The organism is Pedobacter frigoris, assembly GCF_032678645.1.
In the GTDB taxonomy this organism is placed as follows: domain Bacteria; phylum Bacteroidota; class Bacteroidia; order Sphingobacteriales; family Sphingobacteriaceae; genus Pedobacter; species Pedobacter frigoris_A.
In genome coordinates, this window is record NZ_JAVTSP010000002.1 from 634,388 (window position 1) to 865,073 (window position 230,686).

A 230,686-nucleotide genomic window follows, 5' to 3' on the forward strand; every position below is an offset into this window, starting at 1 on the left:
TTCCCAGCAGTTGATCAGGTTTGCTTTTTTTGGATTCGCTGCATCAGGACTGTTGATTACATTGAATGCAAAATCGCTAATCCCTAGTGCTTTCCGGTGATATGAGGCAACTTTGGTATGTCCGTAAACTATCGGAGTACAGTAGTCAAATATTTTGGTTTCCGACAAGGTCTTCAAAATAACTTCTAATCCGATCCCGTTTACATCACCTATGCTTATGCCAATTTTAATTTTGTTGCTCATCTTCAAATAAAAATTTAGCGCAAATTACAGAATTTCGCCATAATGTAGACCCCTTACGGTAAAACTTTACTTATTTTGCACGGAGTGAGAGGAAGGGAAGTTTAGCAGATTCTGACAAGATTTACTTGTCTCGCCGTCATCCTGAATTTGTTTCAGGATCCCGCAGATGCTATTTTAGCCTTCTCAAACGGGATCCTGAAATAAATTCAGGATGACGAACGTACATTTACGACCGTCTTGCTTATAATAATAACAAAAAGAAAACATGAGTTTGGTAAAGGCAAAAAAGCATTTAGGGCAACATTTTTTAACTGATAAAAAAATTGCAGCAAAGATTGTAAACGGCCTGGTACACACTGATCAGTACAAACAGGTACTTGAGGTTGGTCCGGGGATGGGCATTCTTTCCGATATATTACTGGAGCGTCAGGACCTGGAAACTTATCTGATAGATATAGATGTGGAATCTTATCATTTTCTACAGGAAAAATATCCTCAGTTGGGAAACAGGCTCATTAATGGTGACTTCCTGGCCCTAGACCTGTCTTCAATTTTTCCTGAAAAATATGCGATCATAGGTAATTTTCCTTACAACATCTCATCTCAAATCCTTTTCAAAGTGCTTGAAAACAGGATAAATGTAGTGGAAATGGTGGGCATGTTTCAGAAAGAAGTGGCCGAACGCTGCGCTTCCAAAGCAGGCACCAAGGATTATGGCATTTTAAGTGTACTGATACAAGCCTACTATGATATAGAATACCTGTTTACGGTAAAGCCGGGAACGTTTAATCCACCGCCTAAAGTAAACTCAGGGGTCATCAGATTGAGCAGAAACGGTGTAGAGACATTGCCGTGTGATGAAAAACTGTTCTGGCGTACCGTAAAGGCAGGATTCAATCAAAGAAGAAAAACACTTAGGAATGCCCTTTCAGGAATAGTTCCTAAAGATAAAATGGACGATCATATCTTTTTTGATAAAAGAGCTGAACAACTGACCGTTCAGGACTTTATTGCATTGACCGAGCATCTAACACAACTTTCCAAATAAAATGAACAAAGGAAAAATACTTATTGTTGATGATCTTCATCCTGCTTTTAAAGAAGCAGCCATTCAAATGGGGTATGGAGTTGATGATATGCCATTAATTACAAGAGCAGAGACCTTATCCGTTATAAAAAATTATGAAGGTATTGCTGTGCGTACAAAATTTTTGATTGATCAGGAATTGTTGGAATTGGCGGCAAATCTAAAATTTGTTGCCAGGGCAGGTGCCGGGCTTGACAATATTGATGAAGTTTATGCTGTTAAAAAAGGGATTCATCTATTAAATGCACCCGAAGGAAATAGCGATGCAGTAGGTGAACATGCTATTGGGATGCTGCTTTCCCTGATGAACAATTTTCGCAAGGGAGACATAGAAATCAGAAATGGCATATGGGATAGAGAAGGTAGCAGGGGGTATGAACTAAAAGGTAAGACTGTCGGAATTATTGGCTACGGTCATATGGGTCAGCGCTTTGCCAGGAAACTTTCCGGCTTTGAGGTGAATGTGATTGCCTATGATAAATATAAAACGGGGTTCTCTGACCAGTATGCGAGAGAGGTGAGCATGGAAGAGATCGTAAAGCACAGTGATGTATTGAGTCTTCACATTCCTCTGACTGCTGAAACCAGGCAAATGGTCAATGAAGAATACTTTTTTCATTTCCGGAAACCCATCTTTTTCATCAACACAGCAAGGGGAGAGGTGGTGGATACAAAAGCAGTTTTAAAAGCCATCCATCAAAATACAATCCTGGGAGCAGGGCTGGATGTATTACAAACAGAAAAATTCCCGGCATTGGCACAACAGGATTGGTACAATGAACTCATTCAATCAGGTAAAGTAATACTAACCCCACATGTAGGGGGCTGGACATTTGATTCCTACAGAAAAATATCCGAAGTACTGGCAGAAAAGCTAAAAAGGCTTTCCTAACGGTATAATCAACATAACCAGATCATTTTAATTGAATAATTTGGTTTTATGGTAATACCACATTATCTTCGTTACAATTGAAGCAAGACTATGTAGGTTAATAACCGATATAGTCTTGTTTGTTTTTTAGACTAACTAATAAAAAATTAATGAGCTATGACAGAGGTGACCTATTATACCCAAGATGGTTTAGATAAACTGAAAGAAGAACTGCAGTATTTAAAAACTACCGGAAGGCAACAAATATCTAAAGCGATAGCCGAAGCAAGAGATAAGGGTGATCTTTCTGAGAATGCAGAGTACGATGCTGCAAAGGAAGCACAAGGCTTACATGAAGCCAAAATTTCCAAGATGGAAAATACACTATCTACCGCCAGATTGATAGATGAATCGAAGCTTGACCTTACCAAGGTGCTTGCGCTTTCGATCGTAAAGATCAAAAACATTAAAAACGGCGCTACAATGTCTTACCAATTAGTAGCAGAATCAGAGGCTGATTTAAAGACAGGAAAGATTTCTGTGAAATCACCAATTGCGCAAGGTTTACTAGGTAAGTCTGTGGGTGATAAAACTGAAATTCAGGTTCCCGCCGGAAAAATTGAATTCGAAATATTAGAGATCAGCAGATAAATCCAAAAAATTATGTCAAGTATCTTTTCAAAAATAGTAAGCGGTGAAATCCCGGCACATGTCGTAGCTGAGACTTCTGAGTTTTTGGCCTTTCTTGATGTAAACCCATTGGTAATGGGCCATGTACTCGTTATTCCTAAAAAGGAGATTGATTACATCTTTGATATGGATGAAGAAAGTTATTTCGGGTTGACACTATTTGCTAAAATTGTGGCAACTGGTTTAAAAGAAGCTTTTCCATGTAAAAAAGTTGGAGTTGCAGTGATCGGGCTTGAGGTGCCACATGTGCACATTCACCTGATTCCTATGAATAACGTGAGTGATATGAACTTCAGTAAAGAGAAGCTGAACCCGACTCAGGAAGAACTTGCAGAGGCAGCAGCAAGGATTAAAGGCGCGCTTTAATACACTCGTCATTCTGACCGGTCGTCATCTCGAACATCGTGAGAGATCTCTTAAATAGCATAACCAAGAGATCCCTCGGTTCCTCGGGATGACGGCCAGTTTACATACTGCTTTTTTTGTGCTCTCCGGTATCCGGTATGCTTTTAATATAAACATCTTGCTGAGGAAAAGGAATGTTGATACCCTCAGCTTTAAATACCGCGTTGATCTGCGCGATCACATCACTCCTCAACGAAAGGTATTCCTTAATATTTCTGGCCCAGTAAATCACCTCTATCTCAATTGCAGAGTTCCCAAATTCTTTAAAGAAAGCATCAGGAGGCGGGTATTGAAGTATCCTTTGGTCTTCCTCTAAAATTAGTTTAAGCTGGGCTTTTACATGCTCCAGATCGCTGTCATAAGCAATACCAATTACCAGGCTGCATCTTTTAATGTTTTTTCCCATGCTGTAGTTGATCAGTTGCTGACTCAGCAACTCGCCATTTGGAATAATAACATTAGGACCATCAGAGCTTGAGACAATACTGCTTCTGAAACCTATCGATTTCATGGTGGCAATTTTTCCATTGACTTCAATCGTATCCCCAACATTTACCGGCCTTTCAAATGATATGATCAATCCGCTGATTAAATTGTTTACAAGGCCCTGTAAACCTAAGCCAACACCTACGCCCAATGCCCCAAGTATAATCGCAAATTTGTCCATCGGGATGCCGGCAGCGGCAAAGGCAAAGAAAAGCCCTAATGAAATGATAAATATTCTTATAATCAGCAGCCAGCTCCCTAATCCAGTCTTTTTTCGTTTATCAGCACCCTGATGCAAGAGGTCTGGTTCTGAAGCAAAGTATGAAACGAGTCTGGAGAGAATAAAGGAACTGATGATTATGATCACGAAGACCAATAACCCCATGATAGAGAAACTGTAGCTTCCTATCGTCCTATCGGAAGTTAGAAAATCAATAAATGGCCCGGACAGCTTTCTGAAACTGTAAAAATTTCGGGCTACCAATGTGATCCATCCAATAATGAATATCAAATACAAAGGCCATGGCGCATTTTCGCCTACTCGATCAAAATTTACATAGAAGAGTTTCGGAGTGGGCTGTTTATATGCTTTGAAAGCCAATGTAAGTCCCTGATTAATTAATCTGATCACCCATAAAAAGAGAATGGCAGTTAGTACGCCTACATATCCGCTTATCAATAGCGTTTTGGAAATGTTAAAACGGCCAAATAAGTTGAACAGCACGGCGGATGCCTGCAATATCAGCAGGAAAATAATGGCATATTTTATCTTTTTTTCCCGCAGGTCAAATCTGTGAGCAGAGTTTAATATAAACGCGGTATAAATGGCGCCACTTAATGAAAGGATGAACATGATGTAACGTTCTATCCTAGACGCCTGGAGTACCATATTGTCTATGCTGGCGACCAGGAAGAATAAGATAATCACTGTCCAGAACCTCTGCCAATAAACAGTGATATGGCCCTTAAAAATGATCCAAAGACAAATGGCTGAAATGATCCAGAGACCCAAACTAAATATAAACGGAGCCGACGGGAACATAAACTGGAAGATAGATATGCTGATTAGTGTCGCAGATAGTAGTGGATGGCGGATCACCAGTTGATCCATATAATCATCATTCAACAGCTTCTCTTCGCGCAACTGGTGTTTTAGCGACCTTAAAAAATACCAGGAACACAAGATGATGGCAACTAGTATGAGCAGTGTAAATTGGTGGTTTTCGAGGTAAAACTGAAGCATTATACTTTCTTTTGCTAAAGAAAACTCCAATATCTGTTTGATGGGGCGGGACTGCGTTGGTTTATCCCACAGGTTTGGAAATTCACGCTTAAATCTGTTTGCAGATAGTTTGGCACTGTAAATCTCGATGTCTTCCTGGACAGCCTTAAGTTCAAAAGCAAGTATATTGGTTTTCAATTGTAACTCTTCCAGGTTACCCACTGTTTTTTCAAGCACAGTATCTACCGGAGACATTTCTTTGTCCGTCACATACATCCGCTTAATAAATTTTACCAGTGCTGCAGAATCATCAGGGAAAGCAAATAACGAAGGGTCAGTTAAAAGAGAGTCGGTTTTAAATTTTGCCACGGTCAATTTTGTACAGTAATCATCCAGAAGCTGCTTCCTTTTATCTAGTCTGGAAGAGAGTTCTACGAGTAGAGCAGATGATACGGCCAGATTTCTTTGGGTCTGATTACTACCCTGGTTAATCCAAATCCCTTCTTTTATCAGTTCCAGCAATTTTTTTGTCTGTTGCAGGAACTGATTTAAACTATTGGTATCTACAGCTTTTTTTAGCAGAAGTTTAGCTTGATGATTTAGTTTCCTTATGGATTCAAGAGCGGCGATTTGTTTTCTGGCATCCTGTTCTTCCTTGAACTTTTTCCGGCTTTCAACTTCTCCATCAGCGCCTATTTTTTTTACTTTTTTTACAAATGGGGATTCAGTAGTGTTAGTTTGGGTGGTGCTGTCTTGCTGTGCAAAGGCTGGTCTAATTAACAACAAACTGAATAAAAGCAGGAAGAACTTCATGGTAAATGATATTTGCCATTAAATTAAAGAAATAATACGATAATTAAGAATACCGCTTCTTTGTTTGGTTGAGATTAGGTTAGGTTTTGATCAGAGTTTAGCTGGCTAAAGAGGTGTTTAGCCAATGAATGTGGGGTAAACCCAACCAAAACTTAGAAAAAGAACGTTTTACTACTAATAAAGGTCTTTGATCTTATCATTGATGAGGTGTATGACCCCATCTAGTTCCTGCGTGCATTTTTCTATCATTTGAATAAACTCGTCCTTTTCTTTTGAATCTGAAGTTTGTTTAATTAGGTTCATTAATCCTAAGATCGAAGCCACAGGTCGTCTTATTTCATGCGAACTAATCCATGATATTTCACGCAATACAGCGTTCTGACTTAAAATCTCACTTTCAGACGCTACCCGACTGCTGACATCACGGAAATTGCAGACGATTGCATTGATATGTTCATCTGCAAGCATGTTGGTGAATACGCATTCCAGCCAAATATAGTGACCATCATGATGAAGAGATCGATAAGTGATCTCGATCGGCTTAACGGGGTTCTGAAGTACTTTATTAAATGTATTATCTACCAGTGCTTCGTCATCCGGATGTATAAGTCTACGTATATTACTATTTAGTTGTTCATTGCTCCAACCGCTGATGCGTGTCGCCGATAGACTCCTAAAAAACACATTGAAATTTCTATCCAGCAGGCTAATGCCGTCATGGCTATGCTCAATCAATTTTCGAAAGCGAAGTTCATTGGCGACGATCTTGCTGGTCTGTTCTTTAACCCGGCGTTCAAGTTCAAGATGCATTGCCTCACGCTGATCTTCAACGATCTTGCGCTCAGTCTGGTCGCGGGTCATTTTTGCAAATCCGATATGCTGTTCATCATGATATACGGGCGTAAAAACAATGTTGGCCCAGAAAAGTGAACCATTACGTCTTATACGCCAGCCTTCACTTTCATAAGTGCCGTTTTGCAACGCAAGATTAAGGTTGTGCTGTGGTTCATTATTTAGGATATCATCAGGAGTATAGAAAATTGAAATGTGTTTGCCAATGACATCTTTACCCTGATAGCCCTTGATCCTGGCGGCTCCGTCGTTCCACGTGAGGATATATCCCTGGGTATCAATCATGAAAATGGCATATTCTTTAACACTGGCTACCAATAACTGGAATAATGCGCCATCAATATGAGGAGAAAAAATGGAAACATTTTGCATCGTGATCGTTAATTGTTAATGCAATTTAATATTTTTTCTCAACAGTCAAATCTCTTTTCGTTTAGTGGTGAAAAAAAACTTTCCAAACGATGGCAAAGCTTTGAGCACGACTTTGTACATGGATAAGTCGACGGTGGCATAATGGCAATGAAGATGCTGCTCCGCCTTTTAAACAGCTTTTTTTAAAAAAATACTTTTAATTGAGCCGGATAATCCGGATATCATCATGATAGGCAATCCGTGTCAGGCCTTCCTGAATTCCGTAAATACCCCATTTAATATAGCCTATATTCCCTACAGCGGGGTTGCCGGCAAAAGTGGCATAATTGGTTTTCTCGTCCACTATTGTAAAGCTATGTCCCGGCAGTTTCATGTAGGTTCTGATGTAGCCTGTGGCATCAAGCGTCCATTTGGCATCTATCCTGAAATGTATCCATTGGTTTATATAAGGACGTACATCTGCAAGGAAATTATACACCCTTATATTGTCTGCATACCTCAAACGCAATGCATTTCTTGCAACACGCACCTGAAGCGGGACGCCGGATCCGGTGGTCGAATTACCCGATACTTTTAACTGGAATATATTAGTTTCATGAATTGCACCACTCAGCCAGGGAGTCCAGTCTTTCAGCAATACACTAAATTCATAACGACGTTCGTCTCCGGGAGCAAAACGGGCAGCGGGTAAAGCCACGGCATCTGATTCGCTCCTGTAAGCGCCATCAGAATAATAAGCGGTATCTCCATATACTACTTTATGGGCTATTGCATAACTGCCTTTGGCACCTGGCTGCACCATATAGTTGGCGTCGACAGCACTGGCATGAGTGCTACTTATGCCCGTAACTCCCGAACTGAGCGTACCGCTTTCGTAATTTACATTCAATACAGTATCGCCGGGCAATGAAGTCATCTCCATAGGATCAGTAGTTTGTTTGGAACAGGAAATAACAGCTCCAACCATGGCCATTAGGGCTAATGAGCAGCGAAATGGGTATAGGTTCATACTTTTAGATTTAGGGTTTATAAATAGGTTTGATAAGCCCAATTTAAATATAAGCTGCCTAACGAAGTTCTGAATTTGTCCTAAATAGTTCTGAATTTGATGAATGGGAACACAGATCCTGCCTACAAAACTTTCCTGTTTCTTACATGCTCGGCGAGTTCATAACCCGTTCCTTCTTCTTTTTCCGTATTTTTATCTTTTAAAAACAGCAGAACTATTAAAGATATGATTGGCATCAGGAAAGAAATGAAAAACCAGAACCAAAAGTTTCTGCCCTGGCTTTTTGCCAATATTCCTGCGACAAGCTGGGGAATAATCATGAAACACAGTAAGAGTAGTTCTGGCATTTGCTGTTGAGTTGATGTCTGCAAATCTCGTAATAAACCGGTAAATTTTATACGAAATAGACAAGATGTTCGAATTCGCACATTGTACTGTTCAGATCCGTACATCTTTGACTGCAAATGCCTATTTTAGAAGTTGTATTGTGCATTTTGCCAATGGCACAGCGATTGAACCTACCGCAGGTAAATAACTACCATCATGTTTAAACATCATCTGCTGCTGATCTATAGAAATTTTAAACGGTATAAGAGCTCTTTTTTTATCAACCTGATTGGTCTTTCGGCAGGTCTTTCCTGTGCATTGCTAATTTACTTGTGGGTAAATGATGAAATACAAATGGACGGCTTTCACAGCAAACAGCTCTATCAGGTGATGGAAAATGAACACATCACAGAGGGCGTAAATACAGTAGATGGTACACCGGGTATTCTGGGCGAAGCAATGGAGAAAGAAATGCCAGAGGTGGAGATGGCAGTAACCGCATCGCCTACTTACTGGCTGGCCAAAAGTAAAATCTCGACGGAAGGGAAGCCAGCCATCAATGCTTCAGGTAAATTTGCCAGTCCTGATTTTTTCAAAATGTTCTCATTCTCCTTGCTTAAAGGTGATGCAGACCAGGTGCTTAGTGGAAAGAATTCCATTGTTGTTTCTGAAAAACTGGCGATGAAGCTATTTCGCACGACGGATGTAATCGGTAAAGAGCTTACATGGAGCAATCCAGATATAAAAACTGAGAATCATGTGCTCATATCTGGTGTTTTTAAGGATATTCCGGCGAGTTCATCAGATCAGTTTGATTTCCTTTCTTCCATTGATGTTTTTTTTAATGTAGCTACCAACTATAAAAAATGGGGTAATTATGGTCCCAATACTTTTGTGATACTTAAAAAAGGGACTGATGTTCAGCGTTTCAACAAAAAGATCAATGGCTTTTTAAAAACTAAAGGGCAGACTACGCATACGCTATTTGTCAGGCCTTTTGCAGATGGTTATTTATACAGTCGGTTTGAAAATGGAGTAGTGGCGGGTGGTCGTGCAGATTATGTAAAACTATTTTCTCTGATCGCCATCTTTATCCTGGCCATTGCCTGCATCAATTTTATGAACCTTTCTACGGCCAAAGCATCCAGAAGGTTAAAAGAGGTGGGGGTGAAGAAGGTATTGGGTGCGCCAAGAAGCTCACTGATAATGCAATATATGGCCGAATCCTTAATGCTTACTTTTATTGCATTGTTCATTTCGCTGTTGGTGGTAGAGCTTTTGCTTCCCCAATTCAACGTTATTGTGGGCAAGCAGCTTTCTCTGCATTTCAGCTGGATGCTCGTTATCTCTTTGTTGGCGATAGGTGTTTTTACCGGGCTGGTATCGGGAAGTTACCCTGCACTGTATTTGTCGGGACTTAAGCCATCTGCTGCATTAAAAGGTAAACTAAGCCTAACTGTTGGTGCTTTGTGGACCCGGCAGGGTCTGGTGGTTTTTCAGTTTACACTTTCGGTAGTGCTAATTGTGGCGGTATTCGTAATATATCAGCAAATAGAATATATACAGACCAAAAATCAAGGATATAAAAAGGACAATGTGCTGTATTTTGAGGCCGAGGGTAAATTTAAAAACAATGTGGATTTTGCATTGAAAGGCATCAGGGAAATACCAGGTGTTTTAAATGCGTCAAGTATCGACAGGGAATTGCTGGGGGATCTGAGCTATACTTTTGGTGACTTTAGCTGGGAAGGGAGAGACCCTAAAGAGGTCATTAAGTTCCAACGTGCTAATGTCAATACCGGGCTGATAGAAACTTTGGGGATAGAGATGGCAGCCGGACGTAGTTTTTCAAGTCAGTTTGGTTCAGATACTTCAAAGATCATCATCAACCAGGCAGGGATAAAAGTGATGCGCTTAAAAGACCCGGTGGGTAAGGTGTTCAATCTTTGGGGTAAAGAACTTCAGATCATCGGAGTAATTAAAGACTTTCATTTCGAATCGATGCACGAGCCTGTGAAGCCAATGTTCTTAAGATATATCCCCGAAGGTACCAATAGAATTATGGTAAAAGTGAGCACTGGAAAAGTAAAAGAAGTAATAACTGAACTGAAAAGATTCAATGCCACCTATAACCCTGGATTTAATTTTGACTTCAAGTTTCTGGATCATGATTTTCAAGCCTTATATGCTGCTGAAAATAAGGTAGGGGTATTGTCAAGATACTTTGCTGTGCTCGCAATTCTCATCTCTTGCCTTGGCTTGTTTGGTCTCGCTACATTTACCGCAGAAAGAAGATTGAAAGAAATTGGCATCAGAAAAGTGCTGGGAGCGAGTCAGTTTAGTGTAGTTTATATTTTATCTAAGGATTTTACCAAACCAGTCATCATTGCAATACTGATCGCATTGCCCCTGAGTTATATCATGACGAAATACTGGTTGGATTCTTTTGCCTACAGAATAGATCTGCAACTATGGTACTTTGCCGGTGCCGGTTTGCTGGCCTTAATTATTTCTTTGCTGACTGTATCCATGCAGGCTGTAAAGGCAGCAAACATAGATCCTGTTCAGTGTTTAAAAGCTGAATAATTATTGCAGCTTTTCATTGTTCCTGTGTCTGTCTGCATCACGGATGCTTTTTTTCTGCAGATTCTTTTCCATTGCAGTGGTCAGGTCTATTCCGGTCTGATTGGCCAGGCATATCAATACAAAAAGCACATCAGCCATTTCGTTTCCAAGATCTACAGCTTCGTCACTTTTTTTAAAGGATTGTTCACCATATTTCCTGGACATGATCCTCGCTACCTCTCCAACTTCCTCCATTAAAATTGCGGTATTGGTAAGTTCATTAAAATAACGGATGCCTGTGGTGGTAATCCATTGATCTACGGTTTCCTGTGCTTCTTTTAGAGTCATATGTTAAATCCTGATTTCAAATATACTGATATGAGTCGCTATTTACCCCCTAAATTGTCGTATTCATACAAGTCCGGTTTGGGACTGATCCTATAACTTTACAACTACATCAACCAATGCAGGTTTTATGAAATTTAAATCACCATGGAGACTGAAAACATTAAATCATTGAAAACGTCATTTGAAGAACTGATACAAATTCTTTCGGATCTGGACCAGCAGCAACTAAATGAGGTGCCGTTTGAGGGGAGCTGGACGGCTGCGCAAGTAGGGGATCACTTGTTCCAGTCTTATGAACTCATTGATATATTAAAGGAAAATGTGGTTCCAACAAGCAGGCCAATTGACCAAAAGGTACAGGGGATTCAGGAGTTGTTTCTGAATTTTGAAATGAAGTTTCAATCGCCGGTATCCATCCTGCCATACAGAGGGGTTATTGATAAAGCAGAACTTTTGCACGGACTGAATTGCCGGACAAAGCAGCTGACTGATTTTGCGGAATCTAATGATTTATCCCTGACTTGTACAGCCTTTGAATTTCCCGGATTTGGAACCTTAACAAGATTGGAGTTATTGATATTTATTGACGTGCATACAAAAAGACACACTCATCAGCTCAGGAATATCATCGCTTGCTTGCAGCCTATTCCTTATTCTTAGTATCGATGGTAATGGTGACCGGACCATCATTTACCAGGCTGATCTTCATGTCAGCACCAAATATCCCGGTTTGTATCTGTTTGTTAAGCAGAGCTGAAAGCCTTTTGACCATACTTTCATATAAAGGTATGGCATGATCCGGTCTGGCGGCTCTTGTGAAGCCCGGCCTGTTTCCCTTTTTAGTGGATGCAAAGAGTGTAAACTGACTGATCAGCAGGATATTTCCTTCAATGTCGGCCAGTGACTTATTCATTAGCCCATTTTCATCACCAAATACACGCATGGCAGCAATCTTCTGTGCCAGCCATTCTAAGTCCTCCTGTGTGTCTGCATCTTCGATACCCAGCAACACCATAAATCCCGTATCAATAGATCCTGTTACGGTATCCTCAACTGTACAACTTGCTGAAATGACTCTTTGGATTACTGCTCTCATAAAACACTTTCTAAGCCCTCGTCTCGTTACCGTTATAGATACTCAGGTAACTCTCATACCTGCTCAGCTCTATTTCACCTTCTTCTACACCTTTGATCACTGCGCAGCCGGGTTCATTAACATGCCTGCAGTTGTTAAACCTGCACTGGTTCATAAGTGCCCTCATTTCTCTGAAATAATGGCCCAGCTCTTCTGGTCTGATGTCGAAGATACCCAGTTCGCGGATACCCGGAGTATCTATCAGGTATCCTCCAAAAGGCAAAGTATGCATTTCTGCAAAGGTGGTAGTATGCTGTCCTTTATCGCTGGATTCAGATATTTCACCCGTCTTGATATCCCTGCCCGGAAGCAATGCATTGATCAGACTGGATTTTCCTACTCCCGAATGTCCGGAAAATAACGTTGTTTTATCTTTCAGCAAACTTTCAATCAATGGGATATTTGTTCCCTCCAGGGCTGATACTGAATAGCACGGATAACCTATATTCTCATAAATGCTTTTGTACTCATCTAAAATAGCCAGACCTTCTTCATGAAACAGATCGAGTTTGTTAAATATTAGAACAGCGGGTATATCGTAGGCTTCTGCCGTAGCTAAGAAACGATCTATAAAACCTAAGGAAGTTCTTGGTGATGCCAGTGTAACCACAAGAAATGCCTGATCCATATTTGCCGCAATGATCTGCGCCTGCTTAGATAGGTTAATTGATTTGCGGATGATGTAATTTTTACGTTCATGCAGTTTATTGATGACGCCCTTGTCTGAATTTGGTTCGAGTTCAAAGTCTACCTGATCGCCAACAGCAATAGGATTTGTGGTTTGAATTCCCTGAATTCTGAACTTTCCCTTGATCCTGCAATCATAGTCTATGCCATCTTCGGCATGTACCTGATACCAGCTTCCTGTTGATTTTATTACTAATCCTTGCATATAATGCCGTAAAGGTAAGAATTCATAATCCAATTAAATATTTTTATAATCTCTTGCTAATTAGAAAAATATAACTTTACTTTACATCATAGCACAGTTAGTGTAAAAAATACAATGTATAACAATTCATCAATTATTACCATTATTACCACCACCGGGATTACTCGGAGGAAGGTAAGCTAGTGGCTTGATTGAAAAAATATAAAACCACAAAAAGCGCCTTCCTCTAATCAGGAAGGCGCTTTTTTTTTAACCGCAGACTATGAATATTTTAAAATTTGGAGGTACCTCAGTAGGATCAGTCGAAAGCATAAGTGCTTTACTGAATATACTTAAACAGGAAAGAGTGAAAGAAAACCCTATTGTGGTTTTATCGGCTATGAGCGGGGTGACGAATACTTTACTTGATATGGCAGAAAGCGCAAGAAGCCTGAGAGATTACAGTGATGCTTTGAAATCAGTAGAAGAAAAACACTTTAAAGTAATCAGGTCTTTACTTCCTGCCGGGGCTCAGAATCCTGTGCTCACCAAATTGAAAATTTACTTTAATGAGCTGGAAGATATTTTGCAATCAGTGCACAATCTGAAGGAACTCAGTACACAAACTAAAGATCTGATCTTAAGCTACGGTGAGCGTTGCTCAACCGTGATGATCAGTCACATTGCGAAACAGCAATTTGCAGATGCACTATATGTAGATGGATCTGAGCTAATTAAGACAGACAGCAATTTCGGACAGGCGAAAGTAAATACCTATATCACAGAAATGTTGATCAATGATTTTTATGAGGCCAACCAAGAGCAATTGCTTTTTGTAACTGGTTTTATTGCCAGCAACGACGAAGGCAGGGTAACCACTCTTGGCCGTGGCGGAAGTGATTATACTGCCGCAATATGGGGATCTGCATTAAATGCTGCTGAAATCCAGATATGGACTGATGTTGATGGTATGCTAACTGCCGACCCGCGTATTGTTAAAAAAGCATTTTCCCTGCCCGAACTGAGTTATACTGAAGCAATGGAACTTTCTTATTTTGGGGCTAAGGTGATCTATCCACCAACCATGATCCCTGCTTTCCTAAAGAAAATCCCTATTGTAATTAAAAATACATTCAATGTTGATTTTGCCGGTACTTACATCAAACATGGCATCAGCCCTTCCAACTTGCCGATCAAGGGTATCTCCTCAATAGACGAGATCAGCATACTGAACCTGTCAGGCAGCGGAATGGTTGGTAAAGCTGGCTTCGCCGGAAGATTATTCTCTTTGCTTTCACGTGAGCAGGTAAATGTAGTTTTGATCACCCAATCTTCATCAGAACATAGCATTACTTTTGCCGTAAAACCCTCTGATTCTTTAAAGGCATTGTCGCTGATCAATAAAGAATTTGAATTGGAACTTCAGGCCAGAAAATTGGAATATCCTGAAGTGGAAAACGGCCTTTCAGTGCTTGCAATAGTTGGTGAGAACATGAAGCGCACGCCGGGAATGTCAGGTAAGCTGTTTAGTGCCCTTGGCAGAAATGGTGTCAATGTAAGGGCAATTGCTCAAGGTTCTTCGGAATATAATATTTCAGTGATCATCTCTAAAACAGATCTTTCCAAAGCTGTAAACGCAGTTCATGATGCTTTTTATGCCGACCTTAAAAAGACGCTGCATATCTTTTGTTTGGGAACAGGAAATATCGGTAAAACATTATTCAAGCAATTGCAGGATCAGATGCCTTTCCTTGCGGATAATAATGATTTGCAGGTTAAGGTTATGGGCATCAGCAATACCCGAAAAATGTACCTGAACCCGAATGGGATAGAACTTGACAATTGGGAAGCAGAGTTGAATGAACAGGAAACAAAAGCAAGCCTGCCGGAATTTGTAAAGAAAATGAAATCTATGAACCTGCCTAACTGCGTGTTTGTAGACAATACCGCCAGTCATAACCCTATTGAGTTTTACCTGGATATCCTGCAATCCAGCATATCTGTGGTGACTTGTAATAAATTGGGTAATTCGGCCGACTATGAGCAATATGCAGCATTTAAACAAGCCGCCAGAACTTATGGTGTCGACTTTTTCTACGAAACGAATGTTGGTGCCGGATTGCCGATTATCCGTACGCTAAGGGATTTAATGCTGAGCGGGGATAAAGTAGCACGCATTGAAGCGATCCTTTCTGGAACAATTTCTTACATCTTCAATAATTATAAAAATGGTGTGCTTTTCCATGAAGTGGTAAAAGAGGCACAGGATAAAGGATATACTGAACCCGATCCGAGGGATGATTTGAATGGTAAGGACTTTATGCGAAAAATGTTGATCCTTGCACGTGATGCAGGTTATGCTTTAGAAGAAAAGGATATTGATCTCCAGAATATGTTGCCAGCCTCATGCATGGCAGCTACGTCCGTTGCTGATTTTTATAAGGAGCTGAAGAATAATTCGGCATACTTTGAAGGATTAAAGGAAGAGGCTGCTAAAGACAATAAAGTGCTTCGTTATATCGGTAAAATGGAAGATGGTAAGGTTTCTATCAATTTGCAAATGGTGGGAGAGGATCATCCGTTCTTTACCTTGTCAGGAAGCGACAATATTATTTCCTTTACCACAAACAGGTACAAAGACCGCCCATTGGTAGTGAAAGGTCCTGGTGCGGGTTCAGAAGTTACAGCCGCAGGTGTATTTGCAGATATTATAAACGTAGGTAAACGATAACCATAATGAGTTTCAATAAAAAATCAATAAAAGTATTTGCCCCAGCTACAGTAGCCAATGTAGTGTGTGGTTATGATGTTCTTGGCTTTGCAGTAAACCAGCCCGGTGATGAGGTGATCATGCGACTAACGGATGGTAAAGGAATAACGATCTCAAAAATAACAGGAGATGATGGTAAACTGCCATTGAACCCGGCTAAAAATACGGTAAGTGCCAGCGTACAGCATTATCTGAATCATATTGGAAAACCCGATGTAGGCATCGATATAGAACTTCATAAAAAAATGCCGATAGGCAGCGGACTGGGATCCAGTTCCGCCAGTACAGTAGCAGGCTTATTTGCGGTTAATACCTTGTTTGATGACCTGCTCACTAATAAAGCGCTTGTCCCTTTTGCAATGAAAGGTGAAGAGCTGGCCTGTGGTTATGGACATGCCGATAATGTAGCTCCTGCCTTAATGGGTGGATTTGTTTTGATCAGAAGTTATGATCCGCTTGATATCATCAGCCTTCCGTTTCCTGAGGATATGCACGCTGCGATAGTGTACCCGGAAGTGGATGTGCCGACAAAAGATGCGCGTCAGATGATCCGATCTAAGGTATTGCTGAAGGATGCGGTAACACAATGGGGTAACGTAGCCGGTTTAGTGAGCGGACTTTTCATGAAGGACTATGATCTGATCGGGAGAAGTATGACGGATATACTGGTGGAGCCAACAAGATCGATCCTTATTCCTGATTTTGCGAAGCTAAAATCACAGGCCTTAAGAAACGGTGCCGTAGGTTTTGGTATCTCCGGCTCCGGGCCTTCAGTATTTGCACTGACTAAAGATGCAGATACTGCTGCAAAGATTACTAAGAAGCTACAGCAACATTTACAATCTATCAGCATCAACAGTCTTGCTTTTGTATCTGAAGTCAATAAAAAAGGACCAATAATATTGGATTAAATCAACCAAAATGAAACTATACAGTACCAACAATCGTGATTTAAATGTGGACTTTGCAACTGCGGTATTCAACAGTATGCCGTTGGACAAAGGCCTATATATGCCAGTTCACATACCGGAACTGGATCAGGAGTTCATAGATCATATTGATAAATTTACTCTATCTCAAATCGCCTATAAAGTAGCTTCAGTATTGATGAAAGACGCTATTCCATTGGAAGACCTGCAGTCAATTATAGACGATGCCATCAACTTTGAGGCTCCCGTAGTGGAATTGGATCAGGATACCTATGTGCTTGAACTATTTCATGGCCCTTCTCTTGCCTTTAAAGATTTTGGCGCAAGGTTTATGAGCCGGGTTATGGGGTATTTCCTAAAGGACAATGAAAAAATGCTGGATGTTCTTGTTGCTACTTCGGGGGATACCGGAGGCGCAGTAGCATTAGGGTTCTTGAATGTGCCAAATACACGCGTGACGATCTTGTACCCTAAAGGCAAGGTAAGTGAGGTACAGGAGCTGCAATTGTGTACGAACGGGAATAATATTTATGCTATTGAAGTTGACGGTACATTTGATGATTGTCAGGCCTTGGTGAAACAAGCATTTGGTGATGAAGAACTGAATCAAAAACTCCGTCTTACTTCTGCGAACTCTATCAATATCTCGAGGCTAATCCCTCAGACATTCTATTATTTCAATGCCTATGCACAATTAAAAAGACAGGGGAAAAGTGATGTCGTGTTTTCAGTGCCAAGTGGTAATTTCGGTAATATAGGTGCTGGTTTACTGGCCTATAAAATGGGATTGCCGGTGAAGCAGTTTATCGCCGCTACGAATGCGAATGATACTGTTCCAAGATTTTTGGAAACGGGGGTGTATGAAACTAAGCCTTCAGTACAGACTTATGCCAATGCGATGGACGTTGGTGCGCCAAGCAATTGGGTAAGGATCATGGACCTGTTTAAAAATGATGAGGCTGCTTTGAAACAAATCGTGAAGAGTAAAAGCTATACTGATGAGCAAACCTTACAGGCTATAAAAGATATTTTTGATACCTATGCTTATGTCGCTTGTCCGCATACAGCGATAGCCTGGCTGGCATTAAAAGAGTATCAGAAAGACAATTCAGGATCAACAGGAATATTCCTTTCAACTGCGCATGCCTGCAAATTCCCGGATATTTTTCCTGAAGAAATTAAGGCACGTATTGAAATACCTGGGCAGGTTGCAGAACTGAGTAAAAAAGAAAAGCTGGCAACACATATGGATACCAGCTTTGAATCTTTTAAAGCATATTTAAGTAATCGCTAACCCAATCATTATCGAGGGGCCGGGTTATTTCTTATTGAACCGCATAATTGCGATATCACCCATCATAAAGTTGAGCGTGGTGTCACTGGTAATACTATAAGTACCTACTTTCTTGAGCATTTCTATAAAAGTGGTCTCTCCTTCACCAGGGCAGGCCATTTTTGTCATGGCAAAAGGCCCGGTTAAATTTATCGTGGTGTCATCAGCCACTAAAGTTCCTGAAAATGAATTACAGCTGGTGTTTCCGCTTACTCTCTTTTCGGCTACTTCAAATTTAATGGTAGGTTTTTTACCTGGATATAATCCATTAAAAGCGATCCTTGGTCCTGAAATGTAGTTCAGTTCCCATGTGCCGCTCAGTTGAGATAAACCTCCATTTCCTATTGTTCCGGGTTTTATTGTTGTGCATGCATTTAAAGCGCAGGCAAAAACAAACGTAAGAATTACCAGTTTTTTCATAGCTAACAAATTAGTAGTAAAGAGGATGTACAGTAGATTTTACTCAGAATCTATGATACATCCTCTTTTAGGTATGAAATATACAAAGAGTATTCCAGAAATTAACTAATGGTACTAAAATATTGCCTGAGCAATCTTTTTAGTAGGTTCAGGGTTACCCATTGTATAAAAGTGTAATACAGGGGCGCCCATTTCTCTTAATTCCTTGCATTGATTAATCATCCATTCGATGCCAATTGCTTTTACATCTTTTTCAGATTTACAAGCCTGTACTGCTTCACTCAGTTCAACAGGAATATCCAGGTGGAACACTTTAGGTAAACTCACCAGTTGTTTACTGCTGGTAATTGGTTTTAATCCTGGGATGATAGGAACATTAATCCCATTTTCACGGCATTTGTCTACAAAGGCCTTATACTTCTGGTTGTCAAAAAACATCTGTGTAACAATGAATTCTGCTCCGAGATCAACTTTTAATTTTAAGTATTTAAAATCTGTATCCAGGTTTGGAGATTCAAAGTGCTTTTCAGGATATCCGGCTACTCCGATGCAAAAATCAGTACGTTCCAGTTCACCTATGTCGTCATGAAGATAACGTCCATTGTTCATATCCGAAACCTGGCTAACGAGTTCTGATGCATAAGCATGCCCGTCAGGAGTAGGGACAAATGAGCTGTCACTTTTGCGGGCATCGCCACGCAGTGCAAGTACATTGTCTATCCCTAAAAACTGCAGATCGATCAATGCATTCTCTGTTTCATCTTTATTAAAGCCACCGCAGATCAGGTGAGGAACTGCGTCCACTTTGTATTTATTCATAATGGCAGCACAAGTAGCTACTGTGCTCGGACGTTTGCGGTAAGCAACTTTTTCCAATAAGCCATTTGCATGTTGTTTGTATATATAATCTTCACGCAGATAAGTTACGTCAATAAAAGGAGGATTGAATTCCATCAACGGATCAATGGCATCAAAAATGCCTTTAATACTCTGGCCTTTTATTGGGGGTAACAGCTCAAAAGAGAATAACGTTTTACCGTTTGCGTTTTTTATATGGTCTACAATTTTCATTGTCTGGTTTGTTTAAATTATTAATAAGCTAAATTAGGGCTAAGCCATCTTTCTACTTCCTCTATCGGCATGTCCTTTCTAATCGCATAATCTTCAATCTGGTCTTTAGTGATTTTACCCAGACCAAAATACCTGGATTGAGGATGTGCGAAATAAAATCCGCTTACTGCTGCGGTTGGGTACATGGCATAGCTTTCAGTCAGGCGCAAGCCTATTCTGTTCTCTGCATCCAATAATTCAAACAAAGTGCCTTTCTCGGTATGTTCAGGACAAGCCGGATAACCCGGTGCCGGACGGATACCTGAATATTCCTCTTTGATCAACGCTTCATTGCTCAGGTGCTCATCCTTTGCATATCCCCAGTAATCTTTACGTACCATTTCATGCATCTTTTCTGCGAATGCCTCGGCAAGCCTGTCGGCCAGTGCCTTAGCCATAATGCTGTTATAGTCGTCATAAACCGCTTCAAACTCAGCAACCAATTCATCACAGCCAATACCTGTAGTGAGCGCAAACCCCCCAAAATAATCTGGAATCCCTGTTTCCTTTTGGGCTACAAAATCTGATAAGGCATAATAAGGCTGTCCATCTACTTTCTCTGCCTGCTGGCGAAGGGTATGGATCACCACTTCTTTGCCTTGTACATCCAAAACAATATCATCTCCAACTGCATTGGCAGGCCAGAAACCTATAACCGCTTTTGCGGTCAACAGTTTTTCATCTACTATGCGTTTCAGTAAAGCCTGCGCATCTGCAAATAGCTTACGGGCTTCATCACCAACGGCCTTATCCTCCAGAATGCGGGGATAACTACCGCGCAGTTCCCAGGTCTGGAAAAACGGAGTCCAGTCGATATACGGAACCAACTCTTCCAAAGGATAATCTTCAAATATCTTTGTCCCTGTGAAAGCAGGGGCGGGGGCAACCATAGCAGTGTCTATCTTAAAGTTACTTTTCCTTGCTTCTTCAATGGTTTTAAAACGCTTGTCTGAACGCTTGTTTAAATGCGCTTCACGGGCCTTATCATACTCAGCCCTGATGCCGGCAATATACTCGTCACGGGTATCTTTGTTCATCAGCGTACTGCAAACAGTCACACTTCTTGAAGCATCCAATACGTGTATCGCCGGACCAGAATAATTGGGCGCCACTTTTACAGCAGCATGAATTCTGGAGGTGGTAGCGCCACCAATGATCAAGGGAATGGTAAAACCTTCACGCTCCATTTCTTTGGCGAAATGAACCATTTCATCAAGAGAAGGAGTAATCAATCCACTCAATCCAATGATGTCAGCGTTGATCTCCTTGGCCTTTTTAATGATGTCCTGTGCAGGTACCATCACACCCATATCCACGATCTCAAAGTTATTACAAGCCAGTACTACACCAACGATGTTCTTTCCGATATCATGCACATCACCTTTTACAGTGGCCATCAATACTTTTCCAGCAGATGAATTCTGATCCTGATCAGGGTTGTCCAGTTTTTCCTGTTCAATAAATGGCAACAAGTAAGCTACCGCTTTTTTCATTACACGGGCAGATTTTACTACCTGTGGCAGAAACATCTTTCCGGCGCCAAATAAGTCACCCACGATGTTCATTCCATCCATTAACGGGCCTTCTATCACCTGAATTGGACGGGTATATTTTTGCCTCGCTTCTTCCACATCGGCATCCAGGTATTCAATAATTCCTTTTACCAATGCGTGCGATAACCTTGATTCTACCGGTTCTTTTCTCCATTCCTCATCACGTACGATTTCCTTGCCTTTAGACTTAATGGTGTCTGCAAATTCAACCAGTCGCTCTGTGGCATCATCTCGGCGGTTGAGCAATACATCTTCTACCAGCACCAATAACTCTGGTGGAATTTCCTGGTAAACTTCAAGCATACCCGCATTTACAATACCCATATCGAGCCCTGCTTTGATGGCATGATACAGGAACGCAGAGTGCATGGCTTCCCTTACGGTATTATTTCCCCTGAAGGAGAAAGAGATGTTAGATACACCGCCACTTACTCTTGCATGAGGCAGGTTTTCCTTGATCCAACGGGTGGCGTTGATAAAATCAACAGCATAATTGTTGTGCTCTTCCAATCCGGTTGCTACCGTCAGAATGTTCGGGTCAAAAATGATGTCCTGTGGCGGGAAACCAATTTCATCTACCAATATGTCATAAGACCTTTTACAGATCTCTACTCTTCTTTCGTAATTGTCTGCCTGTCCTTTCTCATCGAAAGCCATTACTACTATGGCGGCACCATAGGTCATGATCCTGCGTGCGCTTTCTCTGAACTTGTCTTCACCCTCTTTCAGGGAGATGGAATTTACGATCCCCTTGCCCTGCAGACATTTCAGACCCGCTTCAATAACCGTCCATTTAGAGGAATCGACCATGATGGGCAGTTTAGAAATATCAGGTTCAGAGGCGATCAGGTTCAGGAACTTGGTCATGGCTGCTTCCGAATCGATCATCCCTTCGTCCATGTTTACGTCGATCACCTGTGCACCACCTTCTACCTGTTGGCGGGCTACGGTGAGTGCAGCTTCAAAATCTCCGCTCAGGATCAGCTTAGAGAATTTAGGGGAACCTGTGATATTGGTACGCTCGCCGATATTGACAAAAATACTTTCTGGTGTTAATGTCACGGGCTCCAATCCGCTTAACCTCATGTGAGGTGCTATCTGGGGGATTTTGCGTGGGGATACATTTTTAGCTTTTTCGGCAATACAACCGATATGCTCGGGAGTGGTGCCACAGCATCCGCCTACAATATTTACAAATCCATGCTGAATAAAATCCTCAACAAGGTGAGCAGTTTCATGCGGCATTTCGTCGTAAGCACCGAATTCATTTGGTAATCCGGCATTAGGATAAGCTGAAACATAACATCCGGCTTTCGCAGAAAGCTCTTCAATGTGTGGCCTCATGTCCTTAGCGCCCAAAGCACAGTTGAACCCGATACTTAAAGGGTTAGCATGGATTACAGAATTCAGGAAAGCTTCAGCAGTCTGACCAGACAAGGTTCTTCCCGAAGCATCAGTAATGGTGCCGGAGATCATGATCTCGATCTTACGGCCGATTACCTCTTCATATTTTTTAATAGCATATATTGCTGCCTTTGCATTTAAAGTGTCAAAGATTGTCTCAATCAGCAATAGGTCTGACCCACCGTCTACCAGTCCACGGATCTGTACATAGTAAGCATCTACCAGCTCATCGAATGTCAATGCCCTGAAGCCAGGATCGTTTACATCCGGCGAGATGGAAAGGGTCCTGTTCGTAGGGCCCACTGCACCTGCTACAAAACATTTACGGCTTGGATTAGCCTGCATGAATTCATTTGTGGCCTCTTTGGCAATTTTAGCGCCTTCAAAACTCATTTCATAGTCCAGCTCTTCCATCTGGTAATCTGCCAGGGAAATACGCTGCGTACTGAAGGTATTGGTTTCAATAATATCCGTTCCCGCTTTTAAATATTCGGTATGGATGGCCTTAATGATGTCCGGTCGGGTGAGGTTCAGCAAGTCATTATTGCCTTTCACGTCACACGGATGATCTTTGAATCGTTCACCTCTAAAGTCTTCTTCAGTTAAGGTGTAACGTTGAATCATGGTGCCCATCGCACCATCAATGATCAAGATTCTTTTTTCTAGTTCTTCTCTGATGTTCATTAAAAAAATATCATATGAGCATGTAATAAGCTATTTTTGATAGAGGCAATAAAACCTAAACAAGTGCCGAACTCACTACATACAAAGCTTAGAAAGAGGATTTCGAGGTCTAGTATGATAATAGCTGAAGTGCCATTACTTAACTTATCTTTCGGATAACCGGCGCCGGTTCCAGTAGAATGTAGCACCTTGTAAGCACAGGTTGCTAAGACTTCGCAGGGTCTAATCCCTCCGTCTTTCTCTATAAGCACTACAAAAATGCAACAAAGAAAAATCAATTCCAAAAAATCGGAGATTTAACGCTATAAAATTGCAGGAGTGTTGCAAATAGTGACAGGATTTAAAATTAAATTCTGCTTATACCAGATAGGTGTATGTAATCGGGCTACTGGTGGACAGGTAGGGGACTGAACCGTAACTGAGTAAGGTCTGCTTCGGATAAAGGTACCTATTATCCGAAGCAGACCCGAAGCAGGCCCATAGCAGACCCGAAGCTGGGAGTAATTACTTCTTTTGTTGAGAAAGGAAGGTTACCAATGAAGCCAGTTCTTCATAAGACAAAGAATTTGCTAATCCAGCAGGCATCATTGAATTCTCCATTTCCTTACGCGAGAGGATATCGCTTGATTTAATTGTAAAGACTTCACCTGCAATATTTCTTAATACTACTTTAGTAGCGGTTTCCTCGGTAATGAATCCCATGTAAGTCTGGTCTTTTTTTGCATTAATCATCACTGTGGCAAATCCTTGTGAAATAGAGGCATCCGGTTTCAAGATAGATTCAGCAATTTGCTCACGGTTCATGATCGATCCGATCTGACCCATAAATGGTCCTTTCATTTGTTCTCCTTTGCTGATGCTATGACAAGCTACACAGCCTTGACGCGAAAATAATGCTTTACCTTTTACAGGATCACCAGGCAGCTTGGCTATCGCAAGCAACACATCTTCGATAGATGATTTTCCTACCTGACCCTTTTGGTTTTTGATTTTTTCCAGGTCAATCTTAGGCTCATTTTTAGCGGCAAGTTTTTCTTCTGTACCAAAAGCAGGGATTTCCATGCGGTGGCGGGCATTCAGGTCTACAAAAAATGATTTATCAGCAGAGGGTGCTTTTTCCCATTCTCCGATTAGGAATGACTCGATCGCAGGCGATGATTTCCAAAGTACAGCTTTGTAATACGGGCCGTGAGAATCTGGTCTGGTACCCCACCACCATGAGGCATCGTAAGATGCTTCTTCTCTATAAAGACGAGCCATGGTGATCAGAATTTGTTTCTTTAGATTTTCGTCTTTTGACTGTTCATAAAAGTATACCAACCCGTCAACCGCTCTTTTGTCGTGCATATAACGCAGTGCCCATAATGCAAGGCTTGAGTTTTCAGTGCCAATGGCTGCTACGCAAGCATCTACAGCCTTTAGGTTTACCAATGCCTGAACAGCTAGGTGCGGAAGTACAATTGCTGAATTTGGAGTAGCATGAGGACCTTCAGTACCTTTTGCTGGTGCAACAAATGAAGCAGGAACTTTAGTTTGCAGTAAAGCTTTTGCAGCATCAGTGCGGCCAAGTCGGCCAAGGCCGATGATTGCTGCTGCCTGAACACGAACAGAAGGGTCTTTTAGTCCAGCTAAAAAAGGCTCGCTCGGCACATTTTGTACGTAATCCTTACGGTCAGCAAGTGCTTTTAAGGCGAATTCTCTGATGGCGTCTTCTTTGGTGAATTGGACAAGGGCCTGGATTCCGTCTGCTCCGGCTGCCTGTGCATAAGTGAATATACCTGCCACACGTGAGTACAATGGAAGCTTAGCATCTGCAGCAATTTTTAAAGCGGCATCTGCGGCTTCTTTTGCCGGATGGGTAAGTAGTTCCTGAGAAGCAGTTAATCGTGCTACGGCACTACCTGATTTAAGCATAGCGGCCAGCTGGCTAACACTTGCTTTTGCTACATTAGGGAAAGCTTTGTAAGTCCAGTTGGTAGGTACTGCGCGAACGACATAACCTTTAGATGGATTGCCAGAGTAACCTGCACCATCCCAGGCGGCAAGGTAAAGCCTGCCTGAACCATCTACATCAAGATCGGTGATTTGAGGTAGTTTAATAAAATCTTCTTCTTTTTGAGTAAAGCTCGGTCCATCAGTAGTAACCCTGTGGATGTATAACATGCTTCTTCCCCAGTCGGCCATCATAGGTACGTTGTTGTATTTTTCAGGCCAGGTATCTTCGCTCATGTATAGTGCGCCTGTACCCGAACCACCACCCAGGTCGGCCAGTGCAGGAAGCATCTCATCTGTGAAATTTTGGAATAAAAGAGGGTACCCATATTCTCCTGATTGCACGTGATGAGAGAAACGTACGTTCCAGCCACCACCATCATTTGTGTTTTCGCGGGTGAAGATGTTCATATACGGATCAATTGCTACGTCATAAACGTTACGTGTTCCATGGGTATAAACCTCCATTTCAGTGCCATTAGGGCGTACGCGAACAATACCGCCACCCAACATGGTCATCTTTTTGCCAGAACGATCTACTGCATCATGGAATCCAAAATCACCTACAGCGATATAGATCCATCCATCTATTCCCAGGCGGATACCGTTTGTTGCATGGTCAGTTCCGCGTTCCTGGATATATTTTGTATTGCTCAGGTTTTGGATAAGCGGTTTGGCCGGACCATCTGCTTTACCGTCTTTGTTTTTATCTTCAAAAACGACAAGATCCATTCCTGTGGCTTTGCGTGTTTCTTTAGAGAAGGTAGTATGTAAAACAAAAACCTGGTCTCCTGAGGCGATGATTCCACGTGGATTATCAACCATGGCAAACTCAGTATGCTCGTCCATTTTGCCGTCATTGTTTTTGTCTACCAATTTAAGGATACGGCCTTTATCTGGATCTTTACCTAAAGACCCGATCATGTCGACCCCAACGAAGACTTCTCCAGTTGCGGCAACTGCAAGACAGGCAGGACTAGGGGTTACATCAGGTCCTGCAAAAGGTGTGATCACCAATTCAGGTGGGTCAGCTCCGGCGTTTTTAGGTCCTCCGAAGAAATTATTTAATCCTAAGACAATGATAATTGAAGATATCAATGTCAGTGAAAATTTAATCATGTGTGTGTTTGTTTAGTGTTTATTGTTTTGCTACTCTTTTTTCTGCCATTAGCTGGTCTACAACTTCTTTTAGCTTTTTTGGATCTTTGGCGTATTTTTCGAGGTCGATGATTTCTACTTTTCTGAATTCAACAGGATGGCTTTCACTTTGCAATGAAATTGACCCTCCTTTAATAAGTTCACCTTCTGCAGCGCCACCAACGGGATCTTTCTGAGGCCTGTCATAACGTAAAACCTCTTCGCCGTTTACGTAGTGTACAATGGTAGAATCTCCTAATGCAAGTACTTCTACACGAACCCATTGATCTCCATTGAAAGTTTTAGATCTTGATTCTATACAGTGGGCTTTGATTACTTTGCCGTTTAATACGAACTGAGTGCCTGGTGTACAAAGGTTTGCTGTAGAACGGTCGCCATTACCTGCTCCGCCTAATAACTGGACTTCAATAGAGTTGGGGAAATCCTGATCTTTTTTCATAGTTGCCGGATCCTGACCATGGATCATGATGCCGCTATTGCGGAAAGCCCATCCTGGTCCGCCTTTCACCTGATCACCCGTAAAGCGATATTCTACACCTATGAGGTAATAAGAATAAGGTTTTTTATAGAAGAGGTGTCCAAATTGTTCATCAAATTTTGTGTATTGGTCGTAGTTGACCTGAATTTTTCCATCTACGATACGGAATGTATTACCCCAATTATCATTGAGATCATGGTATCGTATTTTGGGTTCCCAACCTTTAAGGTCTTTGCCGTTGAAAAGTTGTTGCCATTTGAATTTTGGTGCAGGTTTCTTAACCGAGCTTCCTAAGAAAATAAACGGAAGGCAGATGATAATTGCCGCCCTAAGCACGTAAGGAATAAATTTTTGTTTCATTATAGTGGTTTAAGTGTGTAGTTTTTACACAGTAAACTTAGCAAAATATTTTTTAAAATTATTTTTCCTTAAAATTGGTTGATTTGTTACATATTTAGAACCTAACTATAGCCTACAACAGTACCCTACTACTTCATTGTGTGACACCTATATGAAAGCTGTGAGCAAGGTCCTGTTGACCGGGCAGAGACCTAACTAAGACCTTACTGATAGCGAACTGGGACCTTGTTGTTATTGGCTGAATAAGCGCATCACGTGATGAACAAAATAGTGGTAAAACAAAAAAAGGGTGCCTTTTGGGCACCCTTTTAAATTGAGTTAAAGTTTTTATCTTCTGTCTCCGAATATTCTTAAAAGATACATGAAGATCTGAATGAAGCTGATGTAAAGTGACATGGCTCCAATAACGGCCAATTTCTTTGCGTCTGCATCCATTTTCGCTCCACTTTCTTCAATACCCTGACCAATTCTCTTTAGCATCTGTACGTTATAGGCGGTTAATGCTGTAAATATGGCAATACCAATAAATGCCATCACCAAACTGAAACCTTGACTTTGAATAAAGATGTTTGCGATACTTGCAATGATGAGTCCACCTACTCCTACCATCAATATCGGGCCGAATTTGCTCAGGTCAACATCTGTAGTGTATCCCAGCACTGCCATAATTCCAAAAATACCGGCTGCACCTACAAAACAACTAATAACAGAAGCAGAAGTATAGGTCAACAGGTATAAACTTAAAGTAATGCCAAATACTGCAGCAAATAATAGGTATAGACCAATAATAACGCCATACGAAAATCTGCTCATTCCACCACTCATAAGCAGTGAAATACCCAATGGGGCTAGTAATGCCACCCATCCAAGGATATTCGGTTTCCCAGTTTCAGTGTTGAAAAAGTTAGCGAGAATTTCAGTGTTGGCTGAGATGTAAAAAGCAACTAAAGAAGATACGCTCAATGCTACGAACATCCATAAGAATACGCTTGCAAAGAATTTCTTAGCAACTACTCCAGTTTGGTTTTCCACAAAAACTGATTTTTGTGCCCAATCGTAATTATTGTTATTATCCATTTGTTTTAATTTTGTTTTAAAGGTACGAATTGTTTTAATCATGCAAAAGCTATGCCCCAAGCCTTTTTGTCAGGATTTCTTCAACTTTCTTGAAAAATTGCAATGGTTTCAATGTTCTCCATGCCAAATCGTCAAGCTGCCCGCCAAAATTAATGTAATAATCTATATTGCTGTTCCTGAATTCATTGATTACATGTTCCTGGAAATTGATTCCTGTTATCCAGCCATCCTCCACTTCCTGAAACCATTCCTCATAATAACTGTCTTCTGAGGAGTGGAAATTAAGTATGTTCTCTCCAATAAGAATAAACTTATTAATTCCTTCATCCATCATGAGTTCTATGATCTCTCTTTTTAAGAGCATAATGTCATTGTTTATGGCGTCATTCCATTCTCCAATAAATTCGATGATTGCATAGTTCCTGTCGTAATCAGCAAATAATACCTTGATATACATGGTGTTTGAGCCAAAGTCATCCCATTGAGGATGGATCAGAAAATTATAGAGTTGCTTGTCGAAGTAGAACTCAGAATATTCAGTATTGTAAAAAGGCGAACGTTCATCTTCTGCCGCTATGTAGTCATCGCGCCAAAGATAAAAGGGTTCTATTTCGTGCATGATATAGGTTTTAGAATTTAATGCTGACTGGCTTCAACTGCTTTTCGGACACTTCCATAACGGATCAGCAGATCGGCAGCCTGATCATGATCAATGTTTAATTCATCCATTACCATTTGAGTGCCCCGGTCTACCAATTTATGGTTTGTCAATTGCATATCTACCATTTTGTTGCCTTTTACACGACCAAGCCTGATCATTACCGCAGTGCTGAGCATATTCAAAATCAGCTTTTGCGCTGTTCCGGACTTCATGCGTGTAGAGCCTGTAAGGAATTCCGGACCAACGACTACTTCTACCGGGAAATCACTTTCGGCAGCAATAGGGCTGCCTTCATTGCATACTATGCATCCTGTTAAAACACCATGCTTACGAGCGGTATTTAATCCGCCAATAACGTACGGAGTAGTTCCGGAAGCTGCCAGTCCTATAAGTGAGTCTTTTTCATTAATGCTAAACTCCTGCAGATCTATCCATGCCTGTTTACTATCATCTTCTGCATTTTCTACTGCTCTTCTGATTGCAGTATCTCCTCCAGCAATGATTCCTACAACCCAGTCGAACGGTACACCGAAGGTCGGAGGGCATTCAGAAGCATCAACAACACCAAGGCGCCCGCTGGTACCGGCGCCAATATAAAATAACCTTCCTCCCTTTGTCATTCTTTCCGCAACAGCAGAAGCCAGCTTCTCTATCTGTGGGATAGCTTTTTCAACGGCCTGAGGAACTGTTTTGTCTTCATTGTTTATCCCCTTTAGAATTTCAAGTACAGACATTTTATCTATGTCGTTATACTTTGACTCTTGCTCCGTTACTCTTATCATTGTTCTGTTTTTTCCTTATTATTATTGTCTTCGTTTGTCAGATAACTCTTGAGACGTATCTTTTATATTCCATTAGTAGAGGTAAAGCTAGTAATGGTTTGTTAAAATTGGTGATTTTCTTTTTAAACGCGAAGTAATAGACGAAAAACGGTTGAAATTATTGTGTTTTTTTGTGAAAACCGAGATGGAAACGTTAACATAAAATAAATTAGGTTAAACAATAAAAATGATTGAGGGTTAATTACTTAAATGACGGTGTAATTTTATAACTTTACAACGTCTAAAATAATGAAAAATAATACCCGCATAAATCTCCTAATTGCCCTGACATATTCTGTTACTCTAATTGGCGGAATGTTCCTGGGATACAAGTTTTTAAAGGATCAGGGGTATGAGTTTAAAAAGAGCGTTCATTTGGCAGATAATAATGCAGATAAAGTGGATGAAATCATCCATATCATTAACAAAAATTATGTTGACGATATCAATGCAGATACACTAAATCATTTGCCTATTGACAGCTTATTACATAAGCTTGACCCACATAGTATTTATCTTCCTCCTGCAAAAGCAAATGAGCTTACTGAGAATTTGAGCGGTAATTTTGGTGGTATAGGCATCGAGTATTATATTTTGAAGGATACGCTGCTGGTCACTAATGTAGTTAAAGATGGGCCAGCTTATTTAGCCGGGATAAAGCAGGGGGATAAGATCCTTAAAATAGATACGGTATATGTGAGTGGTAAGTCTTTGCCACGTGAACAGATGATGGGCAAAATTAAAGGCCGCAAAGGTACTCCTGTGAAACTGACGATTATGCACCCGGGAAATGCACAGGCTGTGGTTTTTACGGTTAAGCGGGACAGGGTAAAAGTAAGTAGTATTGATGCCTCATACATGCTGAATGGGGATGTCGGTTATATTCGCATTAGTAAGTTTGGTGCCGAAACAGATAAGGACTTTATAGAATCGGTTAAAACTTTGAAGACAGCAGGGATGAAAAAGCTGGTGCTTGATCTTCGTGATAACGGCGGGGGATATCTCACAGCGGCCACAGGTTTGGCCAATCAGATTTTACAGGAAAATAAACTGATTGTATATACTCAGGGTAAACATGAGCCCCGTACTGATTACATAGCAACTGGTGGAGGAGAGTTTGAAGATGGCAAACTTGCTGTGTTGATCAATGAGAATTCTGCATCAGCCAGTGAAATTCTGGCAGGGGCAGTTCAGGATTTAAAACGCGGTATTATCATTGGGCGTAGGTCATTCGGAAAGGGGCTTGTACAAGAGCAATTTCCATTTGGGGATGGATCAGCATTAAATCTGACTATTGCAAGGTATTATACCCCTTCTGGCAGGAGTATACAAAAATCTTATAAAGAAGGCTACAGGGCTTATCAAAATGAAATAGAGAGCAGGTTTAGTGATGGAGAGCTAACTTCTGGTAAGGTTGTTAAAAAAGACAGTGTGAAAGGCAGGTTTCTTCACGGTGGAATTCAGCCTGATATCTATGTGAAACTGGATACAAGTGGGTATAATAAATTCTATAGTACGCTTTCATCTAAACGCATATTACTTGATTTTGTGTATGATGTACTTGCCAGCCGTTATACCGGCAGTTTTCTTGAACAGAACTTAACTACCTTTAATGTAAGCGATGCTGATTTTAAGGATTTTCTAAAGTATGTCCAGACGCAGAGTATTGCTATTGATGCCAAGCAGCTTGCTACGGCAAAACCCGTGATCTTAAATGATATGAAAGTGCTTTTATGCAAGTATCACTTAGGTGATGCGGGTTATTATAAAGCGCTTAACCTAAGTGATGCTGTAGTAAAGCAGGCGATTAACAGCCTGCAATAACCTGATTTATTACTTGTTATTTTTGTCTGAAGTAGATCTGAATAGGTACTCCACTAAAATCAAAGTTTTCACGAAGCTTGTTCTCTATAAAGCGTTTATACGGCTCTTTTATATATTGAGGCAAGTTGCAGAAGAAAGCAAACATTGGAGATGTTCCATTGATCTGAGTGATGTATTTGATTTTGATGTATTTGCCTTTTAATGCCGGTGGCGGATATTTTTCTATGATAGGAAGCATTACATCATTTAGTTTAGATGTAGGGATTTTTTTGCCTCGGTTTTTGAATACTTCTAATGCACCTTCAATAGCCTGGAAAATACGTTGTTTGTTGACAACTGAAGTGAAAATAATAGGGACATCTGTAAATGGTTGTAGTTTTTGACGAATCTGATCTTCAAATACATTTACGGTTTTGCTGTTTTTCTCGATCAGGTCCCATTTATTTACTAGTATAACAATGCCTTTTTTGTTTTTCTCCGCAAGATGGAAAATATTTACATCCTGTGACTCCAGACCTTCTACAGCATCGATCATCAGGATTACTACGTCAGCTTCTTCAAGAGCCTTGATCGTACGCATCACTGAGTAAAACTCTATGTTCTCCTTAACCTTTGTTTTTTTACGTAATCCGGCTGTATCAATAAACATGAATTCGTGGCCAAACTGGTTGTAGTGAATGTGTATGGAATCGCGGGTTGTGCCAGCTATTGGTGTTACTATATTTCTGTCTTTACCTATTAAGGCATTGATCAATGATGATTTTCCTACATTGGGACGGCCGACAATTGTTATTTTAGGTAGTGCATTTTCATCTTCAGGAACATCTTCGAAATGTTCAATTACATCATCAAGTAAATCTCCGGTTCCTGAGCCAGTCATTGAAGATATGGCATAGATCTCGCCTAAACCAAATCCGTAAAATACAGATGCTTCATTTTGTAGTTGGGTATTGTCAACCTTATTTACTACTGTAAATACTGGCTTTTTACTTCTTCTTAGTAATTGTGCAATTTCATCATCCAGGTCAGTAATACCTGTGGTTACATCAACCATAAACAATAAAACTGTAGCTTCTTCAATGGCTATAATTACCTGTTCACGGATTGCTGCTTCGAATACGTCTTCCGAATTGGCTACATAACCACCAGTATCAATCACCGTGAATTGTCTGTTTGTCCACTCTGCTGATCCGTAGTGACGATCACGGGTAACTCCGCTAAAATCGTCAACGATGGCTTTACGGCTTTCTGTCAAGCGGTTAAAGAGGGTAGATTTGCCTACGTTTGGTCTTCCGACGATTGCGATAATGTTACTCATGGTCTATTGTGAATTGTATTAATTATTAAGGGGTTGCAAAGGTACGCTTAATTTTCGTACCCGAAACTTTTTAGATAGTTCTTTTTGCTGCGCCAATCAGGAATTACCTTTACAAAGGTTTCCAGGAAGACTTTCTGATCTAAAAACTTCTCAATGTCTTTACGTGATTCTGTACCTACTTTCTTGAGCATAGCGCCTCCTTTTCCAATAAGTATGTTCTTTTGAGAATCGCGTTCTACAATGATTTCGGCACTGATGCGCGTGATTTTTTCTTCTTCTTTAAACGAAGTAATGATTACTTCGGTACTATATGGAATTTCTTTCTGATAGTTGGTGAAGATTTTTTCCCTGATGATCTCGGAGACGAAAAAACGTTGATTGCGGTCAGTAAGATCTTCTTTGTCATAAAAAGGGTCATGCTCAGGCAGGAATTCAAGAACAGTTGTCATGATTCCTTCCAGGTTATACTGGTGAAGGGCAGATATCGCAAATATATGTTTGGGGTTTAACTTCTCCTGCCAGTGTGCAATTTTTTCGTCTACCTGTTCTTGTGTTGCGTTATCTATTTTATTGATCAGTACAATAAGTGGGATTGTTGAATTGCTGATTTTCTCAAGTACATCATTTTCATCATGCTGCTCATTAATATCCGTTACGAAGAGAATAAGATCTGCATCGGTAAGCGCTCCTTTTACAGAACTCATCATAGAATCTTGCAGTCCGTAACGCGGAATTATGATGCCCGGAGTGTCGGAAAATACAATTTGATAGCTTTCTTCGTTAACAATTCCCAGAATACGGTGACGTGTGGTCTGCGCTTTCGGAGTAATGATAGAAAGCTTTTCGCCCACCAGGGCATTCATAAGGGTTGATTTGCCTACATTTGGCTTACCGATGATACTAACAAAACCAGCTTTGTGTGACATAGAAAATATTTTTTAAAATAAATTTGCACCACAAAGAAACGAATTATATCTTTGCATTCCAATTCGGAAGAAGAGTTAAACAAATAACGAAACTTAAAGGATTGTATATAGTGCGGGGTGGAGCAGTTGGTAGCTCGTCGGGCTCATAACCCGAAGGTCATCAGTTCGAGTCTGGTCCCCGCTACCAAAAGGTTCGCAGTTGTTAAAGACTGAGGCAATCTTAAATGGCCCGTTCGTCTAGGGGTGAGGACGCCAGATTTTCATTCTGGAAACAGGGGTTCGATTCCCCTACGGGCTACAGAAAAAAGCATCAATCAATACGGTTGATGCTTTTTTTATGCTTGTTGTTTTGCTCCTTCCCAATTCGGATTGCTACTTCGGTAAATCGCTAAGGCGACTGATTCCCTACTATTTTATAGTTTATTTACAAAGTTTAGATTTTTATTTACAATCCAAATCACGCGCCCCGAAAAATATCAAAGTAGATTCGTTGAATCAATTTGAAAGGATATGAAAAATAAAAAAAATGTCATCTATGCGCTGATCTTACCGCTGGTTGTGGTGAGCGGACTAGTATTTGCTAATCGTGGAATTAAAAATGAGACTAAGCGACCCCCAAAGTCGTTGTCCATGGCTAACGGGAAAGCCTGCCTGGATGAGCGAAATAACAAGGTGCTTTTTAACCGTGATTTTAGTAAAAATGACGGTTGCTGAGAATTAGCTGCGATAGCCATAAACAATAGATGTAATAATGGCGTGAAATGTTCTTCTGAAGAACACCAGTAGAATAGGAGAACCGAGTTTAAAGTTGTAAAGAATTAAGATTTTTAAAAAAAGTTTTATAAAACGATTATGAATTTTATCTTTGCATCCCGTTACGACAATACGAGCGATATATAAGGGCGCTGAATTTGTAAAGTTGTGAAGAATGGCCCGTTCGTCTAGGGGTTAGGACGCCAGATTTTCATTCTGGAAACAGGGGTTCGATTCCCCTACGGGCTACTAAGAGCCTTGATGCTAAATCAACATCAAGGCTTTTTTTATGCCTTTATTATTTTCCGGTTTCCATATGCGGTGCGTCGACCGGTTTAGATTCAGGTGAGCCTTTTTGGCGGAGATAAATGGTAAAAAAAACAATTGCTGCTACAGAAAGGAACTCGCTCTGCCAGTTTTGAAAGGTCTCAAACCAAAAATTCTGGTTGTTTGAGGTAAGACCAAATGTTGTCCTCGGGCAGATGTTTAATGGACAAACAGATAGATAAGGAATTGCTATAGAATTGAGTATCCATCCCCCTTTTTTGACTGCCCATGGAGCTTTAGGGTTTGGACTAGGCTCACGATCAACCTCTTCTTTTTCGTTTAATTTTTTAGATTCCGCTGAACCAATTTGGCGCAGGGAAATGGTTAGCAGGACATACATTGACATTTGTAAAAACTCGCTTTCAAGATTTTCAAATGTAGCTGAAATGAAATGTCCGCTTTTCAGGTAAGCTGCCCAACTAATTTCTGGAGCATGTTCTTCTTTGAGGTACTGATTGTGCTACTTCCATCCGGTTAAAGCTTGTGCAGCAAGTGTAATGGAAAACAAAATGAGAAATACCAAAGTTAATCCATTTCGGTAAAAGAACGTTTGTTTTTTAGGGATGCTCATGGTGTCGAAGTTATTTCCTGTTGTCAGGAAATGATATAACCGATGGCATGTTGTTTTGTTTAGTTTGTTTTTTTATTAAAATCAATGCTTGGTTAGCTGATGTCCCTGGAATAAAAGAGGCCTTCACTAAATGAAGGCCTTAATGTGACTAGAAAAAGAGCAGCATTACTTCGTGCTCTTATCGAGGAATTTAATAAAATATCCGCCAACAACACTTCTTGCCTGAAAACCTGCCTTTTTTCCTGTTTCAGTTTCATGCCAGTCGGTTAGAGGGACGCGTGGATTGGTCTCTAAAGTGAATTTGTAAACAGGCTGGACCAGTTTCTCAAAATCAGATTTTTGATCTGCCAGCGTAGCTGTCCATAAGATCCAGTCAGATTTTGTATATGATTTCCTGCTATCCAGGGGCAATCCATAGGTGTTTTGTTTAGTCAGATAGTACTTGATTTCTTTTTGTGCTACCTCTTTGGGGAAGATATTTAGTCCAAGTAGCTTATCCCAAACGAGATTGTACTTTTGACTCCAGGTTCCTTCTTTTCCGAATGCAAGTACATAATGATCTCCATTGTCTGCAATTTTCATCCAATCCAGAGCCATTTTTTTAGCAATAGTATTGTACTTTTTAGCTGTCTCATTTTCCTTGAGCATATCAGCCAGCATCGCATAACATCCCAATCCAACGATAGCTTTTACGGATAAATTAGCATTTCTTGCCATATGTCCGGCAAAATCATCTGTACATAACTGATTTGCAGGGTCAAAGCCATATTTATTTAAGTATTCTGCCCAGGTAGTAAGTGTTTTCCAGTGCTTTTTAGCGTATTCGGCATTCCCTTCTGCCTTGGCAATAGCAGCGGTAATGATCATCATGTTGCCTGCTTCCTCAACCGGCATGTCTTCTCCGTAAGTCTGTCCATTTGCCAATGGATAACTTCCAAGATCATGTGCCGGATAAGGCTTGTTCCATTTTCCGCTTTCACTATAATAAAAGATGCCATTGAGCATTCCTTTCATCAGTTCAGGATTGTATTCTAAAAACAATGGAGCGGAAGGATACGTCACATCTACGGTGTTAATAAAGCTTCCACTAAAGTTTTCCTTGGACAGGAATAATATATCTCCCTGTGGACTTTTAACTAACTTATGTGCTGCGATGGACTGACGATAGGCCAGTTCGCATAATTTAGCATAGCTAACTCCGCCGATTTGCAGAGCTTTGTTATACATCTCATTGTCGAACGCAGTGCATCTCCTCATAATCGAAGAGTAATCTTTACTCGCTTTATTTAGTTGTTTCTCAATGGTGTCATCGGTAGTGTTTTTCCACCAGGGTTTCAGGTTTTCTCCAAAATACTGCACAGAATATAAATCATCATAGCCAAGCATTACATATTGCTCCTTTGCTTGATCCGATACTTTACCAAGGTTTAGCGTTGTGTTTAAAAAAAACTGCTTTCCTGTTGATGTGTTGTTTTTTTTATTGTTTATTCCGAAGCTATCTGATATAAATTGGGAGGAATTTTGATCCAAAGGTGTTGCCAGATATAGATAGCCCCAGTCTATCCTCGAATCATTGTCTTTTCTTGTGAGTAGTGTTTGTTCTGTTGTGCCGGCTTTAAGTACAGCGATCTGTCCGGATACGTATTTCTCCGCTTTAACTTCCTGCATCGAATTATTTGCAGCAATATCTGTAGAGGCACCAAAGGAAATTTGTACTTCATGGGGTTTCCCGTCTACTGATTTGGCTAGAAACGAAATGTAAGAAACGGGGCGGGACAATAAGTCAAGGTCATTTAATAAAAGAGGTGAAGTGAAAGCCATTTGAACATTTACATTTCCGCATTGAAGGTCATAAATGGTTTGTGTAGCCTTTAATTGTACAGATTGCTGTTTTGCTTCTATAATAAGTGATTCTTCTTTTTCTTCAACCTCTTTGACAATTCCGGCATCAAGGTATTGTCCTCCTGCGGTATTTGCTACATGAATGGCCATTAGATTTTTTCCCTTTTTTAGCTTTGATTTCGCAATTTCGGAAAGCAATATATATTCAAAGCCTGAGGTCCAGCCAGTATGCTTGTAGACTTGTTCCCCATTAAGATAAATTTCGATATTATCGTCATGAAATAGTTTGAGGTATAGTTTGTCGTTATTGTTTCCGTTGAAGTCAAAACTACGTCTTATCCAAAGATCATTGCTGGCCCATTTGGTTTTTGGTTTACCGGCGTCACGGCCAAAGGGTGCGTCACCTTTTTGCCAGGAAGAATCATCGAAGTTGAAAGAGGCCCAGTTTAGTGAGGGGGATTTTTCTGAATAGTTAACCTGATAAGGTGTTTCATCTGCAGCGGGAACCAGGGTTTTGTACCTGGGTTCATTCTTACCAAGCAAGCGATAAACTTTGCCGTCTACCTTGGCATAAGCAAGTAAGGAAAGATTACTGCCTGACCAATGGGTTGTGGTAGACTTATTGATCTCGTCAGTAGCACTCCAGATACTAAAATAGGTGTCGTGTGTAATCAGCGGATATGCGGGTGCTTTCCTTTCCTGACTAACGGCAGGTAATGAAAGAACGGTCAGCATAGTGAGCAAAGCAGCGTGTTTAAGTTTCATTTGGTTGTTCGATTTAAAATTGAATAACAAGTTTAGATTAAAAAATGAAATACAAGGTTCTTTAAAAGCACATTGAGACGATTTGAATAGCATTTGAAACAATTTGTCAAATGCCGGGATAACAGACTTAATAGAAATTATTCACCGAATATGAATATATACCTGCTGAATCTTAGAATATTTTTATGTATCTTGAAGAACAATTAACCATTCAAAAAAACAAATCATTTCCTATGAAAAGTTCTATTTTTTATCTCCCTGCTATCGCTGCTGTCTTAGTTTTTTTTAGTTGCAATCAAAGCGGCAATAAGACATCGAAAGCAACAAATAACGAATCGACTGATGTTGTCGCTAAAACTGAATGTTTTATCTCGGCAGATAAGCTTGATTCCGCTTTTCTGAATTTAAAGACGCTAAAAAGTGGTAAGGTTAAAGGAAGCCTGGTCTTTACTTTTGTAGAGAAGGATAAGAATGATGGAGAAATTGAGGGGGTATTTAAAGGGGATACCCTATATGTTGATTACACTTTCAAGATCGGTCCGAGTCAAACAATTTATAAAAACCCACTTGCTCTTCTAAAAAAAGACGGTAAACTTATACTTGGAGTTGGGCAGATCGAAACGAGTATGGGTAAGTCCTATTTTGTGAAAGGAAGGCCGATCAATTTTGATAAGGGCAGGTTTACATTTACAGCTGCAGACTGTAAGGAGAAATAATTGACTGGGTTTTTAAAGAGCCTTCTATCGGAATCGAACCAATGACCTACTGATTACAAGTCAGTTGCTCTACCAGCTGAGCTAAGAAGGCTTTTAATCTAGCACCAGACTAAAAAAACCTGGTGACTGGCAAGGCGGCAAAATTAAACTTTTATTATTTCTATGCAAATTATTTTTTATTTGGCAATTTGAATTAGAGAGGACATACTTTACTAATTGCATATTTATCAATTAGTAATTACCTTTAAGTTCTATGATGGTTCAAAATTGTAAAAATATTTAACTTTTGGTTGGTTGTTCTGCGGTATTATTTGTTTTGAGATTGTTAAAGTGTTGCCTTGTTGATTTACCAGACAAAAAACAAGCTTATATTTCTTTAAGAATTGGCTCTAGAGATGCTTAAAAGAATTTTAATTTTAATTGAAGATCTTAAAGTAGTGAATCCATTGTTTGGATCACTATCCACCGAGTTTGAAGTTGTTTTCTCTTCAGGCAACAAAAATATCTTTGTAGTGCTAGATAAGTTTAGGCCAAATGCTGTGATTATCGCATTTTCAGATTTTCAGCTTGCTTTTGATTGCTGCTCTGCTTTACGTTTAAACCCCCATACGACAAATGTTCCGACTATTATTGTTTCTGCAACCACAATGAGCGACGAACAAATAAAGAGGAGCTATTGCAATTACTTTTTTCTTATTCCTTTAGATTTTCTGAAATTTAAAGAAATGCTTTATCATGTTTGTGCTGATGACCCTTATTATGATTGCTGAAATAAACGGGGTTGCTTATGACAATTGCAATATTTAGATTTATATCATGAAACACATATCCATTTTGGTTCCTAAAGGGGCTATTTTGGGAAGTCTTGAAGGCTCCCGGCAATTATTCTCACAAGTTAACGAGTTCTACAAAGCTAAAGGCCTTGATCCTGTTTTTGACGTGAAATTAATCGGACTTTCTAAGGAAACCTTAGTGAGTGGGGGATTGTTTACTGTAAATACGGATTTGTTAATAGAGGATGTTAAAAAAACAGATTTGATCATTATTCCGGCGATTGACGGAGAAATGCAGTCTGCCCTTGAAAAGAATCGGGATTTTGTTCCCTGGATTGTTAAACAATATAATCAGGGAGCTGAGATTGCCAGCCTTTGTCTTGGGGCATTTTTATTGGCGTCAACAGGGTTGTTAAATGGCAGAAAATGTGCCACACATTGGCTGGCTGAGAATGATTTTAAGCGAATGTTTCCGGATGTACAACTTGTTACTGAGAAGATTATTACTGATGAACAGGGTATTTATTCAAGCGGCGGGGCCTTTTCATACCTAAATCTGATTTTGCATTTGATTGAGAAGTATGCGGGCAGAGAGATAGCCGTACTTTCCGCCAAAGTATTTGCTATTGAACTAGATAGGGAAAGCCAATTGTCTTTCACAATCTTTCAAGGACAAAAGGGACATGAGGACGAAAGTGTTAAGAAAGTTCAGGAGTATATAGAGAACAATTTTAGTGAAAAAATTACCATTGATCAGCTCGCCGATATGCAGGCTCTTGGAAGAAGAAATCTGGAGCGCAGGTTTAAAAAAGCTACTTCGAATACAATAGTCGAGTACATACAACGTGTTAAAATGGAGGCAGCGAAGGTAAGTTTGGAGTCTTCACGTGAAAATGTAAACGAAGTAATGTATAAAGTTGGTTATACCGATAATAAAGCTTTTAGGACTACATTTAAACGTATTACCGGGTTGTCGCCCATACAATACCGGAGTAAATACAATAGAAGTATTATGGCTTGACCTAGTTTGGTATAATATCTGTATACCTTAGTATATGATCGGCCGTTATATATTTAAAGCAGCAGAATGAGTAGTGTCCCCAGAAAGAGTTTCGTTAGTTCCATAAAAGGCAAAGTAATTATTTCCCTTCTATTGGCCTGCTTTGCATTATTCATGGCATGGGGAGTTAGCAGGGTTGCATTTAAAGAAATGCTTAGCACTGTCGAGCATATTTCAGCACCAAGTGAAAGGCTAAGGATTGTAAATGTTATTTCCCGAAAACTAGGGAGTCTTGACCAGCTTCAAAAGAAGCAGGCGTTTAATGATCCCAGAAATTATACCAAGCTCTTTAAACAGTCAAAACAGCTACGGGTGATACTGGATAGTCTGGCTTTGCTTTATAATGATGATTCCCTTCAATTGGACCGAATTTATAAGATAAAGCGATTGTTGAGTCAGAGGGATAAACAATTTATAAACTATCTTACTGTTAGGGAACGTTTGGTTAATAACAATGTGTTTTCAAAACAGGTTCAGAATTTAAATGATATTGTATCCAAGGGTACTGAGCAGGCAGATAGCACTATTTTAGCAACGGAAGAAAAGACATCGACAACAACTATCTATCCTGATGAAAAACCGAGAAATTTTTTAAGTAAACTATTTGGTCGAAAGAGACCCGCTGAAGACAATTCTTTTAAAATAATAAGTGAAGAGAAGGTAAAAAGAGATACGATCGCCTTGTCAGCTGAAGACAAAATGGCTAAAAGCCTGGAGGAGTCTATAAGAATTATTGAAAAAGAGCAAAGGAAAAAAAATGCCAGTTTTTTAAATAAGGAAGCTGAGCTGGCCAATGCAAATAACCTGCTGATTAGCCAAATGCTTGATGTACTGCGTAAGGTAGAAAGCGAGGTAGTCAATCAGATTGAGCTAAATGGGATTCAGGCAAAAAAAGTTGTAAATACAAGTATTACCACAATAAGTGTGATTATGTTGGTATTTGTGCTCTTGACCGGCTTGTTGCTTTATTTGATTTTAACTGATATAGGCAGGAGCGGTCGTTATCGAAATGAGCTAGAGCTTGCGCGTGACGAGGCCGAGTATCATGGACAGGCGAAGCAGCGGTTTCTTTCAAATATGAGCCATGAAATTCGCACGCCGTTACAATCTATAATCGGATATTCTGAATTAATAAGGCATCAGGAGCACCCAAAAAGCAAGGATATAGATGCAATCTATAACTCATCGGAACATTTATTGCAAATAGTAAATGAGGTGCTGGATTATAACAGGATCATTTCAGGTAAGTTTACTTTTTCAAATAAAGTCTTTGAAATCAGAACCCTTATGGAAGAAGTGATTGCCATAATGCGACCTCAGGCGGAGTCAAAGTCATTAAAAATGATTGCTGATCTGGACTTACAGGAATTAAAATATGTCAATGGTGATCCATTCAGGCTGAAACAAATTCTTTTCAATTTGTTGGGAAATGCAGTGAAATTTACAAATCATGGTGAAATATCCCTGTCGGTAAACTATAAGAGAAAGGAGGATGATCTCCATTTTACTTTTTCAGTTAAGGATACCGGAATCGGGTTTTCAGAAGAGGAGGCTAAACGCATATTTAATGAGTTTGAACAGGCAAATGGTTATGATAGTGATGCAGTCAATAGAAAAGGGACAGGATTGGGTCTAACCATTATTAAATCACTTGTTGAAAATCAAGGAGGACGGATATACGTAAAGAGTCAGGAGGGGGTAGGTAGTGTTTTTACTGTATATTTAACTTTCAAGTTGGAGAGTGAACCCAAAATCGAAAAGCCTGACAAATTAAACACGTTGGGTTTAAATTGCAAAGTGTGGATTGTGGACGATGATCGGCTGATACTGGATTTGTGCAGTGTTATTTTTAAAAAAAATCATATTGCCCATAGAATTTTTAACTCCCCGTCAGAATTGTTAAATACAGTGTGGGATAGTGATGTAACACATGTATTGATTGACATGCGGATGCCAGAAATGAATGGAATAACGCTATGCCGAAGATTGAAGGAGACCATCAGTGAGGGGGTAAAAATCTATGCAATCACAGCTCAAGTATTGCCGGATGAACGTGAACATCTCCTTGATAGTGGCTTTGATGGTTTGTTGATGAAGCCTTTCAGAGAAGCAGAATTGTTGGGTGTACTTCAAGGCGATAATTTATCGTCTGAATCGGTATCCAAATTGACACCTGAGATTGAAATCGATCTTTCGTTGCTAAGGAAGATGACGTTTGGAGATGAAGAACAACTGGCAAAGATTCTGCTGAGATTTAAGGAAGATTCTTTGAATGATATAGAAGAATTAAGACGTGCTGCAGAGGAAAATGAAACTGATAAGTTATGTCTGGTCTGTCACCGTCTTGCAGGCAGAATTGCGCAGGTTGGAGGGAAGCCACTGGCTGCGGAATTCAGAGTTTATGAACTTAATTTGAGAACCGAAAAACAAGGGCCGGATAAAGATAAATTAGCTCAGTTAATTGAAAAATTACTCCAAATGATTTATTCTATCTCATAGCGCTCCATTTTGCTATATAGTGTTTTACGGTCTATATTCAATAATTTAGCGGCTTTTGATTTGTTATATTTCACTTTGACAAGTGTTTCAATAATGAGTGCTTTTTCATTGATCTCATTGATTGCTTTTAAGTCTGACCCAGTTGCCTTAGGACTCTGATTAACTGCAATGATCATTTCTTCAGGAAGAGAATCTACTTCTGCGGTTTCAGTTGGAGTTAGCAATACCATTCTTTTAATCACGTTTTTTAGTTCCCGCAAGTTGCCTGGCCAATCATATTGAAGTAACAGCTGTTTAGCTTGTGGAGATATTTCCTTAACATTTCTGTTCAGCTCAATATTGGAGAGCTTAATGAAATGTAAAATAAATAATTCGAGATCTTTTCCTCTGTCGCGTAATGCCGGAAGTTGTATTTTAAATTCATTTAATCGGTGGTAGAGGTCTTCTCTAAACGTACCGTTACCAACACTTGTCTTAAGATCATCGTTTGTCGCAGTAATGATTCGAACGTCGATTTTTTTTGTTTTAGTGCCGCCCTGTGGCTGAATGATTCTTTCCTGGAGTGCCCGTAATAATTTCACCTGTACTTCGTAGCTCAAATTCCCCACCTCATCCAAAAATAAGGTCCCTCCATCTGCTACTTCGAATTGTCCCTTTTTATCATTTAAAGCACCGGTGAATGCTCCTTTTACATGCCCAAATAACTCGCTGGCAGCTAGCTCCTTGGAAAGTGCTCCACAATCAATAGCGACAAAAGGTTTATTTTTTCGTTTGCTTTGCATATGGAGCGCCCTTGCAGCATATTCCTTACCTGTTCCACTCTCTCCCTGTATGACTACAGACATATCTGTAGGTGCAACCAGGTTGATGTGTTCATAGAGTTTATCAGCGATACTGCTTTTTCCTTTAATGGCATCCGTATGTTCAATAGATGAAGCTGATTCATTACCTTCCTTTTTTTCTAATGCATTTTTAATGATCATTAGCAATTCGTCAGGGTTTACAGGCTTTGTGATGTAATCAAATGCACCAAGTCGTATAGATTTTACCGCGGTCCTGACATCATTAAAGCTTGTCATAATTATTGTAGGCTGTATCAATCCCCTCTCTCTTAAGTGAGACAATACATCTAAGCCAGTTCCATCCGGTAACCTGTAGTCGATTAGGAAAAGTTCAAAGTTTTGTTGTTCTATTAAAGCAAAGCTCTTTCTAACTTCATTTACAGCAAAAGGCTCAAATCCATGTTTCTTTAAAAAAACTTCCAATATCTGAGAGAAAGTCAGATCGTCTTCGATGATGAGTATTTTTGCCATAGGGATTTCGCTTAAATAGATAACAAAAATACAAAAAGCAATATGAAAATGGCATATGGTATAAATTATAACTATGCGTAATTACTTTCAGTAATATTTGAAAATACAATAGTTGAGGTTAACTTTGAGTATGGAATTAACAGAAGCAAGATTGAGATTTATCGAAGCCTGGGGTAAACTTGGATCAGAATGGGGGATTAACAGGACTATGGCTCAAGTTCATGCACTTTTGTTGATATCGCCTGAGTCATTGACCACGGAGGAGATTATGCAAGAACTGAACATTTCAAGAGGCAATGCAAATATGACTTTAAGAGATTTAATAAGTTGGGGTTTGGTGGATAAGCAACATAGACCGGGAGAGCGTAAGGAATATTTTTTTGCGGATAAAGACGCATGGAATATTGCCAGACAGGTTGCGCAGGAAAGAAAAAAAAGAGAGTTGGATCCGATAATTAAACTTTTAAATGAACTGTCAGAGGTGGAGGGAAGTGAAAAAGAACCCAGTTATAAGGTGTTTAAGAATACAGTAAAAGATATTAATAAACTGGCGAAAAATGTAAACAAAACGCTTGAAACGATGCTTAATGCAGAAGAAAGCTGGTTTTGGAGCTCTATTTTTAAAATGTTCAAATAGTTTGCCGCAGAAATCGTTTGATGTTACATAAATCTTTTTTCTTAGCTTTGTTATATGCTGTCTAAGAAAACAAAATATGCAATAAAGGCACTGGTTGCTCTTGGTAAGAATCTGGAAAATCCTCCAATGCAAATCGTAAGACTGGCTACCCAGGAAATGATCCCGAGAAAATTTTTGGAGCAGATCCTGCTAGATATGCGTAATGCTGGTTATCTTTATAGTAAAAAGGGGGCAGGCGGAGGCTATAGCTTAAATAAAGATCCTAAAGATATATTTCTCGCTGATATTCTACGGATTACGGATGGACCTATAGCTATGGTCCCATGTGCAAGTCTTAAATTTTACCGTAAGTGTGACGAATGTCACGACGAGGTAACTTGTGGTATCAGAAAAACATTTATTGACGTAAGAGATGCCACGTTAAATGTGCTGGCACAAACCTCAATTGCTGATGTCATAGCAAGAGAAACAGATGGGGATAGCATGTTGTAACAATATCTTAAATAATCATTTTTATACAAGCCAGATTAAAAGTCTGGTTTTGTCGTTTATGACTTGGTGATAATCACACATATGATGCTAACACCTTGATATTATAATTAACTAACTTTGTTTAAAATTTGAATATATGATTAAAATGAACGTAAATATTCTACGCTGTAGTGTGGTGGGGATTTCATTATTAACTGTAGTACCTTTTATCTCAATTGCGCAAAAGCCTAACTGGCAGAATTTGGATTTAAAAGCTGATACGACATTTGGTATCAGTACTGAAAAAGCTTATAATGAGTTGTTGAAGGGTAAAAAATCTACTCCAGTAATTGTTGCAGTGCTAGATGGTGGTGTGGATATCAACCATGAAGATTTAAAATCTATCATCTGGGTTAATAAAAAGGAGAAAGCTGGTAACGGGAAGGATGATGATAAGAATGGTTACATCGATGACGTGAACGGCTGGAACTTTTTGGGCTCTGCTAAAGGTTCTGTTAACCATGAAACCCTGGAGTTGACTCGCCTCATTCGCAGAGATAATGCAAAATTTGCTAATGCTGATGCGACATCAGTTGCGCCAGCTGACCTTGCGGCCTTTGAAGCTTATAAAAAGAATAAGGCAGAATTTGATAAGGAACTGGCAGAAGCTAAGATTGGATTAGAGCGTTTTGGTGGCTTTAAGATGGCTGTTGATGATGTTGTGAAAAAAATTGGAAAAGAAAATCCTTCTGCTGAAGATTTTAAAGCATTTACACCTACGGGTCAAATGGAAGCCAATATACAACGTGTAATGGTTCAACAACTAAAGGATGTTAGTTTTAAAGAGTTTTATAATACCCAAATCATACCGGGTTATGATCATTTCAAGTCTCAAGTTGATTATAACCTAAATCTTGATTATGATCCAAGGTCTATTGTCGGCGATGATCCAAATAATGTAAAAGAAAAATTTTACGGTAATAACGATGTTGCCGGCCCAGATGCCCAGCATGGATCGCATGTTGCTGGTATTATTGCTGCCGTTAGAACAAATGATCTTGGAATTCGTGGTGTTGCGGATAATGTTGTGATCATGGGCGTACGTAGTACTCCAAATGGTGATGAACGGGATAAGGATGTGGCTAATTCAATTAGATATGCGGTAGATAACGGTGCAAAAGTTATTAATATGAGCTTTGGCAAAAGCTATTCCTGGGATAAGAATATAGTTGATGAAGCTGTTAAATATGCAGTATCAAAAGATGTATTGTTAATCCATGCCGCTGGTAATGACAATAAAGACCTGGAGGTAGAAGCTAATTATCCTAATCCTGATTATTTGAGCGGGGGAACGGCTACTTCATGGCTAACTGTTGGGGCCTCCGGCTGGGAAAATGATGGTTCTATTAAAGCGAGTTTTTCAAATTATGGGAAAACAAAAGTTGACGTATTTGCACCTGGTGTAAATATCAATTCAACTGTCCCAGGATCAAAATATGAGAAATTAGATGGAACAAGTATGGCAGCACCTGTAGTCGCAGGTCTCGCAGGATTAATTCGTTCTTATTATCCAAAATTGACTGCTTTACAGGTGAAAGAGATCATAATGAAGTCGGTTGTCAAAGTGGAACAGTCAGTTGTGATTAAAGATGAACAAGATAACAGTAAAACTGTACCCTTCAGTGACCTTTGTGTAACAGGGGGAATTGTGAATGCTTACAATGCATTGAAGCTGGCTGCAGAGTAGAAAATAACGATTAATCTAATCAATGACATCCCTCATTGATCGATCGCGTTAAAGATTGATTAATGAGGGCTTTTTATTTAAAATTTTTTGATCTCATTGGAAGGTAGAAAGATCAGGTTGGGAATGTGGTTGTCTTCGATAAAACATAACTTTTCGTATTTATATTCATTTGCTTTTACTATATCATTGGCTTCAGTAAAGATTTCAATAATGAGATTATAGATGAAAAGACAATTCATATTTAATCCGTTTGTCTTAAAAAGATGCAATGGTTCAAGGCAGAAATTGTATGCCATAGAATATTGTTTCTTGTGTTTCAACTGATAGGCTTGCATCATACGGATGATCGACTCAGCATACCTGGTTATTTTAAATCTTGATTTATTTTGGTCAAGCATAATAAGTATATTTTCGAGCTGGTCGGCTTTTTTGCCTGGATTGATTATGGAATTTATTAAACCATATCTACTCAATGCAAATAAAAAAAAAGGAGATTCCCGATTAAAAGTCTTTGCAGTATGATGTAGGATCATTTTGATCAGGCGGAGGTTTGCTTCATGATCTTTGTAAAATAATCCTAAAAGCATAATTAATACATATGATATCGACTTGTCAGGTGTATGGTTGTCTTCTTCTTTTCCAATCAGTGATTTTTCCAGACTTTCAATTAATCCTTCTCCGTCGGCATTATTATCTGTAATTTTTGCACGGATCAACTTAACGATTGTATAGGGATCGACAATCCATTCATCCGATTGGAATTTCGATAATATTTCTAATCTATTGCTAATCAGTTCAGGGTTTAAACTAAGAATATCAAAAATTGCCAATAAAGAATGATAAACTAGTCGGTTCTGTTCAGTGTCAACAACTTTTAGGAGAACATTTATGGATTCTTTATAACAGGAATCTATGAAATCGAAATTGACGAGTTCTTTAATGATTCTATCATGAAGCTTATGTTCTCTAAGAAGTTTTATCGTTTCCGGACTGTATTTAGCCCTATAATCCAGATTTTCCGCAATGAATAGAACCAGGTAGCTTCGTTCATAATTGTTAAGTTCCAGATCAAAGATGCTCACCAAAGCCCCCATATCTCCAGTTCTGACAATAAAGCGTATTGTCCATTGTAAAAGCTGAAATCTGGATTGGCTGCCGTTATATTCTTTTCTAATATAGCTAAAGAACGCACTGTCTACTCTCAGATGGAATTTTTCCAGTAATTCTATAAAAAGGAAGTATTCAAATATGTGAGGATGAATAAAACGAACAAACTCTTTTGGATGAAACTGTTCATGGCTTTTTTCTTCCATTAATATCCCGTCTGACAAAAGCTCCATATATGCATTTTTAAATGCAGACAATTCACCTATCAGATCGTCCTTTGGAACGGAAGTGCCTTTGTTTCCAAAATCTGTAAGCTGAACTATTTTTTTTAGGAATAGTATCTTTTCTGTATAATAGTTTGATCTGTATATTTTATCCTGAATAAACCTCGATATCAACTCATAAAAAGTAATATTTGTTGAATAATTAAAATGAGGGTCTTCTTCCTTTAATTGATAATATAATTCTATGTGGAATGGGAATTTTAACTGAGTCTTTAACTTTGGATTTATATCGGTAGAACTCAGGTGGTGAATTTTGGAGAGAATGAGATTTACTTCTTTTTCTGTAAGAGGAGGTACATTTGATACATCATTCAGGTTGAAGTAATTTCCAGGAAACCACTTTGTTTTTAAATACGATGAGTGCCTGATACAATCATAAAATCTAATCCAGGTAGTAGACCTCATACTCATCACAAGTTTTATAGATTTATTGTCTTCGACACTACAGATAAAATTGATGATGCTTTCGAAAAGTTGTTTTTTTAAATCTCTTTTCAAAACTAGTTCAGAAAATCCATCAATTACTATCACTAGTTTACCCCCAGTTGATTCATAATTTTTATTAGCATAGTCAATTAGGCTGTCTTTTGGGTGTATTCCTAATTGTAATTTCAATTGGTCTTCAAAATTCAAAGTAATATGCTCCTTATTAAATAAACTATATGCTGTAATGAAAAGCATCGTGGAGTCTTTATATATAGGGTATCTATTATTGATGAATATTTCTGCCAAATGACTTAAGAGAATCGTCCTCCCATAACCTGGTTGAGAAATGAAACAAGTAAAACTATGATCGCCTTTAATAAAGTCTTCAAAGTCATGTTCGGCGAACTTTCTGCTTATGGTCATTTCATAAGGCATTCCCGAACGGTTCTTAATTCCTTTAAGTGTAAAGTCTGTAATTCGGGTAGCCTTATCATGGAGTTCTTTCCAGGTATGTAAAGAACTTTGTGCGTTGGCACCTGGTGATAGGTGGTTGGCATCAAGATATTCTTCATTGACGTATTCAGAGAGGGTTGTTAGCGTAAATTTTGAAAAATTATGTTTAACGACAGCAAACCCAAACAAACGTTTGATCGTTGTTTCGCTAACGTTCTTATTCAGTGTTTTGCTAATCTCAATCGAAATTCTTTTACAATCAGCTGGCGTAATTGTTCGAATACCTGTCTTGGATAGAATTAAGCTTTTAAGTTCGTTTAAGATAAATGTTTCATCCATATAACATTATAATTGAGCGTTAAATTCTTGATCATAACGAATATAATGCTTTATGTAGGAACAATGAATGATTGTGCTTCTGATAAAAAATGAACATTAAAGAATGTTTTTGTGCAATTCGTTAATTGACAGTCAATTAAAGGCATTTCAAGCTATTCAGGGTTTTTACTAACACTTAAAATGAACAAAATGAATAAGACACGCCTCTTTGGCTGTTCTAAATGAACAATTCGAACGGTTATTGCAACCTAATCTATTACTAAAATTGTACCAGTAATTTTAGATAATCTCAATTCCTCTCTTATGAAATGGACATCTACCCTACCAGGAAATTTTAAAAGGTCTGTTGCTATACTTATATATTTATTAGCTATAACGCTGATAGGTTCTAAATCGTATGCACAATCCAGAATTTATGCAACTGAAGAAGTTCATACCGGGCCATATACTGGTTTGGGTTGTGGACTATTAGGTCTTGGTGCTTGCAACATAACCACAGTTAATAACCCAGGGAATGCTTTGACATCAGATAATTCAGCTACAAGAATTATCTCGAACGCAGGGCTTGCGTTGGGGCTTGCTTCATTTCAGGGAGAACTTGAATTGAAATTTCCAAGTACGGTAGCAGCAGGGAAAACTTCCTACATAAGAATTAATGTAGCGAATCCAGATCTTCTAAATACACTGCTTGGAGGGAACTTAGGGAATGTTCTGACAAATGTAGTTGGATCGGTAGTTTTGGGTAACCGTTATTTTGAAGCTGGGGCAAGAATGGGAACTGGAAGTGTAAATAATGTAACTTTTGGAAATAGTTCAAATCCATTTTCTACAGAAAACATTAAACTCATCAAGGATGCAAATGGGTATTATTATATTGCAATAACACCAACGGCAGCTTATGATCGTGTTTATATAAAAGATTTTACCAACGCAGTTTTAGGACTAGGGGCCAATAGCTACACAGATGTATATTATGCTTTTCATGGCGACGGAACTAATCCTTGTGTTCAAGCTTTCGCAACATCGTATGAAGGTACTGGGCTTACCGCAGATCTTTTAGGGTTGGGTAAAGCCGGCGTTACCGATATCGAAAGGGCAATAGATGCTGACCCGGATAATTATTCACAAATTAGCTTAGGCGCTCTTGGAGTTGCAGGAACGATTAGTCAGAATGTTTATTTTGAAACATTATCTAATGCCGGAGATGAATTTAACGTTAAGATTCAGGTTGCTCCGGCTTTACTTAATGCAGGATTATTAAATAATGTTACCTTGACAGCTTATAATGGCGCAACTGAGGTATATACTGGAAATCTTTCAACTTTACTTGATCTCGATTTACTTGGATTACTGAATACCGGGCAACCAGCAGCTGTGCCTTTTGCTCCCGGAGTGCCATTTGATCGGGTAAAGGTTACGTTATCATCATTACTAAATATTAGTCTTACGCAGACGTTTAATTTATATTCAATAAACCGATCTGCAGCGCGGCCAACCTTTATAGCGCCAGCTTCGAACATTGTGAATATATGTTCAGGCTCAAGAGCCGATCTTACAGCAACAACAAGTGCGTTAAATGAATTGAGATGGTATGAAGCAGCTACAGGGGGACCGGCTCTTGCTACAACACCATCTACAGGAACATATACTACCCCCGCACTTACAGCGAATAAAACATATTATGTTTCTGCGAGAACAATTGGGTGTACCGAAGAATCATTAAGAGTTCCTGTTAATATAATTGTAACCCCAATACCACTTCCCCCGGCGGTATCAACTGTTGCTCAAATTTGTTCAGGATCAACGGCGGTTTTATCAATTAATAGTCCAACACCAGGAAATACATACCGATGGTATACAGATGCCACAGGAGGTACACTTTTGGCAACTGGCAATAGCTATACTACTTCCGCACTTACAGGAACAACTACTTTTTATGCTGAAACTGTTACTGGTACTTGCGTGAGTCCTTCTCGTACTGCAGTGGTAGTGACTGTAAATGAGCTACCAAATATTCCAATAGTTACTACAGCTAATGAAACAATCAGCGCAGGACAAACTGCAACGCTTGCAGCTACGGCTGATGCGGGTAATACTATTAAATGGTATGCTTTACCAGCTGGAGGCGCTGCCCTTGCATCAGGTAATACTTTTACCACGCCAATCCTGAATACAACTACAACATATTATGTAGGGACTGAAAATGCATCTGGTTGCTCAAGTGCTACCAGAGTCCCTGTTACGGTAACAGTAACAAATGGACCTGCAAATCCAAACTGTAATGCTGCAATAAGTCAGCAAAGTGGAATTGAAGGGATTTGCCTGGCTTGTAGTATTCTGGATGCTGGTAATTCAACTGATGCCGACTTAAATAATTTTACAAGAATTAATCTTGCAGTTGGGGTGGGTGCGGTTGGTTATCAGCGACTATTGTTTGCAAGTCAAGGGTCAACTACAGATAGCATCCGTCTTGATCTGGAAACGCCAACCGGATTAGCAGATGTTGGAGTGCTTGGAGGAATTACCGTAAGGGTCATGAACGGTACAAATGTAGTGGTAACTTATCCGTTAAACTCGAGCTTACTAAATTTAAAGTTGCTTAGTGGCAACAGATTTAAAGTTACTTTACCTGCAGGGGGAGTTTATGACCGTGTAGAAGTTCGTTTTGGAGCATTGGTTTCTGCTTTGAGCAGTCTTAATATATATGGGGCTGAGATTATTTATCCGAATCCAACTGTAGCTTCAACCGGATTATTCGCTTGTTCAGGAAGTACAACAACATTAAATGCATCGGCAAATGGTGGTACCATATTAAAATGGTATGCAGCTTCAAATGGTGGTGTAGCGCTCGCAACGGGAGAAACATTTACAACAGGAGCGTTATCAGCTACAACAACTTATTATATAGAAGTAAGTAAAGGTACATGCGCTAATTCTCAGCGGGTACCAGTTACTGTCACGGTTAATCCTCCTATAACTTTTGCAACGACTACTTTAAGTAATGCCACTGTAGCTTCATCTTATTCCAGTCAGATTAACTCAGCTACTGGAGGGACACCTGGATTTACATATGCACTATCCCCAGGAAGTAGTTTGCCTGCTGGCTTGACTTTGTCATCCAGCGGTATTATAGGTGGTACACCATCAACAGCGATTAACAATGCTACATTTTCTATCGTCGCAACTGATAGCAAAGGTTGTTCATCAATTACAGCATTTGCATTAAATGTGACGCCTGCTTTAGCATTACCGGCGGCAGTTTTGCCTAATGGTATTGTTGGTACAGTTTATCCAACACAAACAATTCCTGCTGCCACTGGGGGAACTACACCTTACACTTATACAGCATCCAATCTTCCTCCGGGATTAACATTTAATGTTATAACGCGAGAGATTACTGGTACGCCAACTCAGGTTGGTACTTATACCATACCTGTTACAGCTACTGATGCTAACGGTAATACGGTATCACGAGATTATACAATTATTGTAAGAGATCCTTTAGTTCTTCCTACAGCAACTTTAGCTGATGGAACAGTAGGTGAAACTTACTTAACTCAAACTATTCCTTCTGCAACAGGAGGTAACGGGCCATATGTTTATAGCGCCACAACAGGTTTGCCTCCGGGATTAACCTTTGATCCTTTAACCCGTCAAATTACGGGTACACCAACTCAAGTTGGAACATTCACTATTCCTGTGAAAGTAACAGATGCTGATGGCTCTACAATTACTACTAATTATACAATTAAAGTCAGTGATCCATTATTACTCGCAGGGAAAGTACTTCCAGACGGAACTGTAGGAACCGTATATGTTACTCAAAATATTCCTGCAGCTACGGGAGGTACAGGACCATATACGTATGTTGCATCTAATTTACCTCCGGGCCTGTCTTTCAATACTACCACCCGTGACATTACCGGGACACCTACACAGTCGGGTAATTTCAATGTTAGTGTTAAAGTTACTGATGCTGTCGGGGCAAATGTCACGCAAAATTATTCTATTAACGTAAATGGTGTGTTGTCGCTGCCTACAGCTGTCTTGCCAGATGGACTTGTGGGTACTTCATATCCAACACAGACTTTGCCAGCTGTATCTGGTGGCACAGCACCATATACTTATACTGCAACAGGATTGCCTGCAGGGTTGAACTTTGATCCGGCAACACGTCAGATTACAGGTATACCAACAGTAGGAGGAAATTATAATATTACCTTAAAAGCGACTGATAATACTGGATTGTCTACGACTACTGATTATTCATTGTTGGTTAATGTGGGTGCACCAGTTGTAGCCGCTGCAACGACATGCAGTGGAACGACAGCGACACTTTCGGTAAGTAATATGATTTCAGGTGTTGTTTACAAATGGTATGGAGCGTCTGGAAATACGGTGTTATTTACAGGTACCACATATACTACAGATGTATTAACATCAAATACGACATATTATGTTGAAGCGAGCTCAGGTTCGGCTGTCAGCAGTCGTACCCAAGTTATGGTTAGTATCAATGCAGCTCCCGCTTCGGCTACAATAGTTACAAATAATGAGACTATTAGTTCTGGGCAGACAGCTACGCTTCAAGCAATTGCTGATGCAGGGAATACCATAAGATGGTATGCTAATCCAACTGGAGGTGTGGCTCTCGGCACGGGAACATCATTTATCACACCGGCATTATCTTCAACAACAACTTATTATGTTGAGACACAAAATGCATCAGGTTGTTTCAGTCTGTCAAGGGTGCCGGTTACGGTTACTGTAACAAGTACCCCGGTAAATCCGAACTGTAATGCAGCGGTTGGTCAACAAAGTGGTATCGGCGGTTTGTGCTTATTGTGCAGTGTTCAGACGCCTGGGGGATCAACAGATTCAGACCCGAATACATTTACTAAAATTAACCTTGCTGTAGGTGTAGGCTCTACGGGATATCAGAGATTGATTTTTGCAAGTGCCGGAGCCGCAACAGACAGTATTCGCCTGGATCTCGCAACACCTGTTGGTTTAGCAGATGTGGGAGTTTTAGGAGGGGTAACGGTGACAGTGATGAACGGTTCAAATATCGTCGCAACTTATCCTCTGAATTCAACCCTACTTGACCTAAAGCTGTTAAGCGGAAACAGATTTAAGGCAACACTTCCAGCCGGAGGTATTTACGACAGGGTAGAGATCAGTTTTGGAGCTCTTGTTTCAGCATTAAGTAATTTAAGTATCTACGGTGCAGAAGTAATTTATCCAAACCCTACACTCGCATCGACAGGTCAGGCGATCTGCTCAGGTAGTACAACTATATTAACTGCCACTGCAAATGGTGGTACGACACTAAAATGGTATTCATCACCAACAAGTACAACAGTTCTTGCAACGGGAGGGACTTTCACAACTGGGACATTAACTTCGACAACAACATATTATATAGAAGTAAGCAAAGGCACTTGTGCTAATGTACAAAGGGTTCCGGTGACAGTTACTGTTACTGCTACACCTTCTAACCCTGTGGTCGCTGCAGTAGCTCCTGTTTGTTCAGGGTCAACAGCAACACTAAATATCAATAGCCCGGTAACAGGTGTAATCTACAACTGGTATACCGATCCTACAGCGGGAACTATCGTTGGTACAGGAACAAGTTATACAACAGGAGTATTAACAGCTGATGCTACGTATTATGTAGAAGCTGCTGCAGGTTCATGTGTAAGTGCGGCACGTACTGCTGTTACCGTTACGGTAAATCCACTACCTACACCAGTTGTAATTACCAGTAATAACGAAACAATCAGCTCAGGACAAACTGCTACTTTATCTGCGACTCCGATAGTAGGAGCCACGATTAACTGGTATGCAGCCCCTACGGGAGGTGCAATTTTAGCCAGCGGTGTTTCTTTTACAACTCCAGCACTTACTGCAACGACAACTTATTATGCTGGTTCCGTTAATGCATCAGGGTGTGCTAGTGCAATCAGAACTCCAGTTACAGTAGTGGTTATTGGCGGTCCTGTAAATCCTAACTGTAATGCTGCAACTAGTCAGCAGAGTGGTGTAAATGGAATTTGTTTACTGTGTACAGTACAAGATGCCGGTAATTCGGTCGATGATAATTTAACGAACTATACAACGATCTCATTACCTGTGGGCGTTGGCGGTTCAGGATATCAAAGACTAATCTTCGCCGGTACAGGAGCGGGAACAGATAGTATCCGTTTAAATCTTGAAACCCCAACAGGTCTTGCAGATGTAGGAGTACTTGGAGGTATCCAGGTAAGAATCATGAATGGAAGTATTGTTGTTAATACTTATACACTTAGTTCGTCATTACTTAATTTACGTTTGCTTAGCGGTAATCGCTTTATAGCGACATTGCCTGCAGGAGGAACTTATGATAGGGTAGAGGTGAGAGCAACAGGACTTGTTTCAGCTTTGATCAATCTCCGTATTTATGGTGCAGAGATAATTTATCCTAACCCTACAGTTTCGGCTTCAGGACAATTGATTTGTTCCGGATCTGCAACCACACTCTCAGCTGCGGCAAATGGTGGTACAACTTTAAGATGGTATGCTGACGCCACAGGAGGAGCGCCTCTGGCTACTGGCGAGAATTTTACCACACCAATCTTAACGGCAAATACAACCTATTATGTAGAAGTAAGTAAAGGAAGTTGTTCGAATCAAATACGAGTTCCTGTAAACGTGGTCGTGACCACAGCTCCGGCAGCTCCGGTTGTCGCAACAGTTGCACCTGTTTGCTCAGGGTCTTCTACTCCAATTTCTATATCTAACCCTATTCCGGGAACTACATATAACTGGTACGCTGACCAAACTTCAGTAACCCCTATTTTCTCTGGCACTATATACACAACACCGGTATTGACTGCAAATACTACTTATTACGTAGAAGCTGCGAATGGTACCTGTATAAGTGCAACGCGTACTGCGGTATCAGTAACTGTTAATCCTTTACCGGTGCTGCCACAAGTACAAGCTTCAGCAACAACTGTAAACGCAGGGCAAACGGTGATATTAACTGCCTCATCAACTGACGCAAATGTTACGTTTAACTGGTATACCTCGGCTACATCAACAATTCCGGTTTACTCAGGGTCTACTTATGTAACGCCTCCGTTGATGACTACCACTACGTATTACCTTTCAGTTAACTCAACCATCACAGGCTGTTCGTCAGCTAGCAGGGTACAGGTTACTATCAATGTGAATGGAGGAGGAAGCCCTAATCCAGTGCCATGTGAAGCTCCGACTACGCAAGTTAATGGGATAAACGGACTTGCAGTTCTTGCAGGCGTATTCAATCCTCAACTGGCTATTGATAATGATACTAAAACAGCATCGTCTCTGGTGATGCCGGTTGGTCTCCTTGGTGCGTCAGTTTATCAGCGCGTTGGTTTCGCCAATCCATCAAATGTTGGAGATACTGTAAGGGTATTGTTGACAGCTCCGGGTAAGCTCCTTTCTTTAGGTCTATTGTCGGAGATCAGGATCGGTACTTACAATAATAATGTAAGCAACAATGATGGACTCGCAATAAATAATCCATTGATCCGTCTTGAACTGCTGAGCGGTAATACAGAAGCTCTTATTTCTTTTGTACCAACTCAGGTCTTTAATCAGGTAGAAGTTAGCATTAATGATGGACTTGCTGGCCTATTAAAAACAGTGGATCTGAATTATGTACAACGTGTCGCAGTGGCTCCTAAGGTAGTTTCGGCAAATGTGACTGCGTGTGAAACTCAGACCGCTCTTTTAAGCGTTCAAAGTCCAAATGCTGGAATTACGTATAAATGGTATGATGCGACAGGAAATTACCTGGCAGATGGTACCACATTTACTACCCCTGCATTAACAACAAATACCAGGTTTTTTGTAGAGGCTAATACAGCCTCAGGATGTGCGAGCTACAGAACAGTTGTTAACGTAACCGTAACGCCTAAACCTCAGCCTCCAGTGTTGGTATCACCTACAGTTAATGCTTGTACAGGAACTGATGTTATCCTTTCAGTAAGTAACCCTTTGGTAGGTATTACCTACAAATGGTACGATAACAACGGTATATACCAGGCAGATGGAACAACATTTACAATTACAGGTATTACCGGCACCGTAAGCTACCTGGTGGAAGCGGTAAATTCTTGCAGTGTTGCATCATCAAGAACTACTGCTACAATTAATGTAGGTATCATAGATAAGCCTGTGGTGACTCCTGCTTCGGTTACCATAAGATCAGGTTCTCCAGCTGTATTGACGGCAACATCAAGCACAGTGGGGGCTACGTTTAGATGGTATGATAGTCCAGTATCTACAACGGTATTGTCTACAGACGCTCGTTATGAAACAGCTTCATTAGTTAACAATGGAACCTCACCATTAACAATAACTTATTATGTTGAAGCTTTTGTCTCTGGAGGCTGTACATCAGTTCGCACATCCGTTGATGTAATTGTTATTCCTAATGGCGTACCAACGGACGTACCTTGCGAGGCAGCTGTTAATCAGGTGAGAAGCGGCGTTGATGGGATAGCATTGCTAACAGGTGTATTTAATCCACAGCTTGCGGTTGACAACGATGTCGAAAGTGCTTCTTCTTTAGTGATGCCTGTAGGCGCGTTAGGTGCTTCGGTTTATCAGCATGTTGGATTTACAGGACTTTCAAAAATTGGTGATACCGTAAAAGTACGTATCAGCTCTCCTGGAAAACTACTTTCATTGGCTGTATTACCTTCCATCGAATTAACAACTTACAATGGATCGACCAGCAACAATGATGTAGTCGTTGCCAATAATCCATTAATCCATCTAGAATTATTTAGTGATAACAGCGGAGCGATTTTATCTTTCGTACCTCAGAAAGAATTTGATGGTGTTGAACTAAGATTAAGATCGGGTCTTGCGGCAGTATTGACTACGGTAGATTTCAATTATGCACAACGTGTAATTGCACATCCGACCGTGGAAAGTACTTCAGCTATTGTCTGTGCCGGTTCTTCAGCTACTTTAGCAGTGAAGAATCCTGCGTCAACTGGTATTACCTATAAATGGTACAGAGGAACAACTTACCTGGCTGACGGAGCTACAATTTCTACCGATCCGGCCTTGGCAGCAGGAACATATGATTATTTTGTTTCAGCAAACCGCAACGGATGTGAGAGTGTAAAAACAAAAGTGATTGTAACTATACTGTCTGCACCTGATGCGCCGGAAGCTAATGCAAATCCGCTTACTACATGCCCAAATACTCCGGTTACTTTGAGTGTTAAAGCTGTTGCAGGTGTATCTTTCAACTGGTATACTGCCGCTGTAGGTGGAAATCTTTTAGCTGCGAACACAAATACCTATACAACACCTGCAAGTTTGGGTGTTGGCGTTCATGATTTCTATGTAGGTGCTGTTAATGGTAATTCTTGTGGCAACACCACTGGAAGAACTAAAATCACACTTACAGTAAATCCTACTGCCGTTGCTACAGATGTTACAGTAACAGGTGCTGGCGCCCCATTCTGTTCAGGTACAAAAGCTACTTTAAAAGCAACAAGTACTACGGTTACATCTCCTGTATTTACCTGGTATACCGATCCTTCACTTACCAATGCAGTGTTTACTGGTGATACATTTATAACAGATGCACTAACCGGAACGATAACTTACTATGTAACTGTAAGGGGAACCAATAAATGTGCAAATGCAGCAGCTGAAGCAAAAGTTGTGACCCTAATAGTGAATCCTCCTGCAACAGCAGCCGATCTCGATGTGACTGGTGCAGGTTCGCCAATCTGTTCAGGTACTACTGCTATCCTGACAGCTACAACTACCACGATTACGAATCCTGTATTCACATGGTATACAGATGCAGCCTTGACAAATGCAGTATTTACCGGAGATAAGTTTACGACACCAATGCTTACAACAAGCAGAACTTATTACGTAACAGTAAAAGGAGATAATAAATGTGAAAATCTAGCTTCAAATGCAGAAGTTGTTGTGATAACCGTAAATCCGCCGGCATCAGCATCCGATATTATTGTGGATGGGGCAAACACTCCATTCTGTGCAGGAAATACGGCTAGTCTTGTTGCCAGTACAACAACAGTAACTAACCCTGTATTTACCTGGTATAGCGATGCCAATTTAACAGTTGTTGTCTCGAATTCAGCATCGTTTACTACGCCTCCGCTTACTGCAACTACTACTTATTATGTTACCGTTAGGGGACTGAATAAATGTGAGAATACTGCTGCTACAGCAAAAATTGTCACCGTTACTGTTAACCCTCCGGCTTTAGCGAGTGATATCAACGTTGTCGGTGCGGGTGCACCACTTTGTGCCGGAGCTTCAGCTACGTTGACAGCTAGTAGTGTTACTGTTGTGAGCCCTGTATTTACCTGGTACAGCGATGCCGCATTAACCAATGCGGTGTGGACAGGACCAACATTCAATACAGGAGCACTCAGTGCCACAACTACTTACTATGTTACCGTTTCAGGATCAAACAGATGTGCGAATACAGCGGCTAACGCTAAAGTTGTGAAAGTAACTATAAATCCACCAGCTTTGGCTTCGGATATCAGTGTTACCGGAGCAGGGACTCCATTGTGTGCAGGTACAACTGCTACGCTGACTGCGACCAGTACAACTGTGACCAATCCAATATTTACCTGGTATAGCGACCCGGCACTTACAACCGCGGTTTGGACTGGAAGTGTATTCAATACTCCTTCAATCACTACGACCACAAATTACTACGTAACAGTTAGGGGAGCTAACAAATGTGAAAATACAGCAGCCAACGCAAGAGTAGTAACACTAACAGTTAACCCTCCTGCTTTAGCTTCAGATATTAATGTTACTGGTGCAGACAATCCATTGTGTTCTGGAACGTCTGCTAGTTTGGTAGCCAGCAGTACTACGGTTACAAATCCTGTATTTACCTGGTACACAGATGCAGCATTGACTAATCCAGTGTGGACGGGGGCAACATTTAACACGCCAGTACTCACAGCCACGAAGACTTATTATGTAACCGTGAGGGGCGCTAATAAATGTGCAAATACAGCGGCAAATGCTAAAGTTGTGACTATAACTATAAATCCACCAGCTTTAGCTTCGGATATTAATGTAGCGGGTGCGGGCAGTCCATTGTGTGCAGGTACAACTGCTACTTTGACCGCCAGTAGCACGACTGTAACTAACCCTGTATTCACCTGGTATAGCGATGCCAATTTAACAGTTGTTGTCTCGAATTCAGCATCGTTTACTACGCCTCCGCTTACTGCAACTACTACTTATTATGTTACCGTTAGGGGACTGAATAAATGTGAGAATACTGCTGCTACAGCAAAAATTGTCACCGTTACTGTTAACCCTCCGGCTTTAGCGAGTGATATCAACGTTGTCGGTGCGGGTGCACCACTTTGTGCCGGAGCTTCAGCTACGTTGACAGCTAGTAGTGTTACTGTTGTGAGCCCTGTATTTACCTGGTACAGCGATGCCGCATTAACCAATGCGGTGTGGACAGGACCAACATTCAATACAGGAGCACTCAGTGCCACAACTACTTACTATGTTACCGTTTCAGGATCAAACAGATGTGCGAATACAGCGGCTAACGCTAAAGTTGTGAAAGTAACTATAAATCCACCAGCTTTGGCTTCGGATATCAGTGTTACCGGAGCAGGAACTCCATTGTGTGCAGGTACAACTGCTACGCTGACTGCGACAAGTACAACTGTGACCAATCCAATATTTACCTGGTATAGCGACCCGGCACTTACAACCGCGGTTTGGACTGGAAGTGTATTCAATACTCCTTCAATCACTACAACCACGAATTACTACGTAACAGTTAGGGGAGCTAACAAATGTGAAAATACGGCAGCCAACGCAAGGGTAGTAACACTAACAGTTAACCCTCCTGCTTTAGCCTCAGATGTATCTGTTTCAGGAGCAAATCCTTTGTGCGAAGGAGGGACAGCTAGTCTGACAGCCAGCAGTACTACGGTTACAAATCCTGTATTTACCTGGTACACAGATGCAGCATTGACTAACGCTGTATCTACAGGGCCAACATATAGTACACCAGTCTTAAGCGCAACGACAACTTACTATGTAACCGTGAGAGGCGCTAATAAATGTGCAAATACTGCCGGAACTGCAAGGGTAGTAACGATCACAGTTAATCCACTACCTATTACTCCGGTTATTGCTTCAGCAGGAACAAGTATCTGTAGTGGTGAGTCTACGGTATTAACAGTTCAAAATGCACAAACCGGCGTTTCATATATGTGGTATGACGTTGCAAATGGTGGTACATCTATATTTACCGGTACACAGTTTACTACAGGAATATTAAATGCAAATACTGACTTCTATGTAGTTGCAATAAGTGCCACTGGATGTGGAAATGCTACAGGAAGAGTTAAAACAACTGTGACTGTTTCTCCAAAACCACTTGTTCCAACTGTTGCCTCTTCATCTGTAAATGTATGTGCTGGAAGTGCAGCTGTGTTAACAGTGTCAAATCCGCAGACAGGAGTAATATATAAATGGTATAGTACTGCTGTAAATGGAACTGAGCTTGCATCAGGAACCAGCTTTACAACGCCTGGTATTACAGTGGCTACGATATATTATGTAGGCGCTTCTACGGCAACATGCATAAGTACAAGCCGCACTGCAGTTACGGTAACGCCGACGGCTATTCCATTGCCACCAGCTTCTTTATCAGGAGTTTCCGGTCCATTGTGTTCAGGGTCAAGTACAGTACTGACTGTAGATAACTCTGATGCTACACTTAGCTATCGTTGGTACAATACAGCAACGGGAGGTACGGCATTGTCTACCGGAACATCATTTACCACACCGGGATTAACAGCGACAACTACTTATTATGTTGAAGCTTCTAATACTCTTACCAGCTGTACAAGTGCCACGCGTACTCCAGTAGTTGTAACAGTTCTTTCTAAACTAGATGCTCCAGTAGTGTCAGTTCAGTCAGCTACATCTACCAGCATTACGTTCCAGTGGAATGTTGTTGCTGGAGCTACAGGATATGAAGTTTCTCTTGATAATGGATTGACCTGGATACCGCCTACTTCAGGCACGACATATCTTGCTGCGGGTTTACAACCAGATCAAAGTGTAACCATCAGGGTGAGGGCAAAAGGACAACTGGATTGCCAGTTAAGTGACGCAACATCATTAACAGCAAAAAGTGAAAATCCTCTGGGTAATACTGTTTTTGTTCCAAACACATTTACACCAAATAATGATGGTAAGAACGATATATTCCTGGTATATGGAAATACAATTGCCAAAATGAAGTTGCGTGTGTACAATCAGTGGGGACAATTCATATATGAATCATTAAGTATTCAGAATGGTTGGGATGGAACATATAAAGGCGATATACAGCCGAATGGTGTATATGTTTATTACCTGGATGTTGAATTTAATGATGGTACAAAAACAACTAAGAAAGGTACAATAACATTATTAAGATAGAAGATGAGTCCAGTTAATATGAACCATTTACCTAAAACCTCGAAAAACAAATTTGTTATGAAGAAACTAATAAAAATACTGGCAATAGGAGCATTTTTAAGTTTGGGAGCCTTAAGGGTTACAGCCCAGATTGATCCTCACTTCTCACAATACTATGCACACCCTTTATGGTTAAATCCTGCGTTGACAGGGGTGACTGATGGAGAGTATAGAGTTTCACTCAATGCAAAACAGCAGTGGGGATCTATTTCAAACTCATTTTTAACTGGTGGCGCGTCATTCGACATGGCACCAGTTAAAAACTTAGCCTTTGGTGCGATGGTCTTGAATCAAAATGCAGGAGACATTAGTTACAATCATTTAAGTGCATTGGTTTCCGGAGCATATAGGATTCATTTTGGAAGAGCTGGCTTAAACATGATTAATTTTGGATTACAGGCAGGTATCCTGAATAAGAGCTTTGATCCTTCGAAGATTACATTGGGCTCTCAGTTTAACCCTATTACCGGATATGATCCAAATTTCGGGATAAATGAATCATTTGTATCTTCCAATACTCTTGTTCCTGATGTAAATGCTGGGGTTATGTTTTTTGACGGGAATCCTGATCAAAGAATAAACACATTTGGTGGGGTAATGGCCGGACACATTACAAGACCGGTGGATAAGTTTTTGGGCAACAGTGTAAGAATGCCAATAAGATATGCTGCTCATGGTGGTGCAAGGGTACGAGTATCAGAGGTACTTGATATCACTCCTAATGTGCTTTACATGAAACAGGGTAACGCACGGGAAATTGCCGCGGGTGCTTATGCACAACTGATGTTAAATCAGGAATCGGATTTGCTTTTTGGTTCAAATTACCGGGTTGATGATTCAGCTATTGCATTTTTTGGCTTACACCTGAAAAATATGGTGTTTGGATTAAGCTACGACTTTAATACATCCAGCTTGAATCGTGCCACCAGAAGTCAGGGTGGATTAGAACTCTCTGTTTCCTTTACAAGCAGAAAAGGAATTATAGGTCCTAACTTCTTTTGCCCTCGATTGTAACAACGAATAGAATAATAGAAAAACATAATTTCATACAGATGAAACTGCTTAAAACATTGATGATCCTTTGCCTGTTTGCAACTGCAGCCAATGCTCAGTTTGTAACGAATAGTAAAAGAGTAGCGGATGTATATTTTCAGAATAAGGAGTATTATGCTGCCGCTGAATACTATAAAAAGGCGTTGCAAATATCCCCGGATAGTGCAGGTTTTGTTATTCCCTATGGTTTTGAAAATAAGATCAAGGAAGAAAGCCCCAAAAAGGATGACTATGAGTATAGCGTATTCCAGTTGGCTGAATCACTAAGGTTGTATAAAAACTTTACTGATGCCGAAAAGTGGTATGCCATAGCCATGGAATTCACTAGTCCAAAATATATATTGAGCACATTTTGGTATGCTGAAACCTTACGTGCCAATCAAAACTATAATGAGGCAATTACAGCGTTCAACAGGTTTCTCGCAAAATATAAAGTAAATGATGCTTATTCAGTTAAAGCTAAATCTGAAATAGCTTCCTGCCAGTTTGCCCTTTACGAATTGCGTTACCCAAGGCTATTCATGTTGAGTAAACTTCAGAATGACATCAATGACAAAGGGTCGAACTATACACCAACTTTAAAAGGGGGTAGTTTTTATTTTACTTCTTCTCGTCCCGTTAGCACCTCTGGTAGAAAAGAAGTATTGACTGATAAGAATAATGAGAAAGTAACGAGGAAAGAAACTCCTTATTTAAATGCAGTATATGAAGTTTCAGGAAATCCTTTGACAGAAAATGTTTCTGTTAAAAAACTTCAGGTTATCAGCAAAGACCGCGAGTCTGCAGCGCCGGCATTTCATCCAAATGGGAAGTTGATGTATATCACAAGCTGGACAGCTCAAAACGATAAAAAGATTTATCAGCTAAATATAGGTGCGGATGGAAAAAGCTGGTCGGATCCTGTTGAGTTAGGTAGTCAGGTTAACGTTAAGGGCTTTAGCTCGATACAGCCATTTGTTACCAAAGATGGCAAATATCTCATATTCTCGTCTAACAAGCCAGGAGGCTCAGGTAAATTTGATTTGTGGTATTGCCCGCTTAGAGGAGATGGCTCACTGGGTCAGGCTATAAATTTGGGAAATACCATCAATACTACAGAAGATGATCAGGCCGCGTACTTTAATAGCCAAACAAACAAATTATTGTATAGCAGCAACGGACGAGTTGGAATGGGGGGATTTGACTTTTATGAAAGCGAAGGTGATTTTACTAAATGGTCAGAGCCTAGAAATCTTGGGTACCCGTTTAACTCATCCAAAGATGATATTTATTTTACGCCTTCTCCAGTTTCCGAAAATGAAGGTTACATCAGCTCAGACAGAGAATCGTTATGCTGCCTTGAGATGTTTCACGTAAAAAAGGAATTTCTTACGGTAAAAGGAACAATATTAGACTGTAATACCCTAAAGCCACTTTCCAATGCAACGGTTACATTGACTGATTCACTAGAAGTAATAAAATTCGTTACTGATGAATCTGGTAAATATGCGTTTAAAGTAAATACCAATCGTAAGATCAAGATCACAGCAGAAAAAGACAAGTACTTCAGTAAAGTCATCAATTTCAGTTATGATGATCTTGCAAAAAAAGACACATTATTTAGTCCTGATATTTGTCTTATCCCGTTTGAAATGGACAAACCCATAGTGCTTAAGGATATTTTATATGAATTCGACAAAGCTACATTGACCGAAGATTCGAAAACAAAGCTGGATTATCTGTATACAATTATGGTTGATAATCCAAAAATTGAGATTGAACTCAGTGCCCATACCGATAGTAAGGGGGTTGAAATTTATAACCTTGATCTTTCTAACAGGAGGGCAAAGTCATGTGTAGATTATCTGGTTTCTAAGGGGATTGATATCAGCAGGATGACGAGCAAAGGTTATGGAGAAACCGTTCCAATTGCGCCCAATGAATTCCCAAATGGGAAAGATAATCCTGAAGGACGCGCGTTGAATAGAAGGACTGAATTTAAGGTGACCAAAAAATAATACTCTTTTATTAGATTGAATTCACAGGGCATATTAACTATGCCCTGTTTTTGTTAGAAATAATTACGCTAAAGTTTCATTTTTACAGCTACCGGTACTGCAGATGGTGGACCTGGTACATTGAGAAGGTTTCTGGAGCAATGGCTTGTCCGTAGCATAAAGCAGACAACAGGGGCAATCAAGAGAGGTTAATTAGTGATTTCATTATGATTCAATCCGACTGAATTATCAATAATAGGATTGTTTTTTTATAACGCAATAAAATATCATAAAATCATTGTCAATGCCATTGATTTTTCGGATGATTATTTTCTTCATATTGAGAAAAACTTTGCCCCACTTTAAAAAAAATCATTTTTAACACGGGTAATTATTTGTCAGATCTTAAAATTTTTATTTAAATTATTAGCGTCAATAAAGTGCTGAAAATTGAATATGAGACAAGTTTTTCCCCAAAAAGAATTCTTAAATTCCAGTTCTTAAAAAATCAGGTATGGTAATTGTTTAATCCTATCAAACATCACTAATTGCTTGTTATCAATTCGTTGCGGGTATTGTTAAAGCATGGGGAGGTGAAGGATTAAAAGAAAATCAAGATGATTGGAATGGATATTATTGCTCCAGACGAAAAGGAGCGCATTGAGAATTTGAACAAGTATAAAATTATTTATACAAAGTCTGAACCCGTATTTGATCAGTTAGCTGCTATTACAGCAACCATGCTAAATACACCTGTTGCGATGATAAATTTTATAGATCGTAATACTGTGTGGACAGGCAGAACTGAAAATAACATGAATAATGATGACAGCACTAATTTGTGCTCTTTGGCAGTACTTAAAGGAAGTGAAAATGCATTTCAAAATGCAACGAAGGAGTTGTTCCTGATTTCAAATCCCTTGATCGCTGGAGAATACGGCCTTAAATTTTACGCAGCAGCACCGATAACCACCGATGACGGGTTTCATGTCGGTTCTGTTTGTATTGTTGACAAACAACACAGAAGTTTTAGTGAAGTTGAGCGGCAGAAATTGGAATGGGTCGCTTCTATGGTAAGGTTAGAAATGAATAAGAGAATTGCGCTTCACGCCTGCGCCTAAAATATAAAAGCAGTCTTATTTGGTTATTTTCATAAATAGTGAGGAGCTTTCCGTAAAATTTGTTTTATGGAAAACGGAAAGGGTTGTTTTTTTTGCAGCCGCTCCATTAAAGGACGATCAGATAAGAGGTTTTGTAGTGATGCTTGTCGAAGTAGTTACAATTATACGATCAGGAGACGGAAGTCAATGCTTTTGATCAATAATATTAATTATACTTTAACAAGGAACAGGCGTATACTGAATAAGATGATTACAGCCGGGCGCACGCAAGTGAACAAAGATGTTTTACTAAGCGAGGGGTTCGATTTTGACCATTATACCAGTGTCGTCAGTGAAGGTGTCGTTACTTATTGTTTTTGTTACGACCTGGGATACCAGATCATCGACGAAGAGTATGTTTTGCTGCTGAAAAGAGATGATCAGTCTGTTTTGTAGGCCTTTAAGTTTATTTATTCTTTAAGTACTTTGAAATGTCTGATGCCCATAGCATCAGATACTTGTAGTATATAAAGACCTTTTTCTATTTTATCTATTCCTGATAATATATTCTCTCCGGGTTTTAATTTACGACGTATAATCAGCCGTCCGAAAAGATCTCGTAATGTAATCGTATACTCAATATTCGTTGCTGTTTTTAAAAATAGGTTATCCTTAAAAGGATTTGGATAAACCGTTAATTCTTCAACACCTGTATCCGACTCTTGATCTTGTAGCTGCAGTGAAAATCGTCCACTGCCATAGCTTTCCTTTATTGCCGGATCAATTATAAACTCATATAAATAATTTTTACCTGTTAGCCTAAGACTTTGATTTAAGTATTTGTCGAGAAGAAATACCGCAGCCCCTTTAAAATCTTCAACACCATTTAGTGCCAATTGATATTTCCCAGCTTCCCAACCTTTAACATATAGTAGTACCTCCCCGCTTAACGATCTTTCATTTATGGCAAGATTCTGCCCCTTTACCAGACACGCAATGCTTACATGCCCCTCATCTATTTTCAACGCATCTCGATCATCTAATCCGTCGTTACCGGTGATAAGGAATTTAACTTTACAATGCTGTTTGAAAATCCCTTTTGAAAGTTCAATAGTTAATGTATTCACTTCATTAGTTGCACCCGGTACATTGATCACCGAAGTTTTGATATGTGCTGCGGGAGCGGGGGGTATTGAAGTGTCAGCAAAATATTTGCTGGTTTCATTAAATGTGATGGCACCATTAGAAAAGCCGTTTTTAATCTTTACAAAAAAGGCACTTCCCGAGAGAATATGCGTTTCCGGTAGATCACTTACTGTATAGGCGTTATTTAATGGGTCAAATAACCAAACAAAGTCAACCAGATTTTCTTTATTTAAATTCCCCCATCTTATGGTTGTAGGGTAAGGATTGCCAATTAAATTGAAGCCATCTCCATCTTTTCCTTCATTCCTGTTATCAAGTGTAATAGATAAATTCCCAGTATGAATAAATCCAGAGTGAGTAAGAATGTAGCCTTTTGGGTTTAAGAATGGGGTGTTTTGTATCTGCTCTATATAAGCATTTGCTGAGTTTTTGTCCCCTCTCGAAAATACGCAAAGACCCTTTCCAAAAGGGATGTTTGCCAATGTATTGGCTATTGGTACATATTTTTGAGAAAGTTTTCCCGATACAGACTGGTCGTGGGTATAAATGGTTGCACTGTTCAAAGGTGAAGGATCAAAACCGTTAATTACACCTCCCAGGCCTGTAACGAACATGCCATTTTGTATGGCTGCTATGGTATAGCTCTTTCCACTCTGATTTTCAGAATGATAGACAGGTGAAGCAAGGAGTTTCCAGCCCCTGGCAGTTGAGGGTGCAGGATAGTCACCGTCGATGTATTTCTGAACATGGACAATTCCAGCAACAGCTGCTGAGTCTGTATTTAGTATAGGCAATAATGAAGCCGTTTCTTGTTGGTTCGCCAGTAGTTTGAGGTAGCCGTTTGAGTTGAGTGTACCCTTGCTTAATTTTACCGCTCCTGATACTAACATAGGTGCATTCATCAATAGTACATTTGTCCCGCGGGATTGGGTATTCTCTAGTCTATAAATATTTGTAGTTCCGCTGCCACCGAAATGTTGAACAGGCTGGCTGCCAGAAAAAATTAGTGAGCCACGACTCTGAACCATAGAAATGTTTCCATGATTGATGACGTCTCCACCACAGTTTAAAGAAGCATTATCACCGAAAGAGATTCTTGCCATTGGCTTAATCTCCACTGTGCAGTTCACCTTCAGTTTGCCTTCGATTAAAAGTAGTGATCCGTTCTCGAGTATAATGCTGTTGCAGCTGAAGTTTTGCATGGCACCAATCTGGAGTACCTTGCCGGCCTCGACAACAACGTTTGAATTTGATGCGGGTATTAAGCCATTTTGCCAGTTTCCTGATGTCGCCCAGGAAGAACTGAGCGCTCCTGTAAACCTTGAGCGTTCTGCAGGATTATATTCCTCATTGGATATATTATAAAAGTCAGCGGCGTTCTTTTGGTTTTCATATTCGGTCTGAAGCCATGGCATGGTTCTGGGAAGCTTTTGTATCCTTAATTCATCCACAATTCCTTTAAAGGACAATGAGCCAGATTTGTTTATGCCAATTCTGATACTACCGCCAGGGCCCAGTCTTTGCAATGTGCCTGATCTGCCGAGGTCTGTAACTCCATTTACAAAAAGATTATTATCCTTCCCATTTGATGTAGCACACACATAATACCACTTGTCTCTTTGCAATTTAATATTGCCGGTACTGACGAATGCTGCCGAAGTTGCTCTGCGCATTTCAAATACAAGGTTGTCGTTTGTATTTACCTTGAGTGTATACCCATTAGTGCCGAAAGTTCCGCTGGTATCATTACTAATGATTACCTGTTCCTGTCCTGTTGCATTCAGTTTGATCCATGCTGATATCGTGAGGATCGTGTTTATTTCCTCACCTGTAGTCATATATTGTGTGGTTCCGTTAAACCGTATCCCGGAGCCCAGTAATGTGGTGTTGGCGTCTTCGGGTCCCATCCCCGGGCTTCCTGTCAGACGGTTTTCAGGAGCCTGGGTTTTGGCATCTGTGCTGATACAGGGCAAGTCATCCAGGTTCATATGCCAAACCCTGCTATACTCGTTGTCCGTCCAGGTATTCTTAGCAGATGAACCTTCAGGATCATGTAAAACAGATGAACCATAATACAAGAAAACGGAGGTAGGGGCAGAGGCACTCATATTAGCTGATAGGGAAGGGATTTTTACCCACAATCTTAGCTTGCCCGTAGACGCATCATAATGCTCTAGCTGGAAATTAAGCGGGCTTGCAGCAGCCGTGCTCAACGCTACACTTATGTCTCTTCCTGCCATATCTCTGATCTTGTTTCCACAATTACCGGGTACATGAATAAGGTCGGGATCAATTAACTCAATTAAGATAGGGAAGTCGGTGAGGTCATAATAAATAGTATTTGATTGGACGCGAACGGTAATAGGTGATACTTTATTCTTATCAATCGTGATCTTTTTCCTGTAACTGTAATTGCTCATCCAGGATTGTCCAAAAGATTGATGTTGAAATAAAAGAACTGTAAAAGTAACCAGACATGAATTTAAAAACTTACCCATATTTATTTGCATGTGCAAATTTGTATAGTCTAGAGGTTAATAGTCGGTTATTCTACGCTTATTTTATTTAAGAGTTGTTTGTTCTGATGAAATTAGATGAATTTCGCCGTATGATAACAAAGTTTAAACAACTGAAAACTTGCATTTTGTTGATGGTACTTATGAACATGAATACCATGGCAATCGCCCAGGGCGATCCGGGATTACCTGGTGAAGATCCTGATGTACCAATAGATGGTGGTGTTGGTCTGCTGTTACTTGCAGGGGCAGCCTACGGTATCAAAAAGATCAGAGAAATGAATAGCTGACACCTGGTTTAAACCAGGATACCTTCTTTTTTCAGGATATAGTTGTAAATTCCTTCAATAGGCTTTTGGTAGATTTTTCCCAATTTGACATCATTTTCAAGACAAATTTCACGCAAAATGTCCTGATAATAAAAAGCTATTGATCCAACAAAGTGACAATCGAGGTTTTTGTAATTTTTGTAATCTTTGATATTGGTGTCAACAAATTCCTGAAAACCCTCACGAAGAATATCTATAATCCAGGGATGGTCACGGTGACCGGCCATAAAGCGGCTGATGGAAGCAAGATAGGTATTCGGAAAAGATTTTTGATAAACATTAGTGATGACTGTTTCTTTATCTACCTGATAGGTACTTGCAAATTCTTTACTCAGGTCAGCAGGCATTTTTCCATAAAGATAGGTGGTAATCATTTTGCGGCCAAAATAAGTGCCCGCTCCTTCGTCACCCAGCACATAACCCAGACCATGAACGCCATTGTGTACATCCTTTCCATCGTAATAGGAAATGTTTGATCCTGTCCCCAAAATGCAGGTGAGGCCCTCCTTGTCGCCACAGGTAGCGTAGGCAGAACCCAGTAAATCATGTTCTACAGAGACATAGGCTTTCGTGAAAAATGAAGAAATCCCATTGGATATCACTTCAATTTTATCAGGCGAAGAACACCCCGCCCCAAAAAAGTATATTTCCTTAACTTTATCCGCATATTCCGCTATTTCCTTTTTCTTGGAAAACAACTTAAAGATATCATGGGCATTTAAGAAATAAGGATTTATACCTTGCGTACTGAAGTTGATTTGTTCATTCGGGCTGTAACCCATCCAATCGGTTTTTGACGAACCACTGTCTGCTACTAGAATCATTTGATAAAAATAGTAATCTTATTGAATATTTAAAGTACCGCTGATCTCTTTTAAGCTGATTTCTGTAAGTTTTGCCTGATATTGAGCCTCGAGAAATCTTGTGATCGCGTCAATTGAATTTTTTTGAGCCTCTCTTAACTCGAGTGGAGCAATACTACCTAACCTATATTTTTCAAGGGTAATGTCTAGGCTTTGTTTTGCAATGTCCACGTTGTTCCGCTCTACCTTAACGAGATCAAGGTTAGTACTGTAATTCTGATAAGCAGCAATCAGCTGGGCATTGATGTCTTGTTTTACTTTATCAAGCGTCAATTCGGAAGAACTGATCTGTATTTTGGCGTTACGTTCATTTTGTCTTTGCAGGAAGCCATTGAATATGTTCAGACTGGCGGTCACGCCATAGGTAAAGCCATTTGCCTTTTGCTGGGTATTGAAACCCGTTGGACTGGAACTTTTTTGAAATTCATAACCGCTGTTTACAGCTACCACAGGATAGCGCTGACCTTTAACCTGCTTCAGATTCAGTTCGGCTATCTTTTTATTGATGAAAGCATTCTGTAAATCCGGATTCAGCTGTTCCAATTGGGAAGCCAGAGCTGTATAATCCAGTTTTGCATCAATATCTATCACTTCATCTACCTTGAAATCTGCATTAAGATCCCTGGCCATCACCTGGTTTAGTGTGGTTTTGGCCGTCTTTAGTAAATTCAATTCCTGCAGGTAAGCTGAAGTATCTGTATTGTAATCTACTGTCGCCGTCAATACATCCAGTTTAGAGCCTCTTCCTATGGAGAGTTTATTATTTGCTATTCTCAAACGAAGCTGTGATACATCTAAAGCACTATCTCTGGCTATTACAAGTTGCTGCTCCTTTAACACCGTGTAATAAGAATTTACTACTGCACTAATGGTAGTTAGGATAGTTGCTTTGGCATTTACCTCCCCCAATTTCTGAAGCTCTTTGAGCCTCTCATAATTGGTAAACATCTGCAGGCCGTCAAAGATTGTCCATCCAAGAGCCACACCATAACTCATATTGCTGTTTCTTACATTATTTAATGTTTGCTCAGCACCGCTACTTTGAGTTCTGGTCGTATTCTGAATACTGCCACCTTCACTGAAACTGGCATCCAGTCTTGGCAAAATGCCGGCATTACCTGCGTTGACATTGTTTTTAGCGATCTGAACATCATTGTTCACCAGTTTGATGTCATAGTTGTTTTTTAAAGCAATGCTAATGGCTTCCTGGAGTGTTAATTTTTCCTGAGCAGAGACAAGCTGGAATGAACACACCAGCATGACGATCATTGAAAATAAATTTCTATTGCGCTTCATACCCCAATTATTTTTCGTTTTCATTCTGGATGCTATCCTTTGTTTCTAGAGATGCCTGCAGGTCTTCATTTACTTTATGTTCCTTAGACCAGTAAGAATATATGGCCGGTATTACAAATAAAGTAAGTACCAGCGAAAATGTTGTCCCTCCAACAATTACGATACCCATGCCCATTCTGCTTTTTGCAGCAGCACCCAATGCCATTGCAATAGGCAATGCACCAATAGCGATGGCCAGACTGGTCATCAAGATCGGCCTCAACCTGGAAACTGCCGCTTCTCTGATGGCATCATGTATACTTACTCCTTTTTCTTTCAGTTGATTGGCAAATTCAACAATAAGAATACCATTTTTAGTCACCAGACCGATCAGCATGATCGTCCCGATCTGACTAAAAATATTCCAGCTTTGCCCAAATAGCCATAAAGATAAAAATGCTCCGGCCACAGCCATTGGTACAGTCAAAATGATAATGATTGGATCAATAAAACTTTCAAATTGTGCGGAAAGGATCAGGTACACCAATAGCAGAGCCAGACCGAATGCAAATAATGTGTTAGACGAACTCTCTTTAAAATCCCTGGATTCACCACCCAGATCGGTAGAGAAACTTTCATCAAGCACTTTCTCTGAGATTTTATCCATTGCGGCGATTCCCTCACCAATGCTTCTTCCCGGTGCAAGTCCGGCAGATACCGTTGCAGAGGTAAACCTGTTATTTCTGTAAAGTTGCGGCGGACTACTTTCCTCCTTTGCGGTTACCAGATTGTCCAGTTGTATCAGTTCTCCCTTGTCATTTCTAACATATACGGAGCTCAGGTCCAGCGGATCCTTACGGTCACCTACTTCAAACTGTCCGATCACCTGATATTGTTTTCCATTCATAAAGAAATAAGAGAACCGTTGACCACTTAATCCCAGCTGTAATGCAGAGCCAATGTCAGCTGCTGATACGCCCAGATTCTTGGCTTTTTCCCTATCGATAGTGAGGTCTATTTCAGGCTTATTGAATTTAAGGTTTACATCAGAAGTAGTAAAAGTGGGATCCTTTGATACTTCATCCATAAACAAAGGCACCTTCTCTCTTAATTTTTCAAAATTCTGTGCCTGGATGATGTAGTTTACAGGTAAACCTCCACGTCTTCCAACCGAAATAGTTGGTTGTTGAGTTACCGTCACTTTTCCCTCACTATACTTGCGGGTCATGCTGGTCAGCTTTTGTGCAATCTCAGCCTGTGTGCGTTCCCGCTCTCCCGGATCTACAAGGCCCATCCTTACAAAACCACTATTCGTAGAACCAGAGCCACCAAAGCCAGGAGAAGTAATGGTAATATTTACTTTCTTTTCAGGAACAGAATCCGTTACCAATTGCTGTACTTTCATAATAAAACGATCGGTGTAGGCAAATGAGGAACCTTCAGGTGTAGTAATGTTCATGTTGATTGCACTACGGTCATCATACGGAGCGGTTTCTTTAGGTAATATTATCCAGAATAAAGCAATTAGTCCAACGCACACTGCAATGATTGGAATAGCCAGCCAGCGCCTGTCCAGGAATTTATTGAGCTTTTCTTCATAAACCTCGTTCAGTTTAACGAAATAAGGTTCCGTGAGGTCATAAAATCTAGATTTCTTATGGCCTGTTTTTTTCATAAGGTATGCATTCAGCATTGGAGTAAGTGTCAGGGACACAAATGCCGAAATCAATACGGCCGCCCCGATTACAATCCCGAATTCCCGAAAGAGCCGTCCTACGAAGCCCTGGAGGAAAATTACTGGTAAAAATACTGCTGCCAGGGTAATGGAAATAGAGATTACCGCAAAGAATATCTCATTGGATCCTTTTATGGCGGCCTCAAAAGGGGAGTAACCTTCCTCTACCTTTTTAAAGATATTCTCTGTCACTACAATTCCGTCATCCACCACCAGTCCTGTTGCCAAAACAATGGCTAGCAGCGACAGTACATTGATGGAAAATCCGAAAATGTACATGATAAAAAAGGTAAAGATCAATGATACCGGAATATCGATCAATGGTCTTATGGCAATAGCCCAATCTCTGAAGAACAGGTAAATGATCAGGATAACCAAAATCAGAGAAAGGATAATGGTCTCTGCCACCTCTGTTACCGACGATTTGATGAACTTGGTGGTATCCAGAGAAACGTTTAATTTAATGTCTTTCGGAATGTCTTTTTGCAATTGTTCAAACCGCTTGTCAAATTCCTTGGAAATATCCAGGTAATTGGCTCCGGGCTGAGGAATTAAACCTACGGCAACCATCGGCTTGCCAGATTCCCTCAAAACGGTTTCTTCATTTTCAGAACCCAGGGCCGCATATCCGATATCCCTTAATCTAACGATGTTGTTGGAATCGGTTTTCAGGATCAGGTTATTAAATTGTTCTTCATTCGTTAGTTTACCTAATGTTTTTACGATCAGCTCTGTGTTAGCCCCAGTTATTTTCCCTGAAGGAAGCTCTACGTTTTCCTTGTCCAACGCGCTTACAATGTCTTGTGTTGTGAGACCGTAAGCAGCCAGTTTATCCGGTGAAATCCTAATCCGCATGGCATATTTCCGCTGACCCTGTATCTGTATGCTGCTGACACCGGAAATGGTTTGTAAACGTTCCGCAATCACATTTTCAGCATAATCGCTCAATTCCATTACATTGCGTTTATCACTTTGTATGGTCATGGTAATTACCGCATCAGAGTTGGCATCGGCCTTACTTACGACAGGGTTTCCGTCAATGTCTTTAGGCAAACTTCTGGCTGCCTGAGATACTTTGTCACGTACGTCATTAGCCGCATCGTCGATATTTTTGTCCAGGTTAAACTCGATAGTGATATTACTGGTTCCCTGATTACTGGAAGAAGAAATGTTCCTGATCCCGTCAATCCCATTGATTGATTTCTCAAGAGGCTCTGTAATCTGTGATTCAATGATATCGGAATTGGCACCCGGATAAGAAGTTCTCACAGAGACTACCGTTGGGTCAATATTTGGGAATTCCCTGACACCCAGAAAATTATATCCAATGACCCCAAATAGCAGGATCATTAGGTTCATTACAATGGCCAGAACTGGCCGTTTTATACTCGTGGTTGAAATGCTCATAAGGTGATCTTAGTTTTTTACCACAGTTACTTTTACGGGGGCATCAGCTTTTAGCGCCATTGCACCGGTTGTTAATACGGTGTCACCGACCTTTAAACCAGAAGTGATCACAATGCTTTCCGCAGTACGTGTTCCTGCTTCAACGGGTACTTGCTGTGCTTTACCATTTTTACTGATGAAAACCGTTTTCCCTTCCAATACAGGAATAATAGCTTCATTGGGAATCAATATGGCATTCTTCGCTGTGTTCAATGACAGCTTTATTTTTGCAAAAGATCCCGGTAGTAGTTCATTGTTGGGATTTGGTACCAGGGCCTTGATTTGTAAGGTTCTTGTTTGTGTGTTTATACCAGGTTCAATTGCAAATACTTTGCCTATGAATGTTTTGGTTAGGCCATCAGTAGTAAAAGAAATCTCAGAATTTAATCCTATTTGTCCTGCATATTTTTCAGGGACCGAAAAGCTTACTTTTAAAGGATTGATGCTCGCGAGGTTAGCGATGGTAGTAGAAGGGGTCAGATATTCTCCGGTTGAAATTGAGCGTAAACCTATCTTTCCGCTAAATGGAGCATATATGGAAGTTTTGGCCAGTTGTGCCCTGATGAGTTGTGATTGAGCTTTTAAGGATTGAAGAGCGGCTAATGAAGTGTCATATTCTTCCTGACTGATCGCTCCTTTTTCCAGAAGTTGTTTTGATCGGTTTTCGTTGGTTGCTGCCAGCTGCTGCTTAGTAAGTGCATCCTGCAATTGTGCCTGTATATCTCTGTCATTAATTTTTACCAGCAAAGCACCTTTCGTAACATTTGCGCCCTCTTTAAAGTTGATACTCGTTACCAGCCCTGATACTTCACTTCTTAAAGCCACAGATTCATTGGCTTCAAGCGTTCCGCTCAGATCGAGATTATTTGTAAAGTCGCCGGACTTCACTACAATCCCCTCTACCTGCAAACCTTTCCCGCCACCTTTCATATCTTTTCCACCGCGGCCACCACCGGCACCATCACCTTCCAATTTTTTATTGGCAGAGATTCTGTAGTAAATCAGATAAGCAAGCCCTAAAACGATCAGGGTATAAATCACATATTTTAGCTTCATATTGGCGGTCTTGAATTAGTTAACGTGCAAAAATATTCAAATATGATGCCCGATAAAGCTTGTATTAAGTATGTTACAGCTTCAGCAGTATTAAGTGTGTTACAACATAATATCCGCTTTCATCTCGAACGCAGAGAGAGATCTCTTGCTCAGGCATAGTTCAAGAGATCTCTCTCTGCGTTCGAGATGACGTAAACACTTCCATATTTTTATTTAAGTTTGCCAAAGTTAAAACACAATTATAATGAAACAATCACTAGCAGGATTAATCGTATTACTAGCAATAAGCATGACAGCCAAATCTCAGGTAAAGATAAATTTTGAGGCCAGTTTTACTGAGCCTCAGGCCCATTACGTAGAAATGGAAATGAACATTTCAGGATTGACAAAAGATTATATAGATGTTAAAATGCCAGTCTGGGCACCAGGATCTTACCTTGTACGTGAGTTTGCTAGGAACATTGAAGGTTTTACTGCATCGGCAAATGGCAAACCGGTCAGGTTTGAAAAAGTAAGGAAGAATGCATGGAGGATTTACTCAGCTAAAGCAGCTAATGTTAAAATCAACTATAGAGTATACGCTTTTGAAGTATCAGTGCGTACTTCATTTATAGATGACTCACACGCCTTTTTATCAAGCACCGGCATATTCCTGTACCCTGATGGAATGCTTAAGCAACCAAGCACGGTAAAAATAAAGCCTTTTAAAGGCTGGAAAAAAGTTTCTACCGGTTTGGAGCCTGTAGCAGGACAACCATTTACTTATACAGCAGCAAATTTTGACATCTTGTTTGACAGTCCCATCGAAGTTGGAAACCAGGATGTTTTTGAATTTACTGCATCTGGTGTAAAACACGAAGTAGCCATGTTTGGTGGCGGCAACTATGATCAGGAAAAACTAAAAGTAGATATGGCAAAGATTGTTGATCATGCAACTGCCATTTACGGAGAGAATCCCAATAAACATTATACATTTATTGTTCACAATTTTGCAACCGGCGGCGGCGGTTTAGAGCATCTAAATTCTACCGTGCTTGGCGCATCCAGAGATAAATATACTGACACGAAGGGTTACAAAGGATTTTTAAATCTTGTTGCCCATGAGTATTATCACTTATGGAATGTAAAACGCCTGCGTCCTATAGCGCTTGGTCCATTTGATTATGACAATGAAAATTATACCACCAGTTTGTGGGTAGCGGAAGGTTTCACCTCTTATTATGAAAACAAGCTCATGTACCGCTCTGGTTTCTTTACAGAACAGGAAACTGTTCAAAATCTGGCTACAGCTACCAACAACGTCGTAAATACACCGGGAGCAAAAATCCAGACTGTAGCCGAGGCAAGTTATGATGCATGGATCAAATCTTACCGCCCAAATGAAAACTCCAGCAATTCTACTATATCTTACTATAGTAAGGGAGAAGTAGTGGGTATGCTCATGGATATCGAGATTGCGAATGCTACAAAAGGAGCTAAGAACCTAGATGATGTGATGAAGGCCATGTATGATGCCTATTATAAAAAGCTAGGCAGGGGGTATACTGATGCGGAATTCAAGACCATGGTAGAAAAAATCAGCGGAATCAGCTTTACCAATTTCTGGAAAACATATGTGAACAGTACGGATCCTATTGATTACGTGAAATACTTCGGCTATGCGGGTATTAAAGTAGTGAATGAGAATGAAGGAAAGAATGTACCCTACCTGGGCGCAGCTACTAAAAAGCTGGAAGGAAGAGTGATGGTTACAGTTGTTTCCCGTAATTCTTCGTCATGGATCGCTGGTCTGAATGTAAATGATGAAATCATCAGTGTAGATGGAAATCCTGCTGAAGAGGCGGTTGATAAGATGGCTATAATAAAAGGTAAGAATGTTGGTGAGTCAGTAATATTTACCGTTAGAAGGGACGGAATCTTAAAAGACATTACCATTAAACTATTGGCAAATGCTTCAGTAAAGCTTACTGCAACTCTGGATGAGAATGAAACTGAACTTCAGAAAGCCGTAAGAAATGGATGGCTTAAGTAAGCGTCTTATGATCATAAAAAAGGCTGCGGATTCCGCAGCCTTTTTGTTTATATGTAGATGTGTATATTTTATTAGAATGCGTAACGCAATGAAATACCAAATCGCGCAGCTGTAAATTCTGTACCCTGGTTAAGCGTAAACATTGGACGCCAGTCAAAAGCAAAATCAATCGGAGCTGAAGGCAGTTTAAAGTCTAAACCTGCAGTTGGTCTGATTTGAACAGCTGTTGAGTGTTTTCCAAATAAAAAGTTAGGACCTGCACCAATATACCAGTCAAGACCTTTTGCGCCTTTTACCGGAGCATTGTATTGATACTCAGCACCCAGACCTACCACGTTACCATCAAAAAAGATAAGGTTGGCATCTACAGCGCCATTTCTTGTAAAGAAGTGTTTTACGTTAAAACCTACACCAGTAGAGCCGTCTCCAGCATCAATACGCATACCTAAAGCGGTTTTATAGTTTTGAGCTTGCGCCATATTTGAGGTGAAAACAAGCAATCCGGCACAGCCAAGTAAAGTAAAAAGTAATTTCTTCATAATAGTAAATTTTATTTAATTTTTAAGATGAAATGAGCTACGCAAGTATTGTGCCTAATTTTTCAGTGAGGCCATGTCGATTACAAATCGGTAGCGTACATCACTTTTTAACATACGCTCATAAGCATCATTGATATCCTGCATATTGATCATTTCAATTTCAGAGACAATACCATGTTCGCCGCAGAAGTTGAGCATTTCCTGTGTCTCCGCAATGCCGCCAATCACCGAACCAGCTACCGATTTTCTTCCCAGAATCATCGGAACGGTATTCAGCATAGGTTCAAGTGGGCCCAGGTAACCAACCAATACGATCGTTCCATTAATATTCAGCGTAGGAATGTAATGATTTACATCATGCACATAAGGTACGGTATCTATGATGAGGTCAAATTTCCCTTTGACAGTCAGCATCTGACTGTCATCCGTCGAGATGATCACCTGATCTGCACCAAGCTCAATGGCATCCTGCTCTTTGCCTGGTGATCTTGAAAACAGTGTAACATGCGCGCCAAGGGCTTTTGCCAATTTGATCGCCATGTGACCCAATCCACCCAGACCAACAACAGCTACTTTACTGTCTTTCCCAACCTTCCAGTGTCTTAGCGGAGACCAGGTTGTAATTCCTGCACAAAGTAATGGAGCGGCTGCAGCCGGATCCAGGTTCTCAGGCACGCTCAATACAAAGTGTTCGTCTACTACCACCTTCTCAGAATACCCGCCAAAAGTCTGCATATTCAAATGTTTGTCCTTCCCATTGTAAGTGCCTGTAAATCCTGGGATACAATATTGCTCCAAGTCCTGGCGACAACTAGAACATTCCCTGCAGGAATCTACCAGGCAGCCAACTGCAGCAAGGTCTCCAACTTTAAATTTAGTCACATCAGCGCCAACCTTTGTTACCCTGCCCACAATTTCATGGCCTGGAACTGCGGGATAGACGCTTCCTCCCCAGTCATTTCTCGCTGTATGCAAGTCGGAATGACACACGCCACAATAAAGGATATCTATCTCAACATCTTTTGGGGTTGCCTGCCTGCGCTCAATATTTAGCTGTTTTAGCGGGGCTTCAGCTGATGGAGTGCCGTACGCTTTTACTTCAAATTTTTCCATTTTTTTCTTTTTTATAAGTTATCATATTCTTCCCGGTTTTTAGTTAATACATTGCGTTAAATTTCTGTCATTTCATGCGTGCTGTTTTAGTCATTAACAATTTGTTGTGGATTTTGTGAGCAAGGATAATATTTTTATAGCTAACTTTAACCAGGGATAATAATCATGGAGGCTTATCATGCAAATACTGACCGGGAACTGACTGTTCAATTGAAGCAGGGAGACCGTATTGCATTTGAACAACTTTACCTGATTTATAGTCCCCGCATCTATAAAAAAATCTTACAGCTCGTAAAAAACGTTGCATTGGCAGAAGAACTCCTTCAGGATGTATTTGTAAAGATCTGGGAAAAACGCGAGCTCATCGACACTGAAAAATCCTTCAAGTCATTTTTATACCGGATTGCACAGAACCTGGTGACAGACCTGTTTCGCAGGGCGGCGCTGGACCGTAAAATGATGCAAACTTTTATCGCAGAATCGACCGAACTGTACAGCCCTTTTGATGAAGCTGAAGAAAGCTATTCCAAAGCCATTTTAGAAAAAGCAATGAGCACGTTACCTCCGCAGCGTAAACGGGTATACACCCTGATTAAAATTGAAGGGAAGTCATATGAAGAAGTAAGCGCGTTACTAGGGATTTCCGTTTCTACTGTAAATGATCATGTAGTAAAGGCTACCAAGACATTAAAAGGATATTTCAATATCAATGACGCTACTACAATTGCCCTGGTAGCCGCAATTATCGCAACATTTTAATTTTTTTTTCCTGGAGCAGATGGTTTATGAATTTGATTCGTATTAGGATCAAAACAAATGGGTGTTGGAAACAAAAGAAAGACTTCGGGAAATATTCATAAAGTATCTGGCGGACAACTGCAGTTTCGAGGAGATTAAATTCCTGATGGAGCAATTTGACACAGAAAATCGCGAGTTCCTTGATCAGTTGGTTCTGAATGAGTTTGATCAATTGAGTGATCAGGATGAACTGCCAGCTTTGCCTGTCAGTATATTTAGAGGCATTGAAGAAAGAATTTCCGGTCCTGTCAAGCAGATTAAACTCTGGCCCCGGATAGCCTTGGCTATTGCAGCGACCATAACTCTTGTATTTGGAATATATCTCTTTAATGCCAATCGTTATGCTGAGACAAAACAAGTTGCTTCAGAATCGCAAAGCATTGTTCCGGGTAAACAGGGTGCTACACTTATTCTTGCAGACGGAACACAAATAAAGCTTAATGATGCGGCTAATGGAGAACTGGCGAGAGAGGCTGGAGTAATTGTGACCAAGGCGGCCAATGGTCAGGTCATTTATGAAATTAAGGATCAGGGTAAAAATGAGTCAAATCCTGACAAAATAAATACCCTTTCTACTGCAAACGGTGAGACTTACCAGGTAATTTTGCCTGATGGTTCTTTCGTATGGCTCAATGCAGCCTCCCGACTGACCTATCCTGTTTCTTTTTCAGGAAAAAAAGAACGGCTTGTCAGCCTCAGCGGCGAAGCTTATTTTGAAATTAAAAAGGATAAAGCTCATCCCTTCAAGGTAAAGAGTAAAGAACAGGAAATAGAGGTGTTGGGTACACACTTTAATGTAAGCTGTTACGAAGATGAGCAATTAGTGAAAACCACTTTGCTGGAAGGATCCGTAAAGATTTCAGCTACCGAGGGTACTGCCGTGCTGAAGCCGGGTGAACAGGCCATTCTTGCATCAGGCAAAACGTTAACTGTTGTTCAGGCAGATCTGGAATCAGCCATTGCATGGAAGAACGGTTATTTCGCTTTTAGTAAAGAAGATTTAAAAACCATCATGCAGAGAATTTCAAGATGGTATGATGTAGATATCGTATATAAGGACAAACTTTCGGACGACGATTTTACCGGCAAGGTATCGAGGTTCGGTAAGATAAATGAAGTACTGGAGGTATTGGAACTAACAGGACTGGTACACTTTAAGATTGAGGGAAGGAGGATCATCGTTATGCCATAGTTCTTTCTAAAAGAACAGTCCTTAAAAAGCCAGGAGCGATTGCGCCCGCTCCCGGCAAATGAAGGTTCTGTAAAATCATCAGCTGAAACCAATAATCAACTTAACCTAACAATCAAATGTATGAATTTATAGCTATAAGTAGCGATAAGCAGAAGTCTTATGCCTTAAAAAAAATCCTGCTAATAATGAAACTAACCATTTTTTTATCGATTGCAATCTTACTACAGGTGAGCGCAGCAGGGTATGGACAAAAGATTTCACTTTCAAAAAATAATATTAGTATTGAAGATGCTTTTAAGCAAATAGAAAAGCAAAGCGGATATACCTTTTTTTACAGCAATAAGCTGTTAAGAGGTGCCAAAATCATCGATATCCTGTCATTGAATGGTGCGACAATTGAAGAAGCTCTTCAAAAATGCCTTGCGGGAACATCGCTGGGCTATGTGATTTCCGAAAAAACAGTGGTAATCCGAAAGGCCGTCGAAATTCCTGTCGCCGATCCGGTAATCATTTCTGGTAAGGTAGTCAATGAACATGGTGAAGAACTGGCTGGTATTACCGTTGCGGTAAAGGGGACTAAGACCAAAACCATGACCAATGCAAAAGGTGAGTTTACCATATCGGCACCTGACAAAATGAGCATTTTGGTTTTTACTAGTATCGGCTATTCTACCAAAGAAATATCAGCGGCAGTTGAAATGCGTGTGGTTAAGCTGGATGCTTCCATGAGTAAGCTCGCTGAAATTGTGATCACAGGTTATGGTGTTACTGAAAGGAGAAACCTGACAGGTGCCATCGGTAGCCTGAAACCCAATGTGATCGGTTCTCTACCAAATAATATAGACAATGCCATGGTAGGTAGAATTGCAGGTGTGCAGATCACCCCTTCGGGTGTTCCTGGTTCTGCTTCCGCAATTACCATACGGGGAATTACCAGCATAAATGGAAAAGGAAATTCTCCGCTTATTGTCATTGATGGTATTCCTATGTATGGGATAGACCGGGATAACAATACTAGCGACTTTAGCGGCAGGACGTATGGAGCGGGTTTTACAGGAAATGTACCCAATGCCCTGAAGCAAAATGAAAGAGAAACATTCGAACGCAATCCGCTTGATCTGATCAATCCTGAAGATGTAGAATCTATAGAAGTACTCAAGGATGCTTATGCAACGGCAATATATGGTTCCAGAGGAGCATCTGGTGTTATCCTGATCAAGACCAAACAAGGCCGGTTGAACACACCGAAAATAGGTGTTCAGCTCTCCACTTCTTTTAACAGGCCTTTTGGAGAGCGTAGTATGATGTCAGGAGATCAGTATGCTGATTTCTATACTGCCTATTTTAAAGCAAGAAACCGGACAAATGTATTTCCTAAAGGAGTGAACACAGATTGGATCAATGAGATTCAGCGTACAGGGCATGGTTATAATGGGGCGTTTAACATTTCCAATGGGAATGAAAAAGGAAATTATTACATCAGTGGTTCATATGCCAAGGATCAGCCTTATATCACCAGCAATGATTATGAACGTATTCAGGGAAGAATTAACCTGAATCAAAGCTTAAGTAAAACTCTAAATGTTGGAACCAGCCTTACTTTGTCTTCCACAAGCAATAATGCCCTGGACGCAAACCTCATGTATGGTGATGCGGCCATCGCGGCTCCAAATAAGCCCATTCTGAATGCATTCGGAAGCTACGTTTGGGACAACTGGAATAATCCTCTGATTTCTACTATTGCGAGGGATATGAACCCGGTAGGCTATGCCGCAACTACGACGAATACATTAGGTACAAATAATGTAGTAGGAAATCTTTTTGCGGAATTAAAGCTAACCCCCTGGGCAAAATTGCGCTCGGAATTAGGGGTAGACTGGGAAACTGCAAGAGCGTTTAGCCGTTTTTCCAACAAGCCGAGAACTTTAGGAGGACTAGCCTCTGAGACCAATAGCTGGCGTAGAAAATGGGTGATCAACAATACGCTAACGGTTTCAAAGACAACCGGAGCACATAACCTGAATGCAGTGTTGGGCCAGAGCTTTGAAAAGTCAACTGAAAACTCTTCAAATGTTTATGCCAGTAATTTTCCAAACGATGAAGTATTGAGCCTTAATGCAGCGGGCAGTAAAGTATTCGGTTCTGCCCTGCAACAGCAATGGGCACTTGTTTCTTATTTTGGAAGGTTCAATTATGTGTTTGAAGGGAAGTACATGGCCGGGGTTACTTACCGTCTGGATGGCTCGTCCAAATTTAGTGCCGACAGACGTTATGTTGGGTTTCCTTCCTTCTCTTTGGGATGGGATCTGAAGCAGGAGAATTTCCTGGCGGATGCAAACTTTATCGACCAGCTGAAATTAAGGGGTAGTCTGGGACTTTCCGGTTCTGATGGAGGAACCGGCTATTATGGAAATAAAGGAACATACAATAATGTCCCGGGTGGTGTGACCTGGGCGGGAGACAATGCCATTATCCCTCAGGATCCTAATAATCCTGATTTGAAATGGGAGACCCGCACCAAATACAATGCAGGGGCAGACTTATCCTTTTTTCAGTCTGCACTTAATCTGACTGTCGATTATTACCATGAAAGAACAAAAAATGCGATTCTGTCATTTCCGATACCCGCATACCTGGGTTTTGTAATGCAGCAGCAGAATGTCGGCGAACTGACCAATAAAGGTGTAGAGTTGACACTCAACTCTACCAATATCAACAGCAAGAATTTTAAATGGAGCAGTTCCTTTAACATTACACGCAACGTAAACAGAGTAGAAAAGCTCTATGAAAAGAACGATCTTACAGATCCGATTGTATTGGGGTTAAACCTTGAAAAATCTACAGGTAAATTCCTAATGGAGGGGCAACCTGCAACAGCCTTTTTTCTATATCAATGGAATGGTGTAAATCCGGCTAACGGAAACCCGATGTGGACTGATCAGGCCGGGAATATTACTGAAAAAAATGTGCAGTTGCCAGTCAATGGTGCGGAAAAGAACCGTAGATTCTCAGGAGACGCAGCTCCGAAATTCTTTGGAGGAATAGACAATACGTTCAATTACAAAGGCTTTGAATTCAATGCTTTCTTTTCTTATTCCTATGGAAATAAAATGATCAATGGTTCTAAGGCATACCTGTATGCATATACCAGTAATGATGCTAATAATTTGTCAACAGACCTGCTCGACTACTGGAAAACTCCCGGACAGGAAACGGATATACCTGCATTGTTAAACGCTTCCAATTCCAGCACTATTGGGGGGGTAAGCAGCCCTTTGGGTACAGACTATACGTTAAGCAGAACCAGCACCCGCTTTCTGGAAGATGCTTCATTCATTAAATTGAGGACCACCTCACTGGCTTACAATTTTTCAACAGTGCAGTTGAAAAGAATAGGGTTTTCGTCACTGAAGCTATATGCACAGGCAGATAATGTCTTCGTGATCACAAAGTATTCAGGAATTGATCCTGAAGTAAGTGCTTTCGGATCGTCGGCCTTACAGGTCGGACGCGATGAATTTACGTTGCCGAGTCCGCGCACTTTTCGTTTGGGTATAAAAATGGGTTTTTAACTATCAACAAAATGAAGAAGAAAATGAAACAATATATCATTCCATTTTACGGATTAATTGCATTGGTTGTATCAACCCTTTCGGCCTGCAATAAACAGCTGGATTTAAGACCGGAAAACATCCTGGTAGAAGAACAGCTGCTGGAAGACAAAGTGACTACAGAACGGTTATTGGCAGGAGGTTTTGAAGCCCAGTTTGAGGCGGAGAGCAGTGTATTCACCATGGCTGATCAAAGTACCGGTATTGCATATCTTGATGCAAACAATTATTACCTGGGAAATATTGATGCAAACAATACTGTCGCTTTGAAAATCTGGACACTACACTATAAAGTGATTAATATTGCCAATGTGATCATCAATAATTTACCTAAACATGCAAAATTTGATATCACTTTGCAAAAGCAGTTTATTGCCGAAGCAAAATTTTTAAGAGCATTCGGTTACATGCGCCTGGCTGTATTGTATGGAGAAGATGCACTGACAAATGATCAGGCACGAGGCGTTCCTTTAAGGCTCAATGCTTTTGACCGTTCTGATGCCAGCCAGATCATTCCCCGGACGGCAAACAAGCTGGTTTTTGATCAGGTAGTGAAAGACCTGGAAGAAGCGATCCCTGATTTGCCAACTTCCTATCCGGAGGCCCAGGCAACATTTGCAGATGTCAAACTGCGGTCCCGTGCTGTAAAATCTGTAGGCAGAGCCTTTCTTTCCAGGGTATACCTATACCTTAAAAACTACGACGGAGTCGTTACCAATGCCAATCTTGTTCTGGGTGATGCCAGTTATGTATTGGCGCCAACACCCGCTGAAGTATTCCCGAATAACAGTACGGTAAAAACAGTCTCGGCTAATATCCCGTTCAATAAAGAAGTGGTTTATGGTTATCCGTTGAGCTGGAGTACTTATGAAATACCTCATCGTTTTGGTTATATCGCAGATCCTGCTTTTGTGCAGACTTATACTGTAAATGACATGCGTGGCAAAACTATGATCATTCCAAGTACTGTTCCAGTCGGGAAGTTAACCACCAGCAAATACACCAGCCCAAATTATTACGATAACATCATGGTGATCCGGCTCGCTGAAGTCATGCTAAATAAAGCAGAAGCCCTGGCAAGAAAAGATGGGGTAAACCAAACCTCGGTAGATATACTGAATGCGATATACCAGCGTGCTTTTACATCTGCCCAAAAACCGGCATTATATACGCTTACTTCTTTTGCAAGTAAGGAACAGCTGGTGAGCCGTATCCTGCAGGAGAGAAGGTGGGAACTCGCTTTTGAAGGGCAGGACAGGTTCGACAGGCAACGTTCTGGACTTGCCATTAATCCGGTCCTACCGGCTAACAGGGTTGCTTTTCCAATTCCTAAATCAGAAATAGACATCACCAGTGGTGTCCTCACACAAAATACCGACTACTAAAAATCAAAGGATAAACAATACATAAAATGAAAAGAATAATATTGACATGCGCAATGAGCATAGGCTTGTTGCTGGGAGCAAATGCGCAAAATAAATCGATAGACTTTAAAAAAGAGGGCACTTTTACGGACCACCTCGCTGAAGCAGCAAAAACAAAAAAGCTGATCTTTTTTGATGCCTATACCTCATGGTGTGTGCCTTGTAAGGTTTTGGCTAAAGATGTTTTTACCGTAGACAGCGTAGCAGACTTTTTTAATGCGAATTTTATCAATGTGCACTATGATATGGAGAAAGGGGAGGGACTTGAGCTTAAAAAGCGTTATGAGTCTGATATCTCCGCTTTTCCGACCCTGCTTTTTATCAATGAAAAAGGTGAAATTGTACATAAAATAGTGGGTGCTCCCAATGCAAAGGAGTTTATGGAACTGTCGAAGCCGGCATTAAATCCCCAGCTTTCTTTAAAAGGCCTTGCTCAGAAATTCGAGGCAGGCGACCGCTCGGTGAGTACGGTTACAGCCTATTTCAAGACACTAGGTACTTCAAATGATGCAGAGAAAACCAAAGCGGTAGCTACGGCTTATTTTGATGCTTTACCAACAGCAGATCTTAAAAAAGCAGATGTATGGGCATTAATGAGCAAATATCTTTTTAATATTGAATCAAAGTCATTCAAATATATCTTAGACCATAAGTCTGAGTTTAATGCGGTAAGGAGCGAAGCATCTGTCGACAATTATATTTTAAGCGTGCTTTCCAGGGAAGTTTCAGGATTGAGTATGGCTTACTATGCTAAGAAGCCTGTTGACGCGGCAAAGGAAGCCTGGCTGATTAAAAATTTAAGCTCCATTCACAATGTAAAAGCAGAAACTGATCTGCTCAAAGTGCAGCTGATCAGCAGCAGGAACAAGGGCGACTGGGATAACTTTAATCAGCTGATGACTCAAATGATCACTGCTGCTAAACCTATTGCCGGCACTACAATGAAAGCTGCTATGTTGTTGAATTTTACAAGGAGGTTTACTGAGGCAGCACCAGAAGGGCATTTGAAAGATGGACTAAGCTGGGTAGACCTGTTAATGAAACAGGATGTTATTCCTCCGGTTGCTATAGATCTCCTTAATTTTAAGAAGGGAATATTGAGTAAAATAGGAGATAAAGAAGGATTTGATGCTGCTGACAGGCAAGTCTTTTTTCAGCAGAAGCTTAAAGCAGATGCTGAGCAGGCCGGAAATAGTTTCCCTATGTCAGTAAAAGGATTTCTATAAGTTAAATACAAAAGATTAACATGAACAACAGTATAAAACTATGTTTAGGCTTATTGTTAATGGCCAATGGCTTATTTGCACAGACTCCTAAAACAAAAGCTAAAAAAGAGATCACCGTAAGCGGAAAGGTGCAATTTCCGGATGTTAGCGGTAAATACCAGATCTATCTCGGACAAATGCGGGGAGAGGGTTTCAAAAAAGTATTTACTCCTATAGACAGTGTAAAACTAAACAGCGACAACACCTTTAAATTTAAGATCAACACGAATAACCCTGATTTTTATCAGATCAGGGTATATTATTTTGACCGCATAGACATCTGGGCCGATCAGGATGATTTGACTATCAATTTCAGAGGAATTGACACGGCACGGGTAAAAATCAAGAATCCACCTTATATTCTTATTGAGGGTTCAGACGACAACAAGATCATCAACCAGGTTAATTTTGTAACCTATAGAAATTACCAAAATCTCATCGCTATAGCAAAACAGCAATACAAAGCCAGTCAGGCAAAAGATTCGCTATGGCTGACAGCCAGTGGGGAACTGATGAGCCTGAACGCCAACGATCAGGAAGAGCGGATTCGTAATATTGTGAGGATGTACAAAGACAGACCTGCGGTATTGTATGCACTTAAGTCTTTGAACTGGAAAAGAGATGCAGAACTGATGAAGTCTACTTTAAACGGATTGATCCAAAAATATCCCTGGTTTAAACAAGCTAAACAAGAGCAGCAAGCTATTCTTGAGAACATAGCGCAGACCAAAAAAATAGAGAACGGAAATATTGCACCTCAATTTAGTTATGCAGATGTAAATGGTAAAAAGTATGGCCCTGATGATTTTAAAGGCAAATATTTACTGATCGATTTTTGGGCTTCCTGGTGTGGGCCATGCAGACAGGAAATTCCCAATCTAAAGCAGTTATATGGTAAATACCACGATAAAGGCCTGGAAATTCTGGGAGTTTCCATTGACGCTAAACCTGATGCCTGGAAAAAAGCGCTCGCTGAAGAGCAGATGTCCTGGTCACAAGTTAATGCACCGGATTCCAAAAAACTAATGAACGATTATTTATTTAGTGGGATTCCCTTCATGGTCATGGTGGATAAAGAAGGAAAGATTGTAGAAAAGAACCTCAGGGGAGAAAGTCTGGATAAGAAGCTTAAAGAGATTTTCGGGTTCTGATAACTAAATCCAATTAAAAATCTCGTATGGGCAGGTATATCACCTGCCCATTATCATGTCTGAATTATTAACTTAACAAATAAGCAAAAATTTAGTAATACTAAACTTTTGCTTATTATTTGTATATTTACTTCAGCCAAATGTAAGGGACAATTATTTAATAATATTCTCATGAACTTAGACCAATCAAATAGCTGTAGGGATGCCGAGCTTCTGGATCTGATACGTATGGGCGATAGTGCGGCTTTTAGGGAAATTTATGAGAAGCATTGGTCTGTGTTGTTGAATATGTCTTATAAAAGACTAGATCGCATAGAAATTGCAGAAGAAGTAGTTCAGGATATTTTTGTAAACCTTTTTTTGAGAAGAGCGGAACTGGAGGTCAGGACTTCATTGGAAGCTTATCTCAAGACTGCATTAAAATATAAGATTTTTGATGTTTTCCGTTCAATGGCTTCACATGCGCGATGTGTAGATGCCTTGGTTCAGCAGCAACATCTTACATCATTACACCTAAAAGCAATTTAATGGAGATATTACTCAAAGCAAACCAATAAGCCTGCCGATACGCTAATCAGGAATTTGGTTAAGGTTGCCGCGAATAATGCGATATTCTTGTTGAATACCGGACCCTTGGCTGATGGGAGCATGGATCGGAATTTTATCGATGCCATGAAAATAGTTAAAACCTGGTTGGATAAAAATGCGGAAAGCATTTATGGTACAAAAGGCGGTCCTTTTCCACTTGAAAGCTGGGGAGGCAGTACACAAAAGGGTAAAAAGATTTATGTCCATTTGTTTGACCCTAAAAATACTGATTTTCAATTGCCGGTATTAAACCAACATGTTAAACGGATCCTGTACTTTGAAGGGAAAGTGCCGGTCAAGTATGAAAATAACAATGGCCGTTTATTGTTACGACTGGATAAAGCTAAATTAAACAGCCTCAATACCATTATACAAATTGAACTTGAATAGACATAATTTCTCATGAAAATAATCGCCATTACACTTTTAGCATTCCTCGGTTATCAAATAAATGCAGGTGCCCAGCAACCTGTATTCTATTTAAATTTCGATGATTTTAACATCAAACAAAAGCCTGTTAATAGGGATAGTGCCTATTATGTTGTAGATCTTCAGCAGTCGCAATACGCAAAAGGTCTAAGCGGAAAAGCGCTTGACTTATCATCTAATGCGGCTTTAAGAAAACCCATTAAACTCAATAAAGGTGTCTTACCTGAATTCAATGCAAAAGCCTCTTTTACAGTTCAGGTTTGGATAAGAACCTTGCCGAATGCCAAAATGGGAACTCCTGTCATCGGCAATAAAATTGCTGATGATTTATCGACTGCCGGCTGGCAGATTTATACACGCGAAAATGGTGCCTGGGCATTAATTTTGAATGACGGGAAGCAAAGATATGAATACAAGCCAACAGCAGAACGTCAGCGTATAAACGATGGGCAATGGCACCAGATTGTAATCAGTTTGAAAAGAGATACTCACGAAGTCTGGATGTACCTGGATGGAAAGAACATTGCAATATACAACACGCCGGGATTGGGATCTTTGGAGACCAAGCTTTCGACGGTGATTGGCGGGTCTGATGAAAAATGGGAATACGGATCCACTGGTCAATGGAATGCCTTTAATGGCTATCTGGATGAAGTCAAGGTCTGGGACAAAGCAATAACACCAGAAGAGGTAAAAAAGCAGTATCTGCAGTTTTTTCCAAATACGGAACAGAAAGAAACACCGGAGCCTGCTCATTTAAAAATACTATCGTGGAATATATGGCATGGAGGCCATCGTTATGGCCAGACAGTAGGGCTGGAGCGGGTTATAGATATCATCAAATCGGCAAATCCTGATGTAGTGGGTCTGGTAGAGACTTATGGCTCGGGAGAAATAATCGCTGATTCTCTGGGATATTATTTTTACCTGATCAGTTCAAATCTTTCTATTTTGAGCCGTTACCCAATTACAGAAACAATCAGAGAATTTCGTCCTTCAAACTTTGGGGGCGTAAAATTGCAATTGAGTCCGAACCGAAAGTTAGTCTATTTCAATACCTGGCTAGATTACTTGCCTGATGTTGATGCCAGCATACGGGAAAAAAATAAAACTCCGCAGGAATTAATACAAGATGAATCTCCAACACGACATGCTGAAATCAAAGAAATTCTAAAGAAAATTGATCCCTATCTTAAAAATACCGACAACTTGCCTGTAATTATGGGAGGTGATTTTAATATGGGCTCGCACTTAGATTGGATTGAGGAAACTAAAGCAATCCATTACAACCGTGTTGTTGAATGGCCGGAAAGTATGGAGATGCTAAAGGCGGGTTTTTCGGATAGCTATCGGGAATTGCACACCAACCCTTTATGGGATCAGGGACTTACCTGGGGTGTACGTGCGGCAACAAACACAGGCCTTTATGGCGTCAGAGACCGAATTGATTTTATTTACTACAAAGGAAAGTCTCTTTATCCCATTGAGTCTAAGGTGATCGACTATCATCCTGTAATGTTCCCATCAGATCACGCTGCTATCAGTACTATATTTCAATTAAAAGATAGAAATGAAAAGAATTAATATGTTTAAAATCAATAAAATAAGCGAAATGAAATATATTTTGGGGTCAATATTATGCTGTGTGGCATTTTGCATCTGCATATCTTTTACCGGGAGGAAGCCAAAAGGCCTTACGGTAATTACATACAATGTGTGGAATGGATTTGAGAGTCAAAACCAGCGAAGAGATACCTTTGTACAGTGGGCAAAGAAACAAAATGCTGATGTTATTGCCTTTGAAGAATTGAATAATTTCACACAAGTCAAATTCTCAGATCTTGCAAAAACCTGGGGACATCCTTATGCTGTAATTTGCAAAGAAAGCGGTTATCCTGTCGGGATTTCCTCTAAATACCCCATTACCAATGTTTATAAGCTAATGAAGGGTATGCATCATGGTTGTCTGTATGGTGAAATAGAAGGAATAAGCTTTTTTGTAGTACATTTTTCTCCTTTTAGCAGTGCTAAGCGGATGCAGGAAGCTGATTCGGTCTTAAAAACACTTCAAGAAAAAAAGAGATTAAAAGGCGAGGTAATTGTGTTAGGTGATTTCAATGCATTCTCGCCACACGATAGCCTGTTTTACGCCCAATCTGGTGCAAGAGATAGTATGTTTGTAGCAGAAAAAAAGAATAAGGTGCTTCAAAATCTCAATGAAGCAAATGAAATTGACTATAAGGTTGTTCGTGGTTTTTTGAACGCTGGGTTATTTGATAGTTTCTCGTTGTTTCATAAAACCTTTCAAAATAGCTATCCGTCAATGGTATATCCAACTGTTCCGCTTAGTAGTAAGTGCAGGATAGATCATCTGCTGATTTCAGAAAAGCTAAAGAAAAGATGTAAAAGCCTGGAGATTATTAAAGATTCAGTTACAGATACACTTTCTGATCATTATCCCTTAAAGTCTGTCTTCCAATAAGAACATGTCCCTTCTTATGTACACCTGAAATCCGGTCCTGCTATAGCTTACTTCAATAAGGTACCAGCTATGTCTCTGCTAGGTCTTTGTTACCTATCTGCAAGGTCAGCGCCACCTGGTCTACACCGTTGTTAGACTAATAGCAGACCAGAATGGTAGGCTGGTGTTGTAGCGCAAACTACACCCGCGTGCAACCTTTTTCTTTAGGATGGTTACTTCTACACTGTTACTAAGTACATAGCCTTCTACCGGATCAGGTTCAATGCGGGTGGTTACACTAGGCAGAGGTTCCGGAAGATAAAAAGCGCCTTTGGGGTTCTTCAATTTATTGTGACGCTTTTTCCAATGATCACGTATAATAAAAAACCGCACATCCATGCGGTTTTTTTTGGGATAATAATAACTACATGTTTAACATAGATTATAACACCAAAACGATTGAGAGGCCTGGAACAGGAATAAAATAAATACTAAATTGCGTAAATACAACCATTGCTTTTACAGGCATTATTCAATTACGCACAGATGTCAAATATTTCGAACCAGAAAATTGTTCAATATTATCCGCTTGGTGATGCAGCAATCGTGTTGCAGTTTGGCGATGAGATCAGTAAGGACATCAATGCCGTTATCCTCAATATTGCTGCTTGGCTGGATGAATATACCTTCGAGGGCTTTGTAGAATATGTCCCGGCATTTACCAGTATTACCATTTACTACGAACCATGGGTGGTTCGTTATGCGGAAGTACTGTCAATGTTAAGGGAAATGTTAGAAGAGATCGAAGAAAATGAGAATGCAGGATCTCCCGCAATGGTTACCATTCCGGTATACTATGGAGGTGCTTCGGGTCCGGATCTAGATGATGTTGCCAGGTTTCATAAAATGAGCACTGATGAAGTAATCGCCTTGCACACCCAGCCTGAATACCTGGTGTATATGATCGGTTTTGCACCCGGCTTTCCCTATCTGGGCGGGATGGACGAACGCATAGCTACACCCAGGAAGGAAAGTCCCAGGGCGAAGGTTCCGAAGGGATCAGTAGGTATTGCCGGAAGTCAGACCGGAGTGTATCCTCTGGAAACACCCGGAGGCTGGCAGATCATCGGACAGACGCCGCTCGAACTGTTCGACCTCAGAAAAGAAGAACCTGCTCTATTAAGGGCAGGGCAAAAGATCCGTTTCAGCTCTATAACCGAAGATGAATTTTTTAAACTAAAGGCAGACTATGGGCATTAGAATTTTAAAACCGGGTCTGCTCAGTACCATACAGGATATGGGCCGCCATGGACACCAGAAATGTGGTATGGTAGTCAGTGGCGCAATGGATATCCTGGCGCTGAAAATAGGTAATCTGCTGCTGGGCAATTCTCCGGCTGAAGCTGCGCTGGAGTGTACGCTTTCAGGACCAGAACTTATTTTTGAGCGCGACCAGCTGATTGCGATCACAGGGGGAAACCTTTCTCCTCAGATTGATGGAGTTCCGCTTACGATGTGGAAACCCGTTTATGTAAGGGCTGGTGCAAAGCTTTCGTTTGGAAAAGCGCTGAGCGGTTGCCGTACCTACCTCTCCGTTTACAGGGGTTTTGATGTGTCGGAGGTATTGGGCAGCAAATCCACTTACCTGCGTGCGGGAATTGGAGGATGGAACGGCCGTGCACTGAAGAAAGACGATATTATTCCTTTTAAAACGAGTTGTCAGGGACAGCATAAGTTCGACTGGTCGGCCGGCAAAAATTTGTATCCTGATTTATCTAATCCGCGGATAAGGGTAATTGAGGGGCCGGAATTTGGGCAATTTACCGTGGAGAGTACTGCAGATTTTTTAAACGGATCCTATACGGTTAGCAATGAGGCCGACAGAATGGGTTATCGTTTAAACGGGAAAGCACTTCAGCAACAGGTAAGCAAAGAAATGCTTTCTTCAGCCGTCACTTTTGGCACAATACAGGTTCCGGCTCAGGGAGCGCCGATTGTTTTGATGGCTGATCATCAGACCACCGGCGGCTATCCGCGCATTGCGCAGGTCATCAGTGCCGATCTTACACTTTTAGCACAAATGCAGCCCGGTCGGGAAATCACATTTGAATTAATTACCTTAGAACAGGCGCAGGTCCTGCTGCTTACTCAGGAACAGCAGTTGAGCCAGCTTCGGCAAACATTAACTTTAAAATATGGCTAGTCAATACATTACAGATCTGAATTGTGACATGGGGGAAAGTTATGGTACATGGAACCTTGGAAACGACGCGGCCATCATGCCATATATCTCCTCAGTCAACATTGCCTGCGGTTTTCATGCAGGTGATCCCGCCACCATGAAAAAGACGGTGAAATTGGCACTTGAGCATGGTGTGGCCATTGGCGCACATCCCGGTTTACCGGATTTACAGGGTTTTGGCAGGAGGGAAATGAACATCACAGCTGAAGAAGCATACGATATGGTTGTGTACCAGATTGGAGCGCTGGCCGCCATTGTCAAGGCTGAAGGCGGTATATTGCACCATGTGAAGCCGCATGGCGCGCTTTACAACATGGCTGCTGTAAAACCAGAGCTTGCCGATGCGATTGCTCTGGCTGTTCAGCGTGTAGATGAGCAACTTGTTTTATACGGGTTGTCGGGAAGTGAACTCGTCCGCTCAGGGAAAAAATGTGGCCTAAAAGTTTTCAATGAAGTATTTGCCGACAGGACTTACCAGCAGGATGGAACACTGACCTCGCGCAAATTACCGGGTGCTTTGATCACCGATCATCAGGAGTCACTGAAACAGGTGCTGAAAATGGTAAAAGAGGGCAAAGTAACCACTCAACAAGGCGGCGAGGTTTCCATACAGGCAGATACCATTTGCATACATGGCGACGGTGCATCCGCTTTGGAGTTTGCAGAAAAGATTTACAATAGATTTAAAGAAGAAGGAATCCGGATCAAATGAAACAAACAAGTAACAGAACGGCGCTGGTAGGGGCGGCTTTTTTAATGGCTACATCGGCCATTGGTCCGGGCTTCCTCACCCAGACCACAGTTTTCACACAGTCGCTGGGTGCCAGCTTTGGATTTGTGATATTGACCTCCATCATTATCGATATTGGTGTCCAGTTAAACATCTGGCGGGTCATTGCCGTTTCAGAAAGGCGGGCACAGGATATTGCCAATATGCTGATGCCGGGATTGGGCAGCCTGATCTCTGCACTGATCATTTTCGGCGGACTGGCCTTTAACATCGGCAATGTGGCCGGAGCTGGCCTGGGATTGCAGGCTTTGCTGGGCATTGATGTCATCACTGGTTCGGTCATTTCGGCCGGAATGGCCATTGCTATATTTTTGATTAAGGAAGCCGGACGGGCTATGGACAGGTTTGCCCAGCTGATGGGCTTCCTGATGATCATTGCCATTATCTATGTTGCGATCAGTTCCGCTCCTCCGGTAGGCGAGGCTGTACTTAGAACGGTGCTGCCGACCAAACTGGACCTGGTCACCATCATTACCCTGGTAGGGGGTACAGTTGGTGGATACATTACATTTTCAGGTGGCCACCGTCTGCTTGACGCTGGTATAAAAGGCACTGCCGCCCTACCGCAGGTGAGTCGCAGTGCGGTAATGGGTATATCTGTGGCTTCACTTGTACGGATCTTCCTGTTTTTGGCCTCACTTGGTGTGATCAGTCAAAACCTGCTCATCGACGAAGGAAATCCCACCGCATCAGTTTTTCAGCTTGCGGCAGGAAACATTGGTTACAGGTTGTTTGGTTTAGTGATGTTTGCTGCTGCCATAACTTCCATCATTGGATCAGCTTATACATCAGTATCCTTTATCAAGTCCTTTCATAAAAAGATTGAAGAGCAGGAGAACAAGGTCATCATTGCTTTTATCCTGGTTTCTACACTTATTTTTGTTTTTGTAGGTAAGCCGGTCAGTCTGCTCATCGTTGCAGGGGCAATAAACGGGTTTATACTACCCGTCACACTCACCGTAATGTTACTAGCTGCCTATCAATCTAAAATTGTAGGCAGCTATAAACATCCAAAATGGCTGGCCATGTTTGGGTTGCTGATTGTTGTGGTTATGACCTATATGAGTGCTAATGTATTGATCAGGATGATGGTTTAATAAATAAAACAACATATTTCCTGCAGAATCTGGGATAGGTATGCAAAAAAAGCATTGTAAACAATCAATTTAAAGGTGGTTGCAGCAGGTTAATATGCTGAAATTTACCCTGTCTAAATGAACAGATTCATGATTAAAGATTTTAATATTTTTTGCCGACGCATCTATTGCATGCTTGCTTTGATGCTTATTTTTTACACCGTTCAGGCCCAGCAGGTCGTAACAGCGCACTACAATATGGGACGTTCGGGCCAGATATCGTATGCCACTTCTCCGGATGTCTTAAAAGACCTGAGTAATCAGGGGCATGATTTGAAACGTGGCGGAACTCCTGTTTTTTTCGCTGACGCCCCTGCTGATAAAAAAATGAACGGTGAAGGTTCGATCCTGTTTAAGGATCGTGGAATTTACGCTGTCGCTGATAATTTTGGCAAAACCGGTCAGCCTTTCGTACTTGAAGGGTGGTTTCAGGCCAATAGCCGCCAGGGTTCAAAGGATCCGGGGAGAGACAAAGGGATTGTTTGGGCTTACGGAGATGATAAAAGTGGCTATGTTTTATGGCAAAAAGAAAACCAGTGGGTATTGATGATAGATGGCAAGGAAAGTCCTAAAGCTGTTGCAAAGGCTATTCCAGGCGAATGGGTTCATATTGCACTGGTAAATGATGGTAAGACCATTTCAACACTTGTTAATGGATTAAAAACTTTGAATGGTTTGGCTGCTGCTAAAATGGTGGCTGCCAATTTTTCTATAGCTGCGTTGGGTAAGGGCAATTATTTTAATGGATTGATATACGAAGTAAGACTTTCTTCCGTAAATAAAGTCAAATTTGATGCAGGCAAACACTTGTTGTTTAATGCCAAACAGGTAGCGCAAAAACGAAAACAAGCTACGGATGAGCAACGCGCATTATTTGCTGCACTTGATGCAGATAAGTCGATTGTTAAGGTGCAGTCTTTTCCCGGTGCCGAAAATTCAAAAGACTGGATGGTTAGTGAGGTTAAAACACCTGTGCAATTATATTTGCAAAAAGACCCTGGTCAGCTGTCAGCAAAATTGTTATTAACCAATGGTTTGCTCAGCCGCGAGTTCTTTATCGCAGAAAACCTGGCTTGTGTAGGCTTTAAGAACGAATATACCGATGCACAGTACCTCAGAGCTGTAAAGCCTGAAGCAAGGGTGATGATTGACAGTACCTGGTATAATATAGGCGGATTTAGCGGACAACCCGAAAAATCCTACCTGATGGAAAGCTGGTATAAGAACCTGATTGCGGAGCCTTCAGCATTTCGGTTTGCAGGCCTTGAAGTAACGCAACCCACAGCACGCTATCCTTGGCAGCAAAAGTACAATGCCGTGCATACCGACTGGCCACCTAAGGGCTTGCACGTGATGATGTACTACAATGCGCCATTAAACAAGAGCAAGTGGCAAAAGTCAGTAAAGGTTACTGTTCATTACGAGCTGTATGAAGGTATGCCGGTTATTGCTAAATGGATAACTGTCGAGAATAATACCAATTCATCTTTTATTGTTCGTGAAGCAGAATGTGAAGTCTTAGCCGTAAATCAAGACCAGGTAAAGCGCATTCACGTTGAAAGTGATTACTCTTTTGCTTTGGCCAATGCCGATACTGAAGGATCTGCTTTGATGCATTACAATGGAACACCTCCGGCATATCAGGTCGGAAGAAGTACAACAACATGGCGAACAGACGGTGAATACAATACCTGGGCATCTCACAATCAGGCCGAAGATAAGTTTCTTGGATTTCCACATCATAACCTGTTGGTGAGCAGGGTGCCAATGGGGCCTTCTGAAACACTGAAGCCAAAGCAAAAATTCAGCTCTTTCACAACTTTTGAGCTGTTGTATGACAATGATGACAGGGAGCGTCAGAGCCTGGCACACCGCAAGTTTTACAGGAAACTGGCACCACAAGTTACCGAGTCCTTATTGGCCGCTGGCATTACCTCCCATGACAGAACAAAGCTTAAAGGATATATTGATCAAATGGGCGAGCTGGGTTTTGAGAGATTGGATATTATGGCCTGGCCAGGTATTTCTCATGATAAGCTAGACGCTGATTATGTCGATTTATGGAAAGATATCGCTTCCTATGCAAAAAATAAGGGGATTGTAATGGGTGGATATGAATTGCAGACTGCATCAAGAGGAAGAGGAGTACAGTACGATTGCATTGATCCAATAACTAAAAAGCCGGGCAGCTTGTTTGGGCAAAGCGTTTGTATTGCCAGCGACTGGCAGGACAAATATTTCACTGACATGTGGAAGTTTTATGATCAAACTGGCTTGATGACCTATAACATGGATGGACCTTATCATGGGGACGTATGTGCATCTACTACGCATAAACATCATACCGACCTGTACGATTCACAATGGGAACAATGGAAACAACAGGTAAGGGTACTTCATGAACTCCAACGCCGTAACATGTATGTGCCAATTCCAGATTGGTATTTTCTGAACGGGCAATCTGCTACCGGTATGGGATACCGCGAGGCCAGTGCGAATTTAACGCCTCAGCAACAATTGCTGCTGGGCCGCCAGTACATCTACGATGGTACCTGGCATAAAACACCTACAATGGGATGGATGACTTTACAGTTGGTAGGCTTTTATACGAACGATGCCAGGGTAGGCTTAGAGCCATTAGCAGATAATCTGGACAGGTACGAGGTTGGCTTGTTTCAGCACCTGGCAAGCGGCTGCCAGTTCACAGTAAGGGGAAATAGGCTTTATGATACACCTGAAACAAAAGCGATGGTAGCCAAATGGGTAAACTGGTTTAAAAAACACCGCGAAATATTAACTTCTGATATCATTCACGTTTCCCGTCCTACCGGTAGGGATCTGGATGCCATGTTACACGTAAATGCTCAAATAGAAGAAAAGGGGATGTTTGTGGTCTTTAATCCAACGGAAAAAGCAATCACTAAAGCTGTGAAAGTTCCACTTTACTATGCTGGATTAAAAGGTAAGGCGACGATAACAGATCAGGATGGTAAAAGCAATGTGTTGACGCTAAATGATCAGCAAGAAGCACAACTTACGGTAAGCATACCGGCAGGAGGATTTGGGTGGTTCCTGATTAAAGAATAATTATACGCTGCTCTCTAAGATAAAGCCCCCAACTCTGTTAGAGAAGGGGGCTTTGTTTTCCTTGTCGAAATAGACAATCAATCCACTAAAGTTTATTCAATCATTTAGTAGCGTCCAGTTCCTTTTTTGTCCATGGCTTATCTCTCCCACTATTTTCTTGTCTTATTTTTTTAACATCTGCAGGTTTGATCATGGAGGCTTTATTGCCAATGTCATTCCGGATATAACTCAATACCGATGCGATATATTCATCGTCATTTACACCTAGGGCCGGCATAATATCAGGATAGGTTTTTCCATTAACAGGCCCCGACAAACCATGAAGCAGCGTTTTGATTAGTTTTACCGGATCACCGGCAATGCTAGCCGAATTGGCGAGGGGAGGAGCAACCATGCTTTTTCCGCCAACGGCCACACCTTTTCCATCTGCACCATGACAGGTTGCACACAGTTGATTAAAGATAAGAGCTCCCCGGTTAATCAGTTTTTGATCCGCTTCTTTGAGCCTTAGCGCATTCAATCTGGATAATTCTCTGGCATCTAGGATGCTTTGGTACTTCTTTAATGATGCAGTAATGACCTCGTTGTTTCTATTTCCGTCCATTATTTCTTTAATCATGGCTTTAGCTTTTTCTGAATTACTAAAGCGAAGAGTTAAGGCGAGTTGGAAACGTACATCAGCGCTGGGATCGTTGATCAAGGGTTTGAATGCGCTGATCAGCTGTTCATCCCCTTTTAAAATTCTGTCTTCACTTGCCCAAATACTGGTTTTTCTCAGTTCCGCGTCTTTATCTTTTAGTACACTAAGGATAGTTTCATTGTCAAGTGCCTTTAAACCATTTAATGTCCATAGGGCGTGAATGCGACCGAGCTGAGATGAGCTGGTATTGAGTACGATTGCTTTAAGTTCAGGGACAACGGACTTGTCGCCACGAACAACGATCAGCTTTTGTGCATTTTCGCGCCACCAGCCATTGGCATGACTTAAATATTGCACCAATTGGTTGGAAGGCATATTCAGCATTTTTGGTGCTTTTTTGTCTGGTTTTATTCCATCATGAACCAATCTGTAAATTCTACCTCGCTGGATGTTCTTATCCAACTGTCTTTCTAATATTTTATTACGCAGGAAGGAACCTTTCCTTGTCCAGTTTCCTTCCTGAATGATACCCCTGTACATATCCAGGATATACAAACAACCATCCGGACCCGTTGCTGTATTCACTGGTCTGAAGTTCATATCAGTAGATGCGATAAATTCTTCTTTTTCAAAGACATTTTTTAAAGTGATTTTTCCTTCTGTATTGGTCACCTTAGCTCTTCTGATTAACCTTCCTACTGGCTCACAAATGAATAAATCACCGAGTACGTCTGCTGGCAATGAATTTCCTCTGAATATAGATTGGCCCGCAGATGCCGTAAAATGATTTAAGGTACTATCTGCTCTAAGCCGGCCGTTTCCTCCCTGTACATCTGGAGTGGCGATGATCGGCCATACGGATTGAAAATCCTCATTAAACTGATCTTGTAAATCAAGCCTGCCATATTTAGGATTCTGCTGAAAAGTAATAGCAGGTATTTCACCCCCGGCTGATGAATAAAATAAACGACCATAATTGTCACTGGTTAAACCCCATTGTCCACCCGGGCCTTCAGGAAGGTCTTCTGATTTGATCATTCCATCTTCATAATAATAGCGTTTGTTATCGTAGGTTACATACAGCTTGTTATCGAGGTTCCAGATCAGCCCGCTTTTCTGGTGTTCAAGGTTGCTGGTATTGATCTCATCGTTTCTAAACACCAATTTCTTTTCATCCGCTATACCGTCGCCATTGGTGTCTCGGTAACTGTAGAGGTGATTGGAATTGGTTTCATTCACTACCAGGCGGTCATCCAGTGTAAGGAGCATTCTGGGCAATACGAGCTTGTCTATAAATACAACCGATTTATCCATCTTTCCGTCGCCATTGGTGTCTTCCAGCCGCTTTACGGTGCAAATTGGTCTCATTTGTCCTTCCCCGTCAATATCCTGCATATAAGTATTCATTTCGGCAACATACAATATCCCATTGCCATCCCATGCCATAGCTACAGGTTCATGGATCATAGGTTCGGCCGCCACCAGTTCCAGGCGGTAGCTCTTGGGCACGTGGATGGTTTTAAGACTTTCTTCCGGGGAAAGATAAGCAGGCGAAGGTGTTTTATTTATAATGATGTTACCTTCCGCATCCCGTTTTACTACATTGTTAGAAATCCTGCAGGTATAGGTAAGTAAGGACAATCCGATAATAGCAGATAACCATATTCTATTTCTTTTCATTTTAGTTTAATTTTAATGAAGTGAAAGAATGTATCTCACCATTTTTTTTGCATCATCTGCAGACAGAGAGGCATGCGGCGCCATTGGTATCGGTCCCCATACCCCAGATCCGCCTTTAATGATCTTGTCAGCCAGCTCTTCGTAATTAGCTGCTGTAGCCGGATATTTTTTTGCTACATTGTTGTATGCTGGGCCCACCAGCTTTGTATCTATTTTATGGCAGGCCATGCAGTCTGACTGCATTACCAGGGCTTTTCCTTCTGAAATTTCTGCAGTTGTAGCTGCGATTATTTTTGCTGAAGAAGCCGTTTTTGCCGCTATTACATTTTTCTTTTTAGCAGTTTGTCCAAAGCTGAGTCCCGGCAGTATTACAAAGCATGCAATTACCGGGATCATTAGTTCTTTTTTCATTTGTGTATGGGTTTGTGTGTGTTGAGACTTCAAATAACCCATTTTTCATGCGTAAAAATATATGCGATTTTGACTATTACTGACGTTTTTTTGATTGCTAAATGTGGATATAACTGCTCACCAGTCCCGGGGGTATCAATTAATATGCTCCGATTTCCATAATTCGAATGAAATTATGCTGTTCTGCCAGATGTATGGGTACAAATTTTATATAACGTGCTGTAGTTTTCTCTGGTAACGCAATCAGTTGTTTTAAAGGGTTTGCCCTGATGTTTCCAAGCTCACCACTTGTTTCTTTCCCCCACTTAACTCCATCAGTGCTTAAAAAGATTTGATATTTATCCATGATTCCTTTGGCCAGAGGCTCCGGTGAGGGTGTGAATATAATGCCGGAAATTTCCTGCAGCTTGCCCATATCAATGACTATGGCATTATCTGATGTCTTTTTGCTGTTAAATGGCCCTTCCCAAATGGTAGATTTATTGTCCAACAAGGCGGGTGCTTTATCTTTTGTTCCAGGGACAGATAATATCTTCCAATCCTGTTTATTCAATGATAATATATCTGTGTTTGTTTTGACTATTGGCGACAACGTTGCCTCAGGCTCTGCGAAAACGGAAAATTCACTGATCAGTGGGCATACGGGACTTTTTAAAACCCTTACCCTGATTTGATCTGTGGTGATAAAATATGGAAGTCTGATAAGACGTTGAGCGCCAATTGAAGTGCCTTGGGTGATTTCCTGCCAGGTGTTATTCTTCCAGATATCAACAGCAAAAGCTTCAATCCGCTGTCCAAGGGCAATATATTCCCTTAGCCTAATGATATTGAATCTTTCTTTTTTGGCCAATTTTACAGTAAATTCAGGAGTAGTAATTTTATCATCGCTGGCCCAATAGGTATTGATGTTGTCATCCAGCATATTTTTTGGGCCGTATTTTACAAGATTTCCACTTCGTATATTGGATGCTTTTATTTGAGCTTTTTCAAGGAGATTTTGTGAAAAGGTCTGCTTTAGCAGTTTTCCAAAGCCTTTTAGTGCCGCGACATCATTTTCATGAAGTATGCCCCGCTTGTCAGGCGCAATTCCGAGATCAAGTGCAGCACCTCTGCCAACACTCTTGAAATAGATGTCAAACAGTTCGTACGGTGATTTTACAGTATTGTCTTGTGAAGCATGGTAATACCAGCCTTGTCTAAGAGGAACGTCACATTCAGCAGGTATCCAAAACTTTCCATCTCTGTTTCCCCCCGGAGCTTCAGCGTATCTGCTGTCTCCAAGTGCAGGTTTGTTGATGTCTTTCTCGCCTTTAGGAGTAAAAGTAGCCCAGCTGGTTTCCGCTGCAAAACCACGTTCATTGCCAACCCAGCGAACGTCAGGGCCAATGTCACTGAATATTACTGCTTCAGGCTGTAGCGTACGGGTAATTTGCCAGGTTTTATCCCAGTCATAGTAGGTTGCCCGGTCGATTTCACGTGTGTCTTTAGCTCCGCCGTAATAACCATCCCCGCCATTGGCGCCATCGTACCAGGAGATGAATAAAGGTCCGTAATTTGTGCTCAGTTCCTTCAGTTGCTGACGATAAACGGATAGATATGCCGGTGTTCCGTAAGTAGCATTATTTCGGTCCCATGGAGAATTGTAAACTCCAAACCGTAATCCCGATTTGCGGGTAGCAGTTTCGAAGGATTTTACCATATCACCTTTACCTCCCATCCAGGGACTGGCTGCCACTGAGTAATTTGTTGATTTAGTGGGCCACAAACAAAAGCCATCGTGGTGTTTTGCTACCAGTAATACAGCCTTAAATCCTGCCTCTTTGAGTGTGCCTGTGATCTGCTCTGCATCAAAAGCAGTGGGGTTGAAAAGGCTAGGATCTACATCACCATAACCCCATTCTTTATCGGTGTAAGTATTCAAACCAAAACATACCATTGCATACATTTCAGTCTGGTGCCATTTCAACTGTGCTTTAGTTGGCAAGGGTCCGTATGGGGCAGGAGTGGTTGCCTGTCCATAAAGTACAGTTGCTGAAATGATCAGGATAATAAAACTGCCTAAAATTCTTATCGGTTTAAAGTTCATCGTTAAAAGGTTGCCTGAAATTGATTATTTTTTTTTGTTGTAGGGATTGGATATGCTGATGGCATAGGCGTAATCGCTTTTATGCCGGTTTGGATCAAAGGCAGGAAATGTTACTGTGAGGTTCCCTTTTTCCTGTTTCCAACGCAGCAATTCGCCTGTCTCTACAAGTCTGATGCTAGTGCCAGGTTTAACTTTCATTTCCTTAATTACAAATCTGTTTTTATCCGGCCATTTTGGTAATATGGCAAATACTTCTCCACTTAGCGGGTTGCTTGTGAAAAAACATTCTTTCACCGCATATCCGGGTTCAGGATCCACGGTTAGCTTCAGCATAAAATCGCCGTTTGCTTTAAAATCACCAGGTACTCGTTTAGGCTTATAATCTCTTTTTCCTTCACTCCACTGGCATGCTCTTATCCATTTTCTGGTGTTGTAAATTGCTTTCCCATTTTTCCCAAGCCAGTCGCCCATTTGAAGCAGGCGCTCCTGCATGATAGGAGGGATTTTCCCAGAAGCATCCGGGCCGATGTCCAGGAGCAGGTTGCCACCCCTGCTAACCAGGTCACTTAAAAGTAACACGAGTATTTTGGGGGAGTTGTAATCCCATGCATCTTCCATCTTATTATAGCTATAAGAGAAGCCGATTCCACGACTCTCTTCAAAGTAATGGTCGCCAAATTCCATATCAGGTTGATACTCGGGTGTGTAAACACTGCCATGCTTGAAACGCGTACCCTTACCATAACGGTCGTAAGTAACAATCTCATTTTTTACCGGACTTTCGTTGTAAACCCAGCTTAAAAACTCGGTTGAATGCCAGGTAGTATCACTGTCGTCCCAATCTCCGTCTGTCCAGAAAACGGCAGGCTTGTATTTTTCTATCAATTCCTTTGCCTGCGGTATGGCATGTTGCAAAGCATATTGCTCTGGATTTGACTTATACAATGGATTATACCATTCGTACCAGGAAAAATAAACACCTGCTTTAACTGAGGTTTTCCTTATTGCAGTAAACAAGTCGGCCAGCAGATCTCTTTTTGGGCCAATATCTACGGCATTCCAGGGGAATCCCCATGTTTCATTGGCATATTTATTTTGCCACCAGCAAAAACCATCGTGATGTTTGGCGACTGGCACAACATATTGGGCCCCTGATTTTTCGATGAGCTGTGCCCAGTCGTCAGGGTTGTACAGTTCTGCCTTAAAATCCTTTGCCAGATCATAATAAGTTTTGTCCCCAAAAACCTGTTTATGGTATTTTGCCACGGCACCATTAAATGCATTGCTTTGCAGCCAGTTTTGATACCATTCCGCATATTGTCCTTTTGGGGCATAAGCAGGTACCGAATAAACACCCCATGTGATGAAGATGCCAAATTTTGCATCTTTGAACCACTCGGGTACCGGGCGCTTGTCGAGACTATCCCAGTTCGCTTCATAATGCTGTGCCTTTCCGGGGAAACTACAGCACAATACCACTACGGCTAATAAAACGGCTCGCATTGGTTTTCTCAGATCTTTTTGTGTCGTTCGCATTTGCTGCCAACCGAAAAATACAATTGGTATAAAACATATTAATGGAACGACATAAGCCAGCTGTATGCTGCCTGTCGCGTCCGATAGATAGCCCAATAAAGGAGGGAATACAGCACCGCCAATGATGGCCATGACCATATAAGAAGAAGCAATCGGTGTTTGATCTCCAAGGTTTTTTATGGATAGAGAAAAAATGGTTGGATACATGATAGACATAAAGAATTCTACACCAATGAATGCCCATACTGCCGGTTTTCCTCCGATAAAAACGATCATCAGCATCAAAGCGATGTTGATGACTGCATAGAGGTAAAGCAGCTTGGCGGCATCGATGTATTTCATCGCAAAACTACCTATGTAGCGGCCCAGCATAAATCCGAGCAGCAGTAAGCCGAGGTAGTTGGTCGCTTCATATTCAGTCATCCCCACGACCGAAGTGGCATAAAGAATAAAGAAACTTGAAACGCAGACCTGGGCACCTACATAAAAAAACTGCGTGATGATTCCCCACCTGAGCTGCGGTTTTTGAAGGATAAGTCCTTTTTTTTCGGTGTGCTCAGGCTGTTCATCAGCCCGGTGTTTGGGAAACCTGGTGGCCATAAATACCAGCGCCACGATTACCAATACAACACCGATGAGGATATATGGAAATTTAACTTTGTGAAAAAGCAGCGCATAATAGCGATCCAGTGCTTCGGGAGAGAGGAGGTCTAGCTCTTTTGGCGTTTTTACCTCTTTACCAATGATCAGTTTACCCAGAAACATGGAGGCGATAAAAGCACCTAAACCATTAAACGCCTGTGCGAAGTTGAGGCGTTGTGCTGAGGTCGCCGGATCACCAAGTATGGCGATAAACGGATTGGCAGAGGTTTCGAGGAATGTCATTCCAGCGGCGAGTACAAAAAGTGCAAAAAGAAAAAACAGAAAGGAACGCGATTCTGCCGCAGGATAAAATAAGAATGCACCAGATGCAGCTAAGAAGAGACCGGTAATGATGGTTCTTTTATAGCCAAATTTTTTCATCAGCATACCAGCAGGAATGGCTATTACAAAGTAGGCAATCCAATAGGCGGAATCTATTAGGGAAGATTCCAGTGTATTCAGCCGGCAGGCTTTTTTAAGGTGCGGGATCAATATTGGAAGGAGGTTCGCTGTAATCGCCCAAAGAAAAAATAAGCTGACCACAAGAGTAGTGCCTGAAACTGATCTGTTTTTTTGTACTATATCCATGTTTACTATTTAGTGATCGCTTATGCCGGCAGGCAGGCCGGACCAAGTGGGGTAAATGTTTTATAGGTTAAAATAAATTCCTGATGACCGAGTTGCTCCGAGCAGGTAACGTTCCCGCCGGCAACTTCGAGTATGCGGGTGAAGATCTCATCCCCAACGCTGTCAATGGTTGCAGTTCCAGACAGAATAGCTCCGGCATTGATGTCCATATCTTCCTGCATTTTCCGGTAGGTTGCGGGATTAGCACATATTTTAATTACCGGGGAAATTGCTGAACCGACAACGGAACCTCTTCCGGTCGTAAAAAGGATCATGTGGCAACCACTGGCTATCATTTCCACGATTTCAACAGAATCATTGATGTTCGGGAAACCGAACTTCGGATCCCCGTCAGGTACTACATCCATCAGGTATAATCCGGGTTTGGTTGGTCGGTCTCCGGGTTTAATCAGGCCGCTGATTGCTGAGTCTCCGCTTTTACAATAGGCGCCCATTGATTTCTCTTCAATTGTCGTTAAGCCCCCGTCAGCATTTCCGGGGGCAAAACTTCCATGCCCCATTAAGGTATAGTATCTGGCCGCCTTTTCTACAGACTTTTTGAGTTCAATGGCTAGTTCCGGAGTAATTGCACGACGGCTCATGATGTCTTCCAGTCCGATCATCTCGCCTGTTTCTTCGAAAATGGCGGTGCCATTTGCGGCAACCAGCCGGTTAAATGCCCGGCCAACTGCAGGGTTTGCCGTGATACCACTGGTACCGTCGCTTCCGCCACAGACAGTTCCGACAATGAGTTCTTCAATCGACATTGGAGCAGTCGGGACTAGCTTTATAATATTAACAGCCTGTTTAACCCATTTAACACCTTGATCTATGGCAGTTCGTGTACCGCCGGCCTCCTGTATTACAATCGTATCAGCTGGTCTTCCGGATGCCCTGATGTTTTCTTCGAGCTGCTTCCGGTTAAAACTTTCACAACCTAATGAAACCAATAGTACCGCTCCGGCATTGGGATGAGTACACAAAGCATTCATGATACGGTCTGCATATGCGTTCGGATAGCATCCCGCAAAACCGATCAATTGAACTGGCTCTCCGCTGAAATGCCTGGAAATTTCCCTGGCAACATGGTGTGCACATTCAACCAGGTACACCACTAGCAAATAGTTACGGATGCCTTTACGGCCGTCTTTTCTTAAATATCCCTGCCACTGCATTTGGTCTTATTTTTAGTTGTTATTCTCTTTGTCTGGTGTTTCAATTGTATAAGTGGGTATGTAATCACTTTTCATATTGTGCAGATGAACATGTTCTCCAATCTCAATAGTTGTAGTGGCAGATCCTATAGGTACGCCATATTTAATGATCTTTTCTCCCTCCCTGATCAGGCAGTCTGCGATCTTATGTCCGATTCCTGCAAGCCCTCCCAACTGCTCATCCGTTAGGATCAATACATTGTCAAGGGGGTGAAGTTTAATTGGCTTTTGCATGGTTTAAAATTTTCTGAACTGTAAATAAGCATCAACAGGATCTACCCCGGATAATATGGCTTTCCGAACCAGGTTCTCTGTTCTCAGTACTTCCTCGGTTTTCTCGATGACCTCTATGATGATGTCTTTTGGAATGATGATGATCCCGTCCCTGTCTGCCAGAACGTAATCTCCCGTCCTGATACCGACCTCTCCGATGCGGATATCTCCTCCAAGTTCCGTTGCACACCAGGTAGCCACTACGTCCCTTGGCGTAAAATAACTGCAATATACCGGGAAACCGATACGGTCGACAAATGCACTGTCTCTGCAGCCACCATCTACAATATACCCTTTTACTCCTTTAAATGAAAGCGTCTCTGCAGAGAGTTCGCCCATATGGGCGACGGTATCATCATTGGGCTGACAGATCAGGACATGCCCGGACGGTGCTTTAGATAACATTTCACACCATTTCAATAAAGAAGTATCCTTATCGATTGTACGATCAATATGACCCGCTATAGTGAATACAGGGCCGGCTATTTTATGCGCTAAATTCATCGGCCGGATATGATTGGGCAGCAGCTGATCAGGATAGCCGAGGTTCCTCATGACATCGTATACTGCGCCGGTATAGCATTGTTCCAGTCTTTGCGCGAGGGTATTTTCTGAGGAGATGGTGTAAGACATTAGATAATTTAAGTAATTGTCAGCAAATAAACTTTGGATTAAAGTAAAATTAAGGTACTGCGCTGTAGGATACAATGTATATGGATATTAATTAAATGTATTATCTTACGATTTGTTGATTTAACTTTACACTGCGGCGTATTGGTTATGAATATGGAAAAGACAAAGAATGCTGAGGCGAATTACTGGCAGGGCAAGGGCCGTAAACTGATTGTAATACCTAAGGAAGTACTGAAAATCAGGGTGACAAATAACGTACTGTTAAACCCGCTGTATATTACCGATATGGGTTTTTATCCTGTTGCGGCGGAACATTATACCCTTAGAGAAAAGGGCTGCCCTGAGATGATTGTGATCCTCTGTGTGGATGGAAAAGGAAAGTATGAGAATAAGGGTGTCAGTTACCAGGTGCTGCCAGGGCAATTCTTCATTTTGCCACCGGATCAGCCGCATAGCTATGAATCAGACAGTGATGAACCATGGAGTATTTACTGGATTCGTATAGGGGGCAGCAATGCCGCTAAATTTTGCGCCCAGCCTGCTGCCCGGAAATGTTATAAGCCGATGTATACCAAAAGTGTAAATGAAATAAGCCGTCTTTTTGATGACATTTATGGCGCTCTGGAAAATGGTTACAGCTTACAACACCTCAGTTATTCCAACATGACACTGCAACATGTGCTTGGTTTGCTGCTGTTCCGTTTGCAGGAAAATGTAAGCGGAACCATCAGTGTGACAGAGAAAGCGATCAACTTTATGAGGGCACACGTAGCTGAACAATATTCCTTAAAAGAACTCGCATCCGTATTCGGCTATTCTACCTCACAATTTTCAAATATTTTTAAGCAGGAAACGGGGTATTCGCCGATTGATTATTTTATTCATCTGAAATTACAGGAAGGCTGTAAATTTCTGGATTTGACCCATTTGAAGATTTATGAGGTAGCTTTGAAGGTAGGGTACACCGATCCATATCATTTTTCAAAAATCTTTAAAAAGATCATGCATGTTTCCCCGGAGCAATACCGGATGGCAAAAAAGGGATAATCAATCAATGCATTTTGTGATTAAGTTTCCCGGTCAAACTTATATCTTCGGGTTAAATGATCATACCATCGGATAAATCTTACACAAAGTAAAATGAGGGACAAACGATTTATCGCCGAACATAGGGGTGGACCTTTAACGAAAGCACAACATATACAGTTGATTTTGTGGGCCTGCAAATGCGCAGAAAATGTTTTGCCTTTAATTCCGGATGGTATTGATGAAAGACTTGATTACGCCATTAAAATAGCAAAGGAATGGGCAAAAAATAATGCTTCTGTAGGCGATGCAAGAAATGCTTCGTTTGGTGCTATAGCAGTTGCCAATGAATTGACCAGCCCGGTTGAAATTGCTGTAGCCCGATCGGTAGGACATGCTGTTGCTACAGCACACATGGCAGACCATTCTCTGATCGCTGCAAAATATGCATTAAAAGCTATCAAACTCGCTGGTAAATCAATGGAGGATGAAAGAAAATGGCAAGACAATGCCTTGAAAAATATAGATATAAATCAATGATAAAAAGAAAAACTACTACCGGAGCGAAAACTTACGAGCATCTTATCGAGCGGGTTGACTTTACACTCGAACGGCTTGACTCCGCATACGAGTCTACAGAATTCAGATCTTGCACCTTTGGCGAGGTCTCTGGTATTGCTTTTACAGACTGTCTTTTTACTACCTGTAATCTCAGTAACGCACAAGTAGCCAAATCCAAAGCAATGGATTTAACCTTCCAGGATTGTAAATTGATTGGTATCAACTTTTATCAAATGCTCGATTTTGGTTTCTCACTGCAATTTGAAAACTGCCTTATGGACTACGCAAGCTTCGATCATAAGAAGATGAACAAAAGCAGCTTCAGCAATTGCAGGCTTCACGGTGCGAATTTTAGTAACGCTGATCTGTCCAAAACCCTCATGACAGGATGCGATCTTGCGGATGCAGTCTTCTCAGGAACAAACCTTTCAGGCATGGATTTTACTACGAATAGAAATTTCAGCATTGATCCTCAGCTTAATATGATTAGGAAAACAAGGTTTTCGGCGAATTCCCTTGGAGGTCTTTTAACTAAGTTCGACATTGTAATTGAGTAGTTAGCAGAAGTATTTTGTCACCTTGTTTTCGGGAATCTTCTTCAAAGCCGAATATATGTATTCTGATTATTTTTCGATTTTGTAACCTTCTGCAAAATGAACTTATCTAATGAATAAACGAAAACAAAAATTATGGAAAGTTTTGCTGCAACAACAATTATTTGGCTCATTGTATGGTTCTCATTTTGCACCTGCCTATTTCTAGCTTGGTTTTTTTCTCATCGGGCAAAACATAAGGAGCGACTGATGATGATCGAAAAAGGACTAAACCCTATAGACGAAGAAAACAAATACAAAAGACCACAATCTTTTGGTTTGATGCTCGGACTGATTATTTTCGGCCTGGGCATCGGTCTGGTGATTATTGCTGTATTGGTTAACCTCGACGCATTGGGGAAATCGGATGCTACACCAGTGGCTATACTTGCTTTATGTGGAGGGTCTGCGCTGATCATCGGCGGGTATATCGAGAACCGTAAAAAAAACTAGACCTTACCAAATGGATGACATTTATGTAAGGAAAGTTTGTGCCGGGGATACTGAAGCGTTTAGGTACTTCGTAACACAATATAAAACGATGTCGATTACATTGGCTGTTTCAATAGTTAAAGATGAGTTTGTTGCTGAGGAAGTAGTGCAAGATGCATTTATTAGTGCTTTCAGGGCAATCAATAGCTTCAAATTTAAGTCTAAATTTAGTAGCTGGTTTTATCGGATTGTAGTGAACGAAGCATTTATGCACTTAAAAAAAATGAAAAAGGAAATTGTAGATTTTCGCCAGGATTATGATGAGCAGATACCTGATGAAAGTGAGATATTGACTTTAGCACAAGATGAACAGACCCATTTGATTAATGAAGCACTAAAGCTGCTGCCGGCACGAGAAAGCGTGGTTCTGCGCCTTTTTTACCTGGAGGAAGAAAGCATCAGGGAAGTTGCTTCGATTACAGGCTGGAGTGAATCCAATGTGAAAGTTATCCTGCATCGTGCGCGAAAAAACATGCACATTGCAATCGGCCATTTATTAAAAATGATTAAATAGTCCTACTGATATGTCTAAAACACCGTTATCCAATCAATTACTTGGTAGTCTAATAAAAAAAAGCCTGGTTGAGGCACCGAGTACAGACTTTGATGATAATCTCATGCGTTGCATAGCAATAGAGGCATCTAAAAAGACATCCCTAACTAACAATTTGAAAATGTCCATATTATTTTTTGTATTAGGAACAGGATTTGGATTATTGGTTTCTCATTTATTACCAATGCTGGGTAAAACTTTGCTCGGCATGGATAGTAAGTCTGTTGTTCTGATTTTTCAACTATTGTACATGATACTTATCCTTACCCAATTAGAGAATATCATCAAGTTGTTTTCAAAAACAAGGCTGTAAAAATTAAAATGTAGTCCTCTGCGCAAAATATTGGTGCTTACGTATTGCCTTTGATCTCCTTTCGACATGCATTCGTAGGATTATAAGTGAAATGCAATAGCTATGCAATTTCTACATAACCGTTTGAAAAGCTGTGGCCCATCCAACCCTTTACTAACCCTTATGAAGGGGTTGAGAAGAGCTTTAGTAGATGCGAACGCATGTAGGAGACATACCGAGAGGAGAAGGAAACTACAATCTTATAGAAAGTTCCAAATGCCCACCTAAGCCAATTTTAACTATTTTTTTTTCTGACCTCGCAATAGTTTGAAAAACAAATCATAATTCTATATCAAAAGTATGAAGTGCTGTTTCAAATGGATTGGTAGCTTAAGTTATTTAACGCTTCTTTCTCCGCCTTTTTAATAAGGCATCTCCATTGGGATCTGCCTTTTGACGGAAAATATAATGCTATATGTAGCGTTGTTTTCGAAGGACTCGTCTTAGTGATATAAATTAACCTTATATAAACATGAAGATTACTTATTTATTGATTGCAGGACTAATACTTAGCGGCTGCTCGAAGGAAAAAACAAATGGCCCCTGGAACTTGAAGGATGGACAGGAGGTAGAAGTGCTGGTTAGTCACCGGTATGCCGCTACTGATGATGTGGTGACTTTGCTCCCTCAAAAGAAAACTGACGTTGGCGGCGTTTATTACTTTACTGATCGTGAGCCTGGATACAATTACCGGGTTAAAGCACGAATGGTTGCACCGGATGTTCCTCCTCAAGACGGCCCCTCTTACTGGCTTGAGCTGGTGAAAGTGCTCAGTAAAGAAAAATATGCAGGAAATGATTCTTTTGTTATTGAACTAATTTACAGAGGTTGGGGTTCTCCGGGGATTATGCTGAAAAAAGAAAATGGCTTATATGATTTCCAGGGAAAAGTTAAGCTAACTCCGGCAACACCCGCAATCGCCGATAAGTTAGCCGAAGTATGGGATTATTATGAAGATTATTTAGAAGAAGTAAAGGCGTATAGGCCAGGCAATCCAATGCCTGTTTTGAAATGGAAATCCATTAAAGGCAGAGTGACACATGACCCTGCAAATTTCGGTAAATCTTACCTGGTATCAAATTTAGAATTTATGGAATAACAAGAATATATGTTTGTTCTTAATTAGTTTTAACCTTTACATCCTTAAACATGAATGGATTGTCGCTGATCCTCACCGCTTTCTTGCTGGTGGTGGTGACGTTCCTCAGGATAACTTCATTGGTCTTGATATAAGGGAATTTTTCCTGGTAGGTATTGTCTTTCATTTCCGGATTGAAATTGGCGAAAATAGCAGGTCCCTGGTAATTATCGGGATGTCTGGAATCATCAATCTGAAGATTTTCGATGGTGATCCGCTCAGGCATATAGCAGGTATAACCAAAATCATGCTGACCTGAATAAGAACCGCTGATCAGAGAAGCACTGACAGACTTGCCGCCAGCAGGTACAAAAATACAGTTCCGGATGACCAGCTCTCCCTGCCATGTACTGCCATAGTCGGGACGCAGGTTGACAAAACTCCGTCCGCGGATGGTGGAATTTTCGATGGTCAGGAGTCCGCTGCCGATGGCATTTATGCCCATATGTCCGAGGGTTGAGTTGCGGATAGTGGCATTGGCAACGCCCTGGTGGGCATCGAACCTGGAGAGTGTACAACTGTCATAAAGCAGGTTTTTGCAAAAGTTTGATCCCATGATACCCCAGTACTTGCTGTCGTCGATGTCATTGGTTTGGCTGCAATTCACGAAAGACACGTTGACTGCATGGTTGACGGAAAGGTCGTAGGTGCCCATCGAAACAGGTTTGCCCGCTGCACCGGTGGTACTGTAAGTCTTGTGTCCGGTCAGGATGGCGTTTTTTACCGTTACATAAGCGCAGTTGGCGATGTTGATAAAGCCTCCGTATGGCGCGCCATGATCTCCTTCACCCTTGATGTGGTGTTGCAGCCCTTCTATAAGTACATGAGATCGCCTGACCGCGATATTTCGGTTATAATAGGTGTATTTTGATTCGGCTTTATTGGCAATTGTGATGAAATGGCCACCGGTTATCTTCAAAAGATGCTCATCGATGGGAAGAGCGATGATGGCTGTGATCTGTTTAAAATCCCAGATGATGGGTGCGTTCATATCTACATTGCCATTTTTGTCTGCAACAAAAATGTCTGTTTGCGAAGACCCATTGTTTTGGTTTAGTCCAAACCGGATGTATTGTTTTACATTGGAATTAGTGACTGTAATTAAACATGGGCCGGGTAAAGGCAGGACAATCTTTTGTTGGTTCCGCTTTATTGAGGAAATAGTTTCCGGCTTAAAGGGTTTTTGTCCAGAACTTACTGTGAAAACAGCTGCATCGCGATTTTTTACATCGGTATCATCAATGATGAAGGCTGCGGTTCCGAAATCAGTGTCCGTTTGGATGAACGCCGTGCGCTCTTTTCCGCCGATGTAGTAGGTGGCTCCGGAGTCTGCTTTGACCGGAAGACCATGCAGATTGGCAAAAGCATGGGCTTCAGCTATAGCATCTATATCATCGGTCTTTCCATCACCTTTGGCGCCAAAGTCACTGTAGCGAACCGGCCCAGTGGATTTATGCTGTGCCTGAACAACCAATGCACAGTTTAACAATAAGGATATCAGGAGTGTATACTTCATCATATGGGCTGTTACGCCATTGTAAATGACGGATATAAATGTTTTAAACAATTTTAATCAATATACGGCGGATAAAAAAAATATTTTAGGCTAGTAAAATCTTTTTATTTTAGCGGGGATACACAAAAATATAAGTTATGAATCGATTACTTTCTATTGCGGCACTGTCGTGTATGTTGAGCATCAATGCACTGGCCCAGACCACCCATCAAAATACAGGATGGCTGTTTCTTATGAACAGTACTAAAATTAATGAGAAATGGGGCGCCCATTTAGACCTCCAGCTCAGGTCTTCGGACAATTGGAAAGATGTAAGAAACCTGCTGATCAGACCGGGTGTGACTTATTTTATAGATAAACAAAATGATGTGACGCTTGGTTATCTTTTTACACAAACTTATAGCCAGGCCATGGGTGTGAAAAATACCCTGACTGAAAACAGGATCTGGCAGCAATACATTCATAAGCACAAAATCAGTAGTGTGAACATCAGTCATAGGTTCAGGCTGGAGCAGCGTTTTATAGAACGGGCGAACAATGACGACCTTTTTGCCCAGCGGGCAAGATATTTTTTGCGGGCTTTGATTCCATTGCAGAAAAAAGAAGATGCGTTTGATAAGGGGCCGTTTGCAGCATTGCAAAATGAATTGTTCTTTAATATTCAGGGTAAGAGTGGGCTTAACGGGCACGTCTTTGATCAGAACCGTGCGTACCTGGCTGCGGGGTATAGATTTAGCAAAAAAATGGATGTAGAGGCGGGGTATATGAATCAGGCAGTAAAGGGTGCAGTTGGCAATACGAATAACAACATCGTTCAGTTGGCAGTTTATACCAGGTTTTAAATTTGATGTAAATGAAGATGGTTTTTCAGTGATAATAATTTAGTTATTTTTAATTAAGTTTGGGAAAGGCGATTACAAAAGATTCATATCCGCACCGTCGTTGATGTTTTTCTTATAGCCCTTTTAACCAAATTCCTAATTATATAAGCTGAAACTATGGCTGCGACGATAACCAGAGTATTTGATTTACTTCAATACAATTTAGAGAAATTTCCAAAGGAAGAATTTATAAGTGGTAAGGTAAATGGCGAGTGGATAAAATACAGTACTCAAAAATTTTGCAGTACGGTGGATACACTGAGCAGGGGCCTGATCAGTATAGGAATTGGTAAGGAATCGCGCGTGGCGATAATTTCGCACAACAGACCTGAATGGAACATCACTGATTTTGCGATCATGCAGATTGGTGCTTATCAGATTCCGCTTTATCCTACACTGGCTGAACATGACATTAAATTTATCATCGAGAATGCATCGGTAACTGTTGTGTTTGCTGCGGATGAGGTGATTTATAAAAAGCTGCAGGCGGTGAATACGCAATTGGCTTCTCCCGTAAAAATCTATACGTTTAATGATATTGAAGGTGCAGAACATTGGAGCTCGCTTTTAAAGGAAGGAGAGGCTAAAACAGATGTGAATCTGGATGAATACAGAAATGGGGTAAAATCCGAAGATATACTTACACTCATTTATACTTCAGGTACTACAGGAACGCCCAAAGGCGTGATGCTGACACATGATAACCTGGTGAAGAATTTTGAAAACTCCGCAGTACTGTTGCCGGAGGGGATCAATACCGGACTAAGCTTTTTGCCGTTGTCGCATATTTTTGAGCGGATGGTGGTATATCTATATATGTATTCCGGTGTTGGTGTGTACTATGCAGAAAGTATGGATACCATCGTAGCGGATATACAGCATGTAAAACCAAGTGTATTCTCTACCGTTCCCCGCCTATTGGAGAAAGTGTACGAGAAAATCATGGAAAAAGGAAAGGCCTTAACAGGTGTTAAAAGAGGGATTTTCTTCTGGTCTGTCGCGCTAGCCGAAAAATATGAAATAGACAATAGTTGGTTTTATAACCTGAAACTGGGCATCGCCCGCAAGCTTGTGTTTAAGAAATGGCAGGAGGCCCTTGGAGGGAACATTGTCGTGATTGTTTCTGGGGGAGCCGCTTTGAACCCGAGACTGGCCAGGATTTTCTGGGCGGCAGGGATGCCTGTATTTGAGGGTTATGGACTGACGGAAACATCGCCGGTAATTACTGTAAATCATTTTAATAACGCGATGTTCGGTACCGTTGGCCCTGTAATAGAAGGTATGGAAGTCAAAATTGCAGAAGACGGAGAGGTATTGGCAAGAGGACATGCGATCATGAAAGGTTATTACATGAGGGACGACCTGACTGCAGAAACTATTGATAGTGACGGATGGTTCCATACCGGTGATATCGGTGAGATTGTAAACGGAAGATTCCTTAAGATCACTGACCGTAAAAAAGAAATCTTCAAAACTGCCGGAGGTAAATATGTAGCTCCGCAAACCATCGAAAATAAATTTAAAGAAACCCCATTGGTAGAGCAGGTAATGGTGTTGGGAGAAAACCGTAAGTTTCCGGCTGCGCTTATTGTTCCAAATTTCGCAGCTTTGAAAACCTGGGCGGCTAAAAAAGGAATTGCTTATACGAGCGATGAAGAAATGGTGAAAAACCCTCAGGTGATCGAGAAATTTAATCAGATTGTAGAATATACCTGTAAGGATTTTGGTAAGTGGGAACAGGTAAAGCGTATTGCATTGCTACCTAAACAATGGAGCATTGATGGCGGGGAGCTCACTCCGAAGTTAAGTCTGAAAAGAAAAGTCATTCTGGAAAAAAATAAAGACATCATAGAGAAGATCTACACAGATGCGGAAAACTATAAAGGATAATGCATTAGGACTGATTTTTTTGTGGACCTTTTCTTTGTCTGCCTGTGTAAACGGGCAACTGGGAAAAAATAACAGTAACGAATACCGGAATGGAATGGTGGTGTCTGCCAATCCAATTGCCTCGCAGGTAGGTGTAGATATTTTAAAGAAGGGTGGAAATGCTATTGATGCCGCTGTAGCCGTACAATTTGCGCTGGCAGTGGTGTATCCGAATGCTGGAAATCTTGGCGGAGGTGGCTTCCTGGTTTACCGTTCGGCATCGGGGGAAAGCAACACCCTTGATTTCAGAGAGCGTGCTCCAATGAATGCTTCGAGAAATATGTATCTTGACTCAGCAGGAAACCCGATTACAGATAAAAGTCTTTATGGACATCTGGCAGCAGGAGTGCCGGGCTCTGTGGCAGGCATGGTTGCAGCTCATGAGAAATATGGTAAACTGGACTGGGCAGATTTGGTGGCACCCGCTTATCAGCTTGCTAAAAATGGTTTTCCTGTTACCACCAGGCAAGCCGCGGAATTCAATGGAATGAAAACGCTTTTTAGCCAGTTCAATCCTGATGGTACAGCTTTGCTAAAGACAGACGAATGGAAGGAAGGCGACTTATTGATCCAGGAGGAATTGAGCAGGACTTTGCTGGAGATTAGGAATAAGGGCAATGCCGGATTTTATGAAGGATGGGTGGCCGATAGCCTCGTGAAAGAGACGAAGCATGGAAATGGAATTATTTCCCTCGAAGATCTTAAAAACTACAAAGCCATATGGCGCAAACCGGTAACCGGCAGCTATAAAGGGTATGGCTTGATTACCATGCCTCCTCCTTCGAGTGGAGGTATTGCGTTATTGCAATTGCTCAAATCTGTGGAGGGGTATCCCTTGAAAAGATGGGGCTTTAATTCAGATTCAACCGTTCAGCTTATTGTGGAAGCTGAGCGTCGTGCTTATGCTGACAGGGCTGCTTATCTGGGAGATCCCGATTATTTTAAAGTCCCCCAGCGTCAACTGACCGATCCGACATACATTAAAGGCAGGATGAGCAGCTTTGACTGGACTGCCGCGACACCAAGTATTGCTGTTAAGGAAGGGATATTGCCTCCTGAACATGAAGAAACCACGCACTTTTCTATTGTGGATCGTGATGGTAATGCAGTTTCCCTGACCACGACGTTAAATGGTTCTTACGGCTCTTGTGTGGTGGTAAAAGGGGCAGGTTTTTTACTGAATAATGAAATGGATGACTTTTCTGTAAAACCCGGTTCGCCTAATATGTACGGGCTTGTTGGTGGTGAGGCCAATGCGATTGCCCCAGGCAAACGAATGCTGAGTTCTATGACGCCAACAATTATTGAAAAGGACGGTGAGTTATTTATGGTTGTTGGTACTCCCGGGGGCTCTACCATTATAACCTCAGTTTTTCAAACGATATTGAATGTGATCGAATTTGAGAAGAGTATGCAGGCAGCTGTTGCCGCAAAGAAATTTCACCATCAATGGCTGCCGGATGAGGTTTACATAGAAGATGGTGCTATAGATAGTATTGCATTGATCAAACTGCAGTCCAAAGGGTATAAAATTTTGCCGCGCGGGCAGATTGGAAGGGTTGATGCGATATTGAAAACAAAATGGGATTATTATCAGGGAGGGGCCGACCCAAGAGGGGATGATAAGGCGCTTGGCTGGTAGTTGTCTAGAATTGTACACAGTTTTCTCTCTTGAATTAGGGTTTAAAGTTATTTTAAAGGATTGGCCTGAGTATTGAATTGTTTGTTTCAAAATTAAATGTTCTAATAATTATTTAACATTATATTATGAAACAAGAATTATTCAAATGTTTGCCGATTGCTGTTGTTGCATTGCTGATAGGTAGTGCTGTTCGGGCTCAGGAAAATACCAGTGCTGAAATCAATCCGCTTTCTACATGGTCAATAGGTGTTAATGCCGGGGCGCTTTCTCCGCTTTCTCCACTTGGAGGAAAAAATGACTTTTCCAACTGGAAAAGTAGTCTTGGATATGGCTTATACATTAAGAAACAATTTACTCCTTATTTCTCTTTAAGACTGGATGGGGTAAGAGGTAAATTAAAAGGAGACAATACAGAGCCTTTTGACGGCGGAGCTGCCAACACGAGTCCCGTTAGTGCTTTTGAGACAGACTTAAGCTATTCTGGAAGTTTAAATGCTGTTGTAAACCTGTTCAACATAGATATGTTTAACAAAAACAGCGCGGTACAGTTGTATGCTTCAGCAGGTGCCGGTTTAGCAGGTTACAAAGTTAAAACTGCTACGGGAACTGGTGGCCTGGCAGATTATGCTGGTGGAAAAACAATTAGCGAATTGATTATTCCGGTGGGTGTAGGTGCTAAATTTAAGGTGGCTGAAAAAGTGAATCTGGACTTGGGCTGGACCATAAATTATGTTGATGGAGACAATCTTGACGGGTACTACCGCGGAAGCAATGATAAATACAATTATGCTTATGCAGGTTTAGAATTTTCACTGGGAAAAGGAAAACAGATGGCATGGCATAATCCGGTAGCATTAACTTATGATGAGGCAGTGGAGGCCAAACGGACCGCGAATGCGCTGAAAAGTGATCTTGACGCTCAAAAGGCTGAAAATGCTAAGTTGAGAACAGAAATGAGCGACTTGCTTAAGGACAGTGATGGTGATGGTGTTGCAGATAAGCTGGATAAATGTCCGGGTACACCTGCAGGGACTGTTGTGGATGGTTCTGGTTGTCCGCTAAAAGTACCTGCGCCAGTTGTTCAGGAAAAAGTGATCATTACTGAAGCCGATCGTGCAGTGGTTGCAGATGCGATTAAAAACTTAGAATTTGACTTGGGTAAAGCAACCATCCGTCAGAAATCTTATGCGACTTTAAATCGCGTTGCGGAATTGTTAATTCAGAAGAATTTTAGTTTAAAACTGGCCGGACATACTGATAATACAGGATCTAATGCACTGAATATGCGTTTATCTAAAGACCGGGCCGAATCCGTAAAATCTTACCTGGTATCTCAGGGTGCTAACGCTTCACGTATAGAAGCAACAGGTTATGGTGAGGAGCAGCCTATTGCGTCAAATAAAACTGCTGCTGGCCGTCAGCAAAATAGACGAGTAGAATTTACCTTATTCTAGTCTAAAACGGTATTAAGTTTAAAAAGCCTTCCTAAATATTTAGGAAGGCTTTTTTTATGCTAATTTTTTTAAACAATTGTATTTGCATTATCGCTTTTAATTCAATAGCTTTGTTATGCAAGCATAGCATTTGATGAAACAGCAGGAAACGGTAGATTATTTTTTAAAGGTAGTGTGGCAGAATATGGCCAATACCTACAACCAGATCGCATCTGGTTTTGGCATTACACAAGCCATTGGTTATGTGTTAATTAATATTGACAAAGAGGGAACGGCAGTTTCTCAGCTTGCAGGCCTGCTTGGTGTCAAGGCGACGAGCCTCTCCAGGATGCTAAACAATATGGAGGAACTGGGGTTAATATATAGAGAAGCCTCGACTGGTGATAAACGCTCCGTGAAGGTATACCTGACAGACTTTGGTGTAGAGAAAAGGCATCTGGCGAAGGGAGTGGTGATCTCATTTAATGATTACCTCAGCAAAAACCTGACGACCAGCGAAAAGAACAATCTGATATCAACATTACAAAAGGTGAATAAACTCACTTTAGCATATACAAATATTGAACATGATGAACAAAAGAATAAATAAAGTAGCGGTATTGGGCTCAGGTATCATGGGTTCGCGCATTGCCTGTCACTTTGCGAATATCGGTGTCGAAGTGTTGCTGCTGGATATTGTGCCTAAAGAAGGTGCAAGAAACAGCATTGTAGATGCGGCATTGCAAAATGCGGTAAAAACCAATCCTTCTCCTGTTTACTCAAAAAAGGTACTGACTAAAATCACTACCGGTAATTTTGAAGATGACATGTCAAAAATTGCGGCCTGCAACTGGATCATCGAAGTTGTGGTAGAAAACCTGGACATCAAGAAAAAAGTTTTTGACCAGGTAGAGCAGCACCGTAAACCGGGGACTTTAGTTACTTCTAATACATCTGGTATTCCAATTCATTTAATGGCTGAAGGGAGAAGCGATGATTTTAAATCAAACTTCTGTGGAACACACTTCTTTAATCCCCCACGTTATCTTCGTTTGCTGGAAATTATCCCAACCCCGCATACAAAACCAGAACTGGTAGAATTCCTGATGCATTATGGTGATAAATTTTTGGGTAAAACTACTGTTTTATGTAAAGATACTCCTGCTTTCATCGCAAACCGCGTTGGTGTTTATTCTATTATGGCGCTGTTACACCTGGTAGAGAAAATGGACTTGACGGTAGAGGAGGTAGACAAATATACAGGTCCTGCATTGGGCAGACCTAAATCAGCCACTTTCCGTACCACAGATGTAGTTGGTCTGGATACCATGATCAAAGTAGCCAAAGGCTTGTATGAAAATGTGCCGGACGATAAAGCGCATGATTTATTTAAGTTGCCTGCATATGTAGAGAAGATGGAAGCGAATAACTGGCTTGGTGATAAAACCAAACAAGGCTTTTATAAAAAAACGAAATCTGCAGATGGAAAGACTGAGATCCTGGCACTGGATTTAAAAACACTGGAATACCGGCCACAGCAAAAAGTTAAATCTGCGACGCTGGATATGACCAAGCCTATTGAGAATGTAAAGGATAGAATGAAAGTGTTTGCGGCAGGTAAAGATAAAGCCGGTGAACTTTTCAGGGCCTCTTTCTTCGGTTTATTTGAGTATGTGTCTGACCGCATTCCTGAAATTTCTGATGAGCTTTATAGGATAGATGATGCCATGCGAGCAGGTTTTGGATGGGACTTAGGTCCGTTTGAAGTATGGGATGCTGTTGGCGTAACAGAATCTATCGAAGGAATGAAGAAATACGGACATGAGGCTGCGGCATGGGTACACGAAATGCTTGCTGCCGGACATACTTCATTCTATAAGATAGAAGATGGCGTTAAAAAATATTATGACATTCCTTCGAAAAGCTATAAGGCTGTTCCGGGTACCGATGAATTCATCATTCTGGATAACCTCAGGGCAAATAAAGTGATTTGGAAAAATTCAGGTGCTTCAATTATTGATCTTGGGGACGGAATTCTGAATGTAGAGTTCCATTCGAAAATGAATACCATTGGTGGTGATACCCTGCAGGCCATCAATAAAGCCATTGATATGGCGGAAAAAGATTACAGAGGCGTAGTAATAGGAAATGACGGTGCCAATTTTTCTGCGGGAGCAAATGTTGGTATGATCTTCATGATGGCGGTGGAACAGGAGTGGGATGAATTGAACATGGCCATCAGGATGTTCCAGAATACTTCTATGCGTATCCGTTATTCATCTATTCCGGTAGTCGTGGCTCCACATAACCTGACTTTAGGAGGTGGATGCGAATTTAGTTTGCATGCTGATCATGTGCAGTTGAATGCTGAGACTTATATGGGATTGGTAGAGTTTGGAGTGGGGGTGATCCCTGGCGGAGGCGGAACGAAGGAGTTTGCGTTGCGTGCATCTGATGAGTTTAAAGATGACCAGGTAGTGCAGAATGTATTAAAAGACCGTTTCCTGACCATAGGAATGGCGAAGGTGTCGACCTCAGCTGTAGAAGCTTTTGAACTGGGATATTTACAGAAAGATAAGTATTCCATTACGATGAACAGAAGCAGATTGATTGCTGATGCTAAAGCTAAGGCAATAGAGCTGGCTGACGCGGGCTATACTAAGCCAGTTCAGCGTAAAGATATTAAGGTTTTAGGGAAACAAGGGCTGGGAATAGTTTATGCGGGTGCGAATACTATGTATTCCGGACATTACATTTCTGAGCATGACAAAAAAATCTCTGAAAAATTGGGTTGGGTAATGTGTGGCGGTGATTTGTCATCACCTACTGAAGTAACTGAACAATACCTGCTGGATTTGGAAAGAGAGGCGTTCTTATCACTGTGCGGTGAACGTAAGACGCTGGAGAGAATTCAAAGCATTGTAACCAAAGGCAAACCTTTAAGAAACTAATTAGGCTAATAAAAAGATACTGAAATGCAAGAAGCATATATAATAGCAGGATATCGTACAGCAGTGGGCAAGGCCCCTCGTGGTGTATTTCGTTTTACCAGGGCTGATGATCTGGCGGCAGAAGTAATCAGGCAGCTGGTGGCTTCGGTTCCAAATCTGGATAAAGAGCAGATAGATGATGTGATTGTAGGGAATGCTACACCGGAGGCAGAACAGGGATTAAATGTTGGCCGGATGATCTCATTGATGGGTTTGGATACAGACAAAGTTCCCGGGGTAACGGTAAACAGGTATTGTGCGTCAGGATTGGAAACCATCGCGACTGCGGTGGCGAAGATCAAAAGCGGTATGGCCGATTGCATCATTGCGGGAGGTGTGGAAGTGATGTCCGGGATGCCGTTTGGTGGCTGGAAAGTTGTTCCGAATCCGGAGGTAGCAAAAAATAATCCTGATTGGTATTGGGGAATGGGCTTAACCGCTGAAGCGGTGGCTAATGAATATAAAGTGAGTAGGGAAGATCAGGATGAATTCGCGTTTAATTCTCATCAGAAAGCAGTGGAGGCCATTAAAAATGGTCATCTAAAAGCAGGTGTGTTGCCGATCACGGTAAATGAGAATTACCTGGATGGTGATATGAAAAAGAAAACACGCAGTTATGTAGTAGATACTGATGAGGGACCAAGAGCAGATACGACATTGGATAAGCTGGCGAAGTTAAGGCCAGTATTTGCGGCAGATGGCTGTATTACAGCAGGAAACTCTTCGCAAACCTCAGACGGGGCTGCATTTGTGCTGGTGGTTTCTGAAAAGAAAATGAAAGAGCTGGGGGTGGAACCTATCGCCAGACTGGTAAGTTATGGTGTAGCGGGAGTTCCTCCGCGTATCATGGGAATCGGGCCTATTTATGCGATTCCTAAAGCGTTGGAAAAAGCAGGGATGAAATTGGATCAGATAGATCTGATTGAGCTGAATGAAGCTTTTGCTTCTCAATCGCTCGCGATTATAAGAGAGCTTGGTTTAGATACATCTAAACTGAATGTGAATGGGGGTGCAATCGCATTGGGGCATCCGCTGGGATGTACCGGAGCTAAATTATCAGTGCAGTTATTTAATGAATTAAAAAGAAGAGATCAGAAATATGGCATGGTGACGATGTGCGTGGGAAGCGGACAGGGTGCGGCCGGTATTTTTGAAATGCTTTAAATCTTATACAAGTATGGAAACTACAGACAAAAAAACAATTAAAGGCGGCGAATTCTTAATAACGGAAACGTCTTACCAGGATGTATTTATTCCTGAAGAATTTGATGAAGAGCAAAATATGATTGCGCAGACTTGCCGGGACTTTCTGGCGGCTGAGGTATACCCTAATCTGGACCGCATCGATACCCAGGAGGAAGGATTGATGCCCTCATTGATGGATAAAGCTGGTGAGCTGGGGATTCTGGGTGTTTCTATACCTGAAGAATATGGAGGTTTTGGAAAGAATTTCAATACTTCTATGCTGGTAGCTGATGTGATCGGTGCAGGACATTCTTTCGCGGTGGCACTTTCGGCACATACAGGGATTGGGACGTTGCCAATTTTATATTATGGAGATAAAGAACAGAAAGATAAATATATCCCAAAACTGGCAACAGGTGAGTGGAAAGCGGCCTACTGCCTGACTGAACCCAACTCCGGTTCGGATGCAAATTCAGGAAAAACTAAGGCCAAACTTTCTGAGGATGGTAAACATTATATCATCAATGGACAAAAAATGTGGATCACCAATGGTGGCTTTGCAGATATATTCATTGTATTTGCGAAAATAGATGATGATGCAAACCTGACTGCATTTATTGTTGAGCGTGAATTTGGTGGCATTACTATGAATCCTGAAGAACATAAAATGGGAATCAAAGGCTCATCAACCAGACAGGTGTTCTTTAATGATTGTCCTGTGCCGGTTGAGAATATGTTGTCTGACAGGCAAAATGGATTTAAGATTGCCGTAAATATTTTAAATATTGGAAGGATCAAGCTTGCTGCGGCTGCAATCGGCGCTTCAAAAGCGGTGATTGATACCGCGGTGAACTATTCTAATGAGCGTATTCAGTTTGAAAGACCAATTTCTAAATATGGTGCAATTAGGTTCAAGCTGGCTGAAATGGCAGCAAAGGTATATGCTGTAGAATCTGCCAACTACCGTGCAGGTCAGAATATTGATGATGCTTATGATACCCTGGTAGCTGGAGGGATGGACGAAGGAAAAGCAAAACTGAAATCTACGGAGCAGTTTGCGGTAGAATGTGCGATACTGAAAGTATGGGGTTCTGAGGCATTGGATTATGTAGTTGACGAGGGCGTGCAGATCTATGGCGGTATGGGCTTTTCAGCCGACGCACCAATGGACAGAGCTTACCGTGATGCCAGGATCAACAGGATTTTTGAAGGCACAAATGAGATCAACAGGTTGCTGACTGTAGATATGATGCTGAAACGTGCGATGAAGGGGGAACTTGATCTAATGACACCGGCGACTGCGGTTGCCGGAGAACTGATGTCTATTCCTGATTTTGGTGAAGAAGACGATGCTTTATTTGCTGCGGAGAAAAAGATCATCAAGAATCTAAAGAAAGCGACGTTGATGGTGGCTGGTGCTGCCGTACAAAAATTGATGATGAGCTTGTCTAAAGAGCAGGAAATCCTGATGAACATAGCTGATATGGCAAGTTACGTTTACGTAGCGGAGTCTGCAATGCTGAGAACCGAAAAACTGGTAAGTATGGAGGGCGCAGAAGCATGTGAAGGTCAGTTGAACCTGATGCGTATGTACTTTGTAGAGGCCGTGGACGCAGTTCAGAAGGCAGGTAAGGAGGCTTTGTGGGCATTTGCTGAGGGTGATGAGCAGAGGATGATGATGGTGGGACTTCGCAGGTTTACCAAAATGGAGGCATTTAATGTAAAAGATACCCGCCAGAAAGTAGCTCAGCAAATGATTACGGCTAATAAATATTGTTTTTAAGGTTAAGATTCATAATTAAAACTGGGCGCCCTTATTTATATAAGGGCGTTTTTTTATGCCTGATCGGCTAATCAGGGCTTTAATTGTTAAAATTGGTTAAAAATTGTTCTATCCCTAATAAAAGAGTATTTTTGTGCATTATGTTAAAAAGTAGGCTTTTATTAGGTTTGATTTTCATTGGTTGCGCATTTGCTGCTTGTGAAAAGCCTGAAGCCTATAATGAACAATCACAATATGACATTGATGAAGCACTCATAAAAAAGTGGTCTGATAGTAGTAAGGTGGTGCTGACAAAACATGAGAGCGGAATATATTACAACATCATCAAGGAAGGAACAGGAACGGAGGGCGTTACTTTAGATGATACTTTAAAAGTTCAGTATGAAGGTAAATTATTGACAGATTCTGTTTTCAGTCAAACAACTGCCGAAACTGATACTTTTAGATTTGTGCTGAAGACTGTGATGCCAGGATGGCAAAAAGGACTGCCGTTGGTTAAAGAAGGTGGAGAAATTCGATTGTTGATTCCTTCAAAACTGGGTTACAGAAACTATCCTGTTAAATATGGGGAATTACCCCGTCAGCAGGTGCCGGCAAATTCTGTATTGAACTTTAAAATAGATTTGAAAAAAGTAGTTAAAAAGAAATAATAAATATGTTAAAAAAAATATCCTCATATACCTTTGTTTTATTAGGGATGATCGTTGTGTTGAGTTCTTGTAAAAAGGAATATGAGTCAATTGAAAGTATAGATCAGGCAAAAATCCAGGAATATATTTCTAAAAATAACATTGCTGCGGTAGAAGACCCGGCCAAATCGGGGTTCTATTATCAAATCGTTACTCCTGGTACAGGAGATCAGTTTGCCAATACAGACTCTATATTGTATACTGTAACTGTTAAATCATTGTTGAATGGTACTGTTTATTACGAAAGCCCGGTTTATAGTAATATTGGGACATATGTAGGTTACACGAATGCACTTCTTGGGCTTAATGCGACCGGAATTCGTACTGCGATTCAGGCTTTAAAACCAGGTGGTAAGGCACGAGTGATCCTACCTTCATATCTTGCATTTGGCAAAAATGGAAATACAACCATCGGTGTTCCATCTAATGAGATCATAGACGTAGTAATTTCTACTTATCCGGAGAAAAAGCAAAGACTGCTTGATGACAGGCTGATTAGGGAATATTTGATTGCAAAAGGATTAACCGCAACAAAAGATCCTGTTACAGGAGTTTACTACATTGTAGTAACACAGGGAACAGGTACAGAGATCATAGATATGACCACTAAGATCAATGCGAACTATACAGGACGTTATATGTTAAATGGCAGTGTATTTGACTCCTCTACTGACGGATCATACTCGTTTGTGCTTACCCAACTGATATCAGGCTGGGATGTGTTGACTAAATTTAAAAAGGGAGCAAAAGTAAGGTTGTTTATTCCTTCTTCAGAAGGTTATGGAACTGCCGGTTCTGTGAATCCAAATACGGGGCAGATCATGATCTCTCCTAATGCAATCCTTGATTTTGATATTGAAATTTTAGGAGTTACGAATTAAGCGCTTCTTTAAAGACTTTTAATATTCTTTCTCTTGCAAAAGCATGTTCGACAATAGGTTTGACATGCTTTTGTTGTTTATATTCAGGAGCCCATTTATGAATGTATTTGTAATCAGGATCGAATTTTTTTGTCTGGAGTTCCGGATTAAAGACACGGAAATATGGTGCGGCATCATTCCCGCAGCCGCAGGCCCATTGCCAGCCTCCAATATTACTCGCCATTTCGTAGTCGAGTAGTTTCTCTGCAAAGTAAGCTTCTCCCCATCTCCAGTCTATTAACAGGTGTTTGGTGAGGAAACTTGCGACAACCATTCTCACACGATTGTGCATATAACCTGTTTCATTTAGCTGCCTCATACCGGCATCTACCAACGGGTAACCCGTTTTACCTTCGCACCATGCTGTAAATTCAGTTTCATTGTTCCTCCATTTGATCTTGTCATAGGCGGATTTAAAAGATTGGGTTGCTGTTTGAGGAAAATGCCATAATATCATCATGTAGAAATCTCTCCAGGCAAGTTCTGACAACCACTTGTCAGCATTTTGTTTTAATGCCTCTTGGGCAGCGTGTCGTATACTCACTGTTCCAAATCTAAGGTGCATACCGATGTGAGTAGTCGCATCATCGGCCGGATAGTCACGCCTCTCTTCATAATCTCCCAGCTTACTTTCAAAGTTTAATCCTGGAAGAGCTTGAGCTGATTTTTCAAATCCCATTTCTTTTAATGAAGGAATCTCAAAAGCTGCTGTGGTGAAGAAGTTCTTAAAATAATTGTCTGAAGGATATGGTTTAAGGTAAAAGGTATTCAGCTTTTGCCTCCACTGTCTGAAATATGGCGTAAAGACGGTATAGGGTTTCCCGTCTGCTTTTACGATCTCATCTTTCTCAAAAATGACCTGATCTTTAAAAGTCCTGAAAGCAATACTTTCAGAGGAAAGGTATTCTGCTAAGGCACTATCGCGAGTTATTGCATAGGGTTCATAGTCATGATTGGTGAATACGGAAGCGACGTTGTAGCTATTTAATACATCAGGCCATACTTTCTCTGGAGTGCCATATTTGATAAGTATGGAGGTGTGATATGTTTGGAGTTGCTGATTAAGCTGAAGAAGAGTTTCGTGTATGAAAGTCACTCTTGAATCTGTTTTGCCGGGAAGTTTGTCAAGTATATTTTTGTCAAATATAAATAGCAGCAGTACCGGATTCTGACTTTTTAATGCGTGATATAATGCAGCATTGTCTCCCAGTCTAAGGTCTCTTCTTAACCAGCAAATGCTGATGCTTTGTTTACTCATTTGGCGTAAATATCGGCTAATGCATCTTCAAGATGCGTATATTGGAAAATAAATCCAGCATTGAGCAATTTCTGTGCTGAGGTATTTGTACTGAGGGTAACGACCACACTCATTTTGCCGAGAATCATTTCGAGTACTTTTTCGGGTACTTTGAGTGGCCATACCGGGCGGTGCAGCTCTTTTGCGACGGCCTTGGTTAGTGTAGCGTTGGTCACGGGGAATGGTGCGCAGGCATTGTAAGCCCCTTCAAATGTCGGATGGTCAGTCGCCAGCTTAAACATGGATACAATATCGTCAATGTGTACCCATGGTATCCATTGTTTGCCGGTGCCCAGGGGAGCTCCTACAAAAAAGCGAATGGGTTTATCAAGAGAGGCCAATGCGCCATCGTTCTTCGCAAGGACGAAGCCTATCCTGAATTTAACTATGCGTAAGTTGAGTGATTTTCCTTCATCGACTGCATCTTCCCATAACATGCAGCAGCGTGCCATGAAGCCAGTTCCGTTTGATGACTCTTCCGTAAGGATCTCATCTTCGCGATCGCCGTAATAGCCGACAGCTGAAGCAGAGATAAATGTGGTCACCGGAGCCTGTGTTTCTTTGATGGTCTTGTACAGCAGGTGTGTACTCATTACCCTGCTGTCTATGATTTGTTGTTTCCGTTCTTTGGTCCATTTTTTTTCAGCAATGGGTTCGCCTGCGAGGTGAATAATGGTATCTATTCCGTCCAGGCATGCGGAGTCGATTTTTTGGTTATAAACATCCCAGAGGTACACCTTTACGTTTTTTATAGGCTTATTTTTTCTCGAAAGGATGGAAATAGAATGTCCGTCTTGTTGTAAGGCAGCGATCAGTTTTTTTCCTACGAGCCCCGTTGCTCCAGTAATTAAAATTTGCTTCTTCATAAATCAATAACCTCTTGTTTTAACTTTAGTTTCAAAAAACAGGCTTTTAAATGTAATAATTTGTTTTGCTTATGTAAATATTGCAGGAGGTATTCGTACTAACATAAAAAATCGTATATTTTTGTTGATTATTATAAAAAGCCCTCTTTGAATTTAATGAAATCTAAGAAAATATTAGTTTGGTTTAGGAACGATCTTCGCTTACATGACAATGAAATGTTGGTTGAGGCGATTGCTAAGTCAGACAGTATTTTGCCGGTTTATTTTTTTGATCCACGTTATTTTGATAATACGCGGTTCAAGACCTCAAAGACTGGCGTAAACCGTACGCTCTTTTTGCTTGAAAGTGTGGATGCATTGCGAAAAGCTTTTCAACAAAAAGGAGGTGATATCCTGATCGTCCATGGTAAGCCAGAGGATGAGATCCTTGAGCTGGCAGAACGTTTTGAGATATCTGAAGTCTATCATCACAGGGAAGTAGGGCCAGAGGAGACTGCCATTTCTGCCAGTGTAGAAGACGCGCTCTGGAAACAAAAAATTAATCTTAAACATTTTATAGGGCATACGCTTTACAATAAAGAAGATCTTCCCTTTCCGATAAAGGACATTCCGGATGTTTTTTCTCTATTTAAAAAGAAGACAGAGCGGGATGCCATTGTGAAATCTTGTTTTGAAACCCCGGAAAATATTGTTTTCGTAGAGAATGAGACCTGGGGTAATTTACCTGATCTGGAAGTTTTGGGCTTTGAACAGCGTCTGGCTGAAAATTTAACCAAGCGAATTTCGGGTGGTGAAGAAGCTGGGCTTGAGCATTTGGCTGAACTGCTAAAGGAAGGATCAGAAGTCTATCTGAAGATAAATTCAAAAGGCGGCACTGATAAACAAGGCTTTTCATCACGATTGTCGGCATGGCTTTCATTCGGTTGCTTATCTCCCCGCAAGGTTTATTGGCAGGTTAAGGAGGCGGAGGGACATTTTGGAAATAACGCAAATTTTAATCAGGTTTTGTTAGGACTGCTGTGGAGGGATTATTTTCGGTTCATGTTCAAGAAACACGGGCTCAACTTTTTTCAGGAGACTGATTTTCAAGAGCTGATTATGGCTCCGGTGGAAAATGACAGCGAAATCGTTCAACAATGGAAAACCGGTCATACCGGACATGCGCTGGTGGATAAATATATGCAGGAACTAAATGGTTCGGGTTTCATCTCACAAGCTGGAAGACTGGTTGTTGCGACCTTTTTGGTCCACGTATTAAAAGTACACTGGACACGTGGTGCAGCTTATTTCGAGGAAAAACTAATTGATTATTCCCCGGCAAGTAACTGGGGCAATTGGGCAAACGTTGCAGGTGCAGGTCTGGACCTAAAATCAAAAAACACTTTCGATCTGGAAAAACAAATTAAGATTCTGGATGTTGATTTAGGTGAAGCAGTTTGATTTACTGAAATTTTTATCGGCTGTTAGTTGTGTTTTGTTCTTTTAGGCAATTTTAAGTTGTCAGAAGAATAAGCATTGAAAACATATTTAAATGTTAAACAAAAATTGTTTTTTAAACAAGTTTGTTTAACATTTGTTGTAAATACTAACGTGAAGAAATTCTCAATAAGTGACATAGAAGGCCTTATCGGCATTAAAGCACATACCATTAGGGCATGGGAGGTCAGATACGGCCTGGTGCCACCTAAAAGAACTCCCACTAACATCAGGTATTACGACGAGGAAGATCTTAAAATGCTGCTTAATATCGTCGCCTTAAATGAGAATGGTTACAAGATCAGTAAGATAGCCAAAATGGGCCACCAGCAAATTTCTGAGCTTGTTACCCAGCTTAAAACGGATTGGAATAACGATTCTGTTCAGATGCTGAACTTGTCAAATGCAGCTATAACCTATAACGAGGAAGTATTTTCAGAAATCCTGGCTGGATGTATTGCTGAGATGGGCCTGATAAAAACTATGGATACGGTGCTATTCCCTTTTATGAAACGTGTGGGGATGCTTTGGCAAACCGGAACTATAGATCCTTCACATGAACATTTTGCTTCAAATCTGATAAGAGACCGGATTATAGTAGAAATCGATAAATTAAACAAGCCTGAAAAAAAAGATCCCAAAAGATTTTTGCTTTTTCTGCCTGAAGCTGAGATGCACGAGACAGGTTTGTTGTTTGCCAGATATTTACTGAAAAAGTGTGGACATGAAACACTTTACCTTGGTTCAGAAATTCCCTATGCAGACCTTAAAAAAGTTGTAGAATCCTATAAACCAGACTATTCATTTATCGTCCTTACTTCTTTAAATTTGGGTAAGGATATTAACAAAATCATCGGTAAAGTGATGGATAATCTAAATGTTCCTCTCCTGGTTGCGGGGAGTTTAATCTCAGAATTTGATATTCTTGTGCAGGATCAACTGACACCATTGAAAAATGTTTGTGATATGGTTGAATTTCTTGAAGATTTATAAAGAAGTTTACCTGTTATTAAAGGTAAAATCCTAATTTTGCAACACTTATAGCAATTCATACATAATGGATAATTTATCTTATCTCAACGGCGCAAATGCCGAATACATAGAGTCATTATATCAATCTTATAAAGAAGATTCCAATTCAGTTGAATTTGGCTGGCAAAAGTTCTTTGAGGGCTTTGACTTCGGAAGAGGGTCATCAGGAACTTCTGTTAGCGCGGAAACGCCCGAGCATTTTCTGAAAGAAATCAATGTCTTGAACCTGATTAATGGTTATCGTCAGCGCGGCCATTTATTTACCCGTACTAACCCGGTAAGGGAAAGAAGATTACACCTTCCCACTTTGGATATTGAGAATTTTGGTTTAACAAAAGCGGATCTTGATACCGTATTTAACTCGGGTATAGAGATAGGTATCGGTGCTGCTAAACTTAGCGACATTATTGCTTTCCTTAAGCAGACTTATTGCCATTCCATAGGTGCAGAATATAAATACGTGCGTACTCCTGAAGTTTTAAGGTGGATTGAAGGGAAAATGGAAAGTGTACGTAACACCCCTAATTTTTCTATTGATGAGAAGAGGAGAATTTTAAAGAAACTTAATGAAGCGGTTAGCTTCGAGAATTTTTTAGGAACAAAGTTTCTTGGACAGAAGCGCTTTTCACTTGAAGGTGCCGAGTCATTGATTCCTGCGTTGGACTCAGTAATTGAAAAAGGCTCTGATCTTGGAATTGAAGAGTTTGTAATTGGTATGGCACACAGGGGACGTCTGAATGTTCTTGCCAATATCATGCAGAAAACTTATAAAGATATTTTTGCTGAGTTTGAAGGTAAAGGCTACAGTGCAGAGTCTCCTTTTGGAGGAGATGTGAAATATCACCTTGGATACTCTACAGATGTGACTACTAATAATGGAAATAATGTTCACCTGAGCTTATGTCCAAATCCGTCGCACCTTGAGACAGTAAACGGTGTGGTAGAGGGGATGACCAGGTCTAAAATAGATTTTAAATACGGGGGAGATAATTCACGTATCGCACCTATTTTGATACATGGAGATGCTTCTGTTGCAGGGCAGGGCATTGTTTATGAGGTAATTCAGATGGCAGGTCTGGATGGTTATAAAACAGGTGGTACAATACACCTTGTGATCAATAACCAGATCGGTTTTACTACTAACTTTAAAGATGCGCGGACCAGCACATACTGTACCGATATTGCTAAAGTAACGCTGTCTCCTGTATTCCACGTCAATGGAGATGATCCGGAGGCACTGGTTTATGCCATTAATCTGGCAATGGAATACCGTCAAAAATATAAAAATGACGTTTTCATCGATATCCTTTGTTATAGAAGATTTGGACATAATGAGTCCGATGAACCTAAATTCACTCAACCGTTATTGTATAAGAGCATAGAGAAACACGCTAACCCGCGTGATATTTATATTCAGCAGCTGATAGGGGAAGGCAAGTTAGAGGCAAGCCTGGCAAAAGAGATGGAAAAAGAATTCCGCGGCATCTTGCAGGAACGCCTTAACGAAGCGAAAGAGATTACCTCTACTTATCAGGATGTGAAATTCGGTGGCGCATGGTCTGATATGCGTATTGCTACACCTAAAGATTTTGAAAGTTCACCTAATACTTCGGTTAAAAAGAGCACATTGCTTGAAATTGCCAAAAGAATCAGTACGCTTCCTTCAAATAAAAAATTCTTTAAAAAGATTGAAAAGTTATTTGAAGAACGTAGTAAAATGGCAAATACTACTCATGTATTTGATTGGGCTATGGGTGAGCAACTTGCATACGGCACTTTACTCGCGGAAGGTAAACGGGTTCGTTTGAGCGGACAAGATGTGGAACGTGGTACATTTTCTCACCGTCATGCGGTACTGACCCTGGAGGACTCGGAAGAAGAATACATCCCATTGGCTAATATTTCAGACCAGCAGGCGACTTTTGATATTTACAATTCGCATTTATCAGAGTATGGTGTGCTGGGTTTTGAATATGGTTATGCCATGGCTAACCCTAATGCATTAACGATATGGGAAGCACAATTTGGCGATTTCTTTAATGGAGCGCAAATTGTAGTGGATCAATACATTGCAAGTGCCGAAACCAAATGGCAGCGTGAAAACGGATTGGTTATGTTATTGCCACATGGCTATGAAGGACAAGGGCCGGAGCACTCTTCTGCAAGGATTGAGCGTTTTATGGAACTTTGTGCAGATTATAATATGCAGGTAACTAACTGTACCACTCCGGCAAACTTCTTCCATGCCCTGCGCAGACAATTTAAACGTGATTTCAGAAAACCTTTAGTCGTATTTACACCAAAGAGTTTACTTCGTCACCCTCAATGTGTTTCTCCTCTTGCTGACTTCACCGATGGTAAATTCCAGGAAGTGATCGCTGATCCTAACGTAAAAGCGACTGATGTAAAACGCGTATTGTTCTGCTCTGGTAAGATCTACTATGAATTGCTGGAAAAACAACAAAAAGATCAGATCAAGGACGTTGCTATCGTTCGTGTTGAACAACTATATCCTACCCCGGTAGAACAAATGGAAGCTTTGTATAAGAAATATAAAAATGCAGAGGAAGCTGTTTGGGTACAGGAAGAGCCTGAAAACATGGGTGCATGGCCATATTTGCTGCGCAGATTGAGAAGAACTATCTTTAGTGATATTGAAGTTATTTCAAGAAGAGAGAGCAGCAGTACCGCTACAGGATTTGCAAGACAACATGCAGATCAGCAGGCATATATTTTAGCTAAAGCTTTTGAGATGCCGGTTACTGAAAAAGAGCAGAAGATTGCTAAGAAATCAGTGAGTAAAGTATTTAATGTAGATTAGAAAAAATAATACATCAGTTATGAGTATAGAAATAAAAGTTCCGCCAGTAGGCGAGTCGATAACCGAAGTTGTTTTGTCACGCTGGGTGAAAAACGATGGTGATGCAGTAGAAATGGATGAAGTAATTGCCGAATTAGAGTCGGATAAAGCAACGTTTGAATTGACTGCAGAGCAAGCCGGAACTTTAAAAACAGTAGCTGCTGAAGGTGATACTTTGGCTATTGGTGCTGTAGTTTGTAAAATTGAAGATGGTGGTGCTGCACCTAAAGCTAAGGAAGAGGCTCCTGTAGCCGAAGCTGCTGTTGCTGAAGATAAAGTTGCTGCCGCCGCTCCGGAAAAATCTGGTGAGAGTTATGCAACTGGTACACCTTCACCTTCTGCAGGCAAAATCCTTGCAGAAAAAGGTGTCGATGCCGGTTCTGTAAAAGGGACAGGTGTTGACGGCAGGATCACTAAAGAAGATGCATTAAATGCGCAGAAAGCTGCTCAGCCTGCTGCAAAAGCGGAAGCTCCTAAGGCAGCCGCACCTGCTCCTGTGGCCGGATCAAGATCTGAACGCAGGGAGAAAATGTCTCCATTGCGTAAAACAGTGGCTAAACGTTTAGTTACTGTGAAAAATGAGACAGCTATGTTGACCACTTTTAATGAGGTGAACATGAAGCCAATCATGGATTTGCGTGCTAAGTATAAAGATCAGTTTAAAGAGAAATTCGGTGTTGGTTTGGGCTTTATGAGTTTCTTTACCAAAGCTGTTTGTGAAGCTTTAAAAGATTTCCCTGCAGTCAATGCACGTATTGATGGAGAGGAAGTTGTTTATAATCAATTTGCAGATATTTCTATTGCCGTTTCTGCACCAAAGGGATTGGTAGTTCCAATCATTAGAAATGCAGAGAGTATGAGCCTTGCTCAAATTGAAAAAACAGTAATTGAACTGGCAACTAAAGCACGTGATAGCAAGTTGACCATTGAGGAAATGACAGGTGGTACATTTACCATTACCAACGGTGGTGTTTTTGGATCTATGATGTCTACACCAATTATCAATGCTCCACAATCTGCAATTCTGGGTATGCACAATATCATTGAGCGTCCAATAGCTGAAAAAGGAGAGGTAGTAATCCGTCCGATGATGTATGTTGCTTTATCATACGACCACAGGATTATTGACGGAAGAGAATCTGTTGGATTCCTGGTAAGAGTAAAACAATTATTAGAAGATCCTGCAAGATTGCTTTTAGGCGTATAATCTTTAAACAGTACATAAAAAAGCCTCGGTGCATATGCGCCGAGGCTTTTTTATGTACAATCTTCTAAAGACTAATTAACCTCTTTCAGATTGATATAGAAGTTAGGATCGGCCTTGAAATTATCCTTACTGATGTTTTTATCGGCAGCAATTGTTTTCCATGCTGAGGTTGGATTGATCAAAGTATATATGCCAGGTTTTAATGATACTCTTATTGGCATATCAAAATCTTTAACATCTGCTACCCATTTGTATTTTAACTGATTGTTCTCGATTTTATATTCCAGGGATGGGATATTACTATGACGAAGATACTGGTCAAAGATTTTATTGAGCTTTAGTTCGCTTTGTTTGGCAATGTAGCTCTCAATCTCTTGAGTCGTCACTGTTTTATGATAGAATGTTTTATTTAGTCCCCTTAAGATACCTCTGAACTTTTCGTCATCGTTGATCAGCTGCCTGATGATGTGTATCATGTTTGCTCCTTTATAATACATGTCTCCAGATCCTTCACTGTTGACATCATAATGGCCAATGATAGGAATGTCATTTTGAATGTTTCCTCTGATGCCGACAACATAATCAGTAGAGGCTGCTTTCCCATATTTGCTCTCAGTGAACAGTGACTCTGAATAATTGGTAAAACTTTCATGAACCCACATGTCAGCAAGATCCTTAGTTGTGATGTTATTTCCAAACCATTCATGTCCACTTTCATGAATAGTAATGAAATCAAATTTCAGACCCCAACCTGAACTGGACAGGTCTTTTCCAAGATAACCCATTTTAAACTGATTACCATAGGCTACCGCACTTTGATGCTCCATACCCAAATGTGGCGCCTGAACAAGTTTATAGCCATCTTCATAAAATGGATATGATCCAAACCAGTGCTCAAAGGATTTTAGCATGGGCTTTACATCAGCATCCCAATGTGGCCGGGCTTTGGTGCTATCCTCTTTTAAAGACCAGAAATCCAGTGAAAGGTTTCCTTTTTCTCCTTTATATTGATCTGCCCAGTGTGCATATTTTCCAATATAGAGCGTGACGTTGTAGTTGTTGATCGGATTGGATACAAACCAGTTGTATTGTGTAAAGCCATCAGGTTTCTGAACAACGTTTCTGAGTCGGCCGTTGGAAATGTCCTGAAGCCCTTTTGGAACAGAAATACTGATGAGTATGCTGTCTACCTCATCGCTCTGGTGGTCTTTATTTGGCCACCATGAGCTGGCGCCAAAACCCTGACAGGCCACTGATACCCAGGGATTGCCGGACTTATCTTTCGTGAATATGAAACCTCCGTCCCATGGCGGTCTTTTTGCGATTACGGGATTGCCTGAATAAAATACTGTAAAACGTTCTCTGGCACCTTTTTTAATCTCACTGGGAAAGCTAACGAATACGGCATTAAACTCCCGGGTAAAAGGAACTTCAGTGCCCTTATAAATAACCCGTTCTACCTTTAAATTACTGAAAAGATCAAACTGCAGTTTCGAGAAATTTTGAGTGGCTATAAACTGGAACTCATTACTGCCGCTAATGAATTTATTGTCTATATCTACTTTCACATCAAGGTGATAGTAGTTGATGTCATAACAGCTACGCAAAGGCGTTATCATTCCTCTTAGGGTGTCTGCACGGGTATAGGCGTGCTGGCCATCCATCAATTGTGCAGAAGCCAGCTGACAGCTTAATAAAATAGCAATTGCACTAAAAAATATATTCTTCATTAACTTATGGCTTTAAAACGTTTACGGTTATTGCGGACGAATTGTAAACATCATGGAAAATCCTATGGGTGGCTTTTATAAAGTCGCCGGGTTCTGCCTTATAGATATCCATAAATTGTTGAGGGTTCCTGTCCGCGAGTGGAAACCACGAGTTTTGTATCTGAATCATTATGCGGTGACCTTTTTTAAAAGTGTGCGCTATATCGGGTAAGGTATAATTTACCTTAGTAATCTGCCCCGGTACAAAAGGTTCGGGCTTTTCGAAACTATTCCGGTATTTTCCTCTCATGATCTCACCGCGTACCATCATCTGATAGCCACCCATTATGACATTTTTAGGGTTAGGACTAGGATTCGATGCATCTTCAGGATAAACATCTATCAGCTTAACAACATAATCAGCGTCTGTACCGGTTGTAGATACTACAAGTTTCGCAAGCACAGGTCCGGTAAGCGTTATATCCTCTGTCAATGCATCTGTTTGAAATGTCCTTACATCCGGTCTGCGAGCAGCAAAGCGCTGATCATCTACCATATATTCACGTGTTCTTTTCGCTTGCACACCATCCTGATACGGAACAGGTGCATTTGGGTCACTCACATATTCATCCCAACTGTCTGTTCTTTGTACCTTTTCAAAACTTAGTTTTCCATTAGGTTGCAGGTATAGGGTTCTTTCCTCGGTGTCCTTAGGTGGCCAGGTATTGAATTCTTTCCATTGATTACTGCCTGTTATAAAAATATTGGCTTCACCAACCTTAAAGTCACCTTCCCCTTTCAAATAATGTTTAAAGAATGGTAACTCAAATTTTTCCTGGTAAAGCGTGCTTGTTGCTTGTCCAAAATCGATGTCTCCAAAACTGCTTCCCGTACCACGTACCCAACCTCCATGAAACCATGGTCCCGCAACAAGAATATTATTTGCTCCGGGACTTAGTTTCTCTATTGATTTGTAAGTAGCAAAAGTTCCGTAGGCATCTTCAGCATCAAAAAAACCACCCACTACCATAACCGCTGGTTTGATATTGGTCAAATGCTGCTGGATATTTCTTGCTTTCCAGAAGGTATCCAGATTAGGATGAGCAAAAAGGTTGTTCCAAAATCTGATGCTGTCTGCAAAATATTTTTCTTTAAGGTTTTTAACCGAGCCAGATTCCAGGTAGAAACGGTAATTATCCTGAATAGGGAACTGAAATCCTTTTGGACCTTTATCCGGCGTAATAGGTTTTGGTCTAGGTACACCAAAACTGCTCATAAATCCAAAAGCATCCATCAGAAACAAAGCTCCGTTGTGGTGAAAATCATCACCAATAAACCAGTCTGTAACTGGTGCCTGCGGAGAGACAGCCTTTAGTGCTGAATGTGCACCGGGTAATGAGGTGGTCGAATAAAACCCCGGATAAGAAATTCCATAAATTCCTGCTTTTCCGTTGTTGTTCTTAATATTTTTGACCAGCCAGTCTATAGTATCATAGGTGTCTGAGCTTTCATCAATGTCTTTCTTGGTTTTTTTATTGGCTACATGAGGCCTGATGTCGTCAAAATTTCCTTCACTCATCCACTTGCCTCTTACATCCTGATAAACAAAAATGAAGCCTTCTTTCATTTCAGCCGGAAAATTGCCCAGACTGGTTTTGTATTTGTCTTCTCCATAAGGAGCGCAGGTATAAGGAGTCCGGTTGATCAGGAATGGATATTTTTTGCTCTGATCTTTTGGGGTATAGATTGCAGTGAATAATTTTACGCCATCCCGCATGGTGATGTAACGTTCAATTTTTGTGAAGTTATCGCGTACAAAGGCAGAGTCAGTCTGTTGTGCAAATGTGGGCGATAAGGTAAAAAAGGATATAGCCGTAAGCCATAAAAATTTAAAATGGGCCATGATATTTAGTTCATTTTGAAAATCTAAATATAGCAAATGGAAATGTTTCGGCTGACAGTTGTTTTTGAATTGATTAAAGAAGTTACATTCTTTCTGATATGCGCCATATTTCCATATAGGTTTATTAACTTTGTGCCACAAAAAAATCCTTAATATGCAATACGATGTAGTTGTAATTGGCTCGGGCCCGGGCGGTTATGTAGGAGCAATCAGATGCGCTCAATTGGGCTTAAAAACGGCTGTTATAGAAAAATATAAAACTTTTGGCGGAACTTGCCTTAATGTGGGGTGTATTCCTTCAAAAGCTTTACTTGATTCTTCGGAGCATTATCACAACGCTGCTCATACTTTCAAAACCCACGGTATAGACCTCAAGGATCTGAAAGTAGATATGCCGCAAATGATTGCCCGTAAGAACGATGTAGTAGCACAAAATACAGCAGGTATACAGTATTTATTCAAAAAGAATAAGATTGATTCATTTGAGGGTGTTGGTTCATTTGTAGATAAAAATACCATTAAAGTAACCAAGTTGGATGGTTCTACCGAAACTGTAACAGCGAAAAATGTAATTATAGCTTCTGGTTCAAAACCAACTGCATTGCCATTTTTGCCAATTGATAAAAAACGCATCATCACTTCTACGGAAGCTTTAAACATTACAGAAGTTCCTAAGCAAATGATTGTTATAGGTGGTGGAGTAATTGGATTAGAGTTAGGTTCTGTTTATGCGCGTTTGGGTACGAAGGTTTCTGTAATTGAATTTATGCCTACCATCATCGGTACGATGGATGCAGGTTTAGGTAAAGAATTGCAGCGTGTGCTTAAGAAATCGTTAGGCATGGAATTCTTTATGGGACATAAAGTAACAGGCGCTACTGTAAAAGGTAAAAAAGTTACGGTTACCGCAACTAATGCCAAAGGTGAAGAACTGAAATTTGATGCTGACTATTGCATTGTGGCAGTAGGGCGTACTGCTTATACTGAAGGTTTAGGATTAGAGAACATCGGCATCAAAACAGAAGAAAGAGGAAATAAAATCCCGGTTAATGAGCATTTAGAAACATCTGTACCCGGTGTGTATGCAATAGGCGATGTGATTAAAGGAGCAATGCTTGCGCATAAAGCCGAAGATGAAGGTGTATATGTTGCGGAACGTTTAGCCGGACAAAAACCACATATCAATTATAACCTGATCCCGGGAGTTGTTTACACCTGGCCTGAGGTTGCGTCAGTAGGGTATACCGAAGAGCAATTAAAGGAGCAAGGCGTACAGTATAAGTCAGGATCATTTCCTTTCAAAGCCAGTGGCCGTGCTAAAGCAAGTATGGACACTGATGGCTTTGTTAAAGTATTGGCGGATGCTAAAACTGATGAAATTCTTGGTGTACACATGATAGGTCCACGTGCCGCAGATATGATTGCAGAAGCGGTTGTAGCTATGGAATTCCGTGCATCTGCAGAAGATATTGCGAGAATTTGTCATGCTCACCCAACATATACGGAAGCCATCAAAGAAGCAGCAATGGCAGCGACAGAAAATAGGGCGATTCATATTTAAATTGTAATCCTGTTATAAAATAAAAAGGGTCTCAGATTATTCTGAGACCCTTTTTATTTTATAATTGATTTGAAATACTAGTGACCATGATCAAGATCGTATTCCAATACATCCTTATGATCATATGGCTCAACCAATAATTCATCTATTGTTTTGCCTTTTTTGTTGAAGCCTAATTTGTCTAATATGATATCGAAAATTAAGTAAACAACCGGTACGACAATCAGTGTTAAGAATAACGAACTGGTTAGTCCGCCTACAATAACCCAAGCCAAACCATTTTTCCATTCGGCACCTGCACCACTTGCAATCGCAATAGGTAGCATACCAAAAATCATGGCAATGGTGGTCATCAAGATCGGACGTAAACGTGCGTGGTTAGCTAAAATAAGGGCTTCTACAGTAGTTTTTCCTTCTGCCTTCATGTGGTTTGTAAAATCCACAAGGATAATCGCATTCTTGGCTACCAGACCCATTAACATAATAAAACCTAAAATGGTAAAGATACCGATAGAGTTATTTGTCAATGCAAGTGCTAAGAACGCCCCGATTAATGCAAGAGGGAGCGAGAACATTACTACCAAAGGATACATAAAGCTGTCGTACAAAGCAACCATAATCAGGTATACCAGGATAATAGACGCCAATAAGGCAATACCCAGCGTACCAAAACCCTCTGCCTGATTTTCCTGATCACCCGCCCATGTGTAACTTACGCCAACAGGCGCTTTCAGCTTGCCATTTTTTTGCAATTCTTCCAGCTTTTTCTGAAAGTCAGCAACCACGGTTCCTGTTGGTCTACCAATTGATTGTGCTTTAACAGATACAGAGGTAGATTTATTTAAACGTTCCAGCTGACTTGGTCCAGAACCCTCTGTAATGGTTGCAAATTGTGAAAGTTTAATTTGTGCACCGGCTGAGTTTACAAAGATCAGGTTACGTACGTCATCAACATTTTTTCTATTGAAATCCTGATACTGGATGTTGATATCATATTCGTACTCGCCTTTTCTGTATTTACCATCAGTGTTACCAGCAAAAGCTGTTTGCATGGTTGAACCTACCGTTTGTAATGTTAAACCAACGGCAGACATTTTATCTCGATCTACCTGAACATTAATCTCAGGGGTTCCTTTTTCTACCGACAACTTAATCTCCGTAGCACCAGGAATAGATGCAAGTACTTTTTGTGCACCTTCAGCATATTTTAATGCACTATCCAGGTTAGATCCCATAACTACCAATTGTATTGGCGCATTTTCTGCAATACCCAGAATACTAATTGGTACAGTTTTTACTTTTGCTCCAACCAGTTCTTTTCCAAGCGCTCGACTCATTTTGGTCGCAAAAATATCGGAAGAAACGCCCTCTCTTTTTTCTCTGTCGACCAGCTTCACATTGATCTCAGATTTATAGGCAGTGGCCTGGCTACCACCAAAGTCGCCGCTTGACTGGCCAACTGTAGTAATTAACTGTGTGATTTCAGGTTGTTTGCTTAAGAAATCTTCAGCTCTTTGTGTATAAAAGTTGGTTTGAGTTAAAGGCGCATCTTTAGGTAATTCAATTTGTACCAGGAACTCACCTTTATCAGACTTAGGGAAAAACTCCGATCCGATAAAGCCAGCGCCTGCTAACCACATTGCCGCTACAAATAGTACGACAACCGCAAGTATGGTGCGTCTTTTATGGTTTAATGACCATGTTAAGATATTGGTAATCCATAAGGTGAATTTTTTTAGCTGTTTTTCAAACCAAAGGATAAAGCGGCCAAACATGTTTTTGCCTTCAATATGCTCTAGTTTACCATATCTTGAGAAGAGCAGGGGTACAATGGTAAACGAGGCCAATAACGAAAGCATCGTCGCAATAATTACTACCACACAGAATTGACGCAGGATGTTAGATACCAAACCAGAACTGATTGCGATAGGGAAAAACACTACCACAATTACCAATGTAATGGATACAACGGTAAAACCGATTTCCCTGGTAGCATCAGAAGCTGCCCTTACTTTATTCTTACCCATCTCCATGTGCCGTTGGATGTTCTCCAGGACCACAATTGCATCATCGACGAGGATACCTACCACGAGTGACAGTCCAAGTAATGACATCAGGTTTAGTGTAAAACCAAATAAACTGATACCAATAAACGTTGCAATTAACGATGCCGGAATAGATACCATTACAATTAATGCATTACGCAGACTGTGCAGGAAGAAAAGCATCACAAATGCGACCAATACAACAGCAAGCATTAAATCGTGGATAACGGCATCAGCAGACTCTAAAGTAAAGATGGAGCTGTCGTTAACAATTTTAATATCAAGTTTATTGGCTTCGTATTCTACCTTAAGCTTTTCAATAATGGCGTGTACACCTTTACTTACTTCTACAGCGTTTGCATCACTCTGTTTAATAATCTGAATAGCAATCGCACCTTTTCTATTGATACGTGCCAGTTTTTCAGTTTCTTTTTGTGAGTCCTGCACATCGGCTACATCACCTAAACGAATCTGTGCGCCATCTTTTGATGTTGTCAGAACTAGGTTTCTTAGTTCCTCAAGGTCTTTATATTTACCAGATAAACGAATTAAAACATCCTGATTTGCAGTTTTGACACTTCCAGTAGGGAAATCAAGATTGGAGCTTAAAATCATTTGCTGTACTGCAGGTACAGAAAGATTGTATCCCTGTAGTTTATTGGCATCCAAAGAAACCTGGATTTCTCTTTCAGAACCACCAACTAAGTTAACCTGTGCAATACCATTTACCCTCGAAATTACCGGGGCAATTCTTTGGTCAATCAGGTCATAGAAGGTAACATCATCCATATTTGCAGAGGCAGACATGGTAATTACCGGTAAATCGTCCAAGGAGAACTTACTCAGCGATGGCGTTTTTACATCTTCCGGTAACTGCGAAAGAATTGCATTTACCTTACGTTGTGCATCATTTAATGAAATGTCAATATTCGCTGCATCAGTTAGGGTAATGGTAACTGTTGATAAACTTTCGAATGAAACAGCGTTTATTTTTTTGATGTTTTCCATTGATGATACCGCATCTTCAATTTTCTTGGTTACGGTATTTTCTACCTCCGCAGGCGAAGCTCCGGGATAGATGGTCGAAATAGATACTACGTTGTTAGAGAATTTTGGTAATAACTCATAACCCAACGAAAAGTAACTTAATAGCCCCAGTAAAGTAAGTGCAGTAAATACTACAATTACCAGAGAAGGCCTTTTTATAGATATGTCTGTTATCTTCATTTTCTTTTTTTATTTGCGATTGCACTGGGCATATCGCTACTGTTATTGACTTATTTTACGATGGTAACAGCGCTGCCTTCAGCCAGGTTAATCTGTCCGCTTGTAATTACAGTTTCTCCTTCGTTTAATCCTTCAAGAATTTCAACATTATCACCCAAAATACGGCCTGATACTACTTTACGTAGTTTAGAAGTATTGCTTGCTTTATCCAAAACAAAAACCTGGTTACTGCTTACACTACCTACGAATGAGGTACGTGGAACCAATATGCTTGGAGCCTGTTTAGGGAAGTTGAATATAGCTGTTCCATACATTCCGGCTTTTATACTGCTTTTTGCATTATTTGCCACTTCAATTTCGATAGGGAAATTTAAAGTTGCATCAGCTTTTGCAGCGATGAAGGTAACTTTGCCTGAGAACTTTTCTGTAGGGAATACAGATGATTTAATGTCTATCTGATCGCCGATTTTAAGATTTGCTACCTGTGATTCGTTAACAGTCACTTTAAGCTTTAACTTTGAGACGTCAACGATTTCAAAAAGCTGGGTGCCTGGAGTTCCTGTTACAAATGCACCAACCTCTATATAACGTTTGTTGATGATACCGTTGATTGGAGATTTGATATTCGCATCGTTCAATTTACGCTGCGAAGCCTGTAAGCGTAATTTAGCATTTTGAGTAGATAGTTTTACCTGATCTAATTGTTGCTGGGTTACACCGCCGGTTTCATAAGAGCTTTTGTATCTGGCTTCATCTCTCAATGCATTCTGATAAGTCGCTTCCGCAGTTTCTCTGTCTGTATTGATGATTTCCGCATCAATGCGGGCCAGGACTTGTCCTTTATTTACCCTGCTGCCTTCATCAACAAAAATTTTGCTAACCCTTCCGGTATTTTCAGAAAGGAAATTCAATTCTTGTTTAGGTGCAAAGGTTCCGTTTACACTAAAATCAAGGTCAACTACTTTTTTTACTACATCTGCTACCCGAACGGCAACAGCACCACCACCTTCAGCGATAAATGCAGTTTTTGCTTCGTTTTTCTTCTTATTGTTAGTTAAAACATAAGCTATTGCGCCAAGGGCGGCAATAATTACGACGATTATGATAATTACTCTTTTCATTTCTATTGTGCTAGCGATTTAATATTTCCGTTTGATTTGATTAATTGTATTTCGGCTATTTTGTAATTCAACAAAGCCTGTGTGTAGCTATTCTGAGCTTCAGTAAGCGAGCTTTCTGTGTCCATTAAGTCAGTTAAAGAAGCCAAGCCATTGTTATAATTGTTTTGCGTGCTTTTATAAATTTCATCCGCCAGTTCCGCATTTTTCTTCTGTGCTTTAATGGTATTTAAGCTGTTCCGCAATTGTATTTTGGCATTTTCATACGCCATATTCAGCGCGTTTGTAGATTCTCTCCTGTCTTCTTTTGCTTTTTTGATATCCACATCAGCTTGTCTGATTTTTGAACGGGTCAGAAAACCATTAAAAATAGGTACTTTTAATGTTAATCCAACAGATGAAGCTCCAAAACCAATAGCTGCGCTATTAGAGCTCAGGAAATCGAAACCACCACTTTGACTGGAATAAGTATAGTTCCCAGTTAAAGCAAGAGTTGGATAGTACTCAGATACATACGCTTTCCGCTGTAGTGCTAAAAGTTTATCCTGTGTATTCAGTAATTTAATTTCTGTTCTGTTGTCAAGGCTGATCGAATCCGTAAACACAGGCAGTTGCGTTACTTCAGTAAGTTCTGTTTTTGGTAAAGTAATGCTGTTGCTTACCGGCATCCCCATTGAAAATTTCAATTGATTTTCTAATTGTGTAATTGCGTTTAATGTTTGCTCACGCTGTGTTTGCAGATTCGTCAGGTTCACATTGATGCGGTCTACATCAATTTTTTTAGCAAGCCCATTCTGATATTGATTAGAAACGATCTTCTCAACAACTTTTAGATTTTTGATGTTATTATCCAATACATTCAGTTGTTCGCGGTTTACCAGTACCTGGTAATAATTATTCGCAACCAATTCTATAATCTGTTCCTCTGTGAGTTGAGAAGTGAGTCGGTAATACTCTTCACTGGATCTTGCAGCCTGCAGTCCTGTGAAAACCTGTTGATTGAACAGCTGTTGCGAAAGTTGGATGCCAGCGGATGAATTCCAGTTTTGGCCCAGTTTAATAGATTGTGGACTGCCGCCGAAGTCTGCCACCAATTTTCCGATGATAGGGTTGTAAGTCAGTCCTGCATTACCGGTAATCTGCGGCAAAGCCTGTGCTCTTATCTCCTCAGTTTTGTATTTTCCTCCATCAATGTCAAGCTTTGATTTCCGTACTTTTGTGCTGTTTTGAATGGCATAATTTAATGCGTCCTTTAAGCTTATTGTCTGTTGTGCAGTTGCGACATTTGATAATATCAATCCCATCAGGAGTAACGGGATTATTTTTATCTGTTTAATTATTGTATTCATATGATATAGTTAGTGGTCTTTACTTAAGTCCTTTGACAAAAATTCTTGATAAATTAATCTGTTTTTCAAGCATTGTTTTAAACTCTTTTTTACTAGGGAATAGCTCTTTGTTTCCATGAAGGATGCATAAGGAACTAATGCCTGCTAAACTGTCCAGATACAAGTCGGCAGTCTTCTCCGCATCGGCTTCCGCAATTTCTCCGTTGTTTATTGCCTCTTGAAAAAGGCCAGCATGGAATTGCTTATTCTTTTCTTTCATTTTCATGAAATGTGACCTCAGCTCTTCAGAATTCAAAGAAGAATCCGGGCTTCCTCCCGACAAATGAAGCATATAATATTTTTGAAAAAAACGGTGCCCGATCTCTATGAATGAGAGCAGCTTGTCTCCTAATAAGACGATAGCAGCATTTTCTTTTTCTATCAGTTCAAAATAATCAGAGAAAATTTTATCAATCACACCTAGCACAAGGCTATTTTTATCAGGAAAATAATAGTATAAGGAGGGTTTAGATACCGACAAGTCTTCTGCAATTTCATTCATAGTGGTTTTATTAATGCCATAATGAATGAAACGTTTTATCGCCCCCTCTATAATAGTATCCCTTTTTTTATCTGTCTCTACCATTCTACTTTTTTACTTTTTGACTTTTTTATTTCAAGGGTCAAAAATACTGCCATAAATTTGGATAGAGAATTTTAGCGATAAAATCAATTAAAACTGACAGAAAAATGACGAATGTTGCTTATTTGGCTTGGAGTCCTGCCATATATATGTCTGCAAACATTTTTTCTTTGGTAAATATTTGCTTGAATTGTTCTTTTCCAGGGAACATTAGTTTTCCTTTACTCAAAATATTGAAGTGAATACCTGACAGTGCTTCTATAAATATATCTGTTGCGAGCTTAGGGTCTTCTATAACAAGTTCGCCACTTGCTACCCCTCTGGTAAATAATGAGCTAATAATGATTGCTTCAAAAGTTTTGGCCCTTTGAAATTTCTCGTAAAGGTCTTCCGGAAGTTCATTTCCTATGATTTGATTGGATTCAAAGAGATTGTAGTATTTTTGAATATAAGCTTGTCTTTTTTGGAGTAGTTTCAGTATGCCTTCAGTGGAAGTCTTTGTTTTGTCTATTGACTTTACTAGCTCCCTGCTCATCATATGCATTAAGTGCTCTACAGCGCTTACATATAGGCTTAATTTATCTGGAAAGTAATAATATAAGAGTGCTTTTGAAAAAGTGATGTCTTTGGCAATTTCTGTCATTGTCGTTTTTGCCAGACCATAATGTGCAAATCGTTTTAGAGCAGCTTCAATAATTAAAATTCTTTTTTTATCCTGATTTTCCATACAAATAATATCGGTCTCCCATCAAATAGTCTAAAATGTCCGATCTTTTAACAATCGAGAGGAAAAATAGGAAAATTTTTCAAATATTGATTTAAACATATTTATTACAGCCCTTTCAGTTACATTTGTACCGTTATTAATCTGTTCAAGTTTCTATGTCTGTATTGCAAAAAAACAAATCCTTAAAACCATATAATACTTTTAGTATCGATGTCACAGCAAAGCATTTTGCTGAGATTTTTAGTGAAAAGGATTTAGTAGAATTGCTTACTTCAGATCTGATTACTGAACAAGAATTGCTTGTCTTGGGTGGAGGAAGTAACGTTTTATTTATAAGGGATTTTGAAGGATTGGTTATCAAAATCAGTATTCCCGGGATTTCCTGCGTAGTTGAAGACAATGATGCTGTGATCGTTACCGCTGGGGCAGGTGTGGTATGGAATGATTTTGTCACATATTGTGTGCAGAATGGATTTGCGGGAGTTGAGAATCTGAGTCTTATTCCAGGCACAGTAGGAGCCTCTCCAATACAGAATATCGGTGCGTATGGCGTAGAAGTAAAAGATGTTTTCAGTTCGTGTATAGCTTATGAAATAGCTACTGGTACTTCGAGGAAGTTTAATTTTCAGGATTGTAAGTTTGGGTATAGAGATAGCATTTTTAAGAATGAATTGAAAGGAAAATACATCATCACATCGGTGAGTTTTATATTAAGTAAATCAGCCCGGCTCAATACGCAGTATGGGGCTATTCAGGATGAACTGAAAAACAGGAATATCTTAAATCCAAACATTTCGGATATTTCTGAAGTGGTTTCTAAAATAAGGGTTAGTAAGTTGCCTGATCCATCTACTATAGGTAATGCAGGTAGCTTCTTCAAAAATCCTGTAATAGATAAGGTTTTGTTTGAAAAAATACTCGATCAATTTCCTGATATAGTACATTTCCCCGTGGCGCATGATCGGATAAAATTGGCTGCTGGCTGGTTGATAGAACACTGCGGTTTTAAGGGAATCATTATTGGAAATACCGGAACCTGGAAAAATCAAGCCTTAGTACTTGTCAACCACGGTCAGGCAACAGGTCAGGAAGTGTATAGTTTTTCAGAACAAATTATAGATTCCGTTGATGCCAAATTCGGTGTAAGATTGGAAAGAGAAGTAAATATTCTGTGACATCCTGATATAAGGATATATACGCCCATAAAATTAATTTCATAATCTGGGATTTTATTTTTTGGTACATGAATTGTATATGTTTTAGTGTGTAAGATTAAACAAACTAGAATTCGCCACTCTAATTTTCTTGTTTGTTTTTGCTTGTTAAACCCTAAAACTTAAAACATTATGACAAAAAATGAATTTAATCTCCAGCTCAACGACCATTCAGTTTCTTTACAGTCATTCGCTTTAAATTTTACCAAAGACATTGAAGATGCTAATGATTTAGTGCAAGACACAATGTTGAAAGCGGTAACTTATTACAGCAAGTTTAAAGAAGGGACCAATTTAAAAGGGTGGTTGTTTACCATTATGAAAAATACTTTTATCAATAATTATAGAAGATTGGTAAAAACAAATTCACTGATTACTCAGTCTGATGATATTTCTTCTGCTAACCTGCACTATAGTGCATCTAAAAACAATAGTGAAAGTAAATTTATCATAGGCGATATCAATAAAGCGTTAGCTACCCTTCAGCCTGAATATTATGTGCCATTTATCAAATATTTTGAGGGCTTTAAATACCATGAAATTGCAGAAGAACTGAACATCCCTATTGGAACAGTGAAGACAAGGATTCACGTAGCTCGTCAGATTCTTAAAAAATACTTAAAGACTTACTCAAAAGAAATATTAGGCGCTGATGTCGCTTAACAAAAAAGCCGCTTACTAAGCGGCTTTTTTGTTTATTGCTTCTCTATAAACGCTTTTAAATTTGATAGTCCTTTGTCGTAGTCTTTTCCAATCATAGAGTCATAGGCGAGCGACATCCATCTTGAAAAGATGGATGTATTTTCTCCCTTGAAATCCCAGGTTACTTTGGTTCCTCCTGAACCAGTTGGCTCAAAATAGAATGAAGTCATTGCAATGCTTTCAAAAGGTTTGATAAAAACCAGTTTTTGGTCTATTTGCTTATAGGGATTTAATTTGTCCATGATAATTGCTCCTGTCCCAACTTCCTTGCCTTCCCAACTGAACTTTGATCCGGTAGAGGTACCATCGCCCGTTACATTAAATTTTGCTGCACTATCCATTTTCATCCATGGGTTCCAGGAGCCAAGATCATTTAGATTTAAGGTTTTCTGATAAACGATGCTATCGGGTTTGTTAATTTCTATTGATCTGCTTACATGATAAGTTTTAGGCAGAAACAGTCCGATAATGAAGAACAGTGTAACAAGTAATACTATAATGCCTGCCAGAATTCTAACAACTTTCATGGTTTTTTTATTTGGTTAAATAAATTTAACTCAAAATATTATTACCGACAAAATTTTATAACCTAAAAGAATAATGAATTTAAATTTAATCTCCCTGTTGCTTTTGAATTGTTCGTTATATCAACAATACCCGCAAAGTATTATATATCAACAAAGATTATAGTCCTAAGTATTTTCAAAATTTCATTCCAAATTATTATCCCAAAAACCGCATGGATGTGCGGTTTTTTTATGCGCTTGAATCTTAGTTTTATATCTTTAGACGGATAAAAAATTTATGAAATTTACAGTACAGCAAATAGAAGCGGCTCATGATCTGGTTAAGACCGGGGCAGACTTTCCAAAATATATTCAGGATATTATAAAATTGGGAGTTAAAAGATTTGAGACCTTTGTAAATGATAGTCATACAAAATATTTTGGTGCCGATGCCTACGAAACCTGTTCTAATCCCCAATATGAGTTGCTAAATATTTCCGATCGGAGCAATCCGGATCTTTTCATTACCTATTTAAAAGGCCACCAAAGAGGAGCGTCTGATTATTTTACTTTTTGCAGGCAGTGTGCGGAGACGGGAGTCGAGAAATGGATTGTCGATCTCTCAGATATGACTTGTATTTATTACGATAAATCCGGCGCCGAAATATTGGTAGAGCAAATACCTGTTCCTTAGTGGGGAGTTTTTCTTATTGATTTTATAATGAATTGTTTTTAATAAGATAACTCCTGCAAAATCATACTTTTGGATTGAATTATAAGAGTACATGAATTATACTTACCTACTGATAGATTTCATCCTTCTGATGATATCTATGTTCATCGCATTAAAAAAAACTCCAGGCCTTGCTGGTAATTGGAAATTTACGGTTCCGGCTTCCTCAGTGTCGGGATTATTATTGGCGATAAATTCATCAGTTCTTGTGCGTTTGGGTTCCTTGACTTTCAATTCGCAATATTTGCTAGGGAATTTCATAGCGGGTTTACCTGTAGAAGAGTGGTTGTTTTGTTTTCTTATGCCTTTTACGGCGTTAAATATATACATGTATCTAAATTTTAGATTTCCGCACAATGGACTAGATAAATTTAGTCTTACCTTAAGTAATTTATTGCTTGGTATTTTTGTCGCGGTCTTGTTTTTCTTTTATAGATCTGGCAACATATATCTTATAAGTATTTATGGGGCGCTCCTGTTGCTGTTGGGATATATAGAGTACGTGAATAAATTAAGATTTATGTACAGGTTTTACCGGGCTTACCTGTTTTGCCTGGTCTTATTTTATCCTGCATATTGGTTATTGACGGGTTTGCCGCAGGTATATGCCTATTTCATGTTGATTATGCTGCTGGCAGTTTACTTGTTTGAATTATTCAGAAATAAAGCCAGAGAATAATGGAATTACCTATTTATACCAAACAACAATTGGCTTTGCGCAATGGGCAGGACAAGCCGCAAATCTGGGTCGCCTATAAAGGTTTTATTTATGATGTCTCGGAAAGCAGGCTTTGGAGGAATGGAAAGCATTATGAACATTGGGCAGGGCAGGACCTAACTGATGAATTACCAGATGCCCCACATACTGAAACAGTTTTTGAAAAGTTTACAGTCATAGGGATATTAAAATAACAATGGAGCTATCTGATTAGCTCCTTTGTTATTTTAATAGCGACCCGTGTAAATAACGGATTTGTCTTTATGCGTCAATTGTGAATGAACTTAAATTTACAAATTCCTGAACGCGCGAGGCAACTTCTTCTGTGGAAAGATTCAGGATTTTCTCAGTGCCGAATTTTTCTACACAGAATGAAGCGAGAGCAGAACCGAAAATAATGGCATTCTTCATATTGTTGAAATTAACCGTTCCAACTTTTGCCATATATCCTATAAAACCGCCTGCGAAAGTGTCTCCGGCTCCTGTTGGATCAAATACCTCTGCTAAAGGAAGTGCCGGAGCCGAAAAGATCTTGTCTTCATGGAATAATAACGCTCCATGCTCACCTTTTTTAATGATCAGGTATTTTGGCCCCATACCCAGGATTTTCTTTGCCGCCTTAACTAATGAGTATTCTCCAGACAATTGACGGGCTTCTGCATCATTGATTGTAAGTACGTCAACCAATTTGATGGTTTCTAATAAATCATCCATCATAATGTCCATCCAAAAATTCATCGTATCCAGCACAATTAATTTTGGGCGGTTTTTAAGACGCTCAATGACCGTACGCTGCACAATAGGAGTAAGGTTGCCAAGCATCAGGTATTCGCAATCCTGATAGTTTTCCGGTATAATAGGGTCAAAGTTTTCCAATACATTCAATTCGGTAGCCAATGTGTCACGGCTATTCATATCATTGTGGTATTTTCCAGACCAGAAAAAAGATTTTTCGCCTGCTTTAATCTGCAATCCTTCAGTATCAATACCATGTTCTGTGAACTTGTCGATATTCTCTTTTCCGAAATCATCACCAATAACTCCGACGATTTTTGTGTTCTTATAAAAGTAAGAAGCAGCTAAACTTGCGTAAGTAGCGGCGCCACCTACTATTTTATCGGTTTTTCCAAAGGGAGTTTCAATTGCATCGAAAGCTACAGTACCTATGATTATCAGGCTCATATAAAATAATTAAAATTTTTTTTAAATTTTTTCACTGCAAATATTGCATAAATAATTTAAAAGCCCTAATATTGCATTCCCAAAACGAACAAGACTTTATGTTCTTTAAGAGTTCAAAAAGTACGTTTTGGTAGCCGGATACTCCTTCTTAGCTCAGCCGGTTAGAGCATCTGACTGTTAATCAGAGGGTCGCTGGTTCGAGCCCAGCAGAAGGAGCAGATTTAAAAGCCCATTTTCTATACGAAAATGGGCTTTTTTTTTGCCCTTTGTTCTGATAACTCCGGGTAGAGTAGAATCAGTTTTAACAATTATGCAAAATATTTGCGCTAATTATTTAGTTGTGTTATCTTTCAGCCATCTAATTACAATAATGAACAAACGCTATCTCATTTTGCTAGTGATGCTATGTATCGGTAGTCATCTTTTTGGACAATCATTTGTTAAAAGCTTTAATGCTGCAGGTCCTTTTGTAAAAATGAATAATGCTTTTTATTTCACAGCAGCCACCGAAGCAAACGGGATAGAGCTCTGGAAATCAGATGGTACAACTGAAGGAACATCGATGGTTAAGGACATCAATCCTGGCGTGAATGGCTCCAATATCCAAAATATCATTGTTTACAATAACAAAATCTATTTTTCGGCAACTGATCTTATTAATGGGGCAGAGTTGTGGACGAGTGACGGAACGGAATCTGGCACAATGATGGTTAAAGATATCAATCCCAATCGCGTAGGGTCAGGAAACCCAGGGTCAAATCCTCGTCAATTTACCATTTTAAATGGCAGTTTATATTTTTTGTGCAGTGTGGGTTCTTATGACAGCTCGCTTTGGAGGACTGATGGGACGGCCGGTGGTACCATTAGGATATTGGGTGGTGAAAATATGGGACTTAGCCAAATGAGAACCGTGGGAAACAGGCTTTACATCAATGGTGGAAATTATAACTGGGATTTATATGCTTCGGATGGGACCGCCGCAGGAACTAAACTGTTGGCAATAGAAGAGTATGGTTCTTTAGATCAAATTACTGTAGTTAATAATCAGCTGGTATTTGCGAAGAAATTTTCGTCAGGTCAAGGAACGAAAGTGTATAAATTGAACCCAACTGATGATAGTTTTCAAGTTCTAAAAACTTTTGTGCCTGCTGCCTATGGCGAGATTACCTTAAATAATTTGACCGCAGTTGGTTCCAACTTTTTCTTCGCACTACAAACCGATAATGGCTCAAGTGGATATACAGATGAGCTGTGGAAGAGTGATGGGACGAGTACAGGAACAATCTTGTTGAAGTCGTTCCCTTGGCAGCGACACATTAGTAACTCCAACATGCAAAACTTTGTGGCGCAAAATGGAAAGCTAACTTTCGCTTCTACTAAAGACTATTATCTGTGGACCAGTGATGGAACGCCAAACGGTACCATTCAAGTCTCTACAACGAAAATGGAGCCGAGCAGGACTCCCTTGTTAATGGGCCCGAAAATTTATTTCAATACCTTAACTAATCAATTATGGAGTTATGATGGCGCGATAGCAAAAAGTGAGTTAACCACTCCAGCTAAGGCTGATCAGTTATTCGAATTTGATAATAAGCTATTTTTTACTGTCAACAAATCAGTTACTTTCCCTAGTCCTGTTAAAATAGCTCTTTGGAATAACGATCCAAGCGCGTCATTAACCGTAAAAAGTGTATTTACTACAATCGAAAACAAAGGAAATTTTAACATTACTGCGAAGGCCAACAACCTGGTGAACATGGTAATTACCATTGTAAATAATGGGCAGAGAGAGTTGAATTTGGCTGAAATCAGTGTTGTAGGTGCCCCGTTTCATGTAACAGGAACTCCTGCTAGGACTCTTTCTTCAGGTTCTCAAACTACGTTCAACCTAATTTATACGCCTGGCAAAGAAGAAGTAATTAAAGGAAAACTAATTATCAGAAGTGATGATAATGAAAACGGAGTTTTCTCGGCGGATTTATCTGCGATTTCGAGTGGAAAAACTTCGCCGCCTGTCATTTATAGCGGTACACCACTTGAAAAAAGCATCACTTTTGCAGAAGAGAACCCAGAGTTTGTGTTGAGCAACGACAAAATCGATGAAAATATTGCTGTAGGATCACTGGTCGGATCATTAAATTTGACGAGCGCAACGGGGAGTGTTGCTTATTCATTCGCGTCCCAAGGTGACGGGAATGGAAGCTTTAAAATCGAAAATAATCAACTCAAAACAACCAAGGCATTTGATTATGAAATAAAATCAGTCTATAATTTGAAATTGGTTGCCACCACCGCAACTTCAACTGTCGAAAAAAGTTTTATTGTTCAGGTTAATGATGTGCAGGAAATTGCGCCAGTGATAAATCAATGTCTCAGCAAGGCGGAACTATTAAGCTATTCATTAAATGATGTAGCTTACACCAGTACTAAGTTGATTGCCATTGGCTCTTATGGTAAAATCATCAGCTCTGTTAACGATGGTAAAGATTGGAAAGTAGTTCCTTCTCCTGTGAATGCTACGTTAAACACCATTAAAATGTTTGAGCAGGTCGGTTACATTTTGAGTGATAATGTGATGTTAAAAACCGACGATGGGGGAGAGATATGGTACGTAATAGAAAAACCTGATGATGGATATCCATATTTGTCGAGAATGTATTTTTATTCTGCGACAATAGGCTTTTTATTTGGGGAAAATCAACTTTACAAAACGACAGATGGCGGGAAAAGCTGGAAAAAATTAACTGTTCCAGGTTTTGGGAATATACCGAACGCAATGTGGTTTATAAATGAAAATGATGGATTTAGCTGTGGCGCGTCTAAAATGTTTCTCTCTACCAAAAATGGTGGTGATACTTGGGAAGCTGTTAATTTGCCTTCTGAATTAAATACATTTACAAATTTTTTAGCACTGAATTTCACAAGTGCTACGGTCGGGTATGTTTCTGATCAGAATGGGAACATTTATCAAACCAAGGATGGAGGTAACCTGTGGAATAAAATAAGCACCACGGTTCCAGCCTCAACAATTACGTTTATTAATGCGAATACCGCATATATGTTAAATACTTCTGGCGATAATATATACAAAACAGTCGATGCCGGATTTACCTGGGCGAGAGAGTCATCCATTATGAGTGGAGCATACTTGAAAGGATTTGCAATGAAACCAGCCGGGGATAAGTTTTGCGCCGTGGGGTGGGGCAGTTCTTACAATAGCAATGCAAACCATGCAATTTTCCTGAAATCTGGTACTGATGAGTGGGTAAAAAGGTCATGTTTAAATTACAGTACGCTTTATTCTACAAGTTGGCATGACGATAAAATAGGATACGTTTTTGGCACAAACTCATTCAAAACGACCGATGGTGGAATTACCTGGAAGCAGATGTCCATTACTTTCGATTTTAATTACGGTATTAATCAAAGCTATTTTGTCTCTAAAGACATTGGGTATTGTAGTGGATACAGCACATTGCAAAAAACGATTGATGGTGGAGAAACATGGACTAAAGTTCCCACACCTTGGAATATATCACCTTCTGATATTTTTTTTATCGATGCCCAAAAAGGATTTGTAGCCACTGCTGACGGCATATATCGTACCACAGACGGTGCTGCTACTTGGCAACGGGTATCTAATATTCAAACGATTAGCGGGCCACAACTACAGTTTCTTAATCCTCAGGTAGGTTATGCAGCAAGTATTGGTTATACGACCTCCAAAACAACTGATGGAGGGGCAACTTGGTCAAACATAGCAGACGTGTCAAATATTAGTGTTCCATTAAATACTTATTTTTTCGACGAGCAAAATGCACTATTGGGCGCTACAAATGGTCAATTATATAAGACATCGGATGGTGGGGCAACTTGGACAGAGATTAAAACACAATTTCAGCTCGACAGCTATTCTTTTAGCTTTTACGATCGCTATCATGGCTATTTGATTTCCAGCAATTACAGTAATACTATCATTTTTGAAACCTTCGATGGGGGCGAAACCTGGAAGCAGGTGACCACCACTGATTATAGTATCCGTAAATTGAGAATTGCTGGCGATAATGCCTATGGCGTAGGTGGTTCAGCCGCAATTTTGAAATTAAAATCTACACAGGAAATGCCATATGTGAATTATATCACCGGAGATAAAATTGTAGCTAAAGGAGTGGTATCAACTTTTCGCGTTCCTGCTTTGGCAGGTGTAACTTATCAATGGAAAGTCAATGGCGCATCGCAGATCAACTACCAAAATAACAGCGTGGAAATTATCTGGAAACAAACTGGATTGTATGCCATTGAAGTAATACCCCAAAATGCCTGCATTGTTGGTTCAAAATACGCCATACAAGTTACGGTTCAAGATGTTGAAAATCCGGTAATTTCCGGTCAAAATCCAGTGCTTAATTACTCTCAGGCAGTAGAATATACGGTAATTCAACATCCTAATAGCACCTATTTATGGAAGGTTCCTGGTAGTGCTAGCTTCACGCCAGATGGCAACAAAGTAAGAGTGAATTGGGGATCTGTAGGTCCTGGGGTAGTGAGTGTTGCCGAAATATTTAACGATTTTAATTTGATGAAGACAGCTTCTCTACCTGTAGCGATTACCGGGTTCTCACCTACAAACTTTAGCGTAGGAACAACTAGTGTAACTTGTAAAGGGAGCAATAATGGTATTATAAACATCAAAGCAACTGCTAGCGGTTATAACTATTCGGCTGTTGTAACTGGTCCCAATAATTTTAATAACACTTATCCTTTTTCAACTGTTAAAGAAGTTACGGATCTAGTACCTGGAACATATTCAGTTTGCATCACCATTGTGGGTAATGAGTCATTTCGACAGTGTTACAACGTGAATATTACTGAACCAAAAGACCTCAGCGTTTATGCAAATGTCAAGCCAGATCAACAAACGTTGAATTTAACATTGGCCGGTGCTTCAACTTACTTCATTAATGTTAACGGAGTTGTTTATCAAACATCCAATTCGAATTTTGAAGTTAAGCTCAGTTCATCTACTAATACCGTACTAGTTTCGTCTGACATAACCTGTCAAGGGATGATTAAAAAAACGATTAACGTTGGCGGTGTTAATATATATCCGAATCCCGTAGTGAAAATGATGCACGTTGACCTTGGAATCTTAAATACAAAATCCGTAATCGTCAAGATTTCAGACTTGAGTGGAAAGTTGCTTTACAATAAAACTCAGCAAGGTACAGAAGGTACCATTCAGATAGATCTTGAGAACTTTATAACTGGAATATATATAGTTCAAGTGATTTCCGACAATCAAAAGCAAACGTTCAAGATTTTAAAACAATGAAGAAATTAGCAATTTTAGTCATATCGGTTCTATTGTTAGTGGGCTGTGGAAAAGATAAACCTAACGAGCCAAATCCAGTAGAACCAGTTAGTATAATTACACTAACTTCACCAGCACAGAATAGTGCGTGCATTACAGGAACTGCTATTTCTGCCAGCCAGAGTGCTGTTGAATTGAAATGGGATAAGGTGAATAATGCCACGTTGTACACCATTACGATTAAAGATTTGTTAACAGGCACTTCAACTGATTATACTGCCACCCAAAATCAGTTTACTGCTTCTTTAAATCGAAATACGCCTTATGCATGGAGTGTTGCTACACAAGCTAGTGTTGCCGCTGTAATCTCTAAAAGTGAAATATGGAAGTTTTATAACGCTGGAAATGGAATAACTTGGTATGCGCCATTTCCAGCTGATAATTTAATGCCAAGCTGGGATCAATCGGTAACTACCATATCAGGAAAGACTACGTTAACTTGGACAGGAGGTGATGCTGATAACGATATTCTTAACTACGATGTTTATTTGGGAACTACGTCATCTCCTCCGTTGCTGAAGAAAGAAATTGCTGAAGCTAAGCTGGAAAACGTTGAACTTACATCTAAAGTAAATTACTATTGGAAAGTTGTAACAAGAGATAAAAGTGGTAATACTTCTGAAAGTGGTGTTGTTCCATTTACGGTGAAATAGGAAATGCCTTTTCTTTAAAACTTAAATTATAAAGCGTAGCTAGATTAGTTCAAATCTCTTTACCACCATAAAATTTCTATAATTTTCCGAAATTGGAAATTTTGCGATGATTGCTGATAATAGCCCTCCAGTTTTAATTATATCAATGTTTTCCAATGGCAAATCCTAAATCGTTGCTGTACTGTTAAGTCCGGGGAGAAATTTTTTGAAAAATCTAGCGTCTCAGGAGCCTTAGTGAGAGGCACTTTTTTAGCCGGTTTTTCAGATATTTTTTATACTTTCGCCGCCCCATTAACCTTTATTGCCTATCCTGCTCATCATGAAGAGATTTTTATACGGAATTGATTTTGGAACAACCAATTCGGCACTGGCCATTTATGATGAAGATACCAGAGAAATTCATAGTACGATCATCATTCCATCACTTATTTATTTTTATCATCAGCTAAATACGGGGGATGACAAAAGTTATGTGGTAGGTGAAGAAGCAATCAATGCCTATCTTCAGGATGGTATGAAAGGCCGTTTTATTAAGTCGGTTAAACAAATTCTATCCAGAAGCAGTTTCACAGAAACACGGATACATAATAAAAGATATAATGCTTCTGACCTTGTAGCTGTCATTTTAAAAGAATTGAAAAGCAGGGCAGATGAACTGACCGGGCAGGACTGCCGAAAGGCTGTTATTGGCAGACCTGTTTTTTTTGATGATGACAATGTGCAAAAGGATACGCTTGCACAAAACAGACTTAATAAAGCCGCTGAAATTGCAGGTTTCACCGAAGTCCGTTTCCAATTTGAACCAATAGGTGCCGCTTTCGCGTATGAAAAAACGTTGCAAAAAAAGGAAAATGTACTTGTTGCCGATCTCGGAGGTGGAACAACGGATTTTACTTATTTAGTCCTTGATCCAGCAAAAGTAGGGAGTAAAGACCGAAAGAATGATATGATGGCAACGGGAGGAATTTACATAGGGGGTGATAGTTTTGATTCAGCTTTTATGTGGGAAAGAGGAACACCATATTTTGGTAAGTATACAAAATACGAGGCCACTCCGGGTAAGGTATTAACCGTGCCTAAATCACTTTTCGCAAATATTTGTTCATGGGAACAAATGAATTTTTTTAACGGACAGCGTATTCGAAAAGATATTGAAGACTATTATTATTTCTCCGGAAAAGACCGGAAGTTTAAAAACCTGATTACACTCATTGAAAATAACTTAGGTTATTCAGTGTTTCAGGCGATAGAAAAAACCAAAATCACGCTTTCTAAATCAAATACATCAGAATTTCGGTACCATGCTATGGATATCCTAATTCAAGAGGAGGTTTCCTTGTCGGATTATGAGCAAATCATAAAAAAGGATGTTGACCGGATTTCAACTTATCTAAACGAATTTATGGCCCTGCACAATATTGATGTAAATGATATTGATAGCCTTTTTCTAACAGGTGGTACCTCCATGGTTGGTCGCATTCAACAATTATTTAAAGATAAGTTTCCTCACATCACTATGAATTCCGGAGATAATTTTAAAAGTGTTGCTAAAGGTTTGGCCTATAGTGGTTATCTGTTTGATGGTGTAAGCAATTGATTATCGTAGTTCTTTGATTATTCTGGAGCCTGTAAAGTAAGGTATTTTACTGCCTCCTGATCCTGATATAACTGTGCCGATTTAAGAAGTGTTGATTTCAGGCTTTTTAATAGTTGTGCATACCGTTTGTCTGCGATAAGGTTATGGAGCTCATGGGTATCCTTTTTAAGATCATAAAGCTCCCAGGAGTTTAGTTTTCCATAAAACCGGATTAACTTGTATTGTGAAGTCCTGATACCAAAATGAGGATGTACCAGATGCGGACCCGGGTATTCGTAATAATGATAATATACCGGCCTTTCCGGAAGTCCGGCTTTACTGCCATTTAGTGCAGACCAAAAAGATCTTCCTTGTATATCCACAGGTATCTTTCCTCCTGCCATATCCAATAAGGTCGGAGCCCAGTCAATATTTGCTACTATATTATTGATTTTACTGCCTGCCTTAATTTTTCCTGGATATCTGATGACGAAAGGTGTTTTTAAGGATTCTTCATACATAAACCTTTTATCAAACCACCCATGTTCCCCTAAATAAAATCCCTGGTCGGAGGCATAAATTACTATGGTATTTTGTGATAGTTGCTTTTTGTCCAGGTAGTCCAGCATTTTTCCAATGTTTCTGTCAAGTGAGTTGGCAGTTGCATAGTAATCTTTCATATAACGTTGATATTTCCATACCGCAAGGTCCTTTCCTGATGGCTTTTTCGCTTCAAAATCTTTGGTGACTTTTTGAAGGTAATAATTTGAAAATGCCTCACGCTGTGCCTTATTCATTCTTTTATAAAGGAGGAAGTTGTTAAAATCAACATTGACTTTGAGATCACGGTCCAGCTCCATCGCCTTGGCTATGCTCATATACTGTTCTTTTGCAGCTTCACGGCCACTATAATCGTCGAAGAAAGTAGCAGGTAGAGGGAAGTTTACATGATCATAAGCTCCAAGGTCCTGTACGTCAGGTAACCACTCACGATGAGTGGCTTTTTCTCCAACTACTAAAAAGAACGGTTTACTTTTGTCACGGCTTTCCAGCCAGTCGGTTGCTTTTTGTGTGATGATATCAGTTACATAACCTACACTTCGAACGGTATCATTTTGCTGATTGATGAAGTCTGGATTATAATAAAAGCCCTGATCGGGCATTATTTCCCAATGATCAAATGCTTTCCCAGGTAAAGTGCCAAGGTGCCACTTCCCAATCCAGGCTGTTTGGTACCCCTCCTGACTTAATAATCCAGATAACATTTGCTGTTTTACATCAAATTTACCGTCATTGGATTTGTAACCGTTGATATGACTGTATTTTCCGGTTAAAAAGCATGCCCTGCTGGGTCCGCAAATTGAATTTGTAACCAGCTGATTATTTAATATAGCTCCTTCTTTTACCAGTCGGTCGATATTTGGGGTCTGAGCGATTTTATTCCCATAAGCGCCTATTGCCTGGTAAGCATGGTCATCGGAAATGATAAAAATGATATTTGGCTTTTGCGGTATAGGTTCGTTGCGCTTATTTACGCCAAACAGTTTGGTAAGTACTAAAACGGAAGACAAGCCAATAAAAGCAAATATTGTAAGTAATCTGAACATGGTTTAGTTAAGGATTTTATACAAAATAGCAATTTAAGTCATCGCTTACAAATCCAGCTCAGCCCTTATTTGTTGAATATAGGTTGTCCCTGTTGTAATTCTGCTTTGCTTTTTATCGGTCATTGTGATGATTAACCGATTATTAAAATGTTTACTGATTTCCCGGATCTTATCCTTATTAATTATAAAAGACTTTTGCACCCTTATAAAGTTGCCAGGTAATTTTTCTTCGAGTTCTGTTAAAGATAACTCGGATAAATATTCAGTTCCATTGTCTGTATATAAGGTAACATAACCAAGCTGAGATTCTAAATACACCAATTCCGAGAACCGAACCAATAGGATTTTGTCTTTTACCTTTACCGGAAGGGCAGTAACCTCTTTTTTTGGTTGCATCTGATCGAAAATCTCTTTGAGTTTTAAAAAGTCAACCTGCATATTGCTATGGTTCCAGCGTCTGAGCTTTTCCATTGACTTTATAAACCGGCTATCTTCAATAGGTTTAACAAGATAATCAAGCGTGTTTTCTTGAAAAGCTCTGATTGCATATTCTTCAAAAGCAGTCGTGAAAATTACCAAGGGCTTATGTCTAAGCCGGGTAAGCATATCAAATCCGTTTAAGTCTGGCATTTGAATATCAAGGAAAATAAGTTGCGGTTTAAGATGTTCTATGATTTCAATGGCATCTGTCCCATTAGATGCTTCGCCTATAACTTCAATGATGTCAGGGTAATTTCCTGCCAGCCTGCTAATCATTAGCCGGGCAGGTCGTTCATCATCAACAATAATAGTTCTTAACGGAGTATTCATTATGCCTTTGCTTTTAAATCGCTAATGGTAATTCTGACTTCTTTGGGTTCATTTAGAAAGGCAATCTCATATTTTCCTGCAGCTAAGATATCTAATTTATCGTATAAAGATTTCAACCCATAACCAGGATTAAAGCCTGTGTCAAAAGCCTTACCTTCATCAAATACGCTGAGCACGGTATCTTTACCAGACTTTTTAATACTTATGTTGATGACAATTCCATTTGGGCCAGCACCATATTTTACGGCATTCTCTACCAGGGGCTGGAGCAGATGCACTGGGATTAATTCATTTTCAATTCCAGGTTCAATGTTGCTGCTGTATTGCAATCTTTCCTCAAACCTGATCTTTTCTATTTCCAGGTAAAGAGAAACCATTTCCATCTCTTCACCTACGGTAGCATAGTTATTTTCCTCCCTATTGATGTTATAACGAAATAATTTCGATAGGGCGATGGCCATATTCCGGGTTTTTAGGCCGTCTTCCATAGCCAATCCGGCTATAGAATTTAATGAATTGTACAGGAAATGTGGGTTTATTTTGGACGATAATGCATCCAACTGCGATTGAGCAACCTGTTGCTGCAAACGGACGATCTGTAACTCTTTTTGTTGTATTTTGAACGTGTTTAAGTAAGAACTGTAGCCATAGATGAAAGTAGCTGAGCAGGTGCCGAATATTGCAGATGATGCAATAGCAAGACTAAGAAAAGCGCTTTCTATACCATATCCGCCGCCGCGCATATTTGCGGAAAATTGAATGATCAGAATTGCTACGCAGGCTATTAGAAACATAATAAGAGCTTCGTAAATTGGTCTTTTGGCAGGACTCTTTATATCATTGATCCATTTTTCCTTAGCCCAGAAATAGATGAGATAAACTGAAGAAATAATTAGGGATATAATAAGGCATCTAATCATTAGCGGAAACGAGAACCAAAACCCAATACGCTGTCCGTCTGATCCAAACCTGAATTTCATAACCAGCATGCCAAATAATTTTATTATTCCATAGCTAGCGAGCAAAATTATAGTTGATAACCAGGCTGCACTAAATGAAGCAAACCATTTGTTTCTGATCGGCTTGATAATTTTTTTTAAAACGATATCTGTTAACAGAAGGAACACAATAACTACTAAAAATGTAGCAATGGTATCCTGACTTAATACATTGTTGAGCGCTCTTAGCACTATACTTTCTCTGTTCATAATTATTATTGTAAATAATGGATTTTTATTCAAATAAACAGCACTCGCATACGTATTGAAATTAAAATCCTCCAAACCTGAAGAAAACTGCTGCGAACCTGAAATAAAATTCAATTCATTTTCTTAACATTGTTATAACCTAACGCCACAACCTAAACTAACCAAATGGACGATAAACTTGTGCACCATTTATTGTGGGAACGCATCCGTTCCGGTGATAATAATGCATTCTTTGACCTTTACAAAGCGCTGTACTATGAACTAGTGAACTTTGGTATCCGTGTTTGCGGAGATGCAGAGACGGCAGGAGAGGCTACAGATCAGGTATTTGTTACCATTTGGGAAAAACATGAACAACTAAACAGGGTTGACAATGTACCAGCCTACCTGCGTACTTTTTTAAAACGCAAAATACTTCGACTGCTCGAGCGTAAAAAGAAGATCAACGATGCTTTACAAAATGCAGGTTCGGAAGGAGAGTGGATGGAAATGTCCTATGAGGAATTCATTGTTAAAGTGCAGACCGATGAACTGGTCAGGTATAAATTGAAAACAGCTCTTGAGAAACTCACCTTCAGACAAAAGCAACTCATCCATTTGAAGTTTTTTGACGGATTAAGTTATGAGCAGATTGCAGAACAGACCCAGCAAACCATCAAAACTGCTTATAATACAGTTTATGATGCCCTTAAAATATTGAGAAAAGAACTCAAAGATTAGATCTGTCGTTTCCTTCCTATCCCGCATGTCATTTGCTTATAAAAATCCCGTCAGCTTCTTTTTTTATGTAGAAAAATAAAAAAAGTAAAATTTCCTTAGGAAAAAGTGAACTTTTCAGGCACTGTATTTATAAAAGCATAAATATTATGATTGATCGTAGTCTTTTCAATGTCGAAGACTTTTTAGTAGATAATACTTTTCAGCTTTACTGTGCGGGAACAGATAAACTCTGTGTAACCTATTGGGAGAATTATATTGAAACTCATCCTGAACAACAAGCTATAATAGCAGAAGCCAGACGGTTGTATGTCATCCTGAGCGGAAATAAAAAGCCATTGAATCTGCAGGTTGAAGTATTAAAAGAAAACATTGAACACAAAAACAATATTGTCCCATTCCAAAGGAAATATAACTGGTTGAAAATTGCAGCGGCTATATTACTGCTGGCTGGTGTCTCCTTTTTTTACTTTAGAGCAGGGAATAAGGAAGGTGTCAAACAAAGTATGGTCAGCAACTTTACGACAAAGGCTGGCGAACGCAAAAAGATCAGGCTTAAAGATGGCTCTGTAATTTTCCTGAATGCCAAAAGCTCACTGTCCATTATCAAAGGGTTTAACGAAAAAACCCGTGAGGTAAACTTGGTAGGTGAAGCTTTTTTTGATGTGAGGCATCAAAAGGACAAGCCTTTTAAAGTTCATACTGAAGATTTTGATATCAATGTATTGGGAACCTCTTTTAATGTGAAAATTTATCCTGATGAACCTACATCGGAAGCAACTTTAATTAAAGGACTTATTGTGATGGAAGGTAAGGGTAGTAAAGGCAGCTCTATTACTTTAAGGCCAAGTCAAAAGGTAACATTTTATAAGGACCTGGAGTCGCCGGTCCAAACAAATAAATCCGTAAAAGCAAAAACACAATTGCCGGAAATTACCATCAACCATTACACCAAAGTAAATGATAGCGTCATCGCTGAAGTTGCCTGGACACAAGACCGGCTCGAAATTTCAGATCAGAGTTTTGCAGAAGTTAAGGGAGTATTGGAACGCTGGTACGACGTACAAATTAAATTTACCAATAAAGAAGTGGAGAGATACCGTTTTACGGCATCTTTTCCTGTAGAAAATATTGAACAGGCTTTAACCGCATTACAAACAGCAGAACATTTTAACTATGAAATAAAAGGAAAACAGATTACCATATCAAAATAACAAAGGGACGGTGTTGACGCACCGCCCCAATAATTTTTTTGATATCAAGCAATGGCAGTTTTATGCGCAAACAGATTGCTGCCAAATACTATAGCAACCAAAAAAACAAAAATATGATTAATTATTACTTACTGCAAGCGCGCCTTGATTCCAGGGCGTTCTTAAAATTCATTATTTTAATGAAATTAACGTGTATCATAATTTTTATAACCTGCCTCAATGTCTCGGCATCGGTCTTTTCCCAGCAAAAGATCAGTCTTGACGTGACCAAAACCAAGCTGAGTAAGGTCTTGAAAATTATTGAAGAGCAGAGTGATTATCATTTCGTTTACAGTTCGGCAAATGTCCCTGTGAATAAAGATGTTACATTGTCTGTGAAAAACACGTTAGTAACAGACGTACTCGCTGCAATCTTCAGCAATACCAATCTGAAATATTCGATCTCAAAAGAAGGATTGATTGTGATCAGCAGGAGAAAAGATACTAAGATTACCGGTACGGTAAAAGATAATGCCGGCGGACCATTACCAGGAGCCTCAGTCAGGGTAAAAGGTTCGGGGGCCGGATCGTCTACAGACATCAATGGACGGTTTTCTATCTCAGTTCCCACAGGAGCTACTCTTGTCATTTCCTACGCAGGATTTCAAACTAAGGAGGTTGCGGTCGACAATAAAACGGATATCGAAATTGTCCTTTTGGAAGATACCAAGTTATTAAATGAAGTAGTTGTCACCGCTTTGGGTATCAAAAAGGAACGCCGGGCGCTGGGATATTCGGTGTCTCAGGTACAAGGCGAGTCTTTGACCCAGGCCAGAGAAAACAACGTAGCCAACTCTCTTGTCGGCAAGGTAGCCGGTTTAGATATCAGTTCAACTTCAGGCGGTGCCGGTGCTGCTACCAGTGTGCTCATCCGTGGTGTGTCCAGTTTGAGCCAAACCAATCAGCCCTTATATGTAATCAATGGTATCCCAATGGAAAATACCCCAACGGGACTCAACAATCTTAATCCCAACGGGAATAAAGGTAGTCAATGGGACAATGCTCCGGATTTGGGAGATGCAGTTGGAAATTTAAACCCTGATGATATCGAAAGCATTTCTGTGCTTAAAGGAGCAGCGGCTTCTGCATTGTATGGTTCAAGAGCCAAAGCAGGTGTTATTTTGATCACAACTAAAAGCGGAAAGGGAAATAGCATAGATTTCAACAGCAACTATGTTGTAGAACAGGTGATGGATAGAACGGATTGGCAATATGTTTATGGACAAGGTGCCAATGGAGTAAAATCCGCTGATGCGGCAGCTGCAGCACAGGTCGGAGGATCCAGCTGGGGTGCCAAACTGGATGGAAGTAATGTAATTCAGTTTGATGGTGTAGCAAGGCCTTATTCGGCGCAGAAAAACAATATTGAAGATTTTTATCGTAGTGGCGGAACCTGGTCAAATACCATTGCGTTAAATAAGACATTTGAAGGCGGGACTATTCGTTTCTCTGCCAATGATGTACATAATAACTCTGTAGTGCCAAACTCTGGTTTGAACAGGCAGTCATTCAATTTAGTCGGTACATTTGAACCAATAAAACGCCTTACGATCGATGCACGTACGAATTACATTCTGGAACAGGCAAAAAATCGTCCGATGCTTTCTGATGGAGCAGGTAATGCCAACTATAACGTGGTGTTTTTACCTACCAGTATCGATGTTAAAGCGCTGAAACCATGGAAAGATGCAAATGGAAACGAAATCCAGTACAATAAGGGAAATGCTTATGCTACAAATCCCTGGTTTGCGGCAAATGAATTTAAAAATAATACCAAACGCGAGCGCTCTATCAGTAGCTTCAGTGGAAAGTACATTTTCGATAATGGCCTGTTCTTGCAGGGGCGCGCTGGAAGGGACGCTTACAATGATAGTTACACCAATGTAGTCCCTTCAGGTACCGCTTATTATGCGCCGGGAAAAATAGCCGAACAAAAGACCAAATTTGCAGATGTCAGCACCGATGTCTTGCTTGGTAAATCATTTACCATACAGGATGATTTCACCATCACCCCAAATGTTGGTGCAAGTTATAGAAATACGCGTATCAACCAGACTACAAATAATGGGACTGATTTTGCAGTATTTGGTATTTACAATATCCTCAATGCAAAAAATAAGTCTGTTGATTACTCAGAAACGGAATTTGAGACTCAATCTGTCTATGGTACCCTGGAGCTTTCGTACAGGGATATTTTATACCTGACCGGTAGCGGTAGGAGCGATTGGTTTTCTACGCTGGCCACTCCTGGAAAAGACAATAAACTGAGTGTTTTCTACCCTTCCGTGAGTGGGTCATTTGTGTTTTCGGAACTTTATAAGCCAAGCTTTTTAAGCTTTGGTAAGTTAAGAGCCGGATATGCCATTGTTGGTCAGGCAACCGGTCCATACCAAACCCTGCTTACTTATGGCTTCAGAAGTGAAACCTTAAATGGTAACCCATTGGGGGTCATCAGTAACCCAAGTATTCCCAATCCAAGTCTGAAAGCTTCTAAAGCTACCGAGCTGGAAATAGGTACTGAATTGCGGTTCTTTGGTGATCGTCTTAATCTTGATGTGACCTGGTATAAAAAGCACTCTAAGGATGAAATTTCTACCATAACAACAAGTAGTACCACAGGATATAGCGGGGCTGTACTCAATTCTGGGGAAATCGAAAATAAAGGGGTTGAGGCTTTAATCTCGGGGGTTGTCATAAAAAATGACGACTTCAACTGGACTTCTTCCCTTAATGGAACTTATAATGAGAATACCATCCTCTCATTGGCTAAAGGAATTACCTCTCAGTTATTGGCAACTTCACGCACGGGGGTAGGTTACCTGCAAAACATTCCGGGAATGGCAGCAGCCCAGGTGATGGCCTATGATTTTAAATACGATGCCAACGGAGCTATTCTAAAAAATGCGTTGGGCGCCCCAGAGAGAGGGGTTTTAAAACCATATGGCTCAGCCTACAATAAATGGTTTGCAGGCTGGAACAACGAGTTTACTTATAAGGGCGTAAATCTTTCATTTCTTATAGATGGTAAATGGGGAGGTAAGGTCTTTTCAGCTACTGATTATTACGGCTATATATTTGGTTTGCATAAAGCAACTCTTGAGAATCGTGATGCTTTAGGTACTACTGCAGCTAAATTTTACGAAAATACCGCCGACAATGCCTCTCATAAATTTGTTCAGGACGCAAGTTTCATCAAATTCAGACAATTGACACTGGGATACAACTTCCCGGCTAAAATGTTCAACAACAAAATCAAAAGTCTGAATGTAAGTGTGGTTGGCCGAAACCTGTTTATCCTGATGAAGAAAACAGATAACATCGATCCGGAATCAAGTTACAATGCAACATTCCCGGGTTTAGAGCTTGGAGGTGTTCCTCCGGTGAGAACTTTTGGTTTAAACCTAAGTGTTAAGTTTTAATTATTTAAAGAAAGAACGATGAAAACGAATATATTCAATAAATATAGCCTGATAATTCTTACGGGCATTTTAATTGCCTTTGGTTGTACCAAGGATTTTAAAAATATCAATACCAATCCTGTAGCATACGGGCCAACTAACTTCGACCCGAATTACACTTTAACAACATCACAGCTAACTTATACCGGCAGTATAGATTTTGCATATGATACCTGGCGCGGAAATTTGATTTACGCATCAACCATGATGCAGGGATTGTCGACCGTAGTGAGTTACTGGGCCGGTGATAAATATTTTCTTAATGAAGGATATACTGCAGCATATTGGGGCAATAGTGCAGTGGGTGCTTATATCGAACAGGTGAGACCTATAGTAGATGTTGTAGAATTTACAAAAGGAAGTGCTAAATATGCTAATGTTCACCAGGTAGCACGTATCTGGAAGGCTTTGGTCTTTGCCCGTATCACCGATTTATATGGGGATGTCCCTTATTCTGAAGCTGGTCAGGGATTCTACAAGAGTATCTTTACGCCAAAATACGACAGGCAGCAAGAAATTTATACAGACTTGCTTAAGGAGGTTGATGAAGCAACCAATGCCTTAAACGCAAATGGGGATAAAGTTACCGGAGACGTAATTTACGGTGGTGACATCGCAAAATGGAAGCGCTTTGGCAGTACCTTGCTGGTACGACTGGCAATGAGGTTGACTAAGGCTGACGAGAACTTGGCGAAAACCTATGTACAGAAAGCAATCGGTAAGACCATGATCGATAATGGTGACAACGCCACTATAGCTCATGACGTTTCAGGTGCTAGGGTAACTCAGAATAGAAATAGCCAGGTATTACTTGGAGATGGCGGACAGGAGAACTACTATACCAAATGGTCTAAAACATTTATCGATCTGCTAAAAAATGCCGGTGATCCCCGGTTAGAAAAAGTAGCCGTAACGCAGCTTTATCTAGTAGAATCAGGAAAAGATCAGAATGCGGCCTATGTAACAACTGCTGCGGTTCAAAAAGGAATGCCCAATGGAAAGGACTTAAGCGGAATTGCGGGAAGGGACATCAGACAGGATGCTTCTTATACCAGTATTGCTGACTATTCTTCGCCGAATCCTGGTATGATCAAGAGAAATGGGATTACTTTCATCCTGAGTTTTTCTGAAGGAGAATTCTTACTGGCAGAAGCTGCTCAAAGATGGGGCATTGCGGGTTCTGCTGCAGATCACTATAAAGCAGCATTAAAAGCATCAATTACCTGTCTTGGAAAATACGATCCTTTAATGGCTGTTTCTGATGGAGTAGCGGAAACTTTCGCCAGTGCCAACCCTTATAACGCAGCCAATGGCCTGCAGATGATCAACACACAATATTGGTTACATACGAATACTTTGCTTGATTTTTATGAGACCTGGGCCAACTGGCGCAGGAGTGGTTTTCCTGTACTTGTGCCTGTAGTTTATCCAGGAAATGCAACGGGAGGAACCATACCGAGGAGATTTCCATATCCTTCTGAAGAAGCCGCAAACAATGGTGTCAATTATCAGGCTGCCTCATCAGCTGTACCCGGTGGTGATAAGCTGACAGGCAGAGTATGGTGGGATAAATAGTAAACTTTAACAACAAAAAAAGCCCTTCAATTTTTATTGAAGGGCTTTTTTAATATTCAGTTCTTGTAATGCTAATGCAAATCATGTAAATTCACCATTAGATTCATCCTAATACAATCATCATGTCAAATATTCAGCTGATTATAGAAGAAAGGCCAAGTAATATTGGGAATTTTATGGTGGGAAGGTTATTGCCATTCCGCGAAAAAAGAATGGTGGGGCCCTTTGCTTTCATTGACCATATGGGACCGGTATCTTTAAATGATCATGAGAATTTTGATGTACCCCCGCATCCGCATATCGGTCTTTCTACGCTAACCTATCTTTTTGAAGGATCGATCATGCACAAGGATAGTCTCGGTACTGAGGTAGAAATTAAACCGGGACAGGTGAACTGGATGACAGCAGGAAAGGGCATTGTTCATTCTGAAAGAACACCAGCTTATTTGAGGCACTCTACTAAAATGATGCACGGCTTGCAGATCTGGGTAGCATTACCTAGGCACCTTGAAGAAATGGAGCCTGAATTCTTTCATTTCGATGAAAATGCCATGCCTGTCTGGGAAAAAGAAGGTGTCAGTTTTAAATTGATAGCAGGAGAAGTAATGGGACATCAGTCGCCCGTACCTGTTTACAGTAAACTGTACCTTTTAGAATTAAAATCCAAGGCTGCACAAACCATTAGAATAGGAGATGATCTATTTGGAGAAAGTGCATTGTATATTTTAGAAGGCGCTATAAATAGTGAGGAACATACCTTTGGCCCTAAACAGATCCTCATTGCAAAAGACAGTAAACTATGTGAGTTTGAAATGCAGGAAAATACTACCATTTACATATTTGGCGGGGAAGCTTTTCCGGAAGAGAGATTTATCTACTGGAACTTTGTGGCCTCTAGCAGGGAACGCATTGAGGAGGCTAAAACAATGTGGGTTGAACAAACTTTTAAACCCGTGCCGGGCGAAACGGAATTTGTGCCCCTGCCTCCACAGTCTAAAAACGTAAGATAAAGTATATATGAAAATCCTCGCATTTGCCGGAAGTACAAGCAGTCAATCCATCAATCGTAAACTCGTTCGCCATTCACTTAATTTTTTTCCAGATAATGACGTTACTTTCCTGGATCTTAATGATTTTGAAATGCCGGTATTTTCTGTGGATAAAGAAAAGAATGACGGCTATCCGGAATATGCCTATCAGTTGTTATCATTGATTGAGACTGCTGATCTGATCATACTTTCTCTGGCTGAACACAATGGAAGTTACAGCACGGCTTTTAAGAATACGCTCGACTGGTGTTCCAGGATTAACGGAAAAGTGTTTCAGGATAAGCCTGTATTTTTAATGAGCACCTCTCCCGGTGGCTTTGGAGGAGGAAATGTAATGGCTGCAGCATTATCCCGGTTTCCAAAGATGGGAGCAAACATCCTTACTCACTTCTCATTGCCGTCGTTTCAGCAGAATTTTCAGGAAGAGAATGGTATAGTTAATGAAGAACTGTCCAGTCAGTTCCTGCTCGCTACTGATGAGGTGAAAAGGTATTTTGAGCCTGTTGCATAAGCTCTTGTTGCATTACTTTTGCGGTTTGTGTACTCCCGTCATGGCTCCATCCCGGCGGATAAAATATATATTTTAGTTTGTCGCTGAACTTTTGAGCCTTTTTCACATCATGATATAACGCGATAAATTCATGAAAGATAATGTTTACCGCTCCTGTATCTTCAGGTTGTTTTGTAAGCCCGTATCTGATTTCTTCTTCAGGAATTTCTTCCTGGAAAGTTCCGAATATACGGTCCCAAACTATCAAAACCATGCCCATATTTTTGTCCAGATACCTTAAATTACTGGCATGATGAACCCTGTGGTGTGAGGGGGTAACAAAAATGTACTCAAATATGGGGTGGAGCTTGCCTACGATTTGCGTATGGACCATGTTCCCGTAGATCTGTGTAATAAGGTAGGCAAATAAGATGTCAAATGCATCAAAGCCGATTAGGGCAAGGGGCAGGTAAAAGAATACCCTGTAAAGAGGCTCAAAAACTGTCGACCGGAATCCTGTCGTAAGGTTAAAATGTTCTGAAGAATGATGTGTCACATGCATTGCCCAGAATAATCTTACATAATGTCCCGTATAATGTAATAGCCAGTATAGAAAGTCTTGTGCAAGGATAAGTACAATCCAGTATGCAAAAGTATTAGATATTTGAAATACCCTGTAGTGAACATAAAAATACTGAAGAAGCATAAATGTTCCCGCTTTGGTCAGGATATTTATCACGAAAGCACTTGCCATAAGGTAAACATTCGTGAGTGTGTCGCGTCCTTTATAATGCTTCTTATTATGGACATAACTATAATACATCTCCACGAATGTTAATGCAATGACAATGCTGAATAATGCAATAACAGATATTTGTTTGTCAAACTCGGTCATCTTATTAGTTGATTAATAACAACAAAGTTAGCTTTTAATCAATAATTGATTTCCTTGATGAAAGTCATAAATTTAACATTTTTGTCAATTCTCTTTACCTTCCGGTAAGGTCAATCACAAAATGGTCAAATAGTTCTGCAGATCCGAAATTTTCAAAGGGCACTGTATAGTATTCACCTTTTATTTTAAAACAAAAAGGTGTTTTTTCGATCGCTATTTTTAGAAATCCATGACGGTCGTCGCAATAGTTTATGAGTTGGACATTCTCCAGTAGTTTATTGTCAGTTTCATACATGCTGTCATATGGATCTGCCAGCTGATGTAACTCTTCAAAACCTCCCGCACCAGCTACAATAAAGGGAACGGTTTTTCCATCTTTATATGTTTTGCTGAATCTTTGATAATTGTGTACATGACCACTAAATACAACATCAGGTTTTACACCTGCGGCTGTAAAACATTCTTCAAGAAATTGAATCATCGGTATACTTGAACCATGGTTGATGTCTGCTGAATATGGTGCATGGTGCATACAGATGATGATTGCTTTTTCAGGGTGCTCAGTAGCCGTATGCTGCAATTCCTTGATGAACCAGTTTTTTTGCTCCCGGGTTATGTGGCCATATTTGGGGACATTTGTATGCAGTCCGATAATAGTGGCCAGAGGCGTTTGCATTGTCCAGTAAACATGGGGCTGTGTCTGGCTTTTTCTAATGCGATTTTCTCCAAAATGTATTGTCCGGGGAACCGCATTGCAAAAGGCGGTATAAAAGGCCTCGAGACTATCATAATTCTCGTCTGCATCGGGATTAATGTCCGTGTCGTGATTTCCCGCAATCGCATAAATTGGACCCGGATATACCTCAAAAGGTTTTAAGAATTGTGCATCATACTGCTGGGCTTCACCATAATGATAAACAATATCACCGAGGTGATATAAGAATGCAGGCTCATCACTTGTGGTTAAAGAATTTTTAAATTGATGGGTCAGTTGATCTGCCAATCTTTGCTGCGTATCTGCAGATTTAACCCCACCCGTATCGCCGACCATATGAAAAACAAGCTTCTTGGTTGAACTTTCTTCAGGTTCTTCTAATGTTAATCTGTAAGGATAATTTCCTGTAGGCAGCGGTAGCGGCTGGAATTTATGAAGGTCATCAATCTGTTCCGTTTTGAATACAGCAGAGTAAAGGATTTTGGTGCTGATCATAATCTTATAGCTTTTGGTGATCACAATAAAGTTAACTGCCTAATATTAAGACAATATTAAACAGGGATTATCTTCTTTTCTAATGCATTTTATGTGTAAATTTTTTATTCTTTTTAAAGATCATCGTAAATGCTTGCTCAGATTTATCTAAGTTTGACTAAACACTAACCTAAAATTCACAATGAAAAAAACTAGAAATCCATTTAGGATCCCTGTTGTTGCTAGTGCTGTATTGATATTTGCAGCTTGCAATAATCCAAATAAACAGACGGATCTGCATTCAGGTATCATATTAAAAAATATGGATACCACAGTTGTTCCCGGCAATAACTTTACTGATTATGTAAATGGAACATGGATGAAAAACACCAAGATGCCTTCAGACAAATCAAGGTATGGTGTGATGGCGATGATCAATGATAAGGCGCAGGAAGATGTGAAGGCCATTATTGAAAATGCCACGAAGAGTGGGGGCAAAGATGGTTCTGAAGAACAAAAAATTGGTGATTTTTATGATTCTTATTTAAACACCAAAGTTCGTGATTCTATAGGCCTTGCTCCTTTAAATGAAGAGTTTAAAAAAATTGATGCCATTGCTTCGGCAAAGGACTTGACCGCTTATTTTGCGCATGCGAATAAAGTAGGTTATAAGATACCTTTTAATGTCAGTGTCAGTGAGGATTTTAAAGATCCAAAGCGTTATATGTTATTGACCTGGCAGGGAGGTTTAGGATTGCCAGACAGGGAATATTATTCCCTTAAAGATGCTAAATCTGCCGAAATCAGAACTAAATATGTAGCACACATCGAGACCATGTTGGGACTGGCAGGTATTCCGGATGCAAAGGCAAATGCTGCACAGATCATGGCCCTCGAAACATTGCTGGCATCCAAGCAAATGAAAAAGGAAGAAACCAGAAATATTGCAGGTTTATATAATAAGTATGCAGTTAAGGACTTAAAAAATCTCACCCCTGATTTTGATTGGAACACTTTGTTGTCTGAAGCGGGCATTAAAAATTCAGATAGCCTGGTAGTTACTCAGGTGGCTTATACAAAGGACCTCAATGCAATTATTAAGAATACTCCCCTGACTACCTGGAAGACCTATTTGAAATGGAGTGCCGTAACCGGATCTGCTTCTGTTTTGAATTCTGCTCTTGATCAGGAGAATTTTAATTTCTATTCAAAGACATTAAATGGTGTAAAAGAACAAAAGCCCCAATGGCGCAGGGCGGTTGATGTAGTGAACAGCAATTTGGGAGAGATGGTTGGTAAGCTGTATGTAGAGAAACATTTTTCACCGGAAGCAAAGGAGAGGATGTTGCAGCTTGTAGGCAATTTGCTGAAAGCCTATGAAGCCAGTATCAAAACATTAGACTGGATGAGTCCTGAAACCAAAAAACAGGCGCTGGATAAAATCAATAAATTCACACCTAAAATTGGATATCCTGATAAATGGAGAGATTACAGCTCGCTTAAGATTATTAAAAATGATCTTTTTGGAAACATGCAGCGTGCTGCGGAATTCGAATATAACCGTACCATAAACAAACTTGGTAAACCGGTGGATCGTACAGAATGGGGGATGACACCTCAAACGGTAAATGCTTATTATAATCCCCCGATGAATGAAATTGTGTTTCCTGCTGCAATTTTGCAACCGCCATTTTTTGATATGAATGCAGAAGATGCTGTGAACTACGGAGGAATTGGCGCTGTAATAGGGCATGAGATTGGTCATGGTTTTGATGATCAGGGAAGTACCTTCGACGGAAATGGGGTAATGCGCAATTGGTGGACGGCTAATGACATGAGTGAATTTAAAAAACGCACCAATGCACTTATAGCCCAATACAGCAGTTTCAAAGTATTTCCCGACCTGAATGTAAACGGAGATTTCACACTGGGAGAAAATATTGGAGACCTTGGCGGTTTAAGTATTGCGATTAAAGCTTATAAAACAAGTCTGGCGGGCAAACCATCACCAAAAATGGATGGCTTCACCGGTGAGCAGCGCGTATTTATTGGATGGGCACAGGCCTGGTTGAGTAAATCCACTGATGAGGCTTTAAGGACACAGGTAGGTACTGATCCTCACTCTCCTGCAATGTTCAGGGTAAATGGGGTAGTGAGAAATATCCCTGAATTTTATACCGCATTTAATGTAAAACCAACAGACTCTTTGTATCTGGCACCAGACAAAAGGGTTAAGATCTGGTAAGTAGGTAAAATTAAGAGCCCTGGCTGTAAAGCCGGGGCTTTTTATTTAACTGCTGATGTAATTTTCCAGTTGAGATATGGTTAGTTTCTGATCAGCAATGATGAATTTTACCACATCTCCGATTGATACCATTCCCTGTACTACATTGTCCTGCATAACAGGTAAGTGTCGAATGTGTTTTTCAGTCATGATTTCCATACACAAGTCTATGCTGTCGGCCGGCAATACCGTAATGGGATTTGCAGTCATAACTTCTTTAATTGAAGTCTCTGCAGAAGATTTACCATGCAAAATGATCTTTCTTGCATAATCTCTCTCCGTAAAAATTCCACGCAATTCAGACCCCTCCAGAATCAACAGGGCGCTTATGTTTTTTTCCATCATTAACTGAAGTGCTTCTAAAACAGATGAATTTTCTGATACAGAAAAAATATTAGAAGGCTTGGTGCCAAGTATTTGTTGTACTGTCTTCATAAGCGTTTAAGAATTAGCTATTTAAATTTAATGAAAAAATATTGGATAGCCATGAAGTTCAGTAAAAATATATTGGCTGAAATTAGCGGATCATATCAACTCAATAAAGGCAAAATTTCTTCTACATATTTTCTGTCATTAGACAGGCGCGGTACCTTATGCTGCCCTCCAAGTTTACCTTTTGCCTTCAGCCAATTGTAGAAAGTGTTGCTTGGTGCATTGTGCACTTTCGGCCTTCTAAGGGCCATATCCTTAAATCTCTTGGCATCATAGTCAGAATTGACTTCCCTTAATGTCTCATCCAGCACGTCTACGAACCTCTCAAAGTTATTAGGCTGCTGGTCAAACTCAATGATCCATTCATGGCCACCTACTTCTTCACCTTTAAAGTAAATAGGACATGCCGTATAATCCTTAAAAACTGCCCCTGTAGCGTCGCATGCTCTGCAGATGGCCTGCTCAGCATTATCTATGATGACTTCTTCCCCAAAGGCATTGATGAAATGCTTGGTCCTGCCGGTTATTTTTATCCGATAAGGAGACAGACAGGTAAACTGAACAGTATCTCCAATCATATACCGCCACAGACCACCGTTCGTAGAAATGATAATGGCGTAATTCTTATTTAATTCTACCTGATCGAGCGAAAGCGTATCAGGATTTTCATCTTCCATCTTTTCAATCGGAAGAAACTCATAGTAAATCCCATAATCCAGCATCAACAGCATCTCATCTGAATTTACCTCATCCTGTATGCCAAAGAAGCCTTCAGATGCATTGTAAGTCTCCAGGTAATACATATCGTCACATGGGATGAGTTCTTTAAACTGCTCTCTGTAAGGCTTAAAATTTACAGCCCCATGGATGTAAAGCTCCAGGTTCGGCCAGACTTCTAAGAGGTGCTTCTTACCCGTCATTTCCAGCACCTTTTTTGCCAGTACAATTGTCCAAGTTGGAACTCCTGCAATGTTGGTTACGTTTTCCTTAATGGTAGCTTCCGCCATTTTCTCCATCTTCTCTTCGTAATTGTCCATCAAGGCAATTGATATGTTGGGTGTACGGTAATATTCTGCCCACATCGGCAGGTTTTTAATCAACACTGCGGAAAGATCACCATAAAAAGAGTCTTCATTCAGCTGGTTGATCTGATGGCTTCCCCCAAGTACCAGGCCTTTTCCTGTCAGGATCTGATTTTCAGGTCTGTTGTTGCAGAAAATAGAAAGCATATCCTTCCCGCCTTTGAAATGACATTCCTGTAAAGACTCTTCTGACACAGGAATGAATTTACTCCTGTCATTCGTAGTGCCCGATGATTTTGCAAACCATTTGATCTCTGAAGACCAGAGTATGTTTTGCTCTCCTTTGAGCATGCGCTCTATATAAGGTTTTAGAGTATCGTAATTTTGAATTGGTACGCTTTCTTTAAACTGCCTTACGGTCTCGATGGACCTGTAATTGTATTTTTCACCCCATTCCGTATCTTCTGCACTTGAGATCAGTTTCTGGAACCATTCTTCTTGTACATCATTCGGGTATTTCATGAATAGCTCGATCTGGTGAACGCGCTTTTTCATATACCAGGTAAAGATTGAATTTACAAATGCCATGAGTCGATCTAAGGTGAATTATAAGTTTTTACTACGAAGTACGAAGTTTGATCCGAGGTAAACCCGTCTAACCATTTCGTTTGCTGCCAGCACTTCCGGAGTGCCGGATTCCAGGATCTTACCTTCAAATAAAAGATAGGCCCTGTCTGTAATAGATAATGTTTCCTGTACGTTGTGGTCGGTAATCAGGATGCCTATGTTCTTTTGTTTCAACTTGGCAACTATTGTTTGGATCTCTTCCACCGCAATTGGGTCAACCCCTGCAAATGGTTCATCAAGTAAAATGAAGTTAGGACTGGCGGCCAGTGCCCGGGCTATTTCTGTCCGTCTTCTTTCACCTCCTGAAAGCAGATCGCCACGATTTTTTCTAACCTTATGTAAGCTGAACTCGTTAATCAACTCCTCCAGTTTCTCATGACGCTCTTCTTTGCTCATCTTGGTCATTTCCAGAATGGCCATGATGTTGTCCTCAACAGAAAGCTTTCTGAAAACTGAAGCCTCCTGAGCCAGGTATCCGATGCCTTTTTGTGCCCTTCTGTACATAGGATCGGTAGTAATTTCTTCCTCGTCTAAAAAAATCTTGCCTTCATTTGGTTTAATTAGACCTACGATCATATAAAATGAGGTGGTCTTTCCTGCACCGTTAGGCCCGAGTAAACCAACGATTTCACCCTGACTTACATCAAAAGAAACATCGTTTACAACAGTCCGCTGTTTATATTTTTTTATCAGATTCTCCGCTCTTAATATCATCCAGGTGTATTAATTATCTATGTTTATCGCTTTAATGTTTAACTGCAGTTTCTTTTGGTCTCTCCAGACATTTTCTTCTACGGTATAACAAACAGAAAAAGGCCTGTTTGGTTGTAAAAGGTTTTCATATTCTGCAAGACCGAAACCAATGCTTTCAAAAATAACGGAATTTTGTTGTTTTAAGTTTAATTTTAAATGTTTTGTACCAACAACATATGGCCTTCCTGCAATGGATACATTATGGGTAACAAAAACCGGCGCTGGATTGTGGGGTCCAAATGGTGCCATTTGAGCTATGATCCGCTGAAACTTACTCGTAATCTGACTAAAATTTATCTCTGTATCTATATTGATTTCCGGACAAAGCAAATCGTCAGTAATGGTTGATGCAACAATCTGCTCAAACCTCTCTGAGAACGAAGTGATGTTTTCAGGTTTTATGGTCAGACCGGCAGCAAATTTATGTCCGCCAAATTGTACCAGTAGGTCTTCACATCCAAGCAACGCCTCATAGAGGTCAAACCCTGCGACTGAACGCGCAGAGCCCGTCAATAGTCCATTGGACTCCGTTAAAACTACCGTAGGTCTGTAATATTTCTCAGTAAGGCGTGAAGCAACGATCCCTATAACACCCTTATTCCAGCTCTCATGATAAACCACCGTTGTCTTTTTGTTGATCAGGATCTCGCAGTCATCTATCAATGCAAGCGCTTCGGCGGTGATGTTCTGATCTGATGTTTTTCTTTCGGTATTCTGAAGGTTGATGAACAAACTTTGCTCCTGCGCCAGCAGGTCTTCATCGCAGATCAGCATCTTTACGGCCTGGTTAGCATGATCCATTCTGCCCGCCGCATTAATTCTCGGTGCCAGCGCAAAAACTACGTCAGTAAGGCTATAGTCTTTATTCCTGCCGGAAATATCCATCAGTGCCTTTAAGCCTATACAAGGATTTGTATTTAATTTAACGAGTCCGTGATATGCCAGAATTCGGTTCTCATCCTCAACAGGAACAATATCAGCAGCAATGCTGACCATGACCAGGTCCAGGTATTGCTCATAGCTTTCCGCGGGCAGATTGTTTTGTATGCAATAGGCTTGTGCCAGTTTAAACCCAATACCACAACCCGCAAGTTCCTTAAATGGATAAGGACAATCGCTGCGTTTAGGGTCAAGTATAGCCACAGCCATTGGAAGTTCCTCTCCCGGCAAATGATGGTCACAGATGATGAAATCTATCCCTAAAGTATTTGCATAGGCGATTTTCTCATTTGATTTTATTCCGCAGTCAAGCGCAATGATGAGACTAAAGCCATTTTCTTTGGCATAATCTATTCCTGTAGCCGAAATTCCATAGCCTTCTTTATGACGGTCGGGAATGTAGTATTCAATTGCAGTTGTAAATCCCCTGAAAAAACTATACGCCAGTGCTACGGAGGTTGTGCCGTCTACATCGTAGTCACCGTAAATCAGGATCTTCTCATTGTCTTTTAATGCAGTCTCTATTCTGAGAATAGCCTTATCCATGTCTTTCATCAAAAAAGGATCATGGAGATGGGCCATTTGCGGACGAAAATAATCCCGTGCCTGGTCGAATGAAGAAATGCCCCTGTGAACCAGTACCTGAGCCAGGCTGTTGTCTATATTTAATTGTTGTGCAAGCGATTCAATCGTTTCTTTATTGCCCTTTTCGGCTTGCACCCATCTTTTCTTCATTAGAATATCTCGTTTTGCCTATCTTTGCTTATGATATCGTAAATATATCATTTAATTTAATTACTACGCCATTGCAAGTTTTCACATTATATGAAGGTTCTTATTCTGTAGCTGCAGATAAGAAATTTATACCTTTCAATCCTGAAATTCATCACCCAAAAGACCGCCCTGCATCCCTGTTTATTCATGTGCAGCCTTTTCTTGTAAAGCTGAAAAACAGCCTGATTTTATGCGATACAGGTTTGGGGTATAGCAGCGAGGACGGAAAACTTATTTTACACGAGAATATCCGTAAGGCAGGGTTTAATCCTGATGATGTCGACCTTGTGCTGATGTCTCATTTGCACTTTGACCATTCAGGGGGAATGATACATCACATAAATGACAAGATAGAGTTGAGTTTTCCTAATGCCACCTATGTAATTCAGCAAGGCGAATGGGAAAGTGCATTTACAAATACTTCGTCTTCTTATAAAACTGAAATTTTTGATTTTCTTCAGCGCAATGCACAGCTAAAGTTTATTGAGGGTTCTGGTCAGCTTACCGACGAGATCAGCTATGAACTCACAGGTGCTCATACGCCTTTCCACCAGGCATTCCTGATTACTGATGGGCAGGAGAAAGTTTTCTTTGGTGGCGATGTGTTGCCGGAGCCGGAAGAGCTACTTAGAAAATTCATTGCCAAGTATGATTTTGATGGAAGGAAAGCAATGGAGCTGAGAGAAGAATTCGGAAAAAGGGCAGCTGCTGAAAATTGGAAATGCTTGTTTTACCACGCAAAATCAAAAGCAACAGGGCATGTTACTTTAACTGATGGACAATTTAAAATAAACTAATTAAGGTGTAACCAGGCGGAGCAGCTCTGAAAGCCGTTCTATGGTAAGGGGTTTGGAAATGAATCCTTTAATGGCCTTGTAGCTCTTTGCCTTTTCGATATCGTTTTCATAAACGGAAGAAGAAAGCATATACATGTCTGATTTCTGAGGAAGATTAAGTTGCTCATATGCCTCAAGAAATTCCCAGCCATTGAGTACCGGCATGTTGATGTCGACCAGCATGAGTTGGGGAAAAATATCCCGATTATCAGCAATTTCGGTCAAATATTCTACAGCAAGCTGACCGTTGCTTCTGGATACCATGTTAACTTTATAGCCTGTTTTTTCTACAATTTTTCTAATGATGAATATATTAATATCATCATCGTCAATGACTAGAAGGTTGATTATAGAATCTGCCATATAATTTCAAAAAACAGGAGAGGATTGATCATTCACTAAGTTATAAATAAAATACAAATGTTTAAACTCCTATTGTCTGTATGTAACAAAAAAAAAGCCATTATGTTTATAATGACTTTTTCTTTAGGATGTTAGCACAAATTATTTTTTTGCAACCAGTTTAATGGCAAGCTCAAATTCATCATAGATCATTTTATCGCCCACATCAGGGAACATTCCTTTTGATCTGTATTTAATTCCGTATTTAGTTCTGTCAACCAATACTTTATCAGCACTTGCAGTCACAGTTCCGTCCGCATTCCAGGCAATTGTTGCTGGGAAAGTGATAGAATTGGTAATGCCTTTGATGGTAAGGTCGCCAGTAACATTTACTGTACTTCCACTTGCAGCTGCTACTTTTTTGATGACAAAAGTCGAGGTTGCAAATTTATCAGCTCCGAAGAAATCGTCAGCTTTTAAGTGTTTTTCCAGATTAGCACTTTTGTCAGCATCTTTAATCGTGGTCATGTTGATCGTAAAATTACCACCTGTTAACTTTTTGCCGTCGAATAAAAGATCGCCGGATTGCAGATCAATAGTTCCATTGTGACTTCCGGTTAGCTTTTTACCCACCCATGTTAATGTAGATTTGGTAAGGTCAACTTTATAGGAAACAGGTTTAACTGGAGCAGCTATAAAAGCTGAAGATGCAACTACTATAAGAAGTAATGCTAAAGAGGTAATTTTTAATTTCATTGTTCTTTTATGTTTTAGTTTTTAAACTAAGAACCAGTCTTAGCCTATTGATACATTCTTAGAACGCAAATGTATCAAAAGGTTTAACTGGTTAATTATTATCTGTAATAAGATTTTTGTTTATGCGAAGCTTTCTTCATAGCTCTCGATAGGAGGGCATGAACAAACTAATGACCTGTCACCATACGAATCATTTACCCTTCCCACTGATGGCCAGAATTTATAAGCCGCCACATAAGGAAGAGGGAAAGCAGCAGTTTGTCTGCTATAGCTATGATTCCACTCATTTCCTGTTACTACAGTAGCTGTGTGAGGGGCATTTTTCAATGGATTGTCTATCTTATCCAGTTCGCCTGCTTCTACTGCTGTGATTTCATTTCTGATCGCGATCAAAGCATCGCAGAAACGGTCAAGCTCATGTTTAGGCTCGCTTTCTGTAGGTTCCACCATTAAAGTACCTGCTACAGGGAATGATACTGTAGGTGCATGGAAGCCATAGTCCATCAAACGTTTTGCAATATCAACTACCTCGATTCCGAAGTTTTTGAAACCACGGCAATCCAGGATCATTTCATGTGCACAACGGCCTTTTGAACCTGAATACAATACTGGGTAGTGTTGCTCCAAACGTGCCTTCATATAATTCGCGTTTAAGATCGCGTACTTAGTCGCATTTGTCAATCCCTCTCCGCCCATCATTGCGATGTAAGCATGAGAAATGATCAGGATAGATGCAGAGCCCCATGGTGCAGAAGATACCGCGTGAATAGATTTTCCTTTATCAATATCCACAACCGCATGTCCGGGAAGGTAAGGAACAAGGTGTTTTGCAACACCGATTGGACCCATACCAGGACCACCACCACCGTGAGGGATACAGAAGGTTTTGTGTAAATTCAAGTGACAAACGTCAGCGCCGATATTTGCCGGACTTGTCAATCCAACCTGTGCATTCATGTTTGCTCCATCCATATATACCTGACCTCCATTTTCATGGATGATGTTACAGATGTCAATAATGCTTTCTTCAAATACACCATGAGTAGATGGATAAGTAACCATCAAACATGATAGATCTGCAGCATGCTGCTCAGCTTTAGCCTTAAGATCGTCTACGTCAATATTTCCGTTTTCCAATGATTTTACCACAACGATTTTCATCCCTGCCATAGCTGCTGATGCCGGATTGGTTCCGTGTGCAGATGAAGGAATCAAAGCGATGTTACGGTGATCATCACCACGATCCTGATGATAAGCCCTGATGACCATTAGTCCGGCATATTCACCTTGTGCACCGGCATTAGGTTGTAAGCTCATCGCAGCAAAACCTGTGATTTCACTTAACCATCTGTCCAGTTCATTAAATACCGTGTAATAACCAGCTACCTGATCAGCAGGTGCGAAAGGATGGATCCTTCCGAATTCAGGCCATGTTACAGGAATCATTTCTGTAGTTGCATTCAGTTTCATCGTACATGAACCCAAAGCAATCATAGAATGACAAAGTGAAAGATCTTTTGTCTCTAATGACTTGATGTAACGCAGCATTTCATGCTCTGAATGATGCGCATTGAATACCGGGTGACCTAAGTATGCTGAAGTACGTTGTAGCTTTTCAGGGATTACAGAGGTGATGTTTTTATCATCAGCAAGCTCTACAGCATCAGCAGCAATTGCTTTTACCTTTGAGAAGATCTTCACCAGTAATTTAATGTCTTCTGCAGAAGCAGTTTCATCTAAAGCGATGGTCACAATACTTCCATTGTAATTTAAGTTGATCTCATTGTCAATGCACTCTCTGTGGATCGAATCGACAAGATCGCCAAGATCTAACTGAATCGTATCAAAATAAGCACTGTTCAATTGTTTGTAGCCTATTTTCTCCAGTGACTGAGCCAGGTTTATAGCTAAACCATGAGTACGTTCAGCAATTAATTTTAATCCTTTAGGACCATGATATACGGCATAAAAACCAGCCATAATAGCCAATAAGGCTTGTGCAGTACAGATATTAGAAGTCGCTTTATCCCTGCGGATGTGCTGCTCCCTGGTCTGCAAAGCCATACGTAAAGCATAGTTGTTATTGCTGTCGATCGTTACACCGATGATACGTCCCGGAATAGAACGTTTGTATTCTTCTTTAGTTGCGAAATATGCTGCATGTGGCCCGCCAAATCCCATTGGTACACCAAAACGCTGAGTTGTACCGACAACGATGTCCGCACCCCATTCTCCCGGAGGAGTCAATAACGTTAAGCTTAAAAGATCCGCAACAACTGTAACTTTTACATTCTTCTCATGTGCATTTTGTGCAAAACCGGTATAGTCAAATACCTCACCATTTCCTGCGGGATACTGGATGATTGCACCAAAGAACTCTTCATTCAGCTCAAAAGATTGATGATCGCCGATTACCAGCTCAATCCCAAAAGGATTTGCACGGGTTTTCAGGATATCTATAGTTTGAGGGAACAACAGTTCCGATACGAAGAATTTAGTGGCCTGCTGGTTTTTGCGCAAGCTATATTGCATAAACATCGCCTCAGCTGCTGCAGTACCTTCATCAAGTAAAGAAGCATTGGCAATTTCCATACCTGTAAGGTCTATCACCATCGTCTGGAAATTCAACAATGCCTGTAAACGGCCTTGTGCAATCTCAGCCTGATATGGCGTATATTGTGTATACCATCCCGGGTTTTCCATTACGTTACGTAAAATTACCCCCGGAGTGATCGTATCATAATATCCCTGACCGATGTATGATTTGAAAACTTTGTTTAAAGAAGCCGTTTGTCTTAAGCTGCTCAGATAGTCTTTTTCAGACTTGGCTGCCGGCAGGTTTAATGGCTGCGCCAGTCTGATCTTTTGAGGAACAGTTTGTTCAATCAATTCGTCAACAGAACCAACGCCAATTGTTGCAAGCATTGCATTTGTATCATCTGAATTAGGTGCAATGTGGCGATCTTTAAAGTCTTCTTGGTAATGAATGTTTAAGCTCATGTAATCTTGAAATAAAAAGTTGCGCAAAGGTAATAAAAAATCCCCTTTCTTTAACCTATTCCCCGACCAATATCCAGCCTGTTTCTTTCTTAAACTTTACTTTATAAGTTTTTGTAATAAAATTACTTGCAGTTCCTTTGTTTTTCAGGAATACCGCAAAATCATTCTTTACCTTTTTTAGAGAAACGGTCACTTTCGCGATCCTGGAATCACTCTGTAAAAGACTGACTGGTTTTTCTTCGTCCAGCTCATAATTGACTGCCTTTACAGTAACATGCCGTTCATCCTGCTTCAGTATATACGGTTTCGATTTGTCCGTCAGGCTCACCATATAAAAATAGGTACTGTCCTTAGAAAGGAATTTTTTCTTTTGGTCCTGGAGTGTCATCTCTATCAGGCCCTTTTCTTCAAGACCTTTGTATTTTTCCAGTTGTGCCTTGTCATTCCTGCTCTTGAATTTGATCTCTCCCACATCAATTTTTGCCGTCTCGTATTGAGGGTTCGACTTTAAGTAGGTTGCCACTAGCTCTTCCGCTGCACCTTCATCCAAAGCCGTATTGTTTTTACAGCCCGAAGCTATAAATAGAACCAGTGCGGTAAGGGTTAATAATGTGTTTTTCATGGCAGTATAGGTTTAGTGTTTCAATTGCTTCAAATATAGCTGTATCGTATTTTCCAGTCCGAGATATAAGGCATCACTGATCAATGCATGACCAATGCTTACCTCAAGTAAACCCGGAATGCTCTCTGCAAAGTATTTGAGGTTGTGCAGGTCCAGATCATGACCGGCATTAATGCCCAGGCCGATTTCATGTGCTTTGTGAGCCGCGGCTACATAGGGTACAATCGCCTTTTCCCGGTTGTCATAATAATTGTGTGCATAAGCCTCTGTATACAGTTCAATCCTGTCTGTACCAGTTAAAGCCGCCGCCTTTACCATGTCTACAATTGGATCTACGAAAATAGAAACCCTTATGCCTGCTGATTTAAACAATGCAACCATTTCCTTAAGATAATCTGCATGTTTAACTGTGTCCCATCCGTGATTAGACGTAATTTGTCCTTCCGAATCCGGCACAAGCGTCACCTGGGCAGGCTTATTCGCAAGAACAAGATCTATGAATTTTTGCTCCCTGCAATTTCCTTCGATATTGAATTCGGTAGCGATGACAGACTTAAGATCATAAACATCCTGGTAGCGGATATGCCGTTCATCCGGGCGGGGGTGTACAGTAATGCCTTCAGCACCAAACCGCTCGCAATCCAGCGCAACTTTTACCAGGTCAGGATTATTGCCTCCGCGACTGTTACGGAGCGTAGCGATTTTGTTAATGTTTACAGATAACTTCGTCATAGAGCAAATATAAAATATTGTAAAACTTTAATGTGCTACCTGTTTGCATTATTTTCATTAATTTTAGTTGCATAAAAAATATAAAACCCTTAACCATGAAAAAACTAACGTTATTGTTCCTGTTGCTGCCTTTTCTAGGACTGGCGCAAGAAAAAGGAACTCATTTTGAACATGGCCTCAGCTGGCAGCAGGTCAAAGAAAAGGCTAAAAAGGAAAACAAATACCTGTTTGTAGATTGTTTCACTACCTGGTGCGGCCCTTGTAAGTACATGGCCAGTACCATTTTTCCTCAGGAAAAAGTAGGTACTTTCTTCAATAAGAATTTTGTCAATGTAAAAGTCCAGTTCGACAAAACCAAAGACGATAGTGAAGATGTAAAAGCCTGGTACGCAGATGCTGAATCTATGAGTAAAGAATTCAACGTTCGTGCTTACCCAACTTTTCTGATTTTCTCACCAGACGGACAATTGGTTCACCGTATAGTAGGAGGTGGAGAGGCTGATGATTTTATTGCAAGAGCAGAAAAAGCATTGAAACCTGAAACACAATATTATACCTTACTGAAAAAATACGAAGCTGGTAAGTCTACACCGGAAGAGTTGAGACAGCTTGCCATGACTGCAGCGAGTGCTTACGATCAGGAAAATTCTGATAAAGTATCTGCAGCATATCTAAATACACAGACCAATCTTTACACTAAAGAAAACCTGGAATTCCTTGGTTTATTTACCAATAACAGTAAAAGCAAAGGCTTCCAGTTGATGTTAAAAGAGCCTGCTAAAGTAGATGCAACCCTTGGAAAAGGTAAAGCCAATGAAACCCTTGGCCGTGTTATCCTTTCAGAAGAAATCTATCCTCACCTGAGAAAACCCAATGCCAATATAGATTCTCTGGTTGCTGTGGCAGCCGCTAAATATCCTACTGTTGACATCAGCAAGTCAACCGACCTTTTGAAGGTTCAGGTTTACCAGAGTAATAAGCAGTGGGACAAGTTCCAGTTGGCCGTACTTGCTTATATGAAAAAATATGGCACAGAAGTAAACCCTCAGATGCTAAACAGTTTTGCCTGGACAGTCTTTGAAAACTGCAAAGATCCTGATTGCGTAGCTTCTGCATTGGCATGGAGCAAACGCAGTGTTGATGCAACTCAGGAAAAAGAACCTGCTTTCCTGGATACTTATGCAAACCTGCTTTACAAATTAGGTAAGAAAGATGAAGCAATTGCCATGCAGCAAAAAGCAGTTAATCTGGTTGCTGCAACAGAAAAACCACAATACCAAAGTACCCTGGACAAAATGAAGAAAGGTGAAAAAATAGAAAGTAAAGCGGAGTAACTTATAGAATGCTCAAACAAAAGGGGTGCAATTCAAAATTGCACCCCTTTTTATTTTTAAAAACTTAAGATTGACTAGTATCTGTAAGCCTCAGGTTTAAACGGACCTTCTACCGGAACACCGATATAATCAGCCTGGTGCTGATCTAAAACATCCAGTTCCACACCGATTTTAGCCAAATGCAAACGAGCTACTTTCTCATCTAAATATTTTGGAAGTACATATACTTTGTTCTCGTACTTATCTGTGTTCGTCCAAAGCTCCAATTGTGCTAAAGTCTGGTTTGTAAATGAGTTAGACATTACAAAGCTAGGGTGGCCAGTAGCACAACCCAGGTTCACCAAACGGCCTTCAGCCAATAAAATGATGTCTTTTCCGTCGATGGTATATTTATCTACCTGAGGTTTGATCTCAACTTTAGTATCACCGTAGTTTTTGTTTAACCAGGCTACGTCGATTTCATTGTCAAAGTGACCAATGTTACAAACAATCGCTTTATCTTTCATCGCTTTGAAGTGCTCTGCACGAACGATATCGCAATTACCAGTCGTAGTCACAATGATATCAGCTTCTTTAACCGCAGTAGCAAATTTCTTTACTTCATAGCCTTCCATTGCAGCTTGTAGCGCACAGATCGGATCAATTTCAGATACAATCACACGTACACCTTGTGAACTTAAAGATTCAGCAGAACCTTTACCAACATCACCGTATCCTGCTACAACAGCTACTTTACCAGCCATCATTACATCAGTTGCACGACGGATCGCATCAACTAATGACTCACGGCAGCCGTATTTGTTGTCAAACTTAGATTTGGTAACTGAGTCATTTACGTTGATCGCAGGTAAATGCAATGTTCCGTTTTTCATACGCTCATATAAGCGGTGAACTCCGGTGGTAGTTTCTTCAGAAAGACCTTTGATGTTTGCAATTAATTCAGGGAATTTATCAAATACCATGTTTGTCAGGTCACCACCATCATCTAAGATCATGTTTAGCGGCTGACGCTCAGGACCGAAGTGTAAAGTTTGTTCGATACACCAGTCAAAGCTTTCTTCGTCTAAGCCTTTCCATGCATATACCTGGATACCTGCAGCAGCAATAGCAGCAGCAGCATGATCCTGGGTAGAAAATATATTACAAGAAGACCAGGTTACTTCAGCACCTAGTTCTACCAGCGTCTCAATTAAAACTGCAGTCTGGATCGTCATGTGCAGACATCCTGCAATGCGTGCACCTTTTAATGGTTTTGATGGACCGAATTCTTCGCGTAATGACATTAGGCCCGGCATTTCAGCCTCTGCTAATTCAATCTCTTTACGGCCCCATTCTGCCAGTGAAATGTCCTTAACTTTGTAAGGAACGTAAGTTGTCTCTACTGATGACATATTATTATTTTTAAATGTTTCTTTATTTTAAACAGTAATCACTGCTTTCGTGATGCAAAAGTATGCAATAGTTTAGCCAAATTCAAAAATGACGGCCGTACTGTTGCATAAGTACATTGTTTTGACAGTCACTGCTTTCTGATCGCCCTCTAGTCGTTATTACTCCGGTACAACTGCGCTCCATCTGGGGTGTTGGTTCGATCACCATCGAATCAACACCCCAGATGATACGGAGGAATACCCCAGATGATACAAACGCAAAGCGAAAGCAAATCAATCTGGACTAGTCAGGGCCTTCGACCTACCAACTTCGTAACAGATAAGGGACAGCTTCGGGTCTGCTTCGCAAAAGGGTACCCGTTTTGCGAAGGAATCCCCTGTCAGTTACGGATCAGTCTCCTATCAGTCGAGTACTTGGTGTTTAATCGGCTAGTCTTAGAATGATGTAGGCTACTTGTGTATTTACTTGAAGTCCTGAATCCTTTTTCGTCATCAAAAAGTAAAGTGTAAAAAATCGGAACAGATTTAATATTTCTTGTTCTATTTTCATCAAATATGAAGGGGTCGAAGGTTTTGCTAATTGAGGATACACCAGATCTGGTGTCTGTCATCCTAAGAGGACTTAGCGAAGAGGAAATTGAGATCAGCGTAGCAGCTGATGGAATAACAGGCCTGGAAATGGTCTTTAAATATGAATTTGACCTCATTGTCCTCGACATTATGTTGCCGGGTATGAATGGCATCCAGGTATGCAGGGAGATCAGAAATCGAAATAAAGATATTGCAATTCTCATGCTTACCGCGCTTGGAAGCACAGAGAATATTGTAACCGGTTTGGAAAGTGGAGCAGATGACTACCTGGTAAAGCCTTTCAAACTGGAAGAGTTAATTGCCCGCATGCGTACCCTCATCAGAAGGAGTAGGAAGCAGGAAGTAGTTACAGATCGCGTAAGCGTTGCTGACCTGGAGATAAATACAGCATCCAAAACAGTTGCGAAGGCAGGTAAGCCCATAAATCTGACCGCTACAGAGTATCGGCTGCTGGAATACCTGCTTAAAAATCAGAATAAAGTACTGTCGAGGATCCAGATACTGGAAAATGTATGGGACATAGATTTCAATATGGGAACCAACGTAGTAGATGTGTATATCAACTACCTGCGTAAAAAGATAGATAACGGGGACGGAATTAAACTGATCCATACCGTTTTTGGAATGGGATATATCTTAAAAGAGGACACGCTGAATGAAGCTCCAAAATAAACTCACACTCTTATTCTTTATTATTGGAACGATAGGGCTTGTTCTTTTTCATGCGTCCATTTTCTATTTCGTCTCGGAATTCAATTTTGAAGACTTTTTTAAACGCTTGCAAGCCAGGGCCAAGATCGCTGCGGAAATCAATGTATATCCCGATAAAAAGTCCGCCGCATCAAAGGAGATGCGCAACCGCTACCTGGAGAAAATGGAAGATGAGCAGGATTTTGTAGTTAAGGTTGACTCCCTGAACCGCATGAAATTCGAGCATCCGATCGATCTTCCCGAGACTTTCTATAGAGCGATCATTGTCAATGGCAATGCACGGTATAATAGAGACAATCATTTCTACTATGGACAGCTGTTTAAAACACAGCATGGTAATTATGTGGTTGTCGTTACGGCGTCAGATCCTTATGGTTTTCAGGAACTGGAAACTTTACGTAAAGTGCTGCTGCTGGTTTTTGCCATCTCGGTACTGCTCACCTATATTGCAGGGAAGGTGTTCTCGCACTATACCGTGAAGCCCTTGCGCGCAGTAATCCGTAATGTGAAGAACATTTCAGCCAACAACTTGCACTTAAGATTAAACGAACTTAAGGGTAAAGATGAAATGGCTGAACTGGTGCTTACTTTTAACAATATGCTCAACAGACTGGAAACGGCCTTCTCTACACAAAATAACTTCGTAAGCAATGCCTCTCATGAATTGAAGACGCCATTGACCATCATTACGGCTGAGGTTGAACTGATGCTCGCTCAGAAAGGTATCAGTCCTGAAACTGAGGCTTCGGCAAAAATGATTCTGTCGTATGCGGAAAAACTGGGACACATCATCACCAGTCTTCTTGGTCTTGCTCAGACCGGATTCGATGGCAAAAAGCAGAACTGGCAAAGAATCCGCATTGATGAACTGATCATGGATGCGGCCGATTCTGTAAAGAAAATCGATGGAGACAGTATCATCCAGCTTGATTTTTCTTCACTGCCGGCTGATGAAAGCCAGCTCTATACCGAGGGTAATTTCAACTTACTGCAGCTGGCACTAAGTAACATTGTGGGCAATGCCTGCAAGTATTCCAATAATCAGCCCGTAACGATCAAAGTCAAAGTGGAGAATAAACGCATCTCTATCGCCATCACTGACCGGGGAATCGGTATTCCTGAAAATGAGCAGCAACATATATTTGAACCTTTCTTCAGGGCGTCCAACACCAGCGACTTTGAGGGCCATGGAATTGGTCTGCCGCTTACGCTCAACATCATCCGGCTGCACAAAGGTTCCATTGGTATCCGGTCAGAAGAGCAAATAGGTACCGAAATGCAGATCATATTGCCAATTTCTAATGAGATTCTAATAAATGGGTAGTTTTCGGACTATAAATTCTAATCACATTCTAATAGGGTTCTTATAGGGCTCTAATGACTCTGGACTAATATTGTATCAATAAATAATTGATCATTAATCCTTTAACAAAAAGTCATGAAAACTATTCTTATTCCTACCGATTTTAATGCCTCAGCCCTGAATTGTATCCCGGAAGTTTGTGCCGCTATGAATGAAAAGGAAATAAATATCATTTTTGTTCACCTGTTCAGACTCTCAGATTCGATTACTGATTTGCTGATGCTCTCCAGGAGGTCAAGGGAATTCGAGCACGTAAGTGATGATTTTCACGAGCGCTGTTCTGAATTGAAAAAGCAACATCCAGTTGTGAAATCTATAAAGATTGAATTTTTCTACGGCAGTACATTGAGCATGTTCAGAAACTTTTTGGAGGCCAATGCGGTAGACTGTATTCTGCATCCGGAGTTTTGCAGCTACGGAAAACTGAATAAGGCCAGTGTTGATCCCTCGAGTTTAGTGATCAAGTCCGGCCTGCCGACGGTAACTGTTCTGAAAAAGTCCGAAGCAAGGCTGGTAAAGCAATTTGCAGCTCTCGAAGAGGAGAGTCTGATGGCCGTTTAGTGTGTTTATTTAGTCACCTTTTAAAAGATTTGACATATGCTGTTGAAAGAAAATATACCCGCGAAATATATCTTTGGGAAGATATCAAAGGAGATCATGATTGTTGCCTTTTATGCTACGATAATCACTGTACTGTATAGCAATTTTCACGTTACACGCATTTCAATTCCGATCGCAGTACCCACTATTTTGGGTACTGTAATCTCTCTGCTGCTGGCCTTCAAATCCAATCAGGCCTATGACCGCTGGTGGGAAGCCAGGACACTTTGGGGAGCGATCGTCAACGATAGCAGGTCGCTGACCCGGCAATTGCTGACCTTTGTAGATAATCCATATGGTGCTGAGGATGAGAAGGTTTTCTGCGAGCGCTTAGCCCGCAGACAAATTGCCTGGTGTTATGCGTTGAGCAGGCATCTCCGCGGACAAAATCCATTAGAGGGTCTGGAAAGGCTCATCATTGCAGAAGACATGGAATACATAAAAAATTACAGCAATATTCCGGTGGCGCTACTGGAATTGCAGGGGAGCGATTTGCGTAATGCCTATAAACTGGGCTGGATCAATGAATACCAGCAGGTACAAATGGACAAAACACTCACCAACTTTTCTAATCAGATGGGTGGTTGTGAGCGGATTAAGAATACTGTTTTTCCGGTGACCTATAGTGTGTATATCCATTTCTCCATTATCTTGTTTGTGATGTTGCTGCCTTTCGGACTGATTGAGTTTTTTAGTTTTGCCACTATTCCTTTGGTAATCGCTATCGCCTGTTCATTCTTCCTGATTGAAAAAATGTCTATTCATTTACAGGATCCTTTTGAAAATAAGCCTACAGATACGCCTACTACCACTATTTGCCGGACTATTGAGCGGGATATTAAGCAAATGTTGAAAGAAAATTACAGGCATGAAGAAAAGGTTGGTGCGCATAACAGTAAAGTTAAAATGTATTACATACTCTAATCTCAGGAGCGTACTCCTCATCATTGAAAGGTAAAAAGTGGGGAGACGGTCCTTCTGCGCTTTGATGCTAATCGGCTGTGTCCTATCTTTGTATGGTTAATGAAATAAAATAGAAGATATGTATCCAGAATATTTAGTTGAGCCAATGCGTGCAGAGCTTACAAAAGTAGGTTTTGAGGAATTGAAAACAGCAGAAGAAGTAGATAATGCCATCAGTGGTGAAGGAACTGTATTCGTTGTGGTAAATTCAGTATGTGGTTGTGCTGCGGCAAATGCACGTCCTGCTGCAAGACTTGCGGCGGCTAATGAAAAACATCCTGATAAACTGGTAACGGTTTTTGCAGGTATGGAGAAAGAAGCGGTTGACAGAGCAAGGGGTTATATGATGCCTTTCCCTCCGTCATCTCCTGCTATGGCATTGTTCAAAGATGGTAAACTTGTTCATATGATCGAGCGTCACCAGATTGAAGGACGTCCTGCTCAAATGATTGCTGATAGCTTAATCGGTGCGTTTGACCAGTATTGCTAAGCAATTAAGAAAATAACAAAAAAGGGATGTCCAAACGGACATCCCTTTTTTGTTAGGCTATTTTGCCGAAATTCTCCATATGGTACTGCTCACATCATCAGCTACCAATAAGGCGCCGTCATTAGTTACAGCCACGCCGACAGGTCTTCCATAAACTTCGCCATTGTCGGGGTTAGCTATAAATCCCGTCAGGAAGTCCTGCACAGGGCCGCTTGGTTTACCATTTTTAAAGGGCACAAATGCCACCTTATACCCGGATAATGCAGATCTGTTCCAGGAACCATGTTGTCCGATGAAAGCACCATTCTTATATTTTTCAGGAAATTTATTTCCGGTATAGAATGCAAGACCAAGGGATGCAGTATGGGCACCTACAGGTACATCAGGAGCAATGGTTTTATTGACCATCTCCGGATTTTTGCCTTTCCATCTCGGATCTTCATTTTTGCCGAAGTAGGCATAAGGCCAGCCATAAAATGCACCTTTTTTTACACTGGTAATATAATCCGGTACCAGGTCATCTCCCAGTCCATCTCTTTCATTTACCGCAGTCCATAAAGTACCTGTTCCTGGCGCCCAGGCCATTCCAACAGGATTTCTTAATCCGCTTGCATAAATTTGTTCGCCGGTACCATCCGGATTGATCTCCAGGATGTTTGCTCTGCGCACTTCATGCTCCATACCGTTTTCTCCGACATTGCTGCCTGATCCTACAGAAACATAGATTTTAGAATTATCTGCATTTGCTATCAGGTTACGTGTCCAGTGGTTATTGTAGCCTCCGGCTGGCAAACTTAAAATTTTTGTACCCTTTCCTGTGATTTTAGTATCTCCTGCCTTGTATGGATATTTCATCAATCCATCTGTATTGGCCACATAGCAAGCATCTCCAATGATCAGTACGCCATAGGGTTGATTTAATCCGGTGATAAAGTCACTTTGAAGTTCTGGGGTGCCGTCATTATTGGCGTCTCTTAACAGCACTACAGTATTGGCACTTTTCCCCGGTACCTCCGCTTTGGCCTTGCCGGTGATTGCATTGGCAACCTTTTCTTTTAAAGATCGTTCGGAGTTGGACAATACAATAAGAATATCTCCATTGGGCGCGACATAGATGTTCCTCGGGCTTTTATAATCCGTAGCAAATTTTGTCACTACGAAGCCATCGGGTGCTATTGGTGCTTTATCGGCAGGCCAGCCTATTACTTTACTGAATTTGTTTTTAGAAGCATTGGTATCTGGCGCGGGCAATGCAGCACGCTGAGTGGTATCGCTCATAGCTGTATCATTTGCCAGGCTATCTGCAGTGGAGTTGTTAGATTTCGTATTGGAATTGCATGCCGTTATAAATGCAGCAATAATGATTAAAAAGGATGTTCTCATAGTTAAAGGATTGATTTCAATAACTATAACACTTTTTTTGATGCTAATGTTTAAAGGTTTTAGCGGAATCGGAGCAGCTGAACAGGTCAAAAAGTTTGAAAATAACTGCATTGTGCGCATATCAGAGGAAAATGAACTGCTGATTTTTTAGAATTTTGAGTAACTTTATATTCGGGAACTCTAAATGGCTGTTTATACTAAGCTTACGGATATGGAATTGATTGCTGCATTGAAGCACGATGATGCAGCTTTAGAGGAAATCTATGAGCGGTATTGGTCTGTTTTATACCGGTCTGCTTTTAATGTATTAAGAGACGAAGCCGCTGCCCTGGATGTCATCCAGGAAGTTTTTATCTGGTTTTGGGAACACAGGACGACACTGGAGGTCAACTCCATCAAAGCTTACCTGCTTATTGCTGTCAAATATAAAGTGGCCAATTACATTCGCAACGGCAAAGTCCGCGAATCTTTTTACGAACGGATTCCCAGAATTGAACTGGACAGCGAATTTCCTGACGAGGTACTCCAGGTCAAAGAGCTAAAGGAAATGATTGACCGTTTTGTAAATGAACTGCCCGACAGGTGCCAGGAGGTCTTTCACCTGAGCAGAAATGAGCACCTGACCAACCGTGAAATTGCGCAGCGTCTTGGAATCAGTGAGAAGACTGTAGAAAATCAAATTAATAAGGCACTTAAAAGATTAAAACTTAATCTGGGTAAGTTCTCAGCCTTATTGAGCCTGCTTTAATCATCTTTTAAAAATTATTTTCATTTGGCGTGGGTGCTGGGGGCCTGAGCAGTGCCTTACTCTTATAAAGCCATAAAATGAACAAAGAAGAACTTCTTGAATTGGTAACAAAAGTGAGTGACGGGGAAGCGACTGAGCAGGAGATTGCACTTTTCAACAAGTACTACAATGCATATCAGAAAGACAACGTAGCCTGGGATACCAGCGAAATGGGTCCTGAGCAAAAGGTACATGACGAACTGAAGCATATGATCTTTTCTCAGGTCCGGCCACAAAAGAAAGTCATTCCTTTCTGGAGAAAGCCGTATCGCATTGTGGCGGCCGCCGTTATATTGGTGGTTGGGTCAGTATTGTTATTCAATTCTACAGATGACAGAATATATGTGGAAGCGGGTAAGAATACGGCGACTTTAACTTTGGCAAATGGAAAGGCAATTGCCTTAAGCGATGCAAAGTCGGGATTGGTGATAGATGCCGGTAAACTGACTTATGATGATGGCTCTTCAGTTTCAGCTGCATTGGGAGTACATAACGATAATGAGAACGCGATGCTGAGTATCAGTACGCCTAAAGGTGGTACTTATGAGATTGTGTTGACCGATGGTACTCATGTTTGGCTGAATGCTGATAGTAAACTAGAGTTTCCGGCGAAGTTTTCAAGTGCCAGACGTCTGGTGAAATTAAGCGGAGAGGGTTATTTTGAGGTAGCGAAAAACAAACAGTCTCCTTTCAGGGTGCTGACTAAGGCGCAGGAAATAGAGGTGTTGGGTACGCATTTTAATGTAGATGCCTATGACAATGAAAAATCAGTGAAGACGACGCTGCTTGAGGGACTGGTTAAGGTTTCAGCAAATGGAGTGGATAAATTATTAGATCCAGGATTTCAGGCGGTGAATACCGGTGAGCGGATCTCTATTGCTAAAGTAGATGTAAATGCCGCGGTAGCCTGGAAAAATAAGCAGTTCGTTTTTGAAAGCGAAAATATAAAATCGATCATGAGAAAAGTAGAACGCTGGTATAATGTTGAGGTTGTATACACGGACGATGTTTCGGAAGAGACGTTTAGCGGAGGTGTGTCCCGGTTTGACAATTTATCAGAGGTATTAAAGTCTCTGGAATCAACAGGTAATGTGTCTTTTAAAGTGAAAGGAAGAATCGTCTACGTTTCTATGTAAATAAATTAATTATTCACCTAAACCCATATCAATGACCAAACGACTACAATAGACCAATAACAAAAAAACCAGACTTCAAGAAAGCCTGGTTAAAAGTTGGCCCCGGCCAATAAGAATTAACCGTTAACCCGCAGAATGCCAATGCTTCGAAACCTGGGCAAACTGCATAGAACCAACTAAACAAATGTATAAAAATTATACCAGGAAAAGGGGTGTACCTTCACCGCTATGCCACAAAATTTTGCTAATTATGCGCTTAACCACCGTAATATTGATAGCATCTTTGCTTCAGGTTAGTGCTTCGGTACTGGCCCAGAAAATCAGTTTGTCCAAGTCTAATGCTCCATTAAAGTCGGTCCTGACTGACATTACCAAACAAAGCGGTTATATATTTCTTTATAGCGACAACCTGATGAAACAGGCAATACCTGTAGACATTAAGGTTGACGAAAAGAACATTAAAGAGGTGCTGGAACTGATATTTAATAACCAGCCATTGAACTATGATGTAAATAAAAACACAATCACCCTGAGGGGAAAAGAACATGATTCTTTTCTTGGGCGTGTGGGTGAATTCTTTGCAGACCGTGTGGTAAGAGGTATGGTAACCGATGAGAGAGGTTTGCCACTTCCGGGGGTAACTGTAAAAATCAAAAATGACACCAGGGCTGTGGAGACTAAAAGTAATGGCGCCTTTGAAATTACAGTACCGGACGACAAGACCGTTTTGGTATTCTCCTACATAGGATATGCTACAAAGGAAATGGTAGCCAGGACTGGTATGGTGATGTCGATGGCATTGGAAACAAACAGTTTGGAAGAGACTGTCGTGGTTGGTTATGGTACTACGAAAAGAAAAGACCTCACGGGATCTGTTGCTTCGGTAAATATCGCTGAGGTAAAAGATGTGCCGTTTGCCACATTCGACCAGGCTTTGAGTGGTAAAGCTGCCGGTGTGCAGGTGGTGCAGGCAGATGGCTCTCCGGGAGGGGTTGCCAAGATCAGGATTAGAGGTGGAACCTCTTTGATGGGGGGAAATGATCCATTATATATTATCGATGGTGTGCAGATACAAGTTCAGAACCGCTACCAGCAAGGGGCATCGGATATTGTGAGTCCGATAGAAAGAGGTGGAAATGACGACCCGAATTTTACGGTGGCAGGCTCTTTTGCCCGTGGACTGAATAGTTTGGGTGGACTGAATATCAATGATATCGAAACAATAGATATCCTTAAAGACGCCTCCGCTACAGCGATCTACGGTTCAAGAGCGGCGAATGGGGTAGTGATCATTACTACCAAAAAGGGGAAAATGAACCAGAAGCCAGTCTTTGAAGCAAATTATTACAGTGGAGTAAGCTTAGCTGAGAATGAAAAAGTATTGAACAGAGATCAATACATCATGATTGTCAAAGAAGCTGCTAAAAATCTAAACGATGCGCGGGCAGCGAAAGTTCCGGCGCTCGCGCCGAACGCACTGGCTACGCAGATACTTACTGATCCGGCTTATTTTGGAACAGCAAACACGGATTGGCTTGACCTGGTGACCCGTACCGGGATCACTCAAAATGCAGACCTTTCGGTGAGAGGTGGTGGTTCAGGTTCACGTTATTATACTTCACTCAGCTACAACAGTTCGGAAGGAACGGTATTGGGAACAAACTTCAGGCGTATCGCTGGTAAGGTGAGTCTGGATAACGACATCACCAGTAAATTGCGTTTCAATACCAATCTGGATTATGGTTTCAGTACCAATAACATCACGAATGGATTGTATACACAGGCGATATTTGCACCACCTACGGTAGATCCATACAATGCAGATGGTAGTATTAAAATTATTGACCCTGCATCACTCGGTGCCTATGCGTATGAAGGATTTCAAAACCCGCTTTTACTTACCAAAGGAATTAATAAGTCGAACACCCTTTTCCTGATCGGTAGTCTGGCAGGTGAATATGACATCGTAAAAGACCTGACCTTTAGAAGTTCAGTTTCTGTAAACTACAATAATTACCGTCAGAACAACTACATTCCGAGTACTGTAGCAGTAGCCACACCAAACGGAACAGGTAGTTCGGGTAATGGTACGGCTACACAGGCACAGGCTGAACAGGTAAATACCTTTATCCAGAATACAATAACCTGGAATAAAGAATTCAACGAAAATCACCGGTTGAATGTGGTAGTAGGTACAGATTGGCAGATTACTAAAGGAAATGCTTTTTCTGCAAGCGGACAGGGCTTCCCTGATGATGAATATTTAAATAATTTGTCCTCAGCTGCGGTAACCTTACCTTCTACAGGTACTTCGGATCAGAATTCATTACTTAGTTTTTATATGAGGGCCAACTATACCCTGATGGATAAATACATATTTACGTTCACGGGAAGATCGGATGCTTCTTCAAAATTCCCGGTATCCAACCGTGTAGGTTATTTCCCGTCGGGAGGTGTAGCATGGAGGATTTCGCAGGAGAATTTTTTAAAGAATGTGAAGTGGATCAGTGACATTAAACTAAGGGCAAGTGCGGGTTATACCGGAACGCAGAACATCGGTAATAATTTATTCTATACCCTTTATTCTCCTGTATCTTATGCCGGCTTGAATGGGCTTTCACCTTCGCAGCTTGGCAATGAGCGATTAAAATGGGAATCCACCCTGCAAAAAGATGCGGGTATCGATTTCGCCTTCTTTAACTCGCGTCTTCGCGGAGGAGTAGGTTATTATGAAAAAACCACCAGCGGCGTGTTGTTCCCTACTACCGTGGCCGGAAGCTCTGGTTTTGGCCAGGTGACTTCAAATATCGCTAACATTCGTAACCGTGGTCTGGAGATAGAACTGAGCGGAGATTTTATCCGGGGTAAAAATTTCCAATGGTCGGGTAGCTTTAATATATCCGGCAACCGTTCCAAAGTACTTGCGCTATCCAACCAGGTTGACGATCCGGACAATCCGGGCATCTATCAGTTTGGAAATACTGTGCTGAAGGTTGGAGAGCCGGTAGGTTTACTTTACGGAAGGGTGTTCGATAAAATACTTAGAACACAGGCTGAGGTGGATGCATATAAAGTTGGGAATGTACTTGCCGGCAGTTACCCATACCTCGGTATCGGTGATCCTAGCTATATATTGGATCCTAATGCTTTTGGTCCCGGACTGCGTTATTTTGCAGATGACATTATTGGAAAGGCAGAGCCTAAATTTTATGGCGGTTATACCAACAGGATGAGCTATAAAGATTTCAGCTTAACTACACTGGCAACCTTTTCTTATGGTGGTGATATTTATTACCTGGCAGATGTGCAGAACCAGGATATGGGTAAGCGAACCAATAAAGGTATTAGAATTCTTGACCGCTGGACTCCGGAAAATACTGATGCTACAAGGCCACGCCTGATTCAGGGCCAGGGCGCTTATGCTTACGCTGCAAGTAACAATGTATACGACGCTTCGTTCATCAAGCTTAAATCGGTAACCTTTGCTTACCAGTTTCCAAAAAGTCTGACCAGTAAATGGAAACTGAACGGTATATCTGCTTATGTTTCCGCAACTAACCTGTTCACCATCACTAATTATCCGGGTGTAGATCCAGAGACAAGTAATGATCCGTACAGTCTGATTGGCGGATACAGCGATTCAGGAGGTTATCCATACGTTAGACAGTTCAGCCTGGGAATCCGGGTAGGTTTATAGTACAGGGGAGTAAAATTTAATTATAACAAAGGACATGAAAACATTATATAAATTTCTGACAGCAGGTATCATGCTCATTGGAGCCTACGGCTGTAAAAAAGAACTGAGTGCACCACCTAAAAATGCAAAAGTGGAAGGAAATACGATTCTAGACCAGGCCACATCACAGATTGCTCTGAATGGTGCTTATTACAATTTTGCAAATGCAAACAATATCAGCACAGACTGGCAACAGCATCAGATTCTTCCAGCTGAATTTGCAGGCTATTTAGGTTATGGTTTTGGTGCGAGTCCGTCTGAAGACAATATGACTGAAGGTTCCTCTGGTACTTTTTGGAATGAATCTTACCAAGCGCTGAATAGTACAAATGGAGTGATTAAGGGTGTGAATGAGCTTCCAGACAATAAGTTTACGGGCAACAGGAAAAAAGAAGTTATTGCTGAAGCGAAATTCATCCGTGCTTATGCACATTTCAAACTGCTGAGCTACTATGCAGAATGGTACAAGATTGGCAGCACGCAGGGAGTCTTGCTGAGGGATGAACTCTCAACATTGAGTAATATCCAAAAAAAGCGCAGTACAGTTAAGGAAAGCTATGATTTTATCATTGCTGATTTAAATGAAGCGATCGCTAATGGACCGGCAAGCAATCCAAACCATTATGCAACCAAGTGGGCGGCAATGGTGTTGAAAATGCGTGTATTGATGAGCCGGGCAGGAACCGGGGATTATGCTGAGGTAATAACTCTTGCAGATAATATCATGCAGAATAGTCCTTATGTATTGGAGTCCAGTCAGCAAAGCCTGTTTCATACAGTTGGTCTGGCCAGCAAGGAAGTGATTTTAGGTGTTAAGCCGCAGGCGCTTCAGCCTACCGATCCTTATTCTAAAACCAGGCAATATTATCCCGGTGCTTCATCTCTTTTTGTAGCGAAAGGCAAATTGAAAGACCTGTATGCGAACGACCCCAGGGCAAGTTGGGTAATAGGAACGGCAAATGCCAATTCACAGTATTCGCCAAATACCTTTTATTTCAATAAATACAATGCACAAGGTACTGCTCCTTCGGCATTGACTGAAACAGACTACGCCATGCGCCTGACGGAAGTTTATCTGCTGAAGGCAGAAGCTGTAGTAAGATCAGGAGGAACTTTAGGTACAGCGAAGACGCTGGTTCATCAGATACAGGAAAAAGCTGGGATAACGGCGGTTACCAACAATTTTCATTACCTGGCTGTAGAAGCAGCAAATACTCCTGATGCATTGTTATTGGAGATATATAAAGAAATATCAAAAAGTATGGTGGGAGAGGATGGCAGCGAATGGATGGCGTTATTACGTTTCCCACTGTCTGTTGTGACGCAACAGAGACCAACCATTACCAGTCAAACACAGTATATTATTCCTGTTCCGAAATCAGAATTTATCTATAATCCACTATTTGGCGAACAAAATACAGGGTATAGCGCAAATTAATATAATTACACATTGTATGAGGCCGTTCAAAAAAGGTAATTTATTCTTGCCGTCATCCTGAATTCATTTCAGGATCTCAGCCTGCACCGTTGTAGAACAGGATCTATCAAGCTTACATAGCATGTCCGGGATCCTGAAATGAATTCAGGATGACGGGTGTACCTTTTTTGACGACCTCATTTATTTGACTTAAAGACTTATAAAACCATTACATATGAAAAACTATTTATTGACATTATCATTGCTGGCTGGGATGATTCCGGCACTGGCCCAGGATGGATCCTTTACATTGCAAGGCAAAATTAAAGGACAAACCAGCGGGATGTTAAAATTATCTTATCCAGACACGAAAGACGGCTATAAGCAGGACAGCACCGCTATTAAAAATGGGCAATTTGAATTCAAAGGTAAAGTAGCCGGTCCGGTGATGGCTTATATTATGGGCACTGTAAAAAGCCGGGGCTTTGACGACCCTAACATGGCTACTTTTTTTATTGAGCCCGGAAAACTGAGTATGGAGTTAACCAATGGGGATTTCAAAAACCTGAAATTAAAAGGTTCTAAGACCCAGGAAGAGTTAGTGGCCCTGAATCTTCGTAAAAAAACACAATTGGAGCAGATGCGTGTTTTGTCGGCGGCGTACGACAAAGCCAATATGGCATATATCGATGCAAGGAAAGCCGGAAAACCAGAAGCAGAACTGGAAGCTCTAAAGGAGGCTGCAACGGCAGAAAAGGACAAGATGGATCCATTGAGAGAAGAGATGGATAAAATTGATATGGAATACATCAGGACTCATTATGATTCAGATTATTCGGCCTATGCTTTAAGCTGGAAAGTTTCTTCGTTGCCACTTGCAGAATCTAAACAGCTTTATGCGAAACTATCAGACCGTATAAAACAAAGCAGCTATGGAAAGAAAATTGCAGAGGAGATCAAAAGCCTGGAGGGTGGATCACCAGGGGGTATAGCTTCGGTGTTCAGTTCGACAGATATTAATGGACAGCCGCTAAGCCTGGCTGACTTTAAAGGTAAAAAGTATGTGTTGCTCGATTTCTGGGCAAGCTGGTGTGTGCCATGCCGCAAGGGCAATCCGCACTTATTGTCGCTGTATAGCAAATACAAGGATAAAGGTTTAGAAATAGTGGGGGTGTCTGATGATGACAGCAATAACGAAGCCTGGAAAAAGGCAGTAGAGCAAGATAAGATTGGCGTATGGAAGCACGTACTGCGCGGTCTGAAACGCACGACAACAGGTTATGATAAGTCGGCAGACATCAGTGAACCTTACGCCATCCATACTTTGCCTACTAAAATCCTCATCGATAAGAACGGAGTCATCGTTGGACGCTATGGCGGTGGTGGCGAAAATGACGAGGCTATGGATAAAAAGCTCGCTGAGATTTTCAACTAACAACTTATAACAAAAACATAAAAAAACGATGAAAGTATTTAAATCATTAGCAGCTGCAGGATTGCTGTGTATGGCGGGTACAGCTTTTGGCCAGCAGGCAAAAGTGACCGGCGACATTAAGGGCCTGGGCGACGTAGACATCAATGTCTATTATTATGAAGGAACTCAAACGAAAACAGATACGATAAAAGCCAGGGCGGGAAAGTTTAGCTGGACAGGCAATATGCCGGCTCCTCAGAAGGTGACGCTGATGTTTCCAAACAGGGCAGCATGGGTATATCTGGAGCCGGGAAACATTTCAATTAAAGGAACAGCAGACTCACTGTTTGCACTTAAAGTTACAGGTTCTAAAACACAGGCGGAAGCAGATGCTTTTGAGGCATCTCAAAAATCGCTGGATGACCAGCTCATGCCGCTATACCAGAAGTATGGAAAGCTGGGTAAAGAAGAACAATTGGCCCTGGAAGAAAAAATAAATGGAATCAGGAAACAGATGCGCGAGATGGAGAATGCATACATCGCTGCGCATCCGGAGAGTGCTGTGAGCCTGACCATGGTGACTGATCGCGCGGGTATGGGCAGCTATAAGGATATCCAGTCTATCTATGAGAAACTGGGGCCAAAAATGAAAGCAAGTGTTGAAGGAAAACGCTTATCGGAGCGATTGGCTGTTCTGAAGCGCAGCTCGATCGGTGAGGAGATGCTGAACTTTACCCAAAATGATATGGAAGGTAAACCCGTTAACTTTGCTTCTTTTAAAGGAAAGTACGTACTGGTAGATTTCTGGGCGAGCTGGTGTGGGCCATGCCGGGCAGAAAACCCGAATGTTTTAAAGGCTTACAATACTTATAAAGACAAGAACTTTACAGTAGTGGGAATCTCGCTGGATGATAAAGGTGACAACTGGAAAAAAGCGGTTAAGGATGACGGTATGCCATGGACTCAGTTATCAGATTTGAAAGGCTGGAAAAATGAAGTTTCTACTTATTATGGTATCATGGGGATTCCAAGTACTTTATTGATAGATCCCCAAGGCAAGATCATTGCGAAAGATTTGAGAGGGGAAATATTGAATAAAAAGCTGGAAGAATTGTTTAAAAATTAATAGTACACAGTATGATGATGAACAAATTAAAAATCAGCTTATTAACTGTTGTGACGTTGGTTGCCGCAGCCAGCTGTGCACAAAACAAACAGGCAAATGGCTACGTCATTTCAGGTAAAATCAAGGGTGTGAACTCAGGTATGGTCAAGTTGATGCGACATAATGATAGCGATAGAACCTCTAAAGCTGTAGACAGTGCAGTATTAAAAAATGGTGTATTTGAACTGAAAGGCAGGACCGACAATCCGGAGGTAATGAGCCTGCAATTCTCACCAGGTAATTGGGGAATGAGGTTGTTTGTTGAAAACAGCAAGATCGCTGTCGATATCGATACCGCTGGTGCTGAACATTATGATTACACTGCTTACGGTATGGAAAAAGGAGCAAGTCTGAAGAAGTTCAAGGTGAGCGGTTCCAAAGTGAATGATGAATATGAACAATATGAAAACGATCCTGAGCAACTTAAATTTAAGGCAGCCTATGCAACACTTAACAAAATGAAAGGAATGGATCATGAAGTACTGCGTGCCAAATCAGATTCAATCAGCAAGTTTTACAAAGCCTGGCAGTTGAAGTACATTAATGATTTTGTGGCTAAAAACCCAGCTTCAGCAGCGGGTATTTATATGTTCAGCAATTATTATATGTTTGAATCTTCCATGCCCATTTTCGCTGTAGAAGCCATGTTAGCTAAGTTTCAGGCGGATGCAAAAGGATCAGTATATTATACCAATCTGGTTGGTGACATAGAGAAGAGAAAAACCGTATTGCCGGGAAAACAAGCGCCTGATTTCACTTTATTAAAACGCGACAGTACTTCATTCAGCCTTTCTTCAACAAAAGGTAAGTACGTGATGATCGATTTCTGGGCCAGCTGGTGCAAGCCATGCAGAGAAGCGATCCCACACTGGAAAGAAGTTTATCAGAAGTATAAAGACAAAGGATTTGAAATTGTGAGCGTCTCGAATGACAGCAGGTGGAAGGATTGGTTTAAGGCTATGGATCAGGAACAAATGCCTTGGCTGCAGGTATGTGATGCATTTCCGATAAAAAACATGCCTGCTAAGGTTTCTACATTGTACCAGATTCCTTCGCTTCCTTGTTATGTTTTACTGGATAAAAACGGAAAGATACTGGTACATACCATTGAAGAGAAAGACATAGACAGTAAACTTGCAGAGGTATTTCGTTAATACCTCTGCTTTTCGAGCTCTACTTTGAACTCTTCTTTTACGTTCTTAAATTTCTCCATCCATTCAGGAGACTTCTCTTTGAAGTCATCCATGATTGATCTTCCATTTAAATCTTTTTTCGTTACATATTTAATGGCGCCGTATACTGCGGCGCCTATTAATGCTGTTTTTAATAAGCCCATTTGTTTAAAGATTGATGTGATTGAACAACAAACTAAGTAAGGAAAGGTTTGGATCGCACTCTTTTTGGGACATGTATAAATGAATCAAGTTCAGGTTTTCTACATAATTGAATGATATCTTTACGAGGATTGTGTTAATTAAATGCAGAATGACTGACGTGATGTATAGAGCAAAAAATTTTAATTCATGAAGGTGCTGATTGTTGAAGACGAGCCTGAACTGGCGAAGAGTATGATCAGCTATCTCTCAGACCAAAGTTACTTATGTGAACTTGCTGTTGACTATCAGCAGGCTTTAGATAAGATCAGTACTTATCATTATGACTGCATCTTGCTGGATCTGATGCTTCCGGGAGGAAGTGGCATGAAAATACTTGATGAATTAAAATTGCAGAATAAGGAAGATGGTGTAATCATTATTTCTGCAAAAAATTCGCTGGAAGATAAAATAAAAGGACTTGAATTAGGTGCTGATGATTATCTGGCTAAACCCTTTCACCTGTCGGAACTTGCCGCAAGAATTTATTCTGTCATCAGAAGACGGAGTTTTGGAAATTCAAATGTCATCACTCAGAATGAATTAAAAATTGACCTTCTGGCAAAAACAGTGATGGTAAGAGATATTCCGGTAGTGCTTACCAAAAGAGAATTTGACATGCTGATCTTTTTTATTGGCAACAAAAACAGGGTGATTTCTAAAAGTGCACTCGCAGAGCATCTGTCGGGAGATATTGCCGATATGCTGGATAACCATGATTTTATTTATGCCCATATCAAAAACCTAAAAAGAAAATTAGCTGAAGCGGGCAGCGGAAATTATCTGAAGACGTTGTATGGAAATGGTTATAAATGGGAGATATGAATAAACTGCTGAATAAATCACTAAAAAGATTCAGTGTTTATGCTGGAATTGTACTGGCATGCAGCATTCCCATTTATTATTTTGCCATTAGTAAGCTATGGCAATATGAATTAGATGAGCATAATATTATTTTGACAGCAGAAGCTGGCCGTGAAGATAGCTTCCTCATTATCGGTGCTGTTACGCTTTTGACCGTATTCTTTTTCGTATTGATATTAGGCGGGTTTGTATGGCTTAACCGCAGGATATCCCGCCGGCTTTGGCAGCCATTTTACCAAACCCTGGAGAAGATCAAAGATTTTGACCTGAACAGTCATACAACAGTTCAATTTGAGCCAGCAAACGTCATTGAATTTGAGGAATTGAACACGAGTATCAATAAACTTCTGGAAAGTAATATTGCCGCATTCAGGCAGCAAAAGGAATTTACAGAGAATGTTTCCCATGAACTGCAGACACCCCTTGCCATCGTACAGGCCAAACTTGATCTGCTCTTGCAAAATTCATCAATCACGACTACTCAGTCCATGATTATCGAAGAAACCAATCATGCACTTTCCAGGGTTTCCAGGATTAATAAAAATCTATTGCTGCTGGCAAAAATAGAAAACCAGCAGTTTTTGGATCAGGAAACCATAAACATGTCTGAGTGTATTAGTGAGATAGTTGAACTGCTTGCTGATTTCCTGGAGGATAAAAAAGTATTTCTTAATATTGATCAGGAGTGTTTTATTCAGGGCAACAAGATGCTGGTTGAGATTATGCTGACCAACCTACTCACAAATGCAATAAGACATACAGGTTCGAATGCGCAGATTAACATCTCATTGAATTCGGAGGAATTGAATATTGCCAATGCGGGATCTGATATGCTGATAGCTGAAAAATTGTTTAACAGGTTTAGTTCTGCTTCTGTGAAGACTCCCGGTAGCGGGATCGGGCTTTCAATAGTTAAGGAAATCTGTAATCGCTATGGGTGGAATATCCATTACAGTTACTTACATGATTTACACAATTTCAAGGTTAAATTTTCGTAAAAGCAGACAATTCAGAATTTCTTCTAAATGTCCCTGCAATTTTACTGAAAAAACAAATTATGCTGAGATCCTTGTTGTTAATCTTGATATTTCCTGCTCTTGTCCAGGCACAAAATGTTTCATCAATTGGCATTTCCGGAATGGTAAAGGACACAAAAAAGGCAGCTGTCGCTTACGCCAACGTTACATTGAAAGCACAAAAAGATAGTGTTTTCGTAATGGGTACGGTTACGAATGATGCGGGGAGGTTTACTTTATCTAACATAAAGAGTGGGAATTACATCGTAGAGATTTCGATGATTGGTTATACAACTTACAAACAGTCTTATACAGTCGGTTCTTTAAGTGCATTCCTTGATCTTGGTGTTTTTGAATTAAAAGAAGATGCCAGGCTACTGACTGAAGTAAAGATAACAGGAGAGGCTTCTGCAGATGGCATATCGGGTAAACTGGATAAAAAGACTTTTAACCTTGCGAACAACCTGACGCAGTCTGGCGGCTCGGTGCTGCAGGCGATGCAGAATCTTCCGGGAGTGACTGTGCAGGATGGTAAAGTTCAGCTCCGCGGCAATGACAAAATTGCGGTGCTGATCGACGGGAAACAAAATGCCGTGACCGGATTCGGAAGTCAGACAGGACTGGACAATATTCCTGCTTCTGCTATAGAGCGGATTGAGATCATCAACAATCCTTCTGCGCGTTTTGATGCCAATGGAAATGCAGGGATTATTAATATCATTTATAAAAAGAACAAACAGGAAGGGTTTAACGGTAAAATAGGGCTTACTTCAGGCCTTGGGGCAGTATGGGTCCGCAAGGAAAACCTGCCGGGCATCAGGCCGCAGTATCAGGCTACACCCAAAATTAATCCCTCCCTGTCAGTCAATTACAGAAAGAATAAAGTAAATACCTTTTTGCAGGCAGATTGGCTGTATACTCAGACCCTTAACCGGAACGACTTTGCCGAGAGGGTTTATGATGATGGTACTGTCATTAAACAACAGGTAAAACGAAACAGAACTACTACGTTCTCTACGGTAAAAACAGGTGTGGATTGGAATCCTGATGACAATAACACGTTTACTTTTTCAGCTTATCTGAACAGGGAGAAGATCCTGGACAGGGGAGATATTCCTTACTTTAATGGCGACCTTTCTGTTCGGAGCCGCCTGTGGCAGTTTCTGGAAGATGAGGTGAAATACACAGCAACAGGAGCGGCACTTTACCAGCATAAATTTGCGCAGCCCGGGCATTTATTGAATGCCAGTTTTAACTATACCTTCCACAGGGAGGACGAGAAATATTTCTTCACCAATATCATGCCCACATTTACAGGAGAGGATGCTTTTAAACTGCTTTCTGATGAGCATGTGGCAGATTTAAGTGTAGATTATTTTAAGCCGTTAAAGCATGGCAGGATAGAGAGCGGAGTGAAATTCAGGAGAAGAACGATACTAACAGATATGCAGTTTATTCCAGGATTGAACTCCCCGCTTGATGTGAATGCGGGGGGCTGGGCCGATTATAAGGAAACCATTCCTGCTGTCTATAGCAATTATGTTTTTGAGAACAGGAATTTTGAAATTGAGGCAGGGCTGCGGTTTGAATATGTAAAGGTGGATTATGAGGTAAATCCAAATCACAATACTTACAAAAGTGATGGTTATTACTATTTTCGCCCATTTCCAAATCTTCGCTTAGGATACAAATTAGGTGAGAAAAACAAAGTGTCTATATTTTATAATGAACGAGTGGATCGTCCTAATGAAGTAGACATACGTATTTTTCCTAAGTATGATGAGCCAGAGGTGATCAAAGTAGGAAATCCAACACTTCGTCCGCAGTTTACCAAAAATATTGAACTGGGACACAAGCTCAGTTGGGCAAAAGGAAGCCTTTATTCTGCGGCATATTATAAACTGACCAATGCCACCATTACGCGTATTGCGACCACGGTGCCGGGAAATACATTGATCTATAATATCTTTCAGAATGCAGGGAAAAGCCAAAACAGGGGGGCTGAAGTGACTTTGCAGCAGCAATTATATCCCTGGTTTTCTTTCAATACCAGTGCTGCTTTGTACTTCAATAAAATAAATGCCTTTACTGTTGAGAATAAATACCCTGTTCCCACAGTTTATAGCATGCCGGAGGAAAGTATTACATCCTGGAACGCAAAGCTAAACGGAATGTTTAAACTGCCCAAGAAAGCAGAAATACAATTTTCAATGGTTTATTTAGCTCCGGATATTATCCCTCAGGGAAAGATCAGTTCGAGATTTTCTGTAGACATGGGTTTAAAGAAGCAGATCCAGAATGGAAAAGGAGAACTGTTCTTAAATGGAACGGACCTGTTTAATACTTTAAATCCGACCAAAGAGATCAGGGGCAATGGCTTTACTTTAACCAGCACAGATTATCTGGAGACACAGGTGTTTCGTTTAGGATATAGCTATAAGTTTTAGAGATAAACTCTAAAATGTTACTTTAAACTGGTGCTGGTTTTGGATGTAACTATACGAAATGTCCCAGTTGTAGCTCAGGCAAATTTGTTTTACAATAGAGAGTCCCAATCCATTGCCCTTATAACCGGGTGCTTTCTTACCGAATCTTGTAAATAATTTTGATTCAGGAAATCCCAGTGGTTCTCCCTCATTTGTCAAGACAAGCTGAGCTTCATCAAGTCTGACCGATACCTTTGCCCCCTGATCTGTATAGGATAAAACATTAGAAAGCAGATTTGATACGAGTACTTCCATTAAAAAAGGGCTGGCAAATACACGTTTAGGAGAAACTTCGAAATCGATAGTGACACTCTTGTGCTGAAAAAGGTCTTCCATCAGTTCGTAGTTGTTTTTTAACACCTCATCAAGCTGTAACAATTGCTGATCTGTAAAAGCATTGTTCTCCAATTTTGCCAGCAATAACAAGCCCTTATTAACCTTGCTTAGGCGTGTAATAGCCTGTTTGGCATCATTAAGCGGCCGGATCACTGATGGGTCAAGGGAAAGCTGACTGATACTTTCCAGCCTGGTTTTTAAAATGCTCAACGGTGTTTGTATTTCATGAGAGGCATTTTCAGTAAACTCTTTCAACGCAGTATATTCCCTTTTTCCTCTTGCGGCGAGGTCGGACAGTACAGTGTTCATTTCCTGAAATTCTTTGATGTCAGTTACGGCCAGTTGCAATTCCTCTCTGGAGCTTACCGAATAACCTTTCATTCGCTTCAGATTGATCAGGAAGGGTGCCCACAAGCTGCGGCTAATAAAATAATTGAACAGTGTACCCAGGAGTACCAGCGTTGCAGCAATGGCTATAAATATATAGGAAATGGTTTTGGAATAATTTTCCCAGCCAATATAAGTTGTCATTACCCTTATCCGGTAAGGCTTTCCGTTGATCCTTTTGCTCTCTTCAAAATAATAATAACCTTCACTTACATTTTGTACATGATCATGGATCAAGGTGTCTTTAAAAATTTTTGGTAACTGCATCAGCGCTTCATTGTCCTTACTGATAACTACCAGAGGAAAATCAATATGTTTTCCTTTATCCAGTTCTTGTACAATCATATCAACCTGCAGTTCCAATTGTTCTTCGATTTCAAGGGAGATCTCAGCCCTTAAAAAAACAAACAGCAAAAAGCCTGCGAGTCCTAATACCAGTGAACTCAGGAGGAAATGATAAAGACTGATTTTAGAGACCAGCCGCATTAGAAGGTGAATTTATAACCTATACCATATATTGTTTTGATGTAGTCCTTGCCGGATACATTAATCAGTTTTTTTCTTAGGTTCTTCATATGTACATAAACAGTGTCAAAATTATCATTCTGATCAAAATGATCGCCCCACAAATGTTCAATTATAGAAGCTTTGCTTACCACCCTGTTTTTATTGATCACAAAGTAAATGAGCATGTCACATTCCTTTTTAGTTAGGCTGATCTCACTGTTTTTAAAAGATACCGATTTGGATATTGGTTCTATCATGAAACCATCGAAAGTGATCTTTTCCTCACCCTTCAGCATCTTTCGCCTATAGATGGCATTTACACGTGCATTAAGTTCTTCCAGGTAAAAAGGCTTTGTCAGGTAGTCATCTGCCCCCAGGTTTAAGCCACAAAGCTTATCCTGTAAAGAGTCTTTGGCCGAAAGGATCAAAATTCCTGTTTCTATCTGCTTTTGCTTTATCTTTTTAACCAGATCCATTCCGCTTCCATCTGGCAGCATAATGTCAAGCACTACCACATCATATATATAATCCCTAAGCTTCTGTTCCGCATCATTGAAAGTTGTTGCCTGTTCACACACAAAATCAAGCGCTGTAAAATAGGTTTCTATTTCATCCAGCAGCACAGGCTCATCTTCAATAAGTAGTATTTTCATAATTATTAAGAATAATTCTAAATCTTTAGAAATTCTTTAGAATGGTTTATAATATTTGCGGCAAGTTTAGCTGTTATTTAGACTTAATACAAACAATAATACTAATAATATTATATAATCCTTTAAAAATGAAAAATAAATACCTTAAGAATTCAGCATTGGTTGTCCTAACTGTTATTGGCCTTGCATCATGTAGAAAAGACAGAGTTACTCCTGAAGTAATTGCACCTTATGATGTGCCGACAACCTACAATTTTGCCGGTGCAGATTATACTGCCTCTTCTCAAAGGGTAAAAATGGCTTTAGAATTAAACAGCTACCTGGGAACTGCATTAACTGCAACAATTACTACAACAAAAGCAAACGATTATTTCAACAACACAAATAGTCCGTTTACTGATGCAACGTTAAATGCATCTGGTCTTAAGTTGGCAGACAAAACTGCTGATGCTGCGACCTTTACAGGATATTTTACCCAGCAAGTTGCCAACAGTGCAAAGAATGCTGTTGAGGCTACTAATGGTACGGCCGGCTATGTAATCAAAGGCACGTCTAAAAGATTGGTAAGTGCAACTGGTTTGGAATATAACCAGGCAGTAGCTAAAGGTATGATGGGTGCTTTATTTTTTAAAGAAGCTATTAATATCCTGAACAGTGTATCTGCTGCTAACAATACTACAGTAACTAATGGCGTAACAGCAATGCAACGCAGCTGGGATGAAGCTTTCGGATACCTTGGTGTGCCAACAGATTATAATCCTGACAGAACATATACCAATGCTGATGCGATTCGTCCATTATTGTGGGGTGGTTACCTTGCTGAACGTGGAAAAGGTATTGAAGCAGGTAAAGTTATCTTCAATGCTTTCTTAAAAGGACGTGCTGCTATAGGTGCTAAAGACTATGTAGTGGTAAAAGAGCAAATTGCTATTATCCAGGCCAAATGGGAGCAATTGGTTGCTGCGGCTGCATTAGCTTATGTAACTATACCTACTAACGCAGTAAGTGTAAACGACTTGCCAACCCAGTTCCACGCTTTATCTGAAGGTTTTGGTTTCGTTACTTGTTTCAAATATCGCCCTTCAAACAGTAAATTAACGGAAGCTAACTTCCAGAAATTAAGTGCTACCATGAATACCAACTTCTATACATTGATTAACGAAGCAGGCTTTGCCAAATTGGTAGAAGCGCAAACTATATTAAAAACAACGTACGGTTTAAACTAAACTGTTGCCTTATATTTGTCAAGCTCCTGGCTCATAATTGAGCCAGGAGCTTTCATCGTTCATAAATTATGCAAATCATGAAAATAAATCGCATCAAATCAGGTCTCGCTATAACCACATTGGTATTTACAGTTTTCATTATCGCTTGCTCAAAAAAATCAGGCAAAGATAATGGGCCGCAGGCTAATGGTTTTGATAAAGCGGCTATGCTGACTAACTATGCGGATAACCTGATCGTTCCGGCTTATATCAATTTACAACAGCAAATCGGATTACTTGAAACAGCGGTAAATGTTTTCCTTGTTACGCCAAATACAGCAAATCAACTGACGTTAAAAGCTGCATTTAAAAATGCTTATATTCAATATGAGCAGATATCTGCCAGTCACTTTGGCCCGTCCGAAAGGGTTTTGCTTAATAATTTCCTAAATACCTTTCCAGCTGATAATGCGGTCATTGATGGTAACATTACCCGGGGTACTTATGATCTGACACAAAATTCTACCACCAATCAGCAAGGTTTTTCTGCGCTTGATTATGTTTTATTTGCGCCGGATGCATTGACTAAATTTGCGGGTAGCGAAGCAGCAAACCGAAAAAAATATGTTCAGGATCTCGTAGCACGCATGAAAACCCTAAACTCGGGTGTTATCACAACGTGGAACAACAGTTACAGGGCTGAGTTTATAAGCAATACCCGCTCCGATGCAGGTAGTCCCATTGCATTTCTGATCAATCAATTTGCCTATGAGATGGACCAGATGAAAGGACCACGGATCGGCTGGCCTTTTGGTAAGCAATCGGGAGGTGTGCAATATCCTGATAAAACTGAAGGTTATCATTCTGGTATTTCTGTTGCACTTGCTGTGGCCAATTTGACCAATCTGAAAAAAATGTTTAACGGGAATGGCACTGGAAAAGGCATGTCCGATTACCTTGTCGCGTTAAATAAAAAAGCTTTAAGTGATGATGTGTTGAAACAATTTGATTTAGCCATCGCTAAATTGAGTGCAATACCAGACCCTTTGTCTACTGCTTTAACAGGCAAGAGCACAGAGATTGAAGCTGCTTATCGTGAAATACAAATACTGCTTACGCTGATTAAAACAGATGTAGCTTCTGCAACCGGTGTACGCATTACTTACCAGGATACCGACGGCGACTAATCAGGATATCAATGCCGGAACATAGCCTCTTTCATCGGATTCAAAAGCCTGCAGATATTGCACCCCTGGTTATTTTCAGGGTGTTGTTTGGGCTGATGATGTTCTCAGGTATCCTGCGCTTCTGGTTAAATGGCTGGATAACCGATCTGTATGTAACGCCCCGGTTTTATTTTAGCTACTGGGGTTTTGAGTGGGTAAAGCCGTTGGGTGATACTGGCATGCACCTGCTTTTTTTAACCGCTGGTGTCGCAACAATATGTATCGCTGCAGGATTTCTGTACCGCATAGCTGCAGTTGTCTTTTTTTTGGCATTTACCTATATCGAGCTGATTGATGCCACCAATTATCTCAATCATTATTATTTTATCAGCCTGATTGGGTTTTTAATGATTTGGCTGCCTGCCAACAGGTATTTTTCATTGGATGTTATCTTATGGCCAGAGTTGAAACGCAATCAAGTCCCCTTGTGGACTATCGGCATCATCCGCTTGCAGATAGCTATAGTTTATTTTTTTGCAGGCATGGCCAAATTAAGTCCCGATTGGCTACTAAACGCCACACCAATGAAGATCTGGTTGCCGGCCAAAAGTCATTTACCTTTAATAGGCGACCTGATGTATACAAGTTGGGTAGCATACCTGTTTAGCTGGTTTGGTGCGGTGTACGATCTTTTTATTGCATTCTTTTTAGTCAACCGTAGAACACGGCCCATAGCTTACGTTTTTGTGATCGCTTTTCACCTGGCTACGGCATTATTTTTCCCCGGTATAGGGATGTTTCCTTATGTAATGATCATTTGCAGCTTTGTTTTCTTCAGCTCATCTTTTCAGCGGGACTTGTTGAATAGATTTACAGGCCAGAATAGCTTAGCACAGATGGGTAATATTTACCAGTTACCTCTGCGCACAAATAAACTGGTTATCCTGGCTGCGGCCATTTACTTTTTTATTCAGGTTATTGTTCCATTGCGTTTTCTCATCTATCCAGGCAAACTGTTCTGGTATGAAGAGGGTTACCGTTTTTCCTGGCGGGTGATGCTGATGGAAAAATCGGGCAATACCTTTTTTTATGTCAAAGAGCCCTCAACGGGAAAAACGTATGAAGTTAATAACAATGAATTTCTTACCCCTTTGCAGGATAAGATGATGAGTACCCAGCCCGATCTGATCTTAAGATATGCACATTACCTGGCTTCTGTATATAGCGAGCGCGGGCTAAAGCACCCTGCGGTTTATGCAGAGTCTTATGTGACATTGAACGGAGCGCGTTCACGGCCATTTACAAATCCAAATATCGATCTATCCAGGCAGCATTTTAGCTGGGATCATTATACCTGGATATTACCTTTTGTTAAAAAAAATGAAACACAACATCATGATTGATAAAAGTACAGCAATCACGAATACTTATATACAGATGATAAATATCACTTTTGGCAAAATATTTTTGTTTGTACTGTTCAATCTTTGCTTTTTAAGTGCTTTTGCACAAAATTATAGCGTTAGTGGACATGTGCAGCTCAGCAATAAAGCTGCATCGGGAGCTACTGTAACCCTGATGCCTGCGGGACTGAAAACAGCCTGTAGCGAAAGCGGTGATTTTGAATTTAAAGATATCGCTACGGGAGAATATAAATTACTGATCAACTTTATAGGCGCAAAAAACTATAGTCAGAAGATTGTGGTAAATCGCAATATCTCGCTTAACATCACTTTAGAGGATTCCGATAGCAAGCTGTTAGACCAGGTAAACATACAGGATAGCAGCGAACGAATGGCATCCGGCAATTTAAGACAAGTAGAAGGTACTGCGATTTATGCAGGTAAAAAAACTGAAGTTGTCAATGTCGGGAGCTTAAATGCCAACCTGGCCACCAACAATACCAGGCAGATCTATAGCCGTGTTGCAGGTATCAATATTATTGAATATGATGGTGGAGGGCTGCAATTGGGTATCGGAGGCCGGGGATTAAATCCCAGCCGTGTATCCAATTTCAACACACGACAAAATGGCTACGATATCAGTGCTGATGCTTTGGGATATCCCGAAAGTTATTATACGCCACCGGCTGAAGCACTTGACAGAATAGAAATCATACGCGGCGCTGCCAGTCTACAGTATGGGACTCAATTTGGCGGCCTGATCAATTTTCAGTTAAAAAAAGGCCCCTCAGGTAAACCGCTGGAAATCACCAGTCGGCAAACGGTGGGTTCCTTTGGCTTTTTTAACTCCTTTAATAGTGTAGGAGGTACGGTGAAAAAACTGAATTACTATGCCTACTACCAGCACAAACGAGGCGATGGCTGGCGCCCGAACAGTCATTTTGACCAGGATGGAGCATATTTACATCTTGACTATCAATTTACACCTAAACTTAAAGTAACCGGTGAATATACTTATATGCATTATCTGGCGCAGTTGCCCGGAGGCTTAACTGATAATGAGTTTGAAACAGATCCGGGGCAATCCAGCCGTTCCCGCAACTGGTTTAAGGTAAACTGGAATTTAGCCAATCTTACGCTCGATTATCAGTTTAGTGACCATACCCGGATTAACTGGCGAAGTTATCATCTGTATGGCGGCAGACAAGCATTAGGCATATTGAGTTACATCAACAGGCCCGATCCCGGAGGAACCCGTGATCTATTGGATGATACTTTTAAAAACTATGGCTCCGAAATACGGTTACTTCACCAGTATGAATTAACAAACAAGCAAGTGAGTACATTTTTAGGTGGTGTAAGGGTTTACAAAGGGTTAACCCTGCGGAGTCAGGGCAACGCGGATGACGGCAGTGGTCCGAGCTTTAAGTACACAGGTAGCTTCCCTAGTGGCTCAGGTTATGAATTTCCAGGTACTAACGTGGCTGTATTCACCGAAAATATTTTCCAGCTGACAGAAAAATGGAGTGTAACGCCCGGTGCGCGATTTGAATTTATATCTACAAAGGCTGATGGATATTATGCGACCAGGTCAAGTCCCTACAACGATTTCTATTACATCCAGAATTTTGAGAAGAAAACCAATGACCGTTCCTTTGTGTTTTTTGGATTGGGTACGTCATATAAACCAGTGGAAGGAATAGAGTTGTATGCCAATGCGTCTCAAAACTACCGCAGTGTAAACTTTAATGACATTAGGGTAATTAATCCAAATGCGCGCGTTGATTCCACCCTTTCAGATGAAAAAGGATACACGATTGATGGCGGTATACGAGGTTCGGTAAACTCCTGGATGCGCTATGACCTGAGCGTGTTTTACTTAAAATACAACAAGCGTATCGGCTCTGTCAATACAAAAAGTGCAGATAATTTGGAGAATTACCGCCTGCGCAAAAACATTGGTGACAGCCGTAATCTGGGGTTTGAAAGTTTAATTGAAGCAGATTTATTGAAAGCGATTTCTAAAGGATCAAGTAAATACAAACTATCTGTTTACACAAATTTCGCACTGATAGATGCCAAATACATCAATAGTTTAGACCCATCCGTTCATAAAGATAACCTGGTAGAATTTGTTCCGCCAATATTATTCCGTACGGGTATTTCCTTTGGTAACCAGCGTTTTGATGTTGCTTACCAGTTTTCGCATGTTGGCAAACAATATTCTGATGCAACCAATGCCGAAATGTCGGACAGGGCAATTGATGGAGTAGTGCCCGCTTACCAGGTAATGGATCTTAGCGCAAACTACAAATGGAAGTGGTTTACACTATCGGGTAGCATTAATAATCTGCTGGATAAAAAGTACTTTACACGGAGAGCAGATGGATACCCAGGGCCTGGCATCCTGCCATCAGATCCAAGGGGTTATTTTGTAACCCTGCAGTTTAAATTATAGTTTAACAACTTCATTTATAGTTCAATAATAAATTTAAAAACCAATTCTAATGAAAAAATTATTTACAGCACTGATGTTTGCATCAGGCATTTTAGTACTACAGTCTTGCGGAGAAAATAAGAAAACTGATGTTGTAGAATCAGGTACCTATCAGGGTGTAGCAGAAGAAGTAGAAGCAGATGAAAAAGAGATTTATGTAAGAACCCCTGATGACAAGCTGCTTGAGCTTTATTTTACAGACAGCACCAAGCTTACTAAAGCTGGAAGCGTAGTTCCTTTTGATGCTTTGAAAGAAAAAGGAAAAGTTGAAGTTCAGGTAGAGAAGAAAGGTAATAAACTGGTTCCGGTTGCAGTATCTATTTTAGACTAATGAATCAAATTCCATCAATGTGGAGAGCAGAACTGTGGCATCCGATGCTGGTTCATTTTCCTGTTGCTACCCTGCTATTGGCTACAATAGCAGGGTTTTTGACAATTGTCATTCGTTCAGATAACCAGAAGGCATTTTATGGACAGCTTACGCTATTGTTGTTGACCATAGGAGTGATCAGTGGTTGGCTGGCCATTTATACCGGATCATTTTCCTACAATGTAGTGGTGAGGGATATCTGCGATCCTAAGGTGCTTCAGGAGCATTACTGGTGGGGCTATGCTTCGGTAATAGTTTATTCCTCTGCATTGGTAATATACGGCCTATCCAAATGGGTGATTAAAGCAAAACCTGTACTCATGCTGGTCATGGTTTTCCTGTTGATGCTAATCGGAGCGGGGGCATTATCCTACTGTGGTCATCTGGGTGCGACAGTCGTTTATCAGCAAGGTGGTGGTACCTATAAGCCTTCAGCCGATTGCTCAGAATTCGTCAGGTAAGGGTATAACTAAAGGTCATTTACGGGGGAAAAAATATTTTTACGATATACATTGAAGTTCTATGTATATTTGTTGAAATATTTATGATCATGCTGTCAAAAGAGTTAATCGCTGTTTCCTCAATCCCAATTATTTTATCTACACTGATAGATGGTGAAAGTTATGGGTATGAGATCATTAAAAAAGTAAAAGAAGTATCGAATGGTAAAATTCTGTACTCTGACGGAACGCTGTATCCTGTATTGAGGAAACTCGAGGATAAAGAATTTATATTGTCAGAATGGCGGATAGCCGAAAATCAGAAACGCAGGAGGTACTATACGATTACTCAAAAGGGTCTTTTGCAACTTAAGGAAGAGAAGCAAAGCTGGGAATTTATGAATGAACTTTTAAATAACCTATGGACTCCTTCCCTTACCTAAACGTAAAGATTGTTCAATGGCAATCTCGGCTCGAACGTACTTCATTAAACGCTGATGATCGGGAAGAGCTAAAAGCTCATCTCGACGATATCATCCAGGAGCTGTCCCAGTCGGGCTTAAGTGAAGATGAAACATGGACCGTTGCGATGAAACGCATCGGATCAATTACAACAATTGAAGAAGAGTTTGAGAAAGTTAATCCCGATCTTGGATTTAGAAGAACGGGAACACTGCTGATAATTGGTGCGGTTTCAATGCTTTTTTTTCAGGCTTTATTCATCCTCATACCGGTGTTTTACTATAAGCAATATCAAGCAGGTTTTAAAGAAATGAACCTGCCTGGCGATATTCGCTTATGGCCTGCGATCTTTTATTTCCTGAGTTTAGTTTTGGCGGGGTCATTTCTGGTTCTGATTTTTAAAGGGCGATCCTTATTGAAATATTTAAATACAGTAGCCCTTAAGTTAAATACAGCCCCGGCTTTTGTCGCAGTTCTCCTGACCATCATATCCGGTTTCTATCTTATTCAATTGTTAAACGTCGTTGGCTTAGATCCAACAGGCTTTGTATCACCAGCCTTCAAAACGCTAACGCAGCTATTTTACTTTATACAAATTATTCTGATCAGCTATTTCTTTCTGGTAAGTAGTAAAAATGGGGTCAGGGGATTGCTTTCTTTCAATAGAAAAATCAACTGGAAAATTGCTTTGTTTCTGGGCGCTTCTGCGGGTGTTGCGGTGACGTTTGGCTTCACCTATCATAATGCTTATCTCCCTGTAATTATAGCATTTCCCTTATTTGTATGCATTGGCTGGATGCTCAGTTATTCAAGTGGCGTATGGCTGAACCTATTTTGTGTTCAGGCCTACATGATGCTTTTGTGGGCTTCTGAACTCTCTGGTCAGCATAGTGTGATCTTCACAACCTATTACCTCATCACTTTAGTCTTCCTGCTTTTTGGCTTTATTTCCCAAAAGCTTGTTGATTTTCTGGTACTTAAATTTAAGCGGTAGTTGTCGGGCAGTTATGAAAAATAAATTTGCCGGCTGGCTTTTGCTGTTGAAAAACCGATCTGAAAGGAATGATATTGGAGAGATGTCTTTCTTTGATCATCTCGGAGTTTTAAGAAAACACCTCATCAGGAGTGCCGTTGCCATTTTGGTATTTACCGCCTGGGCCTTTTCTTATTACGATTTTATTTTTGATGATATCATACTGGCACCAAAAAAAGAAAGCTTTTTTACTTACAGAATGATGTGCAGGCTGAGCGAGTATTTTCATTGGGGCGATGGGTATTGTGTAAAGGAAATCAAGTTTAACATCATAAATACCGAGATGGCAGGGCAGTTTACACTTCAACTGAATTCTTCTGTGATTGTCGGGATTATCCTGGGCTTTCCCTATTTACTGTTTGAATTGTGGCTCTTTATCAGGCCCGCTCTGACACAGAGAGAAAAGAAATCTACGAGCGGATTTGTCTTTTATGCCAGCCTTTTATTTATGCTTGGTATTCTTTTTGGCTATTATGTAATAGCCCCATATTCGATTCGTTTTTTAATTGGTTTTCAAATAAGCGAGGTAATTCAGAATCAAATTACCATTGATTCCTATCTATCTTCTATTGTAACACTGAGTCTGGGAACCGGAATTATTTTTGAAATGCCGATTGTGGTGCTGGTTTTGTCGGAACTGGGACTACTGACGCCAGAATTAATGCGTTCTTCCAGACGACATGCAATCGTAATCATGCTCATTATAGCGGCAATAGTTACCCCTACGCCAGACGTGCAAACTATGCTTATTGTATTTTGCCCGCTGATGATTCTTTATGAAGTCAGCATTATAGTAGCCGCCAGAAGCTGGAAAAGAATTCGTCAGGCAAGGCAATAAATTCTTTTATTTGTAGCGTTTTAACAGACTCCGACGTTTTCTCTAAAAACCGATAAACGATGAAACGAATTGCGCTTGCATTATTGATGGCCGGCAGTCTGCTGGCCTGTAAAAAAGATAGGAATAACACCAATTGTGGAGATAGGATTTGTACCGAGGAGTTTGTCTCAGTATCTATAAAATTTGTAGACAGTAAAGGCGCGGCGGCTGAGGTAAAAGATTATAGTGTCATCAATCAGCGGACGGGTGAAAAAATTGATGCTAATTCGACGAGTTCATTTTATCAGAAAGGCTTCTTCATAGTGGTAAATGACGGCTATACAGCAAAGCTATCCGAAGCGGGCGATGATTTGAAAATTACAGGTACATCTGTAGAAACCAACCAGACTAAATCTGCCGTAGTAAAAGTAAAAGGTGGTAAATGTGCTTGCCATATAGAAAGAGTTTCGGGGGCAAATCAGATTGCTTTCGATTAGTGCATCAGCTCTGAGCTGTGATTGATAACATAACATTAACTAACCAATGAGTTAAAATTAGTTGCCTTGTTTTGCGCTCAACCAGCAAGGTTAGATCATAACATGGAAAAAGCACAAATAAAGATCAGCTCAGATCTGCAAAGGTTTATCGACAAATTTGAACCTAACAAATTTAAACTGATGTCTAAAGGGATTGAGATCAGAGGCATTAATGACATCCACAGGAACATTACCCAGGCCAGAGATTTGATTGAGAGACTGGAGCTTAATCTTGTTGTAGCCCACAATGCTGAAATGCTTAGTTATGGAGGTTTTGAAGTGAACAACCTGTAGAATTCTCCATATTCACTGCGCTACCACACGCTATCTATTGTGTTTAAAATATGCTGGTTTCGCGGTGCTTTTGGTTTCCTTTCGATGTGCGTTCGTGTCATTACACCCAAAATGTAATCACTATGCAATTCCTACATAACCGTTCGAAAAGCTGAGGCCCTACCAACCCTTGAGTGACCCCTATGAAGGGATTGAGAAGTGCTTTAGTAGATACGAAAGCATGTAGAAGGGATAGCGAATGGAGAAAGGAAACTTCATAAGACAACTCTGTGATGACCTATCATTGCTCTGCTCGTTTTTGAATGATGGTAATGATAGGTTTGAGATTAGCACAAAGAATAAGGAAATTCATAGCAGTTGGGCAGACCAGCATTTTGCACTCAATTATTGTATTTTTAACTACATGATGAGTTTTTTGGGGTACGATTTCAGTTCCCGATAAATCGGGCCAAGCCCTCCATTTGTTTTTTGTTTGCATATTTAATTCATTGTTTTTCAGTGTGTTATGTGTCCATTTTTTTGAATTTGATCTGTATGGTTAATTGTCTATTATTCATTTTATTATGCTTTAAATTAGAATATTCTCTTTTCCGGTAATTGCATTAGAGCGCCAGATTGTTGGCAAAATCTTTTTCTAAAACATGTTGAGCCTATAACTAAAATCCCTAAATAAAAATGAAAACAAAACAACTCCTAATGATCTTTGCCGCTACGGCGGTCTTATTTGCATCTTCATGTAAGAAAGCGGAAACACCTGCTGGGGAAGATGCCGGCCTTGATAGTCCAGGCCAACAGATGACTGTTGCAAACCCTGTAATCTCCCACACCCGTAACCTGACCGTTGCTTATCTGATCCCAAATGACCTGGATACGCTTGCCAACTTCAGATCGAGAATTGATGGTGTGCTTACCTGGATACAGAATTTTTATTCGCAGGAAATGAACAGAAACGGATATGGTGCGAAAACCTTTGGACTGGTCAAGGATCCGGCAACACAACTGGTCCAGATCAGTGTGATCAGAAGTACACAGTCGAAAACAAATTTTGACGGTGGCCTGGGGGTTACTGAAGTGAATAACTTTTATGCGGCCAATCCTGGTTTGAAGCAGAGTCAGCACGTTTTGATCATGATGCCCTCATTCAGTGGTGGGACGAACCCTGATAACAGCAACCCTTTTTACGGTACTGGAAAATACTGTTTTGCCATGGATTATTCAGGTTTGAATATAGCCAATATTGGTACCGATCCGTTTACAAAATGGCTTGGTGGTTTAGCCCATGAAATGGGTCACGCCTTAAATGCTGCGCACGACAAAGAATCTGTATCTGAAAAAACAAGTATTGGGACGGCCTTAATGGGCGGTGGTAACTACACGCTGGGCAAGACGCCAACCTTTATTGCAGCCGCTGATGCTGCGATATTTAATAACAATGAGGTTTTTAACAACGACAACTTAACTTACTATGGCAGCGTTACCACTACCATACCACGTATTTATGCCAGTTATTCGGTCGGCCAGAATGCAATAGTTTGCTCTGGAAAGTTTACCTCTACAGGTACGGTAGCTAAAGTGTTGTATTACAATGATCCTAATGTGAATAATGAAGGAACCGGTACCAATAAAGACTACAATGCAGTAACCTGGGTGAGCCCTAAAATAGGCACAGATAGCTTTAATGTTGTAATGCCTATATCAGAACTATGGGAAAAATCCAATGGCATACCTTACGAGCTTAAAGTTAAATTTATCCATACCAATGGTACAATTACCCAACATATCTATTATTACACTTTCCAGGGCGGAATTCCTG

General features: G+C 40.6%; 175 protein-coding genes, 5 tRNA genes, 2 pseudogenes and 1 riboswitch (2 of these 183 cut by a window edge). Of the genes and pseudogenes, 113 read left to right on the forward strand and 69 right to left on the reverse strand.

The window, feature by feature from the left end; all coding sequences use genetic code 11:
• Positions 1-243, reverse strand: the 5' end (the start) of a protein-coding gene (gene pdxA / locus R2Q78_RS09105; protein WP_316791015.1) for a 4-hydroxythreonine-4-phosphate dehydrogenase PdxA. Its footprint begins 837 nt before the window's first position; 243 of the gene's 1,080 nt are visible here — the first part of the coding sequence; its start codon is at positions 241-243; its stop codon lies off the left edge, out of view.
• Between the two features lie 265 nt (positions 244-508).
• On the opposite strand from pdxA, the gene rsmA reads away from it, so the two are divergent.
• The 4 genes from rsmA (at position 509) to R2Q78_RS09125 (ending at position 3,257) form a co-directional block, all read left to right on the forward strand.
• Positions 509-1,291, forward strand: a complete 783-nt coding sequence (gene rsmA / locus R2Q78_RS09110; RefSeq protein ID WP_316791017.1) for a 16S rRNA (adenine(1518)-N(6)/adenine(1519)-N(6))-dimethyltransferase RsmA — start codon at positions 509-511, stop codon at positions 1,289-1,291.
• Between the two features lies 1 nt (position 1,292).
• Positions 1,293-2,222 (forward strand): 2-hydroxyacid dehydrogenase, encoded by a 930-nt coding sequence (locus R2Q78_RS09115; protein WP_316791019.1) that lies wholly within the window; start codon positions 1,293-1,295, stop codon positions 2,220-2,222.
• A 156-nt stretch (positions 2,223-2,378) separates the two neighbouring features.
• Positions 2,379-2,852: a transcription elongation factor GreA gene (gene greA, locus R2Q78_RS09120; protein ID WP_136837174.1), complete on the forward strand. Its 474-nt coding sequence runs from the start codon at positions 2,379-2,381 to the stop codon at positions 2,850-2,852.
• Between the two features lie 12 nt (positions 2,853-2,864).
• The gene (locus tag R2Q78_RS09125) at positions 2,865-3,257 is read left to right on the forward strand and encodes an HIT family protein (RefSeq protein WP_316791021.1); all 393 of its coding nucleotides are present in this window, start codon (positions 2,865-2,867) and stop codon (positions 3,255-3,257) included.
• A 100-nt stretch (positions 3,258-3,357) separates the two neighbouring features.
• Here R2Q78_RS09125 and R2Q78_RS09130 read toward each other — a convergent pair whose 3' ends face one another.
• From R2Q78_RS09130 to R2Q78_RS09145, 4 genes are all read right to left on the reverse strand, one after another.
• Entirely contained in the window at positions 3,358-5,817 is a 2,460-nt protein-coding gene (locus tag R2Q78_RS09130) for a mechanosensitive ion channel domain-containing protein (protein WP_316791022.1), read from the reverse strand.
• A gap of 174 nt (positions 5,818-5,991) precedes the next feature.
• Positions 5,992-7,041, reverse strand: coding sequence for a PAS domain S-box protein (locus R2Q78_RS09135; RefSeq protein WP_316791024.1), 1,050 nt, complete (start codon positions 7,039-7,041; stop codon positions 5,992-5,994).
• Between the two features lie 196 nt (positions 7,042-7,237).
• Entirely contained in the window at positions 7,238-8,050 is an 813-nt protein-coding gene (locus R2Q78_RS09140; RefSeq protein WP_316791026.1) for a heparin lyase I family protein, read from the reverse strand.
• Positions 8,051-8,172: 122 nt separating this feature from the next.
• Positions 8,173-8,397, reverse strand: a complete 225-nt coding sequence (locus tag R2Q78_RS09145) for a hypothetical protein (protein ID WP_316791027.1) — start codon at positions 8,395-8,397, stop codon at positions 8,173-8,175.
• Positions 8,398-8,462: 65 nt separating this feature from the next.
• Here R2Q78_RS09145 and R2Q78_RS09150 point away from each other — a divergent pair, with 65 nt between their 5' ends.
• A complete protein-coding gene (locus R2Q78_RS09150) occupies positions 8,463-8,585 on the forward strand; it encodes a hypothetical protein (protein ID WP_316791029.1) in 123 nt (40 codons plus the stop codon).
• Positions 8,586-8,593: 8 nt separating this feature from the next.
• Positions 8,594-10,963 (forward strand): ABC transporter permease, encoded by a 2,370-nt coding sequence (locus R2Q78_RS09155; RefSeq protein ID WP_316791031.1) that lies wholly within the window; start codon positions 8,594-8,596, stop codon positions 10,961-10,963.
• Here R2Q78_RS09155 and R2Q78_RS09160 read toward each other — a convergent pair whose 3' ends face one another.
• Positions 10,964-11,290, reverse strand: a complete 327-nt coding sequence (locus tag R2Q78_RS09160; protein ID WP_316791033.1) for a nucleotide pyrophosphohydrolase — start codon at positions 11,288-11,290, stop codon at positions 10,964-10,966. It lies immediately after the preceding gene.
• A 144-nt stretch (positions 11,291-11,434) separates the two neighbouring features.
• On the opposite strand from R2Q78_RS09160, the gene R2Q78_RS09165 reads away from it, so the two are divergent.
• Positions 11,435-11,950 (forward strand): DinB family protein, encoded by a 516-nt coding sequence (locus R2Q78_RS09165; protein WP_316791035.1) that lies wholly within the window; start codon positions 11,435-11,437, stop codon positions 11,948-11,950.
• Here the strand turns inward: R2Q78_RS09165 and dtd are convergent.
• Positions 11,934-12,386 carry a D-aminoacyl-tRNA deacylase gene (dtd, locus tag R2Q78_RS09170; RefSeq protein ID WP_316791036.1) on the reverse strand — a complete coding sequence of 151 codons (453 nt, stop codon included), beginning with the start codon at positions 12,384-12,386 and terminating at the stop codon, positions 11,934-11,936. The genes R2Q78_RS09165 and dtd overlap by 17 nt on opposite strands.
• A 10-nt stretch (positions 12,387-12,396) precedes the next feature.
• Complete coding sequence (rsgA, locus tag R2Q78_RS09175; protein WP_316791038.1) at positions 12,397-13,317, reverse strand: ribosome small subunit-dependent GTPase A; 921 nt, start codon at positions 13,315-13,317, stop codon at positions 12,397-12,399.
• Positions 13,318-13,579: 262 nt separating this feature from the next.
• On the opposite strand from rsgA, the gene thrA reads away from it, so the two are divergent.
• From thrA to thrC, 3 genes are read left to right on the forward strand one after another with little or no spacing between them, the layout of a single operon-like run.
• Positions 13,580-16,027: a bifunctional aspartate kinase/homoserine dehydrogenase I gene (gene thrA / locus R2Q78_RS09180; RefSeq protein WP_316791040.1), complete on the forward strand. Its 2,448-nt coding sequence runs from the start codon at positions 13,580-13,582 to the stop codon at positions 16,025-16,027.
• A 5-nt stretch (positions 16,028-16,032) separates the two neighbouring features.
• Positions 16,033-16,977, forward strand: a complete 945-nt coding sequence (locus R2Q78_RS09185; protein WP_316791042.1) for a homoserine kinase — start codon at positions 16,033-16,035, stop codon at positions 16,975-16,977.
• 10 nt (positions 16,978-16,987) lie between these two features.
• Positions 16,988-18,289 (forward strand): threonine synthase, encoded by a 1,302-nt coding sequence (gene thrC / locus R2Q78_RS09190; protein ID WP_316791044.1) that lies wholly within the window; start codon positions 16,988-16,990, stop codon positions 18,287-18,289.
• A 24-nt stretch (positions 18,290-18,313) separates the two neighbouring features.
• Here the strand turns inward: thrC and R2Q78_RS09195 are convergent, their stop codons facing one another.
• From R2Q78_RS09195 to murQ, 8 genes are all read right to left on the reverse strand, one after another.
• A complete protein-coding gene (locus R2Q78_RS09195; RefSeq protein ID WP_316791046.1) occupies positions 18,314-18,748 on the reverse strand; it encodes an META domain-containing protein in 435 nt (144 codons plus the stop codon).
• A 114-nt stretch (positions 18,749-18,862) separates the two neighbouring features.
• Complete coding sequence (gene metF / locus R2Q78_RS09200) at positions 18,863-19,819, reverse strand: methylenetetrahydrofolate reductase [NAD(P)H] (RefSeq protein WP_316791048.1); 957 nt, start codon at positions 19,817-19,819, stop codon at positions 18,863-18,865.
• A 20-nt stretch (positions 19,820-19,839) separates the two neighbouring features.
• Positions 19,840-23,499 carry a methionine synthase gene (gene metH, locus R2Q78_RS09205; RefSeq protein WP_316791050.1) on the reverse strand — a complete coding sequence of 1,220 codons (3,660 nt, stop codon included), beginning with the start codon at positions 23,497-23,499 and terminating at the stop codon, positions 19,840-19,842.
• A gap of 141 nt (positions 23,500-23,640) precedes the next feature.
• Positions 23,641-23,749, reverse strand: a riboswitch (SAM riboswitch).
• A 254-nt stretch (positions 23,750-24,003) separates the two neighbouring features.
• On the reverse strand, positions 24,004-26,610 hold the full coding sequence (locus tag R2Q78_RS09210) for a c-type cytochrome (protein ID WP_316791052.1): 2,607 nt from the start codon (positions 26,608-26,610) through the stop codon (positions 24,004-24,006).
• Positions 26,611-26,629: 19 nt separating this feature from the next.
• Positions 26,630-27,487: a DUF1080 domain-containing protein gene (locus R2Q78_RS09215; RefSeq protein ID WP_316791054.1), complete on the reverse strand. Its 858-nt coding sequence runs from the start codon at positions 27,485-27,487 to the stop codon at positions 26,630-26,632.
• 327 nt (positions 27,488-27,814) lie between these two features.
• Positions 27,815-28,564 (reverse strand): Bax inhibitor-1/YccA family protein, encoded by a 750-nt coding sequence (locus R2Q78_RS09220; protein ID WP_316791056.1) that lies wholly within the window; start codon positions 28,562-28,564, stop codon positions 27,815-27,817.
• 49 nt (positions 28,565-28,613) lie between these two features.
• Positions 28,614-29,183 carry a hypothetical protein gene (locus tag R2Q78_RS09225; RefSeq protein ID WP_136837194.1) on the reverse strand — a complete coding sequence of 190 codons (570 nt, stop codon included), beginning with the start codon at positions 29,181-29,183 and terminating at the stop codon, positions 28,614-28,616.
• Between the two features lie 17 nt (positions 29,184-29,200).
• Positions 29,201-30,007: an N-acetylmuramic acid 6-phosphate etherase gene (gene murQ, locus R2Q78_RS09230; protein WP_316791059.1), complete on the reverse strand. Its 807-nt coding sequence runs from the start codon at positions 30,005-30,007 to the stop codon at positions 29,201-29,203.
• Between the two features lie 288 nt (positions 30,008-30,295).
• On the opposite strand from murQ, the gene R2Q78_RS09235 reads away from it, so the two are divergent.
• Complete coding sequence (locus R2Q78_RS09235) at positions 30,296-31,870, forward strand: S41 family peptidase (RefSeq protein ID WP_316791061.1); 1,575 nt, start codon at positions 30,296-30,298, stop codon at positions 31,868-31,870.
• Positions 31,871-31,886: 16 nt separating this feature from the next.
• On the opposite strand, the gene der is transcribed toward R2Q78_RS09235, so the two are convergent.
• Together der and era are read right to left on the reverse strand one after the other, a co-directional pair.
• Positions 31,887-33,188, reverse strand: a complete 1,302-nt coding sequence (gene der / locus R2Q78_RS09240; protein ID WP_316791063.1) for a ribosome biogenesis GTPase Der — start codon at positions 33,186-33,188, stop codon at positions 31,887-31,889.
• Between the two features lie 47 nt (positions 33,189-33,235).
• Positions 33,236-34,114, reverse strand: a complete 879-nt coding sequence (era, locus tag R2Q78_RS09245; protein ID WP_316791066.1) for a GTPase Era — start codon at positions 34,112-34,114, stop codon at positions 33,236-33,238.
• A gap of 111 nt (positions 34,115-34,225) precedes the next feature.
• Between era and R2Q78_RS09250 the strand changes: the two genes are divergently transcribed.
• From R2Q78_RS09250 to R2Q78_RS09265, 4 genes are all read left to right on the forward strand, one after another.
• Positions 34,226-34,301, forward strand: a tRNA-Met gene (locus R2Q78_RS09250).
• Positions 34,302-34,340: 39 nt separating this feature from the next.
• Positions 34,341-34,412: transfer RNA gene (locus R2Q78_RS09255), tRNA-Glu, on the forward strand.
• Between the two features lie 212 nt (positions 34,413-34,624).
• Positions 34,625-34,828, forward strand: coding sequence for a hypothetical protein (locus R2Q78_RS09260; protein ID WP_316791068.1), 204 nt, complete (start codon positions 34,625-34,627; stop codon positions 34,826-34,828).
• Positions 34,829-35,044: 216 nt separating this feature from the next.
• Positions 35,045-35,116 (forward strand) — tRNA-Glu (locus R2Q78_RS09265).
• A gap of 49 nt (positions 35,117-35,165) precedes the next feature.
• On the opposite strand, the gene R2Q78_RS09270 is transcribed toward R2Q78_RS09265, so the two are convergent.
• On the reverse strand, positions 35,166-35,618 hold the full coding sequence (locus R2Q78_RS09270) for a DUF6766 family protein (protein WP_410478486.1): 453 nt from the start codon (positions 35,616-35,618) through the stop codon (positions 35,166-35,168).
• A gap of 312 nt (positions 35,619-35,930) precedes the next feature.
• Positions 35,931-38,372, reverse strand: coding sequence for a glutaminase family protein (locus R2Q78_RS09275; RefSeq protein WP_316791070.1), 2,442 nt, complete (start codon positions 38,370-38,372; stop codon positions 35,931-35,933).
• A 233-nt stretch (positions 38,373-38,605) separates the two neighbouring features.
• Between R2Q78_RS09275 and R2Q78_RS09280 the strand changes: the two genes are divergently transcribed.
• The gene (locus R2Q78_RS09280; protein WP_316791072.1) at positions 38,606-39,088 is read left to right on the forward strand and encodes a hypothetical protein; all 483 of its coding nucleotides are present in this window, start codon (positions 38,606-38,608) and stop codon (positions 39,086-39,088) included.
• Between the two features lie 18 nt (positions 39,089-39,106).
• On the opposite strand, the gene R2Q78_RS09285 is transcribed toward R2Q78_RS09280, so the two are convergent.
• Positions 39,107-39,179: transfer RNA gene (locus R2Q78_RS09285), tRNA-Thr, on the reverse strand.
• Positions 39,180-39,483: 304 nt separating this feature from the next.
• On the opposite strand from R2Q78_RS09285, the gene R2Q78_RS09290 reads away from it, so the two are divergent.
• The 3 genes from R2Q78_RS09290 (at position 39,484) to R2Q78_RS09300 (ending at position 43,420) form a co-directional block, all read left to right on the forward strand.
• A complete protein-coding gene (locus R2Q78_RS09290) occupies positions 39,484-39,858 on the forward strand; it encodes a hypothetical protein (protein WP_316791074.1) in 375 nt (124 codons plus the stop codon).
• A 46-nt stretch (positions 39,859-39,904) separates the two neighbouring features.
• Positions 39,905-40,882 (forward strand): GlxA family transcriptional regulator, encoded by a 978-nt coding sequence (locus tag R2Q78_RS09295; RefSeq protein WP_316791075.1) that lies wholly within the window; start codon positions 39,905-39,907, stop codon positions 40,880-40,882.
• A gap of 66 nt (positions 40,883-40,948) precedes the next feature.
• On the forward strand, positions 40,949-43,420 hold the full coding sequence (locus R2Q78_RS09300) for an ATP-binding protein (RefSeq protein ID WP_316791076.1): 2,472 nt from the start codon (positions 40,949-40,951) through the stop codon (positions 43,418-43,420).
• Here R2Q78_RS09300 and R2Q78_RS09305 read toward each other — a convergent pair.
• Positions 43,405-44,733: a sigma-54 dependent transcriptional regulator gene (locus R2Q78_RS09305; protein ID WP_316791078.1), complete on the reverse strand. Its 1,329-nt coding sequence runs from the start codon at positions 44,731-44,733 to the stop codon at positions 43,405-43,407. The genes R2Q78_RS09300 and R2Q78_RS09305 overlap by 16 nt on opposite strands.
• A 130-nt stretch (positions 44,734-44,863) precedes the next feature.
• On the opposite strand from R2Q78_RS09305, the gene R2Q78_RS09310 reads away from it, so the two are divergent.
• From R2Q78_RS09310 to R2Q78_RS09320, 3 genes are all read left to right on the forward strand, one after another.
• Positions 44,864-45,370 carry a GbsR/MarR family transcriptional regulator gene (locus R2Q78_RS09310; RefSeq protein ID WP_316791079.1) on the forward strand — a complete coding sequence of 169 codons (507 nt, stop codon included), beginning with the start codon at positions 44,864-44,866 and terminating at the stop codon, positions 45,368-45,370.
• 54 nt (positions 45,371-45,424) lie between these two features.
• Positions 45,425-45,862 (forward strand): Rrf2 family transcriptional regulator, encoded by a 438-nt coding sequence (locus R2Q78_RS09315; protein ID WP_316791080.1) that lies wholly within the window; start codon positions 45,425-45,427, stop codon positions 45,860-45,862.
• A gap of 136 nt (positions 45,863-45,998) precedes the next feature.
• Entirely contained in the window at positions 45,999-47,588 is a 1,590-nt protein-coding gene (locus tag R2Q78_RS09320) for a S8 family peptidase (RefSeq protein WP_316791082.1), read from the forward strand.
• A 77-nt stretch (positions 47,589-47,665) separates the two neighbouring features.
• Here R2Q78_RS09320 and R2Q78_RS09325 read toward each other — a convergent pair whose 3' ends face one another.
• Positions 47,666-50,197 carry a hypothetical protein gene (locus tag R2Q78_RS09325; protein WP_316791084.1) on the reverse strand — a complete coding sequence of 844 codons (2,532 nt, stop codon included), beginning with the start codon at positions 50,195-50,197 and terminating at the stop codon, positions 47,666-47,668.
• 303 nt (positions 50,198-50,500) lie between these two features.
• Here R2Q78_RS09325 and R2Q78_RS09330 point away from each other — a divergent pair, with 303 nt between their 5' ends.
• From R2Q78_RS09330 to R2Q78_RS09350, 5 genes are all read left to right on the forward strand, one after another.
• Positions 50,501-63,706, forward strand: a complete 13,206-nt coding sequence (locus R2Q78_RS09330; RefSeq protein ID WP_316791086.1) for a putative Ig domain-containing protein — start codon at positions 50,501-50,503, stop codon at positions 63,704-63,706.
• A gap of 57 nt (positions 63,707-63,763) precedes the next feature.
• The gene (locus tag R2Q78_RS09335; RefSeq protein ID WP_316791088.1) at positions 63,764-64,759 is read left to right on the forward strand and encodes a PorP/SprF family type IX secretion system membrane protein; all 996 of its coding nucleotides are present in this window, start codon (positions 63,764-63,766) and stop codon (positions 64,757-64,759) included.
• A 38-nt stretch (positions 64,760-64,797) separates the two neighbouring features.
• Positions 64,798-66,795 carry an OmpA family protein gene (locus tag R2Q78_RS09340; RefSeq protein ID WP_316791090.1) on the forward strand — a complete coding sequence of 666 codons (1,998 nt, stop codon included), beginning with the start codon at positions 64,798-64,800 and terminating at the stop codon, positions 66,793-66,795.
• A 605-nt stretch (positions 66,796-67,400) separates the two neighbouring features.
• The gene (locus R2Q78_RS09345) at positions 67,401-67,895 is read left to right on the forward strand and encodes a GAF domain-containing protein (RefSeq protein ID WP_316791092.1); all 495 of its coding nucleotides are present in this window, start codon (positions 67,401-67,403) and stop codon (positions 67,893-67,895) included.
• Between the two features lie 66 nt (positions 67,896-67,961).
• Positions 67,962-68,330, forward strand: a complete 369-nt coding sequence (locus R2Q78_RS09350; RefSeq protein WP_316791094.1) for a DUF2116 family Zn-ribbon domain-containing protein — start codon at positions 67,962-67,964, stop codon at positions 68,328-68,330.
• A 14-nt stretch (positions 68,331-68,344) separates the two neighbouring features.
• Here the strand turns inward: R2Q78_RS09350 and R2Q78_RS09355 are convergent, their stop codons facing one another.
• A complete protein-coding gene (locus R2Q78_RS09355; RefSeq protein WP_316791096.1) occupies positions 68,345-71,518 on the reverse strand; it encodes a LamG-like jellyroll fold domain-containing protein in 3,174 nt (1,057 codons plus the stop codon).
• Between the two features lie 110 nt (positions 71,519-71,628).
• Here R2Q78_RS09355 and R2Q78_RS09360 point away from each other — a divergent pair, with 110 nt between their 5' ends.
• Complete coding sequence (locus tag R2Q78_RS09360; RefSeq protein ID WP_316791098.1) at positions 71,629-71,826, forward strand: PID-CTERM protein-sorting domain-containing protein; 198 nt, start codon at positions 71,629-71,631, stop codon at positions 71,824-71,826.
• A gap of 8 nt (positions 71,827-71,834) precedes the next feature.
• Here the strand turns inward: R2Q78_RS09360 and R2Q78_RS09365 are convergent, their stop codons facing one another.
• The 4 genes from R2Q78_RS09365 to R2Q78_RS09380 are packed head-to-tail and all read right to left on the reverse strand — an operon-like array spanning position 71,835 to position 78,240.
• Positions 71,835-72,689 carry an N-acetylglucosamine kinase gene (locus R2Q78_RS09365; protein WP_316791100.1) on the reverse strand — a complete coding sequence of 285 codons (855 nt, stop codon included), beginning with the start codon at positions 72,687-72,689 and terminating at the stop codon, positions 71,835-71,837.
• 18 nt (positions 72,690-72,707) lie between these two features.
• Positions 72,708-74,024, reverse strand: coding sequence for a TolC family protein (locus tag R2Q78_RS09370; RefSeq protein ID WP_316791103.1), 1,317 nt, complete (start codon positions 74,022-74,024; stop codon positions 72,708-72,710).
• Positions 74,025-74,031: 7 nt separating this feature from the next.
• Positions 74,032-77,145, reverse strand: a complete 3,114-nt coding sequence (locus R2Q78_RS09375) for an efflux RND transporter permease subunit (protein WP_316791105.1) — start codon at positions 77,143-77,145, stop codon at positions 74,032-74,034.
• A gap of 9 nt (positions 77,146-77,154) precedes the next feature.
• Positions 77,155-78,240: an efflux RND transporter periplasmic adaptor subunit gene (locus R2Q78_RS09380; protein WP_316791107.1), complete on the reverse strand. Its 1,086-nt coding sequence runs from the start codon at positions 78,238-78,240 to the stop codon at positions 77,155-77,157.
• 244 nt (positions 78,241-78,484) lie between these two features.
• Here R2Q78_RS09380 and R2Q78_RS09385 point away from each other — a divergent pair, with 244 nt between their 5' ends.
• On the forward strand, positions 78,485-80,272 hold the full coding sequence (locus tag R2Q78_RS09385) for a M61 family metallopeptidase (RefSeq protein ID WP_316791110.1): 1,788 nt from the start codon (positions 78,485-78,487) through the stop codon (positions 80,270-80,272).
• A gap of 71 nt (positions 80,273-80,343) precedes the next feature.
• Here R2Q78_RS09385 and R2Q78_RS09390 read toward each other — a convergent pair whose 3' ends face one another.
• Positions 80,344-80,811, reverse strand: coding sequence for a hypothetical protein (locus tag R2Q78_RS09390; RefSeq protein ID WP_316791112.1), 468 nt, complete (start codon positions 80,809-80,811; stop codon positions 80,344-80,346).
• A 54-nt stretch (positions 80,812-80,865) separates the two neighbouring features.
• Positions 80,866-81,924 carry an NAD(P)-dependent alcohol dehydrogenase gene (locus R2Q78_RS09395; RefSeq protein WP_316791114.1) on the reverse strand — a complete coding sequence of 353 codons (1,059 nt, stop codon included), beginning with the start codon at positions 81,922-81,924 and terminating at the stop codon, positions 80,866-80,868.
• Between the two features lie 165 nt (positions 81,925-82,089).
• Here R2Q78_RS09395 and R2Q78_RS09400 point away from each other — a divergent pair, with 165 nt between their 5' ends.
• From R2Q78_RS09400 to R2Q78_RS09450, 11 genes and pseudogenes are all read left to right on the forward strand, one after another.
• A complete protein-coding gene (locus tag R2Q78_RS09400; RefSeq protein ID WP_316791115.1) occupies positions 82,090-82,683 on the forward strand; it encodes an RNA polymerase sigma factor in 594 nt (197 codons plus the stop codon).
• Between the two features lie 64 nt (positions 82,684-82,747).
• Positions 82,748-83,914 (forward strand): FecR family protein, encoded by a 1,167-nt coding sequence (locus R2Q78_RS09405; protein WP_316791117.1) that lies wholly within the window; start codon positions 82,748-82,750, stop codon positions 83,912-83,914.
• A gap of 185 nt (positions 83,915-84,099) precedes the next feature.
• On the forward strand, positions 84,100-87,486 hold the full coding sequence (locus tag R2Q78_RS09410; RefSeq protein WP_316791121.1) for a SusC/RagA family TonB-linked outer membrane protein: 3,387 nt from the start codon (positions 84,100-84,102) through the stop codon (positions 87,484-87,486).
• A gap of 11 nt (positions 87,487-87,497) precedes the next feature.
• A complete protein-coding gene (locus R2Q78_RS09415) occupies positions 87,498-88,910 on the forward strand; it encodes a RagB/SusD family nutrient uptake outer membrane protein (protein WP_316791123.1) in 1,413 nt (470 codons plus the stop codon).
• Positions 88,911-88,936: 26 nt separating this feature from the next.
• Positions 88,937-90,175 (forward strand): thioredoxin family protein, encoded by a 1,239-nt coding sequence (locus tag R2Q78_RS09420; protein WP_316791126.1) that lies wholly within the window; start codon positions 88,937-88,939, stop codon positions 90,173-90,175.
• A 20-nt stretch (positions 90,176-90,195) separates the two neighbouring features.
• A complete protein-coding gene (locus R2Q78_RS09425) occupies positions 90,196-91,365 on the forward strand; it encodes a TlpA disulfide reductase family protein (protein WP_316791128.1) in 1,170 nt (389 codons plus the stop codon).
• A 171-nt stretch (positions 91,366-91,536) separates the two neighbouring features.
• Positions 91,537-91,893, forward strand: a complete 357-nt coding sequence (locus R2Q78_RS09430) for an RNA polymerase sigma factor (protein ID WP_316791130.1) — start codon at positions 91,537-91,539, stop codon at positions 91,891-91,893.
• Positions 91,894-91,947: 54 nt separating this feature from the next.
• Positions 91,948-92,016, forward strand: a pseudogene (locus R2Q78_RS21890) (hypothetical protein); the annotation flags it as partial.
• Between the two features lie 21 nt (positions 92,017-92,037).
• Positions 92,038-92,343 (forward strand): hypothetical protein, encoded by a 306-nt coding sequence (locus tag R2Q78_RS09440; RefSeq protein ID WP_316791134.1) that lies wholly within the window; start codon positions 92,038-92,040, stop codon positions 92,341-92,343.
• 12 nt (positions 92,344-92,355) lie between these two features.
• Entirely contained in the window at positions 92,356-93,966 is a 1,611-nt protein-coding gene (locus R2Q78_RS09445) for an endonuclease/exonuclease/phosphatase family protein (protein ID WP_316791136.1), read from the forward strand.
• Positions 93,953-94,864, forward strand: coding sequence for an endonuclease/exonuclease/phosphatase family protein (locus tag R2Q78_RS09450; RefSeq protein ID WP_316791138.1), 912 nt, complete (start codon positions 93,953-93,955; stop codon positions 94,862-94,864). Before R2Q78_RS09445 ends, R2Q78_RS09450 begins: the two co-directional genes overlap by 14 nt.
• A 120-nt stretch (positions 94,865-94,984) precedes the next feature.
• Here the strand turns inward: R2Q78_RS09450 and R2Q78_RS09455 are convergent, their stop codons facing one another.
• Entirely contained in the window at positions 94,985-95,242 is a 258-nt protein-coding gene (locus R2Q78_RS09455) for a hypothetical protein (protein ID WP_316791141.1), read from the reverse strand.
• Positions 95,243-95,389: 147 nt separating this feature from the next.
• On the opposite strand from R2Q78_RS09455, the gene pxpB reads away from it, so the two are divergent.
• From pxpB to R2Q78_RS09480, 5 genes are all read left to right on the forward strand, one after another.
• Entirely contained in the window at positions 95,390-96,103 is a 714-nt protein-coding gene (gene pxpB / locus R2Q78_RS09460) for a 5-oxoprolinase subunit PxpB (RefSeq protein WP_316791143.1), read from the forward strand.
• Positions 96,093-97,046: a biotin-dependent carboxyltransferase family protein gene (locus tag R2Q78_RS09465; RefSeq protein ID WP_316791145.1), complete on the forward strand. Its 954-nt coding sequence runs from the start codon at positions 96,093-96,095 to the stop codon at positions 97,044-97,046. Before pxpB ends, R2Q78_RS09465 begins: the two co-directional genes overlap by 11 nt.
• Positions 97,039-97,797, forward strand: coding sequence for a 5-oxoprolinase subunit PxpA (locus R2Q78_RS09470; protein WP_316791146.1), 759 nt, complete (start codon positions 97,039-97,041; stop codon positions 97,795-97,797). Before R2Q78_RS09465 ends, R2Q78_RS09470 begins: the two co-directional genes overlap by 8 nt.
• Positions 97,794-98,972, forward strand: a complete 1,179-nt coding sequence (locus R2Q78_RS09475; protein WP_316791148.1) for an NRAMP family divalent metal transporter — start codon at positions 97,794-97,796, stop codon at positions 98,970-98,972. Before R2Q78_RS09470 ends, R2Q78_RS09475 begins: the two co-directional genes overlap by 4 nt.
• A 117-nt stretch (positions 98,973-99,089) precedes the next feature.
• Positions 99,090-102,098, forward strand: coding sequence for a LamG-like jellyroll fold domain-containing protein (locus R2Q78_RS09480; RefSeq protein ID WP_316791150.1), 3,009 nt, complete (start codon positions 99,090-99,092; stop codon positions 102,096-102,098).
• 100 nt (positions 102,099-102,198) lie between these two features.
• Here the strand turns inward: R2Q78_RS09480 and R2Q78_RS09485 are convergent, their stop codons facing one another.
• From R2Q78_RS09485 to R2Q78_RS09515, 7 genes are all read right to left on the reverse strand, one after another.
• Positions 102,199-104,418 carry a c-type cytochrome gene (locus R2Q78_RS09485; RefSeq protein WP_316791152.1) on the reverse strand — a complete coding sequence of 740 codons (2,220 nt, stop codon included), beginning with the start codon at positions 104,416-104,418 and terminating at the stop codon, positions 102,199-102,201.
• A gap of 12 nt (positions 104,419-104,430) precedes the next feature.
• Positions 104,431-104,829: a c-type cytochrome gene (locus R2Q78_RS09490; RefSeq protein WP_316791154.1), complete on the reverse strand. Its 399-nt coding sequence runs from the start codon at positions 104,827-104,829 to the stop codon at positions 104,431-104,433.
• A gap of 139 nt (positions 104,830-104,968) precedes the next feature.
• Complete coding sequence (locus R2Q78_RS09495; RefSeq protein ID WP_316791156.1) at positions 104,969-106,915, reverse strand: alpha-L-fucosidase; 1,947 nt, start codon at positions 106,913-106,915, stop codon at positions 104,969-104,971.
• 24 nt (positions 106,916-106,939) lie between these two features.
• Positions 106,940-109,681 (reverse strand): L-fucose:H+ symporter permease, encoded by a 2,742-nt coding sequence (gene fucP / locus R2Q78_RS09500; RefSeq protein ID WP_316791158.1) that lies wholly within the window; start codon positions 109,679-109,681, stop codon positions 106,940-106,942.
• 20 nt (positions 109,682-109,701) lie between these two features.
• A complete protein-coding gene (locus R2Q78_RS09505) occupies positions 109,702-110,895 on the reverse strand; it encodes a UxaA family hydrolase (RefSeq protein ID WP_316791160.1) in 1,194 nt (397 codons plus the stop codon).
• 12 nt (positions 110,896-110,907) lie between these two features.
• Positions 110,908-111,168, reverse strand: coding sequence for a UxaA family hydrolase (locus R2Q78_RS09510; protein ID WP_316791162.1), 261 nt, complete (start codon positions 111,166-111,168; stop codon positions 110,908-110,910).
• 3 nt (positions 111,169-111,171) lie between these two features.
• The gene (locus tag R2Q78_RS09515) at positions 111,172-111,840 is read right to left on the reverse strand and encodes an RraA family protein (protein ID WP_316791164.1); all 669 of its coding nucleotides are present in this window, start codon (positions 111,838-111,840) and stop codon (positions 111,172-111,174) included.
• A gap of 153 nt (positions 111,841-111,993) precedes the next feature.
• On the opposite strand from R2Q78_RS09515, the gene R2Q78_RS09520 reads away from it, so the two are divergent.
• The 7 genes from R2Q78_RS09520 (at position 111,994) to R2Q78_RS09550 (ending at position 116,516) form a co-directional block, all read left to right on the forward strand.
• Entirely contained in the window at positions 111,994-112,887 is an 894-nt protein-coding gene (locus tag R2Q78_RS09520; protein ID WP_316791166.1) for an AraC family transcriptional regulator, read from the forward strand.
• A gap of 93 nt (positions 112,888-112,980) precedes the next feature.
• Positions 112,981-113,406 carry a putative immunity protein gene (locus tag R2Q78_RS09525; protein ID WP_316791168.1) on the forward strand — a complete coding sequence of 142 codons (426 nt, stop codon included), beginning with the start codon at positions 112,981-112,983 and terminating at the stop codon, positions 113,404-113,406.
• Positions 113,403-113,984, forward strand: a complete 582-nt coding sequence (locus tag R2Q78_RS09530) for a pentapeptide repeat-containing protein (protein WP_316791170.1) — start codon at positions 113,403-113,405, stop codon at positions 113,982-113,984. The genes R2Q78_RS09525 and R2Q78_RS09530 overlap by 4 nt, the downstream gene beginning before the upstream one ends.
• A 132-nt stretch (positions 113,985-114,116) precedes the next feature.
• The gene (locus R2Q78_RS09535; protein WP_316791172.1) at positions 114,117-114,473 is read left to right on the forward strand and encodes a DUF6249 domain-containing protein; all 357 of its coding nucleotides are present in this window, start codon (positions 114,117-114,119) and stop codon (positions 114,471-114,473) included.
• A 10-nt stretch (positions 114,474-114,483) separates the two neighbouring features.
• The gene (locus tag R2Q78_RS09540; RefSeq protein ID WP_316791174.1) at positions 114,484-115,026 is read left to right on the forward strand and encodes a sigma-70 family RNA polymerase sigma factor; all 543 of its coding nucleotides are present in this window, start codon (positions 114,484-114,486) and stop codon (positions 115,024-115,026) included.
• Positions 115,027-115,036: 10 nt separating this feature from the next.
• Complete coding sequence (locus R2Q78_RS09545) at positions 115,037-115,378, forward strand: hypothetical protein (RefSeq protein WP_316791176.1); 342 nt, start codon at positions 115,037-115,039, stop codon at positions 115,376-115,378.
• A gap of 511 nt (positions 115,379-115,889) precedes the next feature.
• Positions 115,890-116,516, forward strand: coding sequence for a hypothetical protein (locus R2Q78_RS09550; protein ID WP_316791178.1), 627 nt, complete (start codon positions 115,890-115,892; stop codon positions 116,514-116,516).
• Between the two features lie 19 nt (positions 116,517-116,535).
• On the opposite strand, the gene R2Q78_RS09555 is transcribed toward R2Q78_RS09550, so the two are convergent.
• Complete coding sequence (locus tag R2Q78_RS09555) at positions 116,536-118,074, reverse strand: hypothetical protein (RefSeq protein WP_316791180.1); 1,539 nt, start codon at positions 118,072-118,074, stop codon at positions 116,536-116,538.
• A gap of 134 nt (positions 118,075-118,208) precedes the next feature.
• Here R2Q78_RS09555 and R2Q78_RS09560 point away from each other — a divergent pair, with 134 nt between their 5' ends.
• From R2Q78_RS09560 to R2Q78_RS09605, 10 genes are all read left to right on the forward strand, one after another.
• Complete coding sequence (locus R2Q78_RS09560) at positions 118,209-118,913, forward strand: DUF2490 domain-containing protein (protein ID WP_316791182.1); 705 nt, start codon at positions 118,209-118,211, stop codon at positions 118,911-118,913.
• 156 nt (positions 118,914-119,069) lie between these two features.
• Complete coding sequence (locus tag R2Q78_RS09565; RefSeq protein ID WP_316791184.1) at positions 119,070-120,842, forward strand: long-chain fatty acid--CoA ligase; 1,773 nt, start codon at positions 119,070-119,072, stop codon at positions 120,840-120,842.
• Positions 120,820-122,523 (forward strand): gamma-glutamyltransferase, encoded by a 1,704-nt coding sequence (ggt, locus tag R2Q78_RS09570; protein ID WP_316791186.1) that lies wholly within the window; start codon positions 120,820-120,822, stop codon positions 122,521-122,523. Before R2Q78_RS09565 ends, ggt begins: the two co-directional genes overlap by 23 nt.
• A gap of 125 nt (positions 122,524-122,648) precedes the next feature.
• A complete protein-coding gene (locus R2Q78_RS09575) occupies positions 122,649-123,977 on the forward strand; it encodes a DUF6089 family protein (RefSeq protein WP_316791188.1) in 1,329 nt (442 codons plus the stop codon).
• Positions 123,978-124,110: 133 nt separating this feature from the next.
• Complete coding sequence (locus tag R2Q78_RS09580; RefSeq protein ID WP_316791190.1) at positions 124,111-124,566, forward strand: MarR family winged helix-turn-helix transcriptional regulator; 456 nt, start codon at positions 124,111-124,113, stop codon at positions 124,564-124,566.
• Positions 124,547-126,907 carry a 3-hydroxyacyl-CoA dehydrogenase/enoyl-CoA hydratase family protein gene (locus tag R2Q78_RS09585; protein WP_316791576.1) on the forward strand — a complete coding sequence of 787 codons (2,361 nt, stop codon included), beginning with the start codon at positions 124,547-124,549 and terminating at the stop codon, positions 126,905-126,907. Before R2Q78_RS09580 ends, R2Q78_RS09585 begins: the two co-directional genes overlap by 20 nt.
• Before the next feature lie 24 nt (positions 126,908-126,931).
• Positions 126,932-128,110: an acetyl-CoA C-acyltransferase gene (locus R2Q78_RS09590; RefSeq protein ID WP_316791192.1), complete on the forward strand. Its 1,179-nt coding sequence runs from the start codon at positions 126,932-126,934 to the stop codon at positions 128,108-128,110.
• A gap of 13 nt (positions 128,111-128,123) precedes the next feature.
• Entirely contained in the window at positions 128,124-129,914 is a 1,791-nt protein-coding gene (locus tag R2Q78_RS09595; protein WP_316791194.1) for an acyl-CoA dehydrogenase family protein, read from the forward strand.
• 140 nt (positions 129,915-130,054) lie between these two features.
• A complete protein-coding gene (locus R2Q78_RS09600) occupies positions 130,055-130,564 on the forward strand; it encodes an FKBP-type peptidyl-prolyl cis-trans isomerase (RefSeq protein WP_316791196.1) in 510 nt (169 codons plus the stop codon).
• Positions 130,565-130,569: 5 nt separating this feature from the next.
• The gene (locus R2Q78_RS09605) at positions 130,570-131,484 is read left to right on the forward strand and encodes an FKBP-type peptidyl-prolyl cis-trans isomerase (protein WP_316791198.1); all 915 of its coding nucleotides are present in this window, start codon (positions 130,570-130,572) and stop codon (positions 131,482-131,484) included.
• Here R2Q78_RS09605 and R2Q78_RS09610 read toward each other — a convergent pair.
• Positions 131,474-132,781, reverse strand: coding sequence for a deoxyribodipyrimidine photo-lyase (locus R2Q78_RS09610; protein WP_316791200.1), 1,308 nt, complete (start codon positions 132,779-132,781; stop codon positions 131,474-131,476). The two genes, R2Q78_RS09605 and R2Q78_RS09610, sit on opposite strands and share 11 nt — an antisense overlap.
• Complete coding sequence (locus R2Q78_RS09615) at positions 132,778-133,686, reverse strand: TIGR01777 family oxidoreductase (RefSeq protein ID WP_316791202.1); 909 nt, start codon at positions 133,684-133,686, stop codon at positions 132,778-132,780. Before R2Q78_RS09615 ends, R2Q78_RS09610 begins: the two co-directional genes overlap by 4 nt.
• Positions 133,687-133,842: 156 nt before the next feature.
• On the opposite strand from R2Q78_RS09615, the gene R2Q78_RS09620 reads away from it, so the two are divergent.
• The 4 genes from R2Q78_RS09620 to odhB all read left to right on the forward strand — a co-directional run bounded on the left by R2Q78_RS09620 (position 133,843) and on the right by odhB (position 140,261).
• A complete protein-coding gene (locus tag R2Q78_RS09620; protein WP_316791204.1) occupies positions 133,843-135,126 on the forward strand; it encodes a DASH family cryptochrome in 1,284 nt (427 codons plus the stop codon).
• Positions 135,127-135,276: 150 nt separating this feature from the next.
• Positions 135,277-136,155 (forward strand): MerR family transcriptional regulator, encoded by an 879-nt coding sequence (locus R2Q78_RS09625; RefSeq protein WP_316791206.1) that lies wholly within the window; start codon positions 135,277-135,279, stop codon positions 136,153-136,155.
• A 64-nt stretch (positions 136,156-136,219) separates the two neighbouring features.
• Positions 136,220-139,015, forward strand: coding sequence for a 2-oxoglutarate dehydrogenase E1 component (locus tag R2Q78_RS09630; RefSeq protein ID WP_316791208.1), 2,796 nt, complete (start codon positions 136,220-136,222; stop codon positions 139,013-139,015).
• A gap of 19 nt (positions 139,016-139,034) precedes the next feature.
• A complete protein-coding gene (odhB, locus tag R2Q78_RS09635; RefSeq protein ID WP_316791210.1) occupies positions 139,035-140,261 on the forward strand; it encodes a 2-oxoglutarate dehydrogenase complex dihydrolipoyllysine-residue succinyltransferase in 1,227 nt (408 codons plus the stop codon).
• Positions 140,262-140,332: 71 nt separating this feature from the next.
• On the opposite strand, the gene R2Q78_RS09640 is transcribed toward odhB, so the two are convergent.
• The gene (locus R2Q78_RS09640; protein ID WP_316791212.1) at positions 140,333-141,991 is read right to left on the reverse strand and encodes a M1 family metallopeptidase; all 1,659 of its coding nucleotides are present in this window, start codon (positions 141,989-141,991) and stop codon (positions 140,333-140,335) included.
• 4 nt (positions 141,992-141,995) lie between these two features.
• Complete coding sequence (locus tag R2Q78_RS09645; RefSeq protein WP_410478481.1) at positions 141,996-143,873, reverse strand: CocE/NonD family hydrolase; 1,878 nt, start codon at positions 143,871-143,873, stop codon at positions 141,996-141,998.
• Positions 143,874-144,027: 154 nt separating this feature from the next.
• Here R2Q78_RS09645 and lpdA point away from each other — a divergent pair, with 154 nt between their 5' ends.
• Positions 144,028-145,434, forward strand: coding sequence for a dihydrolipoyl dehydrogenase (gene lpdA / locus R2Q78_RS09650; protein ID WP_316791214.1), 1,407 nt, complete (start codon positions 144,028-144,030; stop codon positions 145,432-145,434).
• Between the two features lie 77 nt (positions 145,435-145,511).
• On the opposite strand, the gene R2Q78_RS09655 is transcribed toward lpdA, so the two are convergent.
• The 5 genes from R2Q78_RS09655 to R2Q78_RS09675 all read right to left on the reverse strand — a co-directional run bounded on the left by R2Q78_RS09655 (position 145,512) and on the right by R2Q78_RS09675 (position 152,522).
• The gene (locus R2Q78_RS09655) at positions 145,512-148,706 is read right to left on the reverse strand and encodes an efflux RND transporter permease subunit (RefSeq protein WP_316791216.1); all 3,195 of its coding nucleotides are present in this window, start codon (positions 148,704-148,706) and stop codon (positions 145,512-145,514) included.
• 50 nt (positions 148,707-148,756) lie between these two features.
• The gene (locus tag R2Q78_RS09660) at positions 148,757-149,827 is read right to left on the reverse strand and encodes an efflux RND transporter periplasmic adaptor subunit (RefSeq protein WP_316791218.1); all 1,071 of its coding nucleotides are present in this window, start codon (positions 149,825-149,827) and stop codon (positions 148,757-148,759) included.
• A gap of 2 nt (positions 149,828-149,829) precedes the next feature.
• Positions 149,830-151,173 carry a TolC family protein gene (locus tag R2Q78_RS09665; RefSeq protein WP_316791220.1) on the reverse strand — a complete coding sequence of 448 codons (1,344 nt, stop codon included), beginning with the start codon at positions 151,171-151,173 and terminating at the stop codon, positions 149,830-149,832.
• A gap of 19 nt (positions 151,174-151,192) precedes the next feature.
• Positions 151,193-151,798: a TetR/AcrR family transcriptional regulator gene (locus R2Q78_RS09670; RefSeq protein ID WP_316791222.1), complete on the reverse strand. Its 606-nt coding sequence runs from the start codon at positions 151,796-151,798 to the stop codon at positions 151,193-151,195.
• Positions 151,799-151,916: 118 nt separating this feature from the next.
• Positions 151,917-152,522, reverse strand: a complete 606-nt coding sequence (locus tag R2Q78_RS09675; RefSeq protein WP_316791225.1) for a TetR/AcrR family transcriptional regulator — start codon at positions 152,520-152,522, stop codon at positions 151,917-151,919.
• A gap of 155 nt (positions 152,523-152,677) precedes the next feature.
• Here R2Q78_RS09675 and murB point away from each other — a divergent pair, with 155 nt between their 5' ends.
• Together murB and R2Q78_RS09685 are read left to right on the forward strand one after the other, a co-directional pair.
• Positions 152,678-153,697, forward strand: coding sequence for a UDP-N-acetylmuramate dehydrogenase (murB, locus tag R2Q78_RS09680; protein WP_316791227.1), 1,020 nt, complete (start codon positions 152,678-152,680; stop codon positions 153,695-153,697).
• Positions 153,698-153,868: 171 nt separating this feature from the next.
• Entirely contained in the window at positions 153,869-154,399 is a 531-nt protein-coding gene (locus tag R2Q78_RS09685; protein ID WP_316791229.1) for an RNA polymerase sigma factor, read from the forward strand.
• 32 nt (positions 154,400-154,431) lie between these two features.
• Here the strand turns inward: R2Q78_RS09685 and R2Q78_RS09690 are convergent, their stop codons facing one another.
• Positions 154,432-154,965, reverse strand: a complete 534-nt coding sequence (locus R2Q78_RS09690) for an SRPBCC family protein (protein ID WP_316791231.1) — start codon at positions 154,963-154,965, stop codon at positions 154,432-154,434.
• Positions 154,966-155,242: 277 nt separating this feature from the next.
• Between R2Q78_RS09690 and R2Q78_RS09695 the strand changes: the two genes are divergently transcribed.
• The 4 genes and pseudogenes from R2Q78_RS09695 to R2Q78_RS09710 all read left to right on the forward strand — a co-directional run bounded on the left by R2Q78_RS09695 (position 155,243) and on the right by R2Q78_RS09710 (position 156,589).
• Positions 155,243-155,638: a DUF1398 domain-containing protein gene (locus R2Q78_RS09695; RefSeq protein ID WP_316791233.1), complete on the forward strand. Its 396-nt coding sequence runs from the start codon at positions 155,243-155,245 to the stop codon at positions 155,636-155,638.
• Between the two features lie 139 nt (positions 155,639-155,777).
• A pseudogene (locus R2Q78_RS21895) lies at positions 155,778-155,954 on the forward strand (hypothetical protein); the annotation flags it as partial.
• A gap of 243 nt (positions 155,955-156,197) precedes the next feature.
• Entirely contained in the window at positions 156,198-156,356 is a 159-nt protein-coding gene (locus tag R2Q78_RS09705) for a hypothetical protein (RefSeq protein ID WP_316791237.1), read from the forward strand.
• Entirely contained in the window at positions 156,356-156,589 is a 234-nt protein-coding gene (locus R2Q78_RS09710) for a cytochrome b5 domain-containing protein (protein ID WP_316791239.1), read from the forward strand. The genes R2Q78_RS09705 and R2Q78_RS09710 overlap by 1 nt, the downstream gene beginning before the upstream one ends.
• A 67-nt stretch (positions 156,590-156,656) precedes the next feature.
• Here the strand turns inward: R2Q78_RS09710 and R2Q78_RS09715 are convergent, their stop codons facing one another.
• Positions 156,657-157,577, reverse strand: coding sequence for a PfkB family carbohydrate kinase (locus R2Q78_RS09715; RefSeq protein ID WP_316791241.1), 921 nt, complete (start codon positions 157,575-157,577; stop codon positions 156,657-156,659).
• 142 nt (positions 157,578-157,719) lie between these two features.
• Between R2Q78_RS09715 and R2Q78_RS09720 the strand changes: the two genes are divergently transcribed.
• The 4 genes from R2Q78_RS09720 to R2Q78_RS09735 all read left to right on the forward strand — a co-directional run bounded on the left by R2Q78_RS09720 (position 157,720) and on the right by R2Q78_RS09735 (position 165,198).
• Positions 157,720-157,793: transfer RNA gene (locus R2Q78_RS09720), tRNA-Asn, on the forward strand.
• 154 nt (positions 157,794-157,947) lie between these two features.
• The gene (locus R2Q78_RS09725; protein ID WP_316791243.1) at positions 157,948-162,909 is read left to right on the forward strand and encodes an ELWxxDGT repeat protein; all 4,962 of its coding nucleotides are present in this window, start codon (positions 157,948-157,950) and stop codon (positions 162,907-162,909) included.
• On the forward strand, positions 162,906-163,601 hold the full coding sequence (locus R2Q78_RS09730; RefSeq protein WP_316791245.1) for a hypothetical protein: 696 nt from the start codon (positions 162,906-162,908) through the stop codon (positions 163,599-163,601). The genes R2Q78_RS09725 and R2Q78_RS09730 overlap by 4 nt, the downstream gene beginning before the upstream one ends.
• Positions 163,602-163,920: 319 nt before the next feature.
• The gene (locus R2Q78_RS09735; RefSeq protein WP_316791248.1) at positions 163,921-165,198 is read left to right on the forward strand and encodes an Hsp70 family protein; all 1,278 of its coding nucleotides are present in this window, start codon (positions 163,921-163,923) and stop codon (positions 165,196-165,198) included.
• Positions 165,199-165,215: 17 nt separating this feature from the next.
• Here R2Q78_RS09735 and R2Q78_RS09740 read toward each other — a convergent pair whose 3' ends face one another.
• From R2Q78_RS09740 to R2Q78_RS09750, 3 genes are read right to left on the reverse strand one after another with little or no spacing between them, the layout of a single operon-like run.
• Entirely contained in the window at positions 165,216-166,784 is a 1,569-nt protein-coding gene (locus R2Q78_RS09740) for a sulfatase (protein ID WP_316791250.1), read from the reverse strand.
• A 45-nt stretch (positions 166,785-166,829) separates the two neighbouring features.
• Positions 166,830-167,594 carry a LytR/AlgR family response regulator transcription factor gene (locus R2Q78_RS09745; protein WP_316791251.1) on the reverse strand — a complete coding sequence of 255 codons (765 nt, stop codon included), beginning with the start codon at positions 167,592-167,594 and terminating at the stop codon, positions 166,830-166,832.
• Positions 167,594-168,802 carry a sensor histidine kinase gene (locus R2Q78_RS09750; RefSeq protein ID WP_316791254.1) on the reverse strand — a complete coding sequence of 403 codons (1,209 nt, stop codon included), beginning with the start codon at positions 168,800-168,802 and terminating at the stop codon, positions 167,594-167,596. Before R2Q78_RS09750 ends, R2Q78_RS09745 begins: the two co-directional genes overlap by 1 nt.
• Before the next feature lie 165 nt (positions 168,803-168,967).
• Between R2Q78_RS09750 and R2Q78_RS09755 the strand changes: the two genes are divergently transcribed.
• The 6 genes from R2Q78_RS09755 to R2Q78_RS09780 all read left to right on the forward strand — a co-directional run bounded on the left by R2Q78_RS09755 (position 168,968) and on the right by R2Q78_RS09780 (position 177,365).
• Positions 168,968-169,522, forward strand: coding sequence for an RNA polymerase sigma factor (locus R2Q78_RS09755; RefSeq protein ID WP_316791256.1), 555 nt, complete (start codon positions 168,968-168,970; stop codon positions 169,520-169,522).
• A 146-nt stretch (positions 169,523-169,668) separates the two neighbouring features.
• Positions 169,669-170,733, forward strand: a complete 1,065-nt coding sequence (locus tag R2Q78_RS09760; protein WP_316791258.1) for a FecR family protein — start codon at positions 169,669-169,671, stop codon at positions 170,731-170,733.
• 179 nt (positions 170,734-170,912) lie between these two features.
• Positions 170,913-174,191 carry a SusC/RagA family TonB-linked outer membrane protein gene (locus R2Q78_RS09765; RefSeq protein ID WP_316791261.1) on the forward strand — a complete coding sequence of 1,093 codons (3,279 nt, stop codon included), beginning with the start codon at positions 170,913-170,915 and terminating at the stop codon, positions 174,189-174,191.
• An 18-nt stretch (positions 174,192-174,209) separates the two neighbouring features.
• Positions 174,210-175,805: a SusD/RagB family nutrient-binding outer membrane lipoprotein gene (locus tag R2Q78_RS09770; protein WP_316791262.1), complete on the forward strand. Its 1,596-nt coding sequence runs from the start codon at positions 174,210-174,212 to the stop codon at positions 175,803-175,805.
• 122 nt (positions 175,806-175,927) lie between these two features.
• Positions 175,928-176,815 (forward strand): pirin family protein, encoded by an 888-nt coding sequence (locus tag R2Q78_RS09775; RefSeq protein WP_316791264.1) that lies wholly within the window; start codon positions 175,928-175,930, stop codon positions 176,813-176,815.
• Between the two features lie 7 nt (positions 176,816-176,822).
• Positions 176,823-177,365 carry an NAD(P)H-dependent oxidoreductase gene (locus R2Q78_RS09780; protein ID WP_316791266.1) on the forward strand — a complete coding sequence of 181 codons (543 nt, stop codon included), beginning with the start codon at positions 176,823-176,825 and terminating at the stop codon, positions 177,363-177,365.
• Here R2Q78_RS09780 and R2Q78_RS09785 read toward each other — a convergent pair.
• Together R2Q78_RS09785 and R2Q78_RS09790 are read right to left on the reverse strand one after the other, a co-directional pair.
• A complete protein-coding gene (locus R2Q78_RS09785; protein ID WP_316791267.1) occupies positions 177,325-178,239 on the reverse strand; it encodes a sterol desaturase family protein in 915 nt (304 codons plus the stop codon). The genes R2Q78_RS09780 and R2Q78_RS09785 overlap by 41 nt on opposite strands.
• Positions 178,240-178,333: 94 nt before the next feature.
• Complete coding sequence (locus tag R2Q78_RS09790) at positions 178,334-179,449, reverse strand: metallophosphoesterase family protein (protein WP_316791268.1); 1,116 nt, start codon at positions 179,447-179,449, stop codon at positions 178,334-178,336.
• A 181-nt stretch (positions 179,450-179,630) separates the two neighbouring features.
• Here R2Q78_RS09790 and R2Q78_RS09795 point away from each other — a divergent pair, with 181 nt between their 5' ends.
• Positions 179,631-181,673 (forward strand): M13 family metallopeptidase, encoded by a 2,043-nt coding sequence (locus R2Q78_RS09795; protein ID WP_316791270.1) that lies wholly within the window; start codon positions 179,631-179,633, stop codon positions 181,671-181,673.
• Between the two features lie 45 nt (positions 181,674-181,718).
• Here R2Q78_RS09795 and R2Q78_RS09800 read toward each other — a convergent pair whose 3' ends face one another.
• From R2Q78_RS09800 to recJ, 4 genes are all read right to left on the reverse strand, one after another.
• Entirely contained in the window at positions 181,719-182,147 is a 429-nt protein-coding gene (locus R2Q78_RS09800) for a CBS domain-containing protein (RefSeq protein WP_316791272.1), read from the reverse strand.
• A gap of 95 nt (positions 182,148-182,242) precedes the next feature.
• Positions 182,243-183,754: a GH3 auxin-responsive promoter family protein gene (locus R2Q78_RS09805; protein ID WP_316791274.1), complete on the reverse strand. Its 1,512-nt coding sequence runs from the start codon at positions 183,752-183,754 to the stop codon at positions 182,243-182,245.
• An 18-nt stretch (positions 183,755-183,772) separates the two neighbouring features.
• Positions 183,773-184,507: an LPS export ABC transporter ATP-binding protein gene (gene lptB, locus R2Q78_RS09810; protein WP_316791275.1), complete on the reverse strand. Its 735-nt coding sequence runs from the start codon at positions 184,505-184,507 to the stop codon at positions 183,773-183,775.
• Between the two features lie 9 nt (positions 184,508-184,516).
• Positions 184,517-186,220, reverse strand: a complete 1,704-nt coding sequence (recJ, locus tag R2Q78_RS09815) for a single-stranded-DNA-specific exonuclease RecJ (RefSeq protein WP_316791277.1) — start codon at positions 186,218-186,220, stop codon at positions 184,517-184,519.
• Between the two features lie 71 nt (positions 186,221-186,291).
• Between recJ and R2Q78_RS09820 the strand changes: the two genes are divergently transcribed.
• Entirely contained in the window at positions 186,292-187,056 is a 765-nt protein-coding gene (locus R2Q78_RS09820) for an MBL fold metallo-hydrolase (RefSeq protein ID WP_316791580.1), read from the forward strand.
• Here R2Q78_RS09820 and R2Q78_RS09825 read toward each other — a convergent pair whose 3' ends face one another.
• From R2Q78_RS09825 to R2Q78_RS09845, 5 genes are all read right to left on the reverse strand, one after another.
• Positions 187,057-187,458 (reverse strand): response regulator, encoded by a 402-nt coding sequence (locus tag R2Q78_RS09825; protein ID WP_316791279.1) that lies wholly within the window; start codon positions 187,456-187,458, stop codon positions 187,057-187,059.
• Positions 187,459-187,599: 141 nt separating this feature from the next.
• Positions 187,600-188,193, reverse strand: a complete 594-nt coding sequence (locus tag R2Q78_RS09830) for a YceI family protein (protein WP_316791280.1) — start codon at positions 188,191-188,193, stop codon at positions 187,600-187,602.
• A 120-nt stretch (positions 188,194-188,313) separates the two neighbouring features.
• On the reverse strand, positions 188,314-191,193 hold the full coding sequence (gcvP, locus tag R2Q78_RS09835) for an aminomethyl-transferring glycine dehydrogenase (RefSeq protein ID WP_316791282.1): 2,880 nt from the start codon (positions 191,191-191,193) through the stop codon (positions 188,314-188,316).
• 55 nt (positions 191,194-191,248) lie between these two features.
• Positions 191,249-191,815, reverse strand: coding sequence for a hypothetical protein (locus R2Q78_RS09840; protein ID WP_316791284.1), 567 nt, complete (start codon positions 191,813-191,815; stop codon positions 191,249-191,251).
• Between the two features lie 12 nt (positions 191,816-191,827).
• Positions 191,828-192,547 (reverse strand): pyridoxine 5'-phosphate synthase, encoded by a 720-nt coding sequence (locus R2Q78_RS09845; RefSeq protein WP_316791286.1) that lies wholly within the window; start codon positions 192,545-192,547, stop codon positions 191,828-191,830.
• A gap of 95 nt (positions 192,548-192,642) precedes the next feature.
• Between R2Q78_RS09845 and R2Q78_RS09850 the strand changes: the two genes are divergently transcribed.
• Positions 192,643-193,881 (forward strand): thioredoxin family protein, encoded by a 1,239-nt coding sequence (locus R2Q78_RS09850; RefSeq protein ID WP_316791288.1) that lies wholly within the window; start codon positions 192,643-192,645, stop codon positions 193,879-193,881.
• Positions 193,882-193,955: 74 nt separating this feature from the next.
• On the opposite strand, the gene ahcY is transcribed toward R2Q78_RS09850, so the two are convergent.
• Positions 193,956-195,272, reverse strand: a complete 1,317-nt coding sequence (ahcY, locus tag R2Q78_RS09855; RefSeq protein WP_316791290.1) for an adenosylhomocysteinase — start codon at positions 195,270-195,272, stop codon at positions 193,956-193,958.
• A gap of 555 nt (positions 195,273-195,827) precedes the next feature.
• Here ahcY and R2Q78_RS09860 point away from each other — a divergent pair.
• The 5 genes from R2Q78_RS09860 (at position 195,828) to R2Q78_RS09880 (ending at position 199,990) form a co-directional block, all read left to right on the forward strand.
• Complete coding sequence (locus R2Q78_RS09860) at positions 195,828-196,535, forward strand: response regulator transcription factor (protein WP_316791292.1); 708 nt, start codon at positions 195,828-195,830, stop codon at positions 196,533-196,535.
• The gene (locus R2Q78_RS09865; RefSeq protein ID WP_316791294.1) at positions 196,519-197,898 is read left to right on the forward strand and encodes a HAMP domain-containing sensor histidine kinase; all 1,380 of its coding nucleotides are present in this window, start codon (positions 196,519-196,521) and stop codon (positions 197,896-197,898) included. Before R2Q78_RS09860 ends, R2Q78_RS09865 begins: the two co-directional genes overlap by 17 nt.
• Positions 197,899-198,012: 114 nt before the next feature.
• Positions 198,013-198,498: a hypothetical protein gene (locus R2Q78_RS09870; protein WP_316791296.1), complete on the forward strand. Its 486-nt coding sequence runs from the start codon at positions 198,013-198,015 to the stop codon at positions 198,496-198,498.
• A 36-nt stretch (positions 198,499-198,534) separates the two neighbouring features.
• Positions 198,535-199,461, forward strand: coding sequence for a bestrophin family protein (locus R2Q78_RS09875; protein ID WP_316791298.1), 927 nt, complete (start codon positions 198,535-198,537; stop codon positions 199,459-199,461).
• Between the two features lie 118 nt (positions 199,462-199,579).
• A complete protein-coding gene (locus R2Q78_RS09880) occupies positions 199,580-199,990 on the forward strand; it encodes a BrxA/BrxB family bacilliredoxin (RefSeq protein WP_084289040.1) in 411 nt (136 codons plus the stop codon).
• Positions 199,991-200,047: 57 nt separating this feature from the next.
• Here the strand turns inward: R2Q78_RS09880 and R2Q78_RS09885 are convergent, their stop codons facing one another.
• Positions 200,048-201,373, reverse strand: coding sequence for a sorbosone dehydrogenase family protein (locus tag R2Q78_RS09885; protein ID WP_316791303.1), 1,326 nt, complete (start codon positions 201,371-201,373; stop codon positions 200,048-200,050).
• Between the two features lie 184 nt (positions 201,374-201,557).
• On the opposite strand from R2Q78_RS09885, the gene R2Q78_RS09890 reads away from it, so the two are divergent.
• From R2Q78_RS09890 to R2Q78_RS09920, 7 genes are all read left to right on the forward strand, one after another.
• The gene (locus R2Q78_RS09890) at positions 201,558-202,121 is read left to right on the forward strand and encodes an RNA polymerase sigma-70 factor (protein ID WP_316791304.1); all 564 of its coding nucleotides are present in this window, start codon (positions 201,558-201,560) and stop codon (positions 202,119-202,121) included.
• A gap of 77 nt (positions 202,122-202,198) precedes the next feature.
• Positions 202,199-203,296: a FecR family protein gene (locus tag R2Q78_RS09895; RefSeq protein ID WP_316791306.1), complete on the forward strand. Its 1,098-nt coding sequence runs from the start codon at positions 202,199-202,201 to the stop codon at positions 203,294-203,296.
• Positions 203,297-203,546: 250 nt separating this feature from the next.
• On the forward strand, positions 203,547-206,993 hold the full coding sequence (locus R2Q78_RS09900) for a TonB-dependent receptor (protein ID WP_316791307.1): 3,447 nt from the start codon (positions 203,547-203,549) through the stop codon (positions 206,991-206,993).
• A 34-nt stretch (positions 206,994-207,027) separates the two neighbouring features.
• Entirely contained in the window at positions 207,028-208,470 is a 1,443-nt protein-coding gene (locus R2Q78_RS09905) for a RagB/SusD family nutrient uptake outer membrane protein (protein ID WP_316791309.1), read from the forward strand.
• Between the two features lie 214 nt (positions 208,471-208,684).
• Positions 208,685-209,884: a TlpA disulfide reductase family protein gene (locus R2Q78_RS09910; RefSeq protein ID WP_316791311.1), complete on the forward strand. Its 1,200-nt coding sequence runs from the start codon at positions 208,685-208,687 to the stop codon at positions 209,882-209,884.
• A 28-nt stretch (positions 209,885-209,912) separates the two neighbouring features.
• Positions 209,913-210,989 carry a TlpA disulfide reductase family protein gene (locus R2Q78_RS09915; RefSeq protein ID WP_316791313.1) on the forward strand — a complete coding sequence of 359 codons (1,077 nt, stop codon included), beginning with the start codon at positions 209,913-209,915 and terminating at the stop codon, positions 210,987-210,989.
• 11 nt (positions 210,990-211,000) lie between these two features.
• Positions 211,001-212,182 (forward strand): TlpA disulfide reductase family protein, encoded by a 1,182-nt coding sequence (locus tag R2Q78_RS09920; RefSeq protein ID WP_316791315.1) that lies wholly within the window; start codon positions 211,001-211,003, stop codon positions 212,180-212,182.
• On the opposite strand, the gene R2Q78_RS09925 is transcribed toward R2Q78_RS09920, so the two are convergent.
• Positions 212,179-212,364 carry a YtxH domain-containing protein gene (locus R2Q78_RS09925; protein WP_316791317.1) on the reverse strand — a complete coding sequence of 62 codons (186 nt, stop codon included), beginning with the start codon at positions 212,362-212,364 and terminating at the stop codon, positions 212,179-212,181. The genes R2Q78_RS09920 and R2Q78_RS09925 overlap by 4 nt on opposite strands.
• A 187-nt stretch (positions 212,365-212,551) precedes the next feature.
• Between R2Q78_RS09925 and R2Q78_RS09930 the strand changes: the two genes are divergently transcribed.
• The 3 genes from R2Q78_RS09930 to R2Q78_RS09940 are packed head-to-tail and all read left to right on the forward strand — an operon-like array spanning position 212,552 to position 216,728.
• The gene (locus R2Q78_RS09930; RefSeq protein ID WP_316791319.1) at positions 212,552-213,226 is read left to right on the forward strand and encodes a response regulator transcription factor; all 675 of its coding nucleotides are present in this window, start codon (positions 212,552-212,554) and stop codon (positions 213,224-213,226) included.
• A complete protein-coding gene (locus R2Q78_RS09935; RefSeq protein ID WP_316791321.1) occupies positions 213,223-214,263 on the forward strand; it encodes a HAMP domain-containing sensor histidine kinase in 1,041 nt (346 codons plus the stop codon). The genes R2Q78_RS09930 and R2Q78_RS09935 overlap by 4 nt, the downstream gene beginning before the upstream one ends.
• 59 nt (positions 214,264-214,322) lie before the next feature.
• On the forward strand, positions 214,323-216,728 hold the full coding sequence (locus R2Q78_RS09940) for a TonB-dependent receptor domain-containing protein (RefSeq protein WP_316791323.1): 2,406 nt from the start codon (positions 214,323-214,325) through the stop codon (positions 216,726-216,728).
• A gap of 9 nt (positions 216,729-216,737) precedes the next feature.
• Here R2Q78_RS09940 and R2Q78_RS09945 read toward each other — a convergent pair whose 3' ends face one another.
• Positions 216,738-217,976 carry a HAMP domain-containing sensor histidine kinase gene (locus R2Q78_RS09945; RefSeq protein WP_316791325.1) on the reverse strand — a complete coding sequence of 413 codons (1,239 nt, stop codon included), beginning with the start codon at positions 217,974-217,976 and terminating at the stop codon, positions 216,738-216,740.
• Positions 217,976-218,650, reverse strand: a complete 675-nt coding sequence (locus R2Q78_RS09950; protein WP_316791327.1) for a response regulator transcription factor — start codon at positions 218,648-218,650, stop codon at positions 217,976-217,978. The genes R2Q78_RS09945 and R2Q78_RS09950 overlap by 1 nt, the downstream gene beginning before the upstream one ends.
• A gap of 128 nt (positions 218,651-218,778) precedes the next feature.
• Here R2Q78_RS09950 and R2Q78_RS09955 point away from each other — a divergent pair, with 128 nt between their 5' ends.
• From R2Q78_RS09955 to R2Q78_RS10010, 12 genes are all read left to right on the forward strand, one after another.
• Entirely contained in the window at positions 218,779-219,876 is a 1,098-nt protein-coding gene (locus R2Q78_RS09955; RefSeq protein WP_316791329.1) for a DUF4856 domain-containing protein, read from the forward strand.
• Between the two features lie 77 nt (positions 219,877-219,953).
• Positions 219,954-221,042, forward strand: a complete 1,089-nt coding sequence (locus R2Q78_RS09960; RefSeq protein WP_316791331.1) for an imelysin family protein — start codon at positions 219,954-219,956, stop codon at positions 221,040-221,042.
• 11 nt (positions 221,043-221,053) lie between these two features.
• Positions 221,054-222,424 carry an HTTM domain-containing protein gene (locus tag R2Q78_RS09965; RefSeq protein WP_316791333.1) on the forward strand — a complete coding sequence of 457 codons (1,371 nt, stop codon included), beginning with the start codon at positions 221,054-221,056 and terminating at the stop codon, positions 222,422-222,424.
• Entirely contained in the window at positions 222,402-224,882 is a 2,481-nt protein-coding gene (locus R2Q78_RS09970; RefSeq protein WP_316791335.1) for a TonB-dependent receptor domain-containing protein, read from the forward strand. The genes R2Q78_RS09965 and R2Q78_RS09970 overlap by 23 nt, the downstream gene beginning before the upstream one ends.
• Positions 224,883-224,931: 49 nt before the next feature.
• Positions 224,932-225,252: a hypothetical protein gene (locus R2Q78_RS09975; RefSeq protein ID WP_316791337.1), complete on the forward strand. Its 321-nt coding sequence runs from the start codon at positions 224,932-224,934 to the stop codon at positions 225,250-225,252.
• Positions 225,252-225,752: a DUF2231 domain-containing protein gene (locus tag R2Q78_RS09980; protein WP_316791339.1), complete on the forward strand. Its 501-nt coding sequence runs from the start codon at positions 225,252-225,254 to the stop codon at positions 225,750-225,752. The genes R2Q78_RS09975 and R2Q78_RS09980 overlap by 1 nt, the downstream gene beginning before the upstream one ends.
• Before the next feature lie 89 nt (positions 225,753-225,841).
• Positions 225,842-226,174 carry a PadR family transcriptional regulator gene (locus R2Q78_RS09985; RefSeq protein WP_316791341.1) on the forward strand — a complete coding sequence of 111 codons (333 nt, stop codon included), beginning with the start codon at positions 225,842-225,844 and terminating at the stop codon, positions 226,172-226,174.
• Positions 226,153-227,187, forward strand: coding sequence for a permease prefix domain 1-containing protein (locus R2Q78_RS09990; protein ID WP_316791343.1), 1,035 nt, complete (start codon positions 226,153-226,155; stop codon positions 227,185-227,187). The genes R2Q78_RS09985 and R2Q78_RS09990 overlap by 22 nt, the downstream gene beginning before the upstream one ends.
• Positions 227,188-227,200: 13 nt before the next feature.
• A complete protein-coding gene (gene tatC, locus R2Q78_RS09995; protein ID WP_316791345.1) occupies positions 227,201-228,064 on the forward strand; it encodes a twin-arginine translocase subunit TatC in 864 nt (287 codons plus the stop codon).
• A gap of 59 nt (positions 228,065-228,123) precedes the next feature.
• The gene (locus tag R2Q78_RS10000) at positions 228,124-228,540 is read left to right on the forward strand and encodes a hypothetical protein (RefSeq protein ID WP_316791348.1); all 417 of its coding nucleotides are present in this window, start codon (positions 228,124-228,126) and stop codon (positions 228,538-228,540) included.
• 102 nt (positions 228,541-228,642) lie between these two features.
• Entirely contained in the window at positions 228,643-228,873 is a 231-nt protein-coding gene (locus R2Q78_RS10005; protein WP_316791349.1) for a hypothetical protein, read from the forward strand.
• A gap of 675 nt (positions 228,874-229,548) precedes the next feature.
• Positions 229,549-230,686, forward strand: the 5' portion of a protein-coding gene (locus R2Q78_RS10010) for a discoidin domain-containing protein (RefSeq protein WP_316791350.1). It continues 446 nt past the right edge of the window; only the first 1,138 of its 1,584 coding nucleotides appear in the window; it begins with the start codon at positions 229,549-229,551; its stop codon lies off the right edge, out of view.

What these genes read in the sequence shown, in the direction of transcription:
- rsmA (WP_316791017.1), top strand. Translation starts at nt 509, where the DNA reads ATGAGTTTGGTAAAGGCAAAAAAGCATTTAGGGCAACATTTTTTAACT.
- R2Q78_RS09115 (WP_316791019.1), top strand. Translation starts at nt 1,293, where the DNA reads ATGAACAAAGGAAAAATACTTATTGTTGATGATCTTCATCCTGCTTTT.
- greA (WP_136837174.1), top strand. Translation starts at nt 2,379, where the DNA reads ATGACAGAGGTGACCTATTATACCCAAGATGGTTTAGATAAACTGAAA.
- R2Q78_RS09125 (WP_316791021.1), top strand. Translation starts at nt 2,865, where the DNA reads ATGTCAAGTATCTTTTCAAAAATAGTAAGCGGTGAAATCCCGGCACAT.
- R2Q78_RS09130 (WP_316791022.1), bottom strand. Translation starts at nt 5,817, where the DNA reads ATGAAGTTCTTCCTGCTTTTATTCAGTTTGTTGTTAATTAGACCAGCC.
- R2Q78_RS09135 (WP_316791024.1), bottom strand. Translation starts at nt 7,041, where the DNA reads ATGCAAAATGTTTCCATTTTTTCTCCTCATATTGATGGCGCATTATTC.
- R2Q78_RS09140 (WP_316791026.1), bottom strand. Translation starts at nt 8,050, where the DNA reads ATGAACCTATACCCATTTCGCTGCTCATTAGCCCTAATGGCCATGGTT.
- R2Q78_RS09145 (WP_316791027.1), bottom strand. Translation starts at nt 8,397, where the DNA reads ATGCCAGAACTACTCTTACTGTGTTTCATGATTATTCCCCAGCTTGTC.
- R2Q78_RS09150 (WP_316791029.1), top strand. Translation starts at nt 8,463, where the DNA reads ATGTTCGAATTCGCACATTGTACTGTTCAGATCCGTACATCTTTGACT.
- R2Q78_RS09155 (WP_316791031.1), top strand. Translation starts at nt 8,594, where the DNA reads ATGTTTAAACATCATCTGCTGCTGATCTATAGAAATTTTAAACGGTAT.
- R2Q78_RS09160 (WP_316791033.1), bottom strand. Translation starts at nt 11,290, where the DNA reads ATGACTCTAAAAGAAGCACAGGAAACCGTAGATCAATGGATTACCACC.
- R2Q78_RS09165 (WP_316791035.1), top strand. Translation starts at nt 11,435, where the DNA reads ATGGAGACTGAAAACATTAAATCATTGAAAACGTCATTTGAAGAACTG.
- dtd (WP_316791036.1), bottom strand. Translation starts at nt 12,386, where the DNA reads ATGAGAGCAGTAATCCAAAGAGTCATTTCAGCAAGTTGTACAGTTGAG.
- rsgA (WP_316791038.1), bottom strand. Translation starts at nt 13,317, where the DNA reads ATGCAAGGATTAGTAATAAAATCAACAGGAAGCTGGTATCAGGTACAT.
- thrA (WP_316791040.1), top strand. Translation starts at nt 13,580, where the DNA reads ATGAATATTTTAAAATTTGGAGGTACCTCAGTAGGATCAGTCGAAAGC.
- R2Q78_RS09185 (WP_316791042.1), top strand. Translation starts at nt 16,033, where the DNA reads ATGAGTTTCAATAAAAAATCAATAAAAGTATTTGCCCCAGCTACAGTA.
- thrC (WP_316791044.1), top strand. Translation starts at nt 16,988, where the DNA reads ATGAAACTATACAGTACCAACAATCGTGATTTAAATGTGGACTTTGCA.
- R2Q78_RS09195 (WP_316791046.1), bottom strand. Translation starts at nt 18,748, where the DNA reads ATGAAAAAACTGGTAATTCTTACGTTTGTTTTTGCCTGCGCTTTAAAT.
- metF (WP_316791048.1), bottom strand. Translation starts at nt 19,819, where the DNA reads ATGAAAATTGTAGACCATATAAAAAACGCAAACGGTAAAACGTTATTC.
- metH (WP_316791050.1), bottom strand. Translation starts at nt 23,499, where the DNA reads ATGAACATCAGAGAAGAACTAGAAAAAAGAATCTTGATCATTGATGGT.
- R2Q78_RS09210 (WP_316791052.1), bottom strand. Translation starts at nt 26,610, where the DNA reads ATGATTAAATTTTCACTGACATTGATATCTTCAATTATCATTGTCTTA.
- R2Q78_RS09215 (WP_316791054.1), bottom strand. Translation starts at nt 27,487, where the DNA reads ATGAAACAAAAATTTATTCCTTACGTGCTTAGGGCGGCAATTATCATC.
- R2Q78_RS09220 (WP_316791056.1), bottom strand. Translation starts at nt 28,564, where the DNA reads ATGGATAATAACAATAATTACGATTGGGCACAAAAATCAGTTTTTGTG.
- R2Q78_RS09225 (WP_136837194.1), bottom strand. Translation starts at nt 29,183, where the DNA reads ATGCACGAAATAGAACCCTTTTATCTTTGGCGCGATGACTACATAGCG.
- murQ (WP_316791059.1), bottom strand. Translation starts at nt 30,007, where the DNA reads ATGATAAGAGTAACGGAGCAAGAGTCAAAGTATAACGACATAGATAAA.
- R2Q78_RS09235 (WP_316791061.1), top strand. Translation starts at nt 30,296, where the DNA reads ATGAAAAATAATACCCGCATAAATCTCCTAATTGCCCTGACATATTCT.
- der (WP_316791063.1), bottom strand. Translation starts at nt 33,188, where the DNA reads ATGAGTAACATTATCGCAATCGTCGGAAGACCAAACGTAGGCAAATCT.
- era (WP_316791066.1), bottom strand. Translation starts at nt 34,114, where the DNA reads ATGTCACACAAAGCTGGTTTTGTTAGTATCATCGGTAAGCCAAATGTA.
- R2Q78_RS09260 (WP_316791068.1), top strand. Translation starts at nt 34,625, where the DNA reads ATGAAAAATAAAAAAAATGTCATCTATGCGCTGATCTTACCGCTGGTT.
- R2Q78_RS09275 (WP_316791070.1), bottom strand. Translation starts at nt 38,372, where the DNA reads ATGAAACTTAAACACGCTGCTTTGCTCACTATGCTGACCGTTCTTTCA.
- R2Q78_RS09280 (WP_316791072.1), top strand. Translation starts at nt 38,606, where the DNA reads ATGAAAAGTTCTATTTTTTATCTCCCTGCTATCGCTGCTGTCTTAGTT.
- R2Q78_RS09290 (WP_316791074.1), top strand. Translation starts at nt 39,484, where the DNA reads ATGCTTAAAAGAATTTTAATTTTAATTGAAGATCTTAAAGTAGTGAAT.
- R2Q78_RS09295 (WP_316791075.1), top strand. Translation starts at nt 39,905, where the DNA reads ATGAAACACATATCCATTTTGGTTCCTAAAGGGGCTATTTTGGGAAGT.
- R2Q78_RS09300 (WP_316791076.1), top strand. Translation starts at nt 40,949, where the DNA reads ATGAGTAGTGTCCCCAGAAAGAGTTTCGTTAGTTCCATAAAAGGCAAA.
- R2Q78_RS09305 (WP_316791078.1), bottom strand. Translation starts at nt 44,733, where the DNA reads ATGGCAAAAATACTCATCATCGAAGACGATCTGACTTTCTCTCAGATA.
- R2Q78_RS09310 (WP_316791079.1), top strand. Translation starts at nt 44,864, where the DNA reads ATGGAATTAACAGAAGCAAGATTGAGATTTATCGAAGCCTGGGGTAAA.
- R2Q78_RS09315 (WP_316791080.1), top strand. Translation starts at nt 45,425, where the DNA reads ATGCTGTCTAAGAAAACAAAATATGCAATAAAGGCACTGGTTGCTCTT.
- R2Q78_RS09320 (WP_316791082.1), top strand. Translation starts at nt 45,999, where the DNA reads ATGATTAAAATGAACGTAAATATTCTACGCTGTAGTGTGGTGGGGATT.
- R2Q78_RS09325 (WP_316791084.1), bottom strand. Translation starts at nt 50,197, where the DNA reads ATGGATGAAACATTTATCTTAAACGAACTTAAAAGCTTAATTCTATCC.
- R2Q78_RS09330 (WP_316791086.1), top strand. Translation starts at nt 50,501, where the DNA reads ATGAAATGGACATCTACCCTACCAGGAAATTTTAAAAGGTCTGTTGCT.
- R2Q78_RS09335 (WP_316791088.1), top strand. Translation starts at nt 63,764, where the DNA reads ATGAAGAAACTAATAAAAATACTGGCAATAGGAGCATTTTTAAGTTTG.
- R2Q78_RS09340 (WP_316791090.1), top strand. Translation starts at nt 64,798, where the DNA reads ATGAAACTGCTTAAAACATTGATGATCCTTTGCCTGTTTGCAACTGCA.
- R2Q78_RS09345 (WP_316791092.1), top strand. Translation starts at nt 67,401, where the DNA reads ATGGATATTATTGCTCCAGACGAAAAGGAGCGCATTGAGAATTTGAAC.
- R2Q78_RS09350 (WP_316791094.1), top strand. Translation starts at nt 67,962, where the DNA reads ATGGAAAACGGAAAGGGTTGTTTTTTTTGCAGCCGCTCCATTAAAGGA.
- R2Q78_RS09355 (WP_316791096.1), bottom strand. Translation starts at nt 71,518, where the DNA reads ATGGGTAAGTTTTTAAATTCATGTCTGGTTACTTTTACAGTTCTTTTA.
- R2Q78_RS09360 (WP_316791098.1), top strand. Translation starts at nt 71,629, where the DNA reads ATGATAACAAAGTTTAAACAACTGAAAACTTGCATTTTGTTGATGGTA.
- R2Q78_RS09365 (WP_316791100.1), bottom strand. Translation starts at nt 72,689, where the DNA reads ATGATTCTAGTAGCAGACAGTGGTTCGTCAAAAACCGATTGGATGGGT.
- R2Q78_RS09370 (WP_316791103.1), bottom strand. Translation starts at nt 74,024, where the DNA reads ATGAAGCGCAATAGAAATTTATTTTCAATGATCGTCATGCTGGTGTGT.
- R2Q78_RS09375 (WP_316791105.1), bottom strand. Translation starts at nt 77,145, where the DNA reads ATGAGCATTTCAACCACGAGTATAAAACGGCCAGTTCTGGCCATTGTA.
- R2Q78_RS09380 (WP_316791107.1), bottom strand. Translation starts at nt 78,240, where the DNA reads ATGAAGCTAAAATATGTGATTTATACCCTGATCGTTTTAGGGCTTGCT.
- R2Q78_RS09385 (WP_316791110.1), top strand. Translation starts at nt 78,485, where the DNA reads ATGAAACAATCACTAGCAGGATTAATCGTATTACTAGCAATAAGCATG.
- R2Q78_RS09390 (WP_316791112.1), bottom strand. Translation starts at nt 80,811, where the DNA reads ATGAAGAAATTACTTTTTACTTTACTTGGCTGTGCCGGATTGCTTGTT.
- R2Q78_RS09395 (WP_316791114.1), bottom strand. Translation starts at nt 81,924, where the DNA reads ATGGAAAAATTTGAAGTAAAAGCGTACGGCACTCCATCAGCTGAAGCC.
- R2Q78_RS09400 (WP_316791115.1), top strand. Translation starts at nt 82,090, where the DNA reads ATGGAGGCTTATCATGCAAATACTGACCGGGAACTGACTGTTCAATTG.
- R2Q78_RS09410 (WP_316791121.1), top strand. Translation starts at nt 84,100, where the DNA reads ATGAAACTAACCATTTTTTTATCGATTGCAATCTTACTACAGGTGAGC.
- R2Q78_RS09415 (WP_316791123.1), top strand. Translation starts at nt 87,498, where the DNA reads ATGAAGAAGAAAATGAAACAATATATCATTCCATTTTACGGATTAATT.
- R2Q78_RS09420 (WP_316791126.1), top strand. Translation starts at nt 88,937, where the DNA reads ATGAAAAGAATAATATTGACATGCGCAATGAGCATAGGCTTGTTGCTG.
- R2Q78_RS09425 (WP_316791128.1), top strand. Translation starts at nt 90,196, where the DNA reads ATGAACAACAGTATAAAACTATGTTTAGGCTTATTGTTAATGGCCAAT.
- R2Q78_RS09430 (WP_316791130.1), top strand. Translation starts at nt 91,537, where the DNA reads ATGAACTTAGACCAATCAAATAGCTGTAGGGATGCCGAGCTTCTGGAT.
- R2Q78_RS09440 (WP_316791134.1), top strand. Translation starts at nt 92,038, where the DNA reads ATGAAAATAGTTAAAACCTGGTTGGATAAAAATGCGGAAAGCATTTAT.
- R2Q78_RS09445 (WP_316791136.1), top strand. Translation starts at nt 92,356, where the DNA reads ATGAAAATAATCGCCATTACACTTTTAGCATTCCTCGGTTATCAAATA.
- R2Q78_RS09450 (WP_316791138.1), top strand. Translation starts at nt 93,953, where the DNA reads ATGAAAAGAATTAATATGTTTAAAATCAATAAAATAAGCGAAATGAAA.
- R2Q78_RS09455 (WP_316791141.1), bottom strand. Translation starts at nt 95,242, where the DNA reads ATGGATGTGCGGTTTTTTATTATACGTGATCATTGGAAAAAGCGTCAC.
- pxpB (WP_316791143.1), top strand. Translation starts at nt 95,390, where the DNA reads ATGTCAAATATTTCGAACCAGAAAATTGTTCAATATTATCCGCTTGGT.
- R2Q78_RS09465 (WP_316791145.1), top strand. Translation starts at nt 96,093, where the DNA reads ATGGGCATTAGAATTTTAAAACCGGGTCTGCTCAGTACCATACAGGAT.
- R2Q78_RS09470 (WP_316791146.1), top strand. Translation starts at nt 97,039, where the DNA reads ATGGCTAGTCAATACATTACAGATCTGAATTGTGACATGGGGGAAAGT.
- R2Q78_RS09475 (WP_316791148.1), top strand. Translation starts at nt 97,794, where the DNA reads ATGAAACAAACAAGTAACAGAACGGCGCTGGTAGGGGCGGCTTTTTTA.
- R2Q78_RS09480 (WP_316791150.1), top strand. Translation starts at nt 99,090, where the DNA reads ATGAACAGATTCATGATTAAAGATTTTAATATTTTTTGCCGACGCATC.
- R2Q78_RS09485 (WP_316791152.1), bottom strand. Translation starts at nt 104,418, where the DNA reads ATGAAAAGAAATAGAATATGGTTATCTGCTATTATCGGATTGTCCTTA.
- R2Q78_RS09490 (WP_316791154.1), bottom strand. Translation starts at nt 104,829, where the DNA reads ATGAAAAAAGAACTAATGATCCCGGTAATTGCATGCTTTGTAATACTG.
- R2Q78_RS09495 (WP_316791156.1), bottom strand. Translation starts at nt 106,915, where the DNA reads ATGAACTTTAAACCGATAAGAATTTTAGGCAGTTTTATTATCCTGATC.
- fucP (WP_316791158.1), bottom strand. Translation starts at nt 109,681, where the DNA reads ATGGATATAGTACAAAAAAACAGATCAGTTTCAGGCACTACTCTTGTG.
- R2Q78_RS09505 (WP_316791160.1), bottom strand. Translation starts at nt 110,895, where the DNA reads ATGCAGTGGCAGGGATATTTAAGAAAAGACGGCCGTAAAGGCATCCGT.
- R2Q78_RS09510 (WP_316791162.1), bottom strand. Translation starts at nt 111,168, where the DNA reads ATGCAAAAGCCAATTAAACTTCACCCCCTTGACAATGTATTGATCCTA.
- R2Q78_RS09515 (WP_316791164.1), bottom strand. Translation starts at nt 111,840, where the DNA reads ATGTCTTACACCATCTCCTCAGAAAATACCCTCGCGCAAAGACTGGAA.
- R2Q78_RS09520 (WP_316791166.1), top strand. Translation starts at nt 111,994, where the DNA reads ATGGAAAAGACAAAGAATGCTGAGGCGAATTACTGGCAGGGCAAGGGC.
- R2Q78_RS09525 (WP_316791168.1), top strand. Translation starts at nt 112,981, where the DNA reads ATGAGGGACAAACGATTTATCGCCGAACATAGGGGTGGACCTTTAACG.
- R2Q78_RS09530 (WP_316791170.1), top strand. Translation starts at nt 113,403, where the DNA reads ATGATAAAAAGAAAAACTACTACCGGAGCGAAAACTTACGAGCATCTT.
- R2Q78_RS09535 (WP_316791172.1), top strand. Translation starts at nt 114,117, where the DNA reads ATGGAAAGTTTTGCTGCAACAACAATTATTTGGCTCATTGTATGGTTC.
- R2Q78_RS09540 (WP_316791174.1), top strand. Translation starts at nt 114,484, where the DNA reads ATGGATGACATTTATGTAAGGAAAGTTTGTGCCGGGGATACTGAAGCG.
- R2Q78_RS09545 (WP_316791176.1), top strand. Translation starts at nt 115,037, where the DNA reads ATGTCTAAAACACCGTTATCCAATCAATTACTTGGTAGTCTAATAAAA.
- R2Q78_RS09550 (WP_316791178.1), top strand. Translation starts at nt 115,890, where the DNA reads ATGAAGATTACTTATTTATTGATTGCAGGACTAATACTTAGCGGCTGC.
- R2Q78_RS09555 (WP_316791180.1), bottom strand. Translation starts at nt 118,074, where the DNA reads ATGATGAAGTATACACTCCTGATATCCTTATTGTTAAACTGTGCATTG.
- R2Q78_RS09560 (WP_316791182.1), top strand. Translation starts at nt 118,209, where the DNA reads ATGAATCGATTACTTTCTATTGCGGCACTGTCGTGTATGTTGAGCATC.
- R2Q78_RS09565 (WP_316791184.1), top strand. Translation starts at nt 119,070, where the DNA reads ATGGCTGCGACGATAACCAGAGTATTTGATTTACTTCAATACAATTTA.
- ggt (WP_316791186.1), top strand. Translation starts at nt 120,820, where the DNA reads ATGCGGAAAACTATAAAGGATAATGCATTAGGACTGATTTTTTTGTGG.
- R2Q78_RS09575 (WP_316791188.1), top strand. Translation starts at nt 122,649, where the DNA reads ATGAAACAAGAATTATTCAAATGTTTGCCGATTGCTGTTGTTGCATTG.
- R2Q78_RS09580 (WP_316791190.1), top strand. Translation starts at nt 124,111, where the DNA reads ATGAAACAGCAGGAAACGGTAGATTATTTTTTAAAGGTAGTGTGGCAG.
- R2Q78_RS09585 (WP_316791576.1), top strand. Translation starts at nt 124,547, where the DNA reads ATGAACAAAAGAATAAATAAAGTAGCGGTATTGGGCTCAGGTATCATG.
- R2Q78_RS09590 (WP_316791192.1), top strand. Translation starts at nt 126,932, where the DNA reads ATGCAAGAAGCATATATAATAGCAGGATATCGTACAGCAGTGGGCAAG.
- R2Q78_RS09595 (WP_316791194.1), top strand. Translation starts at nt 128,124, where the DNA reads ATGGAAACTACAGACAAAAAAACAATTAAAGGCGGCGAATTCTTAATA.
- R2Q78_RS09600 (WP_316791196.1), top strand. Translation starts at nt 130,055, where the DNA reads ATGTTAAAAAGTAGGCTTTTATTAGGTTTGATTTTCATTGGTTGCGCA.
- R2Q78_RS09605 (WP_316791198.1), top strand. Translation starts at nt 130,570, where the DNA reads ATGTTAAAAAAAATATCCTCATATACCTTTGTTTTATTAGGGATGATC.
- R2Q78_RS09610 (WP_316791200.1), bottom strand. Translation starts at nt 132,781, where the DNA reads ATGAGTAAACAAAGCATCAGCATTTGCTGGTTAAGAAGAGACCTTAGA.
- R2Q78_RS09615 (WP_316791202.1), bottom strand. Translation starts at nt 133,686, where the DNA reads ATGAAGAAGCAAATTTTAATTACTGGAGCAACGGGGCTCGTAGGAAAA.
- R2Q78_RS09620 (WP_316791204.1), top strand. Translation starts at nt 133,843, where the DNA reads ATGAAATCTAAGAAAATATTAGTTTGGTTTAGGAACGATCTTCGCTTA.
- R2Q78_RS09630 (WP_316791208.1), top strand. Translation starts at nt 136,220, where the DNA reads ATGGATAATTTATCTTATCTCAACGGCGCAAATGCCGAATACATAGAG.
- odhB (WP_316791210.1), top strand. Translation starts at nt 139,035, where the DNA reads ATGAGTATAGAAATAAAAGTTCCGCCAGTAGGCGAGTCGATAACCGAA.
- R2Q78_RS09640 (WP_316791212.1), bottom strand. Translation starts at nt 141,991, where the DNA reads ATGAAGAATATATTTTTTAGTGCAATTGCTATTTTATTAAGCTGTCAG.
- R2Q78_RS09645 (WP_410478481.1), bottom strand. Translation starts at nt 143,873, where the DNA reads ATGGCCCATTTTAAATTTTTATGGCTTACGGCTATATCCTTTTTTACC.
- lpdA (WP_316791214.1), top strand. Translation starts at nt 144,028, where the DNA reads ATGCAATACGATGTAGTTGTAATTGGCTCGGGCCCGGGCGGTTATGTA.
- R2Q78_RS09655 (WP_316791216.1), bottom strand. Translation starts at nt 148,706, where the DNA reads ATGAAGATAACAGACATATCTATAAAAAGGCCTTCTCTGGTAATTGTA.
- R2Q78_RS09660 (WP_316791218.1), bottom strand. Translation starts at nt 149,827, where the DNA reads ATGAAAAGAGTAATTATCATAATCGTCGTAATTATTGCCGCCCTTGGC.
- R2Q78_RS09665 (WP_316791220.1), bottom strand. Translation starts at nt 151,173, where the DNA reads ATGAATACAATAATTAAACAGATAAAAATAATCCCGTTACTCCTGATG.
- R2Q78_RS09670 (WP_316791222.1), bottom strand. Translation starts at nt 151,798, where the DNA reads ATGGTAGAGACAGATAAAAAAAGGGATACTATTATAGAGGGGGCGATA.
- R2Q78_RS09675 (WP_316791225.1), bottom strand. Translation starts at nt 152,522, where the DNA reads ATGGAAAATCAGGATAAAAAAAGAATTTTAATTATTGAAGCTGCTCTA.
- murB (WP_316791227.1), top strand. Translation starts at nt 152,678, where the DNA reads ATGTCTGTATTGCAAAAAAACAAATCCTTAAAACCATATAATACTTTT.
- R2Q78_RS09685 (WP_316791229.1), top strand. Translation starts at nt 153,869, where the DNA reads ATGACAAAAAATGAATTTAATCTCCAGCTCAACGACCATTCAGTTTCT.
- R2Q78_RS09690 (WP_316791231.1), bottom strand. Translation starts at nt 154,965, where the DNA reads ATGAAAGTTGTTAGAATTCTGGCAGGCATTATAGTATTACTTGTTACA.
- R2Q78_RS09695 (WP_316791233.1), top strand. Translation starts at nt 155,243, where the DNA reads ATGAAATTTACAGTACAGCAAATAGAAGCGGCTCATGATCTGGTTAAG.
- R2Q78_RS09705 (WP_316791237.1), top strand. Translation starts at nt 156,198, where the DNA reads ATGTACAGGTTTTACCGGGCTTACCTGTTTTGCCTGGTCTTATTTTAT.
- R2Q78_RS09710 (WP_316791239.1), top strand. Translation starts at nt 156,356, where the DNA reads ATGGAATTACCTATTTATACCAAACAACAATTGGCTTTGCGCAATGGG.
- R2Q78_RS09715 (WP_316791241.1), bottom strand. Translation starts at nt 157,577, where the DNA reads ATGAGCCTGATAATCATAGGTACTGTAGCTTTCGATGCAATTGAAACT.
- R2Q78_RS09725 (WP_316791243.1), top strand. Translation starts at nt 157,948, where the DNA reads ATGAACAAACGCTATCTCATTTTGCTAGTGATGCTATGTATCGGTAGT.
- R2Q78_RS09730 (WP_316791245.1), top strand. Translation starts at nt 162,906, where the DNA reads ATGAAGAAATTAGCAATTTTAGTCATATCGGTTCTATTGTTAGTGGGC.
- R2Q78_RS09735 (WP_316791248.1), top strand. Translation starts at nt 163,921, where the DNA reads ATGAAGAGATTTTTATACGGAATTGATTTTGGAACAACCAATTCGGCA.
- R2Q78_RS09740 (WP_316791250.1), bottom strand. Translation starts at nt 166,784, where the DNA reads ATGTTCAGATTACTTACAATATTTGCTTTTATTGGCTTGTCTTCCGTT.
- R2Q78_RS09745 (WP_316791251.1), bottom strand. Translation starts at nt 167,594, where the DNA reads ATGAATACTCCGTTAAGAACTATTATTGTTGATGATGAACGACCTGCC.
- R2Q78_RS09750 (WP_316791254.1), bottom strand. Translation starts at nt 168,802, where the DNA reads ATGAACAGAGAAAGTATAGTGCTAAGAGCGCTCAACAATGTATTAAGT.
- R2Q78_RS09755 (WP_316791256.1), top strand. Translation starts at nt 168,968, where the DNA reads ATGGACGATAAACTTGTGCACCATTTATTGTGGGAACGCATCCGTTCC.
- R2Q78_RS09760 (WP_316791258.1), top strand. Translation starts at nt 169,669, where the DNA reads ATGATTGATCGTAGTCTTTTCAATGTCGAAGACTTTTTAGTAGATAAT.
- R2Q78_RS09765 (WP_316791261.1), top strand. Translation starts at nt 170,913, where the DNA reads ATGAAATTAACGTGTATCATAATTTTTATAACCTGCCTCAATGTCTCG.
- R2Q78_RS09770 (WP_316791262.1), top strand. Translation starts at nt 174,210, where the DNA reads ATGAAAACGAATATATTCAATAAATATAGCCTGATAATTCTTACGGGC.
- R2Q78_RS09775 (WP_316791264.1), top strand. Translation starts at nt 175,928, where the DNA reads ATGTCAAATATTCAGCTGATTATAGAAGAAAGGCCAAGTAATATTGGG.
- R2Q78_RS09780 (WP_316791266.1), top strand. Translation starts at nt 176,823, where the DNA reads ATGAAAATCCTCGCATTTGCCGGAAGTACAAGCAGTCAATCCATCAAT.
- R2Q78_RS09785 (WP_316791267.1), bottom strand. Translation starts at nt 178,239, where the DNA reads ATGACCGAGTTTGACAAACAAATATCTGTTATTGCATTATTCAGCATT.
- R2Q78_RS09790 (WP_316791268.1), bottom strand. Translation starts at nt 179,449, where the DNA reads ATGATCAGCACCAAAATCCTTTACTCTGCTGTATTCAAAACGGAACAG.
- R2Q78_RS09795 (WP_316791270.1), top strand. Translation starts at nt 179,631, where the DNA reads ATGAAAAAAACTAGAAATCCATTTAGGATCCCTGTTGTTGCTAGTGCT.
- R2Q78_RS09800 (WP_316791272.1), bottom strand. Translation starts at nt 182,147, where the DNA reads ATGAAGACAGTACAACAAATACTTGGCACCAAGCCTTCTAATATTTTT.
- R2Q78_RS09805 (WP_316791274.1), bottom strand. Translation starts at nt 183,754, where the DNA reads ATGGCATTTGTAAATTCAATCTTTACCTGGTATATGAAAAAGCGCGTT.
- lptB (WP_316791275.1), bottom strand. Translation starts at nt 184,507, where the DNA reads ATGATATTAAGAGCGGAGAATCTGATAAAAAAATATAAACAGCGGACT.
- recJ (WP_316791277.1), bottom strand. Translation starts at nt 186,220, where the DNA reads ATGAAGAAAAGATGGGTGCAAGCCGAAAAGGGCAATAAAGAAACGATT.
- R2Q78_RS09825 (WP_316791279.1), bottom strand. Translation starts at nt 187,458, where the DNA reads ATGGCAGATTCTATAATCAACCTTCTAGTCATTGACGATGATGATATT.
- R2Q78_RS09830 (WP_316791280.1), bottom strand. Translation starts at nt 188,193, where the DNA reads ATGAAATTAAAAATTACCTCTTTAGCATTACTTCTTATAGTAGTTGCA.
- gcvP (WP_316791282.1), bottom strand. Translation starts at nt 191,193, where the DNA reads ATGAGCTTAAACATTCATTACCAAGAAGACTTTAAAGATCGCCACATT.
- R2Q78_RS09840 (WP_316791284.1), bottom strand. Translation starts at nt 191,815, where the DNA reads ATGAAAAACACATTATTAACCCTTACCGCACTGGTTCTATTTATAGCT.
- R2Q78_RS09845 (WP_316791286.1), bottom strand. Translation starts at nt 192,547, where the DNA reads ATGACGAAGTTATCTGTAAACATTAACAAAATCGCTACGCTCCGTAAC.
- R2Q78_RS09850 (WP_316791288.1), top strand. Translation starts at nt 192,643, where the DNA reads ATGAAAAAACTAACGTTATTGTTCCTGTTGCTGCCTTTTCTAGGACTG.
- ahcY (WP_316791290.1), bottom strand. Translation starts at nt 195,272, where the DNA reads ATGTCATCAGTAGAGACAACTTACGTTCCTTACAAAGTTAAGGACATT.
- R2Q78_RS09860 (WP_316791292.1), top strand. Translation starts at nt 195,828, where the DNA reads ATGAAGGGGTCGAAGGTTTTGCTAATTGAGGATACACCAGATCTGGTG.
- R2Q78_RS09865 (WP_316791294.1), top strand. Translation starts at nt 196,519, where the DNA reads ATGAAGCTCCAAAATAAACTCACACTCTTATTCTTTATTATTGGAACG.
- R2Q78_RS09870 (WP_316791296.1), top strand. Translation starts at nt 198,013, where the DNA reads ATGAAAACTATTCTTATTCCTACCGATTTTAATGCCTCAGCCCTGAAT.
- R2Q78_RS09875 (WP_316791298.1), top strand. Translation starts at nt 198,535, where the DNA reads ATGCTGTTGAAAGAAAATATACCCGCGAAATATATCTTTGGGAAGATA.
- R2Q78_RS09880 (WP_084289040.1), top strand. Translation starts at nt 199,580, where the DNA reads ATGTATCCAGAATATTTAGTTGAGCCAATGCGTGCAGAGCTTACAAAA.
- R2Q78_RS09885 (WP_316791303.1), bottom strand. Translation starts at nt 201,373, where the DNA reads ATGAGAACATCCTTTTTAATCATTATTGCTGCATTTATAACGGCATGC.
- R2Q78_RS09890 (WP_316791304.1), top strand. Translation starts at nt 201,558, where the DNA reads ATGGCTGTTTATACTAAGCTTACGGATATGGAATTGATTGCTGCATTG.
- R2Q78_RS09895 (WP_316791306.1), top strand. Translation starts at nt 202,199, where the DNA reads ATGAACAAAGAAGAACTTCTTGAATTGGTAACAAAAGTGAGTGACGGG.
- R2Q78_RS09900 (WP_316791307.1), top strand. Translation starts at nt 203,547, where the DNA reads ATGCGCTTAACCACCGTAATATTGATAGCATCTTTGCTTCAGGTTAGT.
- R2Q78_RS09905 (WP_316791309.1), top strand. Translation starts at nt 207,028, where the DNA reads ATGAAAACATTATATAAATTTCTGACAGCAGGTATCATGCTCATTGGA.
- R2Q78_RS09910 (WP_316791311.1), top strand. Translation starts at nt 208,685, where the DNA reads ATGAAAAACTATTTATTGACATTATCATTGCTGGCTGGGATGATTCCG.
- R2Q78_RS09915 (WP_316791313.1), top strand. Translation starts at nt 209,913, where the DNA reads ATGAAAGTATTTAAATCATTAGCAGCTGCAGGATTGCTGTGTATGGCG.
- R2Q78_RS09920 (WP_316791315.1), top strand. Translation starts at nt 211,001, where the DNA reads ATGATGATGAACAAATTAAAAATCAGCTTATTAACTGTTGTGACGTTG.
- R2Q78_RS09925 (WP_316791317.1), bottom strand. Translation starts at nt 212,364, where the DNA reads ATGGGCTTATTAAAAACAGCATTAATAGGCGCCGCAGTATACGGCGCC.
- R2Q78_RS09930 (WP_316791319.1), top strand. Translation starts at nt 212,552, where the DNA reads ATGAAGGTGCTGATTGTTGAAGACGAGCCTGAACTGGCGAAGAGTATG.
- R2Q78_RS09935 (WP_316791321.1), top strand. Translation starts at nt 213,223, where the DNA reads ATGAATAAACTGCTGAATAAATCACTAAAAAGATTCAGTGTTTATGCT.
- R2Q78_RS09940 (WP_316791323.1), top strand. Translation starts at nt 214,323, where the DNA reads ATGCTGAGATCCTTGTTGTTAATCTTGATATTTCCTGCTCTTGTCCAG.
- R2Q78_RS09945 (WP_316791325.1), bottom strand. Translation starts at nt 217,976, where the DNA reads ATGCGGCTGGTCTCTAAAATCAGTCTTTATCATTTCCTCCTGAGTTCA.
- R2Q78_RS09950 (WP_316791327.1), bottom strand. Translation starts at nt 218,650, where the DNA reads ATGAAAATACTACTTATTGAAGATGAGCCTGTGCTGCTGGATGAAATA.
- R2Q78_RS09955 (WP_316791329.1), top strand. Translation starts at nt 218,779, where the DNA reads ATGAAAAATAAATACCTTAAGAATTCAGCATTGGTTGTCCTAACTGTT.
- R2Q78_RS09960 (WP_316791331.1), top strand. Translation starts at nt 219,954, where the DNA reads ATGAAAATAAATCGCATCAAATCAGGTCTCGCTATAACCACATTGGTA.
- R2Q78_RS09965 (WP_316791333.1), top strand. Translation starts at nt 221,054, where the DNA reads ATGCCGGAACATAGCCTCTTTCATCGGATTCAAAAGCCTGCAGATATT.
- R2Q78_RS09970 (WP_316791335.1), top strand. Translation starts at nt 222,402, where the DNA reads ATGAAACACAACATCATGATTGATAAAAGTACAGCAATCACGAATACT.
- R2Q78_RS09975 (WP_316791337.1), top strand. Translation starts at nt 224,932, where the DNA reads ATGAAAAAATTATTTACAGCACTGATGTTTGCATCAGGCATTTTAGTA.
- R2Q78_RS09980 (WP_316791339.1), top strand. Translation starts at nt 225,252, where the DNA reads ATGAATCAAATTCCATCAATGTGGAGAGCAGAACTGTGGCATCCGATG.
- R2Q78_RS09985 (WP_316791341.1), top strand. Translation starts at nt 225,842, where the DNA reads ATGCTGTCAAAAGAGTTAATCGCTGTTTCCTCAATCCCAATTATTTTA.
- R2Q78_RS09990 (WP_316791343.1), top strand. Translation starts at nt 226,153, where the DNA reads ATGGACTCCTTCCCTTACCTAAACGTAAAGATTGTTCAATGGCAATCT.
- tatC (WP_316791345.1), top strand. Translation starts at nt 227,201, where the DNA reads ATGAAAAATAAATTTGCCGGCTGGCTTTTGCTGTTGAAAAACCGATCT.
- R2Q78_RS10000 (WP_316791348.1), top strand. Translation starts at nt 228,124, where the DNA reads ATGAAACGAATTGCGCTTGCATTATTGATGGCCGGCAGTCTGCTGGCC.
- R2Q78_RS10005 (WP_316791349.1), top strand. Translation starts at nt 228,643, where the DNA reads ATGGAAAAAGCACAAATAAAGATCAGCTCAGATCTGCAAAGGTTTATC.